This is a genomic window from Paenibacillus senegalensis JC66 (assembly GCF_000285515.1).
Lineage (GTDB): Bacteria > Bacillota > Bacilli > Paenibacillales > NBRC-103111 > Paenibacillus_L > Paenibacillus_L senegalensis.
On record NZ_HE610958.1, the window covers coordinates 143,137 to 364,014 of the forward strand.

Annotated in this window: 185 protein-coding genes, 1 pseudogene, 2 riboswitches and 1 other annotated feature; of the genes and pseudogenes, 48 read left to right on the top strand and 138 right to left on the bottom strand. The window is 49.3% G+C overall.

All coding sequences use genetic code 11. The features are described from left to right. Window positions 1–706: 706 nt before the first annotated feature. A complete protein-coding gene (locus PSHG_RS09175) occupies window positions 707–2,164 on the bottom strand; it encodes a bifunctional metallophosphatase/5'-nucleotidase (protein ID WP_010272121.1) in 1,458 nt (485 codons plus the stop codon). A gap of 949 nt (window positions 2,165–3,113) precedes the next feature. Between PSHG_RS09175 and PSHG_RS09185 the strand changes: the two genes are divergently transcribed. Continuing rightward, the gene (locus tag PSHG_RS09185; protein ID WP_026021271.1) at window positions 3,114–4,142 is read left to right on the top strand and encodes a ThiF family adenylyltransferase; all 1,029 of its coding nucleotides are present in this window, start codon (window positions 3,114–3,116) and stop codon (window positions 4,140–4,142) included. 1,139 nt (window positions 4,143–5,281) lie between these two features. Here the strand turns inward: PSHG_RS09185 and PSHG_RS09190 are convergent. Next, window positions 5,282–5,830, bottom strand: a complete 549-nt coding sequence (locus PSHG_RS09190) for a hypothetical protein (protein WP_010272128.1) — start codon at window positions 5,828–5,830, stop codon at window positions 5,282–5,284. Between the two features lie 237 nt (window positions 5,831–6,067). Continuing rightward, entirely contained in the window at window positions 6,068–6,349 is a 282-nt protein-coding gene (locus PSHG_RS09195; protein WP_010272130.1) for a hypothetical protein, read from the bottom strand. Window positions 6,350–7,205: 856 nt separating this feature from the next. On the opposite strand from PSHG_RS09195, the gene PSHG_RS09205 reads away from it, so the two are divergent. Continuing rightward, window positions 7,206–8,003, top strand: a complete 798-nt coding sequence (locus tag PSHG_RS09205) for a stalk domain-containing protein (protein WP_010272135.1) — start codon at window positions 7,206–7,208, stop codon at window positions 8,001–8,003. 224 nt (window positions 8,004–8,227) lie between these two features. Here the strand turns inward: PSHG_RS09205 and sufB are convergent, their stop codons facing one another. The 6 genes from sufB to PSHG_RS09235 form a co-directional block, all read right to left on the bottom strand. Continuing rightward, on the bottom strand, window positions 8,228–9,625 hold the full coding sequence (sufB, locus tag PSHG_RS09210) for a Fe-S cluster assembly protein SufB (protein WP_010272137.1): 1,398 nt from the start codon (window positions 9,623–9,625) through the stop codon (window positions 8,228–8,230). An 83-nt stretch (window positions 9,626–9,708) separates the two neighbouring features. After that, window positions 9,709–10,131, bottom strand: coding sequence for a Fe-S cluster assembly sulfur transfer protein SufU (sufU, locus tag PSHG_RS09215; protein ID WP_010272140.1), 423 nt, complete (start codon window positions 10,129–10,131; stop codon window positions 9,709–9,711). After that, window positions 10,118–11,344: a cysteine desulfurase gene (locus PSHG_RS09220; RefSeq protein WP_010272143.1), complete on the bottom strand. Its 1,227-nt coding sequence runs from the start codon at window positions 11,342–11,344 to the stop codon at window positions 10,118–10,120. The genes sufU and PSHG_RS09220 overlap by 14 nt, the downstream gene beginning before the upstream one ends. Further along, window positions 11,341–12,645, bottom strand: coding sequence for a Fe-S cluster assembly protein SufD (gene sufD / locus PSHG_RS09225; protein ID WP_010272145.1), 1,305 nt, complete (start codon window positions 12,643–12,645; stop codon window positions 11,341–11,343). Before sufD ends, PSHG_RS09220 begins: the two co-directional genes overlap by 4 nt. Before the next feature lie 157 nt (window positions 12,646–12,802). Then, the gene (sufC, locus tag PSHG_RS09230) at window positions 12,803–13,591 is read right to left on the bottom strand and encodes a Fe-S cluster assembly ATPase SufC (RefSeq protein WP_010272148.1); all 789 of its coding nucleotides are present in this window, start codon (window positions 13,589–13,591) and stop codon (window positions 12,803–12,805) included. Between the two features lie 165 nt (window positions 13,592–13,756). Beyond that, complete coding sequence (locus tag PSHG_RS09235; protein ID WP_010272151.1) at window positions 13,757–14,332, bottom strand: DUF1802 family protein; 576 nt, start codon at window positions 14,330–14,332, stop codon at window positions 13,757–13,759. A 393-nt stretch (window positions 14,333–14,725) separates the two neighbouring features. Here PSHG_RS09235 and mtnK point away from each other — a divergent pair, with 393 nt between their 5' ends. Both mtnK and mtnA read left to right on the top strand, forming a co-directional pair. After that, window positions 14,726–15,928 (top strand): S-methyl-5-thioribose kinase, encoded by a 1,203-nt coding sequence (mtnK, locus tag PSHG_RS09240; RefSeq protein WP_010272155.1) that lies wholly within the window; start codon window positions 14,726–14,728, stop codon window positions 15,926–15,928. Between the two features lie 63 nt (window positions 15,929–15,991). Then, complete coding sequence (gene mtnA / locus PSHG_RS09245) at window positions 15,992–17,092, top strand: S-methyl-5-thioribose-1-phosphate isomerase (RefSeq protein ID WP_010272158.1); 1,101 nt, start codon at window positions 15,992–15,994, stop codon at window positions 17,090–17,092. A 156-nt stretch (window positions 17,093–17,248) separates the two neighbouring features. On the opposite strand, the gene PSHG_RS09250 is transcribed toward mtnA, so the two are convergent. From PSHG_RS09250 to PSHG_RS30465, 14 genes are all read right to left on the bottom strand, one after another. After that, window positions 17,249–17,878, bottom strand: coding sequence for an SGNH/GDSL hydrolase family protein (locus tag PSHG_RS09250; protein ID WP_010272160.1), 630 nt, complete (start codon window positions 17,876–17,878; stop codon window positions 17,249–17,251). A gap of 82 nt (window positions 17,879–17,960) precedes the next feature. Beyond that, window positions 17,961–19,142 carry a formate-dependent phosphoribosylglycinamide formyltransferase gene (purT, locus tag PSHG_RS09255; RefSeq protein WP_010272162.1) on the bottom strand — a complete coding sequence of 394 codons (1,182 nt, stop codon included), beginning with the start codon at window positions 19,140–19,142 and terminating at the stop codon, window positions 17,961–17,963. A gap of 198 nt (window positions 19,143–19,340) precedes the next feature. Then, entirely contained in the window at window positions 19,341–20,051 is a 711-nt protein-coding gene (locus tag PSHG_RS09260) for a histidine phosphatase family protein (RefSeq protein WP_010272165.1), read from the bottom strand. 553 nt (window positions 20,052–20,604) lie between these two features. After that, window positions 20,605–21,288 (bottom strand): TetR/AcrR family transcriptional regulator, encoded by a 684-nt coding sequence (locus tag PSHG_RS09265; protein ID WP_010272168.1) that lies wholly within the window; start codon window positions 21,286–21,288, stop codon window positions 20,605–20,607. 256 nt (window positions 21,289–21,544) lie between these two features. Then, the gene (locus PSHG_RS09275) at window positions 21,545–22,306 is read right to left on the bottom strand and encodes an SDR family oxidoreductase (protein ID WP_010272172.1); all 762 of its coding nucleotides are present in this window, start codon (window positions 22,304–22,306) and stop codon (window positions 21,545–21,547) included. Window positions 22,307–22,468: 162 nt separating this feature from the next. Next, the gene (locus tag PSHG_RS09280; protein ID WP_010272174.1) at window positions 22,469–23,050 is read right to left on the bottom strand and encodes a DNA-3-methyladenine glycosylase I; all 582 of its coding nucleotides are present in this window, start codon (window positions 23,048–23,050) and stop codon (window positions 22,469–22,471) included. 921 nt (window positions 23,051–23,971) lie between these two features. Then, a complete protein-coding gene (locus tag PSHG_RS09290) occupies window positions 23,972–29,761 on the bottom strand; it encodes an S-layer homology domain-containing protein (RefSeq protein ID WP_010272182.1) in 5,790 nt (1,929 codons plus the stop codon). Between the two features lie 383 nt (window positions 29,762–30,144). Continuing rightward, complete coding sequence (locus PSHG_RS09295; protein ID WP_010272185.1) at window positions 30,145–31,308, bottom strand: N-acetylglucosamine-6-phosphate deacetylase; 1,164 nt, start codon at window positions 31,306–31,308, stop codon at window positions 30,145–30,147. Continuing rightward, window positions 31,305–32,084 carry a glucosamine-6-phosphate deaminase gene (locus PSHG_RS09300; RefSeq protein ID WP_010272187.1) on the bottom strand — a complete coding sequence of 260 codons (780 nt, stop codon included), beginning with the start codon at window positions 32,082–32,084 and terminating at the stop codon, window positions 31,305–31,307. Before PSHG_RS09300 ends, PSHG_RS09295 begins: the two co-directional genes overlap by 4 nt. A 366-nt stretch (window positions 32,085–32,450) precedes the next feature. Beyond that, window positions 32,451–33,245 (bottom strand): thymidylate synthase, encoded by a 795-nt coding sequence (thyA, locus tag PSHG_RS09305; protein WP_010272189.1) that lies wholly within the window; start codon window positions 33,243–33,245, stop codon window positions 32,451–32,453. 180 nt (window positions 33,246–33,425) lie between these two features. Beyond that, a complete protein-coding gene (locus PSHG_RS09310; protein ID WP_010272190.1) occupies window positions 33,426–33,728 on the bottom strand; it encodes a YunC family protein in 303 nt (100 codons plus the stop codon). Between the two features lie 136 nt (window positions 33,729–33,864). Continuing rightward, window positions 33,865–38,721 (bottom strand): DEAD/DEAH box helicase, encoded by a 4,857-nt coding sequence (locus PSHG_RS09315; protein ID WP_010272192.1) that lies wholly within the window; start codon window positions 38,719–38,721, stop codon window positions 33,865–33,867. Between the two features lie 195 nt (window positions 38,722–38,916). Then, a complete protein-coding gene (locus PSHG_RS09320) occupies window positions 38,917–39,291 on the bottom strand; it encodes a DUF423 domain-containing protein (RefSeq protein WP_010272193.1) in 375 nt (124 codons plus the stop codon). Between the two features lie 229 nt (window positions 39,292–39,520). Next, on the bottom strand, window positions 39,521–39,703 hold the full coding sequence (locus PSHG_RS30465; protein ID WP_148497525.1) for a hypothetical protein: 183 nt from the start codon (window positions 39,701–39,703) through the stop codon (window positions 39,521–39,523). Between the two features lie 187 nt (window positions 39,704–39,890). Here PSHG_RS30465 and PSHG_RS09325 point away from each other — a divergent pair, with 187 nt between their 5' ends. Beyond that, a complete protein-coding gene (locus PSHG_RS09325) occupies window positions 39,891–40,397 on the top strand; it encodes a hypothetical protein (RefSeq protein ID WP_010272194.1) in 507 nt (168 codons plus the stop codon). A gap of 169 nt (window positions 40,398–40,566) precedes the next feature. On the opposite strand, the gene PSHG_RS09330 is transcribed toward PSHG_RS09325, so the two are convergent. From PSHG_RS09330 to PSHG_RS09340, 3 genes are all read right to left on the bottom strand, one after another. Beyond that, window positions 40,567–41,175 (bottom strand): alpha/beta hydrolase, encoded by a 609-nt coding sequence (locus tag PSHG_RS09330; protein WP_026021273.1) that lies wholly within the window; start codon window positions 41,173–41,175, stop codon window positions 40,567–40,569. After that, window positions 41,175–42,167, bottom strand: coding sequence for a ring-cleaving dioxygenase (locus PSHG_RS09335; RefSeq protein WP_010272197.1), 993 nt, complete (start codon window positions 42,165–42,167; stop codon window positions 41,175–41,177). The genes PSHG_RS09330 and PSHG_RS09335 overlap by 1 nt, the downstream gene beginning before the upstream one ends. A 248-nt stretch (window positions 42,168–42,415) precedes the next feature. After that, a complete protein-coding gene (locus PSHG_RS09340; RefSeq protein ID WP_010272198.1) occupies window positions 42,416–42,877 on the bottom strand; it encodes a MarR family winged helix-turn-helix transcriptional regulator in 462 nt (153 codons plus the stop codon). Window positions 42,878–44,401: 1,524 nt separating this feature from the next. On the opposite strand from PSHG_RS09340, the gene PSHG_RS09345 reads away from it, so the two are divergent. Then, window positions 44,402–45,817 (top strand): Gfo/Idh/MocA family protein, encoded by a 1,416-nt coding sequence (locus PSHG_RS09345; RefSeq protein WP_010272199.1) that lies wholly within the window; start codon window positions 44,402–44,404, stop codon window positions 45,815–45,817. A 260-nt stretch (window positions 45,818–46,077) separates the two neighbouring features. On the opposite strand, the gene PSHG_RS09355 is transcribed toward PSHG_RS09345, so the two are convergent. Together PSHG_RS09355 and yhbH are read right to left on the bottom strand one after the other, a co-directional pair. Beyond that, window positions 46,078–47,517 (bottom strand): SpoVR family protein, encoded by a 1,440-nt coding sequence (locus tag PSHG_RS09355; protein ID WP_010272200.1) that lies wholly within the window; start codon window positions 47,515–47,517, stop codon window positions 46,078–46,080. Window positions 47,518–47,521: 4 nt separating this feature from the next. Next, window positions 47,522–48,667: a sporulation protein YhbH gene (gene yhbH, locus PSHG_RS09360; RefSeq protein ID WP_010272201.1), complete on the bottom strand. Its 1,146-nt coding sequence runs from the start codon at window positions 48,665–48,667 to the stop codon at window positions 47,522–47,524. A 381-nt stretch (window positions 48,668–49,048) separates the two neighbouring features. On the opposite strand from yhbH, the gene PSHG_RS09370 reads away from it, so the two are divergent. Further along, the gene (locus PSHG_RS09370) at window positions 49,049–49,864 is read left to right on the top strand and encodes a DUF368 domain-containing protein (RefSeq protein ID WP_010272202.1); all 816 of its coding nucleotides are present in this window, start codon (window positions 49,049–49,051) and stop codon (window positions 49,862–49,864) included. Between the two features lie 615 nt (window positions 49,865–50,479). Here the strand turns inward: PSHG_RS09370 and PSHG_RS31965 are convergent. The 3 genes from PSHG_RS31965 to PSHG_RS09385 form a co-directional block, all read right to left on the bottom strand. Continuing rightward, window positions 50,480–50,662, bottom strand: coding sequence for an IS66 family transposase (locus PSHG_RS31965; RefSeq protein ID WP_157213438.1), 183 nt, complete (start codon window positions 50,660–50,662; stop codon window positions 50,480–50,482). Window positions 50,663–50,886: 224 nt separating this feature from the next. Further along, on the bottom strand, window positions 50,887–51,051 hold the full coding sequence (locus tag PSHG_RS30470; RefSeq protein ID WP_010272207.1) for a hypothetical protein: 165 nt from the start codon (window positions 51,049–51,051) through the stop codon (window positions 50,887–50,889). 851 nt (window positions 51,052–51,902) lie between these two features. Then, complete coding sequence (locus PSHG_RS09385) at window positions 51,903–54,029, bottom strand: hypothetical protein (RefSeq protein ID WP_010272210.1); 2,127 nt, start codon at window positions 54,027–54,029, stop codon at window positions 51,903–51,905. A 351-nt stretch (window positions 54,030–54,380) separates the two neighbouring features. On the opposite strand from PSHG_RS09385, the gene PSHG_RS09390 reads away from it, so the two are divergent. Beyond that, window positions 54,381–55,382, top strand: coding sequence for a DUF4097 family beta strand repeat-containing protein (locus PSHG_RS09390; RefSeq protein ID WP_010272213.1), 1,002 nt, complete (start codon window positions 54,381–54,383; stop codon window positions 55,380–55,382). A gap of 125 nt (window positions 55,383–55,507) precedes the next feature. Here the strand turns inward: PSHG_RS09390 and PSHG_RS27100 are convergent, their stop codons facing one another. Both PSHG_RS27100 and PSHG_RS09400 read right to left on the bottom strand, forming a co-directional pair. Continuing rightward, window positions 55,508–56,296, bottom strand: coding sequence for an endonuclease/exonuclease/phosphatase family protein (locus PSHG_RS27100; protein WP_148497527.1), 789 nt, complete (start codon window positions 56,294–56,296; stop codon window positions 55,508–55,510). 162 nt (window positions 56,297–56,458) lie between these two features. Further along, the gene (locus tag PSHG_RS09400; protein ID WP_010272218.1) at window positions 56,459–57,055 is read right to left on the bottom strand and encodes a histidine phosphatase family protein; all 597 of its coding nucleotides are present in this window, start codon (window positions 57,053–57,055) and stop codon (window positions 56,459–56,461) included. A 275-nt stretch (window positions 57,056–57,330) separates the two neighbouring features. Between PSHG_RS09400 and PSHG_RS09405 the strand changes: the two genes are divergently transcribed. Next, a complete protein-coding gene (locus PSHG_RS09405; RefSeq protein ID WP_010272221.1) occupies window positions 57,331–57,798 on the top strand; it encodes a hypothetical protein in 468 nt (155 codons plus the stop codon). A gap of 340 nt (window positions 57,799–58,138) precedes the next feature. Here PSHG_RS09405 and PSHG_RS27105 read toward each other — a convergent pair whose 3' ends face one another. The 6 genes from PSHG_RS27105 to PSHG_RS27115 all read right to left on the bottom strand — a co-directional run bounded on the left by PSHG_RS27105 (window position 58,139) and on the right by PSHG_RS27115 (window position 65,967). Beyond that, window positions 58,139–59,425, bottom strand: a complete 1,287-nt coding sequence (locus PSHG_RS27105; RefSeq protein WP_010272223.1) for an LCP family protein — start codon at window positions 59,423–59,425, stop codon at window positions 58,139–58,141. 135 nt (window positions 59,426–59,560) lie between these two features. Further along, window positions 59,561–60,442, bottom strand: coding sequence for a LacI family DNA-binding transcriptional regulator (locus tag PSHG_RS27110; RefSeq protein WP_052310059.1), 882 nt, complete (start codon window positions 60,440–60,442; stop codon window positions 59,561–59,563). Between the two features lie 8 nt (window positions 60,443–60,450). Further along, window positions 60,451–60,558, bottom strand: coding sequence for a LacI family DNA-binding transcriptional regulator (locus tag PSHG_RS31970; RefSeq protein WP_085980204.1), 108 nt, complete (start codon window positions 60,556–60,558; stop codon window positions 60,451–60,453). A gap of 38 nt (window positions 60,559–60,596) precedes the next feature. Beyond that, a complete protein-coding gene (locus tag PSHG_RS09420) occupies window positions 60,597–61,013 on the bottom strand; it encodes a GtrA family protein (RefSeq protein WP_010272225.1) in 417 nt (138 codons plus the stop codon). A gap of 30 nt (window positions 61,014–61,043) precedes the next feature. Then, on the bottom strand, window positions 61,044–62,081 hold the full coding sequence (locus PSHG_RS09425; protein WP_010272226.1) for a glycosyltransferase family 2 protein: 1,038 nt from the start codon (window positions 62,079–62,081) through the stop codon (window positions 61,044–61,046). A 34-nt stretch (window positions 62,082–62,115) separates the two neighbouring features. Next, window positions 62,116–65,967 carry a glycosyltransferase family 39 protein gene (locus PSHG_RS27115; protein ID WP_052310060.1) on the bottom strand — a complete coding sequence of 1,284 codons (3,852 nt, stop codon included), beginning with the start codon at window positions 65,965–65,967 and terminating at the stop codon, window positions 62,116–62,118. Window positions 65,968–66,397: 430 nt separating this feature from the next. On the opposite strand from PSHG_RS27115, the gene PSHG_RS09435 reads away from it, so the two are divergent. From PSHG_RS09435 to PSHG_RS09460, 6 genes are all read left to right on the top strand, one after another. After that, the gene (locus PSHG_RS09435; protein WP_010272229.1) at window positions 66,398–67,096 is read left to right on the top strand and encodes an ABC transporter ATP-binding protein; all 699 of its coding nucleotides are present in this window, start codon (window positions 66,398–66,400) and stop codon (window positions 67,094–67,096) included. After that, window positions 67,056–68,132: an efflux RND transporter periplasmic adaptor subunit gene (locus PSHG_RS09440; protein WP_010272234.1), complete on the top strand. Its 1,077-nt coding sequence runs from the start codon at window positions 67,056–67,058 to the stop codon at window positions 68,130–68,132. The genes PSHG_RS09435 and PSHG_RS09440 overlap by 41 nt, the downstream gene beginning before the upstream one ends. Before the next feature lie 4 nt (window positions 68,133–68,136). Continuing rightward, window positions 68,137–71,076: an ABC transporter permease gene (locus PSHG_RS09445; protein WP_010272236.1), complete on the top strand. Its 2,940-nt coding sequence runs from the start codon at window positions 68,137–68,139 to the stop codon at window positions 71,074–71,076. Window positions 71,077–71,088: 12 nt separating this feature from the next. After that, a complete protein-coding gene (locus PSHG_RS09450) occupies window positions 71,089–71,961 on the top strand; it encodes an ABC transporter ATP-binding protein (RefSeq protein ID WP_026021277.1) in 873 nt (290 codons plus the stop codon). Next, window positions 71,961–73,436, top strand: coding sequence for an ABC transporter substrate-binding protein (locus PSHG_RS27120; protein WP_010272241.1), 1,476 nt, complete (start codon window positions 71,961–71,963; stop codon window positions 73,434–73,436). The genes PSHG_RS09450 and PSHG_RS27120 overlap by 1 nt, the downstream gene beginning before the upstream one ends. A gap of 90 nt (window positions 73,437–73,526) precedes the next feature. After that, window positions 73,527–75,701 carry a hypothetical protein gene (locus tag PSHG_RS09460; protein WP_010272243.1) on the top strand — a complete coding sequence of 725 codons (2,175 nt, stop codon included), beginning with the start codon at window positions 73,527–73,529 and terminating at the stop codon, window positions 75,699–75,701. Window positions 75,702–75,817: 116 nt separating this feature from the next. Here PSHG_RS09460 and PSHG_RS09465 read toward each other — a convergent pair whose 3' ends face one another. Together PSHG_RS09465 and PSHG_RS09470 are read right to left on the bottom strand one after the other, a co-directional pair. Further along, on the bottom strand, window positions 75,818–76,015 hold the full coding sequence (locus tag PSHG_RS09465) for a hypothetical protein (protein WP_010272246.1): 198 nt from the start codon (window positions 76,013–76,015) through the stop codon (window positions 75,818–75,820). 1,266 nt (window positions 76,016–77,281) lie between these two features. Beyond that, window positions 77,282–78,076, bottom strand: a complete 795-nt coding sequence (locus PSHG_RS09470) for a M55 family metallopeptidase (protein WP_010272248.1) — start codon at window positions 78,074–78,076, stop codon at window positions 77,282–77,284. Between the two features lie 373 nt (window positions 78,077–78,449). Between PSHG_RS09470 and PSHG_RS09475 the strand changes: the two genes are divergently transcribed. Next, entirely contained in the window at window positions 78,450–78,821 is a 372-nt protein-coding gene (locus PSHG_RS09475) for a helix-turn-helix domain-containing protein (protein WP_026021279.1), read from the top strand. A 177-nt stretch (window positions 78,822–78,998) separates the two neighbouring features. Here the strand turns inward: PSHG_RS09475 and PSHG_RS30475 are convergent, their stop codons facing one another. Together PSHG_RS30475 and PSHG_RS29275 are read right to left on the bottom strand one after the other, a co-directional pair. Beyond that, a complete protein-coding gene (locus PSHG_RS30475; protein ID WP_157213439.1) occupies window positions 78,999–79,163 on the bottom strand; it encodes a hypothetical protein in 165 nt (54 codons plus the stop codon). Window positions 79,164–79,478: 315 nt separating this feature from the next. Continuing rightward, a complete protein-coding gene (locus PSHG_RS29275) occupies window positions 79,479–80,084 on the bottom strand; it encodes a response regulator transcription factor (protein WP_010272251.1) in 606 nt (201 codons plus the stop codon). 196 nt (window positions 80,085–80,280) lie between these two features. On the opposite strand from PSHG_RS29275, the gene PSHG_RS29280 reads away from it, so the two are divergent. Both PSHG_RS29280 and PSHG_RS27130 read left to right on the top strand, forming a co-directional pair. After that, window positions 80,281–80,721 (top strand): glycosyl hydrolase family 28-related protein, encoded by a 441-nt coding sequence (locus tag PSHG_RS29280; protein ID WP_010272253.1) that lies wholly within the window; start codon window positions 80,281–80,283, stop codon window positions 80,719–80,721. 47 nt (window positions 80,722–80,768) lie between these two features. Continuing rightward, a complete protein-coding gene (locus tag PSHG_RS27130) occupies window positions 80,769–82,235 on the top strand; it encodes a hypothetical protein (protein WP_010272255.1) in 1,467 nt (488 codons plus the stop codon). 46 nt (window positions 82,236–82,281) lie between these two features. Here PSHG_RS27130 and PSHG_RS09495 read toward each other — a convergent pair whose 3' ends face one another. From PSHG_RS09495 to PSHG_RS27140, 13 genes are all read right to left on the bottom strand, one after another. Beyond that, a complete protein-coding gene (locus PSHG_RS09495) occupies window positions 82,282–83,652 on the bottom strand; it encodes a sugar phosphate nucleotidyltransferase (RefSeq protein WP_010272257.1) in 1,371 nt (456 codons plus the stop codon). A gap of 48 nt (window positions 83,653–83,700) precedes the next feature. After that, a complete protein-coding gene (locus PSHG_RS09500; RefSeq protein WP_010272260.1) occupies window positions 83,701–84,942 on the bottom strand; it encodes a glycosyltransferase family 4 protein in 1,242 nt (413 codons plus the stop codon). Then, on the bottom strand, window positions 84,939–86,219 hold the full coding sequence (locus PSHG_RS09505) for a membrane protein (RefSeq protein ID WP_010272262.1): 1,281 nt from the start codon (window positions 86,217–86,219) through the stop codon (window positions 84,939–84,941). The genes PSHG_RS09500 and PSHG_RS09505 overlap by 4 nt, the downstream gene beginning before the upstream one ends. Continuing rightward, window positions 86,188–87,486: a hypothetical protein gene (locus PSHG_RS09510; protein ID WP_010272264.1), complete on the bottom strand. Its 1,299-nt coding sequence runs from the start codon at window positions 87,484–87,486 to the stop codon at window positions 86,188–86,190. Before PSHG_RS09510 ends, PSHG_RS09505 begins: the two co-directional genes overlap by 32 nt. Then, a complete protein-coding gene (locus PSHG_RS09515) occupies window positions 87,483–88,328 on the bottom strand; it encodes a glycosyltransferase family 2 protein (RefSeq protein WP_010272266.1) in 846 nt (281 codons plus the stop codon). Before PSHG_RS09515 ends, PSHG_RS09510 begins: the two co-directional genes overlap by 4 nt. After that, entirely contained in the window at window positions 88,282–89,121 is an 840-nt protein-coding gene (locus PSHG_RS27135) for a glycosyltransferase family 2 protein (RefSeq protein WP_010272268.1), read from the bottom strand. The genes PSHG_RS09515 and PSHG_RS27135 overlap by 47 nt, the downstream gene beginning before the upstream one ends. Window positions 89,122–89,144: 23 nt before the next feature. Further along, the gene (locus PSHG_RS09525; RefSeq protein ID WP_010272270.1) at window positions 89,145–90,575 is read right to left on the bottom strand and encodes an oligosaccharide flippase family protein; all 1,431 of its coding nucleotides are present in this window, start codon (window positions 90,573–90,575) and stop codon (window positions 89,145–89,147) included. A 39-nt stretch (window positions 90,576–90,614) separates the two neighbouring features. After that, on the bottom strand, window positions 90,615–91,601 hold the full coding sequence (gene gmd, locus PSHG_RS09530; protein ID WP_010272271.1) for a GDP-mannose 4,6-dehydratase: 987 nt from the start codon (window positions 91,599–91,601) through the stop codon (window positions 90,615–90,617). A gap of 37 nt (window positions 91,602–91,638) precedes the next feature. After that, on the bottom strand, window positions 91,639–92,583 hold the full coding sequence (locus tag PSHG_RS09535; RefSeq protein ID WP_010272274.1) for a GDP-L-fucose synthase family protein: 945 nt from the start codon (window positions 92,581–92,583) through the stop codon (window positions 91,639–91,641). A gap of 56 nt (window positions 92,584–92,639) precedes the next feature. Continuing rightward, entirely contained in the window at window positions 92,640–93,329 is a 690-nt protein-coding gene (locus PSHG_RS09540; RefSeq protein WP_010272277.1) for a sugar transferase, read from the bottom strand. Window positions 93,330–93,333: 4 nt separating this feature from the next. Continuing rightward, a complete protein-coding gene (galU, locus tag PSHG_RS09545) occupies window positions 93,334–94,221 on the bottom strand; it encodes a UTP--glucose-1-phosphate uridylyltransferase GalU (protein WP_010272279.1) in 888 nt (295 codons plus the stop codon). A gap of 195 nt (window positions 94,222–94,416) precedes the next feature. Then, window positions 94,417–95,040, bottom strand: coding sequence for a CpsD/CapB family tyrosine-protein kinase (locus tag PSHG_RS09550; protein ID WP_010272280.1), 624 nt, complete (start codon window positions 95,038–95,040; stop codon window positions 94,417–94,419). After that, window positions 95,021–95,776: a YveK family protein gene (locus PSHG_RS27140; protein ID WP_010272281.1), complete on the bottom strand. Its 756-nt coding sequence runs from the start codon at window positions 95,774–95,776 to the stop codon at window positions 95,021–95,023. The genes PSHG_RS09550 and PSHG_RS27140 overlap by 20 nt, the downstream gene beginning before the upstream one ends. A gap of 277 nt (window positions 95,777–96,053) precedes the next feature. Between PSHG_RS27140 and PSHG_RS09560 the strand changes: the two are divergent. The 3 genes and pseudogenes from PSHG_RS09560 to PSHG_RS09575 all read left to right on the top strand — a co-directional run. After that, window positions 96,054–96,251 (top strand): annotated as a pseudogene (locus PSHG_RS09560) (helix-turn-helix domain-containing protein); the annotation flags it as partial. A 36-nt stretch (window positions 96,252–96,287) separates the two neighbouring features. Further along, window positions 96,288–97,340 carry an LCP family protein gene (locus PSHG_RS27145; RefSeq protein ID WP_010272283.1) on the top strand — a complete coding sequence of 351 codons (1,053 nt, stop codon included), beginning with the start codon at window positions 96,288–96,290 and terminating at the stop codon, window positions 97,338–97,340. A gap of 496 nt (window positions 97,341–97,836) precedes the next feature. After that, window positions 97,837–98,745, top strand: a complete 909-nt coding sequence (locus tag PSHG_RS09575) for an NAD(P)/FAD-dependent oxidoreductase (RefSeq protein ID WP_010272284.1) — start codon at window positions 97,837–97,839, stop codon at window positions 98,743–98,745. A 4-nt stretch (window positions 98,746–98,749) separates the two neighbouring features. On the opposite strand, the gene PSHG_RS09580 is transcribed toward PSHG_RS09575, so the two are convergent. Next, entirely contained in the window at window positions 98,750–99,568 is an 819-nt protein-coding gene (locus PSHG_RS09580; RefSeq protein WP_010272285.1) for a helix-turn-helix domain-containing protein, read from the bottom strand. 132 nt (window positions 99,569–99,700) lie between these two features. Beyond that, window positions 99,701–100,498 (bottom strand): DUF2161 domain-containing phosphodiesterase, encoded by a 798-nt coding sequence (locus tag PSHG_RS27150; RefSeq protein WP_010272286.1) that lies wholly within the window; start codon window positions 100,496–100,498, stop codon window positions 99,701–99,703. Window positions 100,499–100,598: 100 nt separating this feature from the next. Here PSHG_RS27150 and PSHG_RS09590 point away from each other — a divergent pair, with 100 nt between their 5' ends. Continuing rightward, the gene (locus tag PSHG_RS09590; RefSeq protein ID WP_010272288.1) at window positions 100,599–101,519 is read left to right on the top strand and encodes a hypothetical protein; all 921 of its coding nucleotides are present in this window, start codon (window positions 100,599–100,601) and stop codon (window positions 101,517–101,519) included. Window positions 101,520–101,724: 205 nt separating this feature from the next. Then, window positions 101,725–103,620, top strand: a complete 1,896-nt coding sequence (locus PSHG_RS09595; protein WP_010272290.1) for a PrkA family serine protein kinase — start codon at window positions 101,725–101,727, stop codon at window positions 103,618–103,620. Between the two features lie 114 nt (window positions 103,621–103,734). Here the strand turns inward: PSHG_RS09595 and PSHG_RS09600 are convergent, their stop codons facing one another. Both PSHG_RS09600 and trmL read right to left on the bottom strand, forming a co-directional pair. Then, the gene (locus PSHG_RS09600; RefSeq protein ID WP_026021283.1) at window positions 103,735–103,980 is read right to left on the bottom strand and encodes an AbrB/MazE/SpoVT family DNA-binding domain-containing protein; all 246 of its coding nucleotides are present in this window, start codon (window positions 103,978–103,980) and stop codon (window positions 103,735–103,737) included. 148 nt (window positions 103,981–104,128) lie between these two features. Continuing rightward, window positions 104,129–104,593, bottom strand: a complete 465-nt coding sequence (trmL, locus tag PSHG_RS09605; RefSeq protein WP_010272294.1) for a tRNA (uridine(34)/cytosine(34)/5-carboxymethylaminomethyluridine(34)-2'-O)-methyltransferase TrmL — start codon at window positions 104,591–104,593, stop codon at window positions 104,129–104,131. 172 nt (window positions 104,594–104,765) lie between these two features. Here trmL and PSHG_RS09610 point away from each other — a divergent pair, with 172 nt between their 5' ends. Further along, window positions 104,766–105,530 (top strand): response regulator transcription factor, encoded by a 765-nt coding sequence (locus PSHG_RS09610; protein ID WP_010272295.1) that lies wholly within the window; start codon window positions 104,766–104,768, stop codon window positions 105,528–105,530. Between the two features lie 120 nt (window positions 105,531–105,650). Here the strand turns inward: PSHG_RS09610 and serC are convergent, their stop codons facing one another. Continuing rightward, a complete protein-coding gene (gene serC, locus PSHG_RS09615; RefSeq protein ID WP_010272297.1) occupies window positions 105,651–106,739 on the bottom strand; it encodes a 3-phosphoserine/phosphohydroxythreonine transaminase in 1,089 nt (362 codons plus the stop codon). Between the two features lie 760 nt (window positions 106,740–107,499). Here serC and thpR point away from each other — a divergent pair. After that, the gene (gene thpR, locus PSHG_RS09620; RefSeq protein ID WP_042121644.1) at window positions 107,500–108,069 is read left to right on the top strand and encodes an RNA 2',3'-cyclic phosphodiesterase; all 570 of its coding nucleotides are present in this window, start codon (window positions 107,500–107,502) and stop codon (window positions 108,067–108,069) included. Window positions 108,070–108,870: 801 nt separating this feature from the next. Here the strand turns inward: thpR and glnA are convergent. The 14 genes from glnA to PSHG_RS09700 all read right to left on the bottom strand — a co-directional run bounded on the left by glnA (window position 108,871) and on the right by PSHG_RS09700 (window position 124,460). Then, window positions 108,871–110,295 carry a type I glutamate--ammonia ligase gene (gene glnA / locus PSHG_RS09630; protein ID WP_010272304.1) on the bottom strand — a complete coding sequence of 475 codons (1,425 nt, stop codon included), beginning with the start codon at window positions 110,293–110,295 and terminating at the stop codon, window positions 108,871–108,873. A gap of 230 nt (window positions 110,296–110,525) precedes the next feature. Continuing rightward, window positions 110,526–111,584 (bottom strand): 3-deoxy-7-phosphoheptulonate synthase, encoded by a 1,059-nt coding sequence (gene aroF, locus PSHG_RS09635; RefSeq protein ID WP_010272307.1) that lies wholly within the window; start codon window positions 111,582–111,584, stop codon window positions 110,526–110,528. A gap of 179 nt (window positions 111,585–111,763) precedes the next feature. After that, complete coding sequence (locus tag PSHG_RS09640; RefSeq protein ID WP_010272310.1) at window positions 111,764–112,714, bottom strand: 4-hydroxy-3-methylbut-2-enyl diphosphate reductase; 951 nt, start codon at window positions 112,712–112,714, stop codon at window positions 111,764–111,766. Between the two features lie 50 nt (window positions 112,715–112,764). Then, window positions 112,765–114,231, bottom strand: coding sequence for a sensor histidine kinase (locus PSHG_RS09645; RefSeq protein ID WP_010272312.1), 1,467 nt, complete (start codon window positions 114,229–114,231; stop codon window positions 112,765–112,767). A gap of 1 nt (window position 114,232) precedes the next feature. After that, the gene (locus tag PSHG_RS09650) at window positions 114,233–114,919 is read right to left on the bottom strand and encodes a response regulator transcription factor (protein WP_010272314.1); all 687 of its coding nucleotides are present in this window, start codon (window positions 114,917–114,919) and stop codon (window positions 114,233–114,235) included. Window positions 114,920–115,050: 131 nt separating this feature from the next. Beyond that, window positions 115,051–116,598, bottom strand: a complete 1,548-nt coding sequence (locus PSHG_RS09655) for a S1C family serine protease (protein WP_010272316.1) — start codon at window positions 116,596–116,598, stop codon at window positions 115,051–115,053. Window positions 116,599–116,741: 143 nt separating this feature from the next. Then, the gene (locus PSHG_RS09660; protein ID WP_010272318.1) at window positions 116,742–117,158 is read right to left on the bottom strand and encodes a YugN family protein; all 417 of its coding nucleotides are present in this window, start codon (window positions 117,156–117,158) and stop codon (window positions 116,742–116,744) included. A gap of 144 nt (window positions 117,159–117,302) precedes the next feature. Beyond that, window positions 117,303–117,455 (bottom strand): hypothetical protein, encoded by a 153-nt coding sequence (locus tag PSHG_RS30480; RefSeq protein ID WP_157213440.1) that lies wholly within the window; start codon window positions 117,453–117,455, stop codon window positions 117,303–117,305. 153 nt (window positions 117,456–117,608) lie between these two features. Beyond that, a complete protein-coding gene (locus PSHG_RS27155) occupies window positions 117,609–118,235 on the bottom strand; it encodes a 3D domain-containing protein (protein ID WP_010272320.1) in 627 nt (208 codons plus the stop codon). Between the two features lie 63 nt (window positions 118,236–118,298). Beyond that, on the bottom strand, window positions 118,299–119,156 hold the full coding sequence (locus PSHG_RS27160) for a putative sporulation protein YtxC (RefSeq protein WP_010272323.1): 858 nt from the start codon (window positions 119,154–119,156) through the stop codon (window positions 118,299–118,301). A 237-nt stretch (window positions 119,157–119,393) separates the two neighbouring features. Further along, on the bottom strand, window positions 119,394–120,527 hold the full coding sequence (gene mqnC / locus PSHG_RS09685; protein ID WP_010272325.1) for a cyclic dehypoxanthinyl futalosine synthase: 1,134 nt from the start codon (window positions 120,525–120,527) through the stop codon (window positions 119,394–119,396). 86 nt (window positions 120,528–120,613) lie between these two features. Then, window positions 120,614–121,774 (bottom strand): aminotransferase class I/II-fold pyridoxal phosphate-dependent enzyme, encoded by a 1,161-nt coding sequence (locus tag PSHG_RS09690; protein ID WP_010272326.1) that lies wholly within the window; start codon window positions 121,772–121,774, stop codon window positions 120,614–120,616. 442 nt (window positions 121,775–122,216) lie between these two features. Further along, window positions 122,217–123,146 (bottom strand): homoserine O-acetyltransferase MetA, encoded by a 930-nt coding sequence (metA, locus tag PSHG_RS09695; RefSeq protein WP_010272327.1) that lies wholly within the window; start codon window positions 123,144–123,146, stop codon window positions 122,217–122,219. A 126-nt stretch (window positions 123,147–123,272) separates the two neighbouring features. Continuing rightward, a riboswitch (SAM riboswitch) is annotated at window positions 123,273–123,387 on the bottom strand. Between the two features lie 86 nt (window positions 123,388–123,473). Then, on the bottom strand, window positions 123,474–124,460 hold the full coding sequence (locus PSHG_RS09700; RefSeq protein ID WP_010272329.1) for an HRDC domain-containing protein: 987 nt from the start codon (window positions 124,458–124,460) through the stop codon (window positions 123,474–123,476). Between the two features lie 169 nt (window positions 124,461–124,629). On the opposite strand from PSHG_RS09700, the gene PSHG_RS09705 reads away from it, so the two are divergent. Together PSHG_RS09705 and PSHG_RS09710 are read left to right on the top strand one after the other, a co-directional pair. Further along, window positions 124,630–124,977, top strand: coding sequence for a DUF3055 domain-containing protein (locus PSHG_RS09705; protein WP_042121768.1), 348 nt, complete (start codon window positions 124,630–124,632; stop codon window positions 124,975–124,977). Between the two features lie 126 nt (window positions 124,978–125,103). Continuing rightward, window positions 125,104–125,346 carry a hypothetical protein gene (locus PSHG_RS09710; protein WP_010272333.1) on the top strand — a complete coding sequence of 81 codons (243 nt, stop codon included), beginning with the start codon at window positions 125,104–125,106 and terminating at the stop codon, window positions 125,344–125,346. Between the two features lie 154 nt (window positions 125,347–125,500). On the opposite strand, the gene ilvD is transcribed toward PSHG_RS09710, so the two are convergent. From ilvD to PSHG_RS09735, 4 genes are all read right to left on the bottom strand, one after another. Next, on the bottom strand, window positions 125,501–127,189 hold the full coding sequence (ilvD, locus tag PSHG_RS09715) for a dihydroxy-acid dehydratase (RefSeq protein ID WP_026021285.1): 1,689 nt from the start codon (window positions 127,187–127,189) through the stop codon (window positions 125,501–125,503). Between the two features lie 259 nt (window positions 127,190–127,448). After that, window positions 127,449–128,324: a 5'-3' exonuclease gene (locus PSHG_RS09720; protein ID WP_010272338.1), complete on the bottom strand. Its 876-nt coding sequence runs from the start codon at window positions 128,322–128,324 to the stop codon at window positions 127,449–127,451. A gap of 72 nt (window positions 128,325–128,396) precedes the next feature. After that, on the bottom strand, window positions 128,397–128,810 hold the full coding sequence (locus PSHG_RS09725) for an NUDIX hydrolase (protein WP_010272341.1): 414 nt from the start codon (window positions 128,808–128,810) through the stop codon (window positions 128,397–128,399). A 329-nt stretch (window positions 128,811–129,139) separates the two neighbouring features. Further along, window positions 129,140–129,694, bottom strand: coding sequence for a DoxX family membrane protein (locus PSHG_RS09735; RefSeq protein WP_042121770.1), 555 nt, complete (start codon window positions 129,692–129,694; stop codon window positions 129,140–129,142). A 757-nt stretch (window positions 129,695–130,451) separates the two neighbouring features. Here PSHG_RS09735 and PSHG_RS09745 point away from each other — a divergent pair. The 3 genes from PSHG_RS09745 (at window position 130,452) to PSHG_RS29285 (ending at window position 133,481) form a co-directional block, all read left to right on the top strand. Then, complete coding sequence (locus PSHG_RS09745) at window positions 130,452–131,135, top strand: response regulator transcription factor (protein WP_010272353.1); 684 nt, start codon at window positions 130,452–130,454, stop codon at window positions 131,133–131,135. After that, the gene (locus PSHG_RS09750; RefSeq protein WP_010272356.1) at window positions 131,132–132,496 is read left to right on the top strand and encodes a sensor histidine kinase; all 1,365 of its coding nucleotides are present in this window, start codon (window positions 131,132–131,134) and stop codon (window positions 132,494–132,496) included. Before PSHG_RS09745 ends, PSHG_RS09750 begins: the two co-directional genes overlap by 4 nt. Before the next feature lie 331 nt (window positions 132,497–132,827). Next, window positions 132,828–133,481 (top strand): GerMN domain-containing protein, encoded by a 654-nt coding sequence (locus PSHG_RS29285; protein ID WP_010272358.1) that lies wholly within the window; start codon window positions 132,828–132,830, stop codon window positions 133,479–133,481. 524 nt (window positions 133,482–134,005) lie between these two features. On the opposite strand, the gene PSHG_RS09765 is transcribed toward PSHG_RS29285, so the two are convergent. The 3 genes from PSHG_RS09765 to PSHG_RS09775 form a co-directional block, all read right to left on the bottom strand. Next, on the bottom strand, window positions 134,006–135,196 hold the full coding sequence (locus PSHG_RS09765) for an anhydro-N-acetylmuramic acid kinase (RefSeq protein ID WP_010272360.1): 1,191 nt from the start codon (window positions 135,194–135,196) through the stop codon (window positions 134,006–134,008). Then, window positions 135,196–136,815 (bottom strand): beta-N-acetylhexosaminidase, encoded by a 1,620-nt coding sequence (nagZ, locus tag PSHG_RS09770; protein ID WP_042121647.1) that lies wholly within the window; start codon window positions 136,813–136,815, stop codon window positions 135,196–135,198. Before nagZ ends, PSHG_RS09765 begins: the two co-directional genes overlap by 1 nt. A gap of 315 nt (window positions 136,816–137,130) precedes the next feature. Then, window positions 137,131–138,303: an exo-beta-N-acetylmuramidase NamZ family protein gene (locus PSHG_RS09775; RefSeq protein WP_010272363.1), complete on the bottom strand. Its 1,173-nt coding sequence runs from the start codon at window positions 138,301–138,303 to the stop codon at window positions 137,131–137,133. 1,182 nt (window positions 138,304–139,485) lie between these two features. Here PSHG_RS09775 and PSHG_RS09780 point away from each other — a divergent pair. Together PSHG_RS09780 and murQ are read left to right on the top strand one after the other, a co-directional pair. Next, window positions 139,486–140,418: a BadF/BadG/BcrA/BcrD ATPase family protein gene (locus PSHG_RS09780; RefSeq protein ID WP_010272366.1), complete on the top strand. Its 933-nt coding sequence runs from the start codon at window positions 139,486–139,488 to the stop codon at window positions 140,416–140,418. Window positions 140,419–140,459: 41 nt separating this feature from the next. Continuing rightward, window positions 140,460–141,377 carry an N-acetylmuramic acid 6-phosphate etherase gene (gene murQ, locus PSHG_RS09785; RefSeq protein WP_010272368.1) on the top strand — a complete coding sequence of 306 codons (918 nt, stop codon included), beginning with the start codon at window positions 140,460–140,462 and terminating at the stop codon, window positions 141,375–141,377. Between the two features lie 497 nt (window positions 141,378–141,874). On the opposite strand, the gene PSHG_RS09790 is transcribed toward murQ, so the two are convergent. From PSHG_RS09790 to PSHG_RS09895, 22 genes are all read right to left on the bottom strand, one after another. Further along, window positions 141,875–143,083: an aminotransferase class I/II-fold pyridoxal phosphate-dependent enzyme gene (locus tag PSHG_RS09790; protein ID WP_010272370.1), complete on the bottom strand. Its 1,209-nt coding sequence runs from the start codon at window positions 143,081–143,083 to the stop codon at window positions 141,875–141,877. A 37-nt stretch (window positions 143,084–143,120) separates the two neighbouring features. Next, window positions 143,121–144,206 (bottom strand): site-2 protease family protein, encoded by a 1,086-nt coding sequence (locus PSHG_RS09795; protein ID WP_010272372.1) that lies wholly within the window; start codon window positions 144,204–144,206, stop codon window positions 143,121–143,123. 51 nt (window positions 144,207–144,257) lie between these two features. Next, window positions 144,258–144,614 (bottom strand): arsenate reductase family protein, encoded by a 357-nt coding sequence (locus PSHG_RS09800; protein WP_010272374.1) that lies wholly within the window; start codon window positions 144,612–144,614, stop codon window positions 144,258–144,260. 16 nt (window positions 144,615–144,630) lie between these two features. Next, window positions 144,631–145,560 (bottom strand): RluA family pseudouridine synthase, encoded by a 930-nt coding sequence (locus PSHG_RS09805; protein WP_042121778.1) that lies wholly within the window; start codon window positions 145,558–145,560, stop codon window positions 144,631–144,633. Between the two features lie 11 nt (window positions 145,561–145,571). Next, window positions 145,572–147,173 carry a cobyric acid synthase gene (locus tag PSHG_RS09810; protein ID WP_010272376.1) on the bottom strand — a complete coding sequence of 534 codons (1,602 nt, stop codon included), beginning with the start codon at window positions 147,171–147,173 and terminating at the stop codon, window positions 145,572–145,574. Window positions 147,174–147,280: 107 nt separating this feature from the next. Then, the gene (gene cobD, locus PSHG_RS09815) at window positions 147,281–148,369 is read right to left on the bottom strand and encodes a threonine-phosphate decarboxylase CobD (protein WP_010272378.1); all 1,089 of its coding nucleotides are present in this window, start codon (window positions 148,367–148,369) and stop codon (window positions 147,281–147,283) included. 37 nt (window positions 148,370–148,406) lie between these two features. Next, complete coding sequence (gene cobS, locus PSHG_RS09820) at window positions 148,407–149,237, bottom strand: adenosylcobinamide-GDP ribazoletransferase (RefSeq protein WP_010272379.1); 831 nt, start codon at window positions 149,235–149,237, stop codon at window positions 148,407–148,409. Beyond that, window positions 149,213–150,217: an adenosylcobinamide-phosphate synthase CbiB gene (gene cbiB, locus PSHG_RS09825; RefSeq protein WP_010272380.1), complete on the bottom strand. Its 1,005-nt coding sequence runs from the start codon at window positions 150,215–150,217 to the stop codon at window positions 149,213–149,215. Before cbiB ends, cobS begins: the two co-directional genes overlap by 25 nt. A 25-nt stretch (window positions 150,218–150,242) precedes the next feature. Next, entirely contained in the window at window positions 150,243–150,833 is a 591-nt protein-coding gene (gene cobU, locus PSHG_RS09830) for a bifunctional adenosylcobinamide kinase/adenosylcobinamide-phosphate guanylyltransferase (RefSeq protein WP_010272381.1), read from the bottom strand. A gap of 31 nt (window positions 150,834–150,864) precedes the next feature. After that, window positions 150,865–151,020: a hypothetical protein gene (locus PSHG_RS30485; protein WP_157213441.1), complete on the bottom strand. Its 156-nt coding sequence runs from the start codon at window positions 151,018–151,020 to the stop codon at window positions 150,865–150,867. Between the two features lie 457 nt (window positions 151,021–151,477). Continuing rightward, window positions 151,478–152,686 carry a nicotinate-nucleotide--dimethylbenzimidazole phosphoribosyltransferase gene (gene cobT / locus PSHG_RS09835; protein WP_010272382.1) on the bottom strand — a complete coding sequence of 403 codons (1,209 nt, stop codon included), beginning with the start codon at window positions 152,684–152,686 and terminating at the stop codon, window positions 151,478–151,480. A 200-nt stretch (window positions 152,687–152,886) separates the two neighbouring features. After that, window positions 152,887–153,033: a hypothetical protein gene (locus PSHG_RS30490; RefSeq protein ID WP_157213442.1), complete on the bottom strand. Its 147-nt coding sequence runs from the start codon at window positions 153,031–153,033 to the stop codon at window positions 152,887–152,889. Next, a riboswitch (cobalamin riboswitch) is annotated at window positions 153,022–153,190 on the bottom strand. It overlaps the preceding gene by 12 nt. 168 nt (window positions 153,191–153,358) lie before the next feature. Next, window positions 153,359–153,886, bottom strand: a complete 528-nt coding sequence (locus tag PSHG_RS09845) for a hypothetical protein (RefSeq protein WP_010272383.1) — start codon at window positions 153,884–153,886, stop codon at window positions 153,359–153,361. A gap of 226 nt (window positions 153,887–154,112) precedes the next feature. Continuing rightward, entirely contained in the window at window positions 154,113–154,370 is a 258-nt protein-coding gene (locus PSHG_RS27170) for an aspartyl-phosphate phosphatase Spo0E family protein (RefSeq protein WP_010272386.1), read from the bottom strand. Window positions 154,371–154,488: 118 nt separating this feature from the next. Further along, complete coding sequence (locus PSHG_RS09855) at window positions 154,489–155,667, bottom strand: aminotransferase class I/II-fold pyridoxal phosphate-dependent enzyme (protein ID WP_010272388.1); 1,179 nt, start codon at window positions 155,665–155,667, stop codon at window positions 154,489–154,491. Between the two features lie 14 nt (window positions 155,668–155,681). Further along, window positions 155,682–156,173, bottom strand: a complete 492-nt coding sequence (locus tag PSHG_RS09860) for an Lrp/AsnC family transcriptional regulator (protein WP_010272392.1) — start codon at window positions 156,171–156,173, stop codon at window positions 155,682–155,684. A gap of 270 nt (window positions 156,174–156,443) precedes the next feature. After that, window positions 156,444–157,367 (bottom strand): cysteine synthase A, encoded by a 924-nt coding sequence (gene cysK, locus PSHG_RS09865; RefSeq protein WP_010272394.1) that lies wholly within the window; start codon window positions 157,365–157,367, stop codon window positions 156,444–156,446. A 101-nt stretch (window positions 157,368–157,468) separates the two neighbouring features. After that, complete coding sequence (locus PSHG_RS09870) at window positions 157,469–158,719, bottom strand: MFS transporter (protein ID WP_010272396.1); 1,251 nt, start codon at window positions 158,717–158,719, stop codon at window positions 157,469–157,471. Window positions 158,720–159,070: 351 nt separating this feature from the next. After that, window positions 159,071–159,550 carry a hypothetical protein gene (locus PSHG_RS09875; RefSeq protein ID WP_010272398.1) on the bottom strand — a complete coding sequence of 160 codons (480 nt, stop codon included), beginning with the start codon at window positions 159,548–159,550 and terminating at the stop codon, window positions 159,071–159,073. A gap of 169 nt (window positions 159,551–159,719) precedes the next feature. Continuing rightward, window positions 159,720–160,139 (bottom strand): DUF350 domain-containing protein, encoded by a 420-nt coding sequence (locus tag PSHG_RS09885; protein ID WP_026021288.1) that lies wholly within the window; start codon window positions 160,137–160,139, stop codon window positions 159,720–159,722. Between the two features lie 136 nt (window positions 160,140–160,275). Next, window positions 160,276–160,950 (bottom strand): PspA/IM30 family protein, encoded by a 675-nt coding sequence (locus tag PSHG_RS09890; protein WP_010272401.1) that lies wholly within the window; start codon window positions 160,948–160,950, stop codon window positions 160,276–160,278. Between the two features lie 163 nt (window positions 160,951–161,113). Then, complete coding sequence (locus PSHG_RS09895) at window positions 161,114–163,480, bottom strand: endonuclease MutS2 (protein ID WP_010272403.1); 2,367 nt, start codon at window positions 163,478–163,480, stop codon at window positions 161,114–161,116. Between the two features lie 343 nt (window positions 163,481–163,823). Here PSHG_RS09895 and PSHG_RS09900 point away from each other — a divergent pair, with 343 nt between their 5' ends. The 5 genes from PSHG_RS09900 to PSHG_RS09920 all read left to right on the top strand — a co-directional run bounded on the left by PSHG_RS09900 (window position 163,824) and on the right by PSHG_RS09920 (window position 167,118). After that, window positions 163,824–164,186: a phage holin family protein gene (locus tag PSHG_RS09900; protein WP_010272405.1), complete on the top strand. Its 363-nt coding sequence runs from the start codon at window positions 163,824–163,826 to the stop codon at window positions 164,184–164,186. A 394-nt stretch (window positions 164,187–164,580) separates the two neighbouring features. Further along, a complete protein-coding gene (locus PSHG_RS31445; protein WP_026021289.1) occupies window positions 164,581–164,769 on the top strand; it encodes a hypothetical protein in 189 nt (62 codons plus the stop codon). Beyond that, window positions 164,741–164,989, top strand: coding sequence for a hypothetical protein (locus PSHG_RS29955; RefSeq protein WP_235782049.1), 249 nt, complete (start codon window positions 164,741–164,743; stop codon window positions 164,987–164,989). The genes PSHG_RS31445 and PSHG_RS29955 overlap by 29 nt, the downstream gene beginning before the upstream one ends. 84 nt (window positions 164,990–165,073) lie before the next feature. After that, window positions 165,074–165,451 carry a cupredoxin domain-containing protein gene (locus PSHG_RS09915; protein WP_010272409.1) on the top strand — a complete coding sequence of 126 codons (378 nt, stop codon included), beginning with the start codon at window positions 165,074–165,076 and terminating at the stop codon, window positions 165,449–165,451. A gap of 995 nt (window positions 165,452–166,446) precedes the next feature. Further along, window positions 166,447–167,118 carry an SDR family NAD(P)-dependent oxidoreductase gene (locus PSHG_RS09920; RefSeq protein ID WP_010272411.1) on the top strand — a complete coding sequence of 224 codons (672 nt, stop codon included), beginning with the start codon at window positions 166,447–166,449 and terminating at the stop codon, window positions 167,116–167,118. A 148-nt stretch (window positions 167,119–167,266) separates the two neighbouring features. On the opposite strand, the gene PSHG_RS09925 is transcribed toward PSHG_RS09920, so the two are convergent. The 4 genes from PSHG_RS09925 to pheS all read right to left on the bottom strand — a co-directional run bounded on the left by PSHG_RS09925 (window position 167,267) and on the right by pheS (window position 173,682). Further along, complete coding sequence (locus tag PSHG_RS09925) at window positions 167,267–167,815, bottom strand: CvpA family protein (RefSeq protein ID WP_157213443.1); 549 nt, start codon at window positions 167,813–167,815, stop codon at window positions 167,267–167,269. A gap of 25 nt (window positions 167,816–167,840) precedes the next feature. Next, on the bottom strand, window positions 167,841–169,760 hold the full coding sequence (gene zapA / locus PSHG_RS09930; protein ID WP_010272416.1) for a cell division protein ZapA: 1,920 nt from the start codon (window positions 169,758–169,760) through the stop codon (window positions 167,841–167,843). 372 nt (window positions 169,761–170,132) lie between these two features. Then, on the bottom strand, window positions 170,133–172,577 hold the full coding sequence (gene pheT, locus PSHG_RS09935; protein ID WP_010272417.1) for a phenylalanine--tRNA ligase subunit beta: 2,445 nt from the start codon (window positions 172,575–172,577) through the stop codon (window positions 170,133–170,135). A 70-nt stretch (window positions 172,578–172,647) separates the two neighbouring features. Continuing rightward, window positions 172,648–173,682, bottom strand: a complete 1,035-nt coding sequence (pheS, locus tag PSHG_RS09940; protein WP_010272419.1) for a phenylalanine--tRNA ligase subunit alpha — start codon at window positions 173,680–173,682, stop codon at window positions 172,648–172,650. 244 nt (window positions 173,683–173,926) lie between these two features. Continuing rightward, window positions 173,927–174,220 (bottom strand) — a binding site (T-box leader). Between the two features lie 381 nt (window positions 174,221–174,601). Here pheS and PSHG_RS09945 point away from each other — a divergent pair. Then, window positions 174,602–175,054 (top strand): GNAT family N-acetyltransferase, encoded by a 453-nt coding sequence (locus PSHG_RS09945; protein WP_010272422.1) that lies wholly within the window; start codon window positions 174,602–174,604, stop codon window positions 175,052–175,054. A gap of 104 nt (window positions 175,055–175,158) precedes the next feature. Here PSHG_RS09945 and PSHG_RS09950 read toward each other — a convergent pair whose 3' ends face one another. Next, the gene (locus PSHG_RS09950; protein WP_026021290.1) at window positions 175,159–176,922 is read right to left on the bottom strand and encodes a proline--tRNA ligase; all 1,764 of its coding nucleotides are present in this window, start codon (window positions 176,920–176,922) and stop codon (window positions 175,159–175,161) included. A gap of 364 nt (window positions 176,923–177,286) precedes the next feature. Between PSHG_RS09950 and PSHG_RS09955 the strand changes: the two genes are divergently transcribed. From PSHG_RS09955 to PSHG_RS09980, 7 genes are all read left to right on the top strand, one after another. Then, the gene (locus PSHG_RS09955; protein ID WP_010272426.1) at window positions 177,287–178,669 is read left to right on the top strand and encodes a right-handed parallel beta-helix repeat-containing protein; all 1,383 of its coding nucleotides are present in this window, start codon (window positions 177,287–177,289) and stop codon (window positions 178,667–178,669) included. Further along, entirely contained in the window at window positions 178,666–179,286 is a 621-nt protein-coding gene (locus tag PSHG_RS27175; RefSeq protein WP_010272427.1) for a nitrous oxide reductase accessory protein NosL, read from the top strand. Before PSHG_RS09955 ends, PSHG_RS27175 begins: the two co-directional genes overlap by 4 nt. A 49-nt stretch (window positions 179,287–179,335) precedes the next feature. Further along, a complete protein-coding gene (locus PSHG_RS31840) occupies window positions 179,336–179,767 on the top strand; it encodes an ABC transporter permease (protein WP_316244826.1) in 432 nt (143 codons plus the stop codon). A 26-nt stretch (window positions 179,768–179,793) separates the two neighbouring features. Continuing rightward, a complete protein-coding gene (locus PSHG_RS31845) occupies window positions 179,794–180,153 on the top strand; it encodes a hypothetical protein (RefSeq protein ID WP_316244827.1) in 360 nt (119 codons plus the stop codon). Then, window positions 180,146–180,883 carry a heme ABC exporter ATP-binding protein CcmA gene (gene ccmA, locus PSHG_RS09970; protein WP_010272428.1) on the top strand — a complete coding sequence of 246 codons (738 nt, stop codon included), beginning with the start codon at window positions 180,146–180,148 and terminating at the stop codon, window positions 180,881–180,883. Before PSHG_RS31845 ends, ccmA begins: the two co-directional genes overlap by 8 nt. A 17-nt stretch (window positions 180,884–180,900) precedes the next feature. Further along, window positions 180,901–181,302, top strand: a complete 402-nt coding sequence (locus PSHG_RS09975) for a hypothetical protein (RefSeq protein ID WP_010272430.1) — start codon at window positions 180,901–180,903, stop codon at window positions 181,300–181,302. Window positions 181,303–181,392: 90 nt separating this feature from the next. Next, a complete protein-coding gene (locus PSHG_RS09980) occupies window positions 181,393–182,316 on the top strand; it encodes an aldo/keto reductase (protein WP_026021292.1) in 924 nt (307 codons plus the stop codon). Between the two features lie 151 nt (window positions 182,317–182,467). Here the strand turns inward: PSHG_RS09980 and PSHG_RS09985 are convergent, their stop codons facing one another. The 6 genes from PSHG_RS09985 to PSHG_RS29290 all read right to left on the bottom strand — a co-directional run bounded on the left by PSHG_RS09985 (window position 182,468) and on the right by PSHG_RS29290 (window position 186,283). Further along, window positions 182,468–182,875 (bottom strand): DUF2203 domain-containing protein, encoded by a 408-nt coding sequence (locus PSHG_RS09985; RefSeq protein WP_010272433.1) that lies wholly within the window; start codon window positions 182,873–182,875, stop codon window positions 182,468–182,470. 33 nt (window positions 182,876–182,908) lie between these two features. Continuing rightward, complete coding sequence (locus PSHG_RS09990) at window positions 182,909–183,562, bottom strand: HAD family hydrolase (protein ID WP_010272436.1); 654 nt, start codon at window positions 183,560–183,562, stop codon at window positions 182,909–182,911. A gap of 123 nt (window positions 183,563–183,685) precedes the next feature. Then, the gene (locus PSHG_RS31695; RefSeq protein ID WP_262362323.1) at window positions 183,686–183,808 is read right to left on the bottom strand and encodes a hypothetical protein; all 123 of its coding nucleotides are present in this window, start codon (window positions 183,806–183,808) and stop codon (window positions 183,686–183,688) included. Window positions 183,809–184,011: 203 nt separating this feature from the next. Next, window positions 184,012–184,299: a CD3324 family protein gene (locus PSHG_RS10000; RefSeq protein ID WP_010272437.1), complete on the bottom strand. Its 288-nt coding sequence runs from the start codon at window positions 184,297–184,299 to the stop codon at window positions 184,012–184,014. Between the two features lie 756 nt (window positions 184,300–185,055). Then, window positions 185,056–185,553: a hypothetical protein gene (locus PSHG_RS10005; protein WP_010272440.1), complete on the bottom strand. Its 498-nt coding sequence runs from the start codon at window positions 185,551–185,553 to the stop codon at window positions 185,056–185,058. 214 nt (window positions 185,554–185,767) lie between these two features. After that, a complete protein-coding gene (locus PSHG_RS29290) occupies window positions 185,768–186,283 on the bottom strand; it encodes a zinc ribbon domain-containing protein (protein WP_010272443.1) in 516 nt (171 codons plus the stop codon). Between the two features lie 248 nt (window positions 186,284–186,531). Here PSHG_RS29290 and PSHG_RS10020 point away from each other — a divergent pair, with 248 nt between their 5' ends. Continuing rightward, a complete protein-coding gene (locus PSHG_RS10020) occupies window positions 186,532–187,380 on the top strand; it encodes a polysaccharide deacetylase family protein (protein WP_235782044.1) in 849 nt (282 codons plus the stop codon). Between the two features lie 87 nt (window positions 187,381–187,467). Here PSHG_RS10020 and PSHG_RS10025 read toward each other — a convergent pair whose 3' ends face one another. From PSHG_RS10025 to PSHG_RS10140, 22 genes are all read right to left on the bottom strand, one after another. After that, complete coding sequence (locus PSHG_RS10025; protein WP_010272449.1) at window positions 187,468–188,895, bottom strand: sensor histidine kinase; 1,428 nt, start codon at window positions 188,893–188,895, stop codon at window positions 187,468–187,470. Window positions 188,896–188,901: 6 nt separating this feature from the next. Beyond that, window positions 188,902–189,585 carry a response regulator transcription factor gene (locus PSHG_RS10030; RefSeq protein ID WP_010272450.1) on the bottom strand — a complete coding sequence of 228 codons (684 nt, stop codon included), beginning with the start codon at window positions 189,583–189,585 and terminating at the stop codon, window positions 188,902–188,904. A gap of 29 nt (window positions 189,586–189,614) precedes the next feature. Then, on the bottom strand, window positions 189,615–190,970 hold the full coding sequence (locus PSHG_RS27190) for a hypothetical protein (RefSeq protein ID WP_010272451.1): 1,356 nt from the start codon (window positions 190,968–190,970) through the stop codon (window positions 189,615–189,617). A gap of 176 nt (window positions 190,971–191,146) precedes the next feature. After that, window positions 191,147–192,217 carry a polysaccharide deacetylase family protein gene (locus PSHG_RS29295; RefSeq protein WP_010272452.1) on the bottom strand — a complete coding sequence of 357 codons (1,071 nt, stop codon included), beginning with the start codon at window positions 192,215–192,217 and terminating at the stop codon, window positions 191,147–191,149. Window positions 192,218–192,921: 704 nt separating this feature from the next. Continuing rightward, window positions 192,922–193,869, bottom strand: a complete 948-nt coding sequence (locus PSHG_RS10050; protein ID WP_010272453.1) for a nucleoside hydrolase — start codon at window positions 193,867–193,869, stop codon at window positions 192,922–192,924. A 23-nt stretch (window positions 193,870–193,892) separates the two neighbouring features. Then, window positions 193,893–194,720, bottom strand: coding sequence for a carbohydrate ABC transporter permease (locus PSHG_RS10055; protein WP_026021294.1), 828 nt, complete (start codon window positions 194,718–194,720; stop codon window positions 193,893–193,895). A 2-nt stretch (window positions 194,721–194,722) separates the two neighbouring features. Then, window positions 194,723–195,613: a carbohydrate ABC transporter permease gene (locus PSHG_RS10060; RefSeq protein WP_010272455.1), complete on the bottom strand. Its 891-nt coding sequence runs from the start codon at window positions 195,611–195,613 to the stop codon at window positions 194,723–194,725. A 35-nt stretch (window positions 195,614–195,648) separates the two neighbouring features. Beyond that, window positions 195,649–197,010, bottom strand: a complete 1,362-nt coding sequence (locus PSHG_RS10065; protein ID WP_010272457.1) for an ABC transporter substrate-binding protein — start codon at window positions 197,008–197,010, stop codon at window positions 195,649–195,651. Between the two features lie 71 nt (window positions 197,011–197,081). Next, window positions 197,082–198,017: a ribokinase gene (gene rbsK, locus PSHG_RS10070; protein WP_010272459.1), complete on the bottom strand. Its 936-nt coding sequence runs from the start codon at window positions 198,015–198,017 to the stop codon at window positions 197,082–197,084. A 377-nt stretch (window positions 198,018–198,394) separates the two neighbouring features. Then, on the bottom strand, window positions 198,395–199,330 hold the full coding sequence (locus PSHG_RS10075) for a Gfo/Idh/MocA family protein (RefSeq protein WP_010272463.1): 936 nt from the start codon (window positions 199,328–199,330) through the stop codon (window positions 198,395–198,397). Continuing rightward, entirely contained in the window at window positions 199,314–200,354 is a 1,041-nt protein-coding gene (locus PSHG_RS10080) for an aldo/keto reductase (protein WP_010272464.1), read from the bottom strand. Before PSHG_RS10080 ends, PSHG_RS10075 begins: the two co-directional genes overlap by 17 nt. A gap of 68 nt (window positions 200,355–200,422) precedes the next feature. Next, complete coding sequence (locus PSHG_RS10085; RefSeq protein ID WP_010272465.1) at window positions 200,423–202,219, bottom strand: anti-sigma factor domain-containing protein; 1,797 nt, start codon at window positions 202,217–202,219, stop codon at window positions 200,423–200,425. After that, entirely contained in the window at window positions 202,216–203,016 is an 801-nt protein-coding gene (sigI, locus tag PSHG_RS10090; RefSeq protein ID WP_010272466.1) for an RNA polymerase sigma factor SigI, read from the bottom strand. Before sigI ends, PSHG_RS10085 begins: the two co-directional genes overlap by 4 nt. Before the next feature lie 637 nt (window positions 203,017–203,653). After that, the gene (locus tag PSHG_RS10100; RefSeq protein WP_010272470.1) at window positions 203,654–204,070 is read right to left on the bottom strand and encodes a hypothetical protein; all 417 of its coding nucleotides are present in this window, start codon (window positions 204,068–204,070) and stop codon (window positions 203,654–203,656) included. A 323-nt stretch (window positions 204,071–204,393) separates the two neighbouring features. Continuing rightward, window positions 204,394–205,812, bottom strand: a complete 1,419-nt coding sequence (locus tag PSHG_RS10105; protein ID WP_010272472.1) for an NAD-dependent malic enzyme — start codon at window positions 205,810–205,812, stop codon at window positions 204,394–204,396. Window positions 205,813–205,916: 104 nt separating this feature from the next. Next, window positions 205,917–207,431: a gamma-glutamyltransferase family protein gene (locus tag PSHG_RS27200; protein ID WP_010272473.1), complete on the bottom strand. Its 1,515-nt coding sequence runs from the start codon at window positions 207,429–207,431 to the stop codon at window positions 205,917–205,919. Further along, entirely contained in the window at window positions 207,424–208,575 is a 1,152-nt protein-coding gene (locus tag PSHG_RS10115; RefSeq protein WP_010272474.1) for an ABC transporter ATP-binding protein, read from the bottom strand. Before PSHG_RS10115 ends, PSHG_RS27200 begins: the two co-directional genes overlap by 8 nt. Continuing rightward, the gene (locus tag PSHG_RS10120; protein ID WP_010272475.1) at window positions 208,572–209,573 is read right to left on the bottom strand and encodes an ABC transporter ATP-binding protein; all 1,002 of its coding nucleotides are present in this window, start codon (window positions 209,571–209,573) and stop codon (window positions 208,572–208,574) included. The genes PSHG_RS10115 and PSHG_RS10120 overlap by 4 nt, the downstream gene beginning before the upstream one ends. A gap of 32 nt (window positions 209,574–209,605) precedes the next feature. Next, window positions 209,606–210,532 carry an ABC transporter permease gene (locus PSHG_RS10125; protein WP_010272476.1) on the bottom strand — a complete coding sequence of 309 codons (927 nt, stop codon included), beginning with the start codon at window positions 210,530–210,532 and terminating at the stop codon, window positions 209,606–209,608. A gap of 12 nt (window positions 210,533–210,544) precedes the next feature. Further along, window positions 210,545–211,459 (bottom strand): ABC transporter permease, encoded by a 915-nt coding sequence (locus PSHG_RS10130; protein ID WP_010272477.1) that lies wholly within the window; start codon window positions 211,457–211,459, stop codon window positions 210,545–210,547. A 129-nt stretch (window positions 211,460–211,588) separates the two neighbouring features. Further along, entirely contained in the window at window positions 211,589–213,166 is a 1,578-nt protein-coding gene (locus PSHG_RS10135; RefSeq protein WP_042121654.1) for an ABC transporter substrate-binding protein, read from the bottom strand. Between the two features lie 111 nt (window positions 213,167–213,277). After that, window positions 213,278–214,027: a gamma-glutamyl-gamma-aminobutyrate hydrolase family protein gene (locus PSHG_RS10140; protein WP_010272481.1), complete on the bottom strand. Its 750-nt coding sequence runs from the start codon at window positions 214,025–214,027 to the stop codon at window positions 213,278–213,280. 263 nt (window positions 214,028–214,290) lie between these two features. Between PSHG_RS10140 and PSHG_RS10145 the strand changes: the two genes are divergently transcribed. Together PSHG_RS10145 and PSHG_RS10150 are read left to right on the top strand one after the other, a co-directional pair. Then, window positions 214,291–215,247 carry a LysR family transcriptional regulator gene (locus PSHG_RS10145; RefSeq protein ID WP_010272482.1) on the top strand — a complete coding sequence of 319 codons (957 nt, stop codon included), beginning with the start codon at window positions 214,291–214,293 and terminating at the stop codon, window positions 215,245–215,247. A 150-nt stretch (window positions 215,248–215,397) separates the two neighbouring features. Further along, window positions 215,398–216,447, top strand: a complete 1,050-nt coding sequence (locus tag PSHG_RS10150) for an NAD(P)H-dependent amine dehydrogenase family protein (RefSeq protein ID WP_010272483.1) — start codon at window positions 215,398–215,400, stop codon at window positions 216,445–216,447. Between the two features lie 416 nt (window positions 216,448–216,863). Here the strand turns inward: PSHG_RS10150 and PSHG_RS29305 are convergent, their stop codons facing one another. After that, window positions 216,864–220,022: a gamma-glutamyltransferase gene (locus tag PSHG_RS29305; protein ID WP_010272484.1), complete on the bottom strand. Its 3,159-nt coding sequence runs from the start codon at window positions 220,020–220,022 to the stop codon at window positions 216,864–216,866. Between the last annotated feature and the right edge of the window lie 856 nt (window positions 220,023–220,878).

The window sequence follows — 220,878 nt, forward strand, 5'->3', positions numbered from 1 at the left end:
TTTTTCCGGTTCATTATTTAGCTTATGGCCGAATGACGAGCCTCATGTTATAAACATGGAGAAAAGATGCGCTGGCGGTCAGCATCATCAGCAGGTGAGAGCAGAGGACAGAGCTAGGACAGCGCATAGGACTGTGCTTAGCTGCGGGCAAGGGCTGAGCTGGGGCAGCGCTTAGGACCGTGCTTAGCTGCGGACAAGGGCTGAGCAAATTAGAGGCTCTGGCTCACTCTAATAATTAGCGGTTGACAGTATAAGATAGCAGAAGCGGAGGGGAAGAGGGAGTCAAAGCTTTCCGAAGGAAAGCAGCTTCGGGAGCGTGGAAGCGTTCGCCTTTGCTTCCGGATTTCAACCGCTGAGGCGGCTATGATTAAGAAATCTGGGGTCAACGCTTTCTGGAAGAAAGCGTACTTCGGGAGCATATGCTAACAGCGATCGGAGGTCCCCTCATTCCCCGTAGTGATTTCCTCCTTTGTTGTCAACCACTAGTTTAAGTTTTGAGCCCTCAATCAAGCTGATTAAATTGAAACTAAGAGCACCAGGGACTCTTCTTATCCTGTATACTTTGGATGAAACAAAAAGGTTATTAAAGCTTGAGAAGGATGGGCAGCGATGCGATGGCGGGTGTGACACTGGATTGGGCTGCTCGAGCTCAGGATAGAAGCTTGGATAGAAGCTCCGGAAAGAAGCTCTGGATAGAAGGCTTGGACTACACAAGCCGGGATGGCTGATTCGTCTTGATCCATCTGCGATAATGGCAGCCCTCCAAGGCAGCGGAATCCTTCAATTGGTGAGCAAGCAGATCTCTCAAAAACTCAGGAAGGAAAAACTCCGTCTGGGTTCCCTCGCTTAGAGTAAGATATCCGGAGCCAAAGGTGAACATATCCAGTGTGCCGATCCAATAGTGGCGGTCAAGCTGCAGGGGAGCGCCGTTGACGGTAACTGAGCGAATTTTGTGATGAGGCACGGCGTTCTCATCATACTCCACTTGAATCCCGTCCAGACACAGGGTACCTAATATTTTTCCCCGGAACCCGAAGCCCTTGATCGGCTTGTTAATATAATCGTCCAGCAAAGCCTCTTCCAATGTCACCAACAGCTTGCGGCCAGGCAGCAAAAACTTACAGGGATTAATCGGTGAAGGACATAAGGTTAGCAGCATTTTTCGCGTCACCCTGCCTTCCTCCAGTCCCCCGAGCAGCTGTCCCGCATTAACCAATCCAATCTCCGCGCCAACCCACTCACGAATCCCTGAAGCCAGTAAATTACCAAGCGGCGATTCCTGCTTCCACGAATTCGTCAAAGGCTGCTCGAGAATAGTTACCGTTTCGCTCAGCCGGTCCTCTCCCTGCACTTCATAATTCTCAATCAACCGGGTAATATCAGAAGCCATCTCATAGTCCTCTACAGAATGGCTTCCTCCTTCAATCCGCACCAGCTTCTTGGATGCCCGATCATAGGACAGCTCTACCTCGCCAATGTACCGGCCGAAGCAGCCGGCAGCTGCCATATAGGTATCCTCACACAGCGTTACTTCCTCAAACAGATGATGGGTATGCGCCCCGAGAATAAGATCAATGCCGGGAATGGTCTCCGCAATCTGCCGGTCCTTGGCTATTCCTAGATGAGAAAGCAAGACAATGCTGTCGACCTCCTGCGCCAGGGCTTCCACCTCTTGAGCGATCACGGACAGCGGCTCATGAAGCTGCCAGTTCAGCAGAGCATAAAATTCCGGATAATAGGCGGTGACACCAATGAATCCGAGTTTAATCCCGTTCATCTCCTGAATCCAATGGGAGGAAAGCCAGGAGGGAAGCTCGCCGTCAGGGGCAATACCCATATTGCCGCCGAGCACAATGAAATTAGCCAGCCGGCCATAATTCACCGCCAGCTGCTCTTGGGTGAAGGTCAGCCCTTCATTATTCCCCGGAACGGCCAAGTGATAGCCGGTTGCGTTCATAATGGCGATATTCGCCGCACCATCGGTTCCGTCCGTGGCAATTCGCATCCGGTCCATATGATCGCCCACATCAATTTTAAGAAGAGGGATTCCCGCATGCTTCGCTTCCAGCGTACGAAAAGCAGTAGCTATTTTGGGCATTTGTTCATAATGGCTGTGGATGTCATTAGTATGCAGAATAACGATTTTTTGCAGCTCGCTTGCCATTGCTTATCCCTCCGGTCTTGATCATCCAAGCTGATCACAGGGAAAACGGCAAGCTGGTTACCCAGACCATGCCATTGTCAGAGCCCTTGACAGCTAAGAAACGAGATTGGAAAAGACCGTTATGCTCAAAGCCCGCTACTTTACTTATCGGCTAACGCGGCCTTGATTCAACAGTTCTTTTACATTATCCTCTTTGTGTGAAAAAAAAGATTAATCTCAAGGGTATGGAAGACTCCAATACTCACCTTCGAATTTTAAAATCTCTAACGCTCGTCCTGGACCTTATTTGGCCGAAAAAGCAAGGATTTTATTTCTAACGCTCGCCCTTACTCTTATTTGTGACAAAAAGCCCAGAAACCCGCGATTTGAGCAAAATAGGGACGATGGCGAGCGTTACAATTTTTAACCCCCTGATTTTGCGCAAATAAGGACACTGGCGAGCGTTAAAATCCCGAAACAGGCCGCGAGATGCTGTAAGCACGTGCAGCCTGAGCGAGGTGCTGTAAGCACGTGCAGCCGTATGCAACGAGACTGCAAACCGGCTGCAGACAGGCTGCTCCCGAAGCGGCCAAGAAGTGGTTAAAGAAACGGCCAACGGCCTCAAGCCAGCTGCCCAACCTCTATTCGCGGTGAATCAACCGTACTTGCAGGTAGGTATTTTGATTATTATTTATTATAATGAAATGGCAGAACGAATTACACTTCCTGTTTACAAAAAAATAAGGAAACGTCTCGTTCCCTTTTTACCAGAATTGATAGCGTTGAGGGTTTGCCCCTTTTCAATTTGGACCAAGAGCAGCAAAGGTGCTCGGATTATCAAAACTATACTTCAGGCGGTGATTTCTCCATGAGTCCTTCCGGTTCTACCGGTCAGTCTTCAACTGAAAATGAAAATCAATCAGCTGCAGCTTCATCCCCTAGATCATCATTTGCCTCATCCGGGCAAGGGATGGCCGAGAGGTATTCCCGGCAAATGCTTTTTGCCCCAATAGGTCCGGCAGGCCAGGGCAAGCTGCTGCAAGCCCGCGCCGCCATCGTCGGCATGGGAGCACTGGGCACCGTGCTCGCCTCGCATCTGGTGCGGGCCGGAGTTGGCTTCGTTCGGCTGATTGACCGCGATTTCGTCGAACCCAGCAATTTGCAGAGGCAATTGCTGTACGACGAAATCGATGCGGAGCAATCCGTGCCGAAGGCGATCGCCGCCGCCAAACGCCTCGCCGCCGCCAACTCCGGGGTGGACATCGAGCCGAGAGTGGCCGATGTCCACCCCGGGAATGCCGAAGAACTGCTTGCCGACGTTGATGTCATTTTGGACGGGAGCGACAATTATGCCGTCCGTTATTTGATCAACGATGTTGCAGTGAAGCACGGCATTCCCTGGGTTTATGGCGGCGCGGTGAGCTCACGCGGCACGACGGCCACGATTATCCCCGGTGAAACTCCGTGTCTCGCATGCCTGTTCGGGGCGGCTCCGCCCCGCGGCAGCACAGACACGTGCGATACCATCGGGGTGATCGGGCCCGTCGTCAGCGTTGTCGCCTCGTATCAGGCGACAGAGGCGCTGAAGCTGCTCGTAGGCGATTACGAGCGGATTAGCCGCAGCATCGTGCACCTCGATCTGTGGAATAACCAGCATTCCTCCATTGACAGCCGAGGCATGCGCAAGCCGGATTGTCCTGCATGCGCGCTGAAGCAATTCGATCACTTGCATGCAGAGGACAGCGGGGAGTGGATCGAGTCGCTTTGCGGCCGGGACAGCGTACAGATCGTCCCTAAGCAGTCCGCAAAGCTTGATCTGTCGGCCTGGGCCGAACGCTTTAAACCGCTGGGCCGCGTGGAGCTGAATCCTTTCTTGCTGAAGTTTCATATCGATGAAGACATGCGGCTAGTGCTTTTTGCCGATGGGCGGGTGCTGATTCAAGGCACGGATGATTTGACTACAGCCAAAAGCTTATACAGCCGCTACATTGGGATGTAACCTTAGGATACGCACTTTTTATGCTATAATAGCAAGTTTTATGCGCAGCACTTTTTTATGCGTAGCAGCTCGTTGCGGCTATTTATGCGTACTGGCAATTTGTTAGCCTATACAGTTTTTTTAGGCATTATGCCGTTGTTAGTTGATCTAAATTTTATCCATTATTCCGCTTGTTTGCTGGTTTAGATTTATCCTCTATCCAGTTTGTTGGCATACGCTGCCTTTTATTGTATAGTGACCAATAGATGTCCTGAAAGGCGGCTGCCTTAACCGATTATTTTGGCGACCTGATCTGCGTGATGCCCTGTATAATGCTTTGTATGTGCTTTGTGAGGTAGGTCCGCGAACCGGACTACGCTAACGCTCGCCCTGGCTCATATTCAGCGGAAAAAGCAGGGGTTTGATTTCTAACGCTCACCCTTGCTCTTATTTGACATAAAGCCCAGAAAACCGCGATTTGAGCAAAATAAGGACCATGGCGAGCGTTAGAAGCCGAACAGGGCAACTAGGCGGCCTGTAAAACGCCGCATTTCCCCGCCATCACCGTTATTTCACAGTTAATCATCCGCTAATCACAAGCGTTAGCGCATAACAAATCTAGGGACCGCCGTTATCAAAAGAGTCGTTGTCTTGTGACGGAACTGAAAAACCTTATTTTGTAAGGTTTCGGCCATGTTTGAATTGCAGCGGTACTGAGACAGCGCTGTTGACCACAAATCAAGCAGAATTTCTTCCAAATTGGCCGAATAGCGGCGCTGAGTTCCGCCGTTAGCACTCGGTGGGCTTCTAATCGCAGTCTAAGAGTTCGCCGAGTTCCTTTAGCTATTACTCGTTTCCATCTCATCTTCACTTCATCTTCTTAATACCGCTTTGATAATCACATAGATTAAAAAACAAATAGCCCTAGCATGAGCACAGGCCAAATCATAGCTATAAAATCCGGCATTTCGAAGCCCTCCCCCTAAGGAGCGTTAATAAAGTGTTTCACTAGTTGCCCTAATAAGGTGTGTTAATTTAAGAAGCGTCAATAAAAAATCAGCTATTTCATTAAACGGCTATAGCCTTATTAGCAGCTCATTCAAACCGCTTTAAGAAGCCCAATTACTAAAAAACCCTACTGCGCACCCCATTTCGTCATTTCAAGCTAGAAGCAGCCGGTCCAGCCAATTGTTCACTTTTTCTGTTCTCTCTTCGTAATTCAGTGTGGAGGGAACTCTCAAACAGAGAGAGCTTAACTGTTCCTTAGGCAATTTGCGGGTTCTCTCTGCATACTTTTCATCTGCAATTGGCTCATTATTAAACTCAAGGAAATATAAGTATTCTTCCTCCACTGTTTTGAAAACATTAGTGCTGTACTCTACTCCATCCCGCTCCATCCAATGATGTCCATGGACCTTCGGATCACATAATACGTGTGTGCCTTTCAGTTTCTTTAGAGAATACAGGAAACCGGATAATTGTTTGGAAGTCAGATGGTAATCATTCAAATAGTAGCTGGGTGTCCACTTTTTTATATTCGTATCGTAGACTTGGTAGTTAAGTATGAATTCGGCCCCAAACTGTAGGGAAGGGTGCTCATAATCGATTCCATAGGCAAAATAGGGCGCAAGCCGCTCTCTGACCAAAAAGTCTATATTGCTATGATCGAGATCATGCCCGTAGGTGAGCAGCAATCGTCTTTGGTTCAATTCGCTTCACTCCATTTCAAGCATGCGGATAGAAAGCATAGTGCAGGCATCGAGGTTTGATCTGGGTTTGGTTCTCGGTTTGGTTCTCGGTTTTTCTGGGGTTGATCCGGTGATCTGGGGTTGAACTGGGGTTTGAGCTGATTTGAGCTAAAGCTCATGGAAAACAATCTATTCCCAAGCTCAACAATTTTTAGTGCAATCTATGCCTACTCCGAATTTCGCGCTCTTCCGCAATTGTCAATCCAGAGTAAATTCTTCACCGGGCTGGTTAATTAATTTATAATTATCAAATCTGAGCTTAATCGCCTCCGGCTCAATCCCTTGCATAATCTCCTCTTTATTGGTGTTATAATCTTGTTCGCTCATCACTAACTCCACTTGGTTATCCGCTATCCATGTTATAACAAGCTGTACCCCAAGCTCTGTTCTTTGTTGTAATTTTTCAGCCAAGCCATTTCCTGATAAGGCTGTAATGGATAAAGCCAGGACTCCCACGTATAACAACAGCTTTGTTTTCATAAATTCTTTCCTTTCCGATTTTCACTTCTCCCTAAAAAAGACGCTCTCAGAGCGTAAAAGGTTCCATCTCTATTCATTCGCACCGATTTTTCCGATTTATTCCATTCCAGAAAAAGCTAATGGCAGTCACATTGAGTTACAAATAGTAACATTGGAATACGGCTGCACCCATTAGCAGAAAAAGATAAAATGACACCAACCCTAAGCATAGGAGCGGTGCCAAACTTCGTTTTCTTACAGACTATTTGACTGAGGTACCTCTATTTAACTGGACAAGGGCCAACTTCATCAAGCCATACAGAGTACTGCTGCTTTATTCGAATGGGGTTCTCCTACTTTATTCGAATAATGTAGCAGTCCTGTTTAATAGCTTGTTCGATTTTGCTCACCATTTCATTCACAGCAATGTGGGTCCTATATCTCGTGGCCTCGTAAATGTTGTTGACCCAATATCCTTTACTATCGTCAATTTGCATATAAAACAAACCATCTTTGTTACGGATCACATACCTGTACATAGTTATCCCTCATTTCCTCAAGGACTATTTTACTATATACATCTAAGTGAGACTAGATTATTTTACCTATTACAAGAAGGTATTTCGAATCATTTTTTCTGGTTATTTTGAATCATTTTTTATCATGTAACCTTTCATCGAATTGTACCTTTAATTTTGTATCTTTGTAGACTTGGCCTGACATGATAAGCGTCCACATAGCATTTGTCATGATCAGTGCGGGCATCGACCTGTCTGCCGGCTCAATGATCAATTTAACCGGGGAATTAAAAATAAGAAGTCTATCGATCTGTGAATGTGATAGTATAGAGAAAATACAAACATTTGGAGGAAGGAAATTGCGAAAATTTAGGGATATTTCAATAGGAATTGTAGTAGGGGCAGCACTTGTGGTGGGAACTACATCTGCTTATTCGGCAGTTAAGCAGTATATTCTGTTGGATGCTTCTTATCCGATTTATGTTAACGGTGTAAAATATGAGGATGCTGCAAGCCCCATATTAAATTATGAAGGCAGTACATACATTCCACTGGCTAAGATGGGCGATCTGACTGGAGTTGACTACAAGTGGAATGCAGAAAAGCAACGGGTAGAGATTAATACGGATGGCAATCATTATACGATTGAAGACGACATGGCTTCGCCAATATCTGGACAACAAGAGTTTGTAAGCAGAGAATTAGCAGAAAGGAAAGCAATTGAAGAATTTGCGAAGAATAATAAAATTGAGATTCCCAAGGAGTCCTATTTTTATGAAGCCGATGGAATGCATTTTTATGAAGCTTTTGACGATTACAATGGATCAAGACATACATTTACAGATGAAGACGATCACGTCCTCGTTATCGCTAGAATTACAGGAGAAGAAACACTTCCTCCGAAATTGAGTGAAGGGTGGCTGGCTGGCAGCATCCTTCAAAAAGGGCATAGTATCACTGTTAAAACGGAAGGCTCTGAGCTAGTGTTTTATGGACCCAAACCTACAATTAATCCTGAGGTGGTATTACGCTTACAGCTTCCTGGCGACTGGGAAAAAGGAGAAAAAACAATCGGCGGAATCAAAATCATTAAATATGATGAAGACAGATATTATTTTAACTTTGAGGATTTAAGATCCAAAGGAATCATTAAATAAAGTTTACTTAACTTAAAAGCACCTTTCGGTGCTTTTTTTTATACTTTAAATAAAAGAATCCGCTGAAAAAATCAACGGATTCAATGAGAATCGTATGTGCCTCGTGTGCCTCCTATATATGGAGCGCAAGCACGAAGTTATGAGCGTATTTGACTGAAACGGTATCAAATCGGTATCATTCACTAGCTCGACACCGTTCAGCCCAAGATACGCTTATAAAATCCTTAACCAATCGAGCCTTCCATTTCGAACTTGATCAATCTATTCATCTCAACCGCATATTCCATAGGCAATTCTTTCGTAAATGGCTCAATGAAGCCCATAACGATCATTTGTGTCGCTTCCTCTTCGGATAAGCCGCGGCTCATCAAGTAGAACAGCTGCTCCTCGGAAACCTTGGAAACGGTAGCCTCATGCTGCAGAGTTACGTTATCGTTCATGATTTCATTGTATGGGATGGTGTCTGAAGTGGACTCATTATCCATAATGAGCGTGTCGCATTCGATGTTCGCTTTGGCGCCTTCCGCGTTGCGTCCGAAGGTAGCCAAGCCGCGATAAGTGACTTTACCGCCATGCTTACTGATCGATTTGGACACGATGGTCGAAGTCGTATCAGGAGCAAGGTGGTGCATTTTCGCTCCGGCGTCCTGATGCTGGCCTTTGCCTGCAACGGCAATGGACAAGACGGAACCTTTCGCGCCGCGTCCTTTCAATACAACCGCAGGATATTTCATGGTCAGTTTGGAACCGATGTTGCCATCGACCCATTCCATGTTCGCATTCTCTTCCGCAACTGCACGCTTTGTTACAAGGTTATAAATGTTTGGCGCCCAGTTTTGGATCGTCGTATAACGGACACGGGAGTTTTTCAGACACAGGATCTCAACAACCGCACTGTGAAGTGAATTGGTGCTGTAGATCGGAGCCGTACAGCCCTCAACATAGTGGACGAAGCTGTCTTCGTCAGCAATAATTAACGTGCGTTCAAATTGCCCCATGTTCTCGGAGTTAATCCGGAAGTAAGCCTGCAGAGGGACTTCACATTTTACTCCTTTAGGAACGTAGATGAAGCTGCCGCCTGACCATACTGCGCTGTTCAAGGCAGCGAATTTATTATCAGAAGGAGGAACAACGGTTCCGAAATATTTGCGGAACAGCTCCGGATGCTCTTTCAGAGCCGAGTCGGTATCCATGAAGATAACGCCTTGATCCTCAAGATCCTTTTGCATATTGTGGTAAACAACCTCCGACTCATACTGAGCGGATACTCCAGCAAGGAACTTTTGCTCCGCCTCCGGAATGCCCAGCTTGTCGAACGTTTCTTTAATTTCGGCGGGAACCTCTTCCCACGTTTTTCCTTGCTTCTCAGAAGGCTTGACATAGTATTGAATGTCATTGAAATCCAGGTCATCCAGATTGCCGCCCCAACGCGGAGTCTCCATCTTGAAGAACTGTTCCAGAGATTTCAGGCGGAAATCCAGCATCCACTCAGGCTCACCCTTCATTCGGGAAATTTCCGTCACGATTTCCTTGGTCAACCCTTTACCCGATTGGAAAATCGCTTTATGCTCATCCCGAAAGCCATATTTATACTCTTCCATTTCCGGCATTTTTTTAGCCATGGGTAGTCCCTCCTTTTTAAACTCAATCTTATACAAAAACAATCTTGCCCGTTACGGACGGTTACCGATCGTCACTTAACTGTTTATTCCTTAACCTGCACAATACCTTTACGCATGGCATTCCAGGCAAGTGTAGCACATTTAATGCGAGCAGGGAATTTATTCACTCCAGACAGCGCCTCGATGTCCTCATATTCAAATTCAAGATCCTCGCCCTTCATCAATCTGGAGAATTGATCCGCCATCGTCAGCGCTTCTTCCAATGTCTTCCCTTTTATCGCCTCGGTCATCATAGAAGCAGAAGACATACTGATTGAGCAGCCTTCCCCGACAAACCTTGCATCCTGCACGATGCCATCCTCTACCTTCATCTGCAGAGAGATGCGGTCTCCACAGGTAGGGTTGTTCAAATCGATCGTGATGCCTTCTCCATCGAAGGTTCCCCGGTTGCGCGGATTTTTGTAGTGGTCCATAATTACTCTGCGGTACAAATCATCCAGTTGCATCACCAAAGAACTCCTTTGTTTTTAATAAACCGGATACCAGTCGATCAATATCCTCTTCTGTATTATACAGATAAAAGCTCGCTCTGGCTGTGGCGGATACTTCCAGCCATCTCATCAGCGGCTGGCAGCAATGATGCCCTGCACGAATCGCAATGCCTTCCGTATCCAATACCGTAGCCAGATCATGCGGATGAACATCTTCAAGATTGAAGGTAATTAATCCGGCGCGGTCTTGCTTCGGGCCGTAAATCGTGATCCCGTCGATTTCACTCATCCGTTTGAGCGCGTAAGCGGCTAGACGATGCTCATGCTCCGCGATTTGATCCATGCCAATGCTGTTCAAAAAGTCAATCGCTGCTCCCAAGCCCACCGCTCCGGCAATGATTGGAGTCCCGCCTTCAAATTTCCAGGGAAGCTCCTTCCAGCTGGATTCGTACAGATCGACAAAATCGATCATTTCCCCGCCGAATTCAACGGGCTCCATCTGTTCCAGCAATTCCTTCTTACCATACAATACCCCAATTCCGGTAGGGGCACACATCTTGTGTCCGGATAAACAATAAAAATCGCAGTCAAGCTCCTGCACATTCACAGCCATATGTGGTGTGCTTTGTGCTCCATCCACCAGCATTTTGGCGCCGTGCTTATGAGCAATCCTGGCAATTTCCTTAACCGGATTGATCGTCCCGAGAACGTTGGAAACATAAACGACAGCAACCACTTTCGTTTTGTCGGTAATGGTCTGTTCCACATCAGCCAGCTGGATCGTTCCATCCGGCTGAAGTGGAATATATTTTAATGTGGCTCCAGTTGCTTTAGCGACCTGCTGCCATGGAATCAAATTGCTGTGGTGCTCCATTGGCGTTATTACAATTTCATCTCCAGGTCCGCATACGGAACGGGCGTAGCTGGAGGCCACAAGATTGATCGCCGTAGTGGTTCCTCTGGTGAAAATGATTTCTTCCGTACTGCCGGCGCCGATAAATTCACGCACCTTCTCGCGCGCACCCTCGTAAGCTTCCGTCGCCCGGTTCCCGAGCGTATGGACGCCCCTGTGAACATTGGAATTATCCCACTCATAGTACTTGCGTACCGCTTCGAGTACTTGAGCAGGCTTCTGCGAAGTGGCAGCACTGTCAAGGTACACCAGCGGATGGCCGTTAACCTCTTGGTTCAGGACAGGGAAATGGGTCCGGATTTCGGAGGCGTTCATTGTCCCAGCTTCCTTTCCACCATCCTTTGCAGGCGTTTCTCCAGATTCTCCAATGGAATTTCGGAAACTACAGGAGCCAGGAAACCATATATAATTAGGCGTTCAGCTTGTTCACGGCTAATTCCGCGTGACATCAGATAGTAAACATCCTCAGGATTTACCTGGCCGACGCTGGCTGCGTGGCCTGCAGTTACATCATCTTCGTCAATAAGCAGCATCGGGTTGGCGTCTCCGCGTGCTTTAGGGCTGAGCATCATAACTCTTTCTGTCTGCTCGCCGTGTGCCCCGGTAGCGCCTTTCTCGATCTTCGTAATCCCGTTAATAATCGCTGTAGCGGAATCTCTCATAACAGCGCGGGTAATCATATCACTTCTTGAGCTTCTGCCAAAATGTCTGGCACGGGTAGTCAAGTTCAGCTTCTGATCCGAAGTACCAACACAGATTACTTTAGCATCAGATTCGGAGCCGTCGCCTTTAAGCAAAGAAGTGGTGTCGGAAATGCCGTTTCCATTGTTCATCTCACCAATAATCCAATCGATGGAGCCGTCCTTTTCCACGACAGCACGGCGGTAAGAAATGTCAACCACTTCTTCGCCAAGCTGATGAACGGAAGAGAACTGGACTTTAGCTCCTGGCTTAACAAACACTTCAACAACCGCATTGGACACCAGCGGCCCGTCTCCACCATCGGAAACCATTGTATCCGTATAAATAACCGAGCTGTTGTCTTCCGCTACGATCAGCACATGGGGAACAAAAGCGTTCGTCGAGTTTTCTGTAATAAACAGGGCCTGCAGCGGAATGCTTATTTCTACATTCTTCGGAACGTAGAGGAAAACACCTGCGTTCCAAGCAGCCGTATGAAGAGCAGCCAGACGGTGCTCATCCGGCTTTACCGCCTGAGCAAAATATTTCTGTACGAGGTCACTGTGCTCCTTAACCGCAGTTGCCAAATCCGTGAAAATAACTCCCTGCGCGGAAAGCTCCTCAGAAATCCGGGCGAATACTCCTCCGGAATTGTTCATATAGACAAGGGGGTCAGCCGTTTCTTCCCCAACATAAAGCTTTGTGTTATCAGGAAGCACATCAATAGCCTTAGGATTGCCGGCTGCTTCCAAAGATCCGATGGCGTCAAGCTGCCATCTCTTCAAACTGGTTTTTTCCAATTTAGGCAATTCCAGCTGTCCTGCCAATTCCAGTGCCTGCAAGCGAAGGTTGGTCATCCACTCCGGTTCGTTCTTGCTTGTGGAAAGCTCAAAGACAGAATTGCGGTCGATTGGAAGAATGGTCTGCGTGCTCATCTATATTCCTCCTACCAGCGTGGCTCACGGCCAAGCTTTATTCGCTTTTATTATAGTTTGCATCCGGTCATCTTTCGCCCGTCCGGATCGGTCTGTTATTTCGAAGACCCGATCAGCCAAGCGAATGAATTAACAAGCCTTAAGGTCAAAGAAAGAGTTACGCTTCTTGTCCGACCGTCTCGTCCACAATGCCGAGTTCTTCTTTGATCCAATCGTAACCATCGCTTTCCAGGCGCTCAGCGAGCTCCGGACCGCCGGACTTGACGATCCGTCCCTGCATCATAACATGAACAAAGTCCGGTTTGATGTAATCAAGCAGACGCTGATAGTGAGTGATGATCAGGAATCCTCTGTCTTCACTGCGCGAAGCATTAATGCCTTGGGCTACAATGCGCAGCGCATCGATATCAAGACCGGAGTCTACCTCATCCAGAATAACCAGACGAGGATCAAGAAGCATCATTTGCAAAATTTCGTTGCGCTTCTTCTCCCCGCCGGAGAAGCCTTCGTTCAAATAACGATGGGCAAACTCGGGATTCATCTCGAGCTCCTTCATCTTGCTTTCCATCTGACGGATAAACTTGATCAGGGAGATTTCATTGCCTTCTCCACGGCGGGCATTAATCGCACTTCTCAAGAAGTCGGAGTTGGTCACCCCGCTGATTTCACTTGGATACTGCATAGCCAAAAACAAACCTGCCCGCGCTCTTTCGTCTACTTCCATCTCGAGCACATCTTCACCGTTCAAAGTGACGGATCCGGCAGTAACTTCGTACTTGGGATGTCCCATCAGAGCGGAAGCCAATGTACTTTTACCCGTACCGTTAGGTCCCATGACAGCATGGACTTCGCCGCCTTTAATATTGAGGGTCACGCCTTTTAAAATCTCTTTGCCTTCAACGGTTGCCTTCAAACCGTCTATATTAAAATTAACTGCGTTTGACATACTGTTTATTCCCTCCACATTTATATTGATTTTTAGTTGATAATTATTCTAAATGATTATCAGTGATTCTCAATCATAACTCCATTATACCTTACTTGTCATCATCATTAAAGTGGTCGGCCTACTTTTTTTACTAAAACCTATAGAAAGTACCGGACGGCTTTGTTAAGCTCTCTCCAAAGCGCTTAGCACCGCTGCTTTTTGCACGGCAAAGGCTTCATCCGAAAGAACAGGAATCAAGCCTGGCTTGTTAACCTCTTCCTCCAGTCTAATCCATGAGCGGCATCCGTTGTACGACTCTTTCATAGAGACATCCAGAGGCTCAGCCAATCTGTATACCCTCAAGAGAAGAACGTGCAGAGGCTTTTTGGGCTTCCACCTGAATCTTGTTTCGGCAAAAGCATCCGTGAAAATATGAAAGGGCCGCAGCTTGTCCAGCTCCTCCCTCTCATGGATCAACAGCTCCTCACTTACCTTCGCATAGGCGGTCAAGCGGACCGAAGAAGAAGGTACAGCTTCCCATTCTACTATCGTTTCTTGCAGTCCCGCGCGGTATACGTCCTGGATGCATTCTTTTTTCTGGTGCTCATAGGTAGGAAATAAATAAAACTCATCGCTTTGCAGCCGGAAATCCCGGGTCTCCTCTCGGATCCCTCCTTTGCGCAGCAAAAGATGCTGGTTCCCCTGCAGCAGCGCCTGGATGATGACCGCCCATTCCTTCAAAGCCACATGTTGTCCCATTCAATCGGAGACCTCCTGTCTGCTTGACGATTCGCAAGTCGGCTGGCAGTTTTTCCAACACTTGCTGATATAGCGGGGCATAATGCTTTCGACCGTCCCAGGGTTGAGACGGCCGTACAGCTTTCTGTATATCATGGCTGTTTCCAAATTAACATAGAAGATAGTGGACTTCAACCATATTCCCTTTCATTCCTTGAGCCTCATTCACTAATGAACTTTTCTCCAGCTGCTTAATCTCCTTTTCTCCAGTTCTAAGGGGGCTTGCCGGGTCCCAATGAAATCCTTATATTCCTTGCCAGCTGAAAACTGTTATAATAGTAACCACTTAGGATTAAACCATTCTACTCCGAATCGGAGCGTATTTATATTGATTGAAGGAGGCACTTTTGTCCAATGAGCTATCATGCCCTTACACTTGAAGAAGCTGTAGATTATGCTAAGAAACTTCCTAGCCTTTTTCCTGAAGATGCGGAACTGGATGTTCGTGAAATCGGAGATGGCAATTTAAATCTGGTGTTCCATATAACCGATAGGACGAGCCATAAGAGCATTATTATGAAGCAGGCTTTGCCCTATGCTAAGGTTGTAGGCGAATCCTGGCCTTTGACACTGGACCGCGCCCGCATTGAAAGCGAAGCATTAAAGCTTGAGCATGACTTGTGCCCCAGTCTGGTACCCTATGTGTATGCGTATGATGAAGAGCTTGCTCTTACGGTGATGGAAGATTTAAGCGACCACGTAATTATGCGCAAAGGGCTGATAGAAGGCAATCGCTACCCGCTGTTTGCCCGGCATATCGGAGAATTTATGGCCCGCACGCTGTTCTATACTTCCGATCTTGGCATGAACCAGCAGGAGAAAAAACTGCAGCAAAAGCGGTTTATCAATCCGGAGCTCTGTAAAATTACCGAGGACTTGATTTTTGATGATCCTTATACGGATTCTCCTAATAACAGCTTCAACCCGCTGATCAAAAATGAAGTAGAGCAAATTTGGAACGATCAGGAGCTGCATCTGCAGGTAGCTGATTTAAGAAAAGCGTTTCTGACCCGCGGTGAAGCTCTGCTGCACGGCGACCTTCACACCGGAAGCATATTTGTAACAGAGCAATCCACCAAGGTGATTGACCCTGAGTTTGCCTATTACGGTCCGATGGGCTTCGATATCGGCGCCATTATTGCCAACCTGCTGCTTAACGCCGCCGGCCAGGAGGGCTGGAAAGCAGACGCAGCGGATAAAGAGGCATACCGCAGCTATCTGACCGGTACAGTGAAGGACATTTGGGATGAGTTCCACAACCGTTTTACAGAGCTGTGGAACCGGGATGTCGTGGATCGGATGGCCCAAACGCCGGGTTACCAGGAGCGTTATATGAGCCAGCTGCTCAAGGATACGGCCGGATTTGCCGGATGTAAAATGGTGCGCCGCATTATCGGCCTCGCACATGTAGCCGATATCGATACGATTCCCGACGACGAGGTACGCGCCAAGGCAGAACGGCTTGCCCTGCAAATTGGCACCTCTTTGATCAAACAGCACCAAGAGATCGAATCGATAGAGGATCTGCTCGCCATCGCCGAGCACGCTTGGAAATGACAGGCAGCGCCCCCCAATCAACTAGACGACTTATAGAACTAAACTACGGAATGAGGGATTGAATTGACGAAAACCAACACGGCTTCCTCTTCGATCAGCTCGGCACTGGTTTCTCTTTCCTGGAAGGAAAATGTGCTGCAGCTGCTGGATCAGACTTTGCTGCCGGAAACGGTTCTTTACCTGGATCTGAGCCGGATTAATGAAGTATGGGAAGCTATTTCGCAAATGAAGGTGAGGGGAGCCCCTGCCATCGGAATTGCCGCAGCATTCGGTGTGTACTTAGGCGTACGCGATCATGAGGCGGTCAAGGAGGACGATTCGGAGAACAAGCGGGAGCTCGACAAGCAGGTGAATGAAGCCGCCGATTATTTGGCTACGTCCCGCCCTACGGCGGTAAATCTGTTTTGGGCTCTCGACCGTATCCGCGCAAGAGCTGCCAAGGATGCAGACGACCCGCAGACGACCTACGAGGCCATGAAAGCAAATATTTTGCAGGAGGCTAAACTGATCCAGCAGGAAGACGAAGAGACCTGCAGGCTTATCGGCGAGCATGCCCTGACTTTAATGCAGGATGGCATGGGCGTGCTGACGCATTGTAATGCCGGCGGACTGGCAACGGCTCGTTACGGCACCGCCCTGGCTCCTTTTTATCTTGCCAAAGACCAAGGCATGAACATCAAAGTATTCGCCGACGAGACGCGCCCGGTTCTGCAAGGCGCCAGACTGACAGCCTTTGAGCTGCAGCAGGCCGGGATCGATGTTACCTTGATCTGTGATAACATGGCAGGCTATGTCATGTCCAAAGGCATGGTCCAGGCGGTCATTGTCGGAACCGACCGGGTCGCGGCCAACGGCGATGTGGCTAATAAGATCGGGACTTACAGCGTAGCAGTCCTGGCCAAGGCCCATGGCATCCCCTTTTATGTAGCCTGTCCGCTGTCTACGATTGACTTGAACACACCGACGGGCGAGCAGATCCCGATCGAGGAAAGAGACGAGCAGGAAATTACGGCAGCCTTCGGCAAGCGGACAGCTCCGGAAGGAATTCAGGTCTTCAATCCGGCTTTCGATGTAACGTCGCATGAGTATGTGACAGCCATCATTACGGAAAAAGGAATTGTTCGTCCCTCCTATCTCGAGAACTTGCCGAAGCTGTTTGACTAATTCATATCAGGTCAGGGCATGCCTGGCCTGGCCGGCTAAGCTAGTTTAAGAATCGAAAAGCCTGGCCTAAGCCGCATACAACAACAACGGGGCTGTCCAGCAGTCAGTTTTCACCGGCTTCTGGACAGCCCCTATTATCGTCCAAACAGACAAAAGCTATTTTAATTCAATGCCGACTGCATTCAACCAAGCCCTCGCAATTAACGCATGGCCTGCCGGAGAAGGGTGGACACCATCATCAGCCCAATAGCTGCTTTCTCTCCGTGTTGACGCTTGGGCGAACAATCCGTCCAAAGGCACCAGCAGCGCGTTAAACTCCCGGGCCAGCTCCCGTACGACGTTTATTTTCGGATCCAAGTCCTCCCGCCACTGCTTGCGGTCCTCCGGCACGGGAAGCACGAACGGTTCCATCATAACCAGCTTGGCATTGAGCTTTTCCTTCGTTTGCGTCAACAAGTCGCGATAGCCGGCTTCAAATTGCTCCACCGTGACCACTTCATTCTGGGAATAGCGTCTCCAGCAGTCGTTAATCCCTATGTAAATGGAAACCAGTGTCGGATTCAGGTCCAGACAATCCTGCTGCCAGCGATTTTGCAGATCGGAAACCCGATTCCCGCCAATTCCGCGATTGTAAAAGGTAATATCAAGTTCCGGGTAATAAGCTCCAATCAATCCGGCAGCCATCATCGCGTAGCCTTTGCCCAAATCGTTAGTTTCCCTGTCGCGCTTCACATCGGTAATGCTATCTCCAATAAATAAAACGACTTCACCCTTGGACAGCAGCATCCTCAAACTTCCTCCCCATAGTCAAATATTTCCTATCACACAAACATCATCATTGTAACATATTGTGGATGACTATCGAAGACTAAGCTTTATAATTGATCTGTAATGCATCTGCTGCAGCTTTGGCCCGTTTTCTCGCCTCGTCCACATTGTCTGCAGACGATAAAGCTACCGCCAGGCGCCGGCCAGCAAAAGCCTCCGGCTTGCCAAATACCCTTACTTGCGTATTAGGCTGCTCCAACGCCCGCTCCAATCCGCTAATCTGATAGCTCTTCTCCGCCCTGTCCGCCTTCAGCGTATGTGTAGCTGCAGGTGTCAGCAGGCGGACTCCTGGAATCGGCAGGCCTAGAATGGCACGCACATGAAGGGCGAACTCGGAGAGATCCTGACTGGCCATCGTCACCATGCCCGTATCATGCGGGCGGGGAGAAACCTCGCTAAAATACACCCCATTTGCCGTCAGAAACAGTTCAACCCCATATAAGCCATAGCCACCGAGCTCGTCCGTCACGGTCTTGGCGATCTGCTGGGCTTCCTGAAGCTGCTCCTCGCTTATCGGATGGGGCTGCCACGATTCGATATAATCCCCATCCTTCTGAACGTGGCCGATCGGCGGGCAGAATACCGTCCCGGAAACAGAGCGCACTGTCAGCAAAGTTATCTCCGAATCAAAGTGAATGAATTCTTCCACGATCACTCGCGCCTTCTGCGCCCGGCCTCCCTCCATCGCATAGTTCCAGCACGCTTCAGCTTCCTTAGGATCCCGGCAAATGCTCTGCCCTTTACCGGATGAGCTCATAATCGGCTTGATCACACAAGGATAGCCGATCGCCTCGCAAGCCTCCACAAGCTCTTCTAGGCTGTTGGCAAAGCGGTATGCAGCAGTGGGAACTCCGAGCGTTTCACTGGCCAGGCGGCGGATACCCTCGCGGTCCATCGTTAAACGGGAGGCACGCGCCGTTGGAATGACGTTAAAGCCCTCTTCCTCCAATCTAAGCAGTTCGTCTGTAGCAATAGCCTCTATCTCCGGCACAATATAATCGGGCTTCTCCTTAAGGACGATCTCCCTCAGCTTCCCGGCATCCAGCATCGGAATCACATAGGAACGATGAGCCACCTGCATTGCCGGGGCATGCTCATACCGATCGACAGCAATCGTTTCTATTCCCAGCCGTTGGGCTTCTATAATTACTTCCTTGCCGAGCTCTCCCGAACCTAGGAGCATCATTTTTTTAGCGTGTTCTTTCCCTGGGGCTCCGTACACTTTCTCTCAACTCCTACTATACAATAATGTTATCTCGCATTTACCCACTCGTCCTTAGATATTCCAACATCGACTTCCTAGAGGCGCGATGAAAAAGTGCTGCGCACTTTCATGTATACGAAATATCATACAACCGCTCTTCGAAAATACGCCAGATACGGGATTTTATACGAAACGTCATACAAAATTCCGGCCGTACTAGAACAAATCCTCCGGTATTCCCCGGTATTGCAATGGAAGTCCGCTTTTGTACAAATGAGGAGTCTCCCCTAAGCCAATACAGCGGGGCACAGCCCACTGCTCCGAACGCTGATCCATGACCACCGTCGTCACTGAGCTTGGGGCTAGCCAAAATCCTGACCAAGCAATAGAAATCGGAATCTGCAGCAAATGAGCCAGCCAGGTGACGCCCAAGCCGCCGTGACAGAACACCGCAACCCGTTCTTTATTCGGTCTCAGCACTTCGTAGCGCCCGCCAACACGCCTATATCCATGCTTCTCCAGAAGTTCATCCGATCCTCGGCGGATTTCGTCTATACGGGCTGGCAATTGGTCTTGATGCACCGTAAAATAAGGATTCTCACCCCAGTTGTCATGAGCGGGAAAGGGCTCCTTGTCTAAAATGTACTCCCCTGGAACATTAAAGGGAGTGACTTTGCCCACGCCTTCAATTTCCTGATACATGCCGGTAATCTCGGCAGACCATTCTAGCTGCTCGCCATTCAGGCCGCATCTTTTCGCCGTATATTCCATCGTATGTACGGCACGGCCTAACGGAGAGCTGTAAAGTTTGTCCGGCTTTTGCAGAACCATCCATTCCCCCAACGCCTCTGCTTCGCGGTGACCTTGTTGGGTAATCGTACCGTTGTCGTAATCCGGGTCTGCATGTCTAACAATGTAAAGAATCATTTCCTCTGCCTCCATCCGAGTTGTAGCGGGCTGATTAAGAGCACACCTTGCAGCCGCTCGCCATTATATCAAGCAGCAGGTTAGAGAAGAACTGCCAGCCAGCAATTGCAGCGCACAAAAACAGTAAAGCGGTGCCCAAAGCCTGCACTACCGTTCCTTGAGGATTCAAGCATATCAGGAGTCGTTCCCATGATCAAGCCCTCTGGAACGCCCGGTTATTGCCCGTGACTTGGATCCGGCGTCCATCAGCTATGAACGTAATCTGAGGCAGGTCGGGACCTTCTAACACTCACCAATTATTAGCTGATTTCATTTCAACAAAAGCGAGCCGGGTAGCCGGCGGCTCCAAACATTATACTCCTTATGTTTCTTTCACCTTGATTCGCATCCTGTACTCGCTCGGTCCAACCCCCGTATGTTTCTTGAATATTCTAGCTATTGCTGTCGGGCGAACAGGCGGCACTATTTTTAAATCGCTTAACCAAAAACTATTATCGACAGTGCACTCCCGGCCAACAAAAAAGGAGTCTTCCGGTGGCGCTGGAAGATTCCCTTAATTGCGCTGCTGTATAGAAGAAACGTGAAGTTCGTCGCCGGCTTTTAACAACCAGCTTAACTGTTCATTCATATATTCCGGACTGCGGGCAAAACCTTCCTCATACCATTGGATGAGCAGCCCCATGATTGCATTGGCCTGGTATGCCACCGTCAGGGCAAAGTCTTTATCCCGCTTGCTGTCATTTGCATGAACGAATCGTTCATCTCCCGGACCCGGATGCTCAACGGAATGAACGGCGGAGTGATCGCCCGCAGCTTCCTCTGTCCGGTAAAACGAAGCACTTTGCCGCATCAAACTTTTAATTTTCTCAAACAACGAATAATAATAGGAAAGTGTCGATTTTTTATCAAACACGATTTCGTAAAATGGCTGGTACTTCTTTACATGGTGAAAAATGCGAATCGTCGAAGGATCGAGGTTGCCTGGAACCAGGCACGGCACATGGCGATAAGGCTCAAGATACGATTGCTCGAGATCTTGAAGCAATGATTTCAAATGCTCGTCGAACAACGTCCCCACATCCGGGTAATGCAAATAGAAGGTGCCCCTATTCACTTTCGCCTCGCGGCAGAGGGCCGACACGGAAATCGACTCCAGCGCTTTCGTCCTGAGCAGCGTCAGGAGAGCCTTATGAAGCGCTTTTTTCGTCTTGATGACCCTTAAATCATTTTCATTCATCGGTCTAACTCCCTAAATCAATCTTGGTAGTGCGTGTGAAGTTATCAGCTGTGAAGTTAATCAACAATATAGCTTTAACCTGTTCAATAAATTTGATGTATGAACGTATTATAAATCGATATTTCGCTGCCGTCAAAAAGACGCCTCCATCGCCCGCCCGCTCCATCGCAAAAAAGAAAAAGGCTGCAAGCATCTATCCGCCCGCAAACCTTATATAGATGAAATTAGGTTCTTTTTTTCCAGAGTCTGCCCAGCGTCAAAAGCCTGCTGTCCAGCCTGCATCCGCGGCAACGACTGCACCGTTGACAAAGCTCGATTCATCAGAAGCCAGGAACAGCGCAACTTGCGCAATTTCCTCAGGCTGTCCTACTCGCGGAATAACGCCTTGCGTCACTTTCGTCCGCGATGCCCCGAATTCATTCCAATCCGTCGTCCCTGCAGTAATGTTCGTCATCGTAGCGCCGGGAGCGATCGCATTGCAGCGGATGCCTTTTTGCGCGTACATGAAGCCGGTGTTTTTCGTAATCCCGATAACGGCATGCTTCGACGCCGTATAGGCTGCGCCTGCATGTGCGCCGCTAAACCCGCCCGTTGAGGCTGTATTGACAATAACACCTTTTCCTTTATCGAGGAAGATCGGGATCGCTTTGCGAATCGCGCGCATAACGCCTTTCGTGTTCACATCGAAAATCAGATCCCATTTCTCGTCGCTGACATCGCCAACCGGCGCCATATTGTCCATCATACCGGCATTGTTCACGAGAATGTCGAGTGTTCCGAATTCGCTAACAGCTTTATCGATCATAGCGTGAATATCTTCCAGCTTCGCAATGTTCGTTTGTACCGCTACCGCTTCGCCGCCACTCGCCTTGATTCCCCCGGCAACCGCTTCCGCGCCCTCGATGTTCAAATCGGCAACGACGACTTTGGCTCCCTCTTTCGCGTACAGCTCAGCAATCGCCTTGCCCATGCCCGATGCCGCGCCTGTAACGACCGCTACTTTTCCATCCAAACGCATAACGATCCCTCCTCGGATTTACATCATTTTATTAGACAGTTGTTCAATTAAATTATAAAAGTCTGACTATGCCTTGTCAAATGACAATCCGGTGAAGGGAAATTCGAGAACCGCCATTTGCTTCGCTATTCATTTGACAGCCGGAGAGCAAGGCGCCTTGATTCAATATAAGGAAGCGATCTCCTCGTGGCGAAAGCAGCTGACGAGATGATCCTGCACCATCCCGGTTGCCTGCATATGGGCATAACAGATCGTCGGGCCCACGAATGCAAATCCCCTCTTCTTCAAATCTTTGCTCAGCTTATCGGATATCGGGGTTGAGGCGGGCACGTCCTTCAATTCCTGCCACCGGTTCCGGACCGGCCTGCCGTCCACAAACCTCCAAATATAAGCGTCAAAGCTGCCGAACTCCTCCTGTATTTTCAAAAACGCAGCGGCGTTCTGGACAGCGGCCTCCAGCTTTCGCCTGTTGCGCACTATGCCTTCGTTGGCCATCAGTTCCTGGAGCTTCCGGTCATCGAAACGGGCTACTTTTTCCGGGTCGAACCCCTCGAAGGCTTCGCGGTAATGATCGCGTTTTCGCAAAATAGTATACCAACTCAAGCCAGCCTGGGCGCTTTCCAACGTCAAAAATTCAAACAGCTTCCGGTCGTCATGCACCGGCACTCCCCACTCTTCATCATGATAACGGATATACAGCGGACTGTCGGTTACCCACCCGCAACGCGGTAGATGATCTGTCATTCATCCGCCTCCTTTTCTGTTTACTCATTTCACCAGATCGAGGTGCTTTGCACACTCCCCCGACTCATACCGGCTTTTGACCTCTAGTCCGTTATCATAATACACTATTGTGCCCAGGGTGATCAGCTTAAAAAGCTACATCTTTCGAAAAATGAGAAGTCCGCCGTAATCACCGCGTTCTTACCGGCAGGTAAACGAGGGATTGCCCCAAGGCGGAGGTTGCGAGATTGCTCTCCAGGTCAAAGCCTTCAACGGGCTCTATAGCCGAGAATCTTTGTACGAATGCCTTCAAGGTTAACTCCAGCATGAAAATAGCCAAGGTTCGCGGGGTTCGCGGGCTGCGCGAGCTTATGGCCTGCGTTTTGTACGAAATGTCGTACAAATTCATGGGGTTGAAGTGCGATTACCGGAGATTTATATGAAACATCGTACAATGACAGGGGATTGGAGGGCGATTACCCAAGATTTGTATGACAAATCGTACAAATGCAGGAGATTGAGGTGCGATTGCCCGAGATTTGTATGACAAATCGTACAAATGCAGGGCTTTATTAAGGAGCTGCAGCCAGTGTTTCAGACGAAATGTCGTACAAATCATGTGATTGAGATGCGATTACACGAAATTGCTTATCATGCGGGGTATTTTATTTTCACAGAAAAACCGCATACAATCGCCGCTACAGCGGGGCCCGAGCGAATTTTTTTTAGATAATGTAATCTCTGCTCTTTAAATACACAGTAAAAAAGGGGCTGTCCAGTCAGTGAAAACTGACGACTGGACGCCCCGTTTTTGTTGTATAGCAAAAATCAGGTTACGACTTAGATCCGGCTTTGTATTGAGGAGTGAGGTTGACCACTGCGTCGGGCTGTTGGGAATGAAAGCTCCCTGCACGGCTGGAAACGGCTGCAGCCGGAATGCGATTAAAAGCCCCTGCTGGCATCCAGCAAATTGCTCACCAGCTGCGCACCTTCCGCCCGGGTCAATATTTCTGACGGATCAAAGATTCCGCCCGACTTGCCATGCATGATACCCAGCTGAGCGGCTTCCTTTACATAAGGCTTTGCCCATGCAGAGATAGCATCCTCGTCCCGGAAAGCTTGCGGTTCCTCTGAGTCGGCTTCCACCCCATACCAGCGATAAGTTCTTACTGCCAGGGCGGCAGCCTGTTCCCGGGTAAGGGGATCATAGGGTCTGAATTCCGTGTCAGTCATTCCGGTTACAAGCCCCGCTGCTTGAGCGGCAGCCACATAAGGGGCAAACCAATCCCCCGCACTCACATCTTCAAAGCCATTAGGCACAGCACCATCTAACTGAAAAGCCCGGGTTAACAAAGCGGTAAATTCGGCACGGTTCATCGCCCTCTTCGGTTCGAACCTTCCTGCCCCTGTGCCTTCCACCACATGTTTTGCCGATAGCCGTGTAATGGCGCTGTTAGCCCAGTGAGCGGCAGGCACGTCTAGATACGTTTTCTCATAAACCAGCCATCCGTAATAGGAAAAGCGGTGCAGCTCGGTTTCCCACATATTCTGGCTCGAATTGAATTTACCTGCCGCGTATTCCAGCTGACCGCCGTCATCCAGACGGTAAAAGCCGAGGAGCGGGGAATAAGCGGTCACATCCGGAGACCAGAGCAGGTATACCGGCTCTGTAAACCAAGGCAGACTTACAGCTGTACCGTTCTCGCTCACCGCCTCAAGCTTAAGCTCTATAAAATCTCCCTGAGGCTTAAGACGGACTTGATGAACCTGCTCAGCAAGGGACAGCCATCTATCTAGCAGCTCCTGCTCTACGGGTAAGTAGGAGAAAATGATCCGGGCCCGGTCCTGATCCCCGAGCTCAAGCTCATCGAGCTGATCGTGCAGCAGTCCTCCCGTAAGCTTCAACTGGAAATGTGCAGAACGAAGCCAAATAATGGCCTCCCTATCCAGCTTCCGGACCGCATCGGCCGTCCACTCTACACGGTGAATTCCTTCCAGGTCGATTTCGAACCGCTTGTTCTGTATAGTCAGTTGGTCTGAGGTTATGACTAACGTTCCTTCCTCCACTGTTTTGTCAGGTGCTGCTATTGGGCCTCCGAAAGATGGTCTGCCCTGCCCCGGCACTGCTCCGGGCTTCTCCGGCCCTTCTCCCGGACCGCCTGGTCCTTCCCCGGGCTCCTCAGGCCCTTCTCCCGGACCGCCTGGCTCTTCCCCGGGCTCCTCAGGCCCTTCTCCCGGACCGCCTGGCTCTTCCCCGGGCTCCTCAGGCCCTTCTCCCGGACCGCCTGGTCCTTCCCCGGGCTCCTCAGGCCCTTCTCCCGGACCGCCCGGTTTGGCCGTTACCTGAATCCGGAATTCGGACTCCATCGGATAAACAGCTTCCGTAACCGTAATGATTGCTTCTCCTGCATTCCTAGCAAAAGCTGTCCCTGAATCGGTAACCGCAACAATATGAGGCGCACTGCTCTCATACCTAGCGTCACTAACCGCTTCCTTTGATCCATCCGGATAAAGCAGCTCAGCCCGCAGCTGCTGACTTCCTCCCTGGATCATGTGCGGACTGCCGTGAATGACCAGCGAGCTAGGCTCTCCCTCTGTAACGGTTATGGCCATTGAGCGCTGCAGTCCATAGACGGAATCCGTAACTGTTAGGGTGGCTTCTCCCGGTTGTTTGGCCCGGCCGATTCCTTGATGATCTATCTCCAGCACAGACGGGTTATCGCTTGCATATACGGTTCCGCTAGCTTCTTCCGTTCGTCCATCCGAGTAATGCCAGCGGGAAGTAAGAGGGAGCTGATCGCCTGCCTTCCAGAATTGTGGCACCGTTAGACGGATAGATAACGGGCTTGGCCGGAATATACCGGTCTCGGTTATGCTATTCCAATTCGTTGCCGAGTTGCCATAGCCGTTAATCCGGATATAGCGGGCGGTTATCGGAGCAAACGGATATAATTCAGGCTGGACCGTTAGACCAGAGCTGATACCATCCGGGTATACCGTTGTCCATTCGCTGCCATCCTGGGAGACATGGATATCGAAATATTGGGTCCTGCTGTTCCCATTGAAAATTGCGATGGATACGGCGCCGACTTCTGTCGAAGCGCCTAGATCATACTGGATCCATTGCTCCCCATCGGCTGACCAGCGCGTATCCAGATTCCCATCCAGCGTCTTATCCGGGGTGTTGCCCTGGGCAGCCTCCGGAACAGCGCTTGCCGTAACCGCAGCTACTGGCAGCCTGTTCACTTCCGGAAGGTCACCGATAATCGGTCCAGTGCGGAAAGAAACCGTATACCGGTTAACCGCCGCAGGATCGCGCGGATCGGTTACGTCCACGAAAGCCCGACCGGGAATGCCTGTTGCCGGGATGATTGTCACCGGATAGCGGGAGTGCGCGTCCACAACAGGCAATTCCAGCTCATCGAACGGCAGGGCCACCTCGTAGAATGTTCGCTGCGGGTCAAAACCATCGACAAGCACGCCATTAACTGTCAGCGAGTCCAGCAGAGGCGGTGCTGGCGTTTCGGGAAGCTCACCGTCCGGAATCGTCCAATCCGTTAAAGGATGGACAGCAGGAGCATGTGAAGGAAGCGGTTCATGACCGTTAAGCGGCACCATCCAGACGGAAAGAGTACCCGCTTCCACATCTGTCATATGCACAGCGAGCTTCTTCACACCGTAGTTCACCGACTGACCCGGAGGGTTAGGAGAGCTGGGAAGCGGAACCGCATCCATTGCTGAGAAAGACGCTCCTGTTGGCGCCTCCAGCAATTTTACATAAAGCTGCTTGTCCTTCTCACGCAAAATAGCTGCCTGTCCATTCCCGATAATTTCAATATCAGCTGTAGTATGCATAAACCAGTAGATTTCAGAAGGCGATTTCAGCACCATTTCATCTTGAAGGATCAGCTCCTTGCGGTCTCCTGTCAGCATGAGCCCACGCTTCAGGCTCACTGCATCAGCCGGATAGCGGTCTGTCATATCCAGAATTCCGTAGCCGCCGCGCGGCTTGAATTCACTCTTTTCCAATAAAGCCTTGGCCTTATGGTCCTGCTGAAGAACAGGATTCTTTTGCGGATTGATGACCAGCGTATTGTGACCTTCTGCCGTTTTTCTATAGTACTGCCAACGGTTCCTGTTATAATCCCAGAATCCGGGCAGACTGTAACTCTCATTACCGACATCAAGCGCCCATCTGACGCCAAGCGCATCCATCACAAAGCTGCCCGAATCCAGATCGTGATGGCTCAGCAGAGTTTCGTTGAAGCCTTTCATAGAAACGAACAAAGCATTCGGATCGTTCCAGGCACTTCTCATCGAGATAGCCTCAATCCCGGAGAAAGTCCGGTCCAATTCTGTCGGCGGCACATCAAACATTCCAGGACGGTATAATACTAGATATAAAGGATCAAATACTCCTTTACGCCTGTACAGGTCTCCCAAATGCCAGGCCAATTCAGGCTGGTCGAAAAAGCTGGCAAACCACATCGATTCCGGCTGGGCCATCGTGATCCCGCCATCGTAGAAGTTGAAGAAGCCTCCTTCACCCAGCAAATAAACCGGGAATGCACCCGACTCTCTGATACCCGGCATACTGGAGAGGCCGTAATCGGTTTTCAGCACATTGTTCATTGCAGCCATCATATAGGTCAAATATTGCCCGCCATAATGCCAGTAAGCCGGCCCTTCCGGCCAAGTGCCGTCAGGCGTATAGTGTCTCAGCGCTTGCTGCAATTTGTGATAGGCTCCTTGCAAAACCCGGGATGCCGACTCTTGTACAGGACCACGCTCATCGAGGACCGCAAGTGCTGCTACAGCAAAACTTCCATTGTCTACCAGGTTAATATTGTTATATTCTCCGTTATGTCTAAACTCGCCATTGTACCAGTCCAAGGCAACCGCCAGAGCTTTATCCGCAATTGCATCGGCCGCCATACTCCGCTGTGCAGGCGACATATATTCATAAACCCAATCGTAGGCAAGAGCTACAGCGAAGGTCAATTCCGCCATAGGAAGCATATTGTTATGTCGATCTCCCCAGTCAGGATACTCCGAGAGCGCCTCAAGCTCCAGAACGACCCTCTCGGCGTATTTCGTTTCACCGCTTAATTGATACATCAATGCAGCCGGGACCAGCCTGCTGCGGATAACCGAGTAATTCGAGCCGTTGGGAGCATAGGGCAGCGGGAGCGTGTTCAAAACCGGATCAGCCCTCTGCCTTAACAAATCATACCATTCCGTTACATAAGGATCCGTTCCAATTAAACCCCTTATATATGCAAAATCATCCGCAGTCGCCAGGAGCCGGGGGTGACTGCCTTCTTCAACCTCTTGCGCAAACTTGTCAACAAAATCACCCGCAATTGGAGCCGCATAAATTTTGACAACATCTTCGGTCACTTGCCCTTCTGCTGTAGAAGCGGCTACACGGAATTCGTCATAACCGATATAGCCTGCGTTCGGTGTATAGGTGAAGGAGCCGTCCGCCTCCACAGTGGCCTGACCATATCGCGGTTCCGTCAAGCGGGTCCATAGCACCTTCTCAGGCTCCGGCATGAGAACGCTTTCTATTTTCCCGGAATAAGACTGATTTTTCGGAGTAGTGTGCCATACAAGATCGAGCTCAGGCGCCTCAGCGGCAGGTACCACCTCCAGCTCAACTACTCCCGTCCTCGGTCCGCCGTTCCCTGCGTCCGCAATAAATACGAAACGATCCTTGCCGCTGTACCCTCTATCGGGATAGTAGGTGAATGTTCCGTCGGAACGAACGTTGGCCGTGCCGTGCAGGGGATCCATCACTTTGCTGAATACAATTGGTGCCCCCTGTGCATCATTAGCTATCAGCTGTCCTGACAGCCCGCCATTCTGCTGAACCATTTCGTTTAACGAGACTACAGCCAAGCTCTCCCTGGCATCAACACTGACTACAGTGGCGGCCGTCAGTCCGTTTTCCTTGGCAGTTACCGTGATAATCGAGTATCCCTCTTTCAGAGCCCGGAGCTGCCCCGTGCCGGACACCTCGACTACATGCGGCGCCGAAGATTCCCATTGAACCTGCTGATTAGTAGCGTTGGCAGGGGTCAGCTGGGGAGTTAAAACCGCCTCCGCACCAGAGTCCAGCTCCATATGAGTATCCTCCAGAGCTATTCCCTCCAGCTCGACATATTCTTCCACGGCAAAATCATCAAACCATACCTTCCCGCTTGAATTTTCCAGGAAAGCCTCAATTTTTAGCCACGGAGGGGATGCAGCGTTATCTGGAATTGTAAGTACCCGTTCAAAATAAGTCCAGTCGTTCGTCCCTCTCTTTTCCACTATATTAATCAGAATATTGCCGCCAGTTCGTCCAGCCTGAACTCTTACGAGAGCTTTGCCGCTTACGTTATCTGTTTTCATCCATCCGCTAATTCGGTAAGTGGCGCCAATTTCGATAGCACGAGTTTCTACAATCACCGCTCCGCGGCTCGGAGACTCTGCTTCAACGCTCGCAGAATGGCTGCCGCTTCGCGCCACCTCCGTATCAACGGCAAAAACCGGAGAGCCACTTGCCCGCCAGCTGTCCGTAGCAGCAGGCGCTACGTTGTCCTTCCAGCCGGACCTCGTCTCCGTAACCTCAAACCCTCCATTAGTAAGCAGATTTGTACTGCTTTGAGCGGAAGCAGCAAGCCCCCCCATAGGCGCTAGGCCGGAAAGCAATACCCCGCACAACAACAACATAATCCATCGTTTCAAGGTCAGTTCCTCCCTCTAATTGCGGTCATGTTCTGATGATCCTACAAGATTAGAAAGCGCTATCAAAAATAACCATTTCTGATTCTTCTGCAGGTTTTAGTAAAATGTCCCTCCTTTACAATGTGGTGCAATTATCCAATTTTCACTTTAAATGAAACCGGGGATTCGCGCCTATATAGAAGTTTTCTTATTCCCTATCCAGTCTTAATAGAGGCGCTATCATTATTTAAGATTTATAGTCCATAATCGTGATTAACCAATTGCCTCCTGTTTTTATGGACTCGAAAAGAAAGGCGGCCCGGAAATTCCGAGCCGCTGTGCAAGTTTAAAAATTGGTATAAATCGCGTATGAACCTCGATTATGCAGACTTCACGAAAATTGTTTACCCATGCTGATCAAGAACCTGGCTTCCGTCCTTGTATACTTGCTGAATATCAAGCAGATCCCCGTTCCACTTATAGACGACCAGATCGGCCGGTGCGTTTTCCTTTAAGCCGGGAGCAGTCTCCAGCCCCATGAAGGCAGACGGGCGGGTCGAAGCCATCTCCCAGGCGAGGCTGGCCTCGCATAATCCGGTCCTCACCAGATGCTCAATATTGAACGGGAGCATTTGTGCGGAACCGGCCAGCGTCTGAGGGTTATCTGCGATGTGCAGCCGGCCCTCAGGGGTCAGCACAACAGAGCCCCCGATATGAGTTTCATAACGTCCCGGCTCCATTCCGCTCAAATAAACTGCATCGCTGACGATCATTAATTCCTGCGGCTTCACTTTTAAGAACACCTTAAGTACGGATTCCGGCAAATGAAATCCGTCTGCGATCGCGCAGGGGAACAGCTCGTCACAAGCCAGCTGCTCCCACAGAAAATTAGGATGCCGCGGAATCATCTGGGCGGCACCGTTGCCTAAATGAGTGCACATAGTTGCACCGGCAGCTACCGCCTCTCGAATCTGTTCGGCGGATGCCGCTGTATGGCCAATGGATACGATGATTCCCATCTGTACACAGGAACGTATGAATTCAGCAGCATTATCCCATTCCGGGGACATCGTAATAATGCGGATCTTGCCGTTCGCAGATTTTTGCCAGCGTTCTACCCACTCCAGATCAGGTGCTGTTACGAAGCTGGCATTATGCGCTCCACGCGCTCCGTCAAGCGGGGAGATGAATGGCCCCTCAACGTGAATGCCGGCGATACAGCTGTCAGTAAAAGGATCATTAGAACAAGCCGATGCAATGACACCAACAAGCTTCTCAATCTCTTCCCCGCTGTTCGTGATTACGGTAGGGTAATACGAAGTGACACCAAGCGCAGCAATGCTGCGGGTCACTTCATGCACCGCTTCCTCTGTTAAAGGAAGCGTATTGAAATCAATCCCGCAGTAACCGTTGATCTGTAAATCGACCATTCCTGGCGCAATCCAGGGCAGATCTTCCGGGAATGACTCGTTGTGGCAGATTCGGCTGATCCTTCCGTTCTCCAACCACACAGTGACCGGCTGGCCTGTGCGATAATGGCGCCCTTCAATCTTGCCCGCGACAGTCATGAGACATCACCATAGGAATCGGGATCGAGGTACAGGGTGCAGTCCGGGTGTGTACGCAAAATAGATGCCGGGCATTGCGTAGTTATCGGGCCGTTTAACGTGTGCATAACCGCCTCGCGTTTAGCTGCGCCAGGCACGATACAGAACAAATGACTGGCTGACAGCATAGTCGGGATCGTCAACGTCAGCGCATGAGTCGGCACATCATCAAAGCTTGGGAAACAGCCGTCATTGACCTGCTGCCTGCGGCAGGCATCATCCAGCTCAACCGGCTTCATTACCTCGGGATCCTCAAAGTTGGCCACCGGAGGGTCGTTGAAGGCGATATGTCCGTTCTCGCCAATACCGAGGCATACAATGTCTATGGGGGCTTCGTTTAACAGCTCTGTGTAACGGCGGCACTCTTCTTCGGCCCCGTTGCTGCTCTGAATCAAGTGAAGCTCTCCGGGATTGACCTTATCAAACAGCTTCTCCTTCAAGAACTGGCTGAAGCGCTGCGGCGCATCCTCGGGCAGTCCGATATATTCATCCATATGAAAAGCGGTGACCCGGGACCAGTCTAATTGTTGATCCTCCGTCAATGCCTGCAAAAACTCATTCTGTGAAGGAGCGGCAGCAAAGACCATACGAATTCTGTCCTTCTCCTTCAGCAGCTGCTTCATCCGCGCTGCCGTATTCGCCGCTGCTGCTCTACCCATGTCGTCCCGGCTGTTATAGACCCGAACCTTAAGCTTGTCTTTCAATTCTGTCACAATTGGCTGAATGTCTGTGCTCATTGATTAAAGCTCCTCTCCGTTTGAAATGGACCAAGCAAGGACTCTCTACTGCCTCCCCCTATTGAAAATGAAAGCCAAAGATCGGTTTCCTTTCCAACCCTGAACTTCCCCAGGCGGCTGTGTAGCATGCCTTGACTGTCTGTATCTGCTTTTATTATGGGGGATAAAGGGCACGAACACAATAACATATCCCAAGAGCATGTATCAGACTGGTTACTTTATTATGTCTAAAAATAGCTGCAAGGCCATAACCACTATTATCAGTGGAACAGGCTTGCATTGCAGAAAAGCAGGAGCTTGGCTTTCACAGCTCCTGCTTCTGCTTTGTGCGAGCTTTTAAGGGTGCGCAGGAATACGCAGGCGCACTTAGACCGCAATCGGAGCTTTGATCCCCTTGTGGTGCTGGTAGCCGATGATTTCGAAATCTTCATACCGGTAATCGAAGATAGAATCAGGCTTGCGCTTGATCTGCAGCTGCGGCAGCGGGTAAGGCTCACGGGACAGCTGACGCTCAACTTGCTCCAAATGGTTGGAGTAGATGTGCACGTCGCCGCCGGTCCAGATCAAGTCCCTCACTTGGAGATCACATTGCTGTGCAACCATATGAGTCAGAAGCGCATACGAGGCCAGATTAAAGGGCAGGCCCAAAAACGTATCGACTGATCTCATGTGGAACATGCAGGATAGCTCGCCGTTAGCTGCGTAGAACTGGAAGGCATAATGACAAGGCGGCAAAGCCATGCCTTCTACTTCAGCAGGATTCCAGGCGCTGACCAAATGCCTGCGCGAATCCGGATTGCGGCGGATTTGCTCGATCAATCCCGCAATCTGATCCACGACTTGTCCATCCGGTCCAAGCCAGGTCCGCCACTGGGCTCCATACACTCTTCCCAAATTCCCCTCTTCATCAGCCCACTCATCCCAAATCGAAACGTCATGCTCCTGCAAATAACGGATATTGGTTTCTCCGCTTAAAAACCAAAGCAGCTCGTGAATGATTGACTTCACATGCATCTTTTTTGTCGTAAGCAGAGGGAAGCCCTCCCGCAAATCTAATCTCATCTGGCGGCCAAATACAGAGATCGTCCCGGTTCCGGTCCTGTCCTCCTTAGCTGCCCCATTATCCAAAACATCTTGTAATAGATCCAAATAAGCTTTCATGCTGACACCTCAACTAGCCTTCCTGTAACCGGCTATTCATTTCCGCCGGAAAGGATGGTTATTTTCACCCATTTGTTAGAAATGGTTATATTGAATCTATTATAGCATACTGCTACGCGAAATAACCTTGCCGTCTCCAGAGCGGAGCGCAAGGTTATTCCGAATATCATTATCGCCGTTTTACATCATTCGCAGAATAGCGTCGCTGCCTTTCATTCCTTTGGTGATGCCTAATGCTTCCGCTTCCAAAGTGACCGATTCCAGAGGAGCATCCAGCAGCTGTTCCAGCGTCTTAACTCCCACTGCCCGGCCGGCAATTATTTTCCGGTCGCTTAGCTTGTCATTGAGCAGTTGGACGTCCAGGGCACCGCACATAATATAGCCTTTGTCTGTCGTTACGACCAGCAAGGTAGTCTTAGGCAGCTTGACTTCCACTGCGGTAGCTGCCTTTCCTGCGATTTCAATCGGCTTGACCAGCATCATATCTTCCCCTCATCCCTTCTCCTCAGGATTGATTAGAAAATGCTCCTTTTTCTCCTGCCGGCATGGCAGCCAGCAGGAGCTCTGGTTAGTGCCTTATACAGCATATGAAGAAATGCAGGAAAGGGCCTTAGGCGGGTCAACGAAATGAGCTGGGCCATAGCACGAATTTGTGCTGGTCCCTCTCTGCTCCTGTTTGCAGAAGCCAGTTCACCACTGCTTGTTCTTCTATCGGCTTGCCGTTCCAGTGCTCAATGACCAGCTTTTTGCGTCCGCTCTGACGGAGGAGCTCTTTTAACATTTCTTGCAGATGGCGGGCCGTTTCCGGATCATTCAACACTTCGCCGGATGAGTCGGCATCGCCAATCATCGTCCATTTCTTTCCGTAGCCCTCCATCCAGATGATCCACTCCCCATCCTTTATCACAAGGAAATTACCTGGCTTGCGGGCAAAACTGGCATGATCATGTTCCGGCCAAGGAACGCTAAGACCGTAAGGGTTGGCCGGATCTACCGCAGACAGCAGCATAGGAGCGATCTTTACCGGGGATTGGCGAAACTGCTCCGCAAGCTGCCTGTCCACGAACTGAACAGGTGACATTCCTTCCACAAACTGGCCCCTGGTGACGTTTCCTCTCTCTTCCATGCGGCGGTATATCGCGGAGAGGGTATCCCAGGTGTAGGGACAATCCTTGGCTGTTTCTTTGGTCACGAGAATATATTGGGACAGCAGCAGGCGGGCCCAGGCAAGGGAGGAATCGGCAGCTTCCTGCACGCTCTCCGTCTGCCGCTCATCCCAGGCATACCACCTTCCCGTTCCGCTTCTCGCTTGCGCAGCGAGCTTGGCCGCGGCCATACGCCCCGTGGGCTGCCGGGAGGGCTTGCCGTGCTGCCGCAGCGGGGTTAGCTGGTCATTAGCAATCCGTCCTTCCCACATCAAATCATTAAGCTTTTCGGCAAGCACGGACGGCGGTTCCCCGGTTTCCCGGCTCAGCCGGGTGAGGAAGCTCGCTCCCATGGAGCGGAGCCGTGCCAGCAGCTCGGGATGCTGTGTCCCTGTATCCGGCCGATTGGTTAGCGGACGGTACAGGGCTTCCGACTCGGCTAGAAAAAACGCGACCCTTCCTTCCTTTTCAGCAGGCTCTTTGCGGGCCAGCCACACGATTTCTCCGCTCGCAGCAAGCTCGTCCAGAAGGTCTTTGCGATAGTGGGGTACCCGCGCGGGAAAAACATACGATTCCCATATCGACAAAGGCAGGTACATGCCCTGTAAAGCTTCAATAGCCTCACGCAAAGAGTCGGAGGGACTGCCGCTTCCGGCATCAGGTTCCTGCCCCTGCGCCACCCGCTGGTTTCTCATCAGCAGTTGAAGGTACCGTTCCGCAGAAACAGGCTTCATAGCCTGGCGGTATTCGCGAATGGAAAAGCGGATAAGCCGTTTGGCTATCTTGCTGCTAATCCACAGATCTTCCTCCTGAGGATCAGCGAATGGCGCCGGTTCAATGACGCCCTCATTAATCCATTCCTGCATGATCTGCTGAGCTTCCGCGGAGCTGATTCTGTAACGGGATTGTATCGTTTCCAACGTAAAAGACAGCTGGTGGTCTATATACCGCTTAAGAATCAGTTGCCGGGCCGTAGCCGATAATTCACGGGACGGCCGTTCGTCCGGCCTGCTCGCGTTCTGCAATTCCATGTACCATGGATGCTCATCAGCGCAAATCCAGCGGCGCTCGCCTGCAATCCGCAGCTCGGTAATCCAGCCCTTCTGCTGCAGCTCGTCAAGCCATGCTTGAACCGTCTCTTCTCCCAGCCTGGCCGGCTGTGCCGCCAACAGCTGGCCTTCCCCCTGCTCCGCCACAGACTGAGGCGGCCTGGCCGGGGTGCCATCCAAAATCTGTGCTGCATCGCTTGCGGTATAGTCTTCGCTCTCGGCATAGGTATCGCCTTCGGCTTTTATTACCCCTAGAGGCAGCTCCGCCTCCGCCAAAGCTTGCAATTCTCTGGCGTTCCGGTCGCCGTGCTCCTTGAACCAGCGGTACAGCTCGCTCGCCTTCCCCGGACGGCGGGCTCCCAGCTCCAAGCGGTCCCGTTCCTGCTGCAGCTGCTGTTCAGGGATGAGCTTCGTAACGCTTCCCCTGCCGAAGTAGCGGTCAGCCAGCTCTTTACTGATATCCATGAGCTGAACCTGCAAATCCTGCTTAAGCACATCGGATTCATACATGGCTACATTGACAAAATCATACACATATTGGGCCGCCATCGGAGAAGGAAAACGATTTTCCGTCAGGACCCACTCCATCTGGCCGCTAGCTAGGCTATGGTGAATTTCCTTAAGCGCGGGCAAGTCGAGAGAGTCCTCTATGCACTCCCTCATTGCCTCCTGCAAAAAAGGAAATTTGTCCTTGTAAGGCAGAGCTTCGCTCAGCAGTGCCTCGCTGCGCATTCTTTTCTTCCAGGCCGGCGTTCGTTGAAAGCCTTTGGAGAGCAGCAAAGACGTTTCTGCCAGCCGGCGGAAGGTGATGCCGAGCAAGGGCGATCCCGGCAAAGCCTTCCACAGCCGTTCCTCCAGCTTGTCCTCAGGCAGCGGACCGAAGTATTGGAGCCATTCCGGCTGCCAACGCTTGAATATAAATTCGATGCCGTTGTCCAGCGCAGTCGCGTAATACCGCTGCGAAGTGACCTCGCGCAGCGCGGCCTCGATAGCCAGCTGCCACGTATAGTGAACGCGGCGGCCGAACCAGGAGTGGACAATAACGTGATGATGGAGGGCGTCATCGACAAAGTGCTCGACGACGATGCGCTTGTCCGTGGGCAGCGGGGAGCTGGCTTGCTGGCTGCGTAACCAGGCGATTAATTCCTCGGCCGCCTGGCGGTCCATCCGGTAATCCCGCATCAGCCGTTCCTGCAGCAGCTTGTGTGGCGGTGGCTCCGCTAATTGGCGTTCCAGTTCGGCAGTGAGGGATCCGATAAGCTTGCCAAGCTCAAGGCTTCTTGCCAGCGGCTGCGCCTTCCAGAACGGTATCATGCTGAAAGCATTGTCCGCCTCCGTCACATAGATGCGATCCTGGCGGATCGAACGGATTGACCAGGAGCTCGTCCCCAATTGAAATACATCCCCTACCCGGCTTTCAAATACGAATTCCTCATCAAGCTCCCCGAGAAATTGCCGGGTTTCCGCATGGTGCACGGGGTAGTTGCTGCTATGAGGAATGGTGCCGGCCCCCATGATCGCAGCCATGGGGGTGTTCGCGCGACGCCGCAAAAGCTGCTCCGCACGGTCCCACGCGATGAGCGGCTGCGCGAACGGGTACAGCCCGGCGAGCACCTCGAGCAGGCTGCGGTAGCGCTCGCGCGGCAGTGTGCGGAAGCTGTCGCTGCGCGTAAGCACGCCGAACAGCCGCTCCTCCTCCCAGTCATCCACGGCCACCATGGCCGTAATCTGCTGGGAGAGCACATCGAGGGAATTCCGCGGAATGCGGATTTCCTCGATGTCGCGAGCGGCAATCTGGCGGGCAAGCACAGCAGCTTCCGGCAGCTCGCTGCGGCTGCGCGCGATGATGACGCCGCGGCTGATGCCGCCGACGGAGTGCCCCGCGCGGCCCATGCGCTGAATGCCCGCAGCGGCCGCCTTCGGGCTGTCGATCTGAATCACCAGATCGACGTGCCCGACATCGATGCCGAGCTCCAGCGAGGACGTCGCCACCAGGCAGCGCAGCTCGCCCTGCTTGAGCTGCCGCTCGACCTCGAGCCGCTTCTCGCGCGAGACGCTGCCGTGATGGGAGCGCGCCACCTCGCCGCCGAAGTGATCGTTGATGCGAAGCGTCAAGCGCTCACATAGCCTGCGGCTGTTCACAAAGACGATCGTCGTACGCGCATCGCCCATCACCTGCACTAAACGGTTCAGCAGGGCAGTCCAAACCGTTTCCTGATCTTGTGCCGGCAGCAGGCGTTCCGGCATGGTCACTTGCACATCGTACTGCTTGTCCATTGTATGCTCAATGATATGTACGGGACGCTCACAAAGAGAGGCGTTAGTGCCTCGGCTGGCGTCTGAGTCTCGAGTGACGTCTCCGCCTCGAGTGACGTCTCCGCCTCGAGTGACGTCTCCGCCTCGAGTGACGCCTGCGTCTCGAGTGACGTCTCCGCCTCGAGTAACGTCTCCGCCTCGAGTGACGTCTCCGCCTCGAGTGACGTCCCCGCCTCGAGTAACGTCTCCGCCTTGGCATACATCAATGCCTTCATCGAAGCGGTCAGACAAGACCAGCTCGCTGCTGCCAACAACCCTAGGCTTTGCTGGTTCCCAGCCTCCTAAAAAGCGGGCTACCCGTTCTAACGGTTTTTGCGTGGCAGAGACTCCGATCCGCTGGACGTTCCTGCCTGTCCATTCCACCAGCCGTTCCAGGGTAAGGGACAAATGGGCGCCGCGCTTATCCTGGGCCAAATCATGGATTTCATCCACAATGACCTGCTCGACCGTTTTCAGCATGTCCCGGCCTTTGACGGAGGTGAGCAGCAGGTACAGCGATTCCGGTGTCGTAATCAACAAATCCGGAGGCTGTCTGAGCATGGAAGCACGCGTACTCTGACTCGTGTCCCCGGTCCTTACTGCTGAAGAGAGCTCCGGCCAACTCTCGGAGAGCTTGGTTCCAGCTTGGGTAAACCCCGAACTTTTGGCCTGCCGGTTCATTTCAGCAACAAAAGCCGTGATATGCTCATGAATATCATTGTTCAAAGCTTTAAGCGGAGTTATATACAATAGCCGTACGCCTGCACGCCAATTCGTTTTCGATGCCAGCTTGCCGGCAACTAGCCGGTTCAGGCAAGGCAGCAGAGCGGCAAGAGTTTTCCCCGAACCGGTCGGGGATGCGATCAAGGTATGGGAGCCCTCGTTAATTGCCTCCCAAGCTTTAAGCTGGACACCCGTTGGCTGTCCAAATGTATTGCGAAACCATTCTGCCAATACGGGATGAAAACGGGAAAGCGCCTCGCTCATTCTTTCTCACTCCTATAGCTGCAGATGTTACAAACTGCCCGGGCGGAGATGCCTTCACTAATTTCCGCTTGCTGGACAGCAGATACGGCAGTGGATTACGGAACTGGAATTGGAACTGAAACTAGAAATGACTTATCTGCTGGCAATTGCTTTAACTGCTGACGCTTGCCCGCAGGAGTACTGCATAACGGGAGGCTATTTCATTTTCCAGGCGGTTCCAGCAATAAGCAGCCAGCCTGCAATGAATAGTACTCCGCCAATTGGCGTAATCATGCCGAGCTTGGATATACCCGTGAGGCTGAGCACATATAAGCTTCCCGAAAAAATAACAATACCCAAAATAAGCAGCCTGCCTGCCCACAGCAGGGTACGGGATTGCGGAAAGCGCGGCGCAAAGGCTGCAATCAGCAAAATTCCAAGGGCATGATACATATGATAGCGAACTCCTGTTTCATAAATACCCAGACTATATTCGTCCAAACGATCCGCCAACCCATGGGCTCCAAACGCTCCCAAAGCTACAGCCAGCAGAGCCAGCAGGCTGCCCGAGACCATAAACTGTTTTTGCATGAATCCTATCTCCCCTTATCGTGCCAATATTGTGGTTCATAGCATCAGCTTGTCTTCTAAGCTGCATCATACCATATCTCCCCAGGGATCGCTAAATCGCCCCCATCTGATGCTGCAATTAAAAAAGGGTTGGCTTCTATTGGCTTCTATTGGCTTCTCTCCTGCAGCCTGGATTCCCCCTAACGCTTGCTTCTTTCCCCCTTGGAACCACTACATTTTCACTCACCTGTTAGCCAGGGCGTTTTTGAATGGCAAGTTTTTTAGATAGATACTGGATTTTCCTAACGGTAATGGTTAGAATAGTCTTGGTTGAGGGTACGTGACTCCAGTCCTGCAGCAGCAATCGTTTATAATTGGTTAAACGGCTTACCGGCGTTTCAATCCGCTCCAATCTGTATAAATGAACCCACAAGACGAGGGAAACCTCCCGGCCTGAAGAAACGTATTAAAAAAAGTTTAACAATATTATTCTGACTCCTTCATTCAGGTGCCGCATGCTGTTTGCTCATTATTTCAAGGAATCCCTCTCCTGGAGATATTTCGTTTTCCGAAGAGCATAGAAATAAAGAATGAAAGCAGTCAAAATGAGGTGGAACATAATGGACAATCAATTTAAAGATCAGAATTCGGACAGATCACAGGAACAAGGAAGAGAGGAAACACCGTTCAACGAGCAGCCCGGCTCTTACCGGAGCGCTTATGAGCCGCCTGCTCCTTTTAGAGAAGAACCCTTGCAGCTCAAGCATTCCGGACCAGGCATCGCATCTTTCATCGTTTCTCTCCTTGCAGCGGTTTCTTTTATCACTTTGTTTATTGCTTTAATATCAATCATAGCTTCTGAGTTTGTCGGAGTAATCGACCTTGATAATGCTGCAGCAGGTCAAGTAGATCAGCAAGTCTTGGAGCAGCTGTTCAGTTCCACCAGTTTTTACTTTATTATTCTCGGCTTTATGGGATCGCTGGCCGCAGCATTGGTCGGACTGGTATTAGGGATTATTGGACTGGTGCAGAAGAACCGCAAAAAGGTATTTTCGGTTATTGGTACCGTTCTTAGCGGGTTGATGGTCGGCTTCGTTGTTCTGATGATTATTCCTGCTTTGCTGTAACATCCGGCAGCAATTAGATTTGAAGTTCTGGAAACCATTTGCTATTAAAGTTTTGAAAAAAAGTTCTTTGGAGCCAGCATGTGAGGCTATCAAAAAACCAAGAGACCATGAGCGGCAATTCGCCGTCCCTGAGCTCTTGGTTTTTGTCTTGTTAGCTGCTGCGTACAGCTCATTGAAAATTCTGCTCATACCAGGCAGCTGCTCGCCTCACTTCGTCATGAGTGAGGCGGTGTCCTTCCTGGTGCCAGAAGGGGGTTACCGATGCACCCGCTCCATCCAAAAGCCCGATGAGCTCTTCGGTTTCCTGAGGCGGGCACAGCGGATCATTGCTGCCTGCCCCAATGAAGACGGGCACTGCCTGCAAAGAGGGCAAATCTACGCCGCGCCGCGGCACCATGGGGTGGAACAGTACGGCCCCTCTTAACGAATTGGCATGATGAAACAGCAGACTTGCTGCAATGTTGGCTCCGTTGGAGTAACCGACAGCTACAATATTGGTGCGGTCGACACCATACTGCTCAGCCGCTTCCTGAAGGTAGTCATTTAATTCCGCAGTGCGGAACAACAGGTTTTCTTCATCGAATACGCCCATAGCCAGCCTGCGGAAGAAGCGGGGCATTCCCTGCTCCAACTCCTGGCCTCTTACACCTAACAATGCGCTATCAGGACTGATTGCCTGACCTACACCAAGCAAATCCTCTTCATTGCCTCCTGTCCCGTGGAGCATTAATAGGACTGGGGAGCCTTCCCGTTTGCCAGGCACAAAACGGTGTTTCATCAAGACGTCTCACCTTCCTTACGAGTTATAGTCGTATCCAAAGGGGCCAGCGTACTTTCTATTTTTTCACGAAGATGCTCAAGATATGGCGGCAGGGAAAGCGACTCGCCCAGTGTCTCCAGCGGTTCATCCGTAGCAAATCCCGGGCCGTCAGTGGCGAGCTCGAACAGGATGCCATTGGGCTCGCGAAAATATAGCGAACGGAAGTAAAACCTTTCCACGAAGCCGGAGTTCGCTATTCTTTCCTGATTAACCTGATCAATCCAGGCGTGAAGCTCCTCCAAATTATTTACCCGGAAAGCCACGTGATGAACGCCCCCTTTGCCCAATCTCTCCATAGGCAGATCTCTGCGGGGCTCCACATGGACTTCAGCACCGGAACCTCCCGCTCCGGTCTCCATCACAATGATGTCAGGCTGGCCTTCTTTTAATGGGGCGATGCGGTTTTTTTCTCTGAAGCCAAGCAATTCCAACGTTTTAACTGTTGGCTCGGCATTGCGGACCGTCAACTTAACCGGGCCTAATCCCAGAATGCCATATTCGACAGGTACAGGGCTTTGAGCCCATGGTTTTCCTCCTGGAACCCCTTCGTTATGTTCATCGGAAACAAGAACCAGCCTTTGTCCCTCGGGATCACGGAAGAGGATAACGTTGCGGCCGGCAAATTCACGGATAGGCTCGGCGTCAACTCCATGCTCGTTCAGCCTGTTTTCCCAGTAACGAAGAGCTTCATCATCGGCCACCCGGAGAGATGTTGCCGAGATACTGTTAACTCCCTCATACGTTCTAGCGGCCCGGGGAATATCGAAAAAAGTTAATTCAGTACCGGGATTTCCTTTCTCATCCCCATAGAACAGATGGTAGACGGATGTATCATCCTGGTTGACGGTTTTTTTAACCAGCCTTAATCCTAACACTTTAGTGTAAAAATCATAATTCCCTTTGGCATTGGCGGTCATGGCGGACAAATGGTGAATTCCAGTAACATTCATGATGATCATCCTTCCTTTTCAGATTGTTTCCCTAAGCTTTTTTCCTTTAATCTTTTTTCATTTAAGCTTTTTTTCTTAGGCTTTTTCCTTAGGTTTTTTCCTTTATTTCCCGTTAGACTTTTTCCCTTTATTTCCCTTTAGGCTTTTTTCCTTTAAGCTTTTTTCCTTTGAGCTTTTTTCATTTAGGATTGTTTCCTTGTAATCGCGGGTGTTTGTTAATATTTTCTTTCCTGCTGCCTGTTACATGTTCAGGATTGCAGCTTTTTAAGCAAAACCAATAGCTGTTTCTGTTCGTCTTCTGTCAGTTTGGAGAACTGCGCCGCTTGAAATTGCTCTTGCACGGGTACTACTTGCTGATACAGCTTACGTCCGGTTTCACTTAAAGAGACATACTTAGTTTTCCAATTCTGTTCCCTAATGATCCACCCGAGGTTCTCTACCCTGGCTAGAAGCTGAGTGATATTTCCTTTCGTCACGACTAGCTTGTCAGCCAGCTCTTGCTGAGTGAGCCTGCCAGCCGCTCCAACCTGGGCCAACACATCGAATTGCGCCGCTGTCATATCCCATTGCTTCAAGTGATGGTTCGTTTCCCGCACACTCTGGTTATAAAAGCGGGACAAGCGAAACCACAAAGCCAACCCGCGCCTCTCCTCTTTCTTGGTTAAAGGCTTTATATCTGATTGAAAATTATCTCGCCGATCCTCTTCCATATAAGCTCTGCCCCTTTTTAAGACTTGTCTCTTCCTTAGAATTCGAATTCGTCTATCTCTTGAGAACTTGCTTCTTCCTGAACTTGTTTATCTCTTTAGAATTTCCTTTTTGTGCTTGATTTTCTATTTGCGCTCGAATAAATTTTTGGGGCCCCAATAAATTTAAACGATTGGATTATTAGTTTATGTATAAACTAATAATTTTTATTAGTATATCCCTAAACTGACTAATATGCAAGGCCATTATTATTTGTTCTCAATCCCATAGCCGGCTTCACACTTTCGCGGCATTTCTATGCGGTGATTCGCATACATTTCGCCTCAGCACTGTTGACGAATAAAATTGCAAGGATGAAAAATGTAAATCTTCGGATGATCATCATTCTATCGTGCTTAAGAGTATCAGCTTCTGAAAAGGGCAGAAGGTCTTCTCCGTTATAAAACCTTGTATATCCTGCCATACAAATTTAGCTTTATTTGTTATGAAAACAGTCATGCCATTGAATTCTCAGGCACAACTCCAGCATGAAAATAGCCAAGGTTGGCGGGGTTGGCGGGGTTCGCGCGCCCGCAGCCTGCGTTTTATACGAAATGTCGTACAAATTCATGCGGCTGAAGGGCGATTACCGGAGATTTGTATGAAACGTCGTACAAATTCAGGGAATTGAAGGGCCATTGCCCAATATTTGTATGAAAAATCGTACAAATGCTGGGATTGAAGGGCGATTACCCAAGATTTGTATGACAAATCGTACAAATGCATACAAATGCAGGGTTAAGGAGCAGCAGTCAGTGTTTTAGACGAAATATCGTACAACAGTCAAGAGGTTGAGACGCGATTGCCCGAGATTGCTTTATCATGCGGGGAGTTTTATTTTTCACAGAAATTTTGTGAGTTAATCCTTGTATATATTATCACCGCGTACTTTATTAAATAACATGGTAATTACACTTCCACCATTAGATAATGCGATAGATATGCAAGTACTTGGAATGCTCACCCGCAGACCATAAACTATATGATTCATACTCGTCGGGTCTAACCTCTGTAAGAGATTCATAATTGTCGTGATCGAGCTATCATAAACTCCTGATGGTTTTAACTCCTTCGACTAATGTTGTTGTTCCACTTAAAATGTTCTATGCCACTTGAATGTTTTGTTCTTAAAATGTTCTATGCCACATTAATGTTTTGCTCTTTAAATATTCTATGCTACTTGAATGTTGTGTTCCGCTTAAAAGTTATGTTCCACTTTGAATGTTTCCGCTTAAAAGTTATGTTCCACTTTGAATGTTTCCGCTTAAATGATTGTTCAATATTAAATGTGGTTAGTACAGCTTAATAAATGAAAGCCAATACTCCGTAAAATTGTTTACTAAAGAGTCGAATATGCAAGAGGAATGTGCTAGACTGCTAGTGTATGAAAAGTTCAGTGCATTGGCAGTCTTGAGCATGTCTCGGGTGGCAGACCCGTTATAGGACAAGCAGCAAGTATTTCATTAACCAAAAGGAGTTGACCTTTCATGAATCTGTCGAGGGGAACCGATTCACGAAGTGAAAGCGTAGCCAAAACAACAGTCATCGACCATCAAACTAAGGATCATGCCGCTAATGGAAAGCGGGTTGACGATATGGAAACCGGGTCCCATCAACAGAAGAAGCTCCCGGTAACTGCCGTAATTGTTGGTTGTGGGCACCGCAGCTTGATTTATGCCTCCTATGCCTTGCAGCAGCCCGATGAGCTGAAAATTGTAGGTATTGTCGATCCGCTGGAAGAAAGAAGAAAAGCAGCGGCGGCTAAATTTTCTGTTTCGGAGGATCAATGCTATGCATCTGTAGACGATTTAGTAAAAGGTCCGCGTATTGCTGACGCTGTCATCAATGGAACCATGGATGCGCTGCATGTCGAAACGACGATTCCTTTATTGCGCGCGGGGTATGATGTACTGCTGGAAAAGCCGATAGGGATTTCGGAAGAAGAAGTGCTCTCACTCTATGAAGAAGCCAAGCGTTTAGGCCGCAAAGTCATGATCTGCCACGTTCTGCGATATGCGCCGTTCTATGCAGCTGTCCGGCAAAAGGTGGCCGATGGGGTAATCGGAGACCTTTTACAGGTCCTGACGACAGAAAATGTTAGCTACCACCATATGGCTACCGCATTTGTACGCGGCAAATGGCGGAGCAAGGAGCAGTGCGGCTCTCACTTCTTGATGGCGAAAAGCTGTCATGATCTCGATTTGATTACATGGATGAAGACGGGAGTCCGCCCTGTTAAGGTGAGCAGCTTCGGGTATCGGAGTTATTTTAGGGAAGATCAGGCTCCTGCGGGCTCTGGAAAGCGCTGCCTCGTTGACTGCGAGATTGAAAGAGAGTGTCCTTATTCGGCAAAAAGACTTTATGTAGAGCAGCAGATGTGGGGAGACTACATTTGGGAATACAGCCGCGTCAGCCGGGATGCTGATGACGAAGCTAAGCTGGAAGACTTGAGAACGGAAAATCCGTATGGCCGCTGCGTATGGAGATGCGACAACGATGTGACAGACCATCAGAATGTAATTATCGAGTTCGAGGATGAAAGTACGGCTACACATGTTCTCACCGGCGGAACAGCCAAGCCGTGCCGCTCTATTCATCTGATTGGGACTAAGGGAGAAATTGAGGGGGTAATGGAGGACGGTTATTTTGTCATCCGCAAACCGAATCTCGACAATGCCAGAGAGCCTCTGGAAGAGCGCATTGAATTGAATGTGTCTAACGATATGCATGGCGGAGGTGACCTCCGTTTGGCTGCTGACTTTGTGAATATGCTCAAAGGGGGAGAACCGTCGATCTCAGCAACCTCTCTGGAATCGTCCATCTATGGCCACCTAATCGGTTTCCATGCTGACCAGGCCCGCTTGGAGAATTCGGTGTATGAGCTTCAGCAGCTGGAGGACTAATCTCACCTAATAAACTAAATCATCAAGCCGCTTTCCCTTTCCTAATTCAGGATACACCGGTAAAGGAGAAAGCGGCTTTTTTGCATCAGAAAAGCATTGTCGCTGCTTGCCCGCACTTGCCTGCGCCTTGCCTGCGCTTACCCGCATCTGCCTGCACCTGCCTGCGCCTTGCCTGGCTTACCCGCACTTGCCTACACCTGCCTGCGCCTTGCCTGGCTTACCCGCACTTGCCTACACCTGCCCGCACCTGCCTGCGTTGTTTATAAGAAGCGGCGGGTTTGTTTCTTCCCATCAAAGGAAAACAGAACCTGCTTATCTTCCACTACGGTTTCCAGATGAACCGTTTTGCCCCATAGCTGCTGAACAAAGGGCAGCGTTTTCTCCACATATTTGAGATCAAGCTCAATCCCTTCAAACTCATGCTTTAAATACAGCTCACCATTGTTGACATAGTTGCCGTTATCGACTACAAGGTAGGGGAAGCCTCCGTTGACGCGGGAATAAACAAGCTGGTCCCGGATCGATTCCCAGGTTTTATCGGTAATTTTCCACTCATTGCCCTTCTTCTCAAAGACGTAGAGGTCCAAATCCTCCACAAGCTTTTTGGTCAAATAACTGCGGATAAAAGAAGTGTCGGAATCCAGCTCCCGCACCTCGAACATTTTAGCACGGCCTTGGCCTTTTTCACGTCCGTACAGCTCTTTTTCCTCATCACTAGGGTTATTCCAGCGCTCTTCAATATCCTCAAAAATTTTCAGTCCCAAATAATAAGGATTTAGACTGTTACGGGAAGGCTGCACAACCGCAGAATTGAGCTTGGCGAACTCTATCGTTTCCTCAGGGGTAAGGTCCATCTCCCGCAAAATCCGGATATGCCAATACGAGGCCCAGCCCTCATTCATGATTTTGGTTTCCATTTGAGGCCAGAAATAAAGCATTTCATCGCGCATAATCGTTAAAATATCGCGCTGCCATTCCTCCAAATCCGGGGCATATTGCTGGATAAACCATAGTAAATCCTTCTCTGGCGAGGGCGGGAACTTTTTGCCTTCTGATTTCTTGTTCTTGTCATCGGATGGCGGAGAATCCAACTCCCACAGCTCGTCATAAGGAGAAGCGGCTGCCGGCACTGCGGGTTTATCCGCGGATTTATCCGCCTTGCGCTTGCTTTCCTCCCGTTCCGCTTGTTTGTAGCGGTGGATCAGGCTGGGATCAACATGCTCCTGAATAGCAAGGACGGCGTCCAGAAACGTCTCCACCCGTTCACTGCCGAATTCCATCTCGTACTGGCGGATCCGTTGAGCCGAGGCCGACATGCTCTCAACCATATTGCGGTTTGTCCGGGAGAAACGGGCATTGTTCTTGAAAAAATCGCAATGAGCCAGCACGTGAGCGACAATCAGCTTATTTTGAATCAGAGAGTTCCCGTCAAGCAAAAATGCATAGCAAGGGTTGGAGTTAATAACCAGCTCGTAAATTTTACTTAATCCGAAGTCGTATTGCATTTTCATTTTGTGAAAAGTCTTGCCGAAGCTCCAGTGGCTAAAACGCGTCGGCATTCCATAAGCCCCGAACGTGTAAATAATATCAGCAGGACAAATTTCATAACGCATTGGGTAAAAGTCCAGGCCGAATCCTTTAGCAATTTCGGTTATCTCATCTATGCTGTATTCCAAAGCTTTCAGGTCATCGCTATTCATGCTGTCACCCCGTTTCCTTTTTGGAGAAAAAGGTTTTTAGCGCTTTGTACACTTCATTTTTTTCGCGGATAATGCTGTACATGAATTTCTCATCGCGTATTTGCTTATAGGCCGACATCAGAGTGCTGCTGCGATTATATTGATTAACCTCGCCGTAGCCGAACAGGTTAGAGCGCTTCATAATTTTCGTTATCAAATCAAGACAACGGCCATTGTCCGAGGTCAAGTTATCCCCGTCAGAAAAGTGGAACGGATATAAATTATAGTGGGATGACGGGTAACGGGCATCCATTATTTCCAGGCATTTCTGGTAGGCTGAGGAACAGATCGTGCCCCCGCTTTCTCCTTTGTTAAAAAACTCATCCTCGGTCACTTCTCTCGCCTCCGTATGGTGGGCGATGAAGACGATGTCGACATGTTCATATTTCGTCCGCAAAAATCGCGTCATCCAGAAAAAGAAGCTGCGTGCGCAATATTTTTCAAAGCTGCCCATAGAACCTGAAGTATCCATCATCGCAATAATGACGGCATTGGAATGGGGCTTGACCTTCTCCTCCCACGTACGGTAGCGCAAATCATCCGGAGAAATTCCGTAGATGCCTGGTTTCCCGTTATTGGCGTTGCGCCGCAAATTTTGCATAATCGTTTTTTTCTTGTCGATGTTGGACATAATGCCTTTCTTGCGAATATCATTGAACACGATTTCAGAAGAGGTCAGCTGATCCTTTTGCTTCTCCTGCAGATTGGGCAGCTCCAGCTCTTCGAATAAAATAGACTCCAGTTCCTCCATCGTCACATCGGCTTCGTAATAATCCTCACCAGGCTGGTCCCCGGCGCCTTCACCTTTACCCGCTTTGCCTGGAGCCGGATCTCTCCCGAGCACATCCCCCACCTGGCTGTCCCCATCACCTTGACCGACATGCTTGGATTTGTTGTAGTTGTATCTGAACCGATATTCGTCTAAACTGCGGATCGGAACTTTCATGATTTGTTTACCGTCAGAAAGAATAATGCTTTCTTCCGTTATGAGATCAGGCAAGTTCTGCTTGATCGCTTCCCGTACTTTCTCCTGGTGGCGGGTCTGGTCCTGATAACCTTTGCGGTGCAGCGACCAATCCTCGCGGGAGACAATATACAGCGGCTCTGGCATGCTCTAGACCTCCTTGAAATATCGCTGACTGGTTTTATCAATATATTCAGGAATGTCAGCGACGATGAATGTAAGTGCGGAGGAAAAGAGGGAGTTTCGGTGTATAGCAAGCAAATCTCTCAAGCTAATGGCAGACTTCCCTACGGTTAAAGGAGGGACATGGGACTCTTCTGACGGTTTTTTGGCGACTCCCTTTGATGCTCATTTGATGCTCATTTGATGCTCATTTGATGACTCACTTGACGATTCCTTGATGTTTGGGCCAGGTCGGATGGATTAGCTTTTTTTCGCTACACATGATATAAAGTAAAAGGAAGATTTTTGCCAGCGCATAGATGAAATCGAACTAGCAAAATGCTCAAATAAAGGAGAGAATACCACTTGGAATGGCGTAATTTATGGCGAGGCGTAGTGATGGGCATAACCGATTTGATTCCGGGCATCAGCGGCGGTACAATGGCTGTTATTCTGGGGATATATCAGCGGCTAATCGAAGCGATCAACGGGTTGATAAGCCGGGAGTGGAAGAAGCACGTTCTTTATCTGATTCCAGTTGGGCTTGGCATGGTTGCCGCCATATTTGGCTTCAGCCGTGTGATGGACTGGCTTTTAGCAAATGCTGCTCAACCTACCTATTTCTTTTTTATAGGTCTTATTCTGGGGATTGTTCCCTACTTGTTTAATAAAATAGAATTCCGCCGCACCTTTACACCGCTTCATTACGGACTTTTACTAGTTGCGGCGGCCGCGGTTTACGGCATTGGCTTGCTGCGAGCAGAGGAGACGGGAGCTATAATCGAATCTCCGGCGCTGAACGAGTTCATATTCTTGTTTTTTGCGGGATGGCTGGCCAGTGCGGCGCTAATCCTGCCAGGAATTAGCGGAACGTTTCTTCTTCTGCTGCTTGGCCTTTATCCGACGGTTATCAACGCTTTAAAAACGTTCAATCTTCCCGTTATCATTGTCGTAGGCGCGGGAATTGTAATTGGCATCCTGCTAACGAGTAAAGTCGTACATGCATTGCTAAAACGATTCACCATAGGTACGTATGCGGTGGTCATCGGGATGGTTCTTGGCGCCACTATCGTGATTTTTCCCGGTTTCGGGGGCGGAGCTCTGCAGTTAGTTTTGTCCATCGTGACTTTTTTGGGCGGACTGGCTGTAGCCGTGTTTTTGGGAAAAATGGCGCATGATTAGGAATCATTGATTTGGGTATTAGTGAAGTAGGTATTGGAGAATTAGGAATTCGTGAATTAGAAATTTGTTAATCAGAAATTTGTGAATTAGGAATTAGTGAAGCTGATGCAGGAAAAGGGGTAAGCTGTTTCGGCACTGCAATACTCAATTAGAGTAAATACATGGAGCTGGCTCTTTCCTGCATTGTGCTTGGAGAAAAAGTATGTGTCTGCTTACCCTGTAGTATAGGTAAAGCTCGTTTGCAAAGCTTCGGCTGCTTGGGGGAAGGCATGTTTATAATGTACGTCTTGCAGTACTCTACAGTTAGGTAATAGCTTGTTTGTATGTACGTCTGCATACTCCCGCTGGGAAAGGCATATCTCCGCAAAATTCGCTGCTTTAAGTGAAGCGGGAATTTGTACCATCGCCATTGTTGTATGGAATGAGGAAAAACCACGGCGAACAACGCCATGGTTTTTTTGTATTCTATGCGTTTTTTCTGTGAACTAAACGCCATGCTGCATTAGTATGATATTTCGTTACTACCTAGGTCACAGCAAAAGAGGGTTGCCACAAAAAGCGTCAGTTAGCGAAGAAAGAATTGGGCGTTCTTGCTTAATCAAAGTCGAGACCACACTACGTAACAAGGGCAAAGATATTCGCCCCCGATACGGTTCGAAAAGCGCCAGATACTTTCTGCTTGACCTTAACCATGCGCAAGTCTTGCTCGGCCTGGTTGTTGTCGAACGGAATGTGAGCACGCCAAAGAAAGGAAAGGACAGCACGTTGCTCGGTGCTCTTGAGACGTGGAGCTGGCAAATCGAATACCTGTCGCTTTTCATAGTCTTCGCTTTCGACGCTAAGAAGCGACTCCGCACAGTCGGGACAACATGTTAGACGATGGAGAATGACCTCATTCGGGGACGTCCACCTGTCATAGCATGGTAGCCCGGATGTCCCTTGGACGCCCCTTTTTTACCGCCTGGTTTAAGCAGATTCGTTGGCTTGCGCAAGCCATCACTAGAAGACGGTTTGCTGCTGTTTTAGCTGTTCTGTCCGAGCTGACGTTCCAGCTCATGAACGCGCTCCTCCAGTTGCTGGATGCGCGCGGCCTGCTGTTCAATCGTATCAAGAAGCATTTGAATAAAGGCTGCAATTTCTTGGTCGCCTTTCGCAATGGTTAGCACTTGATCGGAATTTAGTTTCACTGCACTTCACTCCTCACCTTCGATATCGTTATCTAAATTATCGGCAAAAAAATGGGATATGTTTAACCCGCAAGAAAATAAGTTTGTGTCTCGATTGCCTTAGTCCGAGTGTGAAGCTGCCTAAGTAGTAACGATGTTTCTGTGAAAATAAAACGCCCTACATGATGAGCAATCTCGGGTAATCGCACCTCAATCATATACCTTGTACTACATTTCGTCTAGAACACTGACTGCAGCCCTTAATAGCTTAAACCCCGGCATTTGTACGATTTGTCATACAAATCTTGGGTAATTGCCCTTCAATCCCCTGTATTTGTACGACGTTTCATACAAATCTCCGGTATTCCCACTTCAACCCCATGCATTTGTACGACATTTCGTACAAAATGCAGGAAACAACAAGCAACAGCAGGCAACAAGCCTGCGCAGCCCGCGAACCCCGCCAACCTTGCTATTTTCATGCTGGAGTTGTGCCTGAGAATTCAAGACAGACATGACTATTTTCGTTTAAAACGCAGGCTGATGGAACGCGAACCCCTACCGAACCTGGGCCATTTTCGCTGGAATTGCAGCTGATAGACCATATTGTTTTTCGCCACTGCGTCTGGACATGCGCGGGCCTTTGTATGCGGTTTTTCGCATAGAACCACCGCGTCCGGACGGTTCACGAGTCACTGCAGGCATTGTCTACGTTACACAATAACCTGCAATGTAATGTCAGACTCACAATTTGGCACTGCCTCTTTTCTGGCCCAATGCTAATGACTAACCTTATCCAGTTAATGGCTGGCTAACCCCCAGCTAATGACTAACCTTATCCGGATAATGGCTAGCTTACCCCCAGCTAATGACTAATCATCTCTACTGCTTAGGACAATACTGCGCTTAGCTCTCCAGACGGCTGCCGCTGCCGATTGTGAGGAGGCCAAACTGCTTTTATCTACCACAAGCCAGCCTAATTCCTCCTGCTTCAGACCTTTGAACAAAGAAAGGCTTGCGCTGGGCGATACAGCGATCACCGGAATCAGGAGAGTGAAGGAATCCCAAAGCGCTTTATCGATTCCTTGTCCGACAGCATCGGCTTGCCCCATCAAGCGAATATTCCCTGCCATTTTTGCCGCGGCTGCCCGAATAAAACATTCATGCACGTGCATAGAAACCAGAAACAGCTCACTTCGCAGCCTGTTGTAGGAAGGGGTAACCCAAGGAGCAGATACCGGCAGCCAATCATATTGCTGCCTGCCGCCGACCCTAATGGTACCGCCCTCGTTGGCACTGCCCTCGTTCGGACCCTCCCCATTGGTACCGCCCTCGTTGGCACTGCTCTCGTTCGGACCCTCCCCATTGGTACCGCCCTCATTGGCACTGCTCTCGTTCGGACCCTCCCCATTGGTACCGTCCTCGTTGGCACTGCTCTCGTTCGGACCCTCCCCATTGGTACCGTCCTCGTTGGCACTGCTCTCGTTCGGACTCTCCCCATTGGTACCGCCCTCGTTGGCACTGCTCTCGTTCAGACCCTCCCCATTGGTACCGCCCTCATTGGCACTGCTCTCGTTCGGACCCTCCCCATTGGTACCGCCCTCGTTAGTACTGCTCTCGTTCAGACTCTCCTCATTGGAACCGCCCTTAGTGGGATCTTGTAGAGATTCCCGCATGATTCTTGCTTCCTCAGGCATTTGCTGCTCGGTTATCCGCACCTCTTCCAGCAAGAACTCAATCTTTTTGTCGAGCTTGCTTTCATAAGCCAGCTCGTTAGTGACTTTGGCTTCCAAACCGCTTATGTCATTTTCATACCGGCTCATTGACGAATAGAGTGAGGAAATTTCTTTGTACAGAGTCTGCTCCTTCTCTGTATGCTCGCGATACGCTTTCGTATTAAGCAGCTTGGAGGTTAAAGGAAAGGGCTTGCTCCGGGATGCCGACAGCTGCTGCTCCAAACCCTCGATCTTCTGCTTTGTCTGCTGAATGTGCCGATACGACTGCTGCAGCTTATTACGCAGCTGGTTTCTCAGCTCCTCAACCTGCTGCTTTTTTGCTTTAAGCTCATGAATTTCCACTTCAAAGTCATTGCAGCGTTTGCTCAGCTCATACCATTGGATCATCGCTTTTTGCTTGGATTCGGCTTCCATCAACGCTGCCTGAAACTGCTCTCTCGCTGCCAGCCAATCGGCCAAAGCCTTATTTTCCTTTTCCGGGCTGCGAGCCGCGGACTCCAGGGGAGCCGTTTCCTCCGCCACCGCATCTTCCGCATGCTTTTCCATTTGCCCGATGATGCTGTCTTTGCCTATAGACATGCCCGATTGCCCTAGTTGGGCAGCCAATAACCCCCAGCTGGCATACGCATACAGTTGCTGAGCGGCCGATCTGTAGTAGCGGCTTCCTGTCAGCCCGCGATAGCTGTTATGAAGCGCATCATCCCCGGTCAGCTTTTGCACAAAGCTGCGCAAACTGTCCTCATGCTGCGAGATGACCGTCATTTCATAACCGGCGATCTTCGGATCGAGGGTATAGACTTTATTTCCGCTTACCGTTTTCAGATAAGTAAAAGCATTCCTGGGCTCACTATAGGTAACCAGCTGCCTGGCTCTTTCCACCATCAGATGTGCTGCTGCCTCTTTAAGCCACTCCGTGCTGTCCTCTAAAGATGCAGAATGGACATGAACCATGCCTTGCTGCTTGGCCAAGGCCTTAAGCACATAATGAAGATTGGATTGAGCAAAAGGAGATACCGGCTTGTCAGGATCATCCGGCCACTTGCCAAGCGAATGTTCATAGGGTGACAAAGGAACCGTGTCAGCGGAGGCAGAGGAGCTGTCCTCTACCTGACTGCCATCCCCGAATTTGGTTACGTACTGCTTGAAAGCCTCGCCCGGCTCCGTCGTATGAAGCTGTTCAGCAATACGCTCCAGCTCCTTATTCATGCTGGTTTCTTTGTCTGTACGTTTCAGCCACTCCAAAATTTGCTGCTTAGGTTGCAAGGCCGTCCATCCTTCCGCTGTGCTTTTTTTCTAGTATACCATTATGTCCACCCTTCAAGAAAAATTTCCCACCCCCCTGGAAGCCTGGAATAAGAAACTGGACCATGGTCGAGGACTATTTATTGCATAGGTCCGGCGAGCTGCAATGAGATACCGTGCTATAATGTTCATACTTTCAGATTTTGCATAAATCCCTAAGAGGACTTAAACAAACAATAAGAGGATTAATCAAACGAGACATAGATTCTTAACAGTCTTTCTTGTTTTATTACCGCTTGTAGAGAGTTCGAATTAGGCAAAATGCTTACCTTAGTGATCAACCCGAAAAAAAAGAATAGGAGTCCAATGCATATGCAAAGAAAATTAAGCCTAGGTTCACTTCTTGTCATCGGAGGGCTAATTGCCGTTGTTCTGATAATCGGCGGCAATTATATCAGCCGGTTCTTACCGTGGAACTCTCCAGATCTGGTGGAGCTGGAGGCAGAGCCTGTTCGTCATATCAAAATCAACTCCGGCAGCACCAAGGTTCAACTTGTCCCGACAAATGGAGATCAAGTGAAGTCTCATTTGGAACAGCGTTCCTTATTGGGTCAGTACCAAATGAAGGTCACCTCTTCACGGGATCAAGTGGAAATCCAAGTGGTCCGAAAAGGGCTTCCTATGAATTTCCGCGGTCTTTTCCGCTCTGAGCTTACCGTGTATTTGCCCGAACGGGTATGGGAATCCTTGCAGGTCGAAGCTGGCAGCGGCAAAATTACGGCTGCCGACATCACAGCTGAAGAAGTTACGGTAAATACAGGATCAGGAACTATAGAGCTGAATGATTTGCGTGCTGATGAATTAAATGTAAAAGCTGGCAGCGGCAAGGTTGAATTAACGGATATTGAAGCCGATCATTTGGACGCCACCGTAAGCTCCGGCAAACTCGTTGTTGACGGCTATACAGCGGACTACTTTCAATTTCAGGCTGGCAGCGGCGATGTCAGTGTTGCCAATGGAGAAGGCGAATTGTATGGTTCTACCGGCAGCGGCAGCATCACCGTAACCCTGGATCAGCTGCTTCATCCGGCTTCGCTCGAAGCTGGCAGCGGCAAAATAAAGGTCGATACAGAGCAAATTCTCGCCGACCTGGATGTTCAAGCAGGCAGTGGAAAAATTGAGGTCCATGTAAGCGACCCGGATGCCTTGAATGTGGACTACAGAGGGCGATCCGGCAGGGCTACAATAGCTAAAGATTTCAATTATACAACTCAAGACAGTCATCGAATCACCGGATATTTTGGTACCGGGGGCAAGGATGCCACCTTGAGCGTAAGTATAGGATCAGGAAGCTTCACCCTATCTTCTCGATAATGCTGCGTCCTCTGCCATGGGTATATGGACAATCCCAAATTCAACCAAACTCCAAGTAGAAAAGGGACAAATTCTTGCGATTGAATAAACATAATCGCTGAATTCGTCCCTTTAAAGATGTAGGATTATATATAGAGAATCGCTGTTACGGGATAATGATCACTCGGAAATTGCCCTTCTATCAGCGTATTAATAATCTGTGCTTTAATTATTTGGGCTTCACCCTTGGTTAGAATCCAATCAATCCGGTGCTGGCCTCCGTCCGGACGAGTATAGCCGGTGAAGCTGCCGAGCGTTTCATTGTCGCGAGAAGCCGCCTCAAACCATGTATCCTGGAAACCGCCTTCTCCAGTGAGGTAGCGGTAAGGCTCGCTGTCTTCCCCCGCATTGAAATCTCCCGTAAGGATAACCGGGCATCCGCTTGCGAACCGGTCTGCCTCTGCAGCCAGAAGCCGGGCTCCCTTGCCCCTCGCCTCCTCCGACTGATGATCAAGGTGGGTGTTAAGCAGGTAGAAGGCTTTGCCGGACTGCCTGTCTTCAAAACGCCCCCAGGTGGCCATCCTCGCATGGTGATTGCCCCAAGTCTTGGAGCCTATCATCATCGGGGTATCCGACAGCCAAAAATGGCCGTATTCAGTAAGCTCCAGTCGACTGCGATTATAAAATATCGCCATAAACTCTCCCTGGCTGCCGCCATCCCTGCCTTCGCCAATCCACTCATAATCCGGCAGCAAAGCTTGCAAGTCCTTAACTTGTCCAAACATGCCTTCCTGCGTGCCTATGATGTCAGGGGCTTGTTCGGTTATAAGCTTCTGGATGCGCAGCCTGCGCTCTTCCCAGGAATTGGGGGATAAATCGCACTCCACCCGGACATTATAAGTCATTATTCTCAATTCATTAGCAGAAGTACTCAAGCGGACGACTCCCTTCCATTGTGGTGAACGATTAATGTTTGTTGTTGTGGTTGCGAATCCTTCTACCGGATTATCTCCAAGAAAAGCTTGCTTACAAAAACTTTGGACCCACGCTTTCGCAGCAAGCTGTCCCTGCAACCACGAATAGCTTCTCTCTCTGTGCTAGCCGTTTAACTGAATTAAGCGGAATTGCTCCGCCTGCAGCTCGATAATCGAAATCCCAGTGTTATCCTTGGATAGATTACGGTAATTACGCATCGGCATTTCCAGCATTCTGGCCAGATATATTCTAAACAAAGTATTATGTGCCACCACAGCCACACAGCCGCCCTCATGCCGCTTGCTTATCTCCGCAAAAAAACTTGCCGCCCGATCGGCCACCTGCCCGGCCGTTTCGCCGCTGCCTCCAGCAGGATAAAGCTCCGGTTCGGTAATCCAGAGCTTCCAGCCCTGCGGGTCGCGTTCCGAGATCTGCGCCCCCTTCCAGCCTTCCCATTGACCGAAGTCAATCTCAACCAGCCGTTCATCCCGGGTTATATCAAGCTTATGATGGGTTTGCAGCGCCTGGGCAGACAAGACGGCTCTCTGTAGAGTAGAGCTGTATATCGCATCGAACGATACCTCTTTTAATCTCAATGCGGTATTGTGAATTTGCCGCTGGCCTTCCTCAGACAGGCCAATATCTGTACGACCGCAATAGCGGTTGCCATCGCGGTTCCAATCGGTTTCTCCGTGGCGCAGCAAATAAAATCGTGTCATGCCATGTGCCTCCTTGATTAAAAATAAGCAGCCGGGGAAGAACTGCTATATATGGATTCAATAAACATTAATAAGCATCGGACAATTGTTCACTGCTGAGTAATAGGTTCGAAAACACAGCTTTGATTATTCTACCATATCGCCTACGTGATTGGAACCTGCCTGCACTCTTTCTGCTTAGTCAAAAATGCAGCTCATAGGAAACCGGGGGCTGGCGATAGTCCCCGTGCTATAATAGAGCAAGAGTTAGTTGGATGAGAAAGGGCGGATGAAGAATGAAACTGTCACTGAAGGAAAAAGAGAGGGTATCCCATATCGAGCTGGAAGAGCGGCTGGAAACTGTCAAGATCTTAAGCAGCAGCGACACGGAAAGCTATGAAGTAATGAAAGACTCTTTCACTGGCGAGCACTACTTAATGTACCATTACACTCATTTGAATGTGGCGGAAGGCGGTCATAAGGAAACCTACTTCCACTTCATGCCGATTGAACACGATGCTGTAATAGCTATCGTACTGGGGGAGGAACCGTTCGACTATCCGCAGCATTGGAAGCATCCCTTTCTGCGCAATAGCTCGGATGATGATTCCTATGTATGGTTCGATCCGGGATATGCGGATTCCTATGAGCATTACGAAGCAATCGGCAAGCAAATTAGCGACAAGCTGCTCCGCTTCAAGCAGGAAGGCAAGCTTGATCCTGAGTCGGTACGCAAGCTGATGGATGAATTAGACCGGTTATAAAGATTGCTGCACAGCCAAAGCGAGGGGCTGTCCAGTAAGCCCCTATATCAGGGCAATACCTCGCTTGGTAGCACATTTTTCTCTTCTCCATCACCTAGAGGAAGTGTTGGGTGCATGGTATCCTGTTTAGCAGCAGTCGTTAGATTACACAAAAAAAATCGCCCTTTCTTGAGTTGGTGGTGTGGTAACTTCCATTCTTCAAGATTTGGCGATTTTTTGTTCCTTTTTTAAAATCCAATGAAACGGGCCGACCATCAGTAAGATTACACTGACTTTCTGAACAGCCCCAATTCGCTCCGGGCCCGCTGCAGCGGCAAATGTGTGCGGTTTTTCAGTGAAATTAACGGGAAGTACCCGACGGCCTCAGCCAATCCGGCAGATCGGAATCATTGTCCGAGTGACCGTAAGTATCGTCCGTAACCGAGCCCGGGGCCGATGGCGGTGTCACCGTTGGCGCTGATGATCCCGAAGGCTGCGGCGTAGGGGTTGGCCCGGGGTTTGTTGACCCAGGGTTAGTCGCAGGCCGTGTGGAAGGTCTTGGCGTCGCCTGTCCTGGACGGACGGTATGGCCCGGCCGTTTCGTTGCGTCAGGCGTTGGTGAAGGCCTGACCGCCCCGTCTACCCCCAGCTCTGCCTTCAGCGCATTCTGCACCGCTTCCAGCTCGCCTTCCTCCAGCACAATATAAGGACTGATCCATGTTCCCCGCAAGCTGTAATACGCTATGTTGCTGCGGTCAATATTATAATATTTGGTAATAAAGTTCCTGATTTGTGAAGATGGAATATCGGTCTTCATCTCCTCGCCGATCGATTGAATCACTTGACCGGCTTTAGAGATGCCGTTGAAGCTCAGCATTTCTTTTAATATAGCGTCAATGACCTGCTGCTGACGTATATTTCTTTCCTGGTCGGAAGACTCTGCTGTGACGACCGCACATCGGCTGCTTGATTTCCGGTAACGTACAAAATCGAGTGCTTCCTTTCCATCCAGCTTCTGCAATCCCTGCTTCAGATTAATATTGGTGCCGTCATAGTTATCGATATAACACATGTCCATATCGACGTCGATCATTAAACCGCCCAGTTCATCGACCACCTTCTTAAACCCTTCAAAATTAATGGTGACCATATAGTCAATCGGGATATCCAAATAATCAGAGAATACTTGTTTCGTCTTGGCAAAGGCGGTCTCCTGATCCTGTAAATAAAAATACGGATAGTAGTAATTTGCTTTACGATGCGGAAGCCCCTCCGGGAACATCTGCACATCCCGGGGGATCGAGACAACCGTCGCCGATTTGTCTTCCGGGTTCAATGATATAACCATAATGACGTCCGTATTCAAGCTTCCGGTTTCCTTCCGATGGTCAATCCCCAGCAGCATAATGGTCAAAGGCTTAACCTTAGCCGAGTGTTCAGGCAGTACTACCTCAGGTGTACCGACACTTTCAATTACATCTTCCACCTTATCCTTCAAATAGTTGGCGTACACAGCGGCCGCTATCAATAAAGAAACGATAATAACTCCCAACACAATAAGAATTTTTCCGTATACCGGAAGCTTTTTCTTTTGTCGTTGTCTTGTGGCTTTCGTATTAGAGTTAGCCGGGGTTTCAAGCTCTGCCATAGGTAAACCTCGTTTCCTTCTTAGTTGGCTTCTTCTTCCAAAAACAGATTAATTGTACAACCTTTTCTGTAAAAAATCGTTACAATTTCATTAAAATACAAGAAAAATATCCCTATATGTAATAGACGAAAAAAGTTATAAAAAGTTTCCTCCAGTGGAATGCCCGACCTTCAGTGTAACCTCCATCTCAATAACAGAACGGGGCACGGACTCATCGCGGATTAGATGAACCAGCAAATCCATTGCCTTTCTCCCCATACCGGCTATCGGCTGCGCAACCGTTGATAATTGGGGAAATACAAGCGGCAGCGAAACGCCGTCAAAGCCGATCAGCTTGACATCCCCGGGAACCGAAAGCCCCGCTTCATAAAGCGCTTTTAGAGCACCGACCGCCATCAGATCATTGCCGGCGAAGATAGCATCCACATCGGGGCGGCGGGCCAGCAGTTGACGTGCGGCCTGATAGCCTCCTTCAAGGTGATAGTCTCCCTGCTCCATCAGCTCAGGATCAAACAAGCCTTGGCGGCTGCATTCCTCTTTGAAGCCCGTCAGGCGATCCATGGCCGATACAACACCGTTTGGACCGCATAAATGAGCAATTTTCCGGCAGCCCAGCTCAGCCAGATGCCGGACGGCCTGAACTGCTCCGTTTTTGTTTTGCGAGATTATGGACGGGATGCCATACTTTTTCTCAAAACGGTTGTCAATGACGACAATAGGAATAGATTGCTGCAGCTCCGCGAGCTGTTCAGGGCGGGCGGTATAGGAGGCAAGCACAATGCCGTCGATTTTCTTTTGTTTAAGAATGGAGAAATAATCGGCTTCTTTGCTTCCGTCATCACCGGAATTGCACAATATTAATGTATATCCGTACTGAGTGGCCGCAAGCTCCATGCTCTTGGCAATTTCCGGGAAAAACGGGTTGAGAATATCCGGGACAATCAGCGCCACGGTGGAGGTTTGCTTGCCTGCGAGACTTCTCGCAATTTCGCTAGGCTTATAGTGCAGAGCATCCATCGCTGCTCTTACTTTTTTTCAGTCTCTATATTTACATAGCCGCTTTTATTAATAACTCTTGAAACGGTTGCTACGGATACTCCCGCCCGCTTGCTCACATCTCTAATTGTTGCCATGATTACCCTACCTTCTATCAATTGGCCCGGGGCCAACACTAATTCCTATCGGGGCGCTGGCGAAAGACCCAGAACTTCGTCCCCACAAAATTAATCACCATCGTTGCACCGACCACCAGCACCTTGGCCATTAGCGGATGCATACCAGCCCGCTCGCCTAATAAATATAGCAATAGCAAACTCAGGCCGAGAGTGACTCCGTTAACTGCCGCAAAACGGGCCATTGTGGCAATTCCGCCTGCAGCCGCCCCGGCAGAGCCGAATGTCCAATAACGGTTGAACAGGTAGCTGTTGGTCATCCCCCCGGCATAAGCGGCAACTTGAGCGATCATGTAATGCATGCCCAATGAAAAGAGCAAGGTGTAGATGAGAAAATCAACTAGAGTGTTCAACACTCCCACCATATTAAATTTGATGAGCTGAATCATGCCTGTGCGGGAAAATCTGTTTTTCATGACATAGGAATCTCCTTGCTCGTTCTGACTCTAGCGGCTATCATCCGCCTGCTTCTCCTCCGCTCTCCCGCGGCTGCCCGCGCTGCCATCCGGCATATCTGAACTTGCAGCGCGAATGCCCTCAGAGCCCGAGGCATAGCCTCTCGTTTCACGGACAATGTATAGCGGCCTGCCTTTCGATTCGTCATAGATACGTCCGATATATTCTCCTATAACTCCAAGCAGCAAAAGCACAATTCCGTTGAACAATAAATTGATGGCCACAATTGATGTCCAGCCCGGCTCGGTCAGATCCGTAAACAGCCGTTGATACAGCACGATCAGCAAATAGATAAAGCTGGACAGCGACACAAAAAATCCTATATACGTAGCTATACGCAAAGGCTTGTACGAGAACGAGGTAATCGCATCCAAAGCAAAGCGGATCATTTTTTTTAGCGGGTACTTCGTTTCTCCGGCAAATCTTTCTTCCCGGACATACTCCACCGAGGACTGCCTAAAGCCTACCCAGCTTACCATTCCGCGGATAAACCGGTTCTTTTCCTTCAGCGTTCCCATCACATCGCATACCTTGCGGTCAATCAAGCGGAAGTCGCCGGTATCTACGGGAATATCGACGCTGGTCAAGCTTCTTAGCAAACGGTAAAACAGCTTAGCCGTAATTTTCTTGAAGGGGGTTTCGCCCTTTCTCTTCAGCCGTTTGCCATATATAACATCATCGCCCTGCTTCCATTTGCGAATCATCTCCGGGATCATCTCCGGCGGGTCCTGCAGATCTGCATCAATGACGATGATAGCCCGGCCTTGAGCATAGTCCATCCCTGCGCTGATCGCCACCTGATGCCCAAAATTACGGGAGAAATCTATTATTTTCACACGAGGGTCCCGGTCGCTGATCTCACTGATGATAGCTAAAGTGCGGTCTCGGCTGCCATCATTGACAAACACAAGCTCATACTCCTCCCCGACACCGTCCATAACCTGCTTGAGCCGGTCGTAGCTTGCGGAGATCACTTCTTCTTCATTAAACATAGGGACCACAACCGAATATACCGGTGGTTTTAGCATAAAAACCTCCTGAAGCCGGTTGCCAGTCAACCGCCTAGCTATAGAAATGCCATGACTGGAACCATTTTAATAAACTAGCATAAGTCTTGCTGATTGTCATTCCCGACAGGATCGGGTAGAACCAGGCAAATAAAGCTATACAAATTCCAACATAACCGTAAACTGCATAGTTTAACCGTGGGTTCGCCTCCATGCCGCGCTTAAACCAATAAGTCAAGACCAGAATAATAAAAGGAACCATGGCAAAATAATGATAAATGAATGTCAGCCGCGGAACAAGCATCCAGGGGATATACTGGGAGGCAAAGCCGACAACGACAACGAGCATTCCTTTGGAACGCCCCTTTACCAGCCATGCCGCCGTCACCAGTGCGGCCAATGTCCCCGGCCACCAGATAGCCGGATTGCCCATAGACACTATGCTCGATACCTGGTCTGCAGGCAGCAGAGACTGTCCTGAATAAAACCAGATCGGGCGTGCAATGAACGGCCATTCCCACCAGGGGGAGCCGAATGCATGGGTAGCGACCAGGCCGCTGTGGTAGCTAAACATATCAAGCTGATATTGAACGAGCTTGGCCACGCTCACTTCCTGTCCCGGAACGAGCATGATCGGCAGGAAGGATAGTGCGTAGACCGCTACCGGGATGACGACAAAGAATAGACTGCACCACGCCATAGTCGCCCAGGCGTAGCCCGGAAAGCGGGACACCTTGTGACGCAGATCAGCTTCTATAGCAGGCTGGCCCGCCAGTTCCCCGCTGGCCAGCGCGAGCTTCGCCTGATCGTATTCTCTATAACGTTCATATAGTGAGAGGAAGAACAGGAAGGCAAGCCCCACCCCTCCGTAAATGACTATCCATTTGCTGGCAGCGCCGATTCCGAATAGCAGCCCGGACCAGAACAGCGGGATGAGTGTCCGCCTCAGGCCGTCCTGATAAAAATTGAGCGTATAATAGCGATACATGAAGTAATACATGAGCATGATGAAGAAAACACCATATACGTCGATCGTTGCGATCCGGGTTTGGGCAAAGTGCATAAAATCGCTGGCCAGCAGAATCGCCGCTATCGCTCCATATACGGGCTTGCCCAGCATTCTGCGGGCAAACACATAGATAACCGGAATCATCGCAATACCGAACAACGTCCCGACAATTCTCCAGCCAAACGGATTCATTCCGAACAAATAAACGCCTGCGGCAATAAGCTCCTTGCCTAGCGGAGGATGGGTATTCTCGTAAGGCTTGACCCCATCCAAATGCTCATAAGCGGCCCGTGCATGATAGATTTCGTCAAAATAAGTGCTGTGCATAAATGTAGGATGATAGACTGCAGTATGCTGTTCATCGAACAATGCTTTGGCCGCTTCTTCCGAAGCTCCGCCAAAGGCTGTGACAAGCGCCACTGGTATCGGTTCCTCGGAACCCTCGGTAAAGAAAGCCATTTCCTTTAACTCGAACCCTTTACGCACTGCCGTTACCCTCACGTAACGGGCATCCTGCGGCTCGCTCAAGGTGTTCCATTTGAACACCCGCGTATAGTCTAATTCCAGAGTTTGCGTTTCTCCCCATTGCTCGTTATCGGGCGAATACTCCAGCGTCACCGTGCCGCTGCCAATTCCGCTGAATACGTGCGTTCTATCGATCGGGTAAGCTTCACCCAGATCGATCACCACGCCTTCGCTCGAAGCAAGCGGCTTCCAGCCGGATTCCGGAGCCCGGAATGAGCCCAGCTGATAAAGCGCGACAACAGCGTAGATGAGCGTAATAAGCGATACAAGAAGCCAATCTTTCCTGCTGAAGAACTTGCCGGTTCTCGATGCACGCTTGGCTTCAACAGCCGCCGCATTTTCCCCCGAAAAAGCAGGCTTGGGTCCGCGGATGGGATGATGGTTGCCGCGAATAAAAATATCCCAGGCCGTCCAAATGAGATAGACCCATAGAAGGACATTTGCCAAGGAGGTCAGCAAAAGCAGGCCGTCCAGCCGGCTAACAGCGTACATATGCTCAAAACCGTGCAAAAGAACATAGCACACATTTACAAACTGGGTAATGCTAAAGCCGACAAACAGCTGCAGCAGCCTGCGATCCCGGGTAGAAATAAATGCCATCAAGGCAAGCATAAGGGCCGGGAACAAATACCGCTCATGCATCTTGACCCCCATCACAAATACGGTGGCGATCAGCACCAGGGCGAGAACGAAATAATTAGCCTGTACCCCTGGCTTGCGGCGGAAAAACAGCCAGCTCGTAAAAGCTGTTACGCCAATAATAAACAGCCAGCCCCACGTCTGGTAGGACACACCGAACAGAAGCGCCGTCTGCGCTTTCCAGTTAGCCCCCGTCAGTGCAAAAAAATTAAATGCATTCAAGGTCGCATAGGGATAGGATTGCAAAGTTTCTTTATACAGGTTAAGTATCCAATTCCATTCCTGGTGGACGGTAAAGGGAATAATGCCGGCGATAAATACAAGCAGGCCGACAGCAAGCGAGGAAGCGGCGGTTTTCCAGCTGCGCGAAGCATATAGCGCAAACAGGTACACCGGCGCAAAAATGAGCGCCTGCGGTTTGATTAGCAGCGCCACCGCTAAAATTGCCGAAGCTCCCAGCATGTACCGGCGGTTTTGCGCATTGGCCCGGCTGCTCCTTCCTCTGCCTGCGCTTGAGCTCTCACCGCCGTGGCTTGCGCGGCTTGCCAACAGGATGCCGCTGACTAAAAACAGGGTGAAGAAGGAATCCACCTGTCCCCAGGCTGCCGAATTGACAATGATGGCGGGATTGAACGAATAGAGCAAACTGAGAGCCAATGCGGTATAACCGCTCATTCGGCGTTTGGCCGCCGCGTAGATGATAGCCGCGCATACCAGGTCGGCGGCAATGGATGGCATTTTGAGAATCACAGCAAACGCCCGCGAGCCGCTGGCCAGATCGAACCAGGTCTGCAGCTTGCCGAGCACGAACAATATGTAGATGTAGCCTGGCGGATAGTCGACAAAAGAAGCACTGCTGTAGAACATGCCGATGCCTTCCGCAGCAGCCATTCTGGCCCAAGCCGCAAAGGTAGCCATGTCACCCGGATGACCTATCATATCCGCTGCCAGCAGCAGACGGATTAGCAGGGAGGCGGCGAGCGAAAACAGAAACCATTCCTTGTCATTGCCGCCACTCTGCTTGCGGACAAGAGGAAGAAATTCTCTCTGAATCCTCCACAAATATAAAGCTGCGAACAAGAGGAAGAACGCCAAGGAATAAAGCAGCGGCGGCACGAGGGATACCTTCGAGGAAGGCGAATCCGCATCGGCATCCGTGGCAACCGACGGCTCCGTCTCAAAGGATGCTGCTGCAGGCGGAGCCTCCTCCAGCTTCACTAGCGAGACATCCTCAAAGTAAGCCTTGCCTTGATTAAGGCTGCCGTAGCCGCCTAGTCGCAAAGCTGCCTTCAGCTCCGTCTGTTCGCTCCCCGTTTTGCCGACGAGCTCCACATATGTCCATTCTCCCCCGGTGTCATGATAATGCTCGGACATGGCCAGCGTGCCCAATATCGAAATATTAGCTCCCGTATACTCGGGATTAGCGCCCGCAACCTTCAGCCATGCAGAAAAACGATAATAGCTGTCTGGTTCCACAGCCACCTTCTGTACCCACTTGGCATCATTAGCCACACGATTCTCAATCATTAATGAGGTGCTTCCGCTCCTCGTTTCCTCCGTGCTGTCGGTGAATCGGGACGCCTCTTGCCCCGTAATCCAGCTATCTGCCGTCCAATGCTCGGTATTCTTCTCAAAATCGGCATTGAGCAGCAAATTCACCGGCGCTGCGGAAGCCAAGCTAAAAGCCGCCACACCCAGCAGGATAACAACAATTCCGATTATCGTTATATACAATCTGAACCCTTTAATTGGACTCACCCATTCCATAGCATGCTGTGTTCATTATGCCAAATTACAATAGTTTAAGATAGTCTGTTTTTTTGTTTCCAGCAAGCTTTGCAGCTGCCCGGGCCGTTCAATATTCCGGGCAAGAATGGAAAATTTCTCGCTGCCCTCTGCAATCGGCACCAATTTTTAAATTTAGCTAGAAAATTTTATCGCAACTATGAAACTTTTAACTTTTTAAACTCGTCATTATAAGTGTAATGTTTGGCAATTTCCTTCCATAGAACTACCTTCCTTTTAACAACATTAACGTTTCAGAGCGTTTGTAACTGAAATGTTACCCAATCTTTAGGAAGACAGATTAGCATGTCCTGGAAGCCAGACACTGGTTGAAAGCAGCAACTAGCATTTATACGCACGACAAAAAAGGAGGTTAGGAATGACAGAAACCGTCGCACCCGCAAAGCCCCTGCTCTCCGTAAAAGCGGTACATAGGCACTTTCAAACAGCCGGCCGCAAGCTGCATGTGTTGAAAGGCATCGACCTTGAGCTTGAGCCGGAGAAGCTGATAATGCTTAAAGGGCGGTCCGGTTCAGGCAAAACCACTCTGCTGAATTTGATTGGTGGACTCGACCAGCCTGACCAGGGCGAAATTTATTTTCGCGGCAATCCCTTCCACAAGATGCGTGATGAGAAAAGAACCGAGATTCGCCGTAAGGAAATCGGTTTTATCTTTCAGTCGTTCGCTCTTATGCCGCTTCTATCGGCTCGGGAAAATGTGGAGCTCGCTATGAGAATGGCTGGCACCCCCCGCTCCCAATGGAAGGAACGGGCGCTTTACTGCCTCGATTTGGTGGGCTTAAGCCGACGTATTAACCATCGCCCGTTCGAGCTTTCCGGGGGGGAGCAGCAGCGCGTAGCCATCGCCAAAGCGATTGCCCATCGGCCTAATCTGATTCTCGCTGACGAACCTACTGCGGAACTGGATTCACAGATGGGGGCTCAAGTCATGGCGGTGTTCCGCAAGATTATAGAAACTGAAAAAATAACAATCTGTATGACTACTCACGATCCCACAATTATGGAGGTTGCCGATCATGTTTTCGAAATGGTGGATGGCCGGTTCATCCAGCCGTAAGTTCGGCTGGACCTCGATTCTGGCTTCCCTGCTTTGTGTAATGCTTCTTGCTGCCGGATGCTCCTTGCTCCCGCAAGAGGATGAGGAGGAAGAACTCCCTATTATTAATCCGCCTAAGCTTTCCGCCAAGCCGGAATACGAGGTGAAGACCGGCGTTTTAGAAAAAACCGTTAGAGGAACCGGGAAAATGATGTCAGCCAAGGAAGAAGAGCTGTATTTTACAGTAGATGGCAAGCGCATCAAAGAAATTTATGTCAGCAGCGGCGACTCGGTAGAAGCCGGCCAGCTCATTGCCGAACTCGATGTGTCCGAACTGGAGAGCCAGCTCCGCCAGAAAAGGCTGCAGCTGCGCAGCGAGGAAATAGCCCTTATTGAAATTTTAAGAGACACTACGGACAAAACCTCGGACGAAATTGAGCAGGCCAAAATCAACTATGAGCTGTCCCGCGAAGAGATTAGCGAATTGGAGCAAACCATCTCCAAATCGAAGCTCACGGCACCGTTCTCCGGAACGATCGCCGGCTTGTATATGAAAAAGGGCGATGCTTCCAAAGAATACGAAACGGTAGCTGTTCTCGCGGACATGTCTTCATTGGCGGTTGCCGTATCCCTCAGCGCGGATGACCTGAAAAAGGTCGCCATCGGCATGGAAGCCCGTGTTGATATCAACGGCGCCGGACAGCATAAAGGCACTTTGCTGCAGCTTCCGAACCCTTCCTCGCCAGACGGGAATACCGGCACCGGCGGACAACAGCAGGATTCGCTTGATAATTACGTCCTAATTCAGTTGGAGGCCATGCCGGAGAATGTGCATCGCGGCACCCAGCTTGGGGCAACGTTTATTATCGAAAGACGGGAAAATGTAACGCTGATTCCATTGTCCACCTTGCGGACCATTACCGGAAGGAGCTATGTCCAGGTCGTAGACCCTGATGGCACCAAGCGAGAAGTGGATGTTGAAGTCGGTCAGCAAACACCCACGGAAGTTGAAATTGTTAAAGGATTGACTCCTGGGCAGAAAGTTGTAGGTCGATAACATCATGCCTATGCTGAGATTTTTATTCCGTAAAATGTGGAATACCCGCTGGTTGACGCTAAGCACGTTCGTCGGCTTAATTGTCGCCGTTGCTTTTACAACCAGTATTCCTATGTATGCTGACGGTGCACTAAAAAGAGTTATCGCATCCTCGCTGCAGCAAGAAACACAGAACGGCTGGCCTCCAGGCTCCTTAATGATTCGCTATCAGGTTGTCGGCTCGGAACGGGTGGATTTGGAAGACTACAACGAAGTCAACCAATACATACAGCAGCAAATTCCCGCGGATATCGGGTTTCCCGTAGAGAGCTTCGTCAGAAGCCAGTCTATCCGCAGCACTTCCGTCACTCCAGCAGACCCTAGCAAGGTGGATCCGAGTCAGCGGAGACAGATGACTCTAACTTCGCTCAGCAACCTCCCCGATCATATTGAAATAACGGGAGGAAATGTTTTTTCCAGTCAACCGCAAGACGGTCAATTGGAAGCACTAATGTATGAAGAGGCTCTCTTCCGCAATGATCTTCGTGTAGGAGACATTATTAAGTACCCGGTAGCCGGAGGCAATGGAATACCACCTTTGGAAATCAAGATTGTCGGTTCATTCCAGCCGTCAGAAACAAGCCCGTCCTACTGGTACCAGGGAATGGAAGGCTTTCTGAATACACTGCTAATCGATGAAGCTGTATTTAACAGCGAGCTTGTCAACCGCAACGTGCCGCTTAGTATGGCTAACTGGTACTATGCCTTTGATTTGAGAGAAATTCAAACTAGCCAGATTCCTGTTCTGGAAAGAATGCTTGACCGGCTGGAGATTAACCTGTACCAGCTGCTCAAAGATACTAGAGTCGATGTATCCTTTCAGGATTTACTAGCTGAATTTAAACGGCAAAGCACCCAGCTGCAGTTTCTGCTGTTCACCTTGGCCGCGCCCATGATTGCGATGGTATTCTATTACATCGTCATGAATTCACGGCAGGCACTGGACAGACAGCGCAATGATATTGCCGTCCTGCGTTCCCGCGGAGCAAGCACCGGTCAGATTGTCCGGATATTCTTGCTTGAAGGTTTCCTGCTTGGCGGCGTCGCCTTAATTACCGGCACCATGCTCGGCTGGTTTATGGCTAAGAGCATAGGCTCAAGCAGCGGATTTTTAACCTTCGTGGACCGCAAATCAGTACCTGTCGGATTCAGCATGGAGATGTGGCTTTACGGTCTGGCAGCCATCTTGATCGCCATTGCAGCTAGTCTTATTCCCGCGATCACCTATGCGCGCGCGTCGATCGTGACCCACAAGCAAAGCATCGCCCGCTCAGACCGCAAGCCTGTCTGGCAGCGGTGGTTTCTCGATATCGCCCTGCTGGGTGTAGTCGGGTATGGCTGGTATCTGTTCCAGCAAAGACAATTTTTGAGCATGCAGACCGGATTGACTACCGATCAATTGCAAGTTCAGCCTTTGTTGTTCTTTGTCCCGGCAATAGCCATCTTTTCATTCGGACTGTTCTTTTTACGGGTTTTCCCTTGGCTGCTCCGGCTCATCGGCTGGATTGCCAAGCGCTTCTTATCGGTATCATCCTATTTGACGCTAACGCAGCTATCCCGATCGTCAGCATCCTACTATCCTTTGATGCTGCTGCTGATGCTCACGCTGGGGCTTGGTGTTTACAACTCCTCCGCAGCGCGAACTATCGACCTGAACTCTACAGAGCGCACACTTTATGAGTACGGGACTGATGTTATTATCCAGACAGCCTGGGACAACGTCAGCGATGATCTGCCCACCAACCCCAACCCTCCTGGAGGAGGCGGTGGACAGCCTGGCGGGCAACCGGGCGGACAGCCCGGCGGCGGCGGGCAACCAGGTGGAAATCCTGGTGGGCCTGGCGGGCCTGGCGGGCCTGGAGGGCCTGGAGGAAGCCCTGGAGATACCGGGCCTAGAAATACCCGCTATATTGAGCCGCCTTTCGAATTCTACCGTGAACTCGAAGGTGTCGAGCATGCGGCCAGAGTCATGCAGACCCGGGCCAGCGCTACAGTATCGGGACGTACAGCAGGCCAGGGCACGGTTGTCGGCATCGACAACGACCAGTTCTATCACGTGGCCTGGTTCCGCGATGATCTGGTCCCCGGCGCAGCAAAGTTTCACCAATATTTAAACCAATTAGGCCTATTTGAACAAGCAGTTTTAATTCCGACTAATTTTGCAGAGCGGTACCAGCTGTCTGTCGGCGATATCCTGACGCTATCCATACAGCAGCAGGCCATTGATTTCGTAATCGTGGGGATCCTGCCTTATTGGCCGGCCCAATATCCGGAGGAAACACCTTTCTTTATCACTAACCTGGAATTTATTTATGATCAGGCAGCCGTTCTCCCCTATGAAGTATGGCTGAAGATGGAGGATGGAGCCCGGGTCACCCCGCTGCTGGAGGAATTGGCCGCACGCAATATGGAAGTGGCATCAGTTAAGGACGTCCGCAATGAGTTAATTTCGCAAGGACGCCATCCGTCACGCGGAGGAGTGTTCGGGATTTTGAGCTTGGGCTTTCTTGTCTCTGTCCTCATATCCCTGATCGGGTATTTGCTGTTCTGGTTCTTCAATCTGTCCAGTCGGGTAGTCCAGTTCGGTGTGCTCAGAGCGATGGGCTTAAAACGCCGCCAACTGACCTTTATGCTGCTGATGGAGCAGATCTTTACTGCCGGGTTGGCCATTGTTCTGGGTGTCGGAATCGGGAAAGCAACCAGCTACTTGTTCCTGCCCTTCCTTCAAACAGCGGAGAGTGTCCAGACCCAGGTTCCGCCGTTCCGTGTCGTTTTTGAAGCAAGGGATACGAACCAGCTGTATATTGTAGTAGCATTCATGATGCTTACCGGCGCGGCTCTGCTGCTGGTTCACATTCGCAGATTGAAAGTTCATCAAGCTGTCAAAATGGGAGAGGAGCGATAATCGGACATGAATATGATTCATTGTGAAGGCTTGGTCAAAATCTTCAAATCCGATAATTTGGAAGTTGTCGCTCTTCAAGGCCTGAACATTGAAGTCAAAAATGGAGAAATGATGGCCATTATTGGCAACAGTGGAAGCGGAAAGTCGACTTTGCTGAACATTCTGGGCGGCCTCGACCGCCCCTCTGCCGGCCAAGTCCGGGTTGGCGAGTGGGATTTGCTGAAGATTACGGACAAACAGCTTGTTCAGTACAAAAGAAAGACGGTTGGCTTCGTGTGGCAGAACAATGCCCGCAATTTGCTGCCCTTTCTAACCGCACTGGAAAATGTGGAAACACCGATGATGCTCGAAGGCAAAGTCGATCGCGCTTATGCCCTGCAGCTGCTGGAATGGGTCGGGTTGAAGGAGCGTGTTCACAACAAACTGTCCCAGCTCTCCGGGGGGGAACAGCAAAGGGTCGCCATAGCCATTTCCTTGGCTAACCGCCCCTCCCTGCTGTTGGCCGATGAGCCGACCGGCTCCGTCGACTCCGCCACCTCGGACCAGATCATGGATACGTTTCGCAGGCTGAACCGAGAGCTCGGGGTCACGATTGTGATTGTCACCCACGATCTGTCCCTGGCCAGCAAGGTGGATCGTGTTGTAGCTATCCGCGATGGCCTGACCAGCACAGAGTTCGTCAGACGCAATCCCAACCTGGATGAGGCCGCCAGCTTCAACCTGAACCAAGTCCATGAGGAATATGTCGTCCTGGATCGGGCAGGGAGATTGCAAATTCCACGTAACTTCTTGGAAGCCTTGAACATTGACGGCAAGGCCAGCATGGAGTTCGATGGAGAAAAAATTTTAATCAAGCCACCTAATTCATTGGAGGGGAACAAATAATGGTCAATAAAAATAGAAAAATATGGCCGGCAGCACTTTCCTTATCTCTGCTCGTGCCCGCATTGAGCGCCTGCAGCTTTGGTGCCGCGCCCAGCGAACCCGAACCGACTACCCTGCGGATCGGAATGACGAATTCATGGTATGACGAGAACTATTTCAGGCAGGAATACACGGAACTGTTCGAACTGCAAAACAAGCATGTTACGATCGAGTTCGTCCCTGTAGAAGGAAACAATTATTACAGCGATGAGCCCCAAGAGTATAAGGATCCGGTGGATCTTATGAAAGAAATGATGCAAGGGCCAAACCCTCCTGATGTAGTCATGTTCACCCATGATCAGTTTCCTATGCTGGTAGAGGAAAACTTGCTGTCCCCGCTCGATCCGTTTATTAGCAGAGACAACTTTAAAGTGGATGATATTGTTCCTGCAGTAATAGATAGTATTAAGAGTGTCGGAAACAATCAGATTTACGCCCTTTCTCCTACTTTCTATTCATCGGCGCTTATTTATAACAAAGGCATGTTTGATGACAGAGGCGTCTCTTATCCGGAAGACAATATGACCTGGAACGAAGTGTTTGATCTGGCCAGAAGAGTATCGCCAGGAGACGGAAGCAAATTCGGGTTTAACTTCTCCAGCTACAACCACGGAGAATTGTATTATACTATGCAAAATTACTCCTCCATGCTGAGATTGCGTACTTTTAGCGAGGACGGGGAGCAAATGACCGTCAATACCGATAAATGGGAAGAAGTGTGGAGTACGGTTATCAACCTGGCCAATGAGAAGGTCATTCCGAATATGACGTGGGAAGACATGGAGAAAATGGAGTACCGCGGGCCGTTCAGCTATAACGACTTCCTGTCCAATCGCTTGGCGATGTCCATTATTTCGTTCAGCGAAATTCGTGAAATTACCAATGCCAACAAAAACGCAGAACAGTATCCGGATTACACTCCAATTGACTGGGATCTGGTGACCTTGCCGGAAAGCGATACGTCCGGCACGAATCAATTTGGCTTGCAGATGCTGATGGCCGTCAATGCCAATGCCGCTAATCCGGAAGTCGCTTGGGACTATATTTCGTTTATGAACGGCGAGGACTGGGCCAGACTGAAGTCCCGCAGTTCCTATAATCTGATCTCCAACAAAAATTACACCGCAAGCAGCGTAGGCGATGAATATAACATTGGAGCTTTTTACAATATTACTCCTAGCTTTGCCGATTATACCGAAGATTACAGCATTTACGAGAAATACCCTAATATCTACGAAGTGATGTATATGGGTCAAGAGCATTTTAACAATGCCAAAGACGGAAATATCGGGGTTCGCGAAGCCCTGCAGAAATGGGAGCAGGAAGGCAACGAAGCGCTGCTTAGAATGAGAGAAAACCCGGAAGAGTTCGTGCCGCCAGGAATGGGCGGCGGGGTTGAAGTTATCGAATCCACCGATGCCGCTGTTTCAAATTAACACCCTCAGGAACAATTAATTGAATAAATAATCAACTGCAACGAAATGCGAATTGAATTCAAAGAAATGAATTTGGAGAGGAGTCTCAACATGGATAACCGCTGGAAACAATCACTGGCTGCTCTAAGCTTAGCCGCAGTCCTCGCATCAGGAACCGTGGCTCCCGCATTAGTATACGCAGACGGCGCTCCGGCTGCCGCCGCCACCGAAGAAGTGCTCAACCCTCTCCCCCCGATCGGCTCTGTGTCGATCGGGGGAAACAGCACGATCGAAGTATCCCGTGTCGTGCTGTCTCCCGTTGAGGATGGCAATGTCGCCACCTTTACCTTGACCGTTCATAACAAAGGGGCGACAGAACTGCAGTTTATCGATTATTGGGTACGTCTGCATGGTCCGGGCGGCACTCAATTCCCAGTAGGACTGATTCCTGAAGATAAACTAAAAAACCGCATTCCCGCTTACAGCAGCGTTGATTTTCGGTTTTCCGCCAGGGTCGGCAAGGATACCAAGCTTACAGATCTCAGCTTCAATTTGATCCGCTGGGACTTCACCGTGCCCAACTTTGAACGCCAGTTAGGCAGTGTAAAGGTTCCCGACAATTATAATCTGTACACGCCGGTAGGCAAGAAGAGAATGGCTATATTTAATAACGAGCCTGTAAAAACCGGCATCAAGCGAATTGCCGTAAGCAAGAACGACACCGATTATATGCCTACCATTTATTTTGAAATGGAAAACTCGGGTACACGCGCAGCCAAGCTGCCAGAAATGCAGTTCAGCCTTAGAACGTCCGAGGGGCTGGAATACCCGCTTACCGCATCCGGGCTGGAGAAGGATATGCTGCTTAATCCGCGAGTCGTTAAAGAGGTTCCACTGACTGGAACACTGCCTGTCTCCGTTGGTGAAACGGGATGGCAATTGGTGGTAACCCACACCTCGGAAGTAGGGGATGGACTTACGGTCAGAATTCCGGTAGCTTCCTTCCAGCTTCCACAGGCAACAACCGAGGATGTGTCACTTGGTCAAGACTATGAGTTCTCTACTCCTGCCGGTACGTACACAGCCGAATTAGAGTCGCTCAAACGGCTTCCATGGGAAGACGAGGATTTGCTGACGGGAAGAATCATCATTAAAAATAAAGGAAAAACATCTCTTCCCGTTCCGAATCTGGCGGGCTACTTCAAGCTCGATGACGCCGTCGATGTTGAAGCCCGAGTCGTGCGCACCGATAAGATTTTAAGCTTAAGACCGGGACAGGAGGTTGCTGTTCAATATATTTCCAAAGTCCCGTATACGTATGATTTCTCAGAGATCAAGCTGTACATGCAGGAAAGCCGGGAAGGCGCCAAGGAAGGCGAAACTCCATCCGCCCAAAAGGTAGACCTGCTGCAATTTGTTCATAATTCCGATATGATGATCGTTCCTGCTGTCGGCAGCGGTCAGCCGCAATCGATTAATGATGTTGGACGTCAAGCCCAATATGCGGTCAAGGAAATTCATACGTACGCCGGTAAAACCGGGGATGTACTGGTTACCTTGCTCGAAGTGGAAAACAAAGAAAAGCGGTTTACGGAATTGTCTAAGTTGGTTGCCCACTTTGTTTCTCCTGAAGGAACCGTGCTGCCTACCGAAATTAGTGAGGTTAAGAGCAAGGTTGGCCCTAATGGAAAAGTTCTTCTTCATGTGTCGGGAATTATTCCTGAAGGTCTCAAGGCTAACGATTTGCAGCTGTTCATCGGACAGGGAGTCATTGAAAACCGCTTGGTCGAACAGGACGAGGCTGCCGATGCTTACGTTCAACCATTGGCCTTCGCGCTTCCTTATGAACATACCGAGCCGCAAATGGATCTGAAGGATATCAAGATGTATCCATATACCGTATCCTTAAGCAACATCGGGACAACCCTGAACTTCAATAGCGGAGAGGTTAAGCTCAGCTTTGATTACTTGTTTGAAAAAGATTTGATGGTGCTGACCAACACGGAGAATCATAAAGTCGTCTTTGAATTGGTAGACAAATCAGGGACAACCTCCTTCTCCCAAGAATTTGGTTTAGGCAGTGAAGATACCCCTGAACAAGGAGAAGGAACAAGCAATCTGCAGCTCGGCAGCCATAGTCTCTCGATCACCAAGAATGATCCTGAGCTGGTGTACCGCCTGGATTCCTTGAACGATTTTACGTTGAATGTTTATTACCAGATCCAGCCTGGACAGCGTAAGCTGCTAGCTTCTCGTGAATTCGAATGGTTCAAACTGCATGACTAAACCGGACATACCCTGAATCAAAAAATGAACTGAAGGGGCTGTCCAATAAGTCCCCAAAATAAAAAGTTGGGCGGAAAAACATAATGTTTTCCGTCCAACTTCTTTTTGTCATGTTTTTATAAGAAAGTAGCGAGGCGGATGCCTGCTACTTTCAGTAGGTTGTGGGCTAATGCCACAATCCCAAACTCAACGTGAACCTTGTCCAGGTATTTGGCGATCCCCGCAATGAGCTTGCGGATCATCGTTTCGAACAACTTGTCCATGAACGTTTTCATGCGTACGCCGCGAAAATGCATCTCCAGATCCAGAATCATCGAAAACGGGGCGTCCAGCAGTCAGTCAACGCTGACTTCCAGGACAGCCCCAATTCGCCTCGGGACCCGCTGTAGCGGCGATTGTATGCGGTTTTTCTGTGAAAATAAAACGCCCCGCATGATGAGCAATTTCGGGTAATCGCACCTCGATAATATGATTTGGAGCTTGTACGATATTTCGTTTAAAACACTGTCTGCTGTTGGCTGGCAGCTCCTTAATAGCTTAAAGCCCCGCATTTGTACGATTTGTACGATTTGTACGATTTGTCATACAAATCTCGGGCAATCGCCCTTCAATCCCTGCATTTGTACGATTTGTCATACAAATCTTGGGTAATTGCCCTTCAAACCCCTGTATTTGTATGACGTTTCATACAAATCTCCGGTATTCGCCCGTCAACCCCATGCATTTGTACGACATTTCGTATAAAACGCAGGCAACAAGCCCGCGCAGCCCGCGAACCCCGCCAACCTTGCTATTTTCATGCTGGAGTTGTGCCTGAGAATTCAATGGCATGACTGTTCTCGCATACATTTCGCATACACTTTTGCATACATTTCGCATACAATTCGCCTCAGGCCCCGCTACCGCTGCAGCGAATGTATGCGGTTTCTCGCATACATTTCGCGTACAATTCGCCTCGGGCCAGTAGCCTCGGGGCCGCTGCATGGGGGGTGTTTATTCTAGCTATCGGGCCGAACGACTACTTTTCGGGACAGCCCCTTCTATTTTGCAACCAGCTTTCTATCCTATTCTCACTCGAACAAAGGAGGCCGTTTCGCTTCACCAGAATCCTTTCATCCTTTATCCTGAGTTCTTTCCTTATCCGAAACGTTCTTTTCTCTAGTTTAACTGGCTCAAAACTTAAACTAGTGGTTGACAACAAGGGAGGAAAGCACTACGGGGAATGAGGGGACCTCCAATCGCTGTTAGCATATGCTCCCGAAGTACGCTTTCTTCCAGAAAGCGTTGACCCCAGATTTCTTAATCATAGCCGCCTCAGCGGTTGGAATCCGGTGACAAAGGCGAACGCTTCCACGCTCCCGAAGTTGCTTTCTTTCCTTCGGAAAGCTTGGACTCCCTCTTCCCCTCCGCTTCTGCTATCTTATACTGTCAACCTCTAATTATTAGAGTGAGCCGGTTAACTTTATACAGATTCTACTAGGCATAATTATTAATTATATGTAAAATAGTTAACATAGACCGTCAAGGGAATTAAAGTTACACATGCCTGGACAGCCTCGCGGCCAATCGATCCGCTTTTCTCATAATCCTCTACTAAGCAGAGAAAGCAAGTCCTGATCTTTATAAAGTATTCGGCAGCCATCCAAACGAATACTATGTGTACCATCAACCTTCCGGCTATCAGCAAGATCGGTTGTCATCAGATCCACCATTAATTCATAAGGGCCTTCCAGCTTTAAAGGCTTACATTGGGGCCGCTGGGAAAGGGCTGTCCCGATGCTCTGCTTTAATTCTTCCCTCACCAGCTTAGGAGATTTAATCAGCGCTGCGTGACGGTTCAACGCCTCTTTCGTTGCATAAGTGGTTACTTCCCCTAGGCATTGCTTGGCTTCCCGGCACGTGGCATCATCACCGGTCACAAGCAGGACGGGGACATTGTGCAAACCAAACAACAGCGCATCAAGCGTAATTTCTCCTACGGGCTTTCCATTAAGTTCAATATTCCTGTAGGACAGCGAACTCATGGTGTGATCCCTCACAGCTTGCCCGGTACCTGCCATAGCATGGTAACCGAGCAGGATAGCTCCGTCAAAGCCGCTGTCCAGCCCGGGAAAACGGCGAGCGACGGGCGTAGCCCCCATACAATACACCGCACCCGGATGAAGCAATTCGGGAATGAAATTAAATCCGCTCCCATGGGCATCCTTAATGATGATCTTTTTCGCTCCTTGTTCCACCAAAGCTTCAACAACGGCATTGACTTCAGCGGTTAAGAGATGTCTCGCTTCGTTATACAGAGCTTCTCCTTTACTCAGCTGCTCTCTTAGAACAACACCGGCTATCCCTTCCATATCAACACTTACATAAATATTCACTTGCCCTTCACCTCGCTCAATAGTCTTATTGTGTAAGTATAGTAAAAATTGATGTAATTTTCCTTACATTTTCTTACAATTTATCTTGACGTTTCAGCAGCAAGGAATTACGATATAACAAGGATTTTTCACAAACTGGTTTATTCTTTGGATTAATAAAAGCAAAGGTTGTTTTTTAATATATTTATTAAAGTTTGCTGAGAAGTAACCATAAGGATCGATTGCTTTTTTCTACAGTAATTGATACAATTGGTATCATAACAATGAAAATGTTTCTTTAAACTTTTTGAAGAATAGTTATATATTTAATTGTAAAGGCTTACCGAAAATTAATGTAGTAAGAAGTCATTTACTAGGAATGGATGGATGCCAGATGAACTATGGAAGCCGCATTGCACAATTGCGTAAAGCCAGAGGGCTAACCCAGATGCAGCTTTCGGAGGCTTTGGACATTTCACGTGCTTCTCTCGCCCTCTATGAGCAGAACCGAAGAGAACCCGATAGTTCAATGCTAACCAAATTATCCAATTATTTCAATGTCTCTATAGACTATCTTGTAGGAAGAACGGATTTCCCCCAGTCTGCAGATGAGAATATCCAGCAATTTATTAACCACCTGGAATTATCCGATGAAACCATTCTGCAAAAGTATAAGCTGCAAATTGATGGCCGAGAGCTAACGCCCGATGAAGCAAAACGTTTTATTGCATTTATAAGGGCCGAGCGATCCATTCACAATTCGTAAATTAACCATAACCCAATAAAGCGAGAAAAATGGGCTCGATAGCTGCACAGTTCCTTATTATAGGGGATCAGAGCCCTGTAACTTTTAAATAATGAAAAAAAGGACCAGAGCCGGGTGATCACCCGGTCTGGTCCATGTTCATTTTTAGCACCATTAAAATTTTCATCCAGTGAAAGCTTAATCCCGCTGCTCCTTGGTCGACATCGCATACTGGTCAGGCTTGGCGTGTTTGAAACGAGTCGGAGCCAATTCAAATTTCTCCGGGTTTACATTTAATAGCTGCATTACTTGTACTATATCCAAAACAACTCGACTATCGACACGCTTTTTTTCGTCTCCCATACTACGAATGCAGCTCCTTAAAACAAAAATTGGCCTGTGAGCATTGTCTTAGCCTACTGTTATCTAGCTGCGCGGTTTAATGACAGTTGCAGCACGATTATGCTTAATTAACAAGCACGAGACTTGGAAGCACAACAAGGAAGAATTAAGAAGATGCACAAGCTCTCGCACACTCCCCATCTATAGCGCTTCCAATCCTCTACCCGTTACGATAATCCTAGTGCAAACAAATGTATACTTATTGTATCAAAATATGGACAATCTTGGGAATTAACGAAAGTTAATAGTACAGAAAATCCTCTTAAAAAATAGTTTTTATGGGATTATTCCCCATTTTTTCGCTTGAGTAATAGCTTGTACTCTGCTCTTCGCCCCTAGCTTCCCGTATAAAATATTGTTATAAACCTTCACCGTTCCCTCTGTAAGCTGCATCAAGTTAGCAATTTCCCGATTACTCTTGCCTTGTTCAATAAGCAGCAGCAGATTGTACTCTTTATGAGTTAGCAGATTGCCATCAGGCGTCTCCGGCAGCGGTTTTTTCGGCTGACTGACCATGGCGCTCCTTCTGAGCACCGCTCCTATCCTTGCCAAAAGCACTCCTGTGTCAAAAGGCTTTGTAACAAAATCATCGGCCCCCGCAGCAAAACCTCTAATGATCGTTTCCGGCTCAGCGCTAGCGCTTAAGTAGATGATCGGAGTATCTAAATTTCTGCGTAATTGTCTGCCGATTACAAATCCGTTTCGGTCCGGCAGCTGAGTATTCAGCAGCACAAGATTCGGACGATGCTCCTGATACAATTTGAGCCCTTCCGCCCCGTTCTCTGCAAGCAGTACCTTGTAATTATGCTTTAATAAGGCAAATTGGATAAGCTGGCGATACGGCTCTTCGTGGTCGATGACCAATATTTCCTCCCCATTCACTTCGTGATTCTCCCTTCGAAGCGCTTCTATTAACTACAGTTAAAGTCTATTTTTTTCGTAAGCCATGAGCATGATTTGACAAATTCTATCATAAGTATCTGGTTGTAATATGAAGCTGACCACAAACATACTAGGCTGTTCCGTCTGCCGTTCTATGAACAGGCGTGTCAGCCGTTAAGTGAGGTGTCCACAAATTATGGCGAATGCTCAACTTAGCATGGTGAATGTGATGGATTTTGGAGCAGTCGGCGATGGAGTTCAAGACGACACAGCAGCTATTCAGCAAGCGATTGAATTTGCTTCGGCAGAAATGAAGAGCACCGTATTTTTGCCCGCCGGTCGGTTCAAAACAACCTCCTCTTTGCGTCTTCCGGCCATTCAACGGCCAAATACACAAGGTACTGCGGGAACGGGATTCATCCTGAAAGGTGCTGGCATGTACGATTCAGGAATCATTTATAGCGGATCGGATTACGCTATCGTTTCCAACGAGGAGCTGGCTGAAACGATTTTGTTCCAGAATTTTTACATCAACCACGCCACAGGCGGGGGCATTCGGCTGCCTCAAGGCGCACATCAATGGTTTGATCGTTTTTTTCCAGTGCTTGTGCTCTTGGCAAGTACGGGGTCCTCATAGAGGGCAGCCGCGCAGCCAGTGATCCGGAAGCAGGTTACGGCTCCTATATGATTTCTTTCACCCACTGCAGATTTTGGTCTGAAACGGGCTACAATGGAACCGGTGTCCGCTTGCAGGATGTTGTGCTATGCAGTTTGTTCAACAACTGCTTTTTCTCACGTGCTGTACAGAATGTTCCTCATTTAGAGTTAGTCAACTGCCATAGTGTTCATATTAACTCATCGGCCTTTGAAAGATCTGAACAATCAGTTTCCCTGCCGCCCGAAGTTATTCATAACCCCGATTTGACCAATGAGGAGAAGGAACGTATCCTTCAATCCATGGCCAGGGAAGCTAACCAACAGATTACCGAGAGCTTGATCAAGATCGATAATTCCCATTCCATCTCCATACTGGAATGCCATGCGGAAACAGCCTATCCCTCTTTTATCGAAATTAAAAACCACTCCTCCCATGTACTTATTGATGGTTGTCGACTAAATCATTACGCGATTTCAGACTATAACGAACAAAAAGGCTACATCGTCACGGTCCATCCTGAATCCCGATTTTCCACGCAAATTATTATAGGCAGGAGAAATCGCCATATGCAGGCCAATCATCCGAACACGACTCATGGGGATATTGTGAATGACCCCTTTCACTGCGTCTCCATTCTGGACTTTCAGGATGTTACCCCTTTTTCCGATGCCTTCTATCTAACTGAACGGCGGACCGTGTCACGCATAGGGACTAACGGCTTTAATTTGTTGATGAATCCTGGCTTGTACAGCGATACTCCGCAAGGAGTCCCCTTCGCTGTCGAGACTCCTTCTGGACAATGGAGCTTCAGCCAGTTAGCTCCCTCCGGCTGTAAGTTAACCCAAAGCGCTCAGCCGCCCGACATCCCCTATGTATTGAAAATGCGGTCGGTTGAGCCTCTCCATAAATATGATGTCTATACTTTCTTTTTGGTAGGGCGCAATCTGACTGGAGAGAGTGTAACGTTGTGGCTTGACGTAGGTGGTCATGGGAATGATACGGCCCTTCACATTCCTTCCGGCAATCAGCGTTTCTCCCTGACTGCACGCGTGGAAAGTCAGGCCGCTTCGGAAGTCAGGCTTGTCGTATATCGGCCTGTACAGCTGGAGGTATATGCCGTTTACCTCATACCTAACACCTCTTCCGAGGTGCCTTACGGTTCAGAAATCGTTGCCGCTTCCAAGCTTAACCTGGGTGCGGAAATCCGTTATGGCACTGCAATACCCGCTGAAAGCGGGAACCCCGGAGATATCGTGTTTAACCGTGAGCCCAGCGAAAGCTCAGAGATTGGCTGGATGTGTACAGCTTCCGGTCAATGGATGGCCATCGGCAATTCCTTCTATCCGCAAGCCGCTCCCGTCTCCCAGCTTCCCGCCGCGGATGAAAGCCTGCGCGGTATGATGGTGCGCCTGGAAAAAGAAGGCCTCCCTGATTTCATCTATATTTGCAAGAAGCTCGCAAACGATACTTATCGGTGGATTCAACTGGGCTGATCAGACCTTGTTAGCGAAAAGCCTGCAAAGCAAGCTAGGAGATTTGCTAGAGATGTGCGGATGGCTCCATAATTTCTTCCCAGTGCTCGGTCAACAGAACGACATCCTCCTCCACCAATTCACGGCCCACTTGAACCTCAATCAGCTCAAGCTCGCTAACCGCCCTCAACGCATGCATAGTGCCAGCGGGAACCTGAAGCACATCTCCCTCCCGCAGAGAAATTCGCTTGCCCTGAATAATAGCCTCTCCTTCACCTGAAGTGATGGTCCATATTTCTTTCCTTCGACTGTGGTATTGATAGCTGGAGTTTTTGCCTGCCCGCATAAGGATTCTCTTCGTTAATACCTCAGCGCCATCAGCTTTCCGGACGAAATCGGTCACCTTATACCAGCCCCAGCGGCACTCTTCATACATCGGTCTCGACCAGGCATGAGCCAGCATATTCTTCACCTTATAGCTTGCCGCCTTTTCGGTTACCAGAATACCGTCAGGACTGGCTGCCACCACGACATTAGATAAGCCAAGCACGGTAACCGGGATCTCCAGCTCGTTGATGAGATGAGTATTGCTGGACTGACTGCAAATTTGTCCGCGGCCGATCACGTTATCCTTAATTTCTTCCGTCAATGTGTTCCATGTGCCCATATCCTTCCACCGGCCCTTGTAAGGAACGACAACCGTTCGCTTCGCCGCTTCGACCACCTCATAGTCGAAGCTGATCGGATTTAGACGGTCATATTGTTTAACAAGTTCATCGTACTGGATGGGCAGGTTTTTGCCCTCCAGCAAACTGACCAAATAATTAAGCTTAAAGGAAAACACACCGCCGTTCCACATAGCCTGCTGCTCGATCAGCCGCTGCGCTTTTTCGGCATCAGGCTTTTCTACAAATTCACTCACCTCATAGACTTGTCCGCTGTCACCAGCACAGCGGGGTACTATATAGCCATATTTCTCAGAAGGGTAGGTTGGCTGTATGCCAATGAGAGCCAGGTCGGCTCCAGTCGTATCGATGACCTCATCCAGTCCGCTAATACAATGGAAGAAAGGTTCATCGACAAACGGGTCCACCGGCAGCACTGTAATGGTTTCATCCAGCCCGGCACCGGCGATGGAATATAGATAAATGGCGGCTAGAGCGATCGCCGGGAACGTATCTCTCCGTTCTGGCTCAACGATAATTGGCAAGTGTTCCGGCAGCTGGGTACGAATCATCTCCACCTGATTGGCGCTTGTGGCAATATAAGTCTGCCGGGCAAGCCCGGCTGCTTCAAGCTGTCTCCACACCCGCTGAACCATCGATTCTAATGACCCGTTGGCGTTCGGCAAAATCTTAAGGAATTGCTTTGAGCGAAAGTCATTCGATAAAGGCCACAGCCGTTTACCTGATCCGCCTGATAATAAAACCAGTCTCATAACCTGCACACCTGCTTTCTATATCGAGTTAATTAGGTGGAACGATCGCTAGACGGAACGCAAAATGCCTTTGTATTTGGCTATCGATAACTGCTTGGTTAAATGCTGCTCCAAATACCGCCTTCCGTTCTCTCCCATGCGGACAAGTGCTTCGCTGTCCATCTGGTACAGCTTTTCAATGGATTCGGCGATTTCGTTATATTGCTTAGGTTCAATAACGATCCCGCATTCGCTTGTTTTGATCAGCTCCGAGGCTTCACTGCCTTCCTCCAGCACGCCAATTACAGGCTTGGCTGCCGCCAGAACACCATAAATCTTACTCGGTACGGAGACTCCTTTAATCCCTTTCTGATTCACGACCAAATGCACATCGGCCGCATTCAAGCTGAACTTGATGTCGCTTCTCGGCTGAAACGGGAGGAAAACCACCTCGTTTAATCCGTGCTCGCGAGCATATTTTTGCATGGCCGGCTTAACCGCTCCGTCCCCGATAAACACAAAAACGATGTCAGGATGACCGGCAAACCGTCTGCATACCTTGATTAGATTTTCCAGGTCATAGTAAAGCCCAAGGTTGCCTGAATACATAATAATGAATTTATTGTCCAAACCATGCTCGCTCAAAAAACGAGCCACTGCCGGGTGCGATTTAGACAGAGGAACGATATCCTTTTCATCCATCCAGTTATTAATGACAGAATTTGCGGGTACCCGCCTTCCTTTCAGACGGCTCATCAGCGTCTGCTGCATATCCCGTCCCACGGTAATGACATGATCGGAGAAGCGGCAGTTAATATTATCCAGATAGCGGGCCAGGCGAAAAATCCACTTTTGCCGCGTATAGCTGATCGCCTCCGCCTGCTCCGGGTTAAAATCATGGACCGTATAGACGTGCTTCGTGTTTTTTACTGCCTTGCCAATCGTACCGATCAGCCCTCCCAATATAGGGGGAGAAGAGATAGTGTAAATAATATCCGGCTTTTTGGCCCGAAGCAGCGAGGCTAGAGCCATGAAAAAGTAAACCGAAATAAAGCGGATCCGGCTCCATTTGCTGCCTTTGTCCACCCGGGGGGCCTTGACCCGAATAATCCGAATCTGCTCAAGCGCCTCTTCTTCGAACCATTTCCGTTTAGACTTGTCCTTCACAGCCGGTCTCTCTTCCTGCTGTACGGCGATGACGGTAATGTCAAAATCGTGCTGCAGCTCCAGACAAAGGTCTGTCAGCAGCTGACCTGTGGAAGCCACATCCGGATAAAAATAATTGACAACAAAAACGATGTTTTTCCTCATCCGTCTCTCCTCTCCGTTCGATTTGCCTGCATCAGGCATATAATGGTCAGCACGACTCCGAAAGAAAGTGTTTTGTAGCTGACTTGAAAGAAAAGACCAATTAATATAGGAACGAGGGAGGCCAGCAGTACCGGCATTGTTTTAAGCGACCATTGACTGCAGCCGTTGCGGGCAACCCACAGCAAATAGAACATAAAAAAAACAAGTCCGGAGATACCTGTCTTTAATAGAAAAAAAGTGAGCGCCGAATGCGTGAAGGAAACCTGCTGGCCTTCAACCGCCGGACTTTCATACAGTCCTCCCCAGCCTATGCCGAATAACAAAGTGCGCGGTGTACGGCTGACCTCTGACCAAACAGCTTTCAATTCCTCCGTTTTTCCGTTGGCCCCGACCTCTTCCTGCTTCGCAGACAGCAGCTGGATCGAACTGGAGATTTGTTCTTGGGCCAGAAATCCTATACTAACAGCTAAGATCAGCAGCACCAGCATTTTGCCCAAAGAACGATATGTAAGCATGAAAAAATAGAGTACAAAACCGATCGCCGCTAATCCTAAAGGAGCTCGCTGAGCCACCGCCATAAGTGAGCCCAATGCCAATGCGCCTCCCGTCAGCATAGCCAGACTGGCAAGCCAGCGTTGAGGCCTTCTCCCGTTCCAGCTCTGGACAGCCATCAAGGGCAAAAAAATCCCGGCAAAGGTCACAACCGGGTCATAGGGGAGATATAAGTAATTGTCAAAGTAATGGCGGCCTCCCAGCTCCCAGGGCCAAATCCCTACTTCCATGTAAAATCTTAGCGACAGCAGCACTCCGGCAAGCGAAATGACATAGGGGAGCACCTTCAGCCACTTGCTGAACGATGTCCTCAACATCGCCGGCAGCAGCAGCAGAGGAAGAAAAATATAAATTGCCGGAACAAGATCCCGGATCATATCCGCCACCGACCACCCGTGAATGACTGCACCGTTAAACAGCTGCCCCCAGACGAGCAGGAAAAAACCGAGATGAAGCCAGGACGGGGCTAAGCCTAAGCGTTCATAAACGGAAAAGCCTCCCGCCATAACAAGAATAGAGACGGGAACCGTAACAAACAGCGCTAACAGGACCGCTATACCGGCTTCTACCATTCCGGGATTGGCGGGGAAAGGAACACTAAAGCCAGCATAAACCAGGATTGCTGCTATAAGGAACAGCTGGTTAGAAGAGATGCGGCCCCGGTAAATCCTGTCTTGTGGAATCGGTTGGTTCTTAAGGGGAGATACCAGATGATTCTCTTTCATGAAGCTCTCCTTTCCTCAGCCGGATCTCTTCATTCCAGTGGACACAAATGAGCGTCAACACGATTCCGTAAGTAAGCGTTTTATAGCTCGGCTGAAAAAAAAGTCCGATAAGGATCGGCACCGCCGATGCAAGCTTTAGCGGCAGCGAGGCCCAGCTTAAGTGCCCGAACCACCGTTTGCCAATCCACAGCAAATATAGAAGCAGAAACACGAGGCCCGTCAGACCGCCTTTAAGCAGAAAAAAAGTCATGGCGGAGTGGGTGAAGGAAATCTCACTTGCATAAATTGGATTGTCGAATAAGCCTCCCCACCCAATGCCAGCCATTAAAGACTGCCAAGATCGCGAAATCTCCATAAACACAGCGGCCAGCTCCTCCGTCTTTCCGTTCGCCCCTACAAGCTCCTGCTTAGCTGTAAGCAGCTCCAATGAGCTTATAATCTGTTCCTGGGCCATGAAACCGGCGCCTGCCAGAATGAACGCCATAAGGAGCATCCGTCCCCGCGATTTATAAGAAACACAGAAGTAAATAAAGAAGCACAAAGCAGCGAGGCCGACGGGCGCCCTCTGCGCCGCAGCCATCAGCGATCCGAGCGCCATTCCTCCGCCTCCAAGCATAAGCAGGCTGCACAACCAGCTGAATGGGCGCGAAGGCTGCAGGCTGTGAACTGCCTTTAACGGCAGGTAAATAGCGGCAAAAGCTACACTTGGATCATACGGCAGGTAGAGAAAATTATCGAAGTAGTGCTGCGAGCCAAGCTCCCATGGCCATATGCCTACTTCCATAAAAAATCGGGTGGCGAGCAGCACCCCGGAGACGGACAAAATGCCGGGCAATAAAGAAGCCCAGGACAGCCTGCGCGAATTCATAACCGGCAGCAGCAGAACCGGCATGCACAAATAAATGAAGGGAATAAGATCGCGAATTAAATCGGTCAGCATCCAGCCCTGCACGACAGCACCATTAAACAGCTGACCCCACAGCAAAACAAAAAAACCGATATGCAGCCAGACCGGTGCCCTCCATTGCTCGCGGTAAGCCTGAAAGCCGCCGCTGATGACGACAATGCCCAAGGGCAAAGTGACAAAGCCCATCAGCAAAAGAGCGATCACCCCTTCAATAATTCCCGGCTGTGCGGGAAAGGGGGCGCTCCATCCGGAATAAAGCAGCAGAGCAGCTACGAAAAAATAAGCGTGAATGGCTGAAAAGCGGGGGGGTCCGCCAGCCGTTCCCGGCAATACAGAAGTTGAAAGCCGGGCAGGTTTCATGTCGGCAGCTTTTCCTTTTGCCTCTCTGATATTTTAATCCCCACCTGCCAGTAATAGACAGAGCGGGCAAAAGCATAGTGGAACCCGGCTGCCCCATCGAGTATGCCCAGCTTGAAAATATAAGAATGCAGAAAAGCAAACACCCACTTGCAGGGCATCCGGTGAAACATTTTTTTTTGCAGCGCCCGCAGTTTAATTTGCGATTCGTTCAAATTATGGTAGGCTCCGTTGGAGCGCACCACAGCCTCCCAGTCCGAATACCGGTTATGCTTGGCAAAATAATCGAATAACGAATCATGGTCGCTGTGAAGAATCGTATTCTTCAGCACACCGGTTTCCCCGGAAATTTGCGGCTGATAGTGACCTTCGACCTCCCACATATTCGCCGCATCCAGGTCATCATAGTCAAGGAAACGTCCCTTCTTGCGGTGAAATAACACCAGCTTGTACATGCGATGACCGTACTTAAGCACTTTTTTGACAAACATATGATCATAGCCAACGAAATAGCCCGCTTTCAGCTTTCCTCCGGCAAAGAGGCTCCGCAGCTCTTCGATCAGCTTGGGTGAGGGTTCCTCATCGGCGTCCACATACATGACGTAATCGTATTTGAAAGGGAGATTTTCCAGACACCACTGCTTCTTTTTCGGGTACCCGCCGTTCCATTCAAAAGGAATGACCGCAGCCCCCATCCTCTGGGCAATTTCCACCGTTTTGTCCGTGCTGCTGGAATCGACAACGAACACTTCGGCAAATTCACGCACCGATTGCAGGCATTTGCGGATATTCCTTTGTTCATTTTTGGTCATGATGATGACGGAGACCGGAATAGGGTTTTGCATAGCTATACCTCATCCTTTTATATAAAATAGGAAGTTTGGATTTCAACAATAAAGCCAGCCGATGAAGCATATGGACCAAGGCCCGCTGATACAAGGGCATTTTCATAATTGTTTTTCGGATCTCCCATTGATCCTGCTCTCCCGTATGGGAATGAACCGATGATACGCCCCCTTGTTCAAATATACAAATCGGCTCTGGCCAATACACAATGTGTCCCTGACATCTCTCCAGCACCTCGATTGTAAAGGCATAATCGGCCCCTATCTTAAATTCCTGCCGATAGCTTAATTCTGTAAGAAGATTACGGCGGTAAACCATCGCTTGATGATGAGTGAACATCCCGTACCAGATCATTTTGTGAGAGCGTGCTTTTTTCTTGACAAGGTGGTTATTATCCGGCTGATACTCCCATGCATCCCCATACAGAAATCCTGGCTGGTGGTGTTCACTCGCTTTCCGCAGAATTTGCTCGGCGACGTAATCATTGGCCAGCCGGTCGCCCGCGTTAAGAAAAAGCACATATTCCCCGGTGCTCATCCGTAATCCCTTATTCATCGCATCATACAGCCCTGCATCAGGCTCACTGATTTGGCGGATGAAAGGCTCGGACCTTTTCGCCAAAAACCGTTTAGTTCCATCCGATGAATCCCCATCCACGATTATCCATTGCAGGGGGGCATTCTGGTTTTTAATCGATTCCCAGGTGGCTGATAGACCGGAAAGGTTGTTTTTACACACCGTAACAATAGAAAGAAGAGCGTCTTGTCCGCGTAACACTGGAATCTCTTTCACAGCAACCCCCTCATTGAATGCCTCTATTGTTGTTCTATGGCCAATTGATTTTTTTTCGCTGCCCTGCGGTTTTCCAAGCGGTTAAGGGCAGCTTGCACCAGACTCACCAGCGAGCCAATGCTGAAATGCAGAGAAATTCCCAGCTGCCGCTTTACGGTGAACCACATCAGGCCGTTTTGCAGCATCAGTCCAGCCAGCATCATGAGAGCGACCCCAATGCCCCCATAGGGCCCGGCCAGCAAGCAGGCACCCGAAAACGTAATCGCACTGCAGAATAGCGTGATCGCCAGCATCCGTTTTTCATTACCGGTTAGCATGAGAACAAGACCGACAGGACCCATTAATAAATTCATCAGTTGGCCTGCGCTTAAAAAAATGAGAATCATCGCCGCCTGCGAGTAAATCTCTCCAAAGACAAAGCCGAGCAGCACGTCCCCAAATCCGACAAACATAAGCCACATCACAATTCCCGGTATGGCCAGGGCTGCCGTGACCCACCTGCCGATCTGCTCCAGCTCATCCAGCTTCCCCTCGCTGTAACGATTGGAAATAAGCGTGCTCATTACCGCATTAAGCACAATGACAAATAAATTGATGATGGCAATAAAGCGCACAGCCGACCCGTAAATGGCGACCTCTACTTCGTTGCGGAACCAGCCTAATATCCACAAATCGGTAGCGGTGAGGAGGAACAAGGCCAGGTTGGACCACATAATCGGCAAGGATACAGCCAGAATGGAGCGACTCGTAAGAGCAGCCGGCGGATTATCCGCTTTCTGCTCAGACGGAGTAACCCCGTCCGCGAGCCGCCTTAGCTTCCGCCATAAGCAAAGCGCTGCGATCAAGTTGCTTAGTCCGACGGCCAGGGAATGGATGATTAAGATAGCACCAAGTTTTAGCGAATACCCGCTTAAGCTCAGCACAATCAGGCTGCAAATGATGAGCGTGTTGCTTACGACACCCCCGAAGCTTGCCGCTAGCTTCATATCGTAGAGTCCGCGAAACGTCTCCGATAGCAGCAGCTGAAAAATATAGCCGAACAGCCAGATGGAGATGGGAATGGCCAGGACAGCAGACCAGTCATTACCCAGATGAAACAACGGGGTTAGCTGCAGCAGCAAAAACAAGAGAGTTACAACCAGAGCCCCCCATACCGCAAGCTTAAGAATTAATCCGATCACTCTTCTGACTTCGGAATATTGTCTGCGGCTTAACGGCTCTGCGATAAACCGGATCACGCTTTGCTGGAGCCCCAAAATTCCCGCCGTACTGGCAAATAAAATAAAGTTAAAGACAAGAAAAAAAGCACCAAATTCACTGGTGCTTAACAGCCGGGATAACAGTACATTGATAATGAAGGCAGACAGGGCAAACAGCAGTTTGCCGGTTAAGGTCCACACTCCTCCCTTCATGAACTGCTTCCCGGAGAATCGTTCCTCCGAGTCAAGTTTCATAAAAACTCTCCAATTTCCATTTAGACCATTATGTTTGGGTTAAACTACCGTAGGCATGCTTTTGAGCTGGCGCTGTACCCTTTCAAGATCTGCGTCTACCATTCGTCCGATCAATTCCGCGAATCCGACCTCCAGCTTCCAGCCAAGCTTCGCTTTGGCCTTGCTGCAGTCGCCGAGGAGCAGGTCCACTTCGGCCGGACGCACATACCGCGGATCAATAATGACATAATCCTCATAATGAAGGCCAACCCGGGTGAAGGCAATTTCCAGCAGCTCCCTCACTGAATGAGTCTCTCCGGTGGCGATGATATAATCATCCGGTTCGTCCTGCTGCAGCATAAGCCACATTGCTTTGACATAGTCCCCGGCGAACCCCCAATCCCTCAGCGCATCCAGATTGCCCATTCTGAGCTCCTTCTGCAAGCCAAGCTTGATCCGCGCGACGGCATCCGTAACTTTACGGGTAACAAAATCCAGTCCCCGGCGGGGCGATTCATGATTGAATAAAATTCCCGAGCATGCAAACATGTTAAAGCTTTCGCGATAGTTGACAGTTATCCAATGTCCATATACTTTAGCCACACCATAGGGGCTTCTCGGATAAAAGGGTGTCGTCTCCTTCTGGGGAATTTCCGCCACCTTTCCGAACATTTCACTACTGGATGCCTGATAGAATCGCGCATCCGGCTTCATAATCCTCACTGCCTCAAGCATATTGGTGACTCCCATAGCGGTCATCTGCCCGGTGGCCAGCGGCTGGGGCCAGGAGTCGGCAACAAAGGACTGCGCGGCCAAATGATACACCTCATCCGGCTGGGCCAGCCTTACCGCTTCAATAAGTGAGGCGAGGTCGGCCAAATCCCCGGAGATCCATTCAATCTCATTCTTGATTTGCTCAACATTCTCGAAATTCGGCGTGCTTGTTCGGCGGCGCAGCCCGTATACTTTATATCCTTTTTCAAGCAGCAGCTCTGCCAGATAAGAACCGTCCTGGCCCGTGATTCCAGTAATTAATGCTTTTTTCAAAAGTCCTTCCCCCTTTATTCGATAAGCCGATTGCCTTTTACCTCGCGGCCGCTCCGGCACGGTGCTGTCTGTACCAGTCGTAGGTTGCCTGAATGCCTGCCTTCAAGGAAGTTTCAGCCTTCCAGCCAAGTGCTGTAAGCTTGCTGACATTCACCAGCTTGCGCGGGGTTCCGTCCGGCCGCTCCTTATTAAAGCTGAACTGGCCGGCATAGCCAACCACTTCTCCAATCAGCAGAGCCAGATCTTTGATGGAAATGTCCTCTCCTACGCCAATGTTGATAATGTCATTCTCCTCATAAAATCTCATTAGAAAAATACAGGCGTCTGCCAGGTCATCCACGTACAGAAACTCTCTACGCGGGGCTCCGCTGCCCCAAATTTCCACAACGTTCGTATTGAGCTCCTTCGCTTCGTCAATCTTCCTAATCAGAGCCGGCAGCACGTGCGAAGCTTGCAGGTCAAAATCATCGTTCGGCCCATACAAATTTGTTGGCATGGCCGAAATAAACCGGGTACCATACTGACGATTATAGGCCTGACACATTTTAATACCGGCTATCTTGGCAATCGCATAAGCCTCGTTCGTCGCTTCAAGCTCTCCCGTGAGCAAATAATGCTCCTGCAAGGGCTGGGGCGCGAGCTTCGGATAGATGCAGGTGGAGCCGAGAAACAACAGTTTTTGTACCTGATGCCGATAGGCAGCTTCAATGACATGCGTCTGGATCATCAGGTTGTCTCTTATAAAGTCTGCCGGATAGGCATCATTTGCCGCGATGCCTCCCACCTTGGCCGCAGCAAGAAAAACATAGTCCGGTTTTTCCTGCTCAAAAAACCGGTCAACGGCTTGCGCATCCCTCAGATCGAGCTGAGCTTTGGAGCGGGTGATGATCTGTTTATACCCCTGCCTGTCCAGGGCTCTTACCAAGGCTGATCCTACCAGCCCGCGATGGCCGGCAACATAAATTTTGGCATTCCTATGCATGTTTGAGCCTCCCTATTCTTCAAGTGGCGTGGTCCATAATTCCACAGACTCCTAAATCAGTAGGCTCCTTTGGAATGAAAAAGCACGGCCACTGTTTTCACAATAATCTGCAGGTCTTTGCGAATCGAGCGCTCTCTAATATATTGCAGATCGAGCTCCACCATTTGCTCAAAGCCTACGTCATTGCGTCCGCTAATCTGCCAAAGCCCGGTACAGCCGGGAGTGACCTGCAGCCGCTGCATATCATAAGCGCTGTACAGCTCTACCTCCCTGGGCAGCGGAGGCCGCGGTCCTACGAGACTCATATCGCCTTTAATCACATTCCATAATTGAGGAAGCTCATCTATGCTGGTTTTACGCAGGAATCGTCCAACGCGGGTAATCCGGGGATCGGCTTTCATCTTAAACATGGCCCCGGACACTTCATTCTGCTGCAGCAGCTCCGGCAGCAGCTGTTCCGCACCTGCCACCATAGAACGAAACTTATACATGCGGAATGGTTTGCCGTCTTTACCTATTCTTTCCTGCGAGAAAAAAACAGAGCCCTTCGGGTCCTCCAGCTTGATTAAGATGGCTAACAAAACAAATAAAGGAGCGAGAAAGATCAGCCCCATTACTGAACATCCCACATCCATTAAGCGTTTAGCCGGCAGGTACCATCCATGCCGGCTGTCCGTTCGAAAGCGCAGCTCCTTCTTATACCCTGGTTCAGGGTTCGCCGCTTTCTTCCATCCGTTCATCGCCATAGTTTTATCCAGTAAATGCCCGGTACAGATTCAATCGTTCATCCAGAGCTTTCAGGATGGGGGCCTGCAGCTCACTGCTTGCCAGCGCAAAATCCAAAGAAGTTAAAATATAGCCGAGCTTTTCACCAACATCATAGCGAACACCTTCAAAATGATAAGCATGCACCGGCTCCGAAGCGACAAGCTGCTGAATCGCATCCGTTAGCTGGATTTCTCCTCCTGCCCCTGCGTCTGCATTTTCCAGACAATCGAAAATAGACGGATTCAATATGTATCTGCCCATAATAGCAAAGGTAGACGGTGCCTGGCTCGGCTCCGGCTTCTCTACCAAAGCCTTCACCTTATACAAATCCCCTTGCTGTCGGCCCGGGTCAATAATGCCATACCGCCCGACTTCCTCAGGAAGCACCGGCTTAATGCCGATGATGGTACTGCCAGTTTGTTCATATTGAAGGATCAGCTGCCTCAGACACGGAATTTCAGAACGGACAATATCATCTCCTAGGAGCACAGCAAACGGCTCGTCGCCAATAAATTTGCGTGCACACCAGACGGCATGGCCCAAGCCTCTAGGCTCTTTTTGTCTAATGTAGTGAATATCCGCCATCCGTGAAGATTTTTGTACTTTTTCCAGCAAATCCAGCTTGCGGCTTTCCAACAGCTTGTGCTCCAGCTCAAATGCGCTGTCAAAATGATCCTCAATAGCCCGTTTTCCCTTGCCGGTCACGATGATAATATCCTCGATCCCGGATTGGATCGCTTCTTCGACAATATATTGAATCGTTGGTTTATCTACAATAGGCAGCATTTCCTTGGGCATGGCTTTCGTAGCAGGCAGAAAGCGGGTGCCTAAGCCAGCCGCTGGAATAATAGCTTTTTTGACTCTTGCCATCATTTTTCCCCCTCAATTGTAAGAGCGAGTGATCGTTTTCTATATTAAAATAGGGCATCTAACCCTCCCTCACACTATACCAGCGACGATATACGTCTAAGGCTGATGCCGCCCACAGTATAATCGAGTGCCTACACGTGATAACGGTGCAGTAGACATAACCGCCGGCGTCTGCGCTCCTTTGGCCGCAAGGAGTTAATCTTGAATCATCACCGTGCCAAGCAGATTTGCCCCAACCAGATCAAGCTGTTTACAAGCATGCGCCGCCATGGACTTTTTCGTTTTTTTGGGATGCAGCAGCAGCAGAACGCCATCCGCCTGGGCGCCCCAGACCAAGGCGTCTGCGGAAACAGACACGGACGGACAGTGAATTATGAGCCAGCTGTATTCTTCCCGCCCCTCCTGCAGCAGCTGGGTAATACAAGAGGACGATAAAGAGATGGCCGCATCGCTGCCTGGCCGCCCTGCAGGCAGAACAAACAGATCTGGCACCTCAGTTTCCAGTACTGCATTCTTCCAATCGGGATACTGGCCGAGGCCAATTTCATTGGTTAGCGAAAATAAAGAATGAAGAGATGGATTCCGCAGCTCAGCATCAATCAATAGAACCTTCTCCTTTTCCTGAGCCAGAGAAATCGCCAGGTTGCATATCGCCACCTTGCTGTCTTCCGGTTGTACCGAAGTCACGATAATAGCTTGCGGCTGCTTGCCTTTTACGCAATAATGCAGATTCGTCCGCAGGGAGCGGAACGCTTCAGCAGCCCAGGAATCCGGCTGATAATAGACGGCTAGAGCTTTGCTATTGACTAATGCCCTCATGTATAGGTTCACCTACCGATTTGGAATAAACTTTTGTATCGTTACGTTTTGCTCTTTTCACCTTGTGTATTTTCGGAATGGTAGCAAGATTGGGAATGCCCAGCACTTTTTCGGCGTCCTTGTCATCTTTTATCGTTTCATCCAAGTGCTCCAACAGGGATATAAAGCCTACCGCAAACATAACCAGGACCACGAAGGCAATTGTCAGCTGAATAACAGGATGCGGTGTTGTCACCTTGGGCTTGTCCTCCAGGCTTGCCTGGTTGAGAATCGTTACATTATCTACCTGCAGCATTTTGGGAAGCTCAGCTTTGAACACATTAGACACCGCATTCACGATATTAACCGCCCGGGAAAAATCCGTATCCGTCGCAGTAATGGTCATCACAGGGGTTTGAGATATGTTCGTCACTTTCAAAGATTCGGCCAGCTGTTCTCTTGTAAGTTCAAGCTCCGGATATTCCAGAAGAACCTTATTCAACAAGGAAGGATTGAGGACAATCTCTTTATAGGTGTTAGCCAGCAAAATACTTGTATTGACATCCAGCGCAGGGGTGCCGCCCTGCTGCTCCGCTGTTTGATTGTTGACAATTATTGTCGAACTGGCCTCAAATTTCGGCTTCAATACATATACACTGACGATTCCCATAATCAGTAAGCCGATGAGCACGATAGCCGTAATAAGCCCTATTTTTCTTTGGATCATGCGAAAAAAGTCTCTCAATTCCATATCCATAGCAGATTCACCTTTCTGATTTATTTATTGATTCCAAATGTATCAATTCTGATAAAAAAACGGAGAAAATAATCACATTATGTATCATACTGACTACTTTATGATACGAAACGTATCTAGTCAAGGATTTTTTATAGTTTTATGTCTATTTTTGTTGATTTTTTACATTATATGTAGTGTATAATGAGATCTAAAGATACGTTATGTATCAATTGGATAGGAGAGAAGAAAACGGTCAGGAGCTGTACTATTCTCATTCATGGAGGAGAGCCAAATAATGAATTACGGGGAACGCATAGCCCTGCTTCGCGACAACAAGCAATTAACCCAGCAAGAGTTGGCTAACATCGTTGGGATTACAAGAGCCGCTCTGTCTCATTATGAAAACAACCGCCGAAAGCCGGACTATCAAGTTATTCGCAATATTGCAGATTACTTCCAGGTTAGTGTCGACTACCTGATCGGCAGAACGAATCAATTGGAAGAGTAAGTTCCCATAGGGGGAGTTTTCATGCAAAAATCAAAGACTGTTAGAGCGTGCCTGCTTGTTGCAATCATTATAATGGCAAGCGGAGCTGCCATTCTTTACTATGTATTCGAGCCGACTAGCTATTTTCAGAGAAAAACCCATCCTGTTCTTGCTATGCCGCAATCGCCGCTTCAGTCAACGGTACCTGGCACTCAAATTGTGGAGCCTGTACATCCGGCAGTTGCGGCTGTTCCAAGCATCAGGTCTAAGCAAAGGATTGACCCGCCGTTCCCGGAGTCACCTGCTGCCTCTAACGCTTTTCATGTGCTGATTATGGGGATGGATGCCCGATCCTCGGAATATTCCCGGACCGATTTGATTATGGTTGCCCGTATTGAGCCTGAACTTAAGAAAATAACGGTCCTCTCTATTCCGAGAGATACCCGGGTCGAGCTTGAAGGGGTTGGTTATACCAAAATCAATCACGCCTATGTTGCAGGGCAGCTCAAGGACGGGCCGGAGGCTGGAATTCAGGCTTCCATCCAGGCGGTAAGCACATTTTTGAAAATTCCGATTCATTATCATGTCCAGCTCGATTTTCAAGGGTTTGAACAAATCATTGATGAGCTGGGGGGCGTCCAGCTGGAGCTTGAAGAAGAGGTGTGGCTGACTCAATCCATTAAAGGGCGTCCGCCGCTAATGCTGGCCAAAGGAAAACAAACGTTGTCAGGGGAATTGGCTTTGGATTTTGTGAGGGAGCGTTATTCCCGGCCTAACGGAGAATTTGACAGGCAGCAGGCGCAAATGGAGGTCATCCGTTCTCTAAGCGAAAAGGTGACACAAGCGGAGTATCTGGTTCAATTACCCGGTTTAATCACCCGCGTAAAAGAAGAGATGCTCGTCACCAATTTAGAAAATGCAGATCTATTGAGTCTGGCCTGGTTATTCAAAAACTTGAAAGGGGATCAGATGGAATACATCCAGCTTCCCGGCAAAAACATGAGGGCTGTTGACCCTTTAATGGGCAAAGAATTGGATTATTGGCAGCCGGATGAATCGCAGCTTCTGGAGCTTTTGCAAAACAACTTTCATTAGCAGGCATTTTGCAAATAAAAAAGCTTCCCTACATGGATGCTGCATCTAAACAATACAGTTCATCATATAAGGAGGCTTTTCACTTGAAACCGGATAATAGCCATGCTTCACGCTTAAGCGGAAGGTAAGAGCCCTCTGCTGCAGACTTCTTACAAACCTTTAGTTTTATCATCATTATAAGAAGAAGTCAGGATCGCCACGATAAACATAACAAAAACGAGTATACAAATCCAAAAAGTTATAGACATCCAAGTACACCTCCATGGACCAGCTCTTTTTCTTTATCCTTTATTATACCCAACCCTCCTCTAAAAGAAAATGCAAAGAATTGTGAACAATGCGCGGGCTGTTGATTCCTTTGGCAAATAATGAGACATACTATTTAACAATAATATAGGTTAAGCCCCAAGGAATCAGTTTAATGGATCGTAAGTGCAGGAGCATTCCTGCGCAGCTGTTTCCTTACTCAGGGTTGCCGGAAGGAGGGGGTTGCCCGGTGGATAAACCGTTTGATTGCCTGATTGTCGGCGCAGGGCCGGCTGGCTGTCAGGCTGCTATTCTACTAGGCCGTTACGACCATCGCACGCTGGTGATTGATGCCGGATACGGCAGATCGACTTTATGCCGCAGCTACAACAATATTTTGGGTTGGCCTGACGGAATATCAGGCGAACAGCTGCGGCTGTTGGGCAAATTCCATGCTATGCAGTACGGGGTCCAGTTTGTGGAAGATCAAGTCCAAACAGCGGAAGCTAAGGAAGAAGGATTTCTTCTTAAGGGCAGTAAGGGAGATGTATACCGGGGGAAGCTGCTGCTACTGGCTACCGGTCTTATTGATCGATTGCCCGATTGGCCGGAGTTAACCGCCTGCTTGGGGCGCTCGATTTACGTCTGCCCGGATTGTGACGGCTATGAGGTTGCCGATCGTAAAACAATTGTAATCGGTTCGGGAGAAGCCGGGGCTCATATGGCACTCTCTTTACGGCTAAGAACCGACCAGCTGGCCTACGTCAATCACGAACAAAAACCGCTTTCCCCGGAAATCGTTCAGCAGCTTGCCGCTAAAGAAATCGGATATAAGGAAGTAGAGGTTAGCCAGCTTCTTACCGAAAGAGGAGGTTATTTCCAAGGAGTACGCCTTAAAAATGGTGAAACCCTGTTGGCTGACAAGGCTTTCGTGGCCTTTGGCGGCAATCATGTGCGATCCGAGCTAGCCGAGCAGCTGGGGATTGAGTGCGAGCCTCATCACCATATTCCAACCGATCCCCGCACTAAACAAACCCGTCACCCCGGCGTATGGGCGGTGGGCGATGTAGGCGTACACTCTCAACTAGCCACAATTGCCATGGGTGAAGGAGCCCAGGCTGCCATCTGGATGAACAAGGCTCTATTAAGTGATACCTGAAACATTAGCGGCTTTGCAAATGAATGGTTCTGACCCGATTAAGGTACTGATTCATCAAAACCGGAAGGGAGATCAGAATCGGAGGATCATCGAGACGCGGAGGATGCAGCTTAATCTCCTGGCTGGGTACGATTTCCCCCTTGTTCACTACAATCGGCTCAAGGGAACGTGCACGCAGTGTTGAATAGGGCAGCAGAACCTCCAGCGTTGAAGAGGACCAGGCAACCGAAGTCGCCATAAGGTAATACGTGCCAGGCTTCACGTGGAGAAAGCGGAATTTACCGGGAGAGGATAACAGCGTTCCATACAGGGGCAGCCCTTCCGGTATCGGCTTGGCAAACAAGCCGATTAAGATGACCCCTTGAAAGGGCAGCTCAGCTGTAATATTCCCTTCGACGACACTGTACCTGCCGCTTGACGACTCGGAAGAAAGCGAGCCGGATAGGCCCCATTCGTTCAAATGGTGCAGGGAGCGGAGAGATTGAACGGCTTTATCAGAAGAGTGGCGGAACTCTGATGGCGTCATGCCCACCTTCTCTGTAAAGCGGGTTGTAAAAGTGCCCAGGCTTTGCTGGCCTACTTCCAGACTTATATCCCTAATGCTTAAACCGGTTCCCAGAAGCAGATCCTTGGCCCTCTGCAAACGTAAGGAGGATATGTAATATTGAGGGGAAATTCCTATCTGCTCCTTAAAGATCCGGGTAAAATGATAAGGGCTGTAAGCCGCATGCCTGGCCAACTCCGCAAGTGTCAAAGGCTCATATAAATGCTTGTGAATATAAGCAATACTCGCATGAATTTCTTCATAATAACGCCCCGGCACTATAGCGGCACCTCCTTATGACCAGGTTCTGCTCCATAAACCAATCACGAACAAACATTCCCATTGATTAGTATACCATAAGTGAGGTGACAGAGAAACCACAATGCTAACAATCCAGTTAATTCTTCCGACTCATGGCCCCCGGCTATTTCCCTTCGATTCACCGCTTTTCTCATGAACATGGAGATACAGCCTTTGTTCAACTACTTGGGCATAGTCTATAAGGGCTTGCTCCCCTTCCTCGGTTAATCCATAAATGCCGCGCTGTAATCGGGTAAACCAGCGATAAACATTCCTTTGCAGGATAGCCGCCGTTTTGCCGCAGCCTGTCCTTTCCTTAATCTGCCTTGGCGCCAGCGGTCCTTCCGTTTTCAAATAGTAGGCACACATTAACGCCTGCTCCCGGTAAGCTGTTACCAGCTTACGCTTGCTGCTGCCTCCGGTATTGTAATCCCCGCTTCTCTCCTGGAATTCATTCAGCAGGCGCTGGGCCCTCCTTGATTTCTTCACAGGGAAGTCGTATCGCTCTGGATGACAGAGCACCTCAACGAACGGAGGCTTTCTTTTATAGAATCTTACCGTCATCAGCCCGAGGCCCAGCCGCTCACAAAGCCTGCGAATTTCGCTCCATCTCAATTGATGGGGGGCTTTGCCGTTTTCCTTTTTCTCAAATGCAATGTAAACTCTGCCCGATACCGCTAACCGGTTCATTCCCTGGACGAGCAGAGGAAGATTCAATACACGTTTTAATTCTACGATAACCGGGGGTTCCTCACCGCGCAAAGCAACTACATCACAGTGCCCGACCTCTCCCCTCACTTCGTATCCCATTCTGCTCCAATATTGTTTAATAGGCTCATAAAGCTCTGTTTCCGACTGAATCGGCATTCTGCCTTCTTCCCTTTCCCAGGCTCCCGAATGAAGCTGCACGGCCGGGAACCTCTCTTAAGACTACCGCTTTGATTATATCATACCCCCTCAAATGATTTGCGGAAGACGAATACTAAATTGCAGAGAAGGAGGTGCTCTTATGACAGCCAATCACAAACGCTGCTTATTTTGCGAGAAGCCTGTTAATGCCCGCAATCCCGGAAACCCGGCTGATTTTTTGTTTCAAAACTGCTTTTGCAGCCCTGACGGACAATACGAAATTTCCGCCGCGGATTATGAGCTGCTCAATGCATGGCCGCATGCGGACAAGCGGGGGAGCTTTCATCTGATTTCGGGTTACATCAGGGAACTGACTGATCAAGGCGAGCACGTGCGGATTACCCGGGAGCTTGCCGATTCTATCCAGCAGTCCCCATTAGTCCCCGCATCCATAGAAGCAAAGAAAGCGAAATGCCTGCTTTATTTAAAAAGACATGCTTCGGGGCCGCTTGAGCCTGTGCAGCTTACGCATTTGTCGGAGGCCTATCACCTTACGTACTCCCCTAATCTTCAAGAGTTTATATATATTTTGGAAGAAATGAAGAGTGAAAAGCTGATAGAGCGCATAGGCTCCTCTTTAAGTCTGACCTCTAAAGGCTGGGAAGCCGCTTTGAAGCTCTCCATTCCTAAAGGAGATAAAACCTGTTTTGTCGCTATCCATGACGATTCCTCCGGCTTGCGGGAATGCTTCGAGCAAATTATCATTCCGCAAATTGGCGCACACGGCTTTGAAGCGATTCTGCCGGATGGGAGGGCTGACCAAGCCCAGGACTTCCGCAAGCAAATTGCGGAATGCGATGTGGTCATTGCCGACTTCACGCTTCCTCAGCGGCATGTTTACTTTGAGGCGGGGTATGCAGAGGGCCGAGGCGTGCCCGTCATCTATACCCTGCATGCGGAAGCCGCAGCGAAAGCGGAAGCTCTTTTGCCGGAAGAAAGCCTGCGTTCGGAAACGATTTTTTGGGATACTCCGGAGGAATTGGCCGAGCTGCTGAAGACAAGGCTGGGCCAGCCGGCATAGCCCTATTTTAAATCGCAAAGTGACATTTTCCCCATTCTCTTCCTTGCTTAGCTTTACGCTTATTTCCTTTCATTTCAGAGAGCCAATCGTTTGGCTCTCTTTTTTCAGCGTTATTTTCATAAAGAAATTCGGTAAACAAATCCATGTCCGCTGCATAGGTATTAATACGTTGGTTTTGTAGAGCCAGGGAAGAGAGGAGGCTACCATGAACATTTTTAAACGAATTTCAGAGCACCGTGCGGAGATGGAAAAACTGGAGTGGACCGGGACCTTTGGAGACTATATTGAAAAGCTGAAACAAAACCCTGAACTGGCGATGACAGCCCATTCTAGAGTGTATGAGATGATTAAATCCCATGGGATTGAAGAGGTCAATGGTCAAATTAAATATAAATTTTTTGAAAAGGAGATATATGGACTTGACCGTCCTGTTGAAAGGCTGGTAGAGGAATACTTTCACTCCGCCGCTCGCCGTCTTGACGTGCGCAAACGCATTCTGCTGCTGATGGGGCCGGTCAGCGGGGGGAAATCTACCATTGTCACCATGCTGAAAAAAGGGCTTGAGCAGTTTTCCAAAACCGATCGAGGGGCCGTGTACGCTATAAAGGGATGCCCCATGCATGAGGAACCCCTGCATTTGATTCCTCCGGAGCTGCGGCCGGACATTGAAGCCGAGCTCGGGGTGAAAATTGAGGGAACGCTATGTCCTTCCTGCCAGATGCGCCTGAAAAATGATTACAACAACCGGATTGAAGATGTCATGGTGGAAAGAGTAATCATCTCTGAGGAAAACCGTGTAGGGATCGGTACCTTTAGTCCTTCCGACCCTAAATCCCAAGATATCGCCGACTTGACCGGCAGCATAGATTTTTCCACCATTACCGAATACGGTTCCGAATCAGACCCGCGCGCTTACCGCTTCGACGGGGAATTGAATAAAGCCAATCGGGGAATTATGGAGTTTCAGGAAATGCTCAAATGCGATGAGAAATTTCTCTGGAACCTTCTATCGTTAACCCAGGAAGGAAATTTCAAAGCAGGGCGGTTTGCCCTCATCTCCGCGGATGAGCTGATCGTAGCGCATACGAATGAATCGGAGTATCGTTCGTTCATTGCCAATAAAAAGAATGAAGCGCTTCAATCACGGATGATCGTCATGCCGATTCCTTATAATCTTAAAGTGTCGGAAGAAGAAAAAATCTATTCCAAATTAATTGAGCAAAGTGACATGAAACACATTCATATAGCCCCCCATGCCCTCCGCTCGGCAGCTATATTTTCAATTTTGACCCGTTTGAAGGAATCCAAGAAACAAGGCATGGACCTGGTAAAGAAAATGCGGATGTATGATGGGGAATCGGTAGAGGGATATAAAGACAATGATCTGAAGGAAATGCAGAACGAATTTATTGAGGAAGGCATGTCGGGCGTTGACCCCCGCTATGTCATTAACCGCATTTCCAGCGCACTTATTCGCCATGATGTTCAGTGCATCAATGCCCTTGATGTGCTGCGTGCCATTAAAGATGGACTTGACCAGCACCCTTCCATTACACGTGAGGAACGAGAGCGCTACTTAAACTATATTTCAGTCGCCCGCAAAGAATACGATGAACTGGCAAAAAAAGAAATTCAAAAGGCGTTCGTCTACTCCTTCGAGGAATCCGCAAAAACATTGTTTGAAAATTACTTGGATAACATCGAATCGTTCTGCAATTGGACTAAGCTGAAGGACCCGCTGACCGGCGAAGAAATGGATCCGGACGAAAGACTGATGCGCTCCATCGAAGAACAAATAGGCATCTCGGAAAATGCCAAAAAGGCCTTCCGTGAAGAAATTCTGATCCGGATGTCGTCCTATTCCCGCAAAGGGAAAAAATTCGACTACAGCACCCATGAACGGCTGCGTGAGGCAATTGAGAAAAAACTGTTTGCCGATCTGAAAGATATCGTTAAAATCACGACTTCAACCAAAACACCTGATGCCACCCAGCTAAAAAGGATTAATGAAGTAACCCGCCGTCTGATTGATCACAACCAGTACTGCCCCGTATGCGCCAACGAACTTCTTAAATATGTCGGCAGCTTATTAAACCGATAACCCGGCGGGCAGGGAACTACAAAAGCGCATCCTCTCTTCAAGGAATTATCCTTGGCGGATGCGCTTTTTGAGTTGATATTAAGTTGTCCATCCATCATGTAACCTTATCTTCCATCAGGCTTGCTTGGTCACTTGTTGCAGACATTCTGAACAAATATGCTTGTCCTTAAATTCAAAAACCCCATCCAATGTAGTGCAGAACACACAGCGGGGACGGTATCTTTCGAGAATAATGTGATCCCCTTGAACTAGAATTTCAACAGGATCTCCTTCGTTCATGCGAAAGCGGCTGCGCAGTGATTTAGGGAGCACGATTCTGCCTAATTGATCTACTTTGCGTACGATTCCAGCAGGTTTCATTTCGATCACCTCAATCTCTTTTGACATACACCCTCCATATGAATATTCGTGGAGGCACACCATTTTGTGTCGCATTTCGTCTACTTTTGTTAGAAAATGTAGAACCCTAAACTACAACTCAAGCCGCAATTACATCTGAGGTTTTAAGCTAACTCAGCTCCCCAAAGCCGGTTTGTCTTAACCCTTCGTATAATATGATCGCCGCAGCATTGGATAAGTTTAGAGAGCGGACTGCAGAAGAAAGGGGAATTTTGATGCAGGTGTCTGAATGCGCCTCCAGAATAGCCGGCGGTAATCCAGCAGTTTCCTTACCGAATACAAAAAAGTCGCCATCGCGGTATTGAAACTCCGTGTACGATTTGGAAGCTTTGGTTGTCGCGCAGAAAAACCGTCCTTCAGGATACTTCACCTTAACTTCCTCAAACGAATCATGATACTCCAGCTTAACCGAATGCCAATAATCCAGGCCCGCTCGCTTTAACGTTTTATCATCCGTGTTAAATCCCAATGGCCGCACTAGATGCAAATGAGCACCAGTAGCTGCACACGTTCTGGAAATATTACCAGTATTGGCAGGTATTTCCGGTTCGACTAAAACTATATGAAATGCCATCTCTACTGCACTCCTCCATTATTAGTAATACCTTATTATTAACCGAATTGGAATCCAACCTGAAACCTATATTTGAACAAAAATTTACACTGGGTTTACATCCCGTTCATTTCTTTCTGATTCTCCAGTCTTATTCTATAGTTAGAAACTCAAACAGCAAAGGAGACTCGGCATGAGCGATCGCATACTTGTTGTTGATGATGAACCGGCCATAACTGTGCTGCTCGAATACAACCTCAAGCTTGAAGGCTATATTGTGGAGTGTGCAGCTGATGGCGAACAAGCCGTCCGTTCCTTCCACCAGTTTCAACCGGATCTAATCGTGCTTGATTTAATGCTGCCGGGAATGAACGGACTGGAAATATGCCGCCATTTACGTCAAGAAGGGCATCATGTGCCTGTTATTATGCTGACCGCTATGAATGACCTTTCCGACCGTATCGCCGGATTAGACAATGGAGCCGACGATTACATGGTGAAGCCTTTCAGTCCCCAGGAATTAATGTCCAGGATAAGGGCAGTACTGCGAAGATCTCAGATGGCCCCGCCCGTTGACGAGGAGCGGGATCTTCAGGTAGGCGAGATTTACATCAGCCCATCCCGCAGGGAAGCAAGCTTTAAAGGGGCGCCCCTGGATCTCACCCCTAAGGAATTCGAGCTGCTTCATTATTTGTGCAAAAATCAAGGCAAAGCACTAAGCCGCCGGCAGCTGCTGCACCACGTTTGGGACTACAGCTTTGTAGGGGATACGCGAATTGTGGATGTTCATATCAGCCACCTTCGCGACAAGCTGGAAGCCAATCCGCGGGATCCGCAGTATATCCAAACGATCCGCAGCGTCGGCTATAAACTAACCTCCCCCTCTTCCCTCCCTATCCGCAGCCGGACTTCAAGCCTCTCCCGCCCCGCCTTGAAGCAAGCTGGAAGCTTCGACTAACCGCTCCAGAAACAATGCAACTTCAAGAAAAGGGAAGCTCTCCCCTCCCAAACAAAACCAACCTGCCGTGTGACCCGCTTGGGTGACTGGTAGGTTGGTTTACTGGTGTAAGGGCGGAATTTAACTGTGCTTGCTCTGAAATTGCTGCATAAATTGGGCTAGCGCCTGGCAGCTTTCGTAAGGCACCGCATTGTAGGTGGAAGCGCGCAGATGCCCAACGCTGCGATGACCTTTCAAGCCTACGAAGCCATTAGCTTCTGCTTCGCTGATAAACTGCTTCTCCATTTCAGGATCAGCCAGCTTAAAAGTAATGTTCATCAGCGAGCGATCCTCTTTCTCGGTAAGCCCCTGATAAAAGCCGCTGCTTTGATCAATTACCTGATAGATCAAATCGGTCTTTTCTTTATTGCGCTCGGCCATCTTAGCCAATCCGCCGGACTTCTGAATCCACTTCAGCACCAGATTCATCATATAAACTGAATAGACCGGAGGGGTATTATACAAGGAATCGTTAGAAAGATGAGTTGAATAGCTGAGCATGGTAGGCACATCGCTGCGGAACCGATCAACCAGTTCCTCCTTGAGAATAACGAGGGTTACACCCGATGGACCCAGGTTTTTTTGTGCTCCTGCATAAATCATGGCAAATTGGGAAGCATCAAACGGACGTGATAAAATATCACTGGACATATCCCCGATTAAGGGAACGTCACCGGTAGCCGGAAAAGCTTTGAATTGGGTGCCCGCTATCGTCTCATTAGAAGTGATATGCAGGTAAGCCGCATTGGCTGGAAGCTCTATTCCATTAACTGAAGGCATATTCAGCAGGCCTTCTTTGCTTGATTGAGCAGCAACAACGGCCTCTCCGAAAAGCTTCGCTTCTTTGTATGCTTTGTCAGACCAGCTGCCGGTCAGCACATACGCTGCCGCCTGATCCGGTTTCAGCAGATTCATGGGAATCATGGCAAATTGCGTGCTGGCCCCGCCTTGCAGGAAAATTACCCGATAGCCGGCGGGAAGCTGCAGCAATTCCTTAACGAGCTGCTGTGTTTCTTCATTTACTTGCTCGTACTGCTTGCTGCGGTGGGAAATTTCCATGATGGACATGCCGATGCCTTGATAATCCACCAGTTCCTCTTGAGCCTGGCGCAGCACCTCTAACGGCAAAGCGGCTGGTCCCGCATTAAAATTGTACGCTCGATTGACCAATAGTGACACCTTCCTGTTTCAGCATTTTGCATTAAGGTAATATAAGCTCGGTTCGGACAAGATACTGAATACATTCTATTTTGTCCAGATCCTTTATAACTTGTAAATGAGGCTCAAAACTTAAACTAGTGGCTGACAACAAAGGAGGAAAGCACTACGGGGAATGAGGGGACCTCCGATCGCTGTTAGCATATGCTCCCGAAGTACGCTTTCTTCCAGAAAGCGTTGACCCCAGATTTCTTAATCATAGCCGCCTCAGCCGTTGAAATCCGGTGGCAAAGGCGAACGCTTCCACGCTCCCGAAGCTGCTCTCCTTCGGAAAGCTTGGACTCCTCTTCCCCTCCGCTTCTGCTATCTTATACTGTCAACCTCTAAATATTAGAGTGAGCCGTAAATGAATTAACTTATAAATGAATCAACTTATGCAAAGATGCCCATTTATGATACCTAATCATAACAATTTTGCCGCTTGGCTTCAAGCACAACAGCTATTAGCTGCTAATAGCTTGCGGCTTGTGGCTTGTGGGCATGCACCTTGCGGCATGCACCTTGCGGCATGCACCTTGCGGCATGCACCTTGCGGCATGCACCTTGCGGCATGCACCTTGCGGCTTGTGGCTTGTGGCTTGCGGCTTGCAACTTGCAGCTTGCGGACATGCACCCTTGTGGCCTGCACCTTGCGGGCATGCACCCTTGCGGACTGCGAGACCGTCATTGTATTTTATTGTTCACAGCAGACTATCCATTCCGAGGTGAAATCATGAACCGTACCATGGAAAAACTTCGCTTATTTATTGCCGTACCTGTAGCACCCGAAATTAAGGAGCGCTTGTCCTCCTCCATCCGGCCCTTCCAGCAATCGGGCATGTTCCGCCGCTGGACACATCCTGAGGATTACCACATCACCTTAAAGTTTTTGGGTGATACCGAAGCTGGAGATGCCGATAAAATCACTGATCTGCTCAGTCAATCCCTGAATAATTCGTCACCACTAACCTTATCCCTGCAAGGCTTCGGAATATTCGGGGCGCCTAAAGCCCCCTCCGTTCTATGGGCAGGAGTCGGCGGCGATACCGAACAGCTTATTCCGCTGAACGAAGCTGTGGAAACAGCGATGATGGAGCTTGGTTGGCCGCGTGAAGCAAGGAACTACCATCCTCATCTTACACTGGCCCGCCAATATTCAGGCTCGCTTCCGTTTTCCCCCTCCGCTCTACCTGCTGCTTTGGAGGAGGAGCTGAGCTGGACAGCAGACCGCATCATCGTCTACCGGAGCCACTTAAAGCGCAAGCCTATGTATGAGCCTTATATCTCAATCCCTTTACATTAGTCCATAGAGTTTGAACGAAATATCGTACAGCATACAGAGAATTGAGGGTCTGCTGCCTGCATTTTGAACGAAAACAATCATGCCATTTAAAACCCAGGCACAACGCCGTCATGAAAATAGCCAGGTTGGCGGGGCTCGAGGGCTGCGCGGGCTTGTTGCTCCGTTTTGTACGAAATGTCGTACAAATGCATGGGGTTGAAGTGCGAATGCCGGAGATTTGTATGAAACGTCGTACAAATACAGGGGATTGAAGGACGATTACCCAAGATTTGTATGACAAATCGTACAAATGTAGGGGATTGAAGGGCAATTCCCCAAGATTTGTATGATGAATCGTACAAATGCAGCGGTTCGAGAGCCTGCTGCCCCCGCTGCCTGCTTTTTAAAACGGAACGCGGGGAACTGACTTTCTGGAAAGCCCCATTTCGCGGTGTCTCCCCGGTTTCGGCCCTTTCTATGCGGTTTTCCGTATACATTTCCTTCGGAACGCCCTGACGTAAAAGGAAATGTATACGGTTTTCCGTATACATTTCCTCCGGAAGCACTGGCGCAGACGAAATGTATGCAGTTTTTCGCATTCATTTCGCGGTTTCCCCGGTCCCGGACTCTTGCTATGCGAACCATTCATAGCAAACACAGGGGCCTGTCCGAAAATCAGCTTTTTAGTCGGGCGCCTTTTAAAAAAGTCAACACCCAAGAATGCCATAAAACATAACATTCTTGGGTGTTTCATTTAAAATCTTACTTGGAAGAAAAATTAATAGACAGCCCCTTGAGGAATGAATACTATAAGTTCAAAAATTAGCAGTCGAAATATAAGGAATACTCATGAGGATGAGTGCGAGTCATAACTGCTTTAGCGTCAGCACGCTTCATTTCGATATAGTTATCGATGAATTCCTTAGTAAAAACGCCACCCTGCAGCAAGAAGTCATTGTCTGCTTCCAGCGCATCCAAAGCTTCGTCAAGGCTTCCTGGTACACTGCGGATATCTTTCTTCTCCGCGTCAGACAGTTCATAGATGTTTTTATCCAGCGGGCCATAGCCAAGCTCGCGGGGATCGATTTTGTTTTGAATACCGTCCAAACCTGCCAACAGCATAGCCGCGAAAGCCAAGTAAGGGTTAGCTGTGGAGTCCGGCGTACGGAACTCGATGCGGCAGCCTTTAGGTGTTACAGCAGCTACCGGGATACGGATAGCGGCGGAACGGTTTCCTTTGGAAAATACGAGATTAACCGGAGCTTCATAGCCAGGAACCAAACGTTTGAAAGAGTTAGTGCTTGGGTTAGTCAAAGCGATAAGCGCGTTAGCGTGATGCAAGATCCCGCCAATGTAATACAAGGCTGTTTCGCTCAGGTTGGCGTAAGCACCTTTTTCATAGAACAAAGGAGTGTCCCCATTGATGATGCTTTGGTGGACGTGCATACCGCTGCCGTTGTCACCATACAAAGGCTTCGGCATGAAAGTAGCTGTTTTGCCATATTGGCGGGCAGTATTATGCACAATGTATTTATATTTCAGCAAGTTGTCAGCTGTGTTAGTCAATGTATCAAAACGGAAGTTGATTTCTCCTTGGCCGGCAGTCGCCACTTCATGGTGATGACGCTCAACGCGCAGACCTGATTCCTCAAGCAAACGGCACATTTCGCTGCGGATATCTTGTTGGGTATCTACTGGAGCTACTGGCACGTACCCGCCTTTTTGCCGGATTTTGAAGCCAAGGTTGCCTCCTTCTTCCTCACGCCCTGTATTCCAGAAGCCTTCCTCGGATTCGACGGAATAGAAGGATTTATTGATTCCACTTTCAAAACGAACATCATCAAAAATGAAAAATTCGGATTCGGGAGCAAAGAAAGCAGCGGTTCCGATACCGGTGGTTTGCAGGTATTCTTCGGCTTTTTGCGCAATGCTGCGAGGATCTCTGGAGTAACGCTCACCTTCTGGAGTAAAGATGTTACACATAACGACTAATGTCGGATGAGCGGTGAAGGGGTCTACGTAAACGGCGTTTGTATCTGGCATCATAACCATGTCGGATTCTTCAATTCCACGAAACCCGGGAATGGATGAGCCATCAAAGGCTACTCCGTTCTCAAACGTCTCTTCATCTACTGCTGAGACTGGCAGTGAAATATGGTGGGCTTTTCCAGCGATATCTACAAAACGAAAATCAACCCACTCGAGGTTTTTTTCCTTAATTAGCTTCAATACGGATTCTACTGACATGAATATTCCCCCATTTTCCGAACGTTTTGTTGGTAAATCATGATGAATGTTCCTATCTCCATCATCTTTATGGGATTATTATAAATCGACTTTTTTTTCACGTCAATACTCATGTCAGGTATTTTTGAATCTGATGTCAGAAATATTCACATAATAGACGGTTTCGAAAAACAGCATAAAACCGCCCCCTATAAGGGACGGTTTCGATTGCTTCCGGCGATATTGAATTTTTACAGCTTCCAAGAGCCGGCAGGTATCGGCTGCTTCTGCGTGTCGAATCGTTTACCGCATAATGGTGCTAATCTTTCCAAATGCTCCAATAGATTGGCAAATTGATCCGGGAACAAAGATTGTACCCCGTCACCGGTCATCGAATTGTCGGGGTCGGTATGCATTTCTACAATCAGACCATCTGCTCCTGCAGCAACCGATGCTTTACACATCGGTTCCACCAGTTCTCTTCTTCCGGTTCCATGACTTGGATCGGAGATCACCGGCAAATGGCTTAGCTGCTTCAGCACCGGGATAGCGGTCAGGTCAAGCGTGTTCCTTGTATAGGTTTCGAATGTGCGGATTCCACGCTCGCATAACATAACATTAGGGTTGCCACCCGCCAGGATGTACTCCGCTGCATTCAAGAATTCATCATAGGTGGCACTAAAGCCGCGCTTTAACAGTACAGGTGTCTGAATTTGACCCAGTTTGCGCAGCAGGTCAAAATTTTGCATATTCCGCGTACCAACCTGTAAAATATCGGCGTGCTCGGCACAAATATCGACATACTCCGGTGTCATCACCTCGGTTATAGTTAGCAGCCCATGCTTGCGTCCAGCTTCTGCCATCATCTCCAGCCCTTCAACGCCAACTCCCTGGAAGCTGTAAGGGCCTGTGCGGGGCTTGAAAGCACCTCCGCGCAGCACCTGTCCCCCGGCAGCTTTCACCAAACGGGCAATCTCGTCAATCTGCTGCGGAGACTCGACGGCGCATGGCCCCCCCATGACGACTAGCTGATCGCCGCCAATGTCAACTCCTTTAATGGAAATAACGGTATCGTTAGGATGAAAATCCCGGCTGGCCAATTTGTAGGATTTCGATATTTTCACAACCGATTCAATACCAGAAAGCTGACGGAGCTGCTCGGCCATTTGAGGCTCTGCCTTCCCTATAATGCCTATAACCGTGCGGTCCTCACCCTTGGAAACATGGGCCTGTAATCCGTGCCTTTCGATCCATAGTACAATTTCCGAAATCCGCTCATCCGTGGTTTTGTTAGAAGTAATAGCGATCAAAACAGTCACTCCCCTTATAAATTGGTCATCATCCTATCCTATAACACATTCGCACTGCAACGCTTATACGCTTTTCATTGTTAAAGTAACTATACCTAATAAAATTCCGCCCGTCAATGCTTTTATTCTCCATATACGCATAGCGGACGGAATCTATTCTGCAGTTAAATGCGGATTAATCAGCTGCCGGATTTCACTTTAGCTTGCGGTATCAGTTTCTTCTTATTTAAGGTGCGCTTAATCGGCCAGGTAGAGGGATCGTCTTCCTTGTACTGCTCCAAATATTGAATGACCTCCTTGGTCACCGGAGTTGGAGTGGATGCCCCGGAAGTCACTCCGACTTTGCGAATTCCTTTAAGCCAGTTCACATTGAGCTCGCTGACGTCACCAATACGGTAAGCGCGAACTCCCGCAATCTCCTCCGCCACTTGTGCCAGACGATTGGAGTTGTTGCTCTTCGGATCCCCGACTACAATAACCAAGTCGACATTCTTCGCCTGCTCCGCCACCGCCTCCTGGCGCACCTGGGTGGCCAGACAAATCTCGTTGTGAATCTCAGCAGTAGGAAACTTCTCAATCAATTGGTTCATGATGTGCCGAATGTCCCATTGGCTCATTGTCGTCTGATTCGTAATAATAAGCCGATCGGTATCAAAGGATAGGCTGTTGATATCCTCCGGGCTTTCTATCAAATGAACATGCTCGGGAGCAATCCCAACGGCGCCCTCTGGCTCCGGATGGCCCCTTTTGCCAATATAGATAATTTCATAGCCTTCCTGCACCTTATCACGAATGAGATCGTGGGTTCGGGTAACATCAGGGCAGGTTGCGTCTACTACCGTCAATCCTTTATCGCGTGCGCGCTTTCGCACCTCCGGGGACACGCCGTGGGCCGTGAAAATAACCGTACCCGACTCTACCTGTTCTAATATTTCAAGACGATTAGGGCCATCCAGCGTATAGATACCCTCTTCTTCAAAAAACTCGGTTACATGAGAATTGTGCACAATCATTCCCAGTATATAAACTGGCCTCGGCAAATCCATATTCCGGGCAGTCGCCATCGCCATCGCCATCGCGTCCACGACTCCGTAGCAGTACCCTCTTGGCGTTATTTTAAGAACTTCCATGCTTATCCCGCCTTTCTATGTCCAGTATACCACGAATCCCTATCGACACGTTAGCTGTTCACCGGCAGCCAGATGACAAACGTGCTTCCTTCACCCTTCGCTGTCGTTACTTCTATGGAACCGCCATGCTCGTCAATGATCCAGCGGGCAATGGATAAGCCTAATCCGGTACCCTGGGTCTGACCGCGAGATTCATCGGCACGATAGAAACGATCGAAAATGTAAGGTACTTCTTCCTTATCCATCCCGATCCCCGTATCCTGTATGCGCACGCCTGCCTGCTTGCCATCGTCGGACATTAGAGCATCAATCGCAACATAGCCTTCAGGCGTATATTTGAACGCATTCTCAATGAAAATAAAGATCAGCTGCTGCAAATAGTCCGCATTCCCCCAAACTTTCACATCCTCCAAGGCGCTCAAATCTCCTGTTCTCCATTGCGCTGTACGCGGAAGCAAATGAGCCTTGCGGATAACTTCTTCAATAATCGGCAAAAACTCAATCGTTTTCTTTTCCATAACAAATCCGGTGTCCGCTCTCGCCAGCGATAAAAGATGGTTAACAAGCCGGCTCATTCGCGCCGCTTCATCTGCTATATCACGCATCGCCTCCAGGGAAAGGCTTATATTATCATCATGCGACTCGGAAGAGCTTTCCACAAGCTGCCTCCATACCTTCTCCAGCAGCTCCACATTTCCGCGGATAGTTGTAAGCGGAGTTCTCAGTTCATGCGAAGCATCCGATACGAAGCGCCGCTGGGCCCGATACGCTTCATCCAGCTCCGTATAAGCTATCTGAAGGCGGCCAAGCATTCCGTTAATCGTATCAGTCAAACGGCCAATTTCATCCCGATGGGGACCGTCATACGTAATTCTTTTACTCAAATCCTCCCCAATCTGAATTTGATCGGCGGACTCAATGACTTGATCAATCGGGTTCAACGCTTTTCGCGACAAGAACCAGCCTAAGGTAGCTGCCAGAATGACAGTCACTACTCCCAAAGTCAGCAAAATATTTTTCAAATAAACAAATAGTCTTTGTGAGCCGCTGTTAAAGGAGCCCACTTGCAAAATGGCGAGCAGCTTGTTGTCGGAAGAAATAACCGGATGATTGTACACGATCACTTCCTCGTTATACACCTTGACATTCTCAAATATCCCTCTGCGTTCGAGTGCCGCATTCATGGCGTTCTCCGATACTTGAAAATGAACGCCCAGGCGCTCCATCAAAGGATTCGTCACACGGCGGCGGGATACGTAATCGTTCAATTGCAGCAGATGGGTATTATTGCGAAAATCAGCTTCATCTATATATAGTGTAAAAACGGAACCGCTTCTCAGCCCAATCTCAGCCTGAAAGATCCTTGACTGGATATCATTTGCCTGAGCAATGATGCGTTTGCGGAAATCATCGAAATACCAGTAATGCAAGGCTGTATACAAAGCTACGCCAAACACCAGCAAAGTTAATGCAAGGATGCCCGAATACCATAGAGTTAGGCGCAAGCGTATGGACATATCATTGATCCCCTCTCAGTACATACCCCGCTCCGCGCACAGTTTTGATCAACCGTGATCCACCGTTTTCCTCGGTTTTTTGCCGCAGCAAAGCAATATATACTTCCAATACGTTAGATTCCCCGCTGTAATCATAGCCCCAAATCTTCTCCATAATTAAGTCCCGGGACAATACGCGCTTAGGATTCTGCAGGAAAAGGTGAAGCAGATCGAACTCTTTCGTCGTTAATTCCACCCTTTGCCCGCCGCGCCAGACCTCCCGCGTATCCAAGTCCATCACCAGATCTGCATACCCGATCCGCTGACTGCTTTCATTCTGATCGGTTCTTCTCCGCAGCAGCACTCTTACTCTGGCCATTAGTTCTTCCAGCGCAAAAGGCTTGACCAAGTAGTCGTCCGCCCCCATATCGAGCCCTTTTACGCGGTCCGCTACTTCATCCTTGGCTGTCAGCATCAAAATCGGCACATCAAATCCGCCCTCGCGGATTCTCCGGCATACTTCCCAGCCATCCAATTTGGGCATCATAATATCCAAAATGACCAAATCCGGAACAAATTCAAGCATCTTCCGGAGTCCTTCGTAGCCATCGTTGGATACCGCTACCTGGTAACCTTCGAATACAAGGCTGCGGCGCAGCATAGACGTTATTTTCTCATCATCATCGATGACCATGATTTTATCTCTCAACCCCTGCTCCCCCCGTTCACCTTCATAATAATATAGTATAGCAAAGAAAAAGAAGCAGAGTGAACGGCCTGCTTCCCGCTAAACTGCTTCTTCTGTCTATAGTAGATTGCTCTGGCGCTGCTGTGCTTGACTTAGCGCTGCAAGTTCTGCTCCAGCTCGTTGGCGTCACCGATTGTCACTTCGACATCGATCTTCTTGCCTTCTCGCACTACTCCGAGAGTGACCGTATCACCCACCTTAGTTTGCAGTACTTTCTCGGATATTTCCGATCCATTGGCAACAGCCTCTCCGTTGAAGCTTACAATAACATCATACTGGCGCAAGCCTGCATGGAAAGCAGGGCTGCCTACAACGACATCACGGATAAGGGCGCCATCTGTATTTTCAAGACCGAGCGCTTCCACATAACTCGGATCAATCGCCGACATTTGAATGCCAATGAACGGAGTCGGCTCTTTAGGAATTTCCACGTTGTTAATCAGGTTATCAAGTACGTTATCCACTGTGCTGATCGGAATCGCAAACCCGATTCCCTGTGCCTGGGAGCTAACCGCCGTGTTGATGCCTATCACTTCACCGTTTAGGTTTAGCAGAGGACCGCCGGAGTTACCCGGGTTAATGGATGCGTCTGTTTGCAGCAGATGCTTGTATTCCCGCGTTCCCTGATTGTCCGAGATCGGGATTTCCCGTTCCTTGGCGCTGACTACTCCCACTGTAACCGTATGGTCGAAGCCGTACGGGTTGCCAATGGCGACCACCCAGTCCCCGACACTAATATTATCCGATTCCGCCATTCTTAGATAAGGCAGCTCTTCATCGCTCTTTATTTTCAGGACGGCCAGATCGAGATCATAGCTGTTTCCGAGCAGTTCTGCTTCAAAAGGCTCATCATAGCCTTGAACGGTGACGAGAATCTCATCAGAGCCGTGCACCACATGCTCGTTAGTGAGGATATAGCCGGATTTATCAAATATAAACCCTGTTCCCATCCCTGCTTGACGGCGTCCTTCCCGGGAAGATTCATCACCAAAGAAGTAGCGGAACAGCGGATCATCCATTAACGGACTGCCCCGGCGGGAGCTTGAAGTGGTCGTATAGGTTTCAATCTTGACTACGGCCGGTCCCGAAGACTGCACAATTTCAGCGATGTTGTTAGGCCGGTTGAGATCCCAGGCTGCGCTTTGCGCCCTGCGGTCAGAATCGCTCATTTCCGGAGCCGAGGCATGCATCGACTCATTGTTCGTTAAGGGTGCCTGATCCGGGGTAAACAAATTGGCCCTGTCGGAAGCGAACATCAAGCCGCCTACTACCACAGCTCCCGCGAGAAAAGAGAGAAAGCCGGTCTTCCAGCGGCTTTGCTTTCGCGGCTGCTCATTGACTGCCCAGGCAGCAGATCTCCTTCGCTCCTCACCGGCGGTCAAGCCGATCGGCTTAACCGGCCTCGGCTCGGTCATTTCGATTTCCGGCTCAGGGTCAGGAGCTGGCGGCAGCTGCCCCCTACTCTCCCCGAGGCGCTCCCGGTCCTGGGAACGGTAAGGCCCGTAGGAATAATAATGCGGAGATTCCCTATCAGTTTTCGTATCGAGATCAGACTCAGAGGAATGATGACCATCTTTATTCTGGCCATTTCTCGATTTACGGAAATAGTCATCATAGGAATTGTTGTATTTCTCGTCCATAAGTTATCTCTCCTCCTCTTAAGCGGTAAAGGTCGCAACTCATTATGAATGGAGCATTTTTTTGCTAGTGCTCTTTTAATTAACTATATCATGCATCTATAACCTTAAACCAACCTTAAGAAAACCTAAATGAGAGTTAAAACTTACAGCGACTTCAGCCTCTGCTCCAGACGGTCCAGCTGGACTTCGGCAGCGGAGATCCACTTGGGATCCAATTCGGCATCTTTATCAACCGGATTTTGAAACTGGTTGAACAGGGCGGTAGCTACGCCCACTCTGGCGTCATTGTCCAAGCCATCCTCATAAAGATGCCTTAACACAAAAGGGCCGCCCAACCGAATAACGGCATCCGACTCATCCGTATCTCCCTCAAACGTTCCGTGCGTCACCTCAAAGGGAACCCTCAGCCATACGGTGTTTTTTTCATCCAAAGCTTTATCCACGCAGCCGTGATCATATTCCCAGCCGCCTCCGAGCGAAAATCCTTCTTCCTTCATTATAGAGTATACATTCATGAACCCGGCTTCATAACCTTCCAGTTCAGAATTTAACTTATGCATCCCGTCTGCTCTCCTTCGCTGTAAAGAAATCTATCGCTAGCTTTATGATAGACTATTCGAGCTGTTTTTATGCGGCCAAAACAAACACCCGTCTGGAATCAGACGGGTGTCATACTCGGTAATCGGTCAATCGCTGCCTGCCTATTATTGTTGAGCGTCTTGGCTTGGATTGTTTTGAGCAGCTTGTTTTTTATTTTGTTGAGCTACTTCTTCAGCAAACTCAGCATTGTAGTTTTGATTTTGGTTTTGGTTCTGGTTTTGATTCAGCTTTTGGTTTTGGTTTTTGTTGTTTTTCACGGATATCACCTCCCCTGCTTAGCGTAGTATTAGCCAGAAGTTGAAACAATATGTATGAGATCCACAAAAAAAGCCGGCTTCCCGGACAGCGAATACCTAATAAGCGATTAGCTAGGTATCTGCCTCCTAAAAGCCAGCTTCTATTCTACACATTTAAGGTATCACCGGGATGTCCACCGGAATTGCTTTGTTTGCATTCAACTGGTCCAGCATCCCCTCGGTTACTTTCCCGTCACCTTTTTTGAGAACGTAAACCTCGACATTTTTTTTTCCCCACTCCGTGAACACATCTTCTTTTGTATCGAAATACAGGTCAATAACATGACCTTTAATCGCACTACCGGTATCCGCTACTATTCCATATCCGTATCCTGGGATATACATGATCGTCCCAATCGGAAACACTTCCGGATCAGCAGCAATGGTAGAAAACCCTTCTTCCACCCGCCTTACTTTAACTCCTGAATACGTTATTCCATAGGCAGGATCACCCGGATTTTTGCCGGTGGACTCATATCCTGCATAATACCCGGTAGCTGTCACCTCTACAGCCTCGGCCTGCCGAATGTCGGTTAACTGCAAGTCTGCCGAATCATAGGGCTCAGTGCTGCTCGCGGCAGCCGCTTCTGCCTGGTAAGCCGTGTTCTGTATTTTCATTGTTCGGTGCTGGCCATCTGACATGAAAACAGAGTTGGCATTGGCATAAGTCCACACTCCCCATGCCAGGGTAAGGCCTAGACCTGCATGGAGCCACTTTCTCCACTTTAAAACCGAATACATAATTTGGACACCCTCCCTATTAGAGGAGGATATCCAAACTTAGCCGATTTATTCGTTTTTTTGCTAAACCGTACACAGCTCTACACGGTTTTCGAAGATTTGCTGGATCGTTTTTACCAGCTGCAGCTCCGGTTCCTTCGTATGAATATAAATTTTTTGCGGTGATACAGAGAGGAGTGTGCTCACAATCCGGTCTTCATCGCTGCCATTATTCTCTTCATCAGCACCGTCCAGAGAGAATTCGGACTCAAGCGGCTTCATATGCTCGTTAAGCAGCTGAAATTCCTGCCCGCCTTTGTGCAAAATGTGCGCTGCCGGTATTACAGTATCCTGGACAAAAGCGTAATATTTCAGGAGGGAGATAAAATCCTGGTACTGCTGCTCCATAGCGATTTCCTCGATTGCACACTCAACGGCTTCCCGCAGCTCAGCGCGGTATTCCGGCATCCGAAAATCGACAAAGCCGCCAACAATAAGCATGGACTCCTCCTCCAGGTATGAAGAGATATAAGCCGCCACTTTAGCTTTTCGCTTTTGTCTTGGAGGAGGCAAATCGGGCTCCTGTAACGAACCGTCCAACAGTTCCTTTGCGTAGCGGTAAATGGCCTCCAATTCATCCCGGTCGGCGCGGTAGCTGTGACGGATTAATTTGCGCATAAGATTGGGTTCTTCGCAGTCCACCAAATATTCGGCCAACACACGGCTTACCGCTGTTCCCGCCTGCTTGCGGATTTCTCTTTTCAGAATGCTCTCGCCGTTTGTATGGCCATGTATATTCACCCGATAGTCTTCTTGCTGGTAATGAAGTTTAAAAATAATATCCGTTAATTTCAATTTATGTAGTTCAATCTGTAATGTTTGAATAAAGGCGGCAAAATGATTTTGCGGCATCACCGGCAGGTGAAGTTCCATTATTTTCATCCGAACACCACTCCTTTCACGCCCCGGGAAGTTTTTATTAAGTATATGGTTTGTGAAATGGAGATATACAAGTAAACTTTTCCCGCCATGTACGATTTTGCATTTGGCTGTTCAAATAAGACAACCTGTATAACATATAAATTTTGCATAATTAAAAAAAGCCGCCTTCATCCGAGGCCGCATTAACATTAGGGCTCCCGGTTGAAGACGACTTGCAATGGAATACCATTAATTTTATTAATTCTGCATTACAAAATCTTTATCAATCTTGTCTTCCTGTTCAAAAGTGCGAATAATTTCATAGCGGGTATTGCGTTGTGCCGGTATTTTGCCAGCCTCACGGATGAGCTGCAGGATCGAGGAAATGTTGACTTTATGTGTCGTTCCCGCAGCAGACACTACATTTTCCTCAATCATTGTGCTGCCGAAATCATTACAGCCGAATTCCAGCGTCTTCTTGCCGATCTCCGGCCCCATCGTTACCCAGGACGACTGGAAATTGGGAATATTATCGAGGAAAATGCGGCTGATCGCCAGCGTCTTCAAATATTCCTCAGGCGAAGCCTTTTCCTTCTTCATTCGGGTGTTTTCCGGCTGGAATGTCCACGGGATAAACGCTAAAAATCCAGGGGTGTTATACCCTTGCTGGACACATTTATCTTGTCCGTCGCGTACGCGCATTAAATGCAGGGCACGCTCCTCCATAGACTCGCCAAAACCGATTACCATTGTGGCGGTCGTATGCATGCCATGGCGATGCGCTGCCTCCATAACATCCATCCAATCCCGCCATGATCCTTTTAAGCGGCTGATCTTGCGGCGGGTACGATCATCGAGAATTTCAGCGCCGCCTCCCGGCAGGGAATCGAGGCCTGCTTCATGAAGCTGCTTGATTACCTCGTCGAGCGACAATCCGTCTGATACATCCTTCATCTTCATAATTTCCGCCGGGGAGAAGGAATGCATCTGGATATCAAACCGCTTCTTGATTTCTTTTAACAAATTAGTGTAATAGCTGAAAGGAAGATTAGGGTTTGTTCCGCCTTGCATTAATATTTCAGTTCCCCCAACATCTATCGTTTCCTGGATCTTCTTGAAAATCACTTCATCCGGCAAAACGTAGCCTTCCTCCGATCCGGGGGGACGATAAAACGCGCAAAATCGGCAGTATACATCACAAATATTCGTATAATTAATATTGCGGCCAACTACGAAAGTAGTAATGGGCTCCGGATGCCATTTAAGCATAATCTGATTCGCGGTGTGACCCATCTTCTCGATCTCGTCGGACTCAAATAACGTTATGCATTCTTCTAGATCAATACGCTGTCCATCCAAAGCTTTCTGCAGGATTCGGTCAATGGAACTCACGTCATCCACACCCTTCGTCTAGTAAGTACTGTATTCATCCATGGTACCATAAACAGCGCAGATTGGCTTGCCTTTGAGCAAAATGTCTACACTTTGTCCACTTCTGCCCGAGCTGCGGCAAAGGCTTGTTCCAGGTCGGAGAGCAAGTCATCGACATGCTCAATACCTACGGAAAAGCGCAGCAGCCGATCATCCACGCCGACGCGGTTGCGGATTTCTTCAGGAATATCCGCATGAGTCTGTACCGCCGGATAAGTCATTAGCGATTCCACTCCGCCCAAGCTTTCCGCGAAAGCAATGAGCCGGATATGTCTAAGAATAGGCTCCACATAACGGGAGTCCTTTACCTTGAAGGAAAAAATACCGGTGTTCCCAGACGATTGCTTGCACTGGACAGCGTAGTCCGGATGGCTCGGCAGCCCTGGATAAAACACCTCGGCAACTGCAGGGTGCCCGCTTAAATATTCGGCAATAGCGGTCGCATTGGCTTGATGACGCTCCATACGCAAGGCTAAGGTTTTCATCCCGCGCATTAACAGCCAGCTGTCATTGGCGCCTAGCACCGCACCTATCGAATTATGGAGAAAGCCCATTTCCTTGCTCAGTTCTTCACCTTTAGTGACTACCAGGCCAGCCAGCACATCGTTGTGACCGCCCAAATATTTGGTTGCGCTGTGGACGACAATATCCGCTCCCCACTCGAGCGGTCTCTGGAAGAAAGGCGTTAACAGCGTATTATCAACGATCACGAGCAGACCATGAGCCTTTGCCCATTGAGAAACCTGCTCCAGATCAGTGATCATCATTAAGGGGTTGGTCGGCGTTTCAATCAGCACCGCCCTTGTCCTCTCTGTGCGATGGCGCTCCAGTTCATCCAGCTGATTGGTGTCCACATAAGTAGCTGTAACCCCAAAGCGGCTCATAATTTGCTCAATCAAACGGTAGGTGCCGCCATACAAGTCCAGGGAAACGAGCAGATGGTCTCCTTGCCTGAACATGGCGAAGATTGTCTGCAGCGCCGCCATTCCCGTGCTGAAGGCAAAGCCGGCATCTCCGGACTCCAAATCAGCAATCGCTTCCTCCAATACGGCGCGTGTCGGATTTTTAGATCGGGAATAATCAAACCCGGTGCTCTGCCCCAGCTTCGGGTGGCGAAAAGCTGTAGCGTTATAAATTGGATAACTGACCGCTCCGGTTACCGGCTCCGCTACCGAACCGATTTGCGCAAGGCGACTCTCTATTTTCATACCTTCACAATCCTTTCCGCAATTTTCCGAATAGTTATTCCGGCTCAAAACTTAAAACTAGTGGTTGACAACAAAGGAGGAAATCACTACGGGGAATGAGGGGACCTCCAACGCTGTTAGCATATACTCCCGAAGTACGCTTTCTTCCAGAAAGCGTTGACCCCAGATTTCTTAATCATAGCCGCCTCAGCCGTTGAAATCCGGTGGCAAAGGCGTACGCTTCTACGCTCCCGAAGCTGCTTTCCTTCGGAAAGCTTGGACTCCCTCTTCCCCTCCGCTTCTGCTATCTTATACTGTCAACCTCTAATTATTAGAGTGAGCCGTTATTCCATAATTTTACATGATTAGGCATTTTGCATCCTTTGCTTACATCCGCCAGCGTCTAGCAAGCTATCCGCAAAATCACTATCGTGCATAATGCCCCTGGAAGTTAGTTGATCAGTTATTTGATTACCGGCTTTGCCTGGCCCCATTCATACGGAGTTTCCTGGTAAACGTAATAGTTCAGCCAGTTGGAGAATAGCAGGTTAGCATGAGCCCGCCATTGCGTAAACGGCGGTTTTGAAGGATCATTGTCGGGAAAATAATTTTTGGGCAGGGCAATGTTCAGTCCCTTCACCGCATCGCGATCATATTCCCACTTCAAGGTAAGGGGATCATACTCCGAATGGCCGGTAACAAAGATTTGCTTCCCATCCTTGGTCGCCGCAATGTATACTCCGGCCTCCTCGGAGGTAGACCAGACCTCAAGGGCGTCTACCTTTTCAATATCCTCCTGGCGGACTTCGGTATGCCGCGACTGGGGAACATAAAACCATTCATCAAATCCTCTGAGCAGCTTAATATTCGGCTTGTTCACCGTATGGGGGAAAACGCCGAACAGCTTTTCCCCTAACATATATTTGGGTATGCCGTAATGGTGGTACAGCCCGGCCTGGGAAGCCCAGCATATATGGAGAGTGGACGTTACGTGATCACGCGTCCAGTCCATGATCGTTTGCAGCTCCTGCCAGTAAGTCACTTCTTCAAAGGCAAACTGTTCTACCGGGGCGCCGGTAATGATCATTCCGTCAAACTGCTCTTCTTTAATGTCATCAAAAGTCTTATAGAACATTTCCAAATGCTCCGAAGAAGTGTTTTTGGAGACATGGGTCTTCGGATGCAAAAGGACAAACTCCACTTGTAAAGGTGTGTTAGCCAGCAGGCGTAAAATTTGTGTTTCAGTTGTTTCTTTGATCGGCATCAGGTTCAATATGGCTATTTTTAACGGACGAATATCCTGGTGAAACGCCTGAGTCTCGCCCATTACGAAAATATTTTCCTGGCTTAATATTTCTTTCGCGGGCAAATGATCGGGAATTTTAATCGGCATAGTTATCACTCCTTCGCTTTAATCCGGTGAACGGGCAAGAAAGGTCACGGGAAGGACTGCTTTTCAAGGAAATAATAAAGCCGCCTTTCGATCGAGAAAGGCGGCTTGGTTCGCAAAAGCTGACCTCTCTCATCTACCAGAAGCTTGCGCTTCTGCAAGAATTAGCACCGTGCAATCCTGCCAAGGATTGTCGGTTGCCGGGCTTCATCGGGCTAGTCCCTCCACCTGCTCTTGATAAGAGTTTCTGTATTCAATTAGCAATTCAATATATCTATACTGTACTGAATCAAATTGCCTTCGTCAAGAGCAAAAATAATGTCAGCTGCATCAGCCCTGCTCCCGGCGATACTTCAGCCGACAGAGCCTTAGCCATTCATAGGTACTGGCGAGCTCCTTGTCGTTCATTTTGGCATCGGGATATAATTCCGCCATAACGGGCTTCAGATAGCGATCCCCAAGCTTCTCAAACGCCTGGACCGCGCGCTTCCACTCCGAAGCATGCCTTTCTTTCATTTCCTGATCTATGACGTCGGCTACATCGCTTCCCTCCTTGTCCAGTTCCTCCAGTAAAGCAACAAGCTCCCTGCGTTCCAGCTGCAAGTGCTCCTCCATTTCCGCCAATCGGCATCCCTGCTGGATGAGCTGCTTCATCTGCAGCAGCTTCTGTCTCTTCTCTTCTTCCGCAAGATGCCTCCTCTCCGTTTCTTCCCAGAGCCAGCGCTGAAACTGGGCCATGTTCAGTTTGTCACGCACCCACTGCAGGGGAAAGGCTTCCGGCTGTGCGAACTGCCGAAGGCATTCCAGTACGGAATCTCCGTATAAGCGAATCCGCTGCTTGCCGAAGCCCGGTATTTGCTGAAGCTCTTCTTCATTATGGGGAACGAAGGCACTTAGCATCTTGAGCACACGATTGGGGGCAACAATAAAGGCGGAACGCCCATCTTTGGCCGACTGCTCCCTTCTCCACTGCTTAAGTCTCTCATAGAGCTCTTCATTCCCATTCGTTTCACTGTAATACAACAATCTTTGCGCGTAGCTTCCGGCATGAAACACTCTCTTGCCGATATCTATTCCTTCAATCAGCGGAACATAACCTTCCTCCAGCTTTTGCTGGACACCTCCGCGGAATGCATCCAGCGTATCCTTCCATGTCGCTCCCTCGTACCACATTTCCTGCAGGCTATGGCCATCGGTAGTGTCCTGATTCCAGAGCACATGCCATACTCCTTGCCGCTCGGCAATGGATACTTGGCCGGATACCGCACGGTCCTCAGCTTCTGGCTTTTGCAGGGTATTGCAAAAAATAATATTCATACTGCATTCCTCCTAATCTTCTGCATAGGACAACAAAAAAGCACCTCTCCTACAAAAGTAGAATGAGGTGCTTCCTCGGGTACCCTATGTTTATTTATTAACAGTATACAATACTAAGAAAGCTGGGGACAATAGGATTTTTTGTCCTCCCCCTGGCAGCCGGATGCATATGGTACAATGTAATCAGGTTGAATGCAAGGCAGAAGGAGGAATACCATTGTTTGATCAAGAAATAGATTATTTATATGATACAACTGAGGATACGACAACACGGTTCGTATGCTTTGTCGGAGAAAGTATGAAACGCTTCGATCTCGCCATCACCTCTTCCAACCGCTTTTACGGCAAAAAGCTGGTAGTCGATATTCAAACGGGCATAACCGGGATTCTCGGTCCGGATGACGTGAATGAAGAAGGCTATCTAGAGCATCTTTACCGCCTAAAGGAAGATGAGGCGAACGATCTGCGCTCTTTTTTGGCTTCGGTTATCGGCACTGTCAACTTTACCGATATTTAATTGTCCCGCATCACGTTAGGCCTGCGGCTCCAGGATGCTTCACCCCTCTCCCAGTGTTCTCCAGTTATAACGGCAGGCCTGCGGGAGACGCTAAGGGGTGAACCCTGATCCTGGAGGTGTCTTAGAATGGATGGCTTTATCAAGGAAACCCGAACCCGAAACACCGATCTCTCTTCGGTAGAATCTCAGCGCAATGACCTGACTCGTGAAGAATTTCCGGAAGGCCCCTATGGCAGCAGCCTCCCGCTGGAAAGCCTCGGGAAAAGCACTCCATGGAGAGAAGATCAGCGCCCTCCCCATAGCTACGGCTATGAAAACCGGCAGCTCCACAAGGGGATGTACCGCAACGACCCGGTTGCGGAAGAGTAGCTTTATCCAAGAACACTCCCTCCAATTAAATGGCCATTCGGGCTTAATGCCTGATGGCCATTTAATGGTTTATCAGTAAAAAACAGCCTTGAGATTGGTTGATCGATCTCAAGGCTGTCCATTTTTATAGGAAGATTAAATTATACAAGGAAAATTAAATTTTCATAATGCCGCCGGAGCTGGCGTTCGTAACAAGCTTGGAATAACGGGCAAGGTAACCGGTTTTGACCTTCGGTTCAAAGCCTTTCCAGTTCGCTTTGCGGCGCTCCATTTCTTCATCGCTGATTTTCAGCTCAATTTTACGGTTTACGAGATCAAGCTCGATAATATCTCCATCCTCGACAAAAGCAATCGGACCACCCTCAGCCGCTTCCGGAGAAATATGCCCGATACTGATGCCGCGGGAAGCTCCGGAGAAACGGCCGTCCGTAATTAAGCCGACTTTCGCACCGAGCCCCATTCCGACAATTTGTGAAGTCGGTGCCAGCATTTCCGGCATACCGGGGCCGCCTTTCGGACCTTCATAGCGGATAACGACAACGTGGCCTTCCTTGACCTTGCCATTGGCAATGCCATACAGCGCTTCGTCCTGAGAGTCGAAGCAAATGGCAGGCCCTTCGTGACGTCCGCCTACTTCTTTGTCTACGGCACCAACTTTGATGATGCTGCCGTTAGGTGCCAGATTGCCGAACAGAACAGCCAGTCCGCCTTCCTGGCTGTGCGGATTGTCGATCGGACGAATGACGTCCTTATCGATAATTTCGCAGCCCTCTACATTTTCCTTGAGTGTCTTGCCGCTTACGGTTATGCATTCACCATTGAGCGCCCCTGGTTTTTTCAGCAGCTCATTAATAATCGCACTGACCCCGCCCGCGTTATGGACGTCCTCGATATGGTAGTCGGAAGCAGGAGCGATCTTGGCGAGATGCGGAACTCTCTTCGCAATCTCATTAATTCTTTCGATCGGATAGTCAATACCCGCCTCATGGGCGATGGCCAATGTATGCAGTACGGTATTGGTCGAACCGCCCATAGCCATATCCAGGGCAAAGGCATTATCGATCGCCTCAATGGTGACGATATCGCTAGGCTTAATGTCGCGTTTGATCAGCTCCATTAATTGCTTGGCAGATTGTCTGACGAAATCCTTGCGCTCTTCTGCAACCGCAAGAATAGTTCCGTTACCCGGCAGGGCAAGGCCGAGACCCTCTGCAAGGCAGTTCATGGAATTCGCCGTGAACATTCCGGAGCAGGATCCGCAGGTCGGGCAGCCGTATTGCTCCAGCTCTTGAAGGCTTTGCTCATCGATTTTGCCGGATTGAAATGCTCCTACGCCTTCAAATACAGAAGACAAGGAAATAGAGCGTCCGTTCTTGTCTTTTCCGGCTTTCATCGGACCGCCGCTGACAAAAATGGTAGGGATGTCAACGCGAACGGCTCCCATCATCATTCCCGGCGTAATTTTGTCGCAGTTAGGAATACAAACCATTCCGTCGAACCAGTGCGCGGAAACTACCGTTTCCAGCGAATCGGCAATGATTTCACGGCTTGGCAGTGAATAGCGCATACCGATGTGCCCCATCGCGATCCCGTCATCCACACCGATCGTATTAAATTCAAAAGGCACGCCCCCCGCTTCGCGGATTGCCTCCTTAACAATTTTGCCAAACTCCTGCAGATGAACATGCCCGGGCACGATATCGATATAAGAGTTGCAAACCGCTATAAACGGCTTGTCGAAATCCTCTTCCTTTACCCCGGCTGCACGCAGCAAGCTGCGGTGAGGAGCGCGGTCAAAGCCTTTTTTAATCATATCACTGCGCATTTTTCCCTTTTGTGCCATAACTAAAGTATCCCCCTGACTGAGTATAATCTATCAGCATCACATGAAAGAATCTGCGATTCCGCAAGAGACGATGCATATAAACAAGGAAAGAATCTTCCTGAAGAAAACAAGACAGGCGGAGCCAACTCCGCCATACAGCTCAGGCTAATCTAGTTAATTGTAACACGTTTTGCAAGGATTGAGAACCACGCGGCCCCTTTCCTTTTCAGACCACGACCACATAAACTTTATAGATACTTGGATAAAAAAAGCAGCTTTACCCGATCAGCTTCATCAGTCCTTTAAACTCCAGCTCTTCAAATTTCGAGCGGACGGTATGGGGATCCATCTGCCAGCAGCATTCATCCAGCCCGCACGCGATCGGCACATCACGGCGGATGCGGGCCAAATCCCTCGACAAATGCAGCATATCGAGCCCATTTTCGATCTTAATGCGCAGCCCCTTCGGCAAGCTTTCCAAATTTTGCAGAATGCCTTCTATCGAGCCGTATTCCAGCAGCAGCTTTACCGCCGTCTTTTCTCCAATCCCTTTCACTCCCGGATAATTGTCGCTGGAATCGCCCATAAGCCCTTTTAAATCAATAATTTGTTCAGGCGTTAATTGCTTCTCTTGCATTAGCAAATCCAGATCATAGACCGCATAATTCGATGCGCCCTTTTTCATAATGATGACATGGATTTGCTGGTTGACCAGCTGAAGCAGATCATGATCACCTGTAAGAATAAGCACTTGACTGTTCTCGGCATAAGCATCGGCAAGCGTACCGATACAATCATCCGCCTCAAAGCCGCTGCAGCCAATATTCGGTACTCCGAAGCAGTCCACTACCTCTTTTACAAGGTCGAATTGAGGAATCAATTCTTCCGGAGGGGCCTCTCGATTAGCTTTATAATCTTGAAATTGCTCTGTCCGGAACGTGCTGCTCCCCATGTCCCAGCAGCAGACGACATGTGTCGGCTGAAATGTATGTACAGCATCCCAGAAATAACGGACAAATCCGTAAACGGCATTGGTCGGCATACCCGAGCTCGTTTTCTTAATATAGCCGCTGAATGAAGTAGCGTAAAAAGCGCGAAACAAAAGCGCCATTCCGTCTACAAGCAAAACCTTAGCCTTTGTGCTTTCTTCCATCTTCCCTACTCCTCCTCACGTGATACTCTGCCGCAGTTATACAGCAGCACATCCATCCCATGGCTCTGTCTGTCAACTTATAATTAAGCAGAAGGGCTGACGGCTCGTATCCAGAATATGAATCAGCTCCTCCTTATACCCTTGTTCTTCAAACAATTCCAATACCTTCTCCAGCGGAAGAAAGGCAACCTCGACACTTTCCTCCGTAGTAGTCGGGGTTCCTCCTATGGGCTTGCCCAGCCACCAAGTGCAGCAAAGGCTCTGGTCCACCTGCTGGCTGATGCCGCAAAACCGGGTAATCTCCATGTCAATCCCGGTCTCCTCCCTGACTTCACGTATAACCGCTTCCGGCAGGGATTCATCCTGTTCCAAGTGACCTCCCGGCAATTCCCAGCCGCGATCAGCATTCCTTATTACCAAGAGCTCGTTGCGTTCATTCAGTACGGCCGCACTTGCAGTAATTCTGTGCTTCCTCAACAATTCCATTAATACACCTCATGACTATTGGTCTTGTTATTATTCTATCATAGCGAATCCGTCCGGCCAGCGATAGAGTAAGAGAGTTTTTTCCAATATTGACAATTTGCTGCATTCAATCTATTTCCGCAATGGTCTGCCGGCAACGTGCCTACTGAATTAGCTCTGCAGCTATTCTTAAACAGCAAAAGAAAAAGCCCTTTCCTGCGACCAAATCGGTCGTCCCAGGAAAAGGCTCATCGTCAGGGCATTGACTTTTAGGGTGGAAAGATTTGCGGGAGCTGGAGCCGGGCTTTCGGCTTATTCGATCATGATGCAGATTGCAGCTCAGATAGCTATTAGGCATGTGCCGTGTTGCCTTCCTCGTCAGCCGCTCCTTTGCCTGCTGTTCCGCCAGCGCCTGTTCTGTTAGCTTTCCACTGATTAATTAAGTTTTTCAGGTAGGGCATCAGGTAGAAGTCTACACCAAATTTTCCGGCGTTGGCTCCAGCGATGAAGATAAGTCCTCCGATCAGTACCATCCAAGGGTTAGTCGAAATTGTACCGGCGAACAGGAACATGAAATTCATGACTAATCCGAAGAATGCTGCTGTTGCTGTCAAAGCACCAACTACCAAGCCGAGACCGACCAGCAATTCACCCCATGGAACCAGAACGTTAAACAGTTTAACATTGGGCAGTGCTACGGCTTCAATAAAAGCTGTGTACGTAGGGTAAATGACTTCTCCTGCTTTGTTTACGGGGTTGGCAACTGCGTTGTTCAAATAACCGCTGGCGTCGAAGCCGCCTGTAATTTTGCCCCAGCCCGAAGTCATCCAATTCCAGCCAAGGTAAATTCTCAAGAAGGCGAAAATCACTGCCGCTATCTTGCTTTCTCTTAACCAATTAATCATTTGAACCATCTCCTTTAACATAGTAGGGGACTTCCTCACTTCGCTGCCGCTTTTTACTTTTTTTGTTTAGTGATTATTTTCACATAAGAGGATGCAGCTGTTTGCTTTGTTTTTTTCTTTTAAGGGAGGTGTTCCCCTTCCTTGATTCCATCATACTACGAAAACAACGCTTGTGAATGTGATAATTTTCACAAATATGTGAACACAACGTTCTTCTCACGTTTTTGTCACATTTTCGGTTGTTACTTTTCTTTGTTGCTCTCGCTTGGTCAGCTTCACCCCCAACAAGGAAAACTGCGAGCCGGTAAAGACGTCTTTTGCTGAAACTATTGCTTAAGGTCAATCGTATGTTCCTATAAAGCAAACTACAAAGCTTCACATTTCATTTCTAAGGAGTCGATCTGCATGAGTTTTGTTTTTGGTTTCGGTATTATTGGTATTCTGCTCGCTTTGCTGCTCCTAGCGCTGGTTGCTATCGGCGTCATTTATTTCCTCAATAAATAGCTGGCGATTAAGGCTTCCCGATGCGGGACTTAAGCAGCCGTTTTTTCTTTTACCGGACCCTATGCTATTCTTAAAGCATCTTTTCTCTAAATGCCCGTGAGGTATTGTCACTCTGCCCTCAGGGCGAATCATTAATGGCGATGCCCGCTTACGGACAGACTATATGGTCGATAGGAGCGGTGAAAAGTATTTGCAGAGCGCTGCACTGGATTATGCAGCATGACAGAAAGCTGCTAGGAGGCTGAGAACGGGAATGGTTCGAATACTGCTTGTGGAAGATGAAAAGGTTATGGCTAAGAACATAGCTTTTTTTCTCGAAAAAGAAGGGTACTCTATTGACATCGCCCACGACGGCCAGTCAGGCTTGACGATGTTTCAAAATGGCCGCTATGATCTGCTGCTGCTGGATTGGACGTTGCCCAAAATGGACGGCTTGCAGTTATGCCGGACCATCCGTCAGCAGTCTGCTGTTCCTATTATGATGATAACCGCCAAGGAAGAACTGATGGACAAAGTGATCGGCCTTGAGGTTGGAGCCGACGACTATGTCACGAAGCCATTTCATCAGCGCGAACTGCTGGCCCGCATTCATGCTCTGCTGCGACGCAACCAGCAGCAGGGGCAAATGAATGAATCATCCCTCGAATATGATGGTTTGCGTCTTGATACCGGCAAAATGGTGTTGGTCTATGGGGAGCGTTCCATTCCGTTAACCGCTAATGAATACAAATTGCTGGAAGTGATGATGCGCCACCCGCAAAATGTGTTTACCCGCGAGATGCTCTTCGAGAAGGTATGGGGGACAACAGCCGGCTTTAGCGACCGCACAGTAGACGTCAACGTCAGCCGGATCCGCAAAAAAATAAGCGAGCTAACAGACCGCAACTATTTGTATGCGGTTCGGGGACTAGGCTATCGTTTCGGTGAGAGCGGATGAAGCTTCGCTTTCGCCTATGGCTTACGTTCTCCCTGCTGGTTGTCATCATATGTACCGTCATTTACATTGGTATCATTAATGTCTACGAGGCGCGCACTATGGAGAGCCAAAAGCAGCTGGTTATCTCGCAAGGATACGGAGCCGTTGACAAAATCCGCGGCACACTTCCCCGTGCTGCTGACCGTACAGATGGCTATCTTTCTTTTTACAGTGACCAGCTTAACTCCCGGCTGCTTATTCTCAATCATGAAAAACAGCTCTGGTTTGACAGCGCCAAGCAATTGCAGCCCGGCGCTCCCTTGTCTCTGGCGATCCTGAATGAGGGCGAAGTGCCCGCGGGACTCTTTATCCCTACTTCTTCCTATGGCTATGTGCAGTACACCTTATTACCATTGGATGAAGCGGTTGATCTCGGTTACTTGCTAATCATTAACAACGTTGATTATTTATACGAGGATATTTTTTCTTTCCGGCTGCAAGTGATCTTTATTATGATGGCATCGGTTTTTGCTTTCTTCTTTCTCTGTTACGGAATCGCATCGTGGTTTACCGGGCCCATCAACACGATCATTCAACAAATGAAGCGAATTACGCCGCAGCGCAGAGCCTTCAAGGTCGCCTACAGCCGGAAGGATGAAATTCGCGAGCTGGCGACCGAAATCGAGCATATGGTTCGGCAGCTGAACCGTTATGACCAGCGCCAGCAGCAATTTTTGAGCAGCACTTCCCACGAGCTGAAAACGCCGTTGGCTACGATGCAGTTAATCGTGGAGAATTTGCCGCATGTGCGAGAAGACAGCTCGACGCACCATGACTTCCTTTCCGACTTGTCGGTGCAAATCAATAAAATGAGACGGATCGTCGACAATTTGATGGATGTCAACCGGATGGCGGAGAAGCCGCTCGAAAAACAGCGTTTGTCAGGCAAAGACCTGGAAAAGCATATCCGCGAGCACTTTCAGTGGATTGCCGAAGAGAAGCTGATTGAGCTGAATTTCCTAGGCTTGGATACGACCATTGAAGCCGACCGGGATTTGTTTCTGCGCGCTGCCGACAATCTCGTATCCAACGCTTTGCGTTACTCGGATACTAAAGGAAGAGTAACGATTTCCCTGCTTCCTGCCTCCGGGAACGGCAGTGCTGAATTTGCTGTTTGCGATGACGGGATCGGCATCCCTGAGGAAGAGCTGCCTCATATTTTCGAGCCGTTCTACCGCTCTAATGAAGCCAGCTCCTGGAATCAGGAAGGCAGCGGCCTCGGTCTGACGATTGTCAAGCAAATTGCCGACATGCATGAATGCCGCCTTCTGGTCGAGTCACAGAGCGGCAAAGGCACTTGTGTGAAATTGATTTTTCCGTAAGTGAAGAGCCTAAGCCGATGATTAATGACCAGAAAAGAAGGTTAAACCAAAATCAAGCGGATAGTTTCCTTAGCCGGACTCTGCACGGTATTCATCGCTCCATGGCACTGGGAATTAAGAAAAGTCCTGCCCCTGCAGTTTCACCAGCAAGTAACAAAAATGTTACGGTACGGCCATTCCGGTGATACAAATCATTTTTATACTTAAGCTGTAATCAGCAATTAAACCACAAGACCATGGCCTGACGGTCAGAAAGCGGACTAGTGGTGCGAAGTATATTCAAAAATACTGCTTCGCGAGGCTTCAAAAACAAAAAGGAGGGTTTACACCTATGAGAAAACCATGGAAAACCATACTGTTAACTACCGCTGCCATCATGATGATTACTGCAGGCTGCGGCCAGCCCGCACAGACCGCGCCTCCCAGCAATCCAACGCAAGGGGGCTCTCCATCTACGAGTCAGCCGCCAAATGACCCGAATAATACCGGCGAAAACAATAGTGAAAATGAGCCGGCCGAAAATAACGAGGATACAATCGATCCTAACGAAGCCAGCGATAAGGTTACCGAAACCGTCACCTTGTATTTCACCGACACGGATCTTATGAACAATTACTCGGTAGAACGGGAAGTAAGCGCAGAGTCGGCAGAGGATCTGCCCAAGGCTGCTTTGGAAGCATGGATGGCCGGACCCGACCATGAAGGGCTGGGCAACCTCGTTCCTCCAGGCGTAGTCGTTGAGTACGTTAAAGGGGAAGGCGGAATTGCCGAGGTCAGCTTCTCCAGCGAATTGAAAAACGCTAACCTGGGCTCCTCCGGGGAAATGTTCCTCCTGGAGCAAATTGCACTCATTATGAAGCAGTTTGGCTACGATTCGACCCAAATTCTGATCGAAGGCGAGATTGAGGAATCTTTGCTCGGCCATGTGACTACATCCGAGCCAATTTCTCCGCCTCCTGCCGATGAGATCCAGCCGATGGAATAATCTGCAATATTGTTAAGAATTGCTTCTGACGAAGCTCATTCGGAGATGAATAACCCGTATTAGCTCCTGTATCCGGTCGGTTAAACCCGGGATACAGGAGCTTTTGTTATGGCTGATATGGATATAGGCACAAACTTGAATATGTGCTTAATCATAACTGGGCAGAACACATGCGGCATACTCCGCTGGAAGTCAAGCACTGATATTAAGAATAAGCCTGAATATGGCTCAAAACTTAAACTAGTGGTTGACAACAAAGGAGAAAATCACTATGGGGAATGAGAGGACCTCCGATTGCTGTTAGCATATGCTCCCGAAATACGCTTTCTTCCAGAAAGCGTTGACCCCAGATTTCTTAATCATAGCCGCCGCAGCGGTTGAAATCCGGTGGCAAAGGCGAACGCTTCCACGCTCCCGAAGCTGCTTTCCTTCGGAAAGCTTGGACTCCCTCTTCCCCTCCGCTTCTGCTATCTTATACTGTCAACCGCTAATTATTAGAGTGAGCCCTGAATATATCTGCATCTTTAAGGAAAAGCGAGCTTGCCCATCACGGTCGGGCTGGCAGCACCGGTGGAAACCGGCAAATTGTTCGGTACGCCGTGCAGCGTGTTGTTGCCCAGAATGGCAAACGCTATCGCTTCCTTCGCATCTGCGGAAACGCCGAAGTCGTCTGCGATGCGGATGGTGAGCTCCGGCAGCAGCTCGCCCATCATGCGCAGCAGCGTGGCGTTGAGCGCCCCGCCGCCGCTAACGATGACGGTAGCGGCCGGCGTCTGCGGCAGGACGAAGTCGCGATACCCTGAGGCAATTGAATGCGCCGTAAAGGCCGTGAACGTGGCCACTGTATCGGCAGCGGACAGCTGCCGAACCGCCGCCTCGTTCAGCCATTGCTGCGCGTACGCTTTGCCGAACATCTCGCGCCCCGTCGTCTTGACGGGCTTCTGGCGGAAGTACGGATGCTGCAGCATCTGCTCCAGCATCCGTATATCCGCCGTGCCCTCCGCCGCCCAGCGGCCCCCCTCGTCGTAGCTGAGCCTCCCGCCGGACAGCTGATAGACCGCCTGGTCTATCAGCATGTTGCCGGGACCGGTATCGAACGCTACGACATCCTCGGGCCGGGCGGCGGCAGGCAGCACCGCGCAGTTGCCGATGCCGCCGATATTCTGGGCGATGCGCCCTTCGCGCTCATCGCGAAACAGAATGAAGTCGGCATACGGCGCCAGCGGCGCTCCGTGCCCGCCTACGGCCATATCGGCCGTGCGGAAATCACCGACCACCAGCTTGCCGGTGCGCTTGGCGATGACTGACAGATCGCCGATCTGCAGCGTGGAGCGGACACGGGGCGGCTCACACATGTGGTCGGTTTCGGGAATGTGCCATACCGTCTGCCCATGGGAGCTGACGGCATCCACCTCACTCATCTCCATGCCCGCCTCATGCACGGCTTCATGTACCGCTTCCGCAAAGTGCTCGCCAAGCAGAAAATTCATGGAACAGACGTCGGCGGTCGAGGATTGGTCCAGGGAGCATATCCGCTTCAGCTGCTCTCGCAGAGTGTCGTCATATGCTCTCGAATAGAAATGAAGCAGCTCCACCTTGCTGTCCATACCATAGCCGTCAATCCGCACTACGGCGGCATCTATGCCATCCAGCGAAGTACCGGACATCAGACCGACTATAATTTTGCTCGGTTGATTAAGCAGGCTTGTTAGCATTATCTTTCCCCTCCTTCGTTCCCGCCGTGCTCTAGCGTTACCGGGCAGCGGCCGTTGGCCCTCAGCTTTCCGGTCATCACCCGGGCAGCGCTTGCCATAGCCAGCGGACGGGTTTCATAAGTGAGCAGGCAGGTGGACAGTTCGGGGATGGACTGCACGTCATAAGGATTGCGTGTAGCTACGACGATCACCTTAAGCTCCTTCCGCAGCAGTGAGCGGACCAGCTCCGCCTGAGCGGGGTCAAAGCAGGCGTTATAGGTAGCCACGATTACTTGGGGAAAGCCTTCCGCCCGGGCTTCCAGCTCCGCCGTCAGCCTGGACACATCGGCTAGCCGGATTTGCTCCTCCACAACCTTCAGCCCTTGCTCGCGGAGCGCACGCCCCAAAGTCATTTCTTCAGAGCTGTAGCTTTCATCCGCAATGGTAGACACCTCAGGGGACAAGGACAGCACCAGGGTGGAAAGCTCAGCTAGCGGGAGAAGCCCTTGACTGTCCTTGACCACAGTAATGCTCGCTTCGCTCCACTTGCGCGCTTTTTGCTGGTATTCAGCACAGCCAACCTGGCGGATCGGCAGCACGGATGCTGGTCCGCCCTCTTTTGCTACAGGCGACAGCCGTTTCGCTTTAAGAGCAAGCACCCGGTCCACTGACTCGCGGATACGTTCTGCGCTCAGCCTTCCCGTTTCCACTGCTTGAACAATCGCTTGGAAAGCAGCCTGCTGCAGCTCCAGCGTATGACTGACCAGGATGAGATCGGCTCCCGCCTCCAGGGCCATGACAGCCGCTTCCGCTGTTCCAAAATGCTTGGCTATAGCATCCATTTCCATACAGTCGGTAACGATGACGCCTTCATAGCCGATTTCATGGCGAAGCAAATCGGTTAGCAAAGCCCGGGACAGCGTGGCGGGAAGACCATTAGGCTCATATTCGGGAAATACGATATGTGAGGACATAATGACATCCACGCCGCCTGCAACCGCAGCCCGAAATGGAACCAGCTCAACGGACTCGATCCGCTCCCGCGCATGAGAGATGGTCGGCAGGCCGAGATGAGAGTCCGTATCCGTGTCGCCATGTCCGGGGAAATGCTTGGCCGTAGCGGCAATTCCTGCGTCCTGCAGGCCTTGGATAAGCGAGACGCCGAACCGGGCAACCTGCTCAGGCCGCTCTCCAAAGGAGCGTACTCCAATGACGGGATTCGCCGGATTGTTGTTGACATCCAAGACAGGAGCGAAATTAAAATTGATGCCCAGCGCTTTGAGCTCACTACCCGTAATATAACCGGCATCATAGGCGCTTTGCGGATCTCCGGTAGCAGCAAGCGCCATTTGCCCAGGAAACAGCGTAACCCCTTCGGTCAGCCTGGCCACCATCCCTCCCTCCTGATCTACCGAAATCCATAAAGGAGGCGCACCGGCTTCGCTGGCCAGCTGCTGAAGCTGCCCGCTCAGCCTCGCAACCTGCTCGACCGTCTGCACATTCCTCGCAAAATAAATGACTCCGCCCAATTCCTGCTTCTCGATCATGGATTGCAGTGATGGCGGAACCTCATACCCCTGAAATCCAAACATCAGAAGCTGTCCGATTTGCTGCTTCAAACTCATGCTTTCGCTATTCATTACTATGATTCCCTCCTGTATACCAAAGCAGCTCGCGTCCTCCATGATGCAACTCTGCTCAGGGCCCTGCTGCTTATATACCTTGCTGATCCACCAGTCTTTTGCTGATGCTCCAATCTTGCTGCTCTGATCCACCAGTCCTTTGCTGATGCTCCAATCTTGCTGCGCTGATCCCCAGTCCTTGGCTGATGCTCCAATCTTGCTGCGCTGATCCCCCAGTCTCTTGCTGGTGCCTGAAAATGCAAGCAGGCTGCTGTATTCTTCCGACGGCGATCCATCATGATCAGGAAGCGCAGCAGCCTGCTCAAGGCGTTATTACGTATATATCCAGTAGGTCCGGCTGTTGTTCTGCCATTCCAGAGCTTCTGTATTCCATTCTTCAACGATTTGTTCAAGTCCTCCCGGCTCGCCAAGCTCTGTTTTTACCCGGGTGCTTCCGGTCAGCAGATCGATAAAAGGCCTTCCGCCCTCCGCGCGCGGCGGCAGCCATTCAAAATGATCGGGATGCAGCCTCATGACCTCTCTCAACAGATGCAGCCCGGTTTCAACCGGACGGAAGCTTTCCTTATCCGTTACAAACAATTGAACACCGGCGCATAGTTCTCCTTGGTGCTTGGAAAACGTCGGCGTGAAGTAGACCGGACAAAACCGCACACCGGGCAGCTGATTGGCTTCCAAAGCCTTGGCCAGACGCTCCGCGTCTACCCAGGGAGCTCCAATCTGCTCAAATGGCTTAGTAGTTCCCCGGCCTTCGGACAAACGGGTTCCCTCAAAAAAACAAGTTCCCGGATAAACTCTAGCCGTATCGAGCGTCGGTATGTTCGGGGAAGGCAAAATCCACGGAAGTCCCGTATCCGTGTAGTCCATTGCCCGATTCCAGTTTTCCAGCGGAACGACCACCAGGTCACATTTCTTCGGCAGACCATCGTTAACGAGACGGGCAAATTCCCCAATCGTCAGTCCGGTCCGGATCGGCATGGCCCATGCTCCTACCATCGACTCCATTCCTGGAGTGAGCAAGCCTCCTTCACAGCGTTCCCCGCCTAGCGGGTTAGGTCGGTCAAGTACTATAAGCTCCTTGCCGTTTTCTGCACATGCTTCCATCGTATAAATTAATGTACTTAAATAAGTATAGAAACGAAGTCCTAAATCCTGGATGTCAAAAAGAACGGCGTCTACCTCTCCCAGCATTTCCGCTGTAGGCTTCTTCCGTTCCCCATAAAGACTGTAAACCGGTATATCCCACTGCTCATCCCGTTCGTCCTCAAAGCGGATTCCGGCTTGCTTTTCTCCCCGTATTCCATGCTCGCAAGCAAACAGCGCAGTCAATTCACAGCTTTCCATTTGTGCGCATAAATCAATAACGGACTGCAGATCGCCTGTTCGTCCCGTTGGATTGGTAAGCAAGCCAACACGCTTCCCATCCACGTAGCGCTTTTCGTTATTAAGCAGATTTTCTGCTCCGGTAATCACCCGTTTTGCTGTCACTCCGACCACCTCTGCCTATAAAATTGGTTACACAGAAACAAATCACTGCAATTTCGTTCCAGCCTGTCATCCCAGGACTCTTTCCAGGCCAGCTCTCTCCGGCCATAACCAAGTATCCGTGTCAGTAGAAGGGGATAGCTCATTTCTAGCCAAACTTATCGTAAGCTTTGCTATAAACAGACAGAATAAAGAGACAGTATCCGCCGGCATGTGCAACCGCTTCCACTCGACATTATTATAAGGGATATAAAATAATATTTCAATATATAGTTTATTATATGAAATTTAATTTTACATTTTCCAGCCAATGCCTTATACTTTTAACATCGGAACGTTAGCTCTGCTTAGCTTAGCTGGAGATAATCTCCTGGTTTACGAGAATTAGCTCCCTCCAGGAGCCTACTGGGCAGAACCTTACTAGGCAAAACGTTTCGAACCAACATTGGTTGTTCTTCGGCCTCTATAGCAACGGCGGACGGCGAAACATTCGTGCACTTATAGTGCGAGTGAAGTATTCATTCACTTATTATCCAGTTACGCTGAAATCCATACAAACAGATACGAAGAGGCTGCCCCGAAAGTCGTCCAGCATTGCAGTGAATGATGTGGGTGAAGATAGCCCCTTAAAAAGATTATACTAACATTAACGCTCGTGACAGGCGCTCATCGGTCGCTAACGCTCGCCCTCGCTCTTATTTGTGACAACTGGCCCAGAAAACCGCGAGTTGAAGCAAAATAAGGACCATGGCAAGCGTTACAATTTTTATCCCTCTGATTTTTCTCAAATAAGGACCGCTGCGAGCGTTAGAATTTCGAACCAATGGTGAACAGGCTGCAAGCTGCAATTCGGAGCAGACTGCAAACGACGCCAACTGCCCGCTGCAACAACTGTTATTCATAGTTTCGGACTACATTGGATCTTTTGCTTATTTGCCTCCATTTGTTTTGTTCATTTTGCTCAGATCCTTTTGTTTATTGTGTTCCATTTGCTTTGCCCTATTTGTTTACAGTTAGCTCATTGCGCTCCATTTGTTTCCGTTTGTTTCCATTTGCTCATTGTGCTCCATTCACTCCTACTGCTCCATTTTGTATGCCAGTTATACGGATGAAATGGAACCACAATGTCTCGAATCTTGAAATGACATGAAATTAAAGAAACTACATGCCAAAGTAGGTGCGCTTATGCCATTTTTTATTGGGGTTGATGGCGGGGGAACGAAGACGGAGATTGTCTGCTGCGATCGGTCGGGGCAAACCTTGCTTACCCTGACAGGATCGTCCACTAATCCTCGGTCGCTAGGGTTCTCCCAGGCGGTCTCCAATCTTACCGGACTGCTTAGTGAATTGTTGTCCCATAAAGAACTAGCTTCTATGGAATGCCGGGGGGTCTGCATCGGTTTGGCTGGAGCCGCCATGCCCGAAGAGCAGGTACCGTTTCGCGATGCTGTGGAGGAGCTCTTTTCCTCTTCTCCCTTTCCAGTCCCTTTAACAATAACCAATGACGCGGAAATTGCCTTGATGGCCACCTTATCTCGCCGAAACGGACTCATTGCCATCTCGGGGACCGGATCTATCGTATATGGAATTACTTTGGCAGGAGAACGATATCGCGTAGGGGGCTGGGGTCACCTGCTGGGTGACGAAGGCAGCGGATATGCTATCGGGCTGCAGGCCTTAAAAACCGTTATGAACAGCTATGATGGCTTGGACCCGCCAACCGCTATTACACCACTCCTGCTGGATGCCTTCCAATGGGAATCAATCACCGAATTAAGGGCCTATATATACCAAGATCACATTCGCAAGAGCGATATCGCTTCTTTTGCTCAATATTGCCTACGTGCCGCCGAACAGGATGATCCCGCTGCTCTTGCTATTTTGCAGCAGCAAGCCCGTGCATTAGCGCGGCAAAGCGCAGCCCTGATCGCCAAAGATAAACAGTTTGCCCAGGAACAATTGGTGGCTGCCGGTTCCATCTTTAAACACTCCAGTTTGTTCTTCCATCTGTTTCAAGAGGAGCTTCATGCCGCCTGGCCGCTTGTCACCATACATCTTGCCCAGCGAACACCCGCTTATGGTGCGGCAAAACTGGCTATAGCGCTGCATGGAGAGTAAAAACAGTCGGACATCAATGAACAGTAAAGGAGTTCATGATCATGAAAAATTTGCTTAATGAACTGACGACAGAGCAGGTTAATCCAAGAACACGTCATATTGACCAGATGAATTCGGAGCAAATCATCCGCCTGATTAACGCAGAGGATAAGCTAATCGCTGACGTTATAGAGGAAGCCATCCCTTCTATCGCCGCGGCCGCTGATTATATAGTTGAAGCATTTACTAATGGCGGCCGTTTGTTTTATGTCGGTGCCGGCACAAGCGGAAGATTGGGCATACTGGATGCTTCTGAATGTCCACCTACATTCGGCACTCCCCCTTCCATGGTTCAGGGAATTATTGCCGGTGGCTTCGAGGCGGTGAAGAATCCGGTAGAAGGAGCCGAGGATAGCGAAGAGCAGGGCATCCAGGACATGATCGAAAGCGGCATTACCAATAACGATGTTGTCGTCGGCATAGCTGCCAGCGGACGTACGCCCTATGTACTTGGAGCCATGAAGGAAGCGTCCAGGCGGGGAGCCAAGGTCATCGGCTTGACTAACAACCCGAACACGCCGATGATCGCCATCGCCGATCATATGATAGAGGCTGTTGTCGGACCCGAGGTCATTTTAGGCTCTACTCGAATGAAATCCGGAACAGCCCAAAAATTGATTTTAAACATGCTGACCACAACCTCTATGATTCGCATTGGCAAGGTATATGACAATTTAATGGTCGATCTCAATCCATCGAATGAGAAGCTGGTTTACCGGGCCAAACGAATTATTCGTATGGCTACAAAAGCATCGGCCGAAGAGGTGGATCAAGCCTATGCTGCCGCTCAGGGTCATGTCAAGACTGCGATCGTCATGCTGCTCGGCAAGGTCGATTTCGTAAGGGCCAAAGAGCTGCTCGCCCAGACCGGAGGCTTTGTCAGCCAAGCGGTCACGCTTGCTGCGACCAAAAGCGGTTAAGCCTTAAGCCTAAATTGATATGCACAAATAGCGCAGCTTAGGTAGCAGAGTATCGAAATCACTCTTCGAGCTAAAGGAGTTGGCAAGTATAGTTGGTTAATCGGATGTCCGGATTCATTTAATTCTCTACTCCTCCTTCTTTCACCATCTAAATCAGCGCTTTGTATAATATTTAATATGGATAGAATGCCAACGACAAAAAGGCCGTCATTTTACGGCCTTTTCTTCTATTCGAGTATAAATATTCGACATCCGAAAAACACGCTTTCTAACTGACATGAAAAGTTATCGTTATTACCGGGTTATTCGACTTCGAATGAGCTTAGGCTTCGTTAAAAGCATTTTTAAATTTGCCCTATATACAAAATTCCAGACCAAAATCCGGACCCGGAAAGATATTTCGGTTGGGAAGGCCCCGGGTTGAAAAGCTCTTTCGATCACGCTTTGCTATTCCACAATCCTATTCCTATTTTAGTCCACCCCGTATAGAGGCTTGTTTAAGAAAGTGCAGGAAGCTTCCAACGGCCAGACTGACGCTGCATGTCTATAAATGGTTTCAGCCTCAATGCCGCTTCTGCCAGCCTTTCCTCATGCTGCACCAGAGCAATTCTGACAAATCCTTCTCCTTGCTGGCCAAACGCATCTCCCGGAATTACGACAACTCCCGTATGATACAAAATTTCCCGGGAAATTTGTCGAGATGTCCAGCCTTCTGGAATAGGCGCCCATATGAACATTGTCGCTTTAGGAGAGGGGACACTCCAGCCAGCTTCTTTCAAGCTGCTGACCAAGACATTTCTGCGGCTCTCATACACACCAGCAACCGGCTCTCTGCCTGCAAGATCTTCCTCCAGCGCAGTTATCCCCGCCCGCTGCACAGCTTCAAATACTCCGTAATCAATGTTGGACTTCAGCATCGTTAGCGCCTGAACAGCCTCCGGGCATCCGACCATGAAGGCAATTCGACAGCCTGCCATATTAAAGCTTTTGGATAAGGAATGGAATTCGACAGCTATTTCCTTGGCACCGGGCACCTGCATAATGCTGGGCGGAATAAAGCCGTCAAAAGCCATCTCCGAGTAAGCCAGATCATGAACGATTAACAGATCATAACGCCGGGCAAATGCGACAAGCTTTTCAAAAAAGGCCAGATCCGCAACCGCTGCCGATGGATTGCTTGGATAATTGCATAAGATGTATTTCGCTTTCTTTGCCACGTCTTCCGGGATATCGTCTAGATCGGGCAAAAACTGATTCTCCTGTCTGAGCGGCATCAAGTATGGCGTAACCCCGGCTAACACGAGAGCTGCGCTATAAATCGGATACCCGGGATCGGGAATAAGCGCTATATCGCCGGCATCGGCAACCGCCAAGCTCAGATGCGCCAGTCCATCCTGGGAACCCATCAGAGACACAATCTCTGTTTCAGGATTAAGCTTCACTTGAAACCGTTGAGCATACCAGCGGGCTACAGCCTGCAAAAACTCAGGCATACCGCGCGTGCCTGGATAAGAATAAGCCAACGGATCGGAGACGGCTTCACGCAGGGACTCCATTATGCCAGGTGAAGGAGGCAGATCCGGGCTTCCGATGCCAAGATCAATAATATCCTTGCCTGCAGCCCGCACTTCTTTCTTCCATTCGCTAACTTCACTGAAAATAGCTGAGCCTAGCTGATGTAATCGTTGTGATGAAAAGCGAGGCATAGTGTTTTCCTCCATTAATGTTTAATCCCTCTGACCTTTAACCTCGTGAGAAAGCTTCAATCGGAAGCCCATTCCGGGACAACAGATACAGCATCGTTACCAGATAAGCAAACAGTACTGCATATACCGTGCCTAACCCCCATCGGTATCGCACGGGAACTTGAAAATATTGATCATTCTCATAATGTGTAAATTCAACACGACAGTGAACGAGCAGATAAGTCTCCTCTTTCTTTTGCCGATATTCCAGGTCGGTGACTTGAGCCCCAACGATAATGGCTTGGGCCGGCATTACGAGCATACCTCTTAGGCCAATCTCCGGCCAAAGAAAAAACAGCAGCTGTTTGCCGTCCAGTTCAGAATGCGTTGCATAAGCCAATTCCTTGCGGGTTCCTTTCTCTGGGAGCTGGTCTCCTCTTTCCTGTACCCAGCTTACCGGCAGCTGGTAGGAGGCTGTTAAGCTTTTAACAGGAGAAATCCAGCGGTTCAGCACTACCTTGCGCAGCAAATCAAGCGCAAACAGCAGCCAAAATATAAAGAGAACAAACAGCTTGAAGTAAATGATGACCAGAAGCCCTACTGTGAGACCAACTAACCACAGCCAACGGCTTACCGCAACAGCGATCCGTCCCCCGTCAAGCGGATGAATGGGCAAAAGATTAATCAGGTTTAATATAAACCCTATGTAAGCCAAAGCCTTGAATAAGGAGAGCTCGAGCGTATAGCCAAGCCAGAAGGAGATAGCGGCACCAATTGTGCCCAGCAAGGGTCCGCCCATTGCAATATAAGCTTCAGTGGCGGCATCGCGGGGTTGGCGCCTCATGTTAACGAGGGCTCCAAGAAACGGAATGAATACGGGAGCGGACATCGGAAGACCTTTCTGCTTTGCAGCCAGGACATGGCCTAATTCGTGAATTAGCACCATGATGACTAAGCCAACAGCTATTTGCAGGGGGGCTATAAGGGCATAAGCGCCTACCGAAACTAGCATAGTCAGTATCGCGCCTCCTACGGAGCCCATTTTTACAAAGGGAAGGAGTGCCTTCACCCGCTCCAGAACGGCGGTGCGCGTCCGGCCTATCCATTGCAGCAGATCACTGCTCTCTTTTTGCTTTCCCTCCAAATCAGCCCCCCCTTTCCCTTTACCGTGCCCGAATGCATATTTGTCGAAGGCTTAAGTCCAAACCTCCTCATATTCAGGCTCTCTATATCCGATTGTGATTCGCCCATTACCCGTCACTACCGGACGTTTAATCAGCCGGCCTTCTGAAGCCAGCAGACCGACCATCTCTTCCCGATTCATATAACCGAGCTTGTCTTTTAATTTCATTTCACGGTAAACCTCGCCTGATGTATTGAACAATTTCCGCGGCTCTACTGCGCTTTGCTGCAGCCACTTCTCGATCGTATCCGCTGACGGCGCCTGCTCAAATACATTAATCATGTCGACCTCGTGTCCCATAGATTCGAGCTTCTTTAATGCCTTCCGGCAAGTACTGCATTTGGGATACCCATACATGGTTAATTTCATCTTTGCCTATGCCTCCTCAAGTTGTTATTCTTAGCTGCCTGATTACATGCACCATATCTTCCGGCAAATCCGCCTCGAACCTCATCCGTTCTCCTGTTCCCGGATGATCGAAGCCAAGTCTCCAGGCATGCAGAGCCTGACGGTCAATTAGCGCTGGCAGAGGGTCCGATTGAGGCGCCAGCCCGTACATTTTATCACCAAGTAAAGGATGGCCTATGGATTGCATATGGACGCGAATTTGGTGAGTTCTTCCAGTCTCCAGCCGAAGCTTTACAAGAGATGCTTGAGCAAACTCCTCCACAACTTCATAATGGGTAATCGCCTCGTACCCGCTAGGAGTTACGATCCGGTAATGGGGAGCGAGGGGGTCACGGTCAATTGGGGCGTGAATCGTTCCTTGCGCCTGCTGCGGCCGGCCGTAGACTAGCGCCAAATATTCCTTCTCTACGCTGCCCTGCTTCATTTGTTCCGATATCTGCTGATGAGCGTAAGGATTCTTGGCTATCGCCAGGACGCCCGATGTCTCTTGGTCCAGCCGGTGAACCGGGCGGAACCGGTAACGCCGTCCTTGCTCCTGCCAATGATGAACAACGGCGTTGGCCAGCGTATGAATATAATGCCCGTGAGTTGGGTGTACAATCATCCCTGCCGGTTTATTCACGATAAGGATATGATGGTCCTCTGTGAGAATGGTCAGCGGAAGAGCTTGCGGTAAAATGTCCTCGGACTCCTCTTCCTCCATATAAAGAGCGATACGGTCGCCCGCCTTTACTTTTACATTTATGTACACTCTTTCCCCGTTCAAGGTAATTCCTTTGTCCGTCTGCTTCAACCTTGAAAGCAGCTTGCGGGAGATCCCCATCCGGCTCTGCATAATTGTCTTTAGCAAGATCCCTTCTTCATGCTGGGCAACCGTATATTCCAATGGCTCGTAATACCCGTCCAATCCTTCCAATGTTAACCCCTCTCCAGCTCTTTCACATCATGCTCCGGCTTCTCTTTACCGTCTATCATCTCATAAATTCGCCCAATATCCAAATGTTCACGCACATGCATGGCCAGCCGGTTAAAGGCCGCTTCCCGGCGCTGTCCGAACAGCAGGGTGCCCGGTCTTGCCGGCCAGCCTTTTTCTACCCGAATGCGGTTCAACCAGCTTCTTCGAAACTCGTCATTATGCAGGACTCCATGCAGATAAGTTCCCCAAATTCGGCCATCTGCGGTCATAGCCCCCTCTGGGTGAAAATCATCCTGCAGCTCGCCTCCACGCTCATTTCTGACCATAAAGGGATGCTCTACCGGGGTTAGAAATCGGGTTACGCCCATATGGATTTCGTAGCCTGTGATAGGAATCGCTTTATGGGGGTTCCACCCTTCAGCAAAGCCGATAATGCGTTCCGTCTTCTTGTGTACCGTAAAGTTGGTTTCCAATGGAAGCAGGCCCAAGCCCTCCATATGCTCCCGGCTGGATTCGACAAAATGGGTGTCCACCAAATGCTGCCCCAGCATTTGATAGCCGCCGCATATCCCGACAACAAATCCGTTACCTTCGACATGGCGGGAGATTTCGCGCTCCAAGCCGCTCTCTCTTAAGAAGCATAGGTCCTCTATCGTATTTTTGCTCCCCGGTATGATTACAGCGTCCGGCTGGCCAAAGTGCTCCGGTTCCGAGACAAAACGGACGTGGACATCCTCCTCTTCAAACAAGGGATCAATGTCGGTAAAATTGGATATTCGCGGTAAACGAATGACGACGATATCCAGCGACTGCTCGTCTCTCGGCCTGGATTGCTTCCACTTGCTGCTGATGGAAGCCGAATCCTCATCCTCGAGCTCCAAGCGCTCCAGGTAAGGAATGACTCCGAGCACTGACTTGCCGGTTTTCTTTTCAAGCCAGTCAAGTCCAGGCTGCAGCAGGGTAACATCTCCGCGGAATTTATTAATAATAAAACCTTTCACGCGCTCTCGTTCCTCCGGCGTCAATATTTCCATTGTCCCGACCAACGAGGCAAAGACGCCCCCGCGGTCGATATCCGCCACGAGAATGACTGGTGCTTCAGCCCAGCCAGCCAGACGCATATTGACGATATCCCTGTCCTTTAGGTTAACTTCGGCGGGGCTTCCCGCCCCCTCCAGCACCACCAGCTGATATTGGCTCCGGAGCCTGTGCAAAGCGTCTTTAACTATACCTTCTGCTTCTTTCAGGTAGGATTCGCGATACGTTCTGGCATCCAAATCCTTGTATGGCTTGCCGTGAACCACGACCTGTGACACCATATCCTGCTTCGGCTTTAGGAGAATGGGATTCATGTCCGTTGTAGCTGCTATCCGACATGCATCTGCCTGCATCCCTTGGGCCCGTCCTATTTCTTTGCCATCCGGAGTAACGTAAGAGTTCAGAGACATGTTCTGTGATTTAAAAGGGGCTACCGTCCAGCCGTCTTCCATGAAAATCCGGCAGAGGGCAGCAGTCAGCAGACTTTTACCCACATCGGATGCCGTACCCTGAAGCATAATGGTTTTTCCTTTCGTCTGGCTTTTGCGCCGCATTTGATCCTTCATTCTTTCCCCCCCTTTTTAACGATAGATCTCTTGCCCCGCTTCGCTTCTATAGAACAATTTCGCCAGAATACGCAGCACTTTTCACCCGCTCCTATATGGCTCGAACGTTAACATTGCGGTCCGTGAAGGCATCTATAGACAGCCTTCAGCAAGAGCTCATTGTCTTTTCTTAACCGGATAGCCAAGCGGCCAAACGTATTATCAAGACCGGGAAAACGGGAACCGTCGCGAATCAGGATGCCGTTCAGTCCCAATTCATGCTGGAGACGCCCGACTGTGTATGACGTCCCCTGCGGTAAAGCAAACAGCAGAAAATTCGTCGCGCTTGGATATACCTTAAGTCCCAATTGGCTCAGCTGAGCGGTGAACCACTCTTTCTCCTGTTGAAGCCATTGCCTCGTACGTACAGTAAACTCGGAATCGGAGAGCAGCGCAGGCCCCAGCTGCTGGGCTAGGGAGTTTACCGACCAGGGGATCTGCAGAGCCCGCATCGCCTCAATCGTGTCAGGATGAGCGACGGCGAAGCCTATCCGAATGCCTGGAACAGAATAAAACTTTGTCATTGACCGAATGACAATACAGGAGAGAGATTGCGCAGCATGCTGAATCAAGGACAGCTCAGAGTCCTCCTCGATAAAATCGAGAAAGGCTTCATCCAGGATCACGCGGCAGCCGCTCTCTTTAAGCAGGTCGAGACACGGCTTAGCCAGCAGTGTTCCAGTCGGATTGTTGGGATGGCCCAAGCATATCGTGTCGCACTGATCCAAGGCAGCCTGCAAATCGGTTATCTGAAGCCGGAATTGATTTTCTTCTTTTAACGGTATCGTATACTCCGCACCGCCAGCCTTGCTGATCGCCTCCTCATATTCGGAAAAGCAGGGTCTCGCCAGGCCCGCCAGGCGCGGCTTCCATACCCGGGCCGCCAGATCGATACATTCCGCTGCTCCGTTGCCTACCAGTATACACTCCTCAGGGACCCCGTATGCCAACGCCAGACTTTTTCGCAGCTCGCGGGATATCGGATCAGGGTAGCGAAAAATATGATTCACATATTCTGCAAGTTTATGTTGTATTACGTCCGGCGGCCCTAAAGGATTCATGTTGGAACTGAAATCAATAAAGGCATCCTCGTTCCGTCCATAGGTTTCTTTGGCGCTGCGTAAATCCCCGCCGTGTCCGTACTGCTCAAGCTCCATAATACCTCCGCCTTTTCCTTTTTAAAATTCCTCGCGGCTAGGCCCAAATCCAGTTCAGCACGGCGAGTGCCGCAGCCAATTGGATTAGCTCGGCTCCTTCGTTTAGAGCCCCGTAAACATCGCCGGTTAAACCGCCTAGACGCGAGTGAAAATACGCTGCCCCTGCCGCTATGAACAATAGCGCGGACAACGTCAATAGTAAAGCAAGTCTTACGGATAACTCCCAGCCTCCCCAGATTAGGCAGACCATTCCACTGATCATAAAAGCAAGACAAAGTGCTGTAAACGCGTGCTTAAAGGTTATCGTTTGCAGCGATTCTCCCAAACCGCCCTCGCCACGTACATAGGGCCATCCGGCAATTGCTGTTGCCAGCAGTCCCCGGCTGATCACCGGTATGATGGCTAATAGGACAGCTGCCTTGGGTGCGGATTCACTAATCAACAATCCTTGAATAAAGGACCATTTAAGGAGAATAACTAATACGCCTGCAATCACACCCATCGCCCCGACGCGGCTATCTTTCATTATTTCCAGCATTCTGTCTCGTGAGCGATAGCTTCCGACCCCGTCGGCCGTATCCATTACCCCGTCCAAATGCAGCGCTCCCGTGATGTATACCCAGAAAGCTACGACAACGGCAGCGGCCGGTAGCGGCGGAAACAACCAGCTAGCCCCTATATATACAGCTGCCAATGAAACACCAATGACAAGACCGGCAAGCGGATAACAGACGACACTCCAACGCAGTACCCTGGGTGAAACCGGCACTGTAATCGGCAGTGGGAAACGGGTAAGAAACTGAATGGCAAAAACAAGGCTATATCCAATTTCTTTCCATAGACTTATGCTATCCTTAGTACGAGCCATAGAAGCACCAACCCTCCAATCACACTGCTTCTTACTCGGTAGAGCAGTAAAACGATGCTGTGAATGTGCTGCATGGACAACTGCACCTGCGGCCATCCCATTCGCGCTCTTTCGCTCACCTGTCCTTGATAATAATTGCGCCCGCCCAATTGAACGCCCATGGCTCCGGCTGCTGCCGCTTCCGGAATTCCGCTGTTTGGGCTAGGATGTGCCGAGGCGAAGCGGCGAATGCTGAGCAGTGCTCTTTTCGCGGATAGTCCCTTAAGCGACCATGCGCTCAACACCATAAGTCCGCCTGTTATGCGTGCGGGCAGCCAGTTCAAAACATCATCCAGGCGGGCGGAAAACCAACCAAAATGAAGATAGCGTTCATTCTTGTAACCGACCATCGAATCCAGCGTATTAACCGCCCGGTAAGCGATGGCCAAAGGGGCTCCGCCCAGCAAAGCAAAGAAAAGCGGAGAAATAAATGCATCCACTGTATTCTCAGCAACCGTTTCAACAGCGGCCCGGGAAATTTCCTGTTCATCCAGTTGAGCTGTATCCCTGCCGACAATGTAGCCGACATAGCTGCGCGCTTCATCCAGCTTTCCTTCCTGGAGCGGGGCATAGACCTGGTAGGCAGCATCGCGCAGCCCTTTCACTGCAATGGTGGAAGCAATGAACCATATATTTAACGCATACGCCAGCCAAGGGTGGATTAGCTTGGCTGCGGCTAGCGCAGCCCACATGAGGGAGAGGACGGTTCCTACCGTGAATGCGGCGAGGACTATTCCTCTCCAGCGCAGCTCACGATCCGCAAATTCCTTATTCTGCCTGGCCCCTTTGCTCCCGGGTCTCAATCGGCGCTCCAGCCACTGTATGAGCTGTCCAATCCGAATGACCGGATGCACCGGCCATTTAGGATCACCGACACAAGCATCCAAGAGAATCGCGGCGACCAGCATAATCAGCGTTTCCTGCAAGCTAAAGAACAGCAAGACCGCAGCTCCTCCTTCCGCACGATCAATCCCACCGGAATGCCAGCTTCTTCAAGTCTACCGGAATCCCTGCGGTGACCAGAAACGCCTGCTCGCTAACAGCCGCTATCCGCTGGTTCATCCGACCGGCGGCATCACGAAACTGTCTTCCGAGAGGGTATTCCGGCACAATGCCATCTCCGACCTCATTGGATACAAGCAGCAGTGGATAAGGATATTCGCGGATTACATCAACAAGCTCTGTTATTTTGCGATCCAGCTGTGGCTCCGTATCATCTCCAGCGAAATCAAACTTGAGCAGCCAATTGCTTAGCCACATCGTCAAACAATCAACTAATACAACAGGTGGCGGAGAGGTTTCTGTCCGTTCAACCTTTGCTTTGTAGTTTAGAAGCCAGTCCGACAAATGATAAGGGACTTCAGCCGTTGTCCAAGCAAAGCCCGCAGCCGCCCGCTGCTCCTGATGCTTGGCAATTTTCAGCCGCATTTCTTCATCATTTTCGCGATTCTGTTGTGTAGTGGCCACATATATTCCCATGTCCGCCAGGTGACCAGCATATTCTTCAGCAAAACGGCTTTTTCCGCTCTTCGCACCGCCGGTTATCCATATTACCAAATCAAGCCCTCCAATCCATCCGCGTCTATTTTTACCGCCATTTATCCACTGTTCCGCCGTCGTACTGCCGTTTCGCAGTTGGTACCGTCAATCCGCCATCGTACTGCCGTTCCGCCGTCGTACCGCCGTTTCGCCTATCGTACTGTCGTTTCGCCGTTGGTACTGCGAAAAACCTAATGGCTTTCAACGCTAACGCTCGCCCTTGCTCTTATTTGCCCGAAAAAACAGGGATTTCACTTCTAACGCTCATCCTCGCTCTTATTTGTGACAAAAAGCCCAGAAAACCGCGATTTGGAGAAAATAAGGACGATGGCAAGCGTTAGAATTTATTTCCCCCTGTTTTTGCTCAAATAAGGACCGCTGCGAGCGCTAGAACTCAAGGCGTGCTGCGTTGGGCTGCAGCAAATTTGCAGTCAGGGTAGCAGCAGGCCTGTAAGTAATCCGCAGCAGGGCGTACAGGCCTGCAAGCAGTCCGCAGCAGGATGATAGGCCTGTAAACCGAGCTGTAAACCGAGCTGCAAACCAGGGTGCAGCAACTCCACAACCCGCAACCAAGCAGTAAACTAGCTTTAAGCAAGCTGCAAACGGCCTCAATGCCCGCCGCAACTATATTCACAGTTAATCGAGAGCCTTTCTTAGACAGGTCAATCGTTGTTTTTACTAACTCCTGCGCTGTCAAAGGTGGCCATCTCGGCCGAAATTTTCACTGCAGCCTCCAAAATCGGGAAGGCCAGCAAAGCGCCCGTGCCCTCACCAAGACGCATATCCATATGTAAAATAGGCCGGAGTCCAAGTCTGTCCAGCAGCACTTGATGTCCCTGCTCCATAGATAAGTGGGAGGCGAGCATATATCGGCTTGCGTTCGGAGTCAAGCGGGAAGCAACCAAAGCTGCGGCTGAAGAAATAAAGCCGTCAATTACGACAGGACAGCGGTTAGCTGCAGCCCCAAGAATAACCCCGACCAGTCCGGCTATTTCCAGTCCTCCTACCTTCGCTAGTACGTCAAGCGGATCATCCGCATCCGGCTGATTTCGTTCAATAGCCTGACGTACTATTTGCTGTTTGTGCAAGCGTTGTTCCTCGTTAATGCCCGTGCCCCGTCCAACCGCCACTTCCGGGTCTGCAGCTCCTAGTACAGTTAATAAGGCTGAGCTAGGAGTCGTATTGCCGATGCCCATTTCCCCCGTAGCTATCATGCTGTACCCTTTGGCAGCGAGTTCAGAAACCAGTTCGCAGCCTGCGAGAACCGCCCGTTCCGCTTCCTCCCGGCTCATGGCCGGACCTTTGGCTATATTCCCAGTTCCGTGACGGATTTTGCGATTAATTAACTGAGGATGCCTGATTTCTCCCGCCACTCCCATATCAACGCAGATTACATCAGCCCCAACATGCCTGGCCAGCACGTTAACGGCTGCCCCGCCCTGCAGGAAGTTGGCTACCATTTGCGCCGTAACCTCCTGAGGATAGGCACTGATGCCCTCTTCGCAAACCCCATGATCTCCAGCCATCACGATAACAGCTTTACGGAAGGGGGCTTTCCTTGAAGCAGGCGTAATCTCTTTCTCTGAAGCGCGTTCAACTTCTTTCACTGAAGCGGACTCTGCCTCTTTCGCAGAAGCGGACTCTGCTTCTTTCGCAGAAGCGGAGACTGCTTCTTTCGCAGAAACGGGCTCGACCTCTTCAGCCGAACTGGGCAAGTGTCCATAGATGCCCGCCAGCTGAATTACCGCTTCCTCCATTCTTCCAAGGCTTCCTTGCGGCTTAGTCAGGGCATCCAACCGCTCTTGCGCCAATTTCATCGCTTGTGTATCCAGCGGGTGTATAGCCCGCAAATATTCCTTCAATGTTTTCACCCAAATTCCCCCTTCATTACATCAGTAAGTCGCAATTTTTGCCACTACAGCCAACAAGAAAAACCCTCTATCCAAGATAGAGGGCAGCATAATCGGGATACAAGCCACTGGCCAAGAAATCAGGACGGTGCTTGTACGTTCCTGATCCCCTGTATCCACAGGAATTTAGCTTGTCTGCAGGCAGAAGCTATGGAGCTGTTTCACCCGAACAGGTGGCTCAGCCAATCCATCACAATATGACCGCCAATCAACTCGTATACTTTCTCGTATACTTTAATGAAAAAAAATTGACGGCGGACTCCCGATAAGCTGATCCCTTTATCCTCGAAGGAACTCAACAGCTTCATCTACAGGCAGGTCTCCTGACTTGGGAGCGGACAAAATAGGGGCTTCCCTTCGTCCATTCCTTTTCACAGTGGCGGGACCGTGCCGGACTTGCACCGGCTTCCCTTTTCACCTCTGCCTTACGCTTCAGGCACAGGCACCTGCAGACTGATAAATCCAACTTAAGCAGCACATTATTAAAAAGTTTGCATCGAGCTCTTTGTGTGCAGTTGAGCCCATTGGCGTCATTACGTGCATTTAATTGCTGTTTCGGTGTGTCACCTAATTACAGTTTCTGTGTGCCACCTACAGCTGATGCAGTGCAGCACCTATTGCTGCTGTCTGTAATTATTCCATATTGACGATCCGTTTCAATACCTCAATGGACTGCTCCAAATCCGGCGCCCGGGGATGGATAAAGGCAAACATTTCCTGACCCTTATAGGAAATGCTCTGCAGCCAGGCTCCTTCGGCAAGTGGAATGCCCACAAGGAGAAAATCTGTTTTTCCTTCCTCCTCCAGCAGCTCTACCTCAAGAACCCCTTCCGGATAAACCTCCGGGTCGAAATGTTCTTCCAGCGGCATCAAGCCGCCGTTTTTGGCATAAAGCTGAAATTGGTCTTCAGAAATGATGATAATCCCATGGTCGCCTGCCGCAACCTCTACCATCAGCTTTTGCGGATCAAATATCGGGCTGGTATGAACGGCAATTGTCGGTGTTTCTCCCAGCTCTTCCTGCAAGGTTGTTTGCAAGACTTCAGCGCGATCCGCCTGCAGGCCAGCCTCGGGTAAAATAAAAATGGAAACATCCGGCTTCTCTCGTCCACAGGCAGCAAGCAGCAGAATAACCCCGGATAACAGCAGCCATTTACTCATGTGACTCCATCCCGATCCATGGATTGCCCTTTTGTTCAATTTAATTTCCCCCTATTAGACTTCCATTGATTTTTATATTAGCACAGAACTGCAGCGGCTAGAAAGTCTAAGGGGAATAAATAGCACGGATTGAATAATAAAAACCAAAAGGAAAAAGACAGATCCGCCAGGCCCGCAGGTCCCGGGGATCCGTCTATATGAAAAATAGCTTAGTATAGGCAAATCTCTACCGGTTTCTTCCTTTATCCAACTCTAGGTACTGGTAGATTTTATCGTCCAGCAGACGACTGATTTCCAAAATAGCCTCGTTATTAAAACTCAGCTTTTCCAAATACATTTGCTCCATCTTGGAGCGAAGCTCGCGAATCTCCTCTTCGAGGGCTTCCAAAGAAGGCGGACCCGGATCGGCAATCCAGCGTAGACCCGATTCTTTCTCCTTTAACAAATAGGGTTGATTTGAAGCAGATTGAAAATAGTAGCTCATCTACATTCCCCCTTTGTGTAAGAACCACTTTCAGAAGAAAAAACAAGATCTCCTTATTAAGTTGACGATACCATATTTTGCCGGAAAAAGGAAATGACAATATAATGACAAATTATCTTTATCTTAACTTTTGTAAAAATTTGTCAATCCGGTCCAGCGCCATATTCAGCTGATTAATTGAAGTAGCATACGAGCACCGGACAAATCCTTCTCCTCCTAATCCAAACACATGGCCGGGAACCGCGGCGACCTTACCCTCCAAGAGCAGTCTTTCGGCAAATTCTTCGGAGCTTAAGCCGGTTTTTTGTATGGACGGGAAAGCGTAGAACGCCCCTTCCGGTTCATGGCAGTCGAGACCGATTTCGCGGAAGCCGTTGACGACCAGTCTTCTTCGCTGATTGTACGCAACGACCATCTTATCCTTGTCTTCCATACCATGGCGAAGTGCCTCAAGAGCAGCCACTTGGCCCATAGACGGGGAACACATCACGGTATACTGGTGGATTTTAAGCATGGCAGCTATGAGGTCTTTATGTCCGCATGTGTAGCCCAATCTCCAGCCGGTCATGGCAAACGCTTTGGAAAATCCGCTAACCAGAATCGTCCGGTCCTTCATGCCTGGAATGGATGCAAAGCTGACATGCTTCTGATTATAAGTCAGCTCGGCATAAATCTCATCGGATATTACAATCAGATCGTTCTCTTCAACGACGCGGGCAATAGGCAGCCAGTCCTCGTAAGTCATAATTCCCCCGGTCGGATTGCTCGGATAACAAAGGATGAGCACCTTCGAGCGCGGAGTGATTTTGGCTTTCAGGCTTTCGGCCGTTAATTTGAATTTATTAGCCGCGAATGTTTCGATTCCAACCGGAATCCCGCCTCCGATAGCAGCGATCGGTGAATAGGAAATATAGCTGGGCTCGGGAATCAAAATCTCATCTCCCGGAGCAATCAGAGCTCTTAAGGCAAGGTCAATGGCCTCACTGCCTCCAACGGTGACAATGACCTCGTCCTTGGGCTCATACTGGACATTGAAGCTTGTGTGCAAGTAGCGGGCAATTTCCTCGCGAAGCTCATAAATCCCCGCATTCGGCGTATACTGCGTATGCCCGCGCTCCAGCGAGGTAGTGCAGGCTTCTCTAACCTTCCAAGGGGTGATGAAATCCGGCTCCCCGACTCCTAATGAAATGATATCTTTATGCGTGCTGGCCAGGTCGAAAAATCTTCGGATGCCCGAGGGCGGAATGTTCCTGACCAGCGGTGCCAAATAACTTTGCATATCCTTTTGATTAATCATTAGCCTGACTTCCTTTATGGTGAGATCATCAGACGGTTATCTTCCTGTTTTTCCTCGAAAATAATACCGTCCTGCTTGTATTTTTTGAGAATAAAGTTGGTCTTGGTTGAGAGCACACGGTCAATCGGTGACAATTTATTAGAAACGAAAGAGGCTACTTCCTTGAGCGACTGCCCTTCTACTTCCACCAGCAAATCATAAGCGCCTGACATCAGAAAAACCGACTTGACCTCGGGGCACCTGTAAATTTTCTCAGCGATCGCATCAAAGCCATGAACCTTCTCCGGAGTAATTTGAACCTCAATTAATGCCGTTACGCTATCATCATGAACCTTACTCCAATTAACAACCGCCGCATATTTCACAATCACATTATCTGCTTCTAATTCAGCGATGGCTTCTTCCACTTCCGACTTATCCCTGCCGAGCAGAGTCGCCAGCAAGTCGGAGCTCCTTCTCGCGTCTTCATTCAGCAAATCCAAAATTTGCAGCTGTAAACTATTCATACCCGAGTCCTCCTTGCGTAAAAAAGATTATTACCAATATACAACGAAACCTTAACATGTGCCAAGAAAAACCTTCTGCGGAACAGCTTGCAAAAACGACTATACTATTATAAATCTATCACATCAAAAACCTGCGCACCAAAAAAACCGGACCACCCGCCCATTAGGGACGTGCATCCGGCTTGCTCACATTTCTTATTCTATAATAGCTAGAAAAATCATCATGCACCGCGTAGATAATCCCTTCACTTGCTCAGCTTACAGCCTCTTTCAGCCAAAAATATCCATGCTCATATAACGCTCACCAGTGTCCGGTGCGATGCAGAGCACCCGTTTGCCTGCACCAAGCTTCCTCGCTAATTGCAGGGCAGCCCATACCGAAGCTCCCGAAGACGGACCGACCAGAATTCCTTCCTGTGCGGCTAATTCTCGAGCTGTATTCACCGCATCCTCATCCTCCACTTGAATAATCTCATCATAAATCTTGGTGTTGAGAATCGGAGGAATAAAACCCGGACTGGTACCCACCAGCTTATGCGGACCTGGCTGGCCTCCGGAAAGAACCGGCGAGCCCTTGGGCTCTGCTACCCAAATTTTCAAGTTTGGCAAGCTTTTTCTCAATTCCTCACCCGTGCCGGTAATGGTGCCGCCGGTGCCTGCTGTCGCTACAAAGCCATCGAGCTTTCCGTTAACCTGCTGCAAAATCTCCGGAGCCGTCGTATAACGGTGAATATCCGGATTGGCCGGATTTTCAAACTGCTGCGGAATGAAGCCGCCCGGTATAGACTCCTTCAATTGCTGAGCCTTGCGAATAGCACCCGGCATTCTCTCCGCAGCCGGGGTCAAGACAACCTCCGCTCCATACGCCTTCAGCAGATTAATTCGTTCCTTTGTCATATTGTCAGGCATGACTAGAATGGCCCTGTATCCCTTGGCTGCCGCATTCATCGCCAGGCCTATGCCAGTATTTCCGCTCGTTGGCTCTATAATCGTGTCCCCAGGCTTCAGCCGGCCGTCTTTCTCCGCTTGGACAATTAAATTATAAGCAGCTCTGTCTTTAACGCTTCCGCTCGGATTAAAAAATTCCAATTTGACAAAAACATCCGCATCACCTCTGCGCACCAACCGGTTAAGCTTTACCGCTGGGGTATTACCTATCAATTCGGTAATGCTATGAACTAATTTTGCCTCCAAAACGAATCGCTCCCTTATTCCAAGTATCTGTATAGGTTATGTTGATTATACCATGTTCTTCCCAGAAGTCCATTACGATACCGAAATAAGTTCCACGTCCTTTAGGCATCACGTACGCCTGCCTGTCTCAGCCAACGGCTAAGCAGCAGCCACACGATGAGGGGAGAGCTGCCCACGCCTAAAAGCAGCCAATTCATCATCTTTGGATCAGTCGTTTGGGTAACGACAGCTATAAACACAAGTACGCCTGTAATCCGGCCAAAGTTTAGACCAAGCTCCCGCAATACAATATACTCGACCATTTGTGCCGCACTCTCTTGATTCTTCCCGATAATATCGAAAACGACAGAGGTCGTTGGTATGGAATAGAGCGGAATAAACAAGGCGGTTCCAATTCCGAATATCAACAGCGTGCGGTAAGAAACCTCGCCAAACAGCGGAAGAATGACCAGGATCATCCCGATGATGCCGCAGAGCATGGCCCACTTCCGGAACTTTGGTCTCAGCAGCCTGCCCGCCAGCATAAAGCTGACCAGTCCGATCGCTGACGTGATCAGGGCATAATTCCCCAGCTTCAATTCATTGCCGGTAGCTATAAAGACAAGCAAGCCAATCAAAAACCCGAATACCCCTTCGCGAATCCCTTGAGCTATCATCGCTGCGCCGATCTTTCGCCAAGGGTTCTTTTTCTGGCGGATCATGCTGACTCCATAAAACCACTGGTAACGCCCAAGCGGCTTGCGCTTTTTAAGGAAAAAGCTGCAAACTGTTGCGACTAAAAAGATTGCGAGCGATATGCTGAATATGAGACGGTATCCTGCGCTATCCCCCATACCGGTAATCAAAACCCCGGAAATCCAAGGCGCTGCCATGCCTGCAGCTGACGTCAACAGGCCAGCATAACCGTTAAATTTGTCACGGGTATCACGCTCCGTCACCTCAAAATAAATGACATTAAAAGCACACCAAAATAAAGCCGAGGATATGCCTTGAATAAGGCCCAGCCCGACTACATAATTCACCGCCGAGGTTCCGAGCAGCAGCACAACCGAGTAAAAGACAGCGGAAACGGCTACCCCGGTCCGCAGCGCATTCATTTTGTTATGCTCTTTAATCCATTTACCTGCGAGCCAAAACACAAGCGCCATCGTGATATGGTGGGAAAGATTGAACATCGCTATCATGCTGTAGTCGTTCTTCACTTTCCAAAGGTACACATTAACGAATGTCCCTGATAAGGAATTTGCCGTGGCAAACAGTCCGTTAACGAGAAGCAGCAACCGGCACTGCGCCGATAGTTTAACCGGTGCGGATCCGTCGCCGCTCTCCTCCGCTCCTCCCCCGTGTCTCAACTTTCCCTCCATTAACAAAGATCGTTGTTTAACATGTTCGTGCACACGTCCACCTTCTCCCCTTGCCAAGTCGGATTTGCTTCAAGCATTTGCCCGGTTCGAGCCCTTATACAAACGTATATAACGCATAGACCAATAAAGCTTGTTCATCTATATCCTGATGTTTCAAAGTCCATAGAAGATATATGCAAATGCTGACTGATGACTTTGCTATAACATTCCCCAAGGGAAGAAAAAAATGACCGGTCACACACTTTACCAGCAATTGACTAACAGAGCTTTTCCAACAAAAAAGGAGCCTGTAAAGGCTCCATTAGGCTCCAACTAGCCAAAGCTCCAAAGATAAAAAGATCAGCTCTGATGATCCTGCCGCAGAGTACGTATTAATGCTTGGCGATCCTGCTCTGACAAATAGCTCTCTGTCTTGAAACAAGAAGGACAAATGTATAGCTTTATAGAAAAAGGCGGCGTCAAAAACGGTCCAGACGAACCGGCCGGCACTAAAGGGGTGTAGCCAGCTTCTGAAATGGTCTGTCTCCCGCTTAAGAGCATGAATTGGTGGCAAGAGGAGCATTCCGGCGTCTCTTCCTGCCGGTCCAGCAAACGGTCAACATTATCCGCGTAGCCATCCTTCTCTTCCTCCAGCAGACTTTCCGAATCCTGCTGGAAAAGGCCCCCTTCCTCCCCTTCTTCATCCTCCAATTGCAAAGTGATACTGCGATAATCACCGAGCTCATTATAGCAGTAAGGGCACTCGCTTTCAGGTCCCGTATCGGGGTCCCATATAATTTCTGATTGGCACCATGGACACACTGTCGCGTGCTCGCTCATTCCATCTCCTCCATCCAGGCCCGATCAGGCCTCCTTGATGCCCTATGGCCAGCGTCAGCCGAACGGACTTAAGCATTGTTAATAAAGTAAATAACCCCTCCAATAAAAAATATACATGCAACGGCAAATAAAATAATCCACAAATACTTCATCCCCGGCTGCCCCCTTCTTAATTAATGCTTGCTCCGATGACATAGGACAGCCCGATCGAAATGATGCACGAAATAAATCCGATAGCGCGGTTATCATTTTTCAGTTCTTCACTAATTTTGAAGGAAGGAGTAAGCAGACTAAAAATCAGGTAGGCGACAACCAGCAAAACGAAGCCATAGGCCGACCAGATTACACTGTCTAACAGTTTATCATTATTCGCTATCGAGAACCGGAATATGTTGCAAATGCCGAAGATCTTGCCTCCTGTTGCCAGAGCTACGGCCAAATTGCCTTTTTTGATTTCCACCCAATCGTCATAATGAGTGACCATATTCCATAAGGTTAAAAACACCGTTAATGCCAGCACCGCAACTGAAAAAAAAGCGAACGCTTCCACATACGGGTTGGACATTAGTTCATCGATCTGATTATTCACGTTGCCATCCCCTTTTACCTTAACCATGGTAAACGGGAGAAAAGACCGAGGCCTGTTAACCCCAGTCTCTTCTCCCATTAGTAAGCCCAAGCTTCCACCGTGGAATAGGTCTCCGTCAAAGGAGCCCGACTTTCAATTATTCACCGTTCTTGTTAGCCAGCTTTGCCTTCAAAGCGGCAAGCTCATCTTCAATCCCCGCATCTCCCAGGCTCGCCAGCTCTTTATCCAGGGAGCGGCTGGAACTTGCCATATCTCCGCTCGCTTGAGCTTCTGCTTCCATTTGCAGGACCCGCTCAGACATACGGTCGAAGCCGCCGGCCGCACCATTGGAATTTAAGCCGGACATCGCACGATTAATCGTTTTCTGGGCTTTCGCCGCCTCCGCACGTGCTACAAGCAAATCACGCTTGTTTTTCATTTTGCCGAACTCGTCCTTCATTTCACTTAATTGGGAACGGAGCTTGTCGGCGTTTTCCTTGGCGATTCCATACTGTCTCAGCATTTCATCATAACGGGTTTGATGCTCTTTCTTATCCTGCAAAGCGCGGCGGGCGAGATCCTCGTTACCTTGCTCCAAGGCTTTCAATGCCTGGGCTTCGCGTTTCTGAACCATTTCGCCTGCTTCTTCATACTGAAGCTTAAATTTTTTCTCAACTGCGATTTGTTTTGCAACCGCAGCCTCGGCTTCCAGAATATCCTGCTCCATATCGCGCAGGAATTGATTCAGCATCTTGACCGGATCTTCAGCACGATCCAACATGTCATTAATGGAAGCAACCGTCAAGTCACGCAATCGTTTAAAAATCCCCATCCTTATTTCCTCCTCAGCAGTGATATGCTCTATCGTTAGTTTATATATTACATACGTTTCGGGACAAAAGATAGTTTCAACAATTTTCCCGGGGGTTGCCGGCCTGCCTAACCGAACCGGGAGAGGAAACACCGTTGACGGGTACCAGCTCGCATTGCGACCGTTACAGCTCCACCACGGTTACCCCATTGCCGCCCTCTCCGTATGTTCCAAACCGGAAGCTTTTCACCAAGCGGTGCTTGCGCAAGTAATCCTGAATTCCTTGTCTTAAAACACCCGTACCCTTGCCGTGTATAATATAAACCTGATGGAGATTCGCCAGAAACGATTCGTCAAGAAAACGGTCCACTTCGATTATGGAATCCTCGATATTATTGCCCCGCAGATCCAATTCGCTGCGAACCGATTCATCACGAGAACGTTTTAAACCTGTTACTGCTGTCTTCTGCTGCACTGGCTTAACCGGTGCTGCGGATATCTTCTCGAGATCAGTCTTGGCAATTTTCATCTTCATGATGCCAAGCTGTACGGTCACTTCCTTATCGCCCGAAAGCTCCACTACATGGCCCTTCTGGCCGAGACTGCGCACAAGCACCTCATCTCCGGGCTCAATAGCACGTGCCTTAGAGCCTGAACGGCTTCCGCTGACAGGCTTTTTGTCCAGTTGGGGAACAGCCTCGTCCAGCTTGCGTTTGGCTTCGATCAGCTTATGCTCCTTGATCGATGACCGTTCCTCCATCGCCATCTGACGCAGCTCACGTATGATCTGCTCGGCCTCCTGCCGCGCTTTCTTCACGGCTTCCTCAGCCTGCTGCTCCGCTTTGGCCAGCAGCTGAGAGCGCTGCTGCTCCATCCGGCTGCGTTCTTTTTCCAGCTGCTGCCTCAGTGCGGCAACCTCTGCATTCAGCTGTTCAGCGCTTTTGCGTTCAGCTTCAGCCGATAGACGGTTCTCCTCCAGCGTAGCAATCATCGACTCAACGCGCTGATCGTCCGCACCTACCTGACTTCGGGCGTGGTCAATAATCTTCTTGTCAAGCCCCAGCCGCTCAGCGATAGCAAAAGCGTTGCTTCGCCCGGGCACCCCGACCAGCAAACGGTAGGTCGGGCTTAATGTCTGGACATCAAACTCCATGCTCGCATTAACAATTCCTTTGCGTTCATAAGCGTAAGCTTTGAGCTCACTATAGTGAGTAGTGGCTACCATCCGGCATCCGAGCCGATGGATTGCTTCCAGAATCGAAATCGCCAGCGCCGAGCCCTCAGCGGGATCCGTGCCAGCCCCGACCTCATCGAGCAGCACTAAGCTTTTCGGCGTCATTTCCTTAAGAATGGAAATGATATTGGTCATATGGCTGGAGAATGTACTCAAGCTTTGCTCAATGCTCTGCTCATCCCCAATATCGGCAAAAATCCCGTCAAACACACATAGCTGACTGCTGTCCTCCGCCGGGACGAACAAACCTGACATCGCCATCAAGCTGAGCAGCCCGATCGTTTTTAGAGTAACGGTCTTGCCTCCAGTATTAGGCCCCGTAATAATAATCGACTGAAATTGATTGCCAAGCTCCACATCGAGAGGAACAACAGCATCCGCAGCAATAAGAGGATGGCGTCCTTTCTTGATCTTCAAGAAGCCGCGGTCGTTCATAAGCGGCAGGGTAGCCTTGAACTCGCGGGCAAGGCCTGCTTTCGCAAAGATAAAATCAAGCTCCGCAAGGATATCCAGATTAAAGGCAATTTCATCTGCCGCTTCCGCCACTTCGGCTGTCAGCATCCCTAAAATCTTTTCAATTTCCCGCTCTTCCTTAAAGCTCAATTCACGCAGCCGGTTGTTCAACTGAACCACCGCCTGCGGCTCCATGAACAGCGTTGCGCCAGATGCAGATTGATCATGAATCATGCCGCCGATGCTGCTGCGGTATTCCTGCTTGACAGGAATTACATACCGGTCATTGCGGATTGTAATAATCGGGTCCTGCAGCATTTTCTGTGTGGACGGGGTGCGAATCATTTGCTCAAGCTTCTCGCGGATTCGTGCTTCACCGGTCCTCAGCTCTTGCCGGATTCTCGCCAGCTCCTGACTGGCTGAATCCATGACTTCGGCATGTTCATTAATTTTGGCCAGAATGCTGTCAGCCAGGTCCTTCAAGTCCATTACCTGAGCCGCCTTGTCTGCCAGCAGCGTCAATTCATGATCCTCGGCCATCTGCAAAATAAACCGCTTCAATCTCCTGCCGCCGTTCAGCGTATTCGCGGTGTCCAGCAGTTCTGCCGGATTCAACAGACCGCCGATCTTTGCCCGCTTGACGCTCGGCCGCACATCACGAATACCTCCGAATGGAGCGGCACCTTTAATCCTCTCCACCTTGACAGCCTCATCGGTTGCCGTCAGCCTTCGCTTAACCTCGTCCAAGTCTCCGCTTGGCTGCAGCTCCGTCGCCCAGGCCTTGCCTAAAGAGGTGGCCGCAAAGCTTTGTAATTTATCCAAGATTTTATGAAATTCCAGTGTTTTCAAAATTTTATGGTTCAACGCTTGATCCCTCTTCCTGTAAACCCCGCTGGCCTTTTCAGCACAATCCGGGAAAGCCTATAGCTTGTTATCCAGCATCAATCGGCAGCGAGCCGTATGCCGTATGGAGTGATTTTAGTCCGATTTATGCCCCCTGTACGGAAGCCTCGTTACCAAACGGGCAGTTATCCTTTATTATATCGAAAGCTTTTTGCAATAGCCAAGATTTAACCCTTTATAACCAAACTTTCCTTTGGTCTGGACTAATTTACAAAGCATAACTCGCGAAAGACATGGCAAACTAAAAGCGAATCTCGTGGGGGTTTCCCTAATGTTAACTTAAATTAAAGGAGGATTTATGCTTATGAATTTTCTCGCTCATTTGGTGCGATTCATCGTATCTGCGTTAGTTTTAATGTTTGTTGGGTGGATCGTGCCCAATTTTACAGTTGGCGGCTTCTGGAGCGCCTTTTTCCTGGCCATCGTGATCGCCATAGTCGGCTGGATTATTGAAGGCATCTTCGGCCGCCGGATTACCCCATTTGGCCGGGGGATTGTCGGTTTTCTCGTCAGCGCTCTGATTATTTGGATTGCTCAATTCATCGTCGGCGGAGTCTCCGTGACCTTCCTAGGGGCACTGCTGGCCGCTTTAGTGATCGGGATCATTGACCTGTTTATTCCGATCAGCACACCATTTAACCGCGGACGCAGAAAAGCGCATAGCTAAAGCGCTGCTTGAGCTCATTGCTGGGCTCGCAGCAGCACTGCTAGGCTCGCTGCTTGAGCCCACTGCTAGGCTCGCTGCTCTGCTTTACTCGCTGCACACAGATAAAGCAAAAAGGTAAACAAGTAAAACACATGTCTGGCACACTGCTTGAGCATATATTTCAGCTAAATTTATCTTGAAGTTTAATCGGCAGTTTGCAGGCCGGCAATCCTGGGGACCTAGGATAGCTGGCCTCTTCTCCTCCTTTTGTCACCATTCCTGATCTCCTTTCCTCAGCCTCACAACTCCCATTTTTCTGTCGCCACCCTATCCTGTTACCATTCCCCACGCTTCAGCTCAGGTCAACCTGTCCCATTTTGGGGGCAGCAAGAAGGAAACGAAACGGAGAATGTTAATGATTACAAAATTCAAGAAAGGCTCGTACAAGATATCCCTTGCCGCAATTCTTCTGGTTCTTGTATTAGGCGCCGTTCTGCTGACCGATGCACTGGATGACGGAAAGGGTGCCAAGCTGGACACATCGATTAAAGCGGAAGTGGCTTGCTGTGAAGAAGATGAAAGCCGACCAGGAAACGGCCTGTGACGCAAGCGTTCTTGAAAGGCTGGGTGAGCGTGAAGCTTCATCTTACGGAATGACTTTACTCATGCTGTCGCGGTTGTTTTCCCGGAGGTTCTTTTTCTCTGTCACCATTCCCCAGCCCCTTTTCCCTGTCTCCATTCCTCATAACCGTTTTTCCGTTGCCTATTCCAACATTTCTCATTTTAGTCACAAAGGCTTCACCAGTTTGTCACTGCATTCTTGACTTATAAGGAGTAAGATAAAAGTGCATTCAATGCTTTTTAAAAATGATAAAGAAGCAAGTAGTTGAGAAGGAGGAGAACGGGTTATGAAAAAAATAGCGGCGTTAATGTGGGGGGTAGCTATACTGCTCGTGGTGGCTGCATGCGGCAGCAACGGAGGCAGCAATCAAGGCATTTCGCAGGAAGAGATGGATAATGCAGAGAACGTTACCATCGTAGCGACCAATTACCAATTTGATCAAACCGAATACCGGATTAAAAAAGGCGAAGTATATAACATTGTTCTCGATAATGCCGAAGGTGTTCACGGAATTGAAATTAAAGGCGCTCGGGTTAAGCTCGACAATGCTAATTCCAGCGAATATTTCAAGGCCGATAAAGTCGGAGAATATGAGATCATCTGTAACATTCCTTGCGGCCCGGGCCATGCCTCCATGGTGGCCAAGTTAATCGTAGAAGAATAAACAGGCTGCTTGTGAAAAATTCTTATCCAAAACCAGACATTGCGCTAGATCGGCGCAATGTCTGGTTTTTTACTTGCAGCAGCAGGCTTGTGGACCGAGCCAACCCTGCGGCGGCGATTCTATGCGGTTTTTCTGTGAAGATAAAACTCCCAGCATGATGAGCAATCTCGGGTAATCGTACCTGCAATGACATAACTTGCTTCGAAATTTCTTCGGAACCACTAACTGCAGCTCCTTAATTTCTTAAAGCCCTGCATTTGTACGATTTGTCATACAAATCTTGGGCAATCGCCCTTCAATCCCATGCTTTTGTACGATTCGTCATACAAATCTCGGGTAATGGCACCTCAAAGCCCTGAATTTATACGATGTTTCATACAAACCTCCGGTAATCGCACTTCAACCCCATACATTTGTACGACATTTCGTACAAAACGCAGGCAACAAGCCCGCGCACCCTCGAACCCCGCCAACTTTGGCTATTTTCATGCCGGAGTTGTGCCTGAGAATTCAATGGCATGACTGTTTCCGCATACATTCCGCCTCGACACTCTCTGCGGCGGCGGTTCTATGCGGTTTTCCGCATACATTCCGCCTTGGCACACCCTGCGGCGGCGATTCTATGCGGTTTTCCGCATACATTCCGCCTCGGCACTCGCTGCGCACATGCTGCAACCGTGCTATTTCCCCTTGCTTAATCCTAACCCCCCTGCCTTCTTGCTACTTTTTAAGTTCACAGATTTCTTTTTCTTTACCTAATTATTGCTTTATTTAAGTGGTCGGGGCTCCATATCGTTGCAGCAATTAATCAGACAAAGTCAAGTGAAAACGGAATACGGCACAGCTCCGAGCTTTGATTGATGCAAATTCGTATTTCAAGTTTATTAGAGAAGCGCTTAGATGAGATCAATTTTTTTGATAAGTCAAACTATTCCGCAGGGAACTTAGATTTGTTATGATTCCCCTAACCAGGAATATAAAGGAGGTTTAACACGATGACCTTAGAGCAAAGAGTCGTAATGATCTCTGGAGCGGGAAGCGGGTTAGGCGAAGCGGCAGCTATGATGATCGCCAAACAAGGAGCATCTGTCGTTTTATGCGGTCGGCGAAAAGAACGAGTAGACCGTGTTGCCCAGGCGATTATCGAAGCTGGAGGCCATGCGACCTCTAGCAAGGTAGATGTCTCAGAGGAACAGCAGATCACGCAATGGATTGCCGAGACCATCCAACAGCTTGGACGAATTGATGTTTTGATTAACAATGCAGCTGTAGTCGAAATCGGAACGTTATCTGATACTAAACTCGAGGATTGGGACTACCAGATTAAAAACAATCTCCGGAGTGTGTTCCTGTTGACTCAAGCCTGCCTTCCCATCATGCGTAAACAGCGTTATGGTCGGATTATCAACATTACCTCTTCGCTTGCCGACAACGGTGCAGGCGGCTATGCCGCATACGGGGCCAGTAAGGCAGCCGTCGAAGCACTTACAAGGACAGCAGCAGAAGAGGAGCGGGAGCACAACATTCTTGTAAACAGCTTCAATCCGGGAACGATCCGTTCCGCCATGCATGCTACAGGCCAATCGCCCTATAATGTGGTTCCGCAGCTGATCCGTTTGGCTACTCTGGCAGATGGCGGACCATCCGGGCAAATCGTACATGCTTGAGAGTTGATTGAACCGCAAAAAGTAAATAAACCAGCGGGGCAACAGCCTTATAAAAAGGCAGCAGCCAGCTGGTTTTTTATTATGACGGTTGTGGCTAGCTCCCCATCCCATCATTCAAAAGCACGTTTTCGGATGATGCCTTTGGATTCTAGTCCGCCCGCATGAAGGACAGCTCTGGCAGCAGCTGCTCGGCAGCCCAGCCCGGCCACTGCAGCAAATAGGGAACAAGTACAGAATCTCCCAAAGCATATTGCAGGGAATTAGAAGGAAGAACCATAACTATATAGATAGCTAATGTGGTTAATAATAGCGCTTCGAGCAAAGCAAACAGAACGCCTCCCCAGCGATTAAGCAGGTTAAGCCCTGGTGCTTTGACTACGACATTAAGAAAATGTTTGAGGATAGCAATTCCGATGCGCACTACAAAAAACAGAATAGCAAAGGCCAGCACGTTGTAAATGACCTGAAAAACCTGAAAATGGGCAAACAAAAACTCATAGTCGGTATTCTGCGCCAACGTTTCCAGGGGAATCAACAAGGCGATGTAAGGCGACAGATAGCGATAGAGGAAAAAGGCCGCAAGCAAGGCAGCTATTATTCCGACCACGGAAAGCAACTGCGCCACCAACCCCCGGCGATAGCCTAGTGCGAAGGAAAAAATAACCACCCCAACAATGAGCCAATCTACAATATTCAATACGGGAAACATCCCGATCTATCCTTTAAGAGGAGGAAGAGCTGGATTCGTCTTTCTCAATTACCAGTTCTATCCATTCGTTATATTCTTTTTTCAGTTTTTCATATTCATCAAGCAATTCCTCATAGCGCAGCTTCAATTCTTCGTCTTGATGTGCAGCGGATGTATGGGCCTCAGAAGCCGCTGCAGCTTCTTGCATCGCCTCCAGATGACGGGCACTTTCCTGCTCCAATTGCTCATAGAGCCTTGACAATTCCTCCTGCCGGGCATCCAATTGCTGCTGCAATTGCTTTATTCGCTCCGAGTAATCTTCTTCGCGTTCGACGGCAGATTCCAGGTCTGCGCTTAAACCTTGAAGCGCAAATTTTAAACGGGTTTGCTCCGCTTCCCAATCCTGTTCCTTACGCTTCCAAGCAGATTCGCGGCTTTCCCACTCTTGCTTCACGCTCTCCCACTGCTTTTGAATGGCTTCCCGCTTCTTATACTCCTGCTCTTGCTCCTGCTGCAGCTTTTCCAATTCCTGATACAGCTCTTCCTGCTCCTGCTTTTCCTTTTGTAAGGCTTTCTCAAGCTCCTGCTGTCTTTGCTGCTCCCTCTCTAGAGCCTGCCGCAGTTGCTCTTGCTGCTGCTCTTCGTTTTGCAAAGCCTGATACAGCTCTTCCTGCTCCTGGCGTTCTTCCTTCAGCTTCTGCTCAAGATCCCGCTGCTTCTGATGTTCCTCCTGCAGCAGTTGCTCAAGATCCCGCTGCTTCTGATGTTCCTCCTGCAGCAGCTGCTCAAGATCCCGCTGTCTCTCGCGGCCCACCTGCAGCTTCTGCTCAAGATCCTGCTGCTTCTGATGTTCCTCCTGCAGCAGCTGCTCAAGATCCCGCTGCTTCTGATGTTCCTCCTGCAGCAGCTGCTCAAGATCCCGCTGCTTCTCGCGCTCCTCCTGCAAAACTCTCTCAAGTGCCAGCTTCTCCTGGCGCTTTTCTTGCAGGGAACGCTGAAGCTCCTGCTGTTCTTTCAGCCATGTCTGCCGCAGCTTCTCGTGCTCCTGCTGCTTTGTTTGCAGTGATTGCTCCAGCTTCTGCTGCTCATCTTTGATCGAAAGCTCGCGCTTCTGGCCGGCCTCTACTTCCAGCTTCAGCTTGCTCAGCTTCGACTCTAACGCCTGCTTCTCTTCCGACCAGCGATGCTGTCTGCTCTTCCACTGGTTATGCTCGTCCTTGAGTTTGGTTAATTCCTGTTTGGCGAGAGTCAACTGATTATGCAGGTGAGTTTCTTTTTCCTGATGTTTTTTGCTCTGCTCCTCGAGCTTCTCCTGAAGCTGTTCCACCTCTTCTTTAGCCAGCTGTTGGGCGGCTTGCTGATCGGTCAGCTGACCCTGCAGCACTTCCAGTCGGCTGGTCAGCTCCGCCCGCTCCTCGCCCCAAGTCTTCTTCTCGGCGTGGAAGCTTTCCAGTTGGCGATCGGCGTCAAGCGCTGCTTCTTTTAATTGATCGAGACTGCCCTCCAGCTGAGCCAGCGCTTTTTGCCGCTCTTCATCAAGCCGTTCAGCTTGGTGCAGCTGCTTTTGCAATTGGCTGCGCTCTTCCGTACTCTTTTGCTCAAACTCCTTCCACTGCGCCTCCCGCTGCTGCCAATCACCGATTTCCTTTTGCAGCTCTGCCTTCTGCCGTTCTAAGCGGTTGACCTGCTCCTGCGAGATTTCATACTGCTTGCGAATTTCGAGAAGCTCGTCATGCTTTCCCTTGATTTTAAAATATTCATCCGCCATATTGACAGCGGCCAGAACAGCAATTTTCATCGTATCCAGACGCGAATTGAGCCCGGCAATCTGGTTCATTTGCTCATCCACATGCGCAGCAACCCTCTTTATGTAGCTAGAACTGGTGCTGCTCATCAGTTTATAGTTTGTTCCGTAAATATCGACCATGACTCTTGTTTTCTCTTCTGCGCTCATCTTTGTTCCTCCTCCCCGATCCCTCGAGTTGCTGTAAGACGGACAAGCTATCAACATAGGCTGTATATTCATCTGAGGTAACGGCTCGTTAGCAGCGTCTATGACAGCCGGAATAGATTCATTATCCTGGACAAGACAAGCCGTTTCATGCAAGATTCCTGTTAATATCTGAGCATTGCTTGCAGTTAGGCCCGCTGTTGTGCCTGCAGCGGTTTTGCTCTACAATTCGCAAACACTGAGACACTTTGGCACAGCCTCTATATCTTATTTGCGTAAAAGCCCCTTGGATTTATGAAAATGTCGCCCTATAGAAAAGACCTGCCTTATCGCTTATTCGATAAATATTCGATAAGACAGGCCGATTTCCTTCCGTTATTTGCGAAGCTCTGCAGCAAAAGTTTGTTCCAGCGCGGCAATGACCTTATTATTGATCTCGGTTACCTGGTCATCGGTCAAGGTCCGCTCCGGATGGCGATAAACAAATGAAAGGGCTACGCTTTTCTTGCCTTCACCTATACGCTCACCAGTATAGATATCAAACACGGCTATCGACTCAAGAAGATCTCCCGCTGTTTCCCAGGCAAGCTGCTCCATTCTCCCGACCTCGACGGAAGCATCAACAACCAAGGCCAGATCTCTCGCCATGGACGGATAACGAGGCAGGCTCCGATACTGAATGGTGAACTCAGACAATTCCACGAGCGCTTCCACATCAAGCTCAGCAATGTACGTCTCTTCCAGGCCTTTGTGCCTTTGCAAATCCGGATGGAGCTGGCCGAGCGTACCCAGCTTCACAGATTTTTCCACGCTGCGCATCCAGATTTCCGCTGTCCGCCCCGGATGATAGCCGACAGGCTGTGCCGCCTCATAAGAGCTGCCATTGATCCCAAGGTAACGAAGCAGCTTCTCAATAATCCCTTTCAGGTCAAAGAAATCGGCTTTTCTAGGTTTTTCCGACCATTGCAGCGGGGATACCTCGCCGCTGATCAGGATAGAGAGCAGCCATTTTTCTTCGGGCTGTTCGGTAACCGTATCCTCTTCTGTGAGAAACACCTTGCCAATTTCAAACAGGCTTATCCGCTCAGAGCCTCTGTTCAGATTGTATTCTGCTGTCTCCAGAAGGTTGGGAATGATCGAGGTTCTCAGCACACTGCGCTCCTCACTCATAGGCATGGCCAGCTTAACCGGCTTGGCATTGGCATATTCCCCTGGGAATTCGGCCTGCTGACGCGGATGTACCAAAGAATAAGTAATCGCTTCTTGCAGCCCGCTCTGAGACAGCTGCGTCCTCATGGCACGGCGGATCTGCTGCGTCCGGTTAAGGGCTCCCGGCGTCGTGACGCCTTCCATTAAGGTTGTCGGTATATGATCATATCCATGCAGCCGAGCTGCTTCTTCATAGAGGTCAACCGCGCGGGTAATGTCTCCTCTGCGAGTCGGAACCGTAACCGTTAACGTACCGCCGGCCGCAGACTGTATCGGGAACTGAAGCCTTGCCAATAAAGACTGTACCTCATTCTCTGACAAGGAAGTTCCGAGAAATTCGTTCAGCTTCTCAATCGACAGATCAATTTTTACCGGCTCAGTCTTTCTTATGATTTGCTGAGAAACTTGAGCGGCAGCCTTGCCGCCTGCATATTGGCAAATGAGTGATGCCGCACGGTTTAATGCGGCAAGCACCATCTCCGGATTGACTTCCTTCTCAAATCTTAAGCTTGCCTCTGAACGAAGCCCGAGCTGCCGTGACGCTTTACGTACCGAAGGCCCGGCGAAGTATGCCGATTCCAGAACGATCCTGCTGGTAGCAGCAGTCACTTCCGAATTGGCCGCTCCCATAACTCCAGCTACAGCGACAGGCTTGGTGCCGTCGGTGATTAGCAGCATTGAGGAATCGAGCTTGCGTTCCACATCGTCAAGAGTAACAATCGTTTCCCCCTGACGGGCCATGCGGACAACAATATTGCCTCCATCGAGCTTATCATAGTCAAAAGCGTGAAGCGGCTGACCTGTCTCCAGCATAACGTAATTAGTGACGTCTACGATAATGTTGATCGGACGAATTCCAGCAGCCATCAAACGGTTTTGGATCCAGAGAGGGGAAGCTTTGATCTCTACATTCTCTACATATCGGGCCGCATAGTGATAGCATTGATCAGGCGCATCGATCTTGACCTTTACCTTCTCTTCTGCAGATAAAGAGGATTCGCTCAAGCCCTCCCGATCATTGGGAAGATTTACTTCTCTTCCTGTAATCGCGCCAATCTCATAAGCTGCTCCGAGCATGCTTAAGCAATCGGAACGGTTTGGCGTCAGGTCCAGCTCAAGCACCTCATCGTCCAGCCCAAGCACGGCAAGAGCGCTAGCTCCGATTGGCGTATCTTCCGGGAGCACCAGAATGCCTTCCTGAATTTCTTTGGGCAGCAAGCGGTCATTCATGCCCAGCTCTTTGGCCGAACAGATCATGCCCTGGGATTCCACTCCCCTTAGCTTCGCTCTTTTGATCTTAAAATTGTCCGGCAGCACGGCGCCCACGACGGCTACCGGAACCTTTTGACCGGCGTCTACGTTTTTGGCTCCGCAAACGATTTGCAGATCACTTTCTCCACCGACATCCACTGTACATACACTTAACTTATCCGCATCAGGATGCTTCTCCCTCGTTTTCACCAATCCGACAACGACCTGGTGCACCCCTTTGTTCCGCTGTTCCACAACATCGACCTCAATCCCGCTGCGAGTCAGCTTTTCCGCTAATTCAGTAGCAGAGAGCCCGGACAGATCGATATAATCGGAAAGCCATTGATAGGATACCTTCATCTTATATATTCCTTCCCTTCCTGTTTAATCCAATCAGCATTTTACCTAGGGCAAAACAGCTTGAAACAGCTTAAATATGAACAAACTGCTGCAAAAACCGCAAATCGTTCGTATAGAAATGCCGTATATCCTCAATCCCGTATTTCAGCATGGCAATACGCTCGACACCCATACCGAATGCAAAGCCGCTGTATTCTTCCGGATCATACCCCGACATCTCCAGCACCCGCGGGTGAACCATGCCCGAGCCCAAAATTTCCAGCCACCCTGTCTGCTTGCAAGTCCGGCAGCCCGCTCCTCCGCACATCATGCAGCTGACATCGACTTCCGCACTGGGTTCCGTAAAAGGGAAGAAGCTGGGCCGCAAACGGATTTGCGTTTGTTTGCCGAACATTTCCTGAACAAACTGCTGCAGCGTTCCCTTGAGATCGCTCATCCGAATTTTTTTATCAATGACTAGTCCCTCAATTTGGGTGAACAGGTGGGAATGGGTAGCATCGTCATCATCACGGCGGTAAACCTTGCCCGGGCATATAATCTTGACCGGAATAGATCCTTTCATCCTTTGCATAGTACGCACCTGTACAGGTGAGGTATGGGTTCTAAGCAGCACATCTTCCGTAATATAGAACGAATCCTGCATGTCTCTCGCCGGATGATCCTTAGGGAGGTTAAGCGCTTCGAAATTGAAATAATCGGTTTCTACCTCGGGCCCTTCTTCTACGGTATATCCCATGCCTATAAAAATCGCTTCAATTTCCTCAATCACCTTATTCAACGGGTGAATCGCTCCCGCCGGACGAGCTCTGCCAGGCAGCGTTACATCAATTGTCTCCTGACGCAGCTTCCGTTCGGTCTCCTCCTTGCGGTATTGCTCCAGCTTGGCCTCGATGCCCTCAGCAATTGCAGCTCTTACATCATTGGCTACCTGACCGATGACCGGTCTTTCTTCGGCGCTCAGAGAACCCATTCCTCTTAGCACCTCAGTAATCGGACCTTTCTTGCCTAAATACTTTACTTTCAGCTCGTTCAAGTGCTGAGTATTAGCTGCCTGCTCCAATTCCTGCAGGGCCTCTTGTTTCAGCGCCTCCAGCCTGTCTTTCATCACTAATCGCCTCCACTAAACAATTGATTGTTCATTCTTTAGAAATGTGGTGAAAAAACGGTCTATTAGTTGCGGATCATTCCTTCCGAGCGCTGTTATCCCAGATTTTTGATTACCCAGACCTTTAAAGGAGTACAATCCGGCGGTAAAGGCGCACACTTCATTTCTCCAGAACGATTCCGCAGCTTCCCGTCACTTTCACCGCTCCTCTGCGCCTGAAACGAAAAAAACGCCTTCGCTCCCAAAAAGGGACGAAGACGCCGTGGTACCACCCTCATTAATTAGCGTTCACCTGGGCCCTACAAAGGTCCAAGGAAATACCGGCATAGTCTAAAGCCTTCGCTAATTCACTCTTATCGAATAACGGCTCGGCACCGGTACCCTCTACTGCAAAAACCCTGCAAGAAAAGCAGCGGCCGGTTCAAGGGACAGCTCCGGAGTGAATTTCAGCAGCCTGGTTCTGTAAGGATGCTCTCAATCTCCGGCATCCTCTCCCTGTAAAGAAGCACTGCTTACTTGTCTCCATCATAGCTTTTCAGAACTATACACCAGCAAATCTAACGTATAAAAGTCATTATATGCAAATTATAGGGGGAACGCAAGGCCTGACCAGCTTGGCACAAGCCCAATATCAATACCCTGCAGCAGTCTTGGCCGGCAACGACTTCATTCCAGGTGTTGTTGTCCTCCCGCAAAAAAAATCTTAGCATAGCATACAAAATATGCGAGTCGGTCAAGTTTCTTCAGGGTATGTTGTTATCGAAACGGTTGTTTTATGGAACAATAGCTAGTACCCAGCTTTTTGACCGTGCCCTATCCAAGGGACTTGATCTGTAGTATGGTCTATAGAGCGGGCCATAATACCTTTTACAAGGACCCCTAACATGATAGGGACTTAACACAAACGGAGGAATCCAGCATGAAACTGCTGAAACGAGCGGAAGAATTTACCCCGGCTGTCCGCAGGCTGATTGAACAATGCTTATATATGGCGGATGACAAAAAAATATCCAAAATCATTGATCTTTACATTTCCGAGTCTTGCCGGTTTTTCTATGCCCTGCTTGAGGATGGCGTGCCGCAGGCCATTATAGGCATCAGCGTCAGAAAAGAAGCAACTAGCGAAAGCCCTGCAGCGACCATTCTTCATATTGCCGTTGATGATCATTTACGTACCCGGGGCATTGGCCGGAAGATGATTGATGAAGTGATCGAAAAGCACAAGCTGGCTTCTATTCAAGCGCAGACCGATCAAGACAGTATGGAGTTTTACAGAACCTGCGGCTTCTCGATTACCAGCCTGGGAGAGCTTTATCCCGGCGTAGAACGTTTTCTTTGTGAAAAGAAGATCCATTCGGCGGGATTTCAATAACACCGGCAGACAAAGCCCTCAGCACTTTGTCTGCTGGCTTCAGCCATCAGGAACGGCGCCTCTTTTTCTCCGGCGAGCAGCCGGTCTTTGCTAGCTCTTGAATCTTATCCGCCTAAGCCGATTACCTTCTGAACCCAGTTTTCCAACTGATCAACCAGCACTTCAGCGGTTTCACCACTTTTCCGGATCGTACATTCGACAACTCGCTCGCCGGCCCGTTTTCCTACCGTTATGCGTATCGGCATGCCTAATAAATCGGCGTCATTGAACTTGACTCCAGCCCGCTCCTTCCGGTCGTCCCACAATACTTCTACGCCCTTCTTCATCAGGGCTGTGTAGAGTTCCTCGGCCACCGCCGATTGCTGCTCGTCTTTGGCATTCAATTGCAGCAGATGAACATGAAAAGGGGCAACAACCACCGGCCATGCAATCCCGCGTTCGTCATGATGCTGCTCAATAATAGCCGCCAGCAGGCGTGATACGCCAATACCATAGCAGCCCATGATCATCAGCTGCTCGCGTCCATTTTCATCTACATAGGTGGCATTTAACTGCTCGCTATACTTGGTCCCCAGCTTGAAAACATGACCGACCTCTATCCCCTTGGTAAATTGCAAAGCCTCTGCACAGCGGGGACAACCATCGCCAGGCTGGACCATTCTTAGGTCATAAAACTCCTCAGCCGCAATATCTCTTCCCAATCGGGCATGCAAATAATGGGCATCCTCTTGGTTGGCTCCAATGACTAAGCTGGCTGCGTTTCTTAAGCTCTGATCGACGAATAATGGAAAGGTCTGCTTCAGCCCAGATGGACCGAGAAAGCCGGGAACCGAGCCTAATTCCTGCCTTACACCTGCTTCATCCAACAGCTCGATAACTTCTGCGCCAAGCAAATTTTTCAGCTTGATTTCATTCAGCTGATGATCTCCCCTAACAAGTGCAAGCACAATTTGCCCGTCAGCCCGGCAGGCTATCGTTTTTGCTATTTGTGAAGGGGCGACTTCCAAATACCGGCTTACTTCTTCCACCGTTTTCATTCCCGGAGTTGAAACCATCGTCATGTCCAGGTTAACTACCGAATCCGCATCTGCCCGAACATCAGCCGTCATTCCATTGAGCTGCGCATCGCCTTGTGCCGCTGCCCGGTTGCCGGCTGCTTCCGCCTTCTCCACATTCGCAGCATAGTCACATTGCGGGCAATAGGCGATCGTGTCCTCGCCAATATCGGCAAGCACCATAAATTCATGAGTACCGGTTCCACCGATTGCTCCCGAATCAGCCTCTACGGCTCTGAAGTTCAGAGCGCAGCGATTTAATATAGTGTGGTATGCGTTATACATGGCCTGATAATTCCGATCCAGCCCTTCCTGATCCCGATCGAAGGAGTATCCGTCCTTCATCACAAATTCACGGGAACGCAGCACTCCGAACCTGGGGCGTCTCTCGTCGCGATACTTGGTTTGAATCTGGTAAACCGTAACCGGAAGCTGTTTGTAAGAGGTCACTTCACTGGCAAGCAGGCTGGTTATGACTTCTTCATGAGTCGGTCCCAAAGCAAAGGCTCTTCCGCCTCGGTCAGTCAGCCTCATCAGCTCCGGCCCATACACGTCCCATCGTCCGGATTGTTCCCATAGCTCCGCTGGCTGCATAGCCGGCATCAGCATTTCCTGGGCACCGGCCCGGTTCATTTCCTCGCGAACGATTCCTTCCAGCTTCCTCAAGGCCCGTATACCCAGCGGAAGGAAGGTATATACCCCGGATGCCAGCGGTTTGATTAATCCCGCCCTAAGCATCAGCTGATGGCTGGCTGCTTCTGCATCAGCGGGGACATCCCTTAAAGTGTTTAACAGCATTGTCGACTGCCTCACGATTTCCGCTCCCTTCATCTTATGCTTAACTTGATTCCTTCTTCGTTGTTTCCGGATAGCCGTTAAAGGCTGCCAGACTAAACCGTGCCTATCTTGTGTCAGCGTTATCGTACACCTATTTTTATTGCTGCAGCTTTATCTCTCAACATTATGGTAACAACATTGACACATTTGCGCCATACAATAGCCCCAACTGGCCATTCTAAGCTTTATATTTTTGTAATAAACTCATAGTGATAGAATAGACTGATAGAATAATCCACAAAAAGGAAAAACGATGGAATTATGAATTCGTGTATCCAGCTAACGGGGCAGAGAAAAATAAGAAAAAGCGACTGCGACCTCACTATGGAGGTGATATCAGATGGTTTTGTTAAGTCGATTCTGCCGGCTCCTGTTAGCCATAGCCATTATTGCTGCCGGGGGGACAACCGGCTTGGCGGCCTTATCCGGCTTCAAAGGCTTTCAAGGTTATTCTTCCCAAAGGACAGCCGCCGCTTCGGCAAATGCCAATCTTCAATCATGGATTGACGCTGCTGAGGAAGGAGACATGCTGATTTTGCCGGAAGGTGAGTACAGCGGACCGGTTACGATTTCCAAATCACTAGAGCTGAGCGGCAATGGCAAAGTCCTGATAAGAAGCTCCGGGGATCAGCCTGTTATTGAGCTTGCCGGCGACCATATAACCTTATCGGGGATACATATTGTACACGAGCCCGCGGACAGGCTGCAGCCTGCGGTTCAAGTGACAGGCAATTACAACCGTCTGCTTGGCCTCGACATTGTCACCAAGGGCAGCGGCATTTATTTGCGTGGGGCCGACCACAACCTTCTCGATGATCTTGATATTCGTCATTCGCTGGCTGGCAACAATATTCCCTCTACCTACTCAGATAAAGGCAACGGAATAGATCTATTGGAATCCAATTATAACCGGATTGCCGGCAGCCGCATCTCAACTATGCATGACGCCATTTATATAGAGAACAGCACGCATAATACTGTAGAAAGCAACTACGCCGAATTTTCACGTTATGGCTATCATCTCATGTTCTCCGCCGATTCCGAGCTGCGAACTAATATTGGCCAATACAACATCACCGGTGCGATGATTATGAGCTCCGACCGGATAGAGGTCAGTGAGAACGCCTTTACGGACCAGAGTGAAAATGTCAATTCACAAGGTATTTTGCTCTATGATGTAACCGAGTCGCTTATTGAGCAAAATCAAATTGACGGCAACCGCACGGGCATTTATATCGAACAGGTGAAAGACAGCACCGTGAGCAGCAATTGGATTGCCCGCAACTTCATCGGTGTGGAAATGCTGCTATCTCAGGAAAACAATCTTACCGGCAATCATTTCATTTCCAATGTGACGCAGGCGCAAAGTATGACCAGCGACAATAACGAGGTGCACAGCAACTTCTGGGATGATCTGCAGGGCATTGATTTAAGCGGCCAGGGAGTAAGCAGTCTGCCCTATAAAACCGATCCCTTCTTTCTAAATCTAACCAGACCGGTACCGGCTTACCAGCTTTTTTTTCAATCACCCGGCATTATCTTTTTACAGAATATGTTTCCACCTGCAGTTCAACAGCAAATGGTGGATACAGCACCTCTGATGAAGCCGCGGTTTTATATTCAGGAGGGTAATGCCGGCGGCATATGGACAGCCATTATGGCTTCACTGCTGCTGCTGGTAAGCCTGCTCATTATTTATACTATGGGGGTAAGGAAACAATGAACAAATGGATCAAGCTAGGCGCATTAAGTGTATTGCTGTTCGTCTTGGCGGCATGCGGACAAAACAAGTACAGTCCGATAGAAATTAATGAGGCGGTCCATACTTGCGAAATATGCAACATGCAGGTGGCTAATGACCGTCATGCTACGCAGATTATTACTAAAGAAGGGCGCGCCCTTACTTTTGATGACTTGGGATGCCTGTATGAATGGAAGGCGCAGAACGGCACCGACACCATCGGAGAACAATACGTCCGTGATTATCACAGCTTAGAATGGATTAAATTGTCTGACGCTTATTATGTATATGATGAAAGCTTCACTACACCGATGGCCTACGGCATTTATTCATTCAAAGAACAGGCTGAGGCCGAAAAATTTATTAGTGAACAGGCCAAGGGCCAGTTGATGTCGGCTGCCGATCTGGATCATCATACCTGGGAAGGGCATCATGGCGATCATCATGGTGACCATCACGGAGAAGGCCACCATGATGGCGATGGTCATGGCGATGATCATGAACACGAGGGCCACGGCGAGGAACACGAAAAGGATGGGGAAGGCCATGGAAAGAACCCGGAACATGGCAGCTCCAACGGGCAGAGCGGGAGTCACTAATTCGATTCCAGCACCCATAACGCCATTTCACCTTTGAGGAAGTGATGCCATGCACTGGCTTACTATAGCCACAAGAGAAATTAAGCTGGGCTTTCGTAATCCCTGGGCTTATTCGTTTCTCGTTTTATTTGCTTTGTTTAGCCTGGCCCTGCTGCTTATCCAATCGCAAAACCAAATCAGCGGCTATACGAGCACGACTGCGGGAATGCTCAATCTCATTTTGTACCTATTGCCTCTAATGACACTTCTTCTTGGTTCCTTTTCCTTGACGTCCGAGAAAGAAGAGGGAGGCTGGCAGCTGCTGGCAACCTACCCGTTAAACACATCCGCTTACCTGCTCGGCAAATACGTCGGGCTTGCTGTTGTGCTGCTTGTGATCATCAGCTTCGGCTTTGGACTTTCCGGCGTGCTTGGTGTTGTCGTTGGCAAGGCGTTCACCCCGCTCACCTTTGCCTTGTTTTTATTTTTGCCGCCCTGCTAATCCTGCTTTTTCTGGCTATCGCTCTAGTGATCGGCACCTTTACAGCCAACCGTTGGCAGGCGCTCACTTATGGTGTCGGGATATGGTTTTTTCTGGTGCTTGCCTGGCCCACGATTCTGGTTACGATTCTTGGTTTCCTGCCTTACTTATGGATCAAGCCGCTGCTTGTATTGCTCACCTTCCTGAATCCGGCGGAACTCGTACGCCTCTTTACGATTATTCAGATGGGAGGCGGCTCCATTCTGGGACCGGAGTATTATCAGTGGGTCCAGTGGGTTAAGCAGCCCAGCGGCATACCGCTATTTCTTGCTGTCTGTTTAATATGGATAGCGGCTTGTCTCGGACTGGCAATTTCCGAATGGGAAAGCAGGCGATATCGTGCATAAATCACCTATAGTTGTTTTGGACCAGGTATCGAAGTCGATCGATAACAAAATCATTGTTCAGCCTCTAAGCTTACAGGTCTCTGCCGGCAATATTGTGGCCCTGTGCGGCGGGAACGGGGCCGGCAAAAGCACCTTGCTGCGGATGATCGCAGGAATTATCCAGCCGACCACCGGCAAGCTTACGGTCAATGGTCTGGAGCATAGGAAGAAGCGCAAGGAATATGCGGAATGCATCGGTTACATGCCGGACGATTTCCACTTCCACCAGCCGTTGTCCGCACTTGAGCTGCTAGCCTTCTATGCCCAGCTCAAAGGCGTTAACAACGAACGTGTGCTGCAGCTGCTGGAACAGGTAGGGTTGACGGAGGTCAGGCATAAGCCTGCATCGGCCTACTCCAAAGGAATGCGCCAGCGTCTGCTGTTTGCCCAAGCCCTGTTGGCTAAGCCTCCGCTGCTAATACTTGATGAGCCTACCAATGGGCTGGACCCATATTGGATGGACGCCTTTATTGATCTGCTGCTCGAATTGAAAAAGGCTGGCCATACCGTTGTGTTCTCTACGCATCAGCTGCATATTGCCGAGAAGGTTGCTGATCAGGTCGTATTCATGGCGGACGGTCATGTTTTAAGGTCAGCCGGTTTGCGTGAACTAATGCAGGAATATCCATCCAGAGGATTAAATGGCGCCTTTTCCGAGCTGCTTAGTCAGAGCATACCTGCAAAGGAATAAAAGGAGGCTTATCCAACGTGAGAAACCCCAAATTTACAACAATACCATCTTTGTTTTTGTGCTGCATCCTGTTGATATGGCTAACAGCCTGCGGAACCGTATCCACCCCGTTTCAGGAGGGGATCGTCTTTGAAGAGGATCAGGTCACGCTTTCCAGCGATCCCGATCCGCCCATTGCCGAGCAGCAGACACAGCTGAAGGTAGAGCTTGAAGCTTCTGCAGCACAAGACATCCGAATCGATTTTGAAGTCCGCAAGGAAGGCTCTGCAAGGGGGAAATTTTTGAAAACAAGCAAGCTTTCCGATCATGTTTACACTGCAGACGAGACCTTTCAAGATTCGGGAACTTACCGGGTGTTTATTCATATTTATTCATCCGACATCCATCAAACGATGGAAAAAAAGATGGAAATCCACTAATAAGGCTCTGTAACAGGGGAAACGGATCAACAGAGCCTTCAAGGTCATACTAAAGGTAACTATGCTACCCGAGGAGGCAATAGAATGACAATGAAATACCGGAGGCTGGGAAAGACCGGTCGTAAAGTGTCCGTCATCGGCATTGGCACATGGCAATTTGGCGGGGAGTGGGGAAAATCGTTCTCCCAGGACGAGGTGAACCGGATTCTGGGACGCGGCAAGGAGCTGGGCATTAACCTCATTGATACAGCCGAGTGTTATGGAGATCACTTGTCCGAGCGGTTAATCGGAGGCTATCTCAAGCAGGACCGTCGTGAGGATTGGTTTGTTGCGACTAAATTTGGCCATCAATTTCACAGCCATTTGACTCGTACGGATCGTTATTCCGCTTCGGATGTGCTGGAGCAGCTGGATGCCTCGCTCAAAGCGCTGCAAACGGATTACATCGACTTGTATCAGTTTCATTCCGGCAGCAACGAAGCTTTCGATAATGATGAGCTTTGGACAATGCTGGACAAGCAGGTGCAAGCGGGGAAAATTCGCCATCTGGGAACCTCTATCGGCAAAAATGATAATCTTTATCAGACTGAACAGTCTTCCCGCGTTCATTCTGAAGTCATACAGGTGATCTATAACCGTTTGGACCGGAAGCCTGAGGACAAAGTGTTTCCGTCCTGCATAGAGCAACATTTGGGCGTTCTGGCCCGTGTTCCATTAGCCAGCGGCTATTTAAGCGGAAAATATAAGCCCGGGGCCGTATTTGCGGCAAATGATGTGCGGCATAATCATGACAAAGAAGCTGCTTTAGACAAGCTTAAACAGGTGGAGGAAATCCGGTTAAACGAGGTTCCACAAGGAATGGATATGGCCCAATGGGCTCTCGCCTGGAGCTTAAAGCATGATGCGGTCACCAGTGTTATTCCCGGCTGTAAAAGTGTGGAGCAAGTTGAATCCAATGCAGCCGCTGCACAGTGGGTAGGCGAAGGCCATCCGCAAGCATGGGAAGAGGCATAAGCTTGGGATGAAATAGGGCGCCTCCCTTATAATCCCTCCCCGGTTTTCGGTTGGAATTGCGGTTTCTAGACACGAAACATGCTTGGAGACCGCTTTTTACAAGGGGGGGACCATTATCCTTGAGCTGACCATTGCTTTCAGGATGGCTTGCTCACTTCACTTCGCCATCAAGCGGCTTGCGTCCTATAAAACCTTCCTCCGGACCGTGGTAATGGGTAATTCGTTCCTCTCCCATCTTCCAGCAGAGCAGAATCTCCTGTCCATCTTTAAGTGCAGGGAAATCCACCAGCCCGGCTTCTACGCTTTTTAATTCCGCTCCCTTCTGGGCAATGCTGTTTACAATCGTCTGCGCTTCTATCTGCATGAACTCTAGTTCGAATTCTCTCTCGAAAAGTCTGTCATCGCGTTCTTTTACGGGCGTAGCCAGCTTTTGCTTGAGTAAGGACAATTCTTCATAGCGCTTTTCAAAAGCCCGTTTAATCGCCTGCAGCTGACCGACTTCCTCACGGATTATGGGGAGAATCGCATGGGCTTCCTCGACGGTAAAATATTTCTTCATCTCGTCGTCCTCCTTCCTGTGTGAGCGGAACCGTTACAAATATTGAATAATGTCCTCCAACTGGTCAATCCACCCGATAGGCTCTACCTTTTCCCTAGCAAATTTACTTCTATCCCCACGATAGGCTAAAAATCGAGAGCCTGCGCGTATAGCCGCCCTTCCGTCTATCCATGAATCCCCGATAGACAGCCACTCGGCGGGTTCAATATCCGGATACAGCCCGTGTATGTATCTGACGCCTGAACAAGAAGGCTTTAGCTTCGGAATCTGATCCCGGCCTACGACATGATCAAGGTAAGCAATCATTCCGGTATGTTCCAGAGCCGTTATCGCTGCCTGATAAGCATTATTAGTGAGCACTACCAGCGGGTATCTGCCATGCAGCTGCTCCAAAATCTTGTCAGCCCCGGGCTCGGGACCGGCGTCTTTCATCCCCTCCCGTTCTACCTCAGCTAAAACTTCCCAAATGAGAGGCATCCATTCTTCAGCTCCCGCGGACGTTTTGCGGGCATCCTCGATGACTTGAGCAGTTGTTTTATGCTCCGCAGAGTATCCTTCCGGCAATAGACGACGATCTTGCAAAAAAGAAAGTGCCGCTCTCTTCATCCACACAAAATCAATAGTGGACTGAATAAGCGTATTGTCCATATCAAAAATAATCGCACGGAACGACGGATTAGAGCTCATGGTATTATTCCTTTCTTCACCGGGTATTGGGCATAAAATGATTCTTGCAAATACCGGACTGATATCTATCTCTTAAGGATACTGAATTTCCCCAAGAATATCCACTGCCGGCATAATTCCAGCTTAATGAAACCATGATCTGAAATTCCAGTGCTGCTTGTCCAATAAAGGAACAAGCAGCTCCTGCCCTATCTTCTCTCTTTCCAATAAGACCAATACAGCCAGATCAGCATCTGCATAGTCCACATGGAATCGTGCTCTTTCATAGAACTCCCCCCTTTATCAGTATTGCTTCAGTATATGCATACCGCGAACGCTGAGCTTGGGGAGCCGCCTCCATTCTATGAAAAAAAATTCATAGATTGAATACCACGTATATTTCACCTTGAAGCCTTTGGGGGGAAGTCAACGAATTAGGCGGCTGACTCTGTAAGAATCAGCCGCCTAATCTATCGTGTAGCTTTAGCTTTTTCCCGGCTTTTACCGATAATCTTCCGGATGCTGTCTTCGGAAAGATGGTAGGCCTGAATCAGCTCTATAATTTTTGATCCATTCATGTATTTCCGGTAAATTTCTTTGTTTCTTCGTTCAATCAGTAAACGCGCTCCGTTATTTTCTCCCCATCCTGCACGTTTCTGTTCTCTTTTAGGAATGTATACAATTTCCCCTTGTATATACTCCTGCAGCTGCTTCAATAAACTAGGCGGAAGAATATCCCTCCCGTTTTTGTAGCTCATGGATGAAAACCTCCTCGATCTTTTCTTTTCCGTAAATATGATCTGTCATTCTTGGATTAGTCGCTTTCATCTCAAGCACCTCCTTTCAAAATGTATGTAACACGAATTCACTTCATAATTCCTTAACCGAGCGTTGAATTAGCGATATATGGACTCACTTGATTCAAGTGATTCTATATATTGAACCATTCAGAGATGGATACGATTTATGAAATGGATTCACGCTTAAACCTAAAAAAGGGAATAAAAAAAACACGATAACCTCATCGTGCCTGCCCGCGGTAAGTATAATCCTCGATGTATGTGATAATCAGGTGATGGTTATGCCAACTTTATTTATTTAGTTGAACTTCCTGTGTATAGATGTGCGATCTGAATCATGCTGATCTACTCCCTTCACCTAATTAATGTTATTTATTAATGTTTATTGGTAAACCCAATTATATATGCAATCCTAGCGAATAAGCAAGTGTTAATTTGAATCCGCAGCTTTTTATATCCGTAATCTTATAGGACGGGGCCCGAAGGCCCCGTTCTTAACAATCTTCGCCTTAGGCGAAGACCACCTCACTGTTTGTAATCAAAACGATCACGCTCCTTTCTTTCAATATTGCCGGCATCTTAATTTACTCATTTTTCGTTTATTCTCTCAAGTGAAAGAATGGTTATAGTCGTTCTTTCCTCAAGCTAAAAGTGATGTCCTTCAACAAGATTAAAGAAGCGCCACGCGTGACCTGAGGTGTTCTGTTATCAAGGCTAAGGCTGCAGGCAAATATACTGCCATCCAACTACCGGAATCCACATCCAGCGACATTGACCGTGGCTTGCTCCGGGTCCGGAGGACCAGGGGCCAGGGCCGGGACTAGGAGACCAGGGAACAGAAGCGAAACCAGGGCCAGGTTCGGGTCTGGCCGCAAACGGGCCCTCTGCCAGCGAAATCATCGTGATATCAATGATTCCTGGTTGATTATTCGCGTAGTACACCCTTGCTGACATAGAGGCTGTATCAATATTGTCTACATAGGCTGCTACCCGTTGTCCATTAATCGTGAATATTCCCCACTTCCCTTCAAAAAAACGCAAATCATTCGGGTTTTGCCCATACAGCTGGGGCATTCTTGGTGCCGCTTGAAACTCTACCGCCTGATCCTTCCATGAAGCAGCGGTCTGCAAAAAATTCCCATCCTCCAGCGGAATCCATTGCTGATCCGGGAATTCCGAGACAAGCGGATAATATCCATGAGGATAAAGCATCAGACTTCCTCCTTAAGGTTTAACATACATTTTTATACAGTAACCTATGTGCTGCTGCCCATTTCGGTATAGTCAACCGCCCAGGCTATAAAAAAGTTATTTGCGAGCAGATTATTCGCTTGCTGCACAAGCATCCAGCTGCTATCCTGGCGGCATAAAAAAACTCTCTTCTGCACGGCTAATGAAGAGAGCTGGTTGCTATCTGGCGTTACAATTAACGCTTTTCCCCTTGTTCATCTGAAGATGAGGATTGCCCGGGTTTTTTCGGGTCCTCCAGACTTAATGGCATTAAGTAATCACCACAATTGTAACAATACAAGGAGTTTTCCTCGTTGAAGGTTTCGCAACGGCCGCAAATAACTTTAACTGGAGGCCGGGACTCGAAATAGTGCCCGCAGGCCGGACAATAATTGGCTTCCAGCGGCACGTTTCGACCGCAAGGACAGCTCTTGACCTGCTTCACCTGCTTAATCCGTTCTTCCAATTCGCTGATCTCCCGGCGAAGTCTTACGATCTGCTGACTGGCCTCTGCAATGAAGGACTCCGATCGTTCCAGCTTGTTATCTACATAAGCTTCGAACACCTTTTCGCCGATCGCTTCAAAGTATCTGTCGACTTCTTTTTCCTTTGAAGAAATATGAGACTTTATGCGGGTAATTTCCATTGCCTGCTGGGCCATTTTTGCCGCTTCCGCCGCACCCAGCTTCATTTTATTCACAAACTGCTTCACTTAACCACCTCCTACGCCAATCATGGAACAAAGGCGACCGCTTCACAGTTAATGCTTCGGAAGCCGATTTCCTTCAGAAAGCGCTGGCCGGAATCCTTTCACCCTTTATCCCGAAGGTTACCTTTCTTTCAACATATATATACGAATAACCGCAATAACATACGGCTCTCTTTCACTTTCCTCTAACCATTGGAGCACCCTATGCATAGGCTATAGGTAAATGACCCGTAAAAATGAGGTGCATAACCGTGAATGGTTTTATTTATGGAGTTCCTAATGGAGTCCCTTATAGAGTTTATTCTAGATCCTGTACAAATAATGTTTATCCTCATAGAGTCTACCCTGGCGTATTCTATCATAGTTATAACGGATCCTGGTATCGTATGCCTACCCCGGAGCTTGCCGGCGGACCGGAAAGTGAACAGGAGCGGCCTCCGCATGCAGAACAAACGGATTGGGCTTCCTTATACCCGAGCGAGGTCCTGCTGCACGGTCCCCAGGTCAAGGAGGTCTCTTTAACCTTCGATGACGGCCCTGACACCGAATGGACTCCGCAAGTTCTTTCTATTTTGAAGCAGTATGGAGTGAAAGCGACTTTTTTCTGTGTAGGCCACCGAATCCAAACTAACCCTGACGTATTTATGCAGATGATTCAAGACGGCCATGAGGTCGGCAATCATTCCTGGAGTCATCCTAATCTCAGTAAGCTTCCAGCGGAAGAGATCCGCCGGCAGCTAACGTTGACTAATGAGCAGGTTCAGCGCTTGATTGGAGTCAAGCCGGCTAATCTGAGACCTCCTTACGGAGCCATTAACGAGGATGTCATCGATATAGCACGCTCACTTGACCTGAAAATTATATTATGGAATGTGGATAGCGTCGACTGGAATCGCCTGACCGGGGAACAGGTTGCTGCTAACGTGCTGGCCAACACTGGTCCGGGCTCTATTATTTTAATGCATAGCGCAACAGGCGAAGGAGGGACCTTACAAGGAACCGTGGACGGATTGCCGCGCATCATAGAAAAGCTTCAGCAGCTCGGCTATTCGTTTAAAACTGTTTCGCAGCTGCTTGACATACCTGCCTATGTTAGGTAAAGGCCAATCCCGAATCCGGTTAGCATTTGTATCAATTACTTCGTATCTGAGCTGAGAGATTTCCTGATCGCTCTACATTTCAGGAAGCTACCCTTGGGGCGGCGGACTTTCTGCAGGAAGAGCAGGGAATTGCGGGAATGGGAGCGATACTTTTACGGTTGTACCCACACCCAGCTTACTGTAGACGGTCAGCGCCCCATTATGCTGTTCCACTATTTCTTTACAAATGGATAACCCCAGCCCACTGCCAGGCGAGCGGGAATCTGCTTTAAAAAATTTGTCCGTTACCCGTCTTAGGCTATCCTCGGGTATTCCCGCCCCGTCATCCGTTACTTTAATGGCCGCCCATTCCTCTTCCTTGCCGGCACTCAGGCGGATCGTCCCTTCCTCAGACGTAAATTTAATCGCGTTGTCCAAAAGGTTCACCAATACCTGCTTAAGCCTGTTCCGGTCAGCATGGACAATAAGCTGGGGCTCCTTCGTTTCGACAACCAGGTGAATGTGCTTTCGTCTCAGACTCGCCGCAAATTGATGCCCGATCTCTTCCACCAAATGGTTAAGATCAATCGGCTGCTCCTGCAATTTTTGATTGCCGGATTGCAGCTTGGAGAAATCAAGAAGGTCCTCTACCAGGCCGATTAACCGGTCTGTTTCCTTGGATATAACCTGCAAACCCAGCTTGGTTTCTTCCTGCTCGTTCAGTCCTCCAGAAATCAAGGTCTCGCTCCAGCCCTTGATGGATGTAAGCGGCGTTCTGAGCTCATGGGAGATAGAGGAGATGAAGTCGCTTTTCAGCTTATCGTTGCGCACGATCTCATCAGCCATAAAATTGAGTGTATCTGCTAAATGGCCAACTTCATCGTTATATCGCTTTTCCGCTTTTCGGGTAAAATCGCCTTCCGCCATATGAGCAGCGGCATTTGTCAGTTCTTCAATCGGGCTGACAATCCGCTTTGCCAGCTGTGTACTGATTAGCCAGGACAAAAAGATAACAATCAAGCCAACACCAATCCCCGCAAGCGTAAACCGGTTCACGACCTGGTCGACCTGTTCAATGGAAGTAGTGTAACGGATAACACCTATTGCCCGGTTTCCCTGCATAAGAGGCTGGGAAAGGGCAAAAATTTTCTCGTTTGTTTCCGGCGATATCCCTGTCCAGGTTTGTGTCGATCCTTTGAGTGCGGCAGTAATATCCGGTGTCAGCACCTTCTCGTGAGGCTGCAGGCCGTAGGAATCAATAACGAGATTCCCCTGCAAATCAAATACTTCGATTCGCGTGAAATCATCATCAATAGCGCTTTCGTAAATATAACGGGATTGCTCGCGCAAGGAATATTCGTCGAGATATTGACTGAAAAACCGGGCCGATACAGCAGCCCGTTCGCTTAGCGTCTGCTGTACGCTTCCGTAATAATATTGTCTTACGGTACCGATAAACAGAACACCCAAAATTAGAACGACGAATAAAATAACGATGCCGTAACCGACCATCATTCTGCCTTTAATTGTATTCAACAGAGACTATCCCTTCCACATATATCCGTAGCCCCACATCGTTTCAATATATTTGGGCATGGACGGATCATCTTCTAGTTTTTGACGGATTCTGCGGATATTGACATCCACAATTTTTAAGTCGCCAATATAATGCTTACCCCATACTTTATCCAGGATGGTATCCCGGCTGATTCCCTTTCTCGGATTCTCCATAAAAAGTTTAACGATTTCGTATTCAGTCGGCGTTACATCAATTTCTTTTCCTCTTTTAAACAGCTTCCGTTCATCCAGAGAGATTGCAAAGGGGCCTGATTCCAGCCGGTTGTCATCCTGCTCCGAAACGGGCTTTAACCTTCTGTAAAGAGCCTTGATACGGGCGATCAGCTCGGTCGGACTGAACGGCTTAACGACATAATCATCTGCACCCTGCTCCAGTCCCGTGACTTTATCGGAATCCTGGGTCTTGGCAGTAAGCATGATGACTCCCATGTCGGGATAAAGCTCCCGGATCCGCCGGCATACTTCAAATCCATCTATGGTCGGAAGCATCACATCAAGAATGGCGATGTCTACATGTCCTTCCAATTCCAGCTTTTGCATTGCTTCCTCGCCAGTCTCCGCCTCCACGACTTCAATCTCGTTGCGGATCAAGTTTATTTTGACGAAGCCCCGGATTGATTCTTCGTCCTCGAGAATCAATACTTTCATGCACTGCACCGTCCTTTCCTCAAGTACCATTATTCCTTGGGCAGAAAATGAAAATAGGAAATAATTTCTTCATCATCGAGTCTTAGCGCTTCAAAACCGGAGGTTCCTCTGGAGTTTTGAGAGGCTCGAGGAATGACAGCGGTAAATATTTGCCCGTTGCGCTCACCTAGGTCAATCGTGTGCATTTGCTGATTTTCCCACTCGATTTTATTTTTAAGCTTATCATCAACAGGGTAATAGGCAAGAGAAAAAAATTCCCTTCCCTTCTCTTCATTCTCTACGTGGTAAAAGCGTACCAGATTCAGATGCTCCTTTTCCTCTTTGACAATTGTATACTGCCCCCACCATTTTGCGGGAAAATCAAAGCGAAAGCCTGCTCCATAATCATAATAATTCTCGTATACCAGATTCAAGCCAGCTTGACCATCCCATTGGTGCCAGCGATGAATCCACGGAACATCGACAAGCGGAAGCGGACCGTTGGCCGGCGGCTCAAACAGCGAAGCTATTTCAATAATCTCATCCTGATTGATGTCTCTATGAATAACCCCATATGGACTCAGCATCACATACTGTTTAGTATCACCAAATACATCCTTAAGCCTTCCGTCCTCTTTGACAAGTAGGGTCGTAAATGAGGAATGGGCTCCCACTTGAGCCGTTATGAAAATTCCGTTACGGGATGCGGTTGCTTTGCCAAATAAAACTTGAATGTAGCCGCCCACCCCTCCGTCCAAAATATGTTCATCGCTTAGGCGGATTCTTCCCTCTTCGTATTTATAAAGCTCCGCCTTCGCATTCATCAGATTGCGGTCCTGCTGAATCAGAACAATATCGGCAATCCCATTGTTATCGAGATCGCCTATCGCAAGCTCTGTGTAAGAAAAGCGGCCGATATCCTGAACTGTTCCCTCTTTCATTTGGTACACAGTCAGTTCCTTCTTGACATCTTCTCCTCCGCTCCAGCCTACCAGCATAACCGGTGTGCCGTCGCCGGTCACATCTTTAAAGTCGACAAACTGCACAGAGCTTCCCAATTCTTTAATGTCGGCAATTTTCTTCCATTTGCCCTCTTTCTTGCTTAAAACAAGAACACCAAATTCAAACTGATTGATTTCTTTTTTGTAAAATGCTATCGCCTCATTGATGCCGTCACCATCCAAATCGGCTTCAATAATTGCCGCTTTCACTGATTCAAGCTGTTCCGGAATCGTTAGCTTGGCCCCCGTTGGCAGTTCATTGTGAATTGCTTGCCTCATCTCCTGTAAATCTGTAGAGACCGAGGGAGCTTTAAGCAAATCGACAGGAGAGACAGCGAAACTGCAAGCCGTTGATGTCATGATGATAAGCAGCAAGGCGATTTTCAACCTCCAAAAAGATCGCATGCAGGCTCCTCCCTAAGTCATTTTCAAAGTTAGTTTCCCATAAACAAATCGGCCCAGGTCCCGATGCGGGACAACAGGACCGATTAAGGCAGCCTCTAGCCGAGGCTATTCAATGTCGAGCCACTTTCTGAGCTTGGCACTAGCACCGCTTAAATTACGAGAAGCGGCAGCTAATTCTAATCTATATCTGAAGCTTTTACGATCGTGTAGCCTTCTGCAAGCAAATAATCAATCAGCATGGGCAGAAATTCAATGGTATTACTCAGATCACCCTTCTTACCGCCGAAGCTGTGCAATAGAATAATGCCATCCGCCGAAACCTGGGATTTCACTATCTCCAGCATAGCCTCAGGAGTCGTACCTTCCCAATCGCGAGGATCGACCGTCCATCCTACGATCTTATAACCTTCATTCGCGACCAAGCTGCGAACAGAATCCGAAAGCGCACCGTACGGGGCTCTGAATAAGGATGAGAAGTCCCCAATCTGTTCTTCCAAAAAGGCCTCCATAGTACGAAGCTCTTCCATGACTTCCTGCTCGCTTATCCCTGTCAGCTTCTTATGGCTCCAGGTGTGATTCGCAATTTCATGTCCTTCATCCAGAATCACAGGGATCATATCCGGGTACTTCTCAGCCTGCGTCCCTACTAGAAAGAACGTTGCTTCTATTCCGTATTGTCTTAATATGTCCAAAACCTGCGGAGTCCACAACTCGTCAGGACCGTCATCAAAGGTTAGGGCTACTTTTTTGAGGCCATCCGAAGCCAAATCGTCCTCCCGCTGCCCGTCTTGTTCATCCGGGCCCGATGCACTAGAATCGGGAGGGATGGACGGCGGCTGCTCAGTTTCTTTATCTTCTTCTCTATCTTCTTTATCCGCGTCTGTATTCGATAAATCCGGAGGCGCAGGTGAAGTCAACGGCTCCTCGGCATCTGAATTCGATGGTTCTTCGGTTGGAGGAGCCGATGGACCTGTGACCGGCGCCTGCTGCTTATTATCGTCGTCTGGAGCAGAGTCCGGGGGCACACTAGGCAGCACGGGGTCACGCGGGCTATCCTCCCCCGACACCATCTCCACATGATCATCATCCGGCGGTTTCATCGATTGGGCGGGTGCCATAGCCGTCAGGTTGCCCCCGCCGGTTACTATTAAAGCCTCTACTCTATTATATCCTATGAAAATAACGAGGATAAATATAATAAACAACGAAAAACGGCGCCAATTTATTCTTCTTTTTCCTAGTTTCATCAACTGTTCCCGCCTCTGCGATCCGCACTTGGAAGTACTTGATTAGATAGGATTATCGTACCAGTCTTCCTGGGTCAAAGTAGTTACGGAAACATTACAAATTTCAGCAAAATCTAACACAATACTACCCTGTTCTCTTATAACCGCTGCGACGCAATAAAACGGGGACGGAGGGCGAGGGGGTCGAGGGGGTCGAGGGGGTCGAGCCTCCATGGGCTTGTTGCCTGCGTCTTGTACGAAATGTCGTACAAATGCATGAGGTTGAAGAGCGATTACCGGAGATTTGTATGAAACGTCGTACAAATACAGGGGATTGAAGGGCAATTACCCAAGATTTGTATGGCAAATCGTACAAGTGTAGGGGGGTTAAGGAGATGCAGCCACTGTTCCATACGAAAACAGTCATGTCTTCTCCAGTTCTGGCACAACTCCGGCATGAAAATAGCAAACATGTTTATAAGAAAAAGAACGACTCCATACTGCTACTACATGGCGAAGACAACGTTACGATAAACGGTGGTTTAACCCCTTTATGAAAACTGTAAGGATGGACTCTGTGTACAACTCCCTGCTAGCTCCGAATGGCCCGTTCGGAAAACCGCGTACAATCGCCACTGCAGCGGGGCCCGGGCCAATTGTATGCGGAAAACCGCATACAATTGGCCCGGTAGGGCACCGCGAATTTTTGCGAAGCTGGCTGTTAATCACTTAAGCAGCGCAGAGGTAACAATTTCAGAGAACTTCCGGAAATCGGCACCGGATGCGGCGTCTATAACCGGCAGGTGATCCCAGCGAAAATGATTACGGGTATCGCAAACCGTCTGGCCTCTTGTTAATGTCCCGGCGGTTTCCACGTCCACCCTTACAGAAGTGGTTTCAATTACAGACGGATCAATGACTGCTGCAACGGCCAAGGAATCTATCAGCACACAATAGGATTGAAAGCCTCTGCCTTCTACAAAGTCAACCAGTTTGCTGACATAAACCGCCTCCTGGTTGGAGGATTGGCGAAGCAGATCAACCTGCTCTTGCGGAAAATTAATGTCCGGGTGTGTGGCTACGTCCAAGCCTACTGCGCGGATAGAGAGCCCGGAGTTAAACACCATTTTGGCTGCTTCCGGATCCACATACACATTCCACTCACTCACCGGATTGTCCCCTGTTGCATGTTTATAGGCATACTCATTGAAGCCAAAGGCTCCCCCGATGCAGACCAGCTCCTTAACCTTTTTCGGGAGCTCAGGGTCTTTCAACAGAGCCATCGCTATATTGCTTAAAGGCCCCAATGCTATTAGCGTAAGCTCGCCCGGGTAAAGATTCGCCTGCTCCACAATCAGATCCGGTCCGAACACAGGAGCCAGTGAACGCTTCGGCTGGGGCAGCCCCGTATTGCCGAGGCCGTCTTTGCCGTGGGAGAAAGGATCGAACGGAATATCCCGGACTAAAGGCTTGGCCATCCCTTTAGCCACCGGTATCGAATCCGCCCCCATCATCTCCATAATCGTTAAAGCATTACGGCTTGTATCATCAACGTGCAGGTTGCCGCTAACGGTCGTTACCGCTCTAAGGTCCACCTGGTCTGATTTCAGCGCCAGAATGAGCGCAAGGGAATCGTCAATGCCCGGATCGCAATCAATCAATATTTTTTTCACAGCTCCAGCCTCCTGATTTCCGTTTATTTCACACTGCCGCTAGTTAATCCACTGACCAGATATTTCTGGAAAAAGATCGTTACCACAATGACCGGGATGCTGGATATCATCCCTGCGGCTGACATAACTCCGCGATCTGTGCCTCTCTGAGTGACAAAGGAACTCGTCAAAACAGGCATCGTTTTTGTGGCATCTCCTGACAGTGTTAAAGCAAAAATAAATTCATTCCAGCAAAAGATGAAGCAAATTAAGCTAGTAGCCACCAAGCCAGGCTTGATAATAGGGAGGACGACCTTAAATATCGTCTGCAAGCGGGTACAGCCGTCCAGCATAGCGGCTTCCTCAATATCAACAGGAATGGCGGCAACAAAATCACGCAGCAGCCAAATGACCAGAGCCAGATTCAAAGCGGTGTACGTAATAATCAACAAGAAATGAGTGTTAAGCAGGTTGAGATTATAGGCAATTAAGAAAATCGGGATGATGACCACAACCGGTGGAATCATCCTCGTCGTCAGAATCAAGTTCGGCAGGAGTCCGCCGCCTACTCTGAACCGGACCATGGAGTACGCAGCGAAGGCCCCAATGGCCACGGTAAAAAGGGTCGCGAGCCCGGCAATAAGAATGCTGTTCGTCAAACTTGTAACAAAATCGGGATGATCAAACAATTGCAAATAATTGCGAATTACAGGCTGCTCGGGAAACCACACCGGAGGAATCGCCATCTGTTCAACCGGTCTTTTGATCGAGGTTAGGAACACCCATAAAACCGGGAATAGAAAGAAGAGAAACAGGAAGAAAAGCACCAGCGTTTTCATGCCTGTCCACAAGTTCTGTTTGACTTTTCGCATGCTCACAGTTTCATCCCCTTTCTTCCCGTGTACCGCAGAATGGCAAATACGACTACAGCCAGGATGAGGAGTACACCCGTCGATACCGCAGAAGCATAACCCATGGCATAGCGGCTGAAGGCAATCTTATAGTTAAAGATAGACACCAGCTCGGTAGCGAAGGCGGGCCCCCCATTCGTCATGATATAAACCAGATCGAAGGTCCGAATCGCATCCATGCCGCGCAAGATTCCAACCGTGACCAGAGATGGCTTGATTAAAGGCAGGGTCATGGTCCAGAATTGCCTCCACTCGCTGGCTCCATCTACTCTGGCCGCCTCGTAAATTTCATCCGGGATACCGTGCAGGCTCGCCAATATCAAAATCATGACGAAGGGTGTCCACTGCCAAATATCCGCGATGATGACAGATACCATCGCCCAGGATGGCTCGGTCAATAAGCGGCTCGTGTCAAATGGAATATGCAGCCAGTCAAAAATTTGCGCCAGAGGGGTAAAATCCGGAAGCAGGAACAGTCTCCAGGCGACCCCAACTACAACCGGCACCATCATCATAGGCAGCATAAAGGCAACTTTGAAGAATGGCTTGCCCCAAACCTTCCCTTTGAGAAGTAAAGCCATCACCGTGCCAAGCACCAATTCCGAGGCCACAGATCCACCGGCAAAGACAAAGCTGCGGATCATCGACTGGATAAACTGCGAGTCGCTTAGCAGCTGCTTATAATTATCCAGACCGATGAATTGTATGCCCAGATCGGGTCTCAGCAAAGGGTAGGAAAAAAAGCTTAATGCGACTGTGGCCACAATAGGGATAAAAAGCACCAGCAAAAGCACCAGCAAAGATGGCGCAACAAACCAATAGGCATCTCTATCTCTGGTTGTAGGTTTATTCATGGGGCCACCTCGTCAAATAGTCTAGTTAACGGTTATCAGTTGCTGTAATATCCCGTGGATTCCATCAAATTCTCGACTTCTCTAGCCGCCTGATTCAATGCTTCCTCTGCACTCAAGTTTCCATTGAGAAACTGGGAGATCGCACTTGGGAGCAAATCTTCTGTTACTGTAGCCCCTTCAGGAATTAACGGCAGCGGAAGCAGTTTTGCCGATTGCATAATTTCCGAGTGCGGAAGGTAGTATGGATACTGCTCCGACAGTGGTCCTTCCAGTACCGATACGCGGGCAGGAATATTACCGACCGGCGCGGCCTGCTCCATCATTTCCGGGCTCGTTGCAAACTCTATCCATTGGAAAGCCGCTTCCTTGGCATCCGAACTGCTGGTCATCACAAACCCAAAAGGCAAATAAAAACGTTTGATATCCTGATCGCCTTCATTCGCTGTCGGAATTCCGGAAAAACCTACCTTGCCGGCGATCGTAGACTGGTCAGGGTCTTGAGAAATTTGGGCGATGGTCGTTGCCATTTCCGCCATGGCGCTTCTTCCCTGCAGGAATTCACCGGACGCGTCACCCCAGCTGTATTGCTTGGCTGCAGCCGACGTAAATTCGAACATTTCCTTCACATCATTCAAAGCTTGAATGCCGGCTTCATTGTTGAAGGCCGGACGATAGTTCTCATCAAAAATATCTCCGCCATAGTTAAACAAACGATTGTAAAAGTGGAAGCCAAGCAGCAAGCTGTTGTCGCCCATCAGCGTCACACCGTGCAGCCCTTCATCGGGACGGTGAAAAAACTCTGCAATTTGCTTGTACTGCTCCATGGTTTTCGGCGGTGCCAGCGGGTATCCATACCGCTGTTCAAAAGCAGCCTGCTCCTGCTCGTCCTCAAACAAATCCATGCGATACAAAATACCGTGTGTTTCATTCATATAAGGAACAAAATAAAGGTCCTCGTTTTCGCCAAAATAGGCATTCTCAATTCCAGGAAAATCATCCAGCTGAAGCTGATCAATATTGCCGCCTTCACTGATTGGAGCAATATATCCTGGATTCTGCATTTCCGGAACCCAGCCAATCGGAACATAAGCCAAATCAAAATCAACGGAGCCGCGCCCCCCGGTAAACTGCATATTCAGCTGCTGGCGATACTGTTCCCAAGGCAGCTCGGTAACATTGACTTTAACATTGTACTTCTCTTCAAATTGGGGGATAACCGATTTCCAAGCATCTGTATGAGAGCCCACTTCTGCCATAATGGTTAGGGTTGCCGCCTCTTCGCCTTTGCCGCCATTATCTCCGCTCCCCCCGTTGTTGTCCGACCGGGAGCACGCTGCGGCAACTACAGACAGCATAATTACCAGCATCATTAAAGGTAAACGCCATTTAAGCTTCATTGTTCCATCCTCCTCAAATTGTTTGGTCTCGTTTCGACTCGCGGCCCGAGCATCCTTAATATTTATTCATGCTAAAAAGCATTTTCGATTTCCGCCAAGGACGGCATTCCTGCCTGTGCTCCAAAACGCGTAACCGATAATGCGGCCGCCTTGGAAGCAAATTCAATTGCTTCCTTTTGCGGTTTTCCTAGCCCCAAGGAAAAGGCGAGCGCGGCACTGAAAGCGTCTCCGGCTCCAGTTGTATCAATAACATGGACTGGATAAGCTGGCATTGTTAGGATTTCCCCATGAGCTGCAAGATATGCCGCACCCTCTTCACCTAATGTCGTAATGACATGCTTGACACCATTATCTGCAAGTGCCCTCATCATTTTCTCATAGCGTGGTTCTGGCTTGTCCTGAAGTTCGGCTTCCTCTCCAGCGAGAATAGCCAGCTCCGTAATGTTCGGTGTCAAGTAGTCAATCCGGGAATAGATCTCTGCGGGAAGCTTCCGCGCCGGTGCCGGGTTTAAAACAACCGTGGTTCCATGCTTGGCTGCCAGCTCAATGCCTTTGCAAACCGTTTCAACCGGAATCTCCATTTGAATCAAGACAACATCAGCTTGTCGGATCAACTCTTCCTCTTTCTCTATATCTTCTGGAGTGCAGTGAAAGTTGGCTCCGGGCACTACAATAATACTGTTATCTTCTTCTGCAACCACTATGGTGGCTACCCCGGTCGTAACGCCCGGGACCTTCTTGATTTTCGATGTGTTTACGCCATGCTGATCCAATGATTTTACAAGCTGCCCGCCAAAATCATCATCTCCTCTGGCGCCTATCAGCGTACACTCCGCATTCAGCTTGGCTAGAGCAACAGCCTGATTTGCCCCTTTCCCTCCTGGAACCATGTCAAACCCCTGCCCCAATACGGTTTCTCCTTTGACCGGAGCTCGCTCGGCACGGGTAACCAAGTCCATATTAAGGCTGCCAATGACAACAACCTGGGGACAGCGCCTATCTGACATATCTCCAACTCCTTTCTCAACCCCTGCTTCTAAATTACAACATTACTAAAAGGATGGGCACCCTGCTTAACTTTTATAATAGGGTACCGGTTACACATTGTAAGATCATACCACGAAATTGAAGGCTTGAAAACCCGCGAGCAGGCGAAGCCGATAAAATTGAAAAAATTCAGCAGGAAAAGATTGTGGTCATCTCATTCTTCATCTAAAAACCAGCACTTAAGCCGTTACCTGAGCTTTTGCTATATAACAAAAACGGGGCGTCCAGCCGCCAGCATTCACTGACTTTCTGTGACAACCCCTATTATGTTGAACTAATAAAAGGCGCATCAGGATAAAGAAAACAACTGGCGATTCCAGCCGTTATCCATGAATGACTACGGGGCTAATTTTTCAATCAAAAAATGAACCGGAAGCACCTGGTCCGCACGAATTTGACAGTGTTCCTGATGATCCAGACTTTCCAGGAAGTGTTCAACAATTCCCACGAATCCTCTCCGATAAGAAATGGAACTCCAACTGTCAAAGGTATCCTGCCGTTCCCCCGTCTCTACACTTCCGAAAACTCCTTGATCCAAATTAGTAACGACTGCCGAACGTCCTCCGCCATACAGTTCCAGTTTTTCAAGATCGCTGGAGCTGCCCCGATTCATAGCGAAAAAGCCGCTTTGGCTGCCCCAGGATAAGCTGCCTGAAGCGTGCACAAGCCTTCCCTGCTCATCATCTTTTTGAAAATATCCAGTCAAGGCATGGGAGCCGCAGCCAAGCCAGAGCAGCAAATCAATCATATGAATCAAATCATCGTACAGGGTTTGTTTGGCCGTGAGCGATTGTTTGCTTACCCGGTGCTTCTGGGCAATGCATTGATCAATTCCCCCTGCCTCTTCCATCCACTGCTTGGCTCTTACATAAAGAGGAGCGAAGCGGCGGTTAAACCCGACGCACAGCAACTTGCCTTTGCGTTCCGCCTGCTCGGCCATTGCTACAGACTGCTTGATTTCGTAGGAAAGGGGTTTGTCTACGTACACATGAATGCCGGCCGCAAGGCATTTGCTCACCACATCGAAGTGGGTTTCCGTAGGCGTATGAATGAACACGGCATCCGGTTCCTTATACAGCAAGTCCTCTAAATGGGTATGGCATTGATTAATCCGGTAAAGCTGCCCGAACCGTTTAACGGTTTCCTTTCTTTTGGAGACAAGACCTATAATTTCAACTCCCGGGTGCGAGGCCAGAAGCGGGAGGTATGCCTTTTCGGCAATGCTTCCCAAACCTACGATGCCGATTCGTTTGCGACTAGGCTTCGAGCGCATCGTTATCCGCTTCCGCATATTGAGCCGATTGCTGGATCACTTGCTGCATGGGCAGGTCATACGGGCATTTCGGCTCGCAGAGCGGCTGGTCCCGGCAAGGTTTATAATCTGCGCATGCGCGAATTTTGGCTCCATGCTTGCTAAAAAATTGGTCCCCATAGGCAGGCAATCCAAGCCGGTCTCTGGCTATACTGGAAATCATGATATCCGGTATGGGAATGCCGAGAGGGCATGAACAGTAATTGCATCTGCGGCAATTATGCTCCCCCAGCTCACGGGCCAATTGCTCCAGATAAGCCCGTTCCTCTTCTCCCACTTCCGCCTCTTGGGCCGCAATATTCTGCCTAACCTCTTCCACGCTTTTCATACCGGATATAGTTACATGCACATCCTGACTGTAAGGATACCGGATAGCCTTCTCAACAGGCTGAATCAACCCCCCGGATAAAGGCTTCATAGCTACCTTGGCCATGCCTTTGGCTGTCATTACCGGAATAAGATCGTCCAAGGCAAACGGCTGGCCTAAATTCAGGTGAAACAAAACCTGGTCGAAGGAGGCTTGCTGGATCCATTGCGTCAGCAGATCCGGACGATGCCCCGTAATGCCGATAAACCGGATTTTTCCCTGATTCTTTGCTTCGAGAGCTGCACGGTAAGCCCCGTCTTCGGCCATCAATTCATCAAATTCACGGGGATGATTGACATAATGAAGCTGCAGCAGATCAATATGATCTGTCTGCAGCTTATTCAAACTTTCCTCAATTTCCTGCTTGGCAGCGGCATACTGCCTTTTGTTCGTTTTTGTCGCTAAAAAATATTCCTTACGTCTGGAGGAAATCGCTTTGCCAATTATTTCTTCACTGTTCCGATAAGCGCGAGCCGTATCTATGTAATTAATCCCGTGATCCAGCGCGTAATTCAGTGTTTGTTTGGCCTCCTCAAAGGAAACATCGGGCAGACGCATGGCCCCGAATCCAAGTGAAGAAACTTTAAAGCCCGTTGAACCAAAGGCCGTATATCTCATGCCAAGCCCCCCAAAAAAAGTTTCAGACAACCCTCTGCTGCTGCAAAAATAAGCTTCAGGGAAAATACTTATTCCTCTTCCCTGACCTTAAACTGATCCAACAAGCGGCCTAATTCCTCGTTAACCTGATTTTCCAGCCCTTGCTTCTGATCATTAATCAGATTCTCCAGCTCTCCCTTCTGTTCCTGGAGATGATCCTTCAGCTTCTGTTCCTCTTCTTTATATTTCTCCAGCAGACGCTCCTGTTCCTGCTTCAGCTTCTCGTACAGCCACTCCTCCTGATTCTGTTCTTTCTGCTGCTGTTCACGCTCATTCTCCTCCCGTTCACGCTCGTTCTTCTCGCGTTCACGTTCCTTCTCCCGCTGTTCTTCCTCCTCGCGCTCCAAACGCTCGCGTTCCTTTTCCTCCTTCTCCCGCTCACGCTCCTGCTGTTCACGTTCCTTCTCGAGCTGCTTTTGCTGCTCACGCTCCAGACGCTCGCGTTCCTTCTCCTGCTTCTCCCGCTCACGCTCCTGCCGTTCACGTTCCTTCTCGAGCTGCTTTTGCTGCTCGCGCTCCAGACGCTCGCGTTCCTTCTCCTGCTTCTCCCGTTCGCGCTCCTGCCGTTCACGTTCCTTCTCGAGCTGCTCGGCCTGCTTTTCCTGCTCGCGCTTGATGGCTTCCGCTTGCTGGCGTTCAAGCTCACGCTGCTCAGCCAACCGCTCTTGTTCTCGCTTGGCCGCTTCCGCTTGCTGACGCTCCTGTTCAGCCAGCAGCTCTTGTTGGCGCCGAATCAGCTCTTCCTGCTGACGCTCCTGTTCACTCTGCATGGCTAATCGCTTCTGTTCTTGAAGAGCTTCAGCTTGCTCGTGACTGGACTGGTTCTTGCTATGATCCTGCTGGGACGATACTACCCCTTCCCCTGCATCCGCCAGTTCGGTTTTGTTGTCTGCAGCTTTATTAGGGGCATAGTTATGTAAAGCTTGAATATCCGATAAATCTTGTTCATCGGACAGCTCGGTATCAGAATGTTTGTAATACAATTGCTCGAGCTTCAACTCTAACGTGCCGCTGATTTCATCCTCCAGCCATGTTCTCATGCTTTCCTTCGACCAATCCCCGGGGTTGATGAGCTGATCCAGACCTCCGGCTTGCTGAGCAATGGCATAGATAGAGTTTTCTTTCATATCTTCAATGTTAAGAAAATGCCCATTTACCCTGGCATTTAAATAAACAGCATATTTCCCCGCTGAAAGTCCCTCTTCCGCTGCTGCCTCCCTTACTTCCTTAGGAGCTATGAACGAAGTAACGAGCAAATGGTCCTTGTACTGTGGAAATTCCAGCATGACCTGTTCGGTAATCAGCTTCTGAACTTCCTGGCTCAAAGCATGCTCATCTATTGGAGTTTTAGGAGCTACTAACGTGCTGGCAATAATAATATCGTTAGAACCATCCTCCACAAAACGTTCCTCAATCCGGCGGACAATTTCCATCGTTACATCCTTTAACGCCTTACCCTTGTATTCAACTCCATCAACCAAGTCCCGTCCTTCCATATTAAGACCGGTCAAATAACGCACCTTTTCCATTTTATCGATTCCCAATTCAATGCTGGGGTTAAAATCTAGAGAAATGTAAGCAACGACTTCCTTGCTGCCCACATAGGAAAACATCGTCATCCCGATCATCACGAATATAATTGCAGCAGCTACCGTGGAGAGAATGGACACAGAGGGAAACCTTCTTCGGATCGGCGTGGCAAACCAAATCTCTTCCCCAATCAGGCAGGTTCCAGACTCCCTTTGACGAACCTCAATAAATCTTCCTTCAGGCGTCATGACCACAACTGATTTTTTTCGGATTTCAACCACAATGCCTCTGTTCATTTCTCTTCACACCTTTCCATCTGTGCGATAGCCGGCTGCAAATATTCCTTAATATGGGGATAAGGTCCCTTATAAATTAACGCTATGGCGATAATATACTTTCGATTTCTTTCCAAAGTCTTTCGAGAAATATTGACCTTGACCAGCAGTTCCTTGATGGGAAGCATCTTCTTATGTACAAGCAGTTCCATTAAAGAAGAGTCCTCAGCCAGCAGCTTGCCAATCACGAACAGATTTTCTCTCGAATCCGAATGCTTGGGAGAGCAGTCTATCAAATCGGCAAAGCGAATATCAAAGTGCTGTAAATGCTTGTCCAGCTCAATTATTTCGCTTCTTCTCTCTTCAGCATGTCTTTGTATTTCATAATGCTCAACTGCCTGATGTACTTCAACAGGATTAATAATGTTATCTTCACCGTCTTCAACATCGAAGGAGCTGTACGGAATATGGTGTGAAAAGCGCTGCTCTTTACGTATATGATCAATTAAACGTCTGCGAATAACCGTTTCTGCAAACCCGAGGAATGACTTTCCCGCCGTAGGGGAAAACTGATTAATAGCTTCATTGAAAGCAGCTAATCCAATACTGAATTCATCATCTCGTGAAGGATCTACATATTTTTTACAGAAGCGGCTGGTTACCTTAGCTATAAACGGCTGGTAATCCGAGATAAACTGGTTTCGCATTTTTAGATCGCCCTGCTGAATTAATTTCACCGCTTGTTCCGGCGGGAATTCACTGGCAGACCGGTGAACCGGGCTTCTCCCTAAAAATTTCTTGAGTAGTACCAGTAACAAATAGTCCACCTCTCACTACAAGGATTCGACTCTCCCTCCCTTGTTAAGGGGGTAGAGAGAGCTCCGCGAATCGCGGTATCCTGCTATATTTGAACATGGCACCCGGACAATCCGGGCAATCGCACTTCCATGACTATGCCTTTTTCGGCAAACCGGGCTTCTTTAATTATACCACATGCGTCTATCAGCCTTGAGAAAGTCGTTTTCCAAGCCGGATCAACACTGGTTTTATATAGATTTGACAAACGCATTGAAAACGCAATGGAAACCCGTTTTTTAGCAAACCAATTGGGCAAATGTGCTGCACTCATGTCCCTCAATCGGGCAAGTGATTCCTCACTCATGACCTCAAAAGAAGTCAGTAAATCTTTGCGGCAGCATAGCTCACAGTGAGGGTAGTCCACGAACCGAGCCCCCCGATAGCTCTTTCCCGTACTACCACTGATAGCAAATGGTGAACATGCACAATAAATCACCGGTCACTCCATTGGGGAACGTTATTAGGAAACATAAAAAAACACTCACAGCCCTTAAGAAAGGGGGAGTGTTTTATAATAACAAGCACTTTGCCTACTTAGAATTTCATCCACAAGCGGTAACACGATATAGAAAAGGAAACCGTTTTGATCTATAGAGGCTAAGTTGCATTCCTCTGCAGCAGCCGATGCTTGCGCTTGCTTAAGATTTGCAGCCTTCTTTTAAGCTGATCCATCCATTCCTCGTCCTCAAACTGTTTGGCAACGGTCAGTAAATCGAGGGCCATATCTATTTGGTTAAGTACAATCTCCAGCGGATCCTCGTTCTCCGTATTCACACAATTCTCGAACAGATCTTCTCCACTCTTATGCTCGGCATATTCAAAAAAGTCAACTTCCGGAGCCTGATCAGAATGGGCATATTCGGCCAAAATATCATACTCATTCTCGACCAGATAATGCACCTCGACCCGGTGGCAAACCGGACACAATAAAATAGGGACGTTGTGGATATGGGTACGCAGATGTTTAAGAGTTCCTTTGGTTCCAATCATACTTGCACCACAGCAAAAGCTCATTGTATCCCTCCTCTATTCGCCTGTCTTAAGGAATGGTTTCCCGTTTTCTTTTTTCTTCTACCCTATTCGCCTAACTATAAGCTCATCCCTGAAAAAACGTGATGGATGTAGAATGATTTCCTATAAGTATACAAAAGTGAAGCACATTTGGCTATGAGGAAAGATTGGATAATCTGCATGTTCCTTTCCCTTAGGTGTTTGGCTCAATGCGTTATAAATAAACAAACCAGCAGAATAGAATAACGACTCCGCTGGTTTGTGCATAAGCAATTCTTCATTTTTCCCGCAGCCTGGCTCTTCAATACCGCCAACGACGAGCAGCTTTACCTGAATTCCTTGGGAATTCTACGGGCTACTCCGCTTGCCAAGGCAGCCTCGATCACCCGGTCCCTAACCGTTTTAACAACTTTTGGATTAAATACGCTCGGAATGATGTGGTGCCGATTCCGTTCTTCATCGGTTACAATCGAGGCAATAGCTTCCGCCGCGGCCAATTTCATCGGCTCGTTAATCTCGGAAGCACGGCAATCCAAGGCCCCCCGGAAAATACCCGGGAAGCAAAGGACATTGTTGATCTGGTTCGGGTAATCCGACCGGCCTGTAGCAACTACCGCCGCAATGTCTTCGATTTCCTCAGGAAGAATTTCCGGGTTCGGATTGGCCATCGCAAAAATGATAGGATTCTCTGCCATCGTCAGTACATCCTCCCTGCTCAGTATACCGCCGGCCGATACACCGAGGAACACATCCGCCCCCCGCAGCGCATCCTGCAGAGTGCCGGTAGTTCCTTTAGGGTTCGTGCAGGAGGCAAACCAACGCTGCATTTCATTTCCGCCCTCATCATGCTCGCTTATGATTCCGTTCCGGTCAACCCCTATAATTTCTTTGACACCTGCTGCAAGCAGCATGTTGGCACATGCCACTCCGGCAGCACCAATGCCGCATATGACAATTTTGATTTGATCTATCGATTTATTTACAAGCTTAAGAGCGTTAATTAAACCTGCATACATAACGACCGCCGTGCCATGCTGGTCGTCATGAAACACAGGAATATCCAGCTCCTCTTTTAATCTGCGCTCAATTTCGAAGCAGCGGGGGGAGGAGATGTCCTCCAGATTAATCCCGCCGAATGAGGTGGATATTCTTTTGATCGTGCTAATAATCTCTTCGGTATCCTGGGTTTCCAAACAAATCGGGAAGGAATCGACATCGGCAAATTGTTTGAATAAGACTGACTTGCCTTCCATGACGGGCATAGCCGCTTTCGGACCGATGTTGCCAAGGCCGAGCACAGCGCTGCCGTCGGAAATGACCGCTACTGTGTTTCTTTTGATGCTCAAGGTAAACACTTTATGCGGATCATCATATATCGCCTGACAAACACGGGCTACATCGGGTGTATAAACGCGCGACAGATCATCACGGTTTTGAATCGGAGTTTTGGGCACCGTTGTGAGCTTGCCGCCAAGATGCAGCAGGAACGTGCGATCCGACACGTGAATGAGCCGAATGCCGCTAATCTTCGAGAAAGCCTCTGTAATTTGCTCGGTCATGGAAACATCGGACACATTAACAGTAATGTCGCGCACAGTCGTTTGGCGGCCGGCGTCAACAATATCAATCGCTACAATATCTCCCCCGGAATCAGCAATCGCTGCAGCAATCTCAGCAAATTTGATATGGGAGTTCATTTCTATCCGCAAAATAACATTCTTCCCTGAAAATAAAGCCGATTTCATGACAAGCCCCCCTATCTTAATTTTCTCAATTTCCGGTATTGTTGTACTCTTTCATTCAGGAGGGTCCGTTCCCCTCCTATTCTGCGGCAAACTATTGACCTTAGTTAAGCACGCTCACTAGCCGAAAGCTTCTCCGCTGACCAGCTGCCTCCTCTGCGCGGATCGGCTACACCATGCAGCTCGCCTGTTTCCTTTGACAGCATTAATCCATGGACTCCCCCATAGAACATGACTTCAGGATGATATCTGACTTCATAGCCGATTTGCTCCAGCCGGTTCTTGGTTGTCTCCGCAAGCGGCTCCTCCGTATAAACAACTCTTTCATCAACGAAGAATCGCGGTGCGGCAACTGCCTGCTCTATTGAGGCATCCCTCTTCATCATCGCTGTCAGGATGGTGGCAAGTACAAAGGGGATACGCTTGCCGCCTGCTGAACCGATCGCAATCGTCCGCTTCGGGCCGCTGACAATGGTGGGCGTTACATAGCTTTGCGGCCGCTTGCCCGGCTGCGGCAGGTTCAAGGAGCCTTCCACTTCATCCGTGAAATTGCGCAGCTGGTTGTTTAAAAAACACCCTCCCCAGGTCAATCCAGTCGTAAAAAAGCCGCCTACTGTGTTTGTGACGGACACTATCATCCCCTCGGCGTCTACGACACAAAAATGAGTCGTATTCGCCACATCTCCCGGACCGGGAGGACGGGAGACCGGCCCCTCAGCTGCCTGGGAAGCCAGCTGCCCGATCAGCTCCGCACTTAACAGCCAATCAACCGGAGGTTCAGAGAATGCGGGATCTCCCATCGTAGTGCTCCGCAAGGTGTAGCATTGACTGAATAGCTCGCCCCAGCCATGCACCTGTTCCGCAGAATAGGCTTCTGCTTCATCCAGGCCGCATGCTTGACTGGCCAGCAGCCCCTGAAGCAGGGTCACTCCGCCAAAAGGCGGCGGGCAGGTCAGCAGCTGATAGTCGCCAAGACGAGTCTTTAGCGGTTCCCTGTAAACAACTTCGTAATGGCGGAAATCACTCGGCTTCATGCCCTCCACCAAGGATGAGATTTCCTGTGCCGGAGCCCCCTCATAGAACCATGCGGCGCCTCCCTCGGCAATGCCCCTCATCGTTTCAGCCAGCTGCGGCTGCCGCAGAACAGCTCCTTCGGGAAGCGGCTCGCCGTCCGGATACAGCTCCGGGAATTGCTCTCTCGCCAAATGCTGGCTCGAGTTAAGCTGCCTGTGCAGAGCCGGACCGGCAGGAAATCCGTCCACAGCCGCTTCGATCGCCGGCTCAAGAATAGACTTCATCGGCAATTTACCGTAACGTTTATGGACTGATTCCATGCCTTTGACAAAACCCGGCACACCAACCTTTTGCTCCGAAACGACGCCGGACAAGGGAGCAATCTCTCTATAATCACAAATTCTGGGTTCGGCTGCAGGATCAGCGGGAACAATCAGCATCACACCACCGCCGCCTATACCGGAAGCATAGGGCTCTGCCACACCCAGCATATAGGAGACGGCAATAGCGGCGTCGACTGCGTTACCGCCACTGCCGAGAATCTTCATTCCCGCCTCCACCGCCAAGGGATGTGCGGCGCTGACTCCGTAAGCGCAATGCTTAACCATGCTGAACTCCTCCTTTCGCCAAATGCAGAGGGTAGTGGCAGGCAACAAACCGCCCCGGTGAAGCTTCTCTCAGCTCTGGGACCTCCGATTTGCAGCGGTCTGTAGCATAGGCGCAGCGCGGGTGAAACGCGCAGCCGGCGGGAGGATGCAGCGGGTTCGGAATCTCTCCCTCCAGCGCTTTCGGCTTATTCCCGCGCTGTTCAGGATCAGAGATCGGAATCGAAGACATCAGGCCCTCCGTGTAAGGATGTCCCGGCTGCTCCAGCAAAGCCTGCTTGTCGGCTATCTCTACGATTCTGCCTAGATACATGACGGCAATACGGTCGCTTATATAACCCACAGCCGGCAGGCCGTGAGCAATAAACAGGTAAGTAAGCCCGTAGCGCTTCTGCAGTACGGACAGCAGATTGAGGATTTGCGACTGAATCGATACATCCAGTGCGGAAACCGGCTCATCGCAAATAATCAGTTTGGGCTTTAGAGCAATCGCTCTTCCAATGCCCACACGCTGGCGTTGTCCGCCGCTGAACTGATGCGGATAGCGGTAAGCATATTCGCTCGATAGTCCGACCGCCTCCAATATTTTGTACACTTCTTCTTTAAGCGCTTCCCCTTCTGCTACTTTATGGGTACGCAGCGGCTCAGCGATAATATCAAAAATTTTCATTCTGGGATTAAGCGAAGAAAACGGATCCTGAAAGATCATCTGAATGTCTTTGCGTTTGCTGCGGAGCTGTCCCTTGGTCAATGAGTTCAGATTAACCCCGTCAAACTCGATCGTACCGCCAGAGGGTGAAGTCAAATGCATAATCACATTGCCTAATGTCGATTTTCCGCAGCCGGACTCGCCGACAATCCCCAACGTTTCGCCTTCGTATACCGTTAAATCAACTTCATTCACGGCCTTCAGGATGTGCTTCTTTCTGCGAAACAAGCCCTCGCTAATGACATAATGCTTGCTTAATCCATTAATTTGCAGAATGGGACGTCGACTGGCGGACCTGCTGCCGGTACGCGGCTTCGGAGTTTGCGTCTCAGAAGTGTTATTCTCCACATCAGCGAGGCCGCCCTGCGCACCAGCCGGCGCAGCGCTATCTACTGCTGCAAGCCGCCGGTCTTCCCCTGTCTTAAGCGCCGACTTCATACCATCACCTCATCCCATTCTTTCGCATAGCGATCATCATACATTAAACAGCGGATTTCATGGATGCTGCCATCCCCTTGCAGCTGCGGACTCACACTTTCGCAAATAGGCTTGGCATAGGGGCAGCGCGGATGGAATCTGCATCCGGCAGGCATCGACAACGGATTCGGAACAGAGCCTTCTATAGACTCCAGCGTCTCCGTTAATTGATCCAAACGCGGAGTGCTCTTCAGCAGCCCCTTTGTATACGGATGCTTAGGCGATTTAAATAAGGTAAATACATCGCATTGCTCCACGATTTGCCCGGCATACATAACTACAACGCGATCCGCCATTTCCGCGATAACACCCAAATCATGAGTAATTAACAGAATGGAGTTGCCCCGTTCCCTAACAATATCCTTCATAATCTGAAGCACCTGGGCTTGAATGGACACGTCCAGAGCAGTCGTTGGTTCATCCGCAATTAACAGCTTCGGGTCACAGGAGATCGCCATTGCGATCATCGCCCGCTGCCGCATTCCGCCGCTAAGCTCATGCGGGTAGCTGTTAAACACACTTTCCGGCCGGGCTATGCGAACCTGCTTGAGCAGCTCCAGTGTCCTCTTCTTGGCCTCAGCCTTGCTCATCTTCAAATGATTTATCAGCGCCTCGCTGATTTGATGACCGATCGTGAACACGGGGTTTAGAGCTGTTAAGGGCTCTTGAAAAATCATCGTAATGTCACGGCCGCGAATTTTCCTCATTTCTGCTTCGCTTATTTGCAGCAGACTGCGGTCTCCAAACTGGATTTCACCTTCGACAATTTTCCCCGGCTTTTCAATTAGGCGCATAACGGATAACGATGTCACACTTTTACCAGAACCGGATTCCCCGACGATGCCTAACGTTTCCCCTTGGTTGATATGAAAGGAGACACCGTCCACCGAAGGAACAACGCCATTTTCTGTATAAAAATACGTTTTTAAACCGTCGATTTTCAACGCTTGTGAACTCACCTGAACTCCTCCCCGCTGTTAAGTATGTCGTTCTAGTCGATTTGAGATCTCGGATCAAGCACATCCTGCAGCCAATCGCCCAGCAAAATGACACCCAAGGTTGCAATCGTAATCGCCAAACCCGGGAATGTAGCCAGCCACCAGGCATCCGCAAGATAATCCCGTCCGCCGCTCAGCATCCCTCCCCAGGATACAGTCGGCGGCTGAATGCCAAGCCCGAGAAAGCTGAGAGAGGCTTCCGCCAGAATCGTCGTTGCCACGCTCAGTGTGGAAATGACTATAAATGTGGAGTAAACATTGGGCAGCAAGTGGGCGAACATGATTTTCCAATCTCTTACACCGATCGAGCGGGCCGCTTTAACAAATTCTCTTTCCTTAAGGCTGAGCACCTCGCTGCGGATAACTCTCGCATAGGTGATCCAGTTGGTAACCCCAAGAACGATAATTAACGTCATCAGGCCCGGCCCTGCTATTTTTAAAATAACGAGAGACAACAATATGGTAGGAACTGCGAGGAAGGAATCGACAATTCGCATGAACACGTTATCAATCCAACCGCCATAATAGCCTGATACCAGCCCGACCGTCAGACCGATCGCTCCAGCTACCACTACTGAAAATATGCCGACAAGCAGAGAAACCTGAGTCCCATATATAATCCGGCTCAAAATATCTCTTCCCAAATTATCGGTCCCAAGTATATAAGTGAAGCTGCCGCCTTCCAGCCAAAAGGGCGGAGCCAGTACATCGGTATAATATTGGTAAGACGGATCGTGAGGAGCTATCCAAGGGGCAAAGATAGCCATCAACGTCACGGCCATTACGATGACAAAGCCAAATGTTCCAGTTTTACTCTGCCACAGCAGCCTTAACCACCTCTTAAAAAGCGACAAGTCGGGAGTATGGCCCTTTTTGTGCACCTTCTGATCGTCCAGTGCTGCTTCTGTTGATATGCTCATTCGGTCCACCCCCTAGTATTTAATCCGCGGATCAAGCCATCCGCATATGATGTCGGTAATAAGATTTACAATAATGACAATCGCGGCAATCACAACAATGGACGCCTGGACAACTGCCATATCCTTGGCGTTAATGGACTGAACCAGCAGCTGCCCCAGGCCCGGCCAAGCAAAGATCATTTCCGTTATTAACGCTCCTCCCAGTACGCTGCCCGTCTGCATCATAATAATCGTAACGACTGGAATTAGCGCATTGCGGAATGCATGCTTATACACAACAACCGAGGGCCCGAGCCCTTTGCTTTTCGCTGTTCGTACATAATCCTGCTGCAAAGCGTTAATCATGCTTGAACGGGTAAGCCTTGCAATGTAGGCCGCGAATGAAGCGCCCAAAGTAATGGCTGGCAGCACGAGGTGGGCAGCGGTGCCGCTTCCGGAAACCGGAAACCATTGGAGGTAAACGCTAAAAATCAAACTGAGCATAATACCGACCCAGAAGTTCGGCATAGCTTTGCCGAGCACTGTCCCACTTGTCACAAACAATTCCAAAAAAGAATTTTTGCGGGTAGCAGAAAGAACGCCGAGCGGGAGAGCGATCAGTACGGCTACAACCATCGAAACAACTCCCAGCAGCATCGTTGCCGGCAAGCGTTCCATAACCAAACTGAACGCGGACTGGTGATAGCGGAATGAATCGCCGAAATCGCCCTGCAGCACGTTTAATAAAAAAGTGCCGAACTGTACAATGAACGGTTTGTCCAGATTCAAGGCTGCTCTAAGCGCCTCGATCTCTTCCGGTGTGGCGTTTTCCGGGAGCATTAAAATGACAGGATCACCGGACACATACATTAGAACAAATACAATAGCCACAATGATAAACAGCACGGGAATCATCTGAATCAGCCGTCGAATTGCGTAACTAACCATCATTTCACTCCTTTTCGTTCCCTTCTTGAAGATGAATTGCTGCAACCGCATGCGAATCTAAATGGAAGCAAAGGGGCCTGGTCTGACAGCCCCTTTACCACTAAGCGTTGCTATAGCCTGATGGGTTGCTTAACGGCGCCTGATCTCATATCCCAGCAGCTTTTCATCAATTCGCGGCTCAAATACAATATCATCGCTAACCCCGTATGTGTTGTGCTCCAGATACACATAAATGTTCATTCTCATATCTGCGACAATTTCTTGTGCCCGCAAATACTGTTCTTTACGCTCTTCCGGATTCATATTAACTGCAGCGGCCCGCAGCAAATCCTCCAGCTCCTGATTCTCGTAGCCGAGCGACTCCATCGACCGGGTGCTAGACAGATGCTCCGTCACCATCGTATGGGCATCGTAGAAGGAATTGCCGAACCAGACCATATGCAGATCTCCGACCTTCTTTGCGTTTCTGAGCTCCAGATAGCTGGTCCACTCCATCAGTTCCAGCTTCACATTAATACCTACATTGGATAGCATGCCGACAATCATTTCCGCCACTTCTTTATCTCTCGCATAGCGGCCGTTAGAGGACTGCATCGTCAATTCCACGCCGTTCTCGTAGCCGGCTTCCTTCAACAGCTCCTTAGCCCTTTCAACATCATGCAAATAAGTATCGAACAATTCTTCGTTGGCGGCGAAGTTCCCTGGGGTCACTCTGGTCCTTGTCGGGTTGGCTGCTCCTCCAAGCAGGCTGTCAATAATCGCCTGATTATCTATGGCCAGCTCAATCGCTTCCCTGACCCTTGGGTCAGCCGTAGGACTTCCTTCCGTGGCACGGGGAACGATAAAAGCTACCCGCTGCGAAACGGAAGATATAGTATCGGTTCCCTCGTTGTTGCGGATTTGATCCCACGTATTGCTCGTTACATTGGGGATGAGATCAACTCCACCGGTTACAAGCTCCCCTACCCGGGTAGAGCTTTCAGGGATGATCCGGTAAACTACCTTTTCCCAATCAGGGTTCGGTCCTTCAAAATATTCCGCAAACGGCTCAAACGAAATATGACTGCCTCTTTTCCATTCTACAAACTTGTACGGTCCGGTTCCGACGGGATTATTCATGTAATGATCCCAGCCGTGTTCTTCAATGTATTTTTTGGAATAGATCCCCGCATTCGGCCGTGCCAGCAGGCCGGGGATTAACGGGTCCGGTTCATGGGTAATGATTTGAAAATGATAGGGGTCTAAAACGTTAACTTCCTTAATCGTTTTGAAGGTGGAATGGACGTTGAGAGTGGCGTCCTGGGCTGCTCTTTCCAGGGTGAATTTTACATCCTCGGCTGTCAACTCTTCCCCGGTGTGGAATTTAACGCCTTGCTTTAGCTTGAAATCCCAGGTGTAATCATCCAAGTTCTCGTAGGATTCTACCAGATCTTCGGTAATATCCCCGTTTGGCAGTCTTTTAAGCAGGAAATTAAACATGTTGTTGGTGGCATACAGAGTTACATGGTCCCCATGGCTGTACAAATCCATTGAGGTTACCTCGGTAGGCAGGGCAATCGTAAGCGTGGTTTTATCGGATCCCGGCTGCTCGGTTTGGCCCGGCTCGCTGGAAGGCGATGGAGATGCCGAAGGCGAGCTGCTGGAACATCCAGTGAGGAAAATTGCTGTAGCTGCCGCTATTGTCAGTACTGTTTTTGCTATCCGCATTCTTGCTTTCCCCCTTAAATTGCTGATTAAAATTGCTGTTTATATATGGACATGCAGACTTGATCATAGACGCGCTAGCATCTAGATATCCATGATTGGCCTTACCGGAGACTATAAGCCGCTGACCTGGGTGTTTTGGGAAGCAGAGTCCTGAGATTGCCGACAGGCTTCAATAAACGCCTGAAAAAGCCTCTGAGCATACACATCATCTTTTTTCAATAGATTCTCCGGATGCCACTGCACTCCAAGTACAAACTTGTGGTTCTTGCTTTCAAATGCCTCGATGATTCCGTCACTCGCACGTGCTGTCACCTCAAAGCCGTCTGCAACCTTGCGGAGGGCCTGATGGTGGTAGCTGTTTACTTTATAGCGCTGTGAGCCGCTGATTTGATGCAGCAGAGAGCCTTCCACCACATCGATAAAATGGGAGACATGATAGCGTGGAGCCACTTGATAGTGCTGCAGCAACGGTCCTTCATTCTGAGAATGAATATCCTGGTAGAGGTCTCCGCCTGATGTAACATTAAGAATCTGGCAACCACGGCAAATACCTAGGATCGGTTTGTCCAGCTTCATCATTCTCTGTACCATTTGCATCTCGAAATGATCTCTCTGCGGCGACACTTCACCCAGCTTGACATGCGGCTCTTCCCCAAACCAGGTCGGATCAATGTCCTTCCCTCCCGTTACGAGTAAACCGTCTATAGAGTTGGCAATGTGATCCATCGCCGCGGCATCGGCCAGATTCGGCAGCACAACCGGCGTGCCCCCAGCCCACTCCATCGACATAACATAGTCCAAACCGGTAATTAACAGCCTATCTTCCTTGATAGAAGAGGTTACCCCAATCAATGGTTTCATCCTGCTGTCCTCCTAAAAAATTCGTTAAATGAAAGCGTTTTATGATTAGCTATTTTAGCTTAACTTTAAATGGATAGAAAATACATTTTTCTTATAAACTTATAATCGCAAGTTATTAATCAAACCTCACATGCCAAGATTTTGCATTAATTATCCTTCGCGCGTCTCTTTTTCTTTGAAAACGAATACACAAATATTGAAAAGCAGTGCTATAATAAAAATCTCTTAAGTTCCGAAACACCGATATAAGGAAGAGGATGCCTATGAACTATTTGACGCTTCGCTATTTCCTTGAAATTGCCCACTGCCTCAATTTTAGTCAGGCCGCACAGCAGCTTCATATATCGCAGCCCGGTCTGAGCCAGCAAATTAATGTACTGGAGAAGGAGCTGGGTATCAAGCTGCTGTACCGTTCCACCCGCAAGGTAACGCTCACTGAAGAAGGGGAATACTTATACCGCAATTTGCTGCCTTCTTACGAAAATATCGAGAAGACCGTTCGTGAATTGATTGAAGCCGGAAGCGTTCCGCAAACCACGATCCGGATCGCCACCATTCCGTCGGCCGCCAGCAACCTGGTGCCGCAATTAATTCGCCAGCTAAAACAGATCCATCCCAGTCTTGAGTTTTATATTAAAGAAACGACATCTGTCCAAGCCATTGAATTGGTGCAAAAGAGCGAGTATCATCTGGCCTTTATCCGCACGCCCATCGATGCCAAGCAATCCTTGCAAAAGCCGATCAAATGGATGGAGCTGCCGAAACACCCGTTGAAGCTTGCCGTATCAGACCATCATTTTGCCGCTGCAAAAGAATCTATAGATTTAAAAGAATTAAAGAACGAAACCTTTCTCCATTATGACCCAAAGCATTCCCCATCTCTTTATTTTCTGCTTGAGCACGCCTGTTTGTCTGCCGGATTCATTCCCAAAACGATAGGTGTAGGCCCGGAAATTTTGACAACAGCCAATCTCATTTCGAACGGTATAGGAATTACCCTGATGCCCCAGGACATGATCCAGTTGCTGGATTCTTATCGGATCAAAGGCGTCAGCTTGAGCAATTTGTCGCTTTTCAGTTCAGTGTCCGTTATTTGGAATCATATGAATCTTTCCGCATTAACGGAGGATGCATTGCATGTATTAGAGCAGTTCCAAGGCCAATCACTCTCTGCCCCTTCGGCGGAAGAAGCCCGGCAAGAGCAAAGTCAGGAACAATAACCATACGACTTAGGAACTACCCCAAACCGCCCATCCAGGTCATATCTTTTATAATCTTAGGTTATAGATCTATAATTATTTCATATTTTTTCTTTATTTGGTTTAGTGTTACTTTCTTTTATGAGATCACTTGAGAGAGGGGACACAACGATGAATGAAGGAAAATTAAAAGTCCTGGCATACGGTTTGGGACCCATTGGTATCAAGATTGCGCAGCATTGCCTGACTTCGGAAGCGATTACCGTTGAGGCTGCCGTGGATATTGATCCCGCCAAGGTAGGCCGGGATTTGGGAGAGCTGACTGGCGGGCAAAGCGTAGGCGTGCCAGTTGTTAACAATTTGACTGAAGTAAAAGCCAACACTTCACCGGGAAGAAAAATTGCTTTTCATGCTACCGGCTCCAATCTGGAGGCAGTCTGGCCGCAAATCCGCCAGCTGCTGGATCATGGCTATTCAGTTGTTTCCACTTGCGAGCAGCTTTCTTATCCTTGGCATCGTTACCCGGAATTGGCTGAGGAAATCGATCAATATGCAAAAAGCAAAGGCCAGGTGGTTATCGGCACCGGTGTTAATCCAGGCTATGTGATGGATGCCTTGGCTCTTTTTGCTACATCGGTAACTCAATCAATCACTCGTATATTTGTGTCCAGAAAAGTGGACGTTTCCAAGAGAAGAATTCCTCTGCAGAAGAAAGTCGGAATCGGCATGACTCCGGAAGCCTTTAATGAACTGGCTGAGCAGGACCGGATCGGCCATGTAGGACTTGAGGAATCGCTGCGTTTGTTAGCCTATGGGCTAAATGAAGAAGTGCCCAGTGTCAGCAACCTGATTGAACCAACCATCGCCCAGGAGAACATGGAAATGGCATTAGGCCCTGTAGCTAAAGGCCAAGTTAGCGGCCTGCATCAAGTCTCGAAGGCGGTGACAAGCTCCAATGTGCCTATTGAACTGGATCTTATAATGTCGGCCGGGGTTGGACAAGAAGACCGGATTACTCTGGTAAGCGAAGATATGGGAACCGTAGAGTTCGTCATTCCCGGAGGAATATTCGGTGATACCGCAACAGCCAACATTATCGTAAACACGGCCAAAACCGTATCCGGCTATGCCCAGTCGGGTCTGCTGACAATGGCTGATATTCCATTAACCCGCAACAAGCAATCCAAGCCAGCCGCAAGCTCATTAGCCGGAGCTTCCTAGCATTGCGGAATCTAGCATCCTGATAATCCGGCATTCTAGCATTCCTGATTCCTTCAAATTAAACCTATCGTCTAAGCCAAATAATAGAGGAGGCGGTCACCCCCTGCCTCCTCCAGCCACCGGTATTTGCAATCCCCTGCAGCCAGTGGCTCCCACAGCTTAAAACCCATACATGCCAAGCCCTTTTGCTTTCTGACAGGAAGCGAAGGGGCTTTTTTTCAGCAGCAAGGGACCGCGCAAAATTAATAGCTCCCAAACGTATATTAAGAAGCCAAGAAGCCAGGTCCACCTTATAAGGCTGACCTGGCTTTGGCTTGTCGTCTAGCTTTGGTTTGGCTTGTCGTTTTTGCGGTTACTTTTGAGCAAGTATCTTGAAATCATGTAGTGCTTTTAGTTTGTATATTTAAGAAGCAGTTCTATTGGCCGGCCGGCTGCAGCTCCTGGGACTGAGAACTGCCTGATGATGTGGCGGATTGATAGACGCTTTCCACCATTGCGCTGCCTCCGCCTCTGCGGACCCTTTCGGACACAGCCTGAACCTGGCCGTTAGGCAGGAATCCGATAGCGTTCACAGCCCCAATTCCGTAGTCCAATCCGGAGATATCGAAATACTGGCCGCGATTTTGCAGCAATTCATATTCCGGGGTGTTGGCAAATTCACTTTCAATCAAGGTGCGACCTGTGCCGCTATGATTTCGTTGGGACAGCCTTGGAGCATCGACCGCCTCCGGAAGACTCATGCCGAAATCGATGTAATTCACTAAGATTTGCAGCACGGAAGTCGTGATCGTTCCTCCTCCGGGAGAACCAAGAGCCATTACCGGCTCTCCATCCTTCATTACGATGGTCGGGCTCATGCTGCTTAAGGAGCGCATTCCCGGACGCGGAGCATTCGGATGTCCTTCCGGACTGCTGGATGGAACACGGGAGTTCAAGCCGTTATTCAGCAGGAAGCCGTATCCGGGAACGACCATCGCATTTCCACCAATCGAATTAATCGTGTTCGTATAAGCGACAATGTTGCCATCTGCATCGGATACCGTCAAGTGAATCGTAGATTCCCGATTGCCCATAGCATCCAGATCGTACACCTTCAGATCATCAATTTGGAAGCTGCCGCCCGTAGCTCCGCCGGTAAGCTCTACTGCGCTAACCATAAACTGGCCCGGGGCGGTCACGTCGCTATTGTTACGCTGATGCAGCCAATGCACCGGCTCTGCACTGCCGTCCGGCCACACCTTGACTTTAATCCCGCTGCCCTCGACTCTCAGTCTAAGCCACTGCCAGTCGGTCGTTCTCGGGTGATCAATCGTAGTCAATCCAAAAATGGCGTTGCTGTTGCGCGTGCGCACTATGCGAATCGTATCACTGGATGTATTGAATTCTACTCCATACCCGTTATGCGGGGAAGAGGTGCTGTTCCATTCATCCGCTCTGAGCCAGAAACGCAAGTTCCGGTCATCGCCCAGCTGATCCATTTTGAATTTGACCAATAATTCACTGTCGTACAATGGGTTCATGTTGGCTTTAGCGCGTGCATAAGTGTAGCGGTTCGGAGCGAGGTGAATATAGCCTTTTTCGTCCCGCACCTCAATAGCTGCTCCTTCATTCGGACGGCTCGCACCAATTCCGAACTCAGTTATAAACTGGCTGTTTTCTTCCCAGGAAGCGCCATCATTCATGCCTGTAAACTCTGTTGCGAAGGCAACCGGGTTTAGATCCCGCACATCAATGTCGCTAATTTGAAAGCCTCCGCCTTGAGCCGCACCGGTTAACTCCAATGCGCTGAGCTTGAATGTGCCTGGTCCGGCCACCTGACTATTTTGCAGCGTATGAGTCCAGCCTTGTCTAGGCTCCGGCTCGCCATCCTTCCATAGTCTCACCTTCAGCTGATTGCCTTCCACACGGAAGCGAAGCCACTGCCAATCCGTTGTACGCTCATGCTCAAATTGCGTCAGACCATAGACTGCATTACCTTCCCTTGTCCGGAGCACGCGGACGTTATCTTCGCCGGTTTTGATCTCTACGGCGTACCCGTTATTCGGTGCAGTCGTGCTATTCCAATCATCAGCCCTTAGCCAGAAGCGAAGATTGCGGTCACCGCCCAGCTCGTCCATTTTGAACCGGACCAGAAGCTCGCTGTCATATACCGGGTTCATGTCCGTATGAGCCCTGGCATAAGCATACTGGGTACCGGAAAGCTCGATCACACCAACGCCGTCTTGAACATTGATCTCGGCTCCCTGACCGGGAAGATTGGATCCCGTTCCTGCCTGGGTCACAAACCCTCCTGCGGCATCCCAGGAGCCGTTAGCCGCATTGGCAAAATCAAAGGCAAATGCTTCTTTGCCCCGGGATGGCAGCGGATCCTGCCAAAGTCCTGGATTCGTGTCAAAAGGCCACGGATCGCCCGGCTCGACTTGGCGCCCGCTTCCCCATTCCGTAATGCGCTGCCTTACTTGCTCCGCGTAGCCGCTGGACAGCATTCCGATTACGGGCATAGGGCCAGGGAACGTAAGCGGATCGCCAAGATAAGCATTGCGGTCCGCGAACGCATAGCGGGAAGCTTCGAGATAATAATGCAGCGCCTCGTCACGCGGCATCGTGCTCATCTCGTAGCCTTCCAGCACATTCAAGGCGAGACCGATCGTTGTCCCTCCTGCGGATGAAGGAGGAGCTCCGTAAATGTCGTAGCCGCGATAGGTCGTATGAATCGGTTCATACGTTGCTGTAGCGTATTGAGACATGTCGCTTAGAGTCATGTTCCCGGGATGAATCAGGATTGGAGGATCTGCCACGGCCGGCGGCTGATTAACCGTGTCCACAATAGCCTCGGCGATCTCACCTTGATAGAACACATCGCTGCCTTCCTCTGCGATCAAACGGTAAGTTGCGGCAAGATCCGGGTTTTTCAGCAGCGTGCCTTCTGCCGGCACACTGCCGTCGGGGTTCAGGAATAAATCAATCGTAGACTGGAAGCCGCGGAATCGATCAGCGTTCTCTGTGATTTCGCGGATGAGATTGGCATCGGCATAGAAGCCATTCTCAGCCACATCGATTGCCGGCTGGAGAATCTCAGCTAAAGTTAAACCGCTTCCATACAAGGCCAGAGCTTCTTCCCATGCTTTGACCGTACCCGGTACACCTACGGACATCCCGCTGTTGTCACGCACGGAGTTATCATACTCGTTACCTTCGTCATCCAGGAAGGAATCCGGGCCGAAACTGCTTTGCGCCACATCACGATGATCCAGGACAATAAAACGATCCTCATCCTGCAGATAAATGTGCATGTAGCCTCCGCCGCCAATTCCGCCTGAAAAAGGCCTGACTACCCCCTGCATGGCGGCTGCAGCTATAGCAGCTTCTACAGCATTGCCTCCCATTGCAAGGATTTCCATGGCCGCTTGGGTAGCTAAGGGGTGTTCCGTGGCAGCAGCCCCGCCTGTTCCGGTGACGTTCCACTCCTGTTCATACCAAGGAAGACGGTCGGGAAACGCAGTTGCCGGTGCTGAAAATAGCATTACGGATGCCAAAGCACCACTAGCCCATGTTTTCAAAGACAGCTTGGACATATTACATCACTCCTCCAATCCATATACATATTTTGGGTTTCGCAAGTATTATAGACAACTCTGAAGTGAAAGAAGTAATATGGAAATGTTATAAAGCTATAACAAATCGTTATAGATTGGATAAGAGCCCGCGCCGGACAAAGCCTGAAAAATTTGGAGCAAAATCCGAAAACCTGATTTCGATGCAAACAGCGGTCTCCAATTTTCAACAAAAAATATTCTGTTTCTCAACTATACGATTATTTCCGCTATCTATTTTCCAAGATACGATAATGCGAATGGCGATTGGGGACAAGGGGGCACAGGCAGCCAGGCTTGGGTTCGCGGCCGTTTGCGGAACACGGCTTAGGGACGCCATCCGAGCGAGGTCTGCTGCGTGATGGCCGCTTGCTGCAGTAGCCCAGGCACAGCACGCTCGCGGCCGCTGAAAACATTCGCCGTGCTCTTGACACTATTCGCAGCGCAGATGCATCCCGCAGTGGTTGCTGCGTGCATTGCCGCTCGGTTACAGTACATCCAGCGGGGTTTGCCATCGATTCGAATTTTAACGCTCGCAGTGGTCCTTATATGAGCAAAATCAGGGGGATAAAAATTGTAACGCTTGCCATCGTCCCTATTTTGATTCAGACCGCGGTTTCCAGGCTAATTGTCACAAATAAGAGCGAGGATGAGCGTTAGAAATAAAAACCCTGCTTTTTTCGCCAAATAAGAGCGAGGACAAGCGTTAGCGCAAAAGCTTCTCATCAGACTAAGAAAACTGAAAAAGAAGGCCCGGATGGATGGAATCTGGACCGACGATATTTTCTGCGTTTACTGTTTAACCTCATTAATCCTGTTACTTTCCTGTTAATTAGGG

Excerpts from the sequence above, each read along its gene's own strand:
- PSHG_RS09175 (WP_010272121.1), bottom strand. The coding sequence starts at position 2,164 with ATGGCAAGCGAGCTGCAAAAAATCGTTATTCTGCATACTAATGACATC.
- PSHG_RS09185 (WP_026021271.1), top strand. The coding sequence starts at position 3,114 with ATGGCCGAGAGGTATTCCCGGCAAATGCTTTTTGCCCCAATAGGTCCG.
- PSHG_RS09195 (WP_010272130.1), bottom strand. The coding sequence starts at position 6,349 with ATGAAAACAAAGCTGTTGTTATACGTGGGAGTCCTGGCTTTATCCATT.
- sufB (WP_010272137.1), bottom strand. The coding sequence starts at position 9,625 with ATGGCTAAAAAAATGCCGGAAATGGAAGAGTATAAATATGGCTTTCGG.
- sufU (WP_010272140.1), bottom strand. The coding sequence starts at position 10,131 with ATGCAACTGGATGATTTGTACCGCAGAGTAATTATGGACCACTACAAA.
- PSHG_RS09220 (WP_010272143.1), bottom strand. The coding sequence starts at position 11,344 with ATGAACGCCTCCGAAATCCGGACCCATTTCCCTGTCCTGAACCAAGAG.
- sufD (WP_010272145.1), bottom strand. The coding sequence starts at position 12,645 with ATGAGCACGCAGACCATTCTTCCAATCGACCGCAATTCTGTCTTTGAG.
- sufC (WP_010272148.1), bottom strand. The coding sequence starts at position 13,591 with ATGTCAAACGCAGTTAATTTTAATATAGACGGTTTGAAGGCAACCGTT.
- PSHG_RS09235 (WP_010272151.1), bottom strand. The coding sequence starts at position 14,332 with ATGGGACAACATGTGGCTTTGAAGGAATGGGCGGTCATCATCCAGGCG.
- mtnK (WP_010272155.1), top strand. The coding sequence starts at position 14,726 with ATGAGCTATCATGCCCTTACACTTGAAGAAGCTGTAGATTATGCTAAG.
- PSHG_RS09250 (WP_010272160.1), bottom strand. The coding sequence starts at position 17,878 with ATGCTGCTGTCCAAGGGTGAAGTCGTTTTATTTATTGGAGATAGCATT.
- PSHG_RS09260 (WP_010272165.1), bottom strand. The coding sequence starts at position 20,051 with ATGATTCTTTACATTGTTAGACATGCAGACCCGGATTACGACAACGGT.
- PSHG_RS09265 (WP_010272168.1), bottom strand. The coding sequence starts at position 21,288 with ATGAATGAAAATGATTTAAGGGTCATCAAGACGAAAAAAGCGCTTCAT.
- PSHG_RS09275 (WP_010272172.1), bottom strand. The coding sequence starts at position 22,306 with ATGCGTTTGGATGGAAAAGTAGCGGTCGTTACAGGCGCGGCATCGGGC.
- PSHG_RS09280 (WP_010272174.1), bottom strand. The coding sequence starts at position 23,050 with ATGACAGATCATCTACCGCGTTGCGGGTGGGTAACCGACAGTCCGCTG.
- PSHG_RS09295 (WP_010272185.1), bottom strand. The coding sequence starts at position 31,308 with ATGACTGTCGCGGGCAAGATTGAAGGGCGCCATTATCGCACAGGCCAG.
- PSHG_RS09300 (WP_010272187.1), bottom strand. The coding sequence starts at position 32,084 with ATGAGCACAGACATTCAGCCAATTGTGACAGAATTGAAAGACAAGCTT.
- thyA (WP_010272189.1), bottom strand. The coding sequence starts at position 33,245 with ATGAAAGCTTATTTGGATCTATTACAAGATGTTTTGGATAATGGGGCA.
- PSHG_RS09310 (WP_010272190.1), bottom strand. The coding sequence starts at position 33,728 with ATGATGCTGGTCAAGCCGATTGAAATCGCAGGAAAGGCAGCTACCGCA.
- PSHG_RS09315 (WP_010272192.1), bottom strand. The coding sequence starts at position 38,721 with ATGAGCGAGGCGCTTTCCCGTTTTCATCCCGTATTGGCAGAATGGTTT.
- PSHG_RS09320 (WP_010272193.1), bottom strand. The coding sequence starts at position 39,291 with ATGCAAAAACAGTTTATGGTCTCGGGCAGCCTGCTGGCTCTGCTGGCT.
- PSHG_RS09325 (WP_010272194.1), top strand. The coding sequence starts at position 39,891 with ATGGACAATCAATTTAAAGATCAGAATTCGGACAGATCACAGGAACAA.
- PSHG_RS09330 (WP_026021273.1), bottom strand. The coding sequence starts at position 41,175 with ATGAAACACCGTTTTGTGCCTGGCAAACGGGAAGGCTCCCCAGTCCTA.
- PSHG_RS09335 (WP_010272197.1), bottom strand. The coding sequence starts at position 42,167 with ATGAATGTTACTGGAATTCACCATTTGTCCGCCATGACCGCCAATGCC.
- PSHG_RS09340 (WP_010272198.1), bottom strand. The coding sequence starts at position 42,877 with ATGGAAGAGGATCGGCGAGATAATTTTCAATCAGATATAAAGCCTTTA.
- PSHG_RS09345 (WP_010272199.1), top strand. The coding sequence starts at position 44,402 with ATGAATCTGTCGAGGGGAACCGATTCACGAAGTGAAAGCGTAGCCAAA.
- PSHG_RS09355 (WP_010272200.1), bottom strand. The coding sequence starts at position 47,517 with ATGAATAGCGATGACCTGAAAGCTTTGGAATACAGCATAGATGAGATA.
- yhbH (WP_010272201.1), bottom strand. The coding sequence starts at position 48,667 with ATGCCAGAGCCGCTGTATATTGTCTCCCGCGAGGATTGGTCGCTGCAC.
- PSHG_RS09390 (WP_010272213.1), top strand. The coding sequence starts at position 54,381 with ATGCAAAGAAAATTAAGCCTAGGTTCACTTCTTGTCATCGGAGGGCTA.
- PSHG_RS09400 (WP_010272218.1), bottom strand. The coding sequence starts at position 57,055 with ATGACACGATTTTATTTGCTGCGCCACGGAGAAACCGATTGGAACCGC.
- PSHG_RS09405 (WP_010272221.1), top strand. The coding sequence starts at position 57,331 with ATGAAACTGTCACTGAAGGAAAAAGAGAGGGTATCCCATATCGAGCTG.
- PSHG_RS27105 (WP_010272223.1), bottom strand. The coding sequence starts at position 59,425 with ATGGCAGAGCTTGAAACCCCGGCTAACTCTAATACGAAAGCCACAAGA.
- PSHG_RS27110 (WP_052310059.1), bottom strand. The coding sequence starts at position 60,442 with ATGGATGCTCTGCACTATAAGCCTAGCGAAATTGCGAGAAGTCTCGCA.
- PSHG_RS31970 (WP_085980204.1), bottom strand. The coding sequence starts at position 60,558 with ATGGCAACAATTAGAGATGTGAGCAAGCGGGCGGGAGTATCCGTAGCA.
- PSHG_RS09420 (WP_010272225.1), bottom strand. The coding sequence starts at position 61,013 with ATGAAAAACAGATTTTCCCGCACAGGCATGATTCAGCTCATCAAATTT.
- PSHG_RS09425 (WP_010272226.1), bottom strand. The coding sequence starts at position 62,081 with ATGCTAAAACCACCGGTATATTCGGTTGTGGTCCCTATGTTTAATGAA.
- PSHG_RS09435 (WP_010272229.1), top strand. The coding sequence starts at position 66,398 with ATGACAGAAACCGTCGCACCCGCAAAGCCCCTGCTCTCCGTAAAAGCG.
- PSHG_RS09440 (WP_010272234.1), top strand. The coding sequence starts at position 67,056 with ATGTTTTCGAAATGGTGGATGGCCGGTTCATCCAGCCGTAAGTTCGGC.
- PSHG_RS09445 (WP_010272236.1), top strand. The coding sequence starts at position 68,137 with ATGCCTATGCTGAGATTTTTATTCCGTAAAATGTGGAATACCCGCTGG.
- PSHG_RS09450 (WP_026021277.1), top strand. The coding sequence starts at position 71,089 with ATGATTCATTGTGAAGGCTTGGTCAAAATCTTCAAATCCGATAATTTG.
- PSHG_RS27120 (WP_010272241.1), top strand. The coding sequence starts at position 71,961 with ATGGTCAATAAAAATAGAAAAATATGGCCGGCAGCACTTTCCTTATCT.
- PSHG_RS09460 (WP_010272243.1), top strand. The coding sequence starts at position 73,527 with ATGGATAACCGCTGGAAACAATCACTGGCTGCTCTAAGCTTAGCCGCA.
- PSHG_RS09465 (WP_010272246.1), bottom strand. The coding sequence starts at position 76,015 with ATGATTCTGGATCTGGAGATGCATTTTCGCGGCGTACGCATGAAAACG.
- PSHG_RS09475 (WP_026021279.1), top strand. The coding sequence starts at position 78,450 with ATGAACTATGGAAGCCGCATTGCACAATTGCGTAAAGCCAGAGGGCTA.
- PSHG_RS30475 (WP_157213439.1), bottom strand. The coding sequence starts at position 79,163 with ATGGGAGACGAAAAAAAGCGTGTCGATAGTCGAGTTGTTTTGGATATA.
- PSHG_RS29280 (WP_010272253.1), top strand. The coding sequence starts at position 80,281 with ATGGCGAATGCTCAACTTAGCATGGTGAATGTGATGGATTTTGGAGCA.
- PSHG_RS27130 (WP_010272255.1), top strand. The coding sequence starts at position 80,769 with ATGATTTCTTTCACCCACTGCAGATTTTGGTCTGAAACGGGCTACAAT.
- PSHG_RS09495 (WP_010272257.1), bottom strand. The coding sequence starts at position 83,652 with ATGAGACTGGTTTTATTATCAGGCGGATCAGGTAAACGGCTGTGGCCT.
- PSHG_RS09500 (WP_010272260.1), bottom strand. The coding sequence starts at position 84,942 with ATGAGGAAAAACATCGTTTTTGTTGTCAATTATTTTTATCCGGATGTG.
- PSHG_RS09505 (WP_010272262.1), bottom strand. The coding sequence starts at position 86,219 with ATGAAAGAGAATCATCTGGTATCTCCCCTTAAGAACCAACCGATTCCA.
- PSHG_RS09510 (WP_010272264.1), bottom strand. The coding sequence starts at position 87,486 with ATGAAACCTGCCCGGCTTTCAACTTCTGTATTGCCGGGAACGGCTGGC.
- PSHG_RS09515 (WP_010272266.1), bottom strand. The coding sequence starts at position 88,328 with ATGCAAAACCCTATTCCGGTCTCCGTCATCATCATGACCAAAAATGAA.
- PSHG_RS09525 (WP_010272270.1), bottom strand. The coding sequence starts at position 90,575 with ATGAAACTTGACTCGGAGGAACGATTCTCCGGGAAGCAGTTCATGAAG.
- PSHG_RS09535 (WP_010272274.1), bottom strand. The coding sequence starts at position 92,583 with ATGCATAGGAATGCCAAAATTTATGTTGCCGGCCATCGCGGGCTGGTA.
- PSHG_RS09540 (WP_010272277.1), bottom strand. The coding sequence starts at position 93,329 with ATGGCGATGAACGGATGGAAGAAAGCGGCGAACCCTGAACCAGGGTAT.
- galU (WP_010272279.1), bottom strand. The coding sequence starts at position 94,221 with ATGGCAAGAGTCAAAAAAGCTATTATTCCAGCGGCTGGCTTAGGCACC.
- PSHG_RS09550 (WP_010272280.1), bottom strand. The coding sequence starts at position 95,040 with ATGAGGGCATTAGTCAATAGCAAAGCTCTAGCCGTCTATTATCAGCCG.
- PSHG_RS27140 (WP_010272281.1), bottom strand. The coding sequence starts at position 95,776 with ATGGATATGGAATTGAGAGACTTTTTTCGCATGATCCAAAGAAAAATA.
- PSHG_RS27145 (WP_010272283.1), top strand. The coding sequence starts at position 96,288 with ATGCAAAAATCAAAGACTGTTAGAGCGTGCCTGCTTGTTGCAATCATT.
- PSHG_RS09590 (WP_010272288.1), top strand. The coding sequence starts at position 100,599 with ATGACAGCCAATCACAAACGCTGCTTATTTTGCGAGAAGCCTGTTAAT.
- PSHG_RS09595 (WP_010272290.1), top strand. The coding sequence starts at position 101,725 with ATGAACATTTTTAAACGAATTTCAGAGCACCGTGCGGAGATGGAAAAA.
- PSHG_RS09600 (WP_026021283.1), bottom strand. The coding sequence starts at position 103,980 with ATGAAACCTGCTGGAATCGTACGCAAAGTAGATCAATTAGGCAGAATC.
- trmL (WP_010272294.1), bottom strand. The coding sequence starts at position 104,593 with ATGGCATTTCATATAGTTTTAGTCGAACCGGAAATACCTGCCAATACT.
- PSHG_RS09610 (WP_010272295.1), top strand. The coding sequence starts at position 104,766 with ATGAGCGATCGCATACTTGTTGTTGATGATGAACCGGCCATAACTGTG.
- thpR (WP_042121644.1), top strand. The coding sequence starts at position 107,500 with ATGAACCGTACCATGGAAAAACTTCGCTTATTTATTGCCGTACCTGTA.
- glnA (WP_010272304.1), bottom strand. The coding sequence starts at position 110,295 with ATGTCAGTAGAATCCGTATTGAAGCTAATTAAGGAAAAAAACCTCGAG.
- PSHG_RS09640 (WP_010272310.1), bottom strand. The coding sequence starts at position 112,714 with ATGGAAGTTCTTAAAATAACGCCAAGAGGGTACTGCTACGGAGTCGTG.
- PSHG_RS09645 (WP_010272312.1), bottom strand. The coding sequence starts at position 114,231 with ATGTCCATACGCTTGCGCCTAACTCTATGGTATTCGGGCATCCTTGCA.
- PSHG_RS09655 (WP_010272316.1), bottom strand. The coding sequence starts at position 116,598 with ATGGACGAGAAATACAACAATTCCTATGATGACTATTTCCGTAAATCG.
- PSHG_RS09660 (WP_010272318.1), bottom strand. The coding sequence starts at position 117,158 with ATGCATAAGTTAAATTCTGAACTGGAAGGTTATGAAGCCGGGTTCATG.
- PSHG_RS27155 (WP_010272320.1), bottom strand. The coding sequence starts at position 118,235 with ATGTATTCGGTTTTAAAGTGGAGAAAGTGGCTCCATGCAGGTCTAGGC.
- PSHG_RS27160 (WP_010272323.1), bottom strand. The coding sequence starts at position 119,156 with ATGAAAATAATGGAACTTCACCTGCCGGTGATGCCGCAAAATCATTTT.
- PSHG_RS09690 (WP_010272326.1), bottom strand. The coding sequence starts at position 121,774 with ATGAAAATAGAGAGTCGCCTTGCGCAAATCGGTTCGGTAGCGGAGCCG.
- metA (WP_010272327.1), bottom strand. The coding sequence starts at position 123,146 with ATGCCGATTAAAATTCCCGATCATTTGCCCGCGAAAGAAATATTAAGC.
- PSHG_RS09700 (WP_010272329.1), bottom strand. The coding sequence starts at position 124,460 with ATGAATATTATTTTTTGCAATACCCTGCAAAAGCCAGAAGCTGAGGAC.
- PSHG_RS09705 (WP_042121768.1), top strand. The coding sequence starts at position 124,630 with ATGGTACAATGTAATCAGGTTGAATGCAAGGCAGAAGGAGGAATACCA.
- PSHG_RS09710 (WP_010272333.1), top strand. The coding sequence starts at position 125,104 with ATGGATGGCTTTATCAAGGAAACCCGAACCCGAAACACCGATCTCTCT.
- ilvD (WP_026021285.1), bottom strand. The coding sequence starts at position 127,189 with ATGGCACAAAAGGGAAAAATGCGCAGTGATATGATTAAAAAAGGCTTT.
- PSHG_RS09720 (WP_010272338.1), bottom strand. The coding sequence starts at position 128,324 with ATGGAAGAAAGCACAAAGGCTAAGGTTTTGCTTGTAGACGGAATGGCG.
- PSHG_RS09725 (WP_010272341.1), bottom strand. The coding sequence starts at position 128,810 with ATGGAATTGTTGAGGAAGCACAGAATTACTGCAAGTGCGGCCGTACTG.
- PSHG_RS09735 (WP_042121770.1), bottom strand. The coding sequence starts at position 129,694 with ATGATTAATTGGTTAAGAGAAAGCAAGATAGCGGCAGTGATTTTCGCC.
- PSHG_RS09745 (WP_010272353.1), top strand. The coding sequence starts at position 130,452 with ATGGTTCGAATACTGCTTGTGGAAGATGAAAAGGTTATGGCTAAGAAC.
- PSHG_RS09750 (WP_010272356.1), top strand. The coding sequence starts at position 131,132 with ATGAAGCTTCGCTTTCGCCTATGGCTTACGTTCTCCCTGCTGGTTGTC.
- PSHG_RS29285 (WP_010272358.1), top strand. The coding sequence starts at position 132,828 with ATGAGAAAACCATGGAAAACCATACTGTTAACTACCGCTGCCATCATG.
- PSHG_RS09765 (WP_010272360.1), bottom strand. The coding sequence starts at position 135,196 with ATGCTAACAAGCCTGCTTAATCAACCGAGCAAAATTATAGTCGGTCTG.
- nagZ (WP_042121647.1), bottom strand. The coding sequence starts at position 136,815 with ATGAATAGCGAAAGCATGAGTTTGAAGCAGCAAATCGGACAGCTTCTG.
- PSHG_RS09780 (WP_010272366.1), top strand. The coding sequence starts at position 139,486 with ATGCCATTTTTTATTGGGGTTGATGGCGGGGGAACGAAGACGGAGATT.
- murQ (WP_010272368.1), top strand. The coding sequence starts at position 140,460 with ATGAAAAATTTGCTTAATGAACTGACGACAGAGCAGGTTAATCCAAGA.
- PSHG_RS09790 (WP_010272370.1), bottom strand. The coding sequence starts at position 143,083 with ATGCCTCGCTTTTCATCACAACGATTACATCAGCTAGGCTCAGCTATT.
- PSHG_RS09800 (WP_010272374.1), bottom strand. The coding sequence starts at position 144,614 with ATGAAATTAACCATGTATGGGTATCCCAAATGCAGTACTTGCCGGAAG.
- PSHG_RS09810 (WP_010272376.1), bottom strand. The coding sequence starts at position 147,173 with ATGAAGGATCAAATGCGGCGCAAAAGCCAGACGAAAGGAAAAACCATT.
- cobD (WP_010272378.1), bottom strand. The coding sequence starts at position 148,369 with ATGGAGCTTGAGCAGTACGGACACGGCGGGGATTTACGCAGCGCCAAA.
- cobS (WP_010272379.1), bottom strand. The coding sequence starts at position 149,237 with ATGGCTCGTACTAAGGATAGCATAAGTCTATGGAAAGAAATTGGATAT.
- PSHG_RS30490 (WP_157213442.1), bottom strand. The coding sequence starts at position 153,033 with ATGAAGCTGTTGAGTTCCTTCGAGGATAAAGGGATCAGCTTATCGGGA.
- PSHG_RS09845 (WP_010272383.1), bottom strand. The coding sequence starts at position 153,886 with ATGAGTAAATGGCTGCTGTTATCCGGGGTTATTCTGCTGCTTGCTGCC.
- PSHG_RS27170 (WP_010272386.1), bottom strand. The coding sequence starts at position 154,370 with ATGAGCTACTATTTTCAATCTGCTTCAAATCAACCCTATTTGTTAAAG.
- PSHG_RS09855 (WP_010272388.1), bottom strand. The coding sequence starts at position 155,667 with ATGATTAATCAAAAGGATATGCAAAGTTATTTGGCACCGCTGGTCAGG.
- PSHG_RS09860 (WP_010272392.1), bottom strand. The coding sequence starts at position 156,173 with ATGAATAGTTTACAGCTGCAAATTTTGGATTTGCTGAATGAAGACGCG.
- PSHG_RS09875 (WP_010272398.1), bottom strand. The coding sequence starts at position 159,550 with ATGAGCGAGCACGCGACAGTGTGTCCATGGTGCCAATCAGAAATTATA.
- PSHG_RS09890 (WP_010272401.1), bottom strand. The coding sequence starts at position 160,950 with ATGGGGATTTTTAAACGATTGCGTGACTTGACGGTTGCTTCCATTAAT.
- PSHG_RS09900 (WP_010272405.1), top strand. The coding sequence starts at position 163,824 with ATGAATTTTCTCGCTCATTTGGTGCGATTCATCGTATCTGCGTTAGTT.
- PSHG_RS31445 (WP_026021289.1), top strand. The coding sequence starts at position 164,581 with ATGATTACAAAATTCAAGAAAGGCTCGTACAAGATATCCCTTGCCGCA.
- PSHG_RS29955 (WP_235782049.1), top strand. The coding sequence starts at position 164,741 with ATGAAAGCCGACCAGGAAACGGCCTGTGACGCAAGCGTTCTTGAAAGG.
- PSHG_RS09915 (WP_010272409.1), top strand. The coding sequence starts at position 165,074 with ATGAAAAAAATAGCGGCGTTAATGTGGGGGGTAGCTATACTGCTCGTG.
- PSHG_RS09920 (WP_010272411.1), top strand. The coding sequence starts at position 166,447 with ATGACCTTAGAGCAAAGAGTCGTAATGATCTCTGGAGCGGGAAGCGGG.
- zapA (WP_010272416.1), bottom strand. The coding sequence starts at position 169,760 with ATGAGCGCAGAAGAGAAAACAAGAGTCATGGTCGATATTTACGGAACA.
- pheT (WP_010272417.1), bottom strand. The coding sequence starts at position 172,577 with ATGAAGGTATCCTATCAATGGCTTTCCGATTATATCGATCTGTCCGGG.
- pheS (WP_010272419.1), bottom strand. The coding sequence starts at position 173,682 with ATGAAAGACAGGCTGGAGGCGCTGAAACAAGAGGCCCTGCAGGAATTG.
- PSHG_RS09945 (WP_010272422.1), top strand. The coding sequence starts at position 174,602 with ATGAAACTGCTGAAACGAGCGGAAGAATTTACCCCGGCTGTCCGCAGG.
- PSHG_RS09955 (WP_010272426.1), top strand. The coding sequence starts at position 177,287 with ATGGTTTTGTTAAGTCGATTCTGCCGGCTCCTGTTAGCCATAGCCATT.
- PSHG_RS27175 (WP_010272427.1), top strand. The coding sequence starts at position 178,666 with ATGAACAAATGGATCAAGCTAGGCGCATTAAGTGTATTGCTGTTCGTC.
- PSHG_RS31840 (WP_316244826.1), top strand. The coding sequence starts at position 179,336 with ATGCACTGGCTTACTATAGCCACAAGAGAAATTAAGCTGGGCTTTCGT.
- PSHG_RS09980 (WP_026021292.1), top strand. The coding sequence starts at position 181,393 with ATGAAATACCGGAGGCTGGGAAAGACCGGTCGTAAAGTGTCCGTCATC.
- PSHG_RS09985 (WP_010272433.1), bottom strand. The coding sequence starts at position 182,875 with ATGAAGAAATATTTTACCGTCGAGGAAGCCCATGCGATTCTCCCCATA.
- PSHG_RS09990 (WP_010272436.1), bottom strand. The coding sequence starts at position 183,562 with ATGAGCTCTAATCCGTCGTTCCGTGCGATTATTTTTGATATGGACAAT.
- PSHG_RS10000 (WP_010272437.1), bottom strand. The coding sequence starts at position 184,299 with ATGAGCTACAAAAACGGGAGGGATATTCTTCCGCCTAGTTTATTGAAG.
- PSHG_RS10005 (WP_010272440.1), bottom strand. The coding sequence starts at position 185,553 with ATGCTTTATCCTCATGGATATTATCCGCTTGTCTCGGAATTCCCGGAT.
- PSHG_RS10030 (WP_010272450.1), bottom strand. The coding sequence starts at position 189,585 with ATGAAAGTATTGATTCTCGAGGACGAAGAATCAATCCGGGGCTTCGTC.
- PSHG_RS27190 (WP_010272451.1), bottom strand. The coding sequence starts at position 190,970 with ATGCGATCTTTTTGGAGGTTGAAAATCGCCTTGCTGCTTATCATCATG.
- PSHG_RS29295 (WP_010272452.1), bottom strand. The coding sequence starts at position 192,217 with ATGAAACTAGGAAAAAGAAGAATAAATTGGCGCCGTTTTTCGTTGTTT.
- PSHG_RS10055 (WP_026021294.1), bottom strand. The coding sequence starts at position 194,720 with ATGCGAAAAGTCAAACAGAACTTGTGGACAGGCATGAAAACGCTGGTG.
- PSHG_RS10060 (WP_010272455.1), bottom strand. The coding sequence starts at position 195,613 with ATGAATAAACCTACAACCAGAGATAGAGATGCCTATTGGTTTGTTGCG.
- PSHG_RS10065 (WP_010272457.1), bottom strand. The coding sequence starts at position 197,010 with ATGAAGCTTAAATGGCGTTTACCTTTAATGATGCTGGTAATTATGCTG.
- rbsK (WP_010272459.1), bottom strand. The coding sequence starts at position 198,017 with ATGTCAGATAGGCGCTGTCCCCAGGTTGTTGTCATTGGCAGCCTTAAT.
- PSHG_RS10075 (WP_010272463.1), bottom strand. The coding sequence starts at position 199,330 with ATGCGCTCGAAGCCTAGTCGCAAACGAATCGGCATCGTAGGTTTGGGA.
- PSHG_RS10080 (WP_010272464.1), bottom strand. The coding sequence starts at position 200,354 with ATGAGATATACGGCCTTTGGTTCAACGGGCTTTAAAGTTTCTTCACTT.
- PSHG_RS10085 (WP_010272465.1), bottom strand. The coding sequence starts at position 202,219 with ATGAACAGAGGCATTGTGGTTGAAATCCGAAAAAAATCAGTTGTGGTC.
- PSHG_RS10100 (WP_010272470.1), bottom strand. The coding sequence starts at position 204,070 with ATGAGCTTTTGCTGTGGTGCAAGTATGATTGGAACCAAAGGAACTCTT.
- PSHG_RS10105 (WP_010272472.1), bottom strand. The coding sequence starts at position 205,812 with ATGAAATCGGCTTTATTTTCAGGGAAGAATGTTATTTTGCGGATAGAA.
- PSHG_RS27200 (WP_010272473.1), bottom strand. The coding sequence starts at position 207,431 with ATGGTTAAGCATTGCGCTTACGGAGTCAGCGCCGCACATCCCTTGGCG.
- PSHG_RS10115 (WP_010272474.1), bottom strand. The coding sequence starts at position 208,575 with ATGAAGTCGGCGCTTAAGACAGGGGAAGACCGGCGGCTTGCAGCAGTA.
- PSHG_RS10125 (WP_010272476.1), bottom strand. The coding sequence starts at position 210,532 with ATGAGCATATCAACAGAAGCAGCACTGGACGATCAGAAGGTGCACAAA.
- PSHG_RS10130 (WP_010272477.1), bottom strand. The coding sequence starts at position 211,459 with ATGGTTAGTTACGCAATTCGACGGCTGATTCAGATGATTCCCGTGCTG.
- PSHG_RS10135 (WP_042121654.1), bottom strand. The coding sequence starts at position 213,166 with ATGCGGATAGCAAAAACAGTACTGACAATAGCGGCAGCTACAGCAATT.
- PSHG_RS10140 (WP_010272481.1), bottom strand. The coding sequence starts at position 214,027 with ATGAAACCATTGATTGGGGTAACCTCTTCTATCAAGGAAGATAGGCTG.
- PSHG_RS10145 (WP_010272482.1), top strand. The coding sequence starts at position 214,291 with ATGAACTATTTGACGCTTCGCTATTTCCTTGAAATTGCCCACTGCCTC.
- PSHG_RS10150 (WP_010272483.1), top strand. The coding sequence starts at position 215,398 with ATGAATGAAGGAAAATTAAAAGTCCTGGCATACGGTTTGGGACCCATT.
- PSHG_RS29305 (WP_010272484.1), bottom strand. The coding sequence starts at position 220,022 with ATGTCCAAGCTGTCTTTGAAAACATGGGCTAGTGGTGCTTTGGCATCC.